This window comes from Winogradskyella pacifica (genome assembly GCF_013403915.1).
Lineage (GTDB): Bacteria > Bacteroidota > Bacteroidia > Flavobacteriales > Flavobacteriaceae > Winogradskyella > Winogradskyella pacifica.
In genome coordinates, this window is record NZ_JABFDI010000001.1 from 173,015 (window position 1) to 403,700 (window position 230,686).

Below are 230,686 nucleotides of genomic sequence, written 5' to 3' on the forward strand. Positions count from 1 at the left end.
CTATAAGTTCTACAACAATTAAAGAAACAATAACCAAACGTTGATCTTTTCTAGAACCTGCCCAAATAGGAATAAAAAGCGCTCCTATAATCCCCGTACCTTGCGATAACGAAAGCATCCAACCCGCATATGAAGCCTCAAATCCGCGATCAATTAATATCGCTGGTAACCAAGCTAAAATAACATAAAAAGCTGCAGATTGAAGTCCCATATAAAAGGCCATTTTCCAAACCAATACCGAACCACTAAGTTTTTTCATAGCCACTTTAAAACTTCGATTTGGTGGTAATCGCTTAATACGTTTAATATTAGGAATCCAAATGATAATTGCAAATACAGCTAACAATGCCCAAACTCCTAACGACCCTCTCCAACCGAGGTCCAACTCTATCGCTAATGGCACACTTAATCCTGCCGCAAAAGCAGCTCCTAAAGACATAATTCCGGAGTACAAACTGGTAACAAACCCGGCTTTATGTGGAAAATTTCGTTTAATCAATGCTGGTATTAACACATTCCCAAACGCAATAGCTACCCCTAGTAAAATGGTTCCTAAATACAATGCAAAAATGCTTCCCGCAGAACGAATTATAATTCCTGTTGCAAGTAAAATTAATGCACCTAAAAGGGTATTTCCTATTCCAAAACGTTTGGTAAATAAGGGAGTCATTGTAGAAACTACGCCAAATGCGAGTAATGGCAAAGTGGTGAGTAATCCTAATAAGGTATCAGAAAGCCCAACATCTAAGCGAATCATGTCTATTAACGGTCCAATACTAGATAGTGCTGGTCTTAAATTTATAGATACAAATAAAACCCCCACAAGCAATAGCGTTCGAGAGCCTTTATGTAATCCATTTTCATCTAATTTTGCCATAATATTAAACGCTAGACATTAAAAACGTCCAACTAATGCGAGGTTAATATGTTTTTTTGAATGACGTAAATACGCCTAAAGAAACAGCAAAAATAATGGTTTGTTTTTAGAAGAGACGCTTTATATACTTTATTTAAAAATGGGCTGCTATATATTTAATGGCGTGTTAGAAATCAAATGACATAAAAAAATGAAGACATTTTTCAGTTAATCCACTTGAGATTTAAATAGTTGACTATTAAAGAAAACGAAATAAAATTCACCAAATAATTGTGAGCTCACCTTACACAACCAACAATAAATAGTTAGTCTAAGAAATATGATCATTCTTCACATATTTATCGGCATAAACCTTTGTAAAATGCGCCCCAAATAATAATATTAAACTCGAATACGACACCCACAACATAATTAAAATAATAGACCCCGCAGCACCATAGGTTGAACCTGGTTCCATGGCATTAAAATACCACGCCAAGAGGTATTTACCTATTAAAAATAATATGGTGGTCAATGCGGCTCCTGAACGCACCGATTTCCACGTAATCTTTGCAGATGGTAAATATTTAAACATCGTAGCAAACAAGACATAGATAAAGGTTAAGGATACCAGAAAATCGATAACAAACAAATAATCGAATAAATTATCTGGCAAAAACCTATTTAATTGTCGACTAAACGTACTTAACAATGAGGTTAATACAAAACTGGTTAACAATAAGAATCCAAGAATTAAAATAAAACCAAAACTCTTCACACGACTCATTAAGGTCGCCACAACATCATTTTTATAAGATGGTTCTTGTTCCCAAATCTTGTCTAATGCCGATTGCAACTGAAAAAATACTCCCGTAGAACCATACAATAAGGTTCCAATACCAATCACGGTAGCAAACACTGAGGTTTCTTGCCCGCTCTGGTTTTCAATCATGGTTCTAATGGCATCTGCGGCATCGCTTCCAATAGCTTGAGAGATTTCACCTAACAATTCACCACGAACAATATCTTCACCCCAAACACTACCAACCACTTTCAGAATAATAATCACCAAAGCAGGTAGCGATAAAACGGCATAATAAGCCACAATAGCACTTCGTTGAAACGGCTCACCAGCAAACCAAGATTTCCCAGAAGACACCAACAAGCGTGGTAAATGTTTAATTTTAAATGTGTTTGAATCACTCATATTATAACTGGATAAAAAAAACGTAAAGCCACTAACGACCTTACGTTTTATATAAAAATTTAGAACTATTAAGCCTCTCCTCTAGCCGGATAATCTTTATCTAGTACAAACTTAATTGCACCAATCACATCATCTAATCCTGGTCTAGCAAATGGCATCGTCTGTATAGACGCACAATACAATTCCTGATCTGGACGGATAATAAATAATCCTGGTTCTATAAAAGTTTCAGGCTCATCCTTAATCCCCTTAGAAATAAATAAGCCCCATTCGCGAGCGTCTTCTATTGGAAACTCGTACCCCAAAGGCACATCAGCAATATCCCATTCCTCATAGGTTTGTTTTGCTTTGGCTTCAGTATCACTACTCACAGCAATAACGTTCACTCCCAAATCGTGAAACTTGGATAATTTAGGCTGTAATTCTTCTAAGTACTTTTTACACACCGGACAGTGAAGTCCTCTATACACAATTAATAAGGTAAAGGCTTCAGGCTTCTGTTTGCTTAAAGTCCATTCCGTACCATTAACTAAATTAATTGCTAAGTCTGGTGTTTTCTGTCTTGGTTTTAACATGTCTTTTATATTTTAAATTATATAAACTTAATTCTTAAGCTTCTCAATGGTTTAAAATTAGAAAGAACACATGGCATCCATTACCGCATTCAATAAGAATTTTAATGGTAATGAAAAGAAAGGCTTAATTATAGAGTAGCCCACTGCCCTATTTCTATTTACGGCAATATTTATCACATTACCGTTAAGTGAATCCTATAAATGGTTGCAATTTAGTTGTCCACAAATAATCATTAAAAAACAGAAGTCATGGATTTAAAAGATAAAGCTATTATAATAACAGGAGCGTCAAGCGGAATTGGAGAAGCTACAGCAAAAAAACTAGCAAAAGACGGTGCTCTAGTCGTTTTAATGGCAAGACGAGAAGAAAAATTAAATGACATAAAACAAGCCATTGAAAAAGAAGGCGGAACTGCTTTAGTCGTTACTGGCGATGTCACCAAAAAGAAAGATTTTGACCATGTCGTTTCACAAACCATTGAAAACTATGGAAAAGTTGATGCCTTAATTAATAATGCAGGGCTCATGCCTTTATCCTTCGTCGAGAAATTAAAAACTGAAGAATGGGATACAATGGTAGATGTAAATCTAAAAGGTGTGCTCAACGGTGTTGCCGCAGTACTCCCCAAAATGAAAGAAAATAAAGGAGGACATATTATTAATATTTCTTCAATGGCTGCACATCGCTATTTCCCTGGTGGCGCCGTATACTGTGCCACTAAAGCTGCAGTAAAAATGTTTTCTGAAGGCTTAAGACAAGAGCTAGCTCCTAAGTATGGTATTAATGTAACCTCTATTGAGCCAGGTGCCGTAGCCACGGAGTTAACCGATACCATTACAGATGAAGACATAAAGGAAAATATAAAAAAAATGCAAGAGATGACCACGTTAGAAGCTGAGGATATTGCCAATGCTATTCATTATACACTTTTACAACCTAATCGCGTCAACATTAATGATATCTATTTGGTGCCAAGCGAACAGCAATAAGAACACAATTTAAAGTATAAAAAAAAAGAAATTATGGAAACGAAAATAAAACAAGAGACATTTACGACAACCAATCCTGCCAACGGAAAAGAATTATCCTCATATACTTATATGACCGATGACCAGGTAGAATCGACAGTAACAAAATCGCACGAAGCTTTTCTAAAATGGAAAATGAAATCCTTTGAAGAACGTGGAAAAATCATAAAAGCCATAGGAAAAGAACTTCAAAACCATAAAACCGAATTAGCAGAATTAATGACGGATGAAATGGGAAAACTTCTCAAACAAAGTCATCAGGAAATTGATTTATGTTCTGGTATTTGTGACTACTCAGCAGACAATGCTGCAGAATTCCTAAAGAATGAAGAGCGCCAATTACAAGATGGAGGAAAAGGTATTATTACCTATGCTCCTATTGGTGTGATATACGGTATTCAACCATGGAATTACCCAGCTTATCAAGTCATTCGTTATAGTATCGTCAACTTAATGGCAGGAAATAGCGTGTTATTAAAACATGCTTCTAACGTCACAGGAACAGCGAAACTATTAGAGTCGATATACAAAGCCGCAGGTTTACCTGAAGATCTATTTAGTGTAATGGTGATTAATCATGACCAGTCTGATGAACTTATTAAGCATAAATTAATAAGAGGTGTTACCTTAACAGGAAGTCCTGTTGCTGGCGAAGCTATAGGAGCAAAAGCAGGGAAAGCATTAAAAAAATCAGTCTTAGAATTGGGTAGTAATGATGCCTACATGGTACTTGAAGATGCCGATTTAGAACTAGCTATAAAAACCTGCGTTATGGGACGCATTTACAATAATGGTGAAACCTGTATCGCGGCAAAACGCTTTATTGTGGTCGAGTCTGTCTATGATGAATTTAGAGACGGCTTTGTAAAAGCAATGAAAGACTTAAAATTGGGAGATCCTACTGATAAATCTTCCAAATTAGGACCTATAGCTCGAAAAGATTTAAGAGAAACCCTACATGAGCAAGTAGAAAAAAGCATTAAAAACGGAGCTAAACTACTTTGTGGTGGTAAAATACCTGAAGGTGACGGTTATTATTATCCTGCAACCGTTTTAGAAGCGGTAAGCAAAGGACAGCCGGCTTATGACGATGAGCTTTTCGGACCTGTTGCGGCACTGATTAAAGCAAAAGATGAAGAGGATGCGATGCGTATTGCTAACGACAGTCGTTTTGGACTTGGCGGTGGAATTTTCTCAAAAGATATTGATCGCGCTATAGAATTAGCCGAAAAACACTTTGACACCGGAATGGTATTTATTAATAAATTTGGATTAGCAGAACCTAACATGCCTTTTGGTGGTGTTAAAGATTCAGGATTCGGTAGAGAACACGGAGGATTTGGTATGAAAGAGTTTGTAAACACCAAAGCCATTATGGTCGCTAAATCTTAGTAAGCTACCTTCTGAAATATATAAACAACTAAAAGCCCATCACATTGTGATGGGCTTTCATAACTGAGGTTAAGCGATATATTAGATAACTTTTACGTTTACTGCGTTTAAACCTTTTTTGCCTTCTGTAAGATCAAATTCTACTTGGTCTCCCTCACGAATTTCATCGATTAATCCAGAAATGTGGACAAAATGTTCTTTGTTAGAACCTTCTTCTGTAATAAATCCGAAGCCTTTAGCATCGTTGAAGAATTTTACTGTTCCTGTACTCATAATAATATTATATTTAATTTTAATAATTACTTAGTAGTATTCAAATATGATGCCACAAATTAAATAGCGTTAATTATCGGATTTATAAGCGATTAAAATCATCTTACCGATAAAACTACGCTCTATAACAAACATCTTTGAGTACACATAGCTTTGCTTATACCTTTGTTTTAGATCTCCCTCTATCTATTAAATCTAAATATTATGGAAACAAAATTCTCATTGTTTAACCAGATTAATAGTTTATGTTACTGGTTATTAGTATCAAGCGATTACAGAACTTCAGTTAAATTAGATGCAGAAAATGACACCTATAGTGTGTGTATTAAACATTGCGGCGTAGAACTTTATGCCAATAGCATTAAAGGATTTAGTAAAAGAAATGCCACCTTTTTAGAACATGAATTGGATGGTATGGTTGCTGGCTTATTGCACCTGAAACAAAATGTAGAGCAGAAAACAGCTTAAGTTTATTCATAAAAAAACGTCAGTTCGAGTGAAATCGCTAAAAAGAAATGGCACTCGAAGTGACGGAAATAGATGTATTTTTAATAATGTAAGTACGTTTAGTTTTGTGCTGTCATATCATTCACATCTACTAACAGCTAAAAGCTAATTACCTCGCTAATTTTCTAAGCGCCACCCATTGTTTCAACATTTCTCTAGAATCCACCGCAGGATAACCTAATACGGTTTTTCCAGCAGCAACATCATTCATAACTCCAGAACCTGCACCAACAGTTGCACCTGAATGAATTGTTGTATGATCTTTAATAGAAGCAGAACCTCCAATAATAACTCCATCACCGAGAGTTACAGAACCTGCAAGTCCAGAACTTCCTGCCATGATGCAAGAACGGCCCAGGACACAGTTATGTGCAATTTGAACCAAATTATCAATCTTACAACCGTCTCCTAATATTGTAGAACTGAATTTACCACGATCCACGCAAGAGTTAGCTCCTATTTCAACAGCATTACCAATGACAACATTCCCAATATGCGGAATCTTCACTAAGCCTCTACCATCATCACTAGGACGGTATCCAAAACCATCAGCTCCGATACTCACGTTATTATGAAAAATACAATGGCTACCGATAACTGAACGCTCTCTTATTATGGTTCCAGACCAAATTGTAGTGTAATCACCAATAGTAGTTTCATCTAAAATCGTCACATTCGGATAAACAGTTACATTTTCTCCTAATACAACATCCTTACCGATATAAGAACCCGCACCCACTCTACTTCCACTACCAATTTTGGCCGATTTATCAATGGTTGCTGTTGGATGAATATCAGTTTCAAAATGTGGAGGTTTAGGAATAAAGGTTTCCAGTAATTTTGCCATAGCTAAATCGGCATTTTTTACTTTAATAAACACACGATTCTCTCCTGGTTCGATATCAATATTATCATTAACAATAGCTAAACTCGCTTTAGAGTTTTTCCATAAACCTGCAAATTTTCGGTTACCAATAAAGGTCGCCTGATTTTCATTTGCTTTCTGAATTTGCTCTAATCCAGTAATTTGATTCGTAGTTTCGCCAAAAACTTCACCATTAATAATGGCATTTATGTCTTCTATTGAGAATGATTTCATGGGTGTAAAATTGTGTGTTAATTAATAAAGACACAAGATAATACTATTATATGAAAGCGCTGTATTATGAATTTGAAGAGTTTCATGAATTTTTCAATTTAAGCACTGTGTCACCTCATGCCTTTTGGGGTATGATTATTCTAGAGAAACTATTAATTAAAATTCTTTCCGCAACCACACACTTGCAATCATTTAAAAGCATAAAAAAATCGAGAACCTTTTTATTTCAAAAGATTCTCGATAAAATATTGTAAAAATAAAGTGCGATAAATTCTAACTCATTATTAAATCGAAATCTCTTTAAACGTAATACCTAAAGCTTTCTGTATGTCTAATATTTTTTGCATTTCACCAGGGATGATTAACGCAATAGACTGTCCTGTTTTACCTGCTCTTGCTGTTCTTCCACTTCTATGCGTATAATACTCTAAGTGCTCTGGTAATTGGTGATGTAATATAAATGCTAGATTATTAACATCGATACCTCTGGCTGAAACATCTGTAGAAATTAAAACTTGTAAGCTTTCATTCTTAAAAGCACGCATTACTTTATCGCGTTCTTTTTGTTGCATATCGCCTTCTAAAGCCCCAACGGCAAAACCTTCCTTTTGTAATTGATGTGCCAAAGCTTGTGTCCCTGCTTTTGTTTTACAGAAAATGATACCTCTTTCATCTTGACGTTTGTCTAAGATTCGGATAATCATATTTACTTTGTCTTTAATAGACGTATGAATGAAGTGATGTGAAATATTTTCGTTAACCAATGCATTTTTATTCACCTCTATGCGAACCGCATCTTTAGACATATAATTTTTAACGATATTTTTAATTTCGTCTGGCATTGTTGCCGAAAACAACCATGTATTTCTTTTCTTGGTATTGTATTGCAAGATTTTGGTTAAATCTTCTTTGAAACCCATACTCAACATTTCATCAGCTTCATCTAAAACTAAGATTTTTACGTTTGAAATATCGACAGCTCCACGTTCTACCAAATCGAGTAAACGTCCTGGTGTAGCGACTACAATATGCGTCGTTCTTGTTAGGTTTTTTATCTGACGGTCAATCTTTTCACCACCATAAACACCTTCAGAGAAAATCTTCTGATCAATATATTTTGTAAATCGGAAGAGCTGCTTTTGTATTTGCTGTACCAATTCACGCGTTGGTGCAATGATTAAAGCTTGCACATCAGAATTATTAGTATCAATGGCATGTAACACAGGTAAGCCAAAAGCTGCTGTTTTTCCTGTTCCTGTTTGTGCTAATCCTATTAAATCGGTGTTAGATTTCAATAAAATAGGAATAACTATTTCTTGTATCTCTGTTGGATTTACAATATTCAGTTCTTTTAATCCTTTTATGTAATTCTTATGTATTCCTAATTCTGAAAATGATGTCATAGTGATTTTGTTATATTGCAAAGGTAATTTAAAAAGTGTCACACTGAGCGCAATCGAAAGTGCTTACTAAATAAAATAGTTGTAAAAAGGGCTTCGACTGCGCTCAGCCAGACAGCGTAGTTTTTTAAATTCTGTTTCGATGTCACCTACCAACTAATAGGTCGGTAATCCTTCAAGAATTTACCAGACCAATGTTTTCCGGTATTAATACCATCAAAAAGCGGATCCATAACACGAGCAGCTCCATCTACAATATCTAAAGGTGGTTGAAAATCGTGTAATTCTTGTTTTCGTTTTGCCAGTTCAGCAGGATCTTCGTCAGTTACCCAACCAGTGTCGACAGCATTCATATAAATACCTTCTTTGGCTAAACTACCAGCAGCCGTATGTGTTAACATATTTAAAGCGGCTTTGGCCATGTTGGTATGTGGATGACGATCTTCTTTAAAGAAAGAATGAAACTTTCCTTCCATTGCTGACACATTGATAATGTGCTTCTTACCTGTAGTGTCTTTCTTCATTACTTCAGATAGACGATTACACAAAACAAATGGTGCAACAGAGTTGACGAGTTGTACCTCAATCATTTCTGTGGTTTCAATTTCACCCAATTTAAGTCTCCAACTGTTGGTTTTTCTTAAATCTACTTGTTGTAAATCGGCATCTAATTTCCCTTCAGGAAACACTTCTTGCGATACCAATGTATTATCAAAACTATAAGGAATCTGAGATAATTTAGCTGATGAACGCAAACCAATTCCGGGTTCTGGTCCATGCCATGTTACAGGCATATTTTTATTTGGTGAAGCTCCAGAAGTTAATTCTTGTAACTCCACTAAACATTCGGTATGATCGTTTAATAAATCGCGTGCAAACTTAGGCAACTCTTCTATTGGTCGTTCTTCGTTTGGCATTAAGTGACTGTAAAAACCTGCCGGTCGTCTCACCGTTTGTGCCGCATTATTAATAAGAATATCAAGCTTTTCGTAGCGTTGCTCTATAAAATTACAGAAAATCTCTACACTAGGGATATGTCTTAAATCGAGACCGTGAATTTTTAAACGATGGCCCCATTCTGTAAAGTCTTCTTCTTTAGAAAAACGCAATGCAGAATCTACAGGAAAACGCGTGGTTGCAATCACAGTTGCTCCGCCACGTAATAGCATTAAAGTAATATGGTAACCAATTTTTAAACGCGATCCGGTAATCACAGCAACTTGTCCTTTAACATCTGCCGTTTGAAAACGTTTTGCATAATTAAAGTCCCCACAGTCTTCACACATGGTATCATAAAAATGATGCAGTTTGGTGAATAATGTTTTACAAACGTAGCAGTTTCGAGGAGATTCTAGCTCTAATTGTTCTTTAGCTTTTAAATCGGCTTCAGGCAATAATTTAGGAGCCACAAAAATATGTGCTTCTCTTGCACTACGTATTCCTGTTACTTTTCTAGCATTTTTATCTCTAGCCGCTTTCTTTCGCTTTTCTGCCTTTTTCGCATCCTTTTTACGACGCGAAAACTCTTCTCTACTCGGGCGTGATAATTGTCCGGAAGCTTTAATTAAAGCAGTTCGTTGCGGTTTTGGGATTTCGAAAATCTGATCTGTATCAGTAACTAACCGTTCTAAAATAGAAATGCAGTTTTCAATCTCTTGGATTGAAATCTCTTCTGTCTTTTCTGATGTACCGTTACTCATAACTATATAAGGACTACGTGTTGCGTTATATTAAGCGTCTTGAAGTTCTTTCTTCGACTTTCTGTAAGTATAAGAATTGAAGATACTTCGTCTTGCAAAACGCATTTGTTTATCTGAATTTAAAAACTTGATAAACATACCTTTAGGAACACCGAAATATTCGTATGTTGCTCCGTCTAAAAATGTAATTTCTAATAACAAGCCTTTATGTTGAAAGTCTACAATGCTAGATTCTGTGATCGTTGCGGTGTATTCTTCAAGATTTGCTGCTTTTGTTTCTGGCGCTATACTTACTAAAAAATGATAACCATCAATGATTTCAACACTCTTTAATTCTGCTTCTTCTTGTCCAGCATCTCCATCTTGAAATTTATCAGGATGCCATTCTTTCACTAAGTTTCTATAGGTCTTTTTTAAATCTTTAAGATTAATTGAATCTTCTACAGAAAAAAGCTTTTTGTATTGACTAATGCGTTTCATTTTTAGTATTTTAAAATAAGGCGCAAAATTACGCTATTTTATAATACAAAATCTATTTAATTCCTATTATTATAAACCTTTAATCTTCAGGTGGAAATCCGTGAATTTCCTCGAATTTTTCATCAAAATTAGTTCTTAAGTACGCACTCAATTTCTTCTGATAATCGTCTTTCAACCATTTTAGGAAGTTATAAGTACTTCTACTAATACATTTCGCATAGGTTTCAATACGTTGGTTGATGTCGTCTTTCAATAATTTAGCCAAGGCCAAAGCATCATAAACATCTTCACTGTTTTCAATACAAATTTTAGCATGTTGTTCTATAGAACGCTCTAACACTACTTTTGAAGATTCACCACTATCTACAGCATCCTTATAAGTTTGCTTAATATCGAAATAGGTCTCTTCAGACTTAGAGAATTCTTCTTTAACTTCATCCGATAAATCGTGTTTAAAGTTAGATTCAATAGCATCATCATCTTTAATACGATCCGCATACCAATTTGGCGACTTAAATATTAATTGCCAATCTAAATCTGCTCCCCAAGGTCCAAATCGGTAAAGGTTGTTTCCTAAATCTATAGTTGTAAATTTCGATTTATTATTCAATATACGAGATCCACGACCAATCATTTGGTAATATAATGTTAAGGATTTTGTTGCTCTGTTTAAGATAATAGTGTCAATGGTCGGCTCATCAAAACCTGTAGTTAAGATACTTACCGACGTTAAAATAGCATCTGGAGTGTCATGAAACCACTGTAAAATTTGTTTACGTTGTTTTTTTGTCGCCGTATTATCTAAGTGCATAACTGGCAAATCTGCTTCCTTAAAAGCATAGTATACATTTATAGAAGTATTAATACCGTTATTAAATATTAAGGCCTTCTTTCCTAGTGAATGCTTTTTATAAGCATCTACTAATTTTTGAAGCATTGCAGGACTCGAATATAAATCTTCAGAAGATTTTACGGTATAATCACCGTTAGATCCTACTTCTAAAGAGGTTAATCCCATATCATAAGCATAAGTTTCAGCTCTTGCCAAAAACTCATTTTCTATAAGATTCTCAATCGTTTCACCTGTAATAAGCTCATCGTAGTTATCCTTCATTGGTAACTCCTTATTAGAACTTAAAGGTGTTGCTGTAACTCCAAGAATGAATGACTTTTCAAAAAACTTAAATAATTTTGTAAATGAATTATAATGCGCCTCATCAATAATAACTAAACCAACATCAGAAATATCTAACATGTTGTCATTTAATCGATTGTTCAGAGTCTCAACCATCGCCACAAAACACGAATATTCTGCTTGATCATCTAAATTCGCCTTACTATTTACCACCTTATTTGTAACACCAAAGCCATCCAACATTTTAGACGTTTGGTTACAAAGTTCCACTCGGTGTGTCATTATCAAAACCTTCTTATTATGATTTTTAAGATATTGACGTACCATTTCAGAGAAAATCACCGTTTTACCACCACCAGTAGGTAATTGATATAATAAGTGATAATCGTCGCGTTCTGAATCAAACTTTTCGAAAATTTGGCTTATTGCACCTTGTTGGTAGTCATATAATTCTTTATCGGTTTTTTTTTCTTGAACAGCTGGATTCGTTACAGACATAAATTTCTTTTCGGATTATTTTAGAAGTTGCAAATTTACAACACTTTGGCACACAAAAAAAGTCTCAAGTCAACTGATACGCATCAAACGTCATGAAATCTATCTTTTTTCACTAAAAAAAATCATCGGAAATTTAAAAATTTGACTTTAAAATAATATTTATTATATATTTACGTTTCATCAGCTTATCAGGTTATTTTTTCCCTTTATGAAATACATTTTTTTTAGTATTGCTTTTTTGTGTGGTTCATTATGTATAGTCGCTCAAAATGATTCGTTACCTAATTCATTAAAAATAGAATTACAAACCTATAAACTCAATATAGGGCCAGTTATTGAAACCATTGAAATTCCATTGGTCACAAAAAAAGCATCAGAAATTGATATTAAAGCAGATCATTGGGATACAACGTTACATAATCCCTATGTTGATACCGTTCTACAATTTCCTTTAGAATTAAACTTTACAGATAGTACTTATGCTTCACCAGTACCACATACTAAAGTGGTGACATCGCGCTATGGTTGGCGACGAGGACGTGCGCACAATGGTATTGATATTGATTTAGTTACAGGAGATACTGTGGTGTCTATACTAAGTGGTGTTGTACGTTTCGCTAAGTATGCGAATGGTTTTGGTAACACAATTGTAGTCCGTCATTATAACGGTTTAGAATCTACTTATGCTCACTTATCTCATATAGGTGTTAAAGCAAACGACACCATAGCTAGAGGTCAATATATAGGAAAAGGTGGTAACACAGGAAACTCTAGAGGAAGTCATCTTCATTTAGAATTGAGTTATAAAGGTGAGCAGATTCACCCTGAGTATCTTTTCGATTTTTCTTCTAAAAATGCTATTCGATCAGAGCAAGTTTGGGTAACTCAAAAGTGGACACATGCCAGATACCATAACTCTAGAAAAGTGAGTAAGGTTAAGGTTATAAAATCAGCAGACGAAGCGGCATTAGCAAGTTTAGCAAGGCAGCCTAAAATGTATGTCGTGCGAAAAGGAGATACTCTTTATGCGATTTCGAGACGTAATAATATGTCGCTATCTAGACTTTGCGAAACCAACGCGATTAAACAATCGTCTCCTTTAAAAATTGGTCAAAAATTAGTCTTAGAACTTTAACAAAAGGAAAAAGGCCGATGTACTCCTAGAATCAAGACCAAAGACTTGATTCTGACTAGCTGAAAAAAGAATTTATTTTTATCTTGAATGTGACTCGCTCTTTTTCGTAATTTTTATTCATAATATAAATGAAATTACGATAATCAATTCCTTTATTTCTGGTTTAGTATTTTGAAAATTCAGTACTTTGCACCATCAACAATAATCAAGCCAATTTGAAAGTCTGTATTGCCGAAAAACCAAGTGTTGCTAGAGAAATCGCCTCTGTTTTAGGAGCTACCACCAAGCGTGATGGCTACTACGAAGGTAATGGCTATGCTGTAACTTACACGTTTGGACATCTCTGTACACTATTCGAACCCGTTGATTATAAACCCTATTGGAAAAGTTGGGATTTAAACAACTTACCTATGCTTCCTGAAAAATTTGAAGTTAAGGTGGCTAATAACGATGGGATTAAAAAGCAGTTTCGGATTGTAAAGAGTTTATTTGATAAAGCAGATGTTGTCATTAATTGTGGTGATGCTGGCCAAGAAGGAGAATTGATTCAGCGTTGGGTGATTAACAAAGCCAATTATAAAGGAAAAGTACAACGTTTATGGATTTCGTCATTAACAACAGAAGCCATAAAAGAAGGCTTTAATAATCTAAAACCTTCTGAAAATTACGACAACCTTTATTATGCTGGTTTTTCGCGCTCCATTGGTGATTGGCTTTTAGGGATTAATGCCACACGATTATATACGGTTAAACATGGTGGTTATAAACAAGTTTTATCTGTAGGACGTGTTCAGACTCCTACCCTTGCGATGCTTGTAAATCGTTTTAAAGAAATTGAAAACTTTGTACCACAGCCATATTGGGAATTACAAACATTATACAGAGATACCCTTTTTAGTTATGAAGAAGGGCGTTTCTTGAAAATGGAGGATGGCGAAATTTTAGCCACCAAAGTCAAGGAACACGAATTTGAAATCGTATCGATAACCAAAAAGAAAGGAACTGAATACGCACCGAAGTTATTCGACTTAACAGGTCTACAAGTTTATTGTAATACGAAGTTTGGATTTTCAGCAGATGATACGCTTAAAATTGCTCAAAAATTATATGAGAAAAAAGCGGTAACATACCCAAGAGTTGATACTACATTCTTACCAAATGATGTGTATCCTAAAGTTAATGGGATTCTATCTAAATTAACTGATTATGCAACGCTTACCGCACCTATTCTAAATAAAAAGATTAAGAAGTCATCACGCGTCTTTAATGATAAGAAAGTAACCGATCACCATGCCATCATTCCAACCGGAATGCAAACACATCTGCAATATAATGAGCAGCAAGTTTATGATATTATCGTAAAACGTTTTATCGCTGTTTTTTATGATGATTGTAAAGTATCGAATACGACTGTTATAGGAAAAGCGGCAGATGTTAACTTTAAAACTACAGGAAAAGAAATTTTATCTAAAGGTTGGCGGGTTGTTTTTGAGAAGAAAGACACTTCGACTGTGCCCAGTGGAACAAAAGATAACCTATTGCCATCTTTTGTCAAGGGTGAAAAAGGCCCACACGAACCATCGTTTTTAGAGAAACAGACCAAAGCTCCAAATTATTATACGGAAGCGACATTATTACGTGCTATGGAAACAGCAGGTAAGCAAGTTGAAGATGAAGAACTAAGGGATTTAATGAAAGAGAATGGTATTGGTCGTCCATCTACACGTGCCAATATTATTGAAACGTTGTTTAGACGTAAATACATTAAACGAAATAAGAAACAAATCTTACCTACTATTACAGGTATTCAATTGATTGATACGATTCAAAATGAACTTTTAAAATCTGCTGAACTCACAGGAACTTGGGAAAAGCAATTAAAGGATATTGAAAAAGGGGAATATACTGCAAGTGCATTTATAAAAGGCATGAAGCGTATGGTAGATGCTTTAGTTTATGAGGTACGAAGTGAAAAGGTACAAACCCGAATTTCAGCAGTAAACAACAAACCTGCTGGAAAACCAAAAGCGAAAGCAAAACCGAAATCCAAGACTCAATCTTTAGTGGGTAGTTCTTGTCCAAAATGTAAGGCTGGTTCACTTTTAAAAGGAAAAACGGCTTATGGTTGTAGTCTTTATGGTAAATCTTGTGATTTTACCCTGCCGTTTAGTTTAGGGGAAAAGAAAATATCTGAAAAACAATATATTCGCTTAATAACAAAAGGCTCTACAGTAAACTTAAAAGGCTTTAAAGTTAAAGGGGATTCACAAGAAGGTTTACTGCGTTTTAATGACAACTTTAAACTAAAATTTGAACCTAAACAAACCATTAAAAAGCCAATTATGAAAGCAGGAGACGTTTGTCCTAAGTGCAAAACAGGCAAAGTATTACAAGGCAAAACTGCTTTTGGCTGTAGTAACTACAAGAGTGGTTGTGATTTTAGGGTTAATTTTTAATTAATCTTATAGGTACATAAAAATCTTCCTCAGAATCTGGACTTCCATTTTTATAGGTTTGTCCCATCACTTGAAAATGCGGTCTATCATCTATTACGTACCCAGAATTTGGTAACCATTCCGTCATAATGTTTTGATAAGTTAGACTTGCATTCATTCCCCTATGCAGAAACACAGCATATTTGCCACTAGGTATTATAAAGCTTTTCAGGTTTTGTGGCATTGTATTAAAATCTTCGACTTCAGCACATGCCCAAATGTCAAAATCTTCATCTGGTTCAACGTTTTTCTGCAAGTTAAAAATTTGCATTGCTATTAATTCTTCAGAAACCAATGTTTTTAATTCATGCTTTCTTGGCATAAACTGTTTCCATAGCGCAAAGACTTTATGTTGTTCATGCATTTTAATTGTTGTGGATAATCCTATTACTTTTATTTCAGAAACTTCTAATATTTTTGGATTCATACAATGTCTATAACGTGCGACTTAAATATATAAAAAAAGCACAAGTGTTTAAACTTGTGCTTCAAAGAATTAGTATTAACACCAACCAATCATTCTAAACTAATTCTTTATCCAACCCAAACTATTTTTTACATACCTGGCAATACTACGGTATCAATAACATGGATAACACCATTAGATTGATTAACATCTGCGATTGTAACCATTGTTGTATTTCCTGCGGTATCTTTTAACATTAAGGCTTTACCATCCATCATAGCAGTTATCATAGCTCCATTTACCGTTTTAAATGTTGCTTTTCCACCTCCTTTTTTAATGGCTTTCATTATATCTTTCCCACTAAAATTACCTGCAAGTACATGATAGGTTAATATCGATTGAAGTTTTCCTTTATTCTCAGGCTTTAGTAATGTTGCAACTGTCCCTTCTGGCAACTTATCAAATGCGGCGTTGGTTGGGGCAAACACTGTAAAAGGACCATCGCCTTGTAAGGTCTCTACTAAGTCTGCGGCTTTTACAGCAGCGACTAATGTTGTATGGTCTTTAGAATTTACAGCATTACTAATGATGTCTTTAGAAGGATACATCTCGGCACCTCCAACCATCTTTGTGTCTTTTTTCATTTTGGCCTGAGCCATTGCTGTAGTTCCAAATAATAATGCGACAGCTAATGATACTGTTGAAATAATTGTTTTCGTTTTCATAGTTTAAGTTTTAAATGAATTGTTTCTCTACCTACGAAGTTTTCAGTAGGTCGGTTTTTAAAACTTAAATGTTAGTATAGAAAGAAGAGATTTTTCAAACAAAAAAAAGCCACTATAGTAAACTATAATGGCTTTTTATATTTTTAATTAAAAATTATTCTGCTTGCTTTACTCTAACAGCATTCATTCCACGTTGTCCTTTCTCTAATTCGAAAGTAACCTTGTCGTTTTCTGCTATTTCGTCAATAATACCACTGACGTGTGTAAAATGCTTCTCGTTAGTTTCTGTATCGATAATAAAACCAAAACCTTTGGAGTTATCATAAAAAGAAACTTTTCCGTTTCTAATTGGATCAAACGGTTCTTCGTCTGATTCTTCTTTTGTAGGAATACCAAGAACTATATTCTCAGCTTTTACCTTCACCTTCATCGTTGGATCTGGAGGAGTATCCGTAAGATTACCATTATGATCTACATAAGCAATCGGGATTCCTTCTGAACCATTCTCATCTCTGTTGAGTTTACGCGCTTCCATTTTCTTGCGCTTGTCTTCTCGTTTTTTTAATCGTTTTTTTTCTTTTTCACTTTTACTAAAAGTCTGTTGTGATTTAGCCATTCGTAGTTTTAAAAATTAATATAGGTGTGTGCTTTTGAAAATATTTATAATGCAAACAAGTTAATCAACTTAACAATGAATAGTATTAAAATCTAGTAAAATAACTTAAAGAATAATGTTATTTGTGTAGTATATCTCCAATGAACCGATGACAAAGATACAATATCTATACCAAATATTTAAATTGTTATTCATTATTCTATTCTAGAACACACAATTTACTTGCTAAATAAGCATATAAAAGCCAACTAATTTTAAATTTCAAGCAATTTGCCAACGTATTTTACGTTGGTAATATCGTTTCCTGTTAATGTTAAAAAAGCTTTTCCATTTGGTTTTACTTCAATACTTATAGTATAAGCCTGCATTTTTACAGTAATTGAAATTTGTTGCTTTTCATCATGGAACACTGTACTGATGTCACTACTACTATCTTTTAAAGTATAAATTGCTTTACTCTTTGAAAAACCATGTAACTGACCAGTCACATCTAATTTGTTAATACGTATTTGATTGGTATCACCATCGAGCATTTCCCTTTGTTCACTATCATGGATAGCATTTGCTACAAATTGATAGTGCTGAGATTTAACGACACTTTTTGAATTATGATATGTTGTTGCAAACATTTCTTTTTGACTTTTTTTAGCTTGCGCTGTCACAAAAGTTGAAGCGGAAAGACTAAAAAGCAGGACTAATAAAACTAATTTTTTCATGTGTATATATTCTTATTTTGGGTCTAATATGTTATTAATGCGTTCAATACCATCTTGATAATGATATTTAGTTTCTGTATTTATATTGGTTTTAGATGCTGAAGTAAGCATACGCTTTAGCATATTTAACTCTCCTCTAACCAAAGCTCTAACATCAGATTGATTAACGTTAAAATACTGTCGGCTACGATTTGGATCTAAATCTTCTGTCATCAACTCAAACATAGCATCTAAATAAACACGTTGCAAATTACGTCTAAAAACTGAAACATTGGCTCCAGATTTTGCTTCAGACCAGATACCTGCTCTTATATCACTCAATAATTCTAATGCCGAATAATTCTTAGAATCCAAAGCATTGTGATCTATCAATCGACCTAAACGCTCAAAATTTAATAAATTATTTAAATGTCTCGCTTGTAAACTTCGAATACGATCTGTGTAACCAGCGTAATTTATATTCTGAAGAATCGATGTATCTATTAACCAATTTGGTGTTTCAAAAGCATTTTCTTGTAACCAGCTCAAGGCTGATTTCTGATCTGATTTAGAAACCGGATTAAAAACATCTCCTTCTTGAGATGGGTTTTTAGTCTCTTCCACTACTCCACCAACATGAGTCACAACATGACCGACATAACGACTCCAAACACTTAGCAATTCACCATAAAGCTCTTCTAAATCTTCGTAGTTATCTGTTTGGTCACTCGTCCAGCTTCGTAAGTTCTTAGCGACAATTTTTAAATTCTTAAGTCCGTATGTGCTCGCTTTAATACTATTATTCCCAATGTCTTCAGTTTGTGCTGTAGGATCGTAACTACCACGACCTCCAAATTTATAAATAGGATTACCAGCCTTTTCTAAAACCCAACTATTCAAAGTCGATTTTTCATCATCCGCAGATTTGGCGTCGTCAATATATCTGTAACCATAATTAATAGCATAGTCATCGTAAGGTCCTAATTGTCTAACAAATCGAATATTTTCATCACCAGGTTGTGCAATATAATTGTAACGCGCATAATCCATAATGGTTGCTGCAATACCATTTTTTTGTGTAAAGTCGCCATCTCTGTAACTTTCAACATCATAAGCATAACTCGCACTCATATTATGAGGTAAACCAAGTGTGTGACCAACTTCGTGTGCAATGACCATTTTCATCATTTCCCCTATTTCGGCATCAGGAGTATTTAAAGTTCTTGCTAACGGATTTGCTGCACCAGTTTCTAACAAGTAGCGATTACGGTACGAACGTAAATGGTTATGGTACCAAATAATATCACTTTCAATAATTTCACCACTTCTTGGGTCAGAAACACTTGGCCCTGTTGCATTTCTTGTGGTACTTGCTACATATCTTACTACTGAATATCTTATATCTTCAGGACTAAAATCTGGATCTTCTTCTTTCGTCGGTGGATCTTTTGCTATGATGGCATTTTTAAATCCGGCTGCTTCGAAAGCCTTTTGCCATAGCTCTATACCTTCTTTCATGTACGATCGAAACTTCATTGGTGTCGCAGGGTCCAAATAATAAACGATTGGCTTAATCGGTTCTACCAACTCTCCTCTATTATAAGCTTCAATATCTTTTGGAATTAATTTCCAACGCCTTAAATAGGTTTTTCTATCTGACTTTAATTCTTCACTACTATAATCATACTTGCTCAATGTAAACCAGCCTACACGCTCGTCAAAAAGACGCGGTTGCATTAGTGTTTTTGGTAACAGAATCATCGATTGATTCATTTGTATACTAATAGTTTCATCTCCTGTATTTACTGGAGGGTTAGATGCATTATAGGTAAAATCTTGAATCACTTCAATATTCTCAGGGAAACTTTTTACCGAATTGATAAAACTTCTAGATTTGTCTAAATTTTTCACTTTATAAGTAGACCGCAATCGCGATCCTAATCCGCTTATAGCTTTGACATCCGTATTATAAAAACTGGTTACATCAATCACAACTGAAGAAGAATCTTTAGAAAATGCTGCGATATCAAAAGCGTATAAAGTAGGTTCGTAATTATTAGATTTTACAGAGACATTAATCGGTAAACTATCGGATGCTACCGCACTTGACGATTTTTCCTTTATGAGAATTTTGTTTTTAAAGCGTTCCCAATTAATCATTCTTGTATTGGTTTTTGTACCTGCATTGACATAACCTCCACCCAAATTTGAAGGGAGTTTTGCAAAACGACTTACCAATAACATATCTGTATTTAGATGCGCCATTGGAATTTCAAAATAATACTTCTCATCTACCAAGTGCACATCGAACAATCCCTTATCTGAAATAGCATCTTTGGTAATGACTTTATCATAATCCTTAATTTTACTGCTATTCTTTTTAGGAGCTTGCGTTTTTGATTGTACTGTTTGATTATTTGATTTTTTATTACCTGCGGATTGTGCTGTCGCACAAGACAGTAGAACACAGGAACAAAGTGTAAGTGTTAGAATTTTTCTCATAAATTGAAAGCTAATAGATTAAAAATACCGCTAAATATAATTAATAGAAATTTAGTTTTTCAGAAATCTCTTAAAAGCTGTTAAAATCTGCTCTTATTACTTAATTCTAAAGTATTTTTGCACAAAATTTAATGTTATGCCAAAATTATTACCTGTTTTTAGGATTATAGCTTTGTTAGAAGGTGTTTCATATATCCTATTGTTATTTATAGCTACGCCTATAAAATATTTATATGAAGATCCTCAGTATGTGAAATTATTAGGAATGCCGCATGGTATATTATTTATGGCCTATGTTGTCATTGCTGTCCTAATTAGCTCTGACATGAAATGGCCAACACGAACCCTTTGGATTGTCTTATTCGCTTCTGTTATTCCTTTTGGAACTTTTTATATTGACAAAAAATACTTAAATAAAAAACGTGCTTAACATAAGACATACTTTATACGATTTTTTAATAGAAAAGGGCTTATCTGAAGATGCAGCTATGTATCTTAATATGCTTGGACTACTTTTAGCCTTAATACTGATTGCGTTTGTAGTTGACTATATTACGAAACGAGCCCTGTGGAGATTTTCTTCAAGCGTAGCCAAACGGACTAAAACGGATTTCGACAACATCCTTATTACCAACAAATTACCAAGAAATATAGCTCATATTATTCCGTTGCTAATTCTAATAGAGTTTGTACCTCAGGTCTTTACTGATTTTGAAGTTGCACAGAATATTATTGAAAAAACGCTTAAGGTCATCACGATTGTTTTGACGCTACAAATTATTAGAAGTTTCCTAAGCTCTATAAAAGATTACCTAAAAACTTTAGATGCCTACAAAGACAAACCAATTGACAGTTACGTGCAGGTCTTTATGATCTTTGCTTGGCTTCTCGGTTTCTTTTCAATTTTAGCTATTATAACTGGTGTTTCATTTATAAAATTTGCAACAACACTAGGTGCTGCTTCTGCAGTAATAATCTTGATTTTTAAAGATACCATCCTAGGTTTTGTTGCCAGTATCCAAGTCTCCATAAACGATATGGTTAGAATTGGAGATTGGATTACCTTTGAAAAATACGGTGCAGATGGTGATGTTATTGAAATTAACTTAGCGACGGTGAAAGTCCAGAATTGGGATAAAACGATAACTACAATTCCTACTTATGCTTTAATTTCAGATTCATTTAAGAACTGGAGAGGCATGATGGATTCTGGCGGACGACGTATAAAACGTTCCGTTATTATTAAGACATCTACTATTAATTTCCTTAGTGATGACGATATTCTACGTTTTGGGAAAATTCAATTAATTTCTGAATACTTAAAAACACGTGCTACCGAAATTGAAACATTTAATGCACAGCACAATATAGATAAGTCTGTTTTAATCAACGGTAGAAACCTTACCAATTTTGGTGTGTTTAGAAAATACCTTCAAACGTATATTGAAAACCATTCTGCCATCAATAAGGACATGACCTTAATGGTGCGTCAGCTAGAGCCTACCTCGCAAGGAATTCCTATGGAGATTTATGCATTTAGCAGTGATCAACGTTGGAAAAATTACGAATATATATTAGGTGATATTTTTGACCACGTGCTAGCTTCTGTAAAATATTTTGATTTAGAAGTTTACGAGCTATCTTTAGGTAACAAGATTAACGATTAAACTATTAATCTGTCTTTAACAAACTCTATTTTAGTTTTTCCATGTGGTGCAGGTTTACCGTCCGCCCCTAAATTAACCATAACGATATTATCTACAGTTAATATGGTTTCTCTGGTCATTTTATTTCTGGCTTCACATTTTAAGGTTAGTGATGATTTACCAAACTTAATAACCTCTATTCCTAATTCAACAATATCTCCTTGTACAGCAGAGCTCATAAAGTTAATTTCGGATATAAACTTGGTTACAATTTTAGAATTTTCGAACTGAATTATGGTATATAATGCAGCTTCTTCATCTATCCAAGCCAAAAGCTGACCTCCAAATAAAGAACCGTTAGGATTTAAATCTTCGGGTTTTACCCATTTTCTTGTGTGAAATCTCATATTTTTATTGTTGTTATTAACCATATTGATCTGTTTTTATAAAAGTTTTTGTTGTATATCTGAATCGTCGTTTGGGATTTTTAAATTCGTACCCAATTCGGTATTTAATTGTTTTATAAAATAAGTAGACAGTAAAGGTGATTCTTTTTCAATATTCTGATGCACAAAAAAGTCTATTTCTTCAATACCGTTAGCTTTCCACAATTTTAAGCGTTCTACCCAATCATCTAATCTTGCGTAGTCACTTTGATGATTAGCACCTACATAACGCACAAAAGCTCTAGAATTAGTTAAGCGCATATGCATAACATCGCGTCTACCAGCGCTATCTACTATAATATTAGAAATATTATTTTCTTCTAAAAGCTGATACAAATCTTCGGCTACAGCTTTATCGTTATACCAACTTGTGTGTCTAAACTCAATAGCCAAAGGTATTTCTTTTGGCCAACTTTCTGCAAAATTCACAACACGATCAAAGTCTTTTGGCGCAAAATTATTGTGCATTTGAAGAAATACACAGCCTAATTTTTCTTTTAAGTTTACAGCGCTGTACAGATAATTATCAACGATAGGTGTAATGTCTTCATTTAAACGCTTCCAATGACTTATCTCTTGATTAAGTTTTGGAAAGAATTTAAAATCAGGAGGTGTTTTATCGTACCATTTTGAAAATTGTTCTGGTGGAAATATTCTATAAAACGTGGCGTTTAACTCAATTGAATTAAACTGACGTGAGTAATATTCTAATTCGTCTTTAGTGCCCCTAGGATAAAAACCTTTTAAATCTGCTCTATTCCATTTAGCACAACCTACAAAAACATTGAAACGTTCTGGTGTTTTTTTTTGCAACACTTTTAAAGTCTCTGGATGGTCTGCTGGTAAGGTAAAATCAATATCGCTTGGGTTATCTACACTCCCGAATTTCATAACTCAATATTTTACTCAAAGATAAAGTTTAGAACGTAGTATTCAATTCTAGCTCCATTAGATTTAGCAATATTAGAATATGAAATGTTAATAAGAACGTTAACAAGATAATATCCATACAAAACGACATGCGCGCTATTTGATTAATTTTAATTCAGAATTAATCCTTAAATCATTTAATCATGACGACACGTTTTAATAGCCTACTATCCATTAGACCCGAAATTTCATCTGCTAAAATACATGATGAAACAAGCGCGGAAGAAGCATTTCAGAATAAAACCTTACGACCTATAATTAAGTTACAACACAATTTATTAATTGCAGTTTTTAAAAATTATATCGTCAAACATAAAAATGTTTTCTCTAATTTATCGTTGGAAAAACAAATCAACTACATTTCAAATGCAATACAGAAAGACATTAAATTTCGAAACGCTTTAAAGGGAATGATCATTGGCCAATTTACAGTTGAAGAATATGAACTTTATATTCAAAATTCATCAGCTTTAAATAAACGTATGATGACTATTGTAAAAGAGCGCTTGATTCAAAGTATTCAATTATTTACACCAACTGAAATTTTTCAGAAAGTTTAGCCACAGTCTTAATGAACATAAAATCGCAATTATTAGAGCTTTGTACAAAATATGCAGACAAACGCGTGTTAGGTTACAAAAATGAGATAGAATTAATTAAGGAATCTATTGAAAACAATGATAAAGTAAGCAATGAAGAAGATGATTCAGGAAATTCTAAATTATTAGATGATTTAGAGAAAAACATGAATTATCTTAATGACGCCAACAAAATGCGTGAGCAATTAAAACTGGTTCGTCCTAATTTGGTTTCCGACAACGTTGTTTTAGGCAGCTTGGTTAAAACGGATAGCATCACTTTTTATATTGCTTTAAGTTTAGGTAAAGTTGAAGTAGAAGGTTCTGAATATTACATTATTTCTTTAGCATCGCCATTGGGTCAACTCCTTAAAAATCGTAAGAAAGAAGACCAGTTTAACTTTAACGACAAAAGCTATATTATAAGAGACGTACTATAATATAGACTCACCGTTTAAATTAGTAGTGAGCACATCACTCATATAATTAAAAAAGGGTCTTACATTTTTAAAAGCATGATTGACATCAACAAGAAAATCATCTGCTAAGACTTCTTTATCTGTATATTTTTTAACGAAGATAAATTGCTTTCTTCTAATTAAATCTATGGCAGCATGTTCTTTATCAAAACCTTTGGGTGCGGTTTTTAACTCATCACCTGTAAAATCGCCCCAAATATTTTTGAATGTTTTATCTTTTAAAATGGCACGCATTTCACTATCGTCCATTTCGAATTCTTTTCTAATTCGCAATAAATCTTCTTTGCTTGGATCCCAAAAACCGGTGGCGATAAAAGATTCATTGTTTGGTTGAATATGTAAGTAATAGCCACCTCTTAACTCAGGTTTCTTTCTTGCAAACGAACCACCAAAGTGTGTTTTGTACGGTAATTTATTTTTAGAAAACCGCACATCTCTATAAATTCTGAAAATTTTTAACTTTTCAATTTGGTCGTGAACATTCATTAATTCTCCCAAATAGTTAAATGCGGCTTTAACCCCCGTTTCTATAGCTTTAAATTCTGGTTTATGTTCATTAAACCAATCACGATCGTTATTCTTTTCGAGTTTATTAAAAAAGGTAAAGGTTTCTTTAGGGATAGAATGGCTCATGGTAATTTAAATTTTTATAAAAATATAAAAAGCCATCTAAACGATGGCTTTTTACTTTAATATTTAGAATGCTAATTATTAATTATCATCTACTGCATCTTCAACATCATCTGCAGCATCCTCAATTGCATCTCCTGTATCATCAATTGCATCTTCTATTTTGTCTCCTGTATCTTTTTGTTCTCTACAGCTCGTTGTCATTAAACTTAAGCTAAATAGGGCTATAAATAAATAACTGAATTTTTTCATTGTTTTTGGTTTTAATGGTTAAAAGTATACTACAAATATCTACAATCAAATACGATGTGATTGGCTCTTATCCTAAGAGTTTTGACTCAATTGAAAAGGGCAATTAGCTTGAAATACTAATTAGTTATTAGGCTCTGAAGGGTTTTGTTTTTCAGATGTAACATCTAGTTTATTACCAAATTGCAACGTTCTAATTGGAAAAGGAATATTAATACCTTCTGCATCATAGGCTTTTTTAACTTCTATGATGGCTTTTGTTTTTGCTCTTAATTTTTCGAGCATACTATCGGCATCAATCCAAAATCGGCATAAGTAATTAATGGAACTATCCCCAAATTCTGTATAATAGAACTCAACTTCATCTGGTGATTTAACGTGATCAAACGAATTTGCAATAACTTCTTTAGTGAGTTGTTGTACTTTTTCTAAATCAGATTCATAACCCACACCACACTCTAGAAAAATTCTCATTTTAGTAGTAAGCGAATAATTTTTCATAGGATTCTCTAAAATTGTTTTATTAGGAATAATGACAATATTATTATCCGCCTCTTTTAATGTAAAATCTTTAAGGTTAATATCAATAACTTCTCCTGAAAACCCTGTAGTCTCAACCCAATTACCAATTTGGATTTTCTTTCTAAATGACAAAACAAGTCCAGCAAAGGTATTAGCAATAGTGCCTTGTAATGCTAAACCGATGGCCAAACCTACGACACCTGCACCTGCTAGTAACGATGTAAGAGCTTTTCCTAAATTTAAAACTCCTAAAGCTATAAATAGACCTAGCATAACAACTAATACAGCTACTACTCTAGCCAAAGCATTTTTTATAGAATCTTGTTCAATACGATTAGAAACGACCTTTTTAACGAGTCGACTTACATATTTGGCTGCAAAATAGGAAGCGACCATTACTAAAATTGCTAAAATAAAATTTGGAATATTCTCTATTATGGCATTAAACCAACCAATTAATTTATCTATTAAATTCCCTAGTGCTGTATTGAATTGTTCTCTCATAATATGAATTAGACTTTTAGATTTTCTAACTTGTATGCAAATATCTACATGATTACAGGATAAAACTTGCTCTTACCCTATGAGTTTTAACGCTAATCAATATGAATAAACTTAATAATACAGTCTTTGGGTTAATGAAAATGGACTATTTACGTTACCATACGAACCCCATAATTATATTAATTAAAATTGTGGGGATATTGGATTTTAAAGCCATTCGGACCGCAAGTATAGATGCCATAAATTATAAAACTTAGCGTGGTTGATAATTGTTTGCGAATAAACTTGCGAGTTATTATAATATTTACTATTATGCACAACTTTTAAAACAGACAATATATTTATGGGTAGACCAGCAACAAGACCAACAGCACTAAAGGACGGTTTCTATATTGAGATTAGAAACAAAGGCTCAAAATCAGGTGTAAAACTTTATAGTGGTACTAAATTACAGATGCATCGTGCTATAAAAATGTACGAACGCTCTAAAGAAGTTATCATTTTAGGTGAATCTGTCAATGGAAAATTTGTAGACAAAGAACCTAAAGTGCACGTAGCAGATTAAATATTAGAGTTTGTTTTTCGTTGATTTTTTATACAAATTAACACTCTTCGTTATTAATTATTATATTGAACAGTAGTAAATCATTATTGTGCTTTATTCTATGTAATAAAATAGAAGGTAAAACTCTTTATTTAAAAATGCTTAGACTTTTGAATTTAAATAACATTGTGTTATTTATTCATCATAAGAAAGTATAACCAACCAATTATAAAAAGGTATTAGTTCTTTGAATTAATACCTTTTTTATTCAAAATTTACAGAATGTAAAATTAAACCCGAAGCTGGTGCAATATAATCCATCACTTCTGTGCTTTCTAGCCTCAAAGTATCTTCGATATAATCTAAAGTGACATCTCCCCTACCTAATTTTATTAAGCAGCCCATCATTAATCGAATTTGGTTTCGCATAAAGCCTTTGCCTACAACTTTAAACACATAAGACTTCTCAGGAAAAAAATTGGCTGTATAAATAGCGTTGTCCAAAATTTCTGATGATTCAATGGTCCTTATATATTGTCCTTTATCGGTAGCACGATAGCAATAGGTTTTAAAATTATGATGCCCTTCAAATAACTTAGCTCCTTGCTTCATTAAATCAACATTAAGCGGCTCAAGAATTGTAGTTAGAATCGGCGCGCAAAACGGATGATTTTTTTGACCTTCAGAAAACACATAATGATATTCTTTTAATTTAGAATCTTGAATAATATTAAATTCCTTATCCACTTCCTCAATAGATAAAGCCCTAATATCTTGAGGTAAATTAAGGTTGAATACATCTAAAAACGCATCAAAATCTTGAAGCGGTTCATTATATATAAATAATTCTAGAGCGGCTTCATTAGCAGACACCATGGCATCTGTTCTCCCAGCGCCTAAAGTTTTAAATCGCGTATCTTGAAAAATAAATTTTAATGTACGATCTATCATTAGGTGTACCGTTTTAACATCGGGTTGTTTTTGCCAACCATGAAAACGATAGCCTAAATATTGAATTTTTATAAGATAATAGTAGCGTTTATCAAACATAGTGGCAAGAACGTAATTTTATTGACGATTCCAAAAGCAATGCTTATATTTATGAATATTATAATCATATGAGGTATAATTTAATCGTATTATTCATTTTCTTTAGCCTAGTGAATTGCGAAAAGGAAAAGGTTAAAATTAAAAAAGGTCAAATTGAAATTGAAGAGTTGTATATTAAATATAAACCTGAAGAGTTCAACTTTAATCGAAGTTATATCATAGAATCCATTGACGACTCCGAAATTTATAATTATAAACGACTGTTAGATTCTAATTTTAAACTCCCTTTTGGACCATACAAATTGGTTTATTCTACCTTCTATAAGCAAAAAAACAAAGTTGACTTTACAGTAGACAGTAAAAATAATAAAGTTGTTTTTTATTCTGATTCATTAGATTATTCTCAAATAAAAGACACCAAATGCTGTTTGCTTGTAGATGCATTAAAAGAAAATGAAATACTTAATCTTTATCTCAATAATTCAGGTTGCTACCTTTCTTTCAATACAAAACTTGAATTATATAAAAAAGATTCCGCTTATTACATCAATACAAATTTTTACCAAAATAAAAAACTGAATACTAATCAAGTCAGGCGCTTACGCGAGTTTGAATTTGAAGTTGCCAACCTAGACTTAAGCGACTATTATTGTACTACTACTGAAAATTATTTATTTTTAAATTCAACTAATAATGAGTTTGTAAGTGCCACAAATAGCTCTTGTTGGTATTATGGCTATAGTTATTTTATAAAAAGTTTAGAAGAATAAAACCTATGAAATACCCATTTGACCCTAAACTTAAACATCACATAATCATTGGTTTACTGTTAGCCGTTTGGATATTCATCTTTCTTTATTTTACTGAACCTTTAGATGTTAATCAGTTTAATAATAATGAAAAACTTCTTTATTTACCTGGTTATGGTCTGTTGGGAGGTTTATGCTACGTAACATTTCTGCCTTTACAATATTATTTATATAAGTCTTTTAAAACATCATGGACAATATTGAATGAAGTGATTTTTTTATTGATTTTTTCAGTGATTTCTATAACTGTAACTTGGTTCTACTATTTAGAAATTATAATGATGTACGAACAAAACCCTAATACTTTCGGTTATATGTTAACGTCAATATACATGCCAGCTATAGCAACGATACTGCCAATATTGATTATAGGTCGTTTTGCATTTGGAAAATATTATGAAAAGCAAATAGACGATCAAAAAATTGAAATTAAAGGTGAAGGTAATTACGAGGGTTTACGTTTGCAATTAAATGATGTGATTAGCATTCAATCTTCAGATAATTATATTGAAGTTTTTTATCTCTCTGGAAACAACTTAAAAAAAACATTAATTAGAAATAAACTTTCGGTCATTGCAGATGAATTTCCAGAATTACTTCGCGCTCATCGTTCTTATCTTATTAATCCGTTTCATTTTCAACGCTGGAAAACAGAAAACGGGAAGCTTTTAGTAATTCTTAATCACCAAGTAGAAGTACCCATTTCTAAAACGTATAAAAATGAGATAAAAGCGATGATTAATTCTACCACAAACTAAGGTCATTTCACCCCAAACACCTATTATTAATGTATTAATAGCATTTTCAAATGTAAGTTTGCTTCAAGAAAGTTTAACACTAAAACACATTAATTATGAGAATGCTATTCACTTTTATTATCATTTTATTCAGTTCAACATCAATTGGAAACGCTCAAGAAGCTAAAAAAGAAATCCTAATTGTAGGAACCATGCATACCGTTCCTAATATTGTAAAGAACAGCTACAAACCCATGTTAAGACGTGCTAAAAAATACAATCCTACGGCAATCTATGTTGAAAGTCCACGAGGTAACGATACGTTGAGTTGGGAATATTTAAAAGAGGGTTGGTCTAAAAATTACAAAGCCTTTTATTATTTATCCGATTCTATTCAAACCGTTTTTACACCAAATCCTGAAAAATATAATTCTATTCTTGACAAGTCATTTTCAAGCATGACGACTGATGATTTAGATTTTATGATTACAACGTTTGCTTATAATAGAGATAATGCTAATCACGAATTTTACACTTACATAAAAAAACATGGCATTGAGGGCTCAAAAAAACCAACACAACATGAAGATGGAGATCTTACTTTTAAATTGGCATTGCATCAAAACACAAAGTTATTAATGTCTATGGACGACCAACGTACTAATAAAGAATATCATAATGCTTGGAGTAAATGTAGTAAAGAAGGCCAATCTAATGGAAATAATGCTATTAATAATAAACTGAATAAAAAGGCTTACAATTCGGCGATCTTACCTGCTCTTTTTAGAGGACTAGGCAAACACACCAATAAATTAAAATCATTAGAGCAACTACACAAATCGAGTTCTTTTACATATGTTGCTGTAAAAACAGAAGGCTGTACGGAAGGTGAACGTTATTGGAATGAACGCAATATGAGAATGGCAAAAAACATAGGAGAACAAGTTATGACTTCAGACTCAGATCGAAATATTGTTATTGTAGGAGCGTCTCATGTTATTGGTTTAAAAAAAGAATTACAGGCTAATTATCCTGAATTAAAAATTGTGCTTGCTGGTGACTAAACTTTCTTAAAATTACCGCAAAAACAAAACAGCCATAATTATAAAATTATGGCTGTTTCTAATTAAAGTATTGTTTTTGAAGATATAAAAATTATCTGATTATTAATTTTTCAGTACGTCTTTCATTTGTAGTATTGTCTAATTCTAAAATATACACACCAGAACTTATTTGACTCACATCAATAGATTGAGTTGTGTTATTTGTATTTAAAACATTAGTTAAAACTAGGCGACCATTAGTATCAAATAATTTTGCTACTGTATTATTTTGCAATTGACCATTAATAGTAATTGTCTTAGCAGCATTATTAGCATAAATTTTTACAGACTCAACATCTACATCTACTGTACTTAATGTTGACGTTTCAAATCTAAGAAAAAATCGTCCTGTTCCGCTTAAGTCAGTAGCTGGAGTAAAGATATAATCGGATGTATTTAATAATGTCACGGTATTGTTAACGGCATCTTCTAAATACATGTTTGTAGTGTCTGACATATCACTTTCGATTATACTAAACACCAATTCTTGTCCTTGACTAGCATTTACTCCTAATGGAACAACAACGTTAGTCATATCGGTATTACTTAAAGCCTGAATAGCTAATGGAATTTCAACATTATCTACAACTAAGCTTGAGTAAATTGAAAATGCAGGTGGACTTACACCAAATATACTAGCATCGTAACCTGGATCTAATCCTTCAGAAGCATTACTATTAAAATAGAAATCTGTATTATAGTTAGAGCTACCTGAACTTAAATTCAATTTGATATGCCCATAGTGTGGTGATGTTGAAGATCTCCCCACGACAAAATCATCTGAAGTCCCCGTACGACGCATTGTTGCTTTAAAATCAACTGATCCTCCCCCTGATATTGATTTAACAAAGAAACCTTGACCAGGTGCAATTAATTCTGTTCCAGCTAAAGCTGCCATTGATGCTGAATTCCAAATCGTCCAACCATCAGAAGCATCACCGTCATAACCATATATTCCGATATAGCCAGGGTCTAATTCTGAAGCGTTTTCCGAAAGAAATGATGCAGCATCAATATAACTAGGATATGGATTACCAATAAGGTTCCATGCGCAACCTGCTGCAGCATCAGAAAGCGCAATACCGTTAACATCTCCTGTTTCTACTGTGCCAGTAAATCTTAAGAAACCTCCTCCTGATATTTTGGTCGCTGCTCTATATCCTTTACCCAATGTAATCGGTGTTGAAAGATTAAGGTTTACATTGTAATTCTCATAAGCACCATTCATCGTATTGTAAGGAGCAAAAGCTCTCACAAAACCATTATCAGCTAATGTAAGTGTATTAACAACAGCAAAATCTACAAATATTTCAGTAGAAGTCACCGGTGATGAGATTAAATCGTTTGTGCCTAATTCTTCAGTAAAACGATCATAAGACACAACAGGACTACCTAGAATTGTTCCGTTTGAGATAAAACTAGAGAATGAAATAGACGTGGAACTCATTAAGATAACAGATACTTCCAAACTCACCCCTGTATTTACAGTTAGTGATGCGCCGGCATCTATTCTAACTTCTGCACATATTGTATTTGCTGTTATTACTAAGTCTCCACTTTGAACGATAATAATATCAAGACTCGTGATCGTACCTATTGGGTCAATTCCTCCGAGCCAACCATCATCATAAATATATGTAGTAAAGGGTGCTGCATATTCTGCAGTAGACAGACCATCAGTGCTTGTCTGCGTGTGCGGTTCTAGTGTTGTATGTAGTTTTTCATGTGCTATTAATGTATTAAAGACACACAAAACTAATAAAACAACTAAAGTAGGTTTAGTTTTTTTCATAAGATTTGGGTTATAGTTTGTTAATGATGATTCAAAACTACGTCTTAATCGAAAAAAAAGACGTTGAACTAACTATATTTTCGTTGAAATACCACAATCCTAATCTTTATCCTACTTTCAGGTTCTTTTTGTCGGATTTATCACTCGTTTCGTCTATTAAGGATTGAGGCTACATCGTTCATTTTGAAGCCTTTTGCTTGCAAAAGCATCAAATAATGGAACAATAAATCGGCACTTTCATCTAAAAACAACTTATCGTTGTCATCTTTTGCTTCAATAACAACCTCAATAGCTTCTTCTCCAACTTTTTGCGCGATCTTATTAATGCCTTTAGCAAATAATGAAGCAACATACGATTTTTCTGAATCTGCTTCTTTTATACGCGATTCAATTGTGTCTTCCAATGTAGAAATAAAACCATAAGTCGTTACGTTGTTTTCATTCCAACAGGTATCTGTTCCTTTATGACATGTTGGTCCCTTAGGATCTACTTTTATTAATAAGGAATCACTATCGCAATCTAATTTTATATCCACTAAATTTAAAACATTCCCACTTTCTTCACCTTTAGTCCAAAGTCGTTGTTTGGTTCTGCTAAAAAAAGTAACTAATTGTGAATCAATAGTTTTTTTAAGTGCTTCGGCATTCATGTAGCCTAACATCAATACCTTATTGGTTGTATTATCTTGTATTATTGCTGGAACAAGTCCATCTGGGTTTTTATTAAAATCTACGTTCATAGTTGTTATTATGTCATCCACCTGAGTGTTTTATACTTAAATTCACTCGAGTGGACGTTATTATTTATAATCTTACGGGTATACCTTTATTTTGTAAGGCTTCTTTTAATTCTAAAATGGGGATTTCACCAAAATGAAATACACTTGCCGCTAATGCCGCATCTGCTATCCCTTCTTTAAAAGTATCGACGAAGTGCTGAATCGTTCCTGCTCCTCCAGAAGCGATTATTGGAATATTCACTAAATCTGACAATTTCGCTAAGGCTTTATTTGCGAATCCAGCCTTGGTTCCATCATGGTTCATCGACGTAAATAATATTTCACCAGCCCCACGTTGCTCGACTTCTTTTGCCCAATCAAATAGATTTAGTTCTGTTGGGATTGTGCCTCCTGCCAAATGAACTAACCATTCGCCATCAACTTCTTTAGCATCAATAGCAACCACTACACATTGACTTCCAAATTTATCTGAAAGCTCATTGATTAATTCTGGTCGTTTTACAGCCGAAGAATTAATAGAGACTTTATCTGCACCACAATGCAACAAATCATCCACATCTGCAACAGATGAAATTCCTCCACCTACTGTAAATGGTATATTAACTTGTTCTGCAACTTTTAAAACCATATCGTGCATGGTTTTACGGTTTTCTAACGTGGCTGCAATATCTAAAAACACCAACTCATCGGCACCTAAATCAGCATATTGCTTCGCTAATACCACAGGATCACCAGCATCTCTTAAATCTACAAAGTTGACACCTTTTACGGTTCTTCCGTTTTTAATGTCCAAACAAGGGACTATTCGTTTTGTCAGCATATTTTAGCTTTTAGGAATTAGCCTTTAGATATTAGCTAAAAGCTAACACGACTAATCGCTATTTTATAAAAATCGTTCTAATTCTTTTAAACTTATTCTGTTCTCGTAAATGGCTTTACCAATAATAACACCTTCACAACCGATGTCTTTTAACAATTCTAAATCATTAACACCAGATACTCCTCCAGATGCTATAAGACTTATCGATTGAGCACCACTATTATTACTACAAGAGTCAATAATGTTTTTATAAAGTTCAATGGACGGGCCTTCAAGCATCCCATCTTTTGAAATATCTGTACAAATCACGTATTTAATTCGCTTTCTCTGGTAATCCTTAATAAAAGAAATGACTTCCTCTTTACTATTATCTTGCCAACCGTTAATTGCAATTTTTCCGTCATTACTATCAGCACCTAAAATAATTTTCTGTGGTCCGTATTTGGCCAACCAACCTTCATAGGTTTCTCTATCACTAACCGCAATACTTCCTCCTGTAATTTGTCTTGCACCACAATTAAAGGCCACATTTAAATCTTCATTAGATTTTAATCCACCACCGAAATCAATTTTTAAATTCGTCTTAGAAGCAATTAATTCTAAAACTTTATAGTTAACAATGTGCTTCGCTTTCGCTCCATCTAAATCAACCAAATGCAAGTATTCAATACCTGAATCTTCAAAAGCCTTGGCAACTTCTAATGGATTTTCGTTATATATTTTTTTGGTGTCGTAATCGCCCTTGGTTAAACGCACACATTTTCCTTCTATAATATCTATGGCTGGTATAATTCTCATGTATTTGGCTTTTGGCCTTTGGCTTTTAGCTATTAGCCGAACACTAATAGTTAAAAACAAAAAGTCATTCTTATAATTTTAAAAAATTCTTTAGTAACTGTTCTCCTGCTTTGCTACTCTTTTCTGGGTGAAATTGTACACCGAAGAAATTGTCGTTTTCTAGTGCTGAAGCATATTCTAATTCGTAATCAGATGTGGCAATAGATTTTTTACACTGTTCCGCGTAATAACTATGCACAAGATACATGTATTCTTTTTCTTTTATCCCTTTAAATAAATCGGATTTTAGATTAGAAATCGTGTTCCATCCCATTTGCGGGACTTTAACGTTATTTGAAAATCGTTTCACATTTACATCAAAAATACCTAGTCCGGTGGTGTCACCTTCTTCACTATGACTACACATTAATTGCATGCCTAAACAAATACCTAGAACCGGTTGTTTTAAGGTTGGAATTAATTGATCTAGTCCACTTTGTTTTAATTTCACCATGGCAGAACTCGCTTCACCAACACCTGGAAAAATCACTTTATCGGATTTTATAATTTCTTCAGGATTATCCGTTAAAATAGCGTCGTATCCTAAACGTTGAAATGCGAATTGTATACTTTTTATATTTCCGGCTCCGTAATTTACTATAGATAGTTTCATTTTTCTGCTTTTGGCTTTTGGCTTTTGGCTATTAGCAAATGGCTAACAGCTAAAGGCTTTACAGCATTCCTTTAGTAGATGGTAAAATCATTTTTTCAACATCTTGTTTAACGGCCATTTTAATCGCTTTTGCAAACGCTTTAAATATGGCTTCAATTTTATGATGTTCGTTGGTGCCTTCTACTTTAATATTCAGATTACATTTTGCTCCGTCTGTAAACGATTTAAAGAAGTGATAAAACATTTCGGTTGGCATTTTCCCAATCATTTCACGCTTAAATTCTGCTTCCCAAACCAACCAGTTTCTACCTCCGAAATCAATACCGACTTGCGCTAAACAATCGTCCATTGGTAATGAAAATCCATAACGCTCAATGCCTAATTTATTTCCTAAAGTCGTCGCAAATACTTCACCTAAAGCGATGGCTGTATCTTCTATGGTGTGGTGTTCATCAACTTCTAAATCGCCATCTACCTTAATATTTAAATCGAGTTGCCCATGACGCGCAATCTGATCTAACATATGATCGAAAAATGCAATTCCGGTAGCGATGTTGCTTTTTCCCGTTCCATCTAAATTAATATCAATTTTAATTTTAGTTTCATTGGTATTTCTTTCGATACTCCCAACACGTTCCGTGGTTTTAAGAAACTTATAAATCGCTTCCCAATCATTCGTTTCTAAAGCAATAAATGCTTTCAATTCCGTATTACTTACGGTAACTTCATCCGTTCCTAAGTTGGTGTTATCATTGATAAAAATTCCTTTTGCACCTAAATTCTTAGCCAATTCAATATCTGTAAGTCGATCGCCAATAACAAATGAATTCTTTAAGTCATAAGGCTCCGAAAAATATTTAGTCAACAAACCTGTATTTGGCTTACGTGTTGGAGCATTATCTTTAGCAAATGTTCTATCGATAAACTGCTCTTTAAAAGAAACTCCCTCGGCTTCAAACGCTTTAAGTACAAAATTATGAACAGGCCAAAACGTGTCTTCCGGATACACATCTGTTCCTAAACCATCTTGATTGGTAATCATTACAATTTCGAAATTCAATTCTTTTGCTATTTTGCTTAAATATTGAAAAATCTTCGGATAGAACTCTAATTTTTCAAATGAATCAATTTGTTCGTCTGCTGGTTCTTTAATTAAAGTTCCGTCTCTGTCTATGAATAATACTGGTTTTTTCATAATATTTTCCCACGAAAGTGGGAATCTGTTTTTATTAAACTTCTTTTAATACCTACAAGGTTTTGAAAACCTTGCAGGATTTTAACCTAAAGGTTATTTAATGTTTGAATTAATTTTTCATTCTCTGCTTCCGTGCCTACTGAAAATCGCAAGCAGTTGTCACATAAAGGTTGATTCGTTCTATTTCTCACCACAATGCCCTGCTCCACCAATTGCTGATAGCGTTGATTAGCATCATCTACTTTAACTAAGATAAAATTGGCATCAGAAGGATACACTTTTTCCACAAAACGAATAGACTTTAATGCTTTTCTCAGTTTTTTCCTTTCTGTGATAATCGTTTTCACTTCATTATCAACTGCATCCATAGCGTTTAAACGTTCTAAAGCTTTATCTTGAGAGAGTTGATTAATATTATACGGTGGTTTTATTTTATTTAATACTGAAATAATTTCTTGCGACGCGTAACAGATACCTAAACGAATTCCTGCTAAACCATACGCTTTTGATAAAGTTTGTGTGATTATTAAATTCGGAAATTCATCCAAGCGACTCAACCAACTTTCTTTTTTTGAAAAATCAATATAAGCTTCATCAATCACCACAATACCTTGAAATTCATTAATTAATTCCTCAATTCTTTTAGCTTTAAAACTATTGGCTGTTGGATTGTTTGGTGAACATAAAAATAAGAGCTTGGTATGTGTATGCGCTGCTGCAAGGATTTCTTCAATATTCGGTTGGAAATCCGATTCTAATTCAATTTCAATATTATCCACAGCATTAAGATTTGCCAGCACATCATACATTCCATAAGTTGGTGGTAATGTTATGATATTCTCACGATACGGCTCACAAAAGACTCTAAAAATTAAATCTAGTACTTCGTCGCTTCCATTACCTAGAAGTATTTGGTTCGTTGGAATTCCTTTTAATTCAGACAAACGCTTTTTAACCTGTGTTTGCTGAGGATCTGGATACCGATTGACATCCGTATTAAATGGGTTTTCATTCGCATCGATAAAAACCATACCATCTGTGATGTCCTTATATTCATCTCGTGCTGAGGAATACGGTTTAATGGTTTTAATATTATCTCTTATGAGATTATTTAAGTTGAAATTTATCATGTTATAGACACTTCGACTGCGCTCAGTGTGACATTTGAAATTACATTTAATTACTTTTTTAAATCATTAAGCCTTAAGGTTACTGCATTTTTATGTGCCTGTAATCCTTCTGCTTCTGCCATTAATTCTATAGCGTTTCCTATATTTTGAATGCCTTCTTTTGATAGTTTCTGAAACGTCATACTTTTTTGAAAGCTATCTAAATTGACTCCAGAATACGCTTTTGAAAACCCGTTAGTTGGTAAGGTATGATTGGTTCCGGAAGCATAATCACCTGCACTTTCTGGTGTGTAATTCCCAATAAAAACAGAACCTGCATTGCTAATATTTTCTACAAAAAACTCATTGTCTGATGTTACTACAATAAAATGTTCAGGACCATATTCATTAATAAGCTCCAATGCTGTTTCATTAGAATCTACTACAATAGATTTAGAATTAGCAATCGCTTTTTCTGCCATAACTTTTCTTGGTAAAACAGCCAATTGCTTTTTCACTTCCGATGAAACACAATCCGCAAAATCTTGAGACGTCGTTACCAAAATCACTTGACTATCACTACCGTGTTCCGCCTGACTTAATAAATCTGAAGCCACATAAGCTGCATTTGCAGATTCATCAGCCATAACTAATAATTCACTCGGGCCAGCTGGCATATCGATGGCAACACCATACTTTGTTGCTAATTGTTTTGCTACGGTTACAAACTGGTTACCAGGACCAAAAATCTTGTAGACTTGCGGAATGGTTACTGTACCGAAAGTCATTCCTGCAACAGCCTGTATACCACCAACTTTTATGATTTTAGTAACGCCACAAAGATTTGCTGCGTATAAAATTTCATTCGCTATTTTTCCTTCTTTATTAGGAGGTGAGCATAATACGATCTCTTTACAGCCTGCAATTTGCGCAGGAACGACCAGCATTAAAACAGTAGAAAACAAAGGAGCTGTTCCGCCTGGAATGTATAAACCCACTTTCTGTATTGGTCGTTTTTCTTGCCAGCACTCTACTCCTGCCATGGTTTCTACAAAAACTTTATCCGTTTTTTGAGCACTGTGAAACTTCTTGATATTCGTTTTTGCTAGTTCAATAGCCGCTTTTAAATCGTCATTTACGAGTTTTGAAGCTTCTTCTATTTCTGATTTTGAGACTATATTATTCTCAAGCGCTACTCCATCGAACTTCGTCGTGTATTTTTTTATAGCAGTATCACCATTGTCTTTTACTTCTTTGAATATCTCATTTACAGTTTCCTCAATAGCTTCAACCGATTTTGTTGGCCGTTGTAATAGTGAAAGCCATTCGGCTTTAGATGGATTTATAAATAGTTTCATTACGTCTAAATTCAGATTAATTATAATACCATGTTTTCTATAGGGCAAACTAAAATACCTTCTGCTCCATTCGCTTTTAATTCGTCAATAATATTCCAAAAATCATTTTTGTCAATTACAGAGTGCATTGAACTCCAACCTTCCCTAGCTAGAGGTAAGATCGATGGACTGTTCATTCCTGGAAGAATTCTTATAATCTCATCAAGTTTATTATTTGGTGCATTTAATAGAATGTATTTGCTCTCTCTCCCTTTTAAAACTGATTTTAATCGGAATTGAAGTTTATCTATCAACGCTTGATTTTCTTCAGAAATCATAGGTGAAGTCGCTAATACTGCTTCAGATTTTAGTAAGACTTCAATCTCTTTTAAACCGTTTTTAAATAAGGTGCTTCCACTAGAAACAATATCACAAATTCCATCTGCTAATCCTATGTTTGGCGCAATTTCAACAGAACCATTAATGATGTGTAAATTCGCTTTTAGTCCTGCTTTTTCTAAAAATTGATTCACCGTATTTGGGTACGATGTTGCTATTCGTTTTCCGTCTAAGTCTTTTAAGCTTTTTGCTTTCGATGATTTTGGAACTGCAATAGAAACTTTACATTTTGAAAATCCTAAACGTTCTACAATCTTAAGATCATTTCCTTTTTCTATCAATACATTCTCGCCAATAATAGCAGCATCAACCACACCATCTCTAAGGTATTGCGGGATATCACCATTTCTTAGGTAAAAAACTTCTAAAGGGAAATTTCGTGCTGATGCTTTTAATTGATCTTTTCCGTTATCGACAGAAATACCAATCTCCTTTAAGATTTTCATTGAATCTTCGTTAAGACGACCCGATTTTTGTACTGCAATTTTTAATTTACTCATAACCAAGTTTTGTAATGTCTAAGACTTCAATTGCGTTTAAAAAACAAAAAACCCGCTTGAAGTTCTCAAACGGGTTTTTAAAATATATTTTGAATTTATTCAATACACTTTCACCTCGCTTGAGCGATTATATGAAAATGATGATGTAATTGAATAAGTGTCATGTTCTTTATGTTGCTACAAATATTGTTAATTTAATTTTATTAATCCTAATTTTAATTCAAAGAATCTCAATTTTTAACAAATTAATAATATTTGTTTCTTTAATTATTGATTTCCTAAGATAATTGGTAAGCCAGTATCTCCTGAACCAATAATAATCGTTTTACTATTTGGTGATTCAGAAAGTTTCACTGTAGCTTCAATACCTTTATCCTGAAGAATCTTATCTGTTAAAGATGCACTTAAAATACGGTTAGCATCTGCTTTACCTTGTGCATCAATAATAACTTTTTCAGCTTCTTTTCTTGCGCTTTCAAGTCTGAATTCATATTCTAATGATTCTTGCTCTTGTCTTAATTTACGTTCAATTGCTTCTTTAATTGTAGAAGGCAATGTAACATCTCTAATTAAAATATCATTTAATTGAATAAATTGTGGCTCTACAAGCTTTTTAGTCTCCTCAAAAATCTCTTCTTGTATTGCATCTCTTTTACTAGAGTATAATTGTTCTGGCGTATAACGACCAACAACACTTCTTGCAGCACTTCTAATCGCTGGCTGAAGCACACGACTTAAATAATCTTCACCTTTTTGGTTGTGTAATTTTCCTAAACTTTTAACATCGGGTTGATATAGAATAGAGGCATCTAATTTAATGTCCAAACCATTAGAAGATAGTACTGCCATTTTTTCTGCAACTTCTTGTTGACGCGTTTCATAATCGATTACGCGATTCCATGGAGCAATAACATGAAACCCTGGACCTAATGGTGCTTTTTCTGGATCTACACCATCACTAAGTGTTTCGTATAAAACACCAGCATGACCTGAATCTAGCGTAACAGCAGATTTTGCTAAAACTATTATTAAAAGTACAACTCCGATTAAAATCGGCAATCCAATCTTTGGTAATTTTTCCATTCTATTCTTTTTAAATTAATCCGTTATATTTTCTAATAAACCACTCAATAAAAAGGCTTAAAGCGATTAAACCAAGTAGATATTTCCAATCTATCAAAGGTACGATATTTTTAGTGCTTTTCTGAATGGTTTTGAACCGATTATCACTAATTAAAGTACTAATCATTTCATCGATTTGAGTCGGAAAAAATGCAGTGCCTTTACTAGTTTCAGCAATAGATTTTAATTTGATAATATCTGCATTTAAAAATTGCTGTTCTACATTGTATTCTAAAATTTGAAAGCTTCCTGAAGCCGTCACAGATTCCGAATTATGTTTAATCGTAAAATCATATAATCCGGCATTAACTCCACTTAAATCTACGGTATAATTCCCATTATTTAATAAAAGTGGTATTTCTCTAACACTGTCGTCATCCTTATTTTTTAAGACAATGCTTAATGACGCAGACGTGTCAAACTCAAAGTTTTTATTGAAATATTGTGCTGAGATTATTACATCGTCATTACCATTATAAAATGACCTGTAATCTATATTAATACGTTTTCTTTTTTTGTTTGAACTTAGGTATTGTACAAGCTTATTAATGAATTCATCAAAACCATTAAAACTGTTCGTATTTAGAAATGATTGCGCTCTCCAACGCCAAATATCTTCTCCATTTAGAATAGCATGTTTTGTAGCATCTGCTTCAAAAGTTGCTAGCAATATATCTTCTGTTGTAATTCCGTTAACGTTTTTATACAATAGCGTTTCATGCGGAACTAACATTTGAAGCGCACCAAATTCAGATTTTAAAGGAGGAAAACTATTGAAGTCGAGATGTTCTACGATGAACGTTCCATAATTTCTATTGAGAGTTGGTTGATAGCTTTCAGTTTGATTGGTGATGGTTTGTTTGAAATACTCTTGAGTCTGGTTCAGCAAATTCCAATTGGTCGTAGCACCCGAAATGATGAACGTATTAATTTTTTGCTCTTTAATTTCTTTTAAAAGGGAATTAAAGTCATTATTCGGCTGATACAATATAACTAATTGAAAATCATTAATTTTAGTTATTAAGTCTTTTGGCTTTATAATTGAAACACTGCGTTGCTCGTTACTTTCAATGGCTTTTTTTAACGTACCTAAATCTGGATGCAAACGATCATAAACCAAAGCAATATTTGTTTTTTGATCGATGACTTCTACTCCAAAATTCTTAACGTTATTGACTTTATTTTTCTCATTGTCTAAAGCCACCAACTCTACACGATACGTTTTAACACCAACGCTATTTGCCATTAAAGCAGTTGAAATAATTTCGGATGATTTTAACGCATTAAACTGAAGTGTTTTTCTAAAAACTACAGAATTACCAGACCATATTTTAAGTTCTGTATTGATAGTCTCATTGCCACTATAATTGGCGAAAATCTCTACAGGAAACTTATTCTTGAGATAGACATAACGATTAACATTCAGTTGCTTAATGCTTAAATCGGAATACACCGTAGAATCCCCAAGAATAATAGGATAAATAGGTTGCTTAATTCCTTTGGCTATATAACTATAATCTGAACCATAGGTTTGATTCCCATCGCTTAATATAACAATTGGCGCTGTTTGATTGGCATACACCTCTCCAAATTGTTTTAAGGCCAAGGCCAAATTAGATTGACGTTCCTTAAAATTTAAAGTATCTAAGGTATTAACCGACTTACCAAAACTATAAGCCTGTATATTAAAACGATCTTTTAATTCTGAATTATTTTGTAAAGCATTTACGACTTTCTTAGCCTTTTCATCGTGTTTTAAATAAGAAACGGATTCGGAATTATCAACAGCAACAACCAAAGTTGGTTTCTCATCAAAATACGTATAGGATTCAAACTTTGGATTGATTAGTAATAGTAAAATTCCGAAGATTGAAATCGTTCTTAATGCTGTAAGCACGTATTTAAGATTCGACTTTAATTTAGATTTATACAAATACTGAAACAGCGCTAATAAAAGCGCTGTTATTGCAGCAATTGTTATGTATATAATTGTTAGTTTACCCATTCAAATTTCGACAAATATCATAAGATTCCTGCCTTCGCAGGAATAAGAGTTTAAGTCAACATTCCACCATCAACATTAAGCGTCTGTCCTGTAATATAAGCACTTAAATCACTTGCTAAAAACACACATGCATTAGCGATATCTTCTGGTGTCCCCCCTCTTTTAAGTGGAATACCAGCTCTCCAACCTTTTACAGTGGCTTCATCTAGTTTTGCTGTCATTTCAGTTTCAATAAAACCTGGCGCGATGACGTTGCTTCTAATATTACGCGATCCTAGCTCTAATGCCACTGACTTAGAAAAACCAATAATTCCGGCTTTAGAAGCTGCGTAGTTTGTTTGTCCGGCATTACCTTTTATACCAACAACAGAACTCATATTTATGATAGAACCTTTACGTTGTTTCAACATGGTACGTTGAACGGCTTTAGTCATATTAAAAACCGATTTTAAGTTTACTTCAATTACTTTATCAAAATCATCCTCTCCCATTCGCATTAAGAGATTATCTTTTGTGATACCTGCATTATTAACCAAAATATCAATAGCACCAAATTCGGCTAAAACATCTTCTGCTAATTTTTGAGATTCATCAAAATTTGCAGCATTACTTTGGTAGCCTTTAGCCTTTATGCCTTTAGAATTTAATTCTTTTTCTAATTCGTTAGCCGCTTCAACCGATGAGCTATAAGTAAATGCTACGTTTGCTCCATGATCTGCAAAAACCTCTGCAATTCCTTTTCCTATACCTCTACTTGCACCAGTAATTATGGCTGTTTTTCCCTCTAAAAGTTTCATGATAAATTTATAATTAGTTTGTGTTACAATACTTTATTAAAAAAAGGCTTCAAATAATTTAGAGTTTGAAACCGCAATCCAAAGATAGCAATTACAATTTGCACGAAATAAAAAAACCTCACAAGATTTTGTAAGGTTTTTAACAGTTTTATGTGGGAAAGTTTAGCCTAAAACTTCAGCTACTTTCTTTCCTATTTCAGCAGGAGAATCTACAACGTGAATTCCACATTCTCTCATGATTTTCTTTTTAGCTTGAGCAGTATCATCACTACCACCTACAATAGCACCAGCATGTCCCATTGTACGACCAGCAGGAGCAGTTTCACCAGCAATAAAACCAATAACTGGTTTTTTACTTCCGCTTTCCTTATACCAGTGTGCAGCATCTGCTTCCAATTGACCTCCAATTTCACCAATCATAACCACAGCTTCAGTTTCTGGATCATTGATTAATAACTCAACAGCTTCTTTAGTTGTCGTTCCAATAATTGGATCTCCACCAATACCGATAGCTGTTGTAATACCTAATCCTTGTTTTACAACCTGATCAGCAGCTTCGTAAGTTAAAGTACCTGATTTAGACACAATACCTACAGTCCCTTTTTTGAAAACAAAACCTGGCATAATACCAACTTTAGCTTCCCCTGGGGTAATTACACCAGGACAGTTAGGACCTATTAAACGACACGCTTTATCTTTGATATAGTTAGACGCTTTAATCATATCTGCAACAGGAATACCTTCAGTAATTGTGATAATTACCTTAATACCAGCATCAGCAGCTTCCATAATAGCATCAGCAGCAAAAGCTGGTGGTACGAAAATAATTGTAGTATCTGCACCAGCTTTCTCTACAGCTTCAGAAACTGTATTAAAAACAGGTCTGTCTAAATGTGTTTGACCACCTTTACCAGGAGTTACACCTCCAACGACATTTGTACCATATTCAATCATTTGTTCAGCGTGAAATGTACCTTCACTACCTGTAAAACCTTGAACTATAATCTTAGAATTCTTATTAACTAAAACGCTCATTTGTTATTGTTGATTTTAAGTTTTATGTATTTTGTTATGCAAAAATAAGAGATTTTAAACGCAAAAGCGACCTCTTTTATAATTTTATTTCTCGATATGATTTGATGCTTTTTTTATCAGTTTCATCAGCTTGTTGACTGATTTCAAAACCACGATATAATTTGTCATCTTTCACTTCCCAAATTGTAGAAAAATGTGCAATTGTTGTTTCTATATATGGATTTTCAATAGTAAAACCAAATAATGTATGTCTTGTTGTTACAAAAACACCTGACGCTATAAAATGAGTAAACTCAAATCGCAAACTATTGTAAGATTGTCTCGTTCCTTCAAAAAATGTTTCAATATCATCATAATTCAGTAATGTAAAACCTTGGCTACTCGTCCAATGTAATTCACAATCTTTATGAAAATGCTTAGAAACCATTGTAACGTCATTCGCTAGGTCTGATTCATAAAACGACTTGACAACTTTCTTTGATGACATTATAAGTTTTTTAGTTTTAGAAGTATTTCAGGAATTTTTTTGATGTATGCCAAATCTTTAAAAGAAACTCTAGCTTCTTGCGCAGGACTACCAAAATAAGTTTTGCCTTCTTCTGTAGAATGTCCTAATCCAGATTGTGCATATAACACTGTGCCTTTTGCAATCGTTATTCCACTTTTAACACCCACTTGGCCCCAAATAGTAACATTATCTTCAACAACAACACAACCCGCAATTCCGGTTTGTGAAGCGATTAAACATTTTTTTCCAATAATGGTATCATGACCAATTTGAATTTGATTATCTAATTTTGAGCCTTCACCAATGGTCGTATCACCTGTAACACCTCTATCTATAGTACAAAGTGCACCTATATCTACGTTATTTTCAATAATAACACGGCCACCAGATTTTAACTGATCGTAGCCCTCAGGTCTATTTTTATAGTAAAATGCACTTGCACCTAAAACTGTACCTGAATGAATAGTGACATTATCGCCAATAATGGCATCATCATAAATATTCACATTAGCATGAATGACACAGTTCTTACCAATTTTTACATTATTACCAATAAAACAATTGGGTTGTATTACTGTACCTTCTCCGATTACGGCATCAGTAGCGATAGCATTATTTGAAGCTTTAAATGGCTTAAAATGAGAAGTTATTTTATTGAAATCCCGAAATGGATCATCTGAAATTAAGAGTGCTTTTCCTTCAGGACAAGCAACATCTTTATTAATTAAAACGATTGTTGCTGCTGACTCTAAAGCTTTATCGTAATATTTAGGGTGATCTACAAAAACAATATCACCAGGTTCTACAACATGAATCTCATTAATACCTAAGATTTCAAAATCTTCATAACCTCTGTATTCACAATCAATTAAGGTTGCAATTTGCTTTAAAGTATGTGGTTTTGGGAATTTCATTTGTCAGTATTCAGTCGTCAGTATGCAGTCGTCAGTATGCAGTTTTTAGTAATTTACTGCAAACTGAGGACTGTATATACTGTCAACTTATTTATTCTTTAATACGCTCCTTATAAGTTCCCTTCTCGGTTTCAACTTTAATCTTATCACCTTCATTTATAAATAAAGGAACGTTTACCTCCGCTCCAGATTCAACCGTTGCTGGTTTAGTAGCATTGGTAGCTGTGTTTCCTTTTATTCCTGGTTCAGTAGCTGTAACTTCTAATATAACAGAAGCTGGTAAATCTACAGAAAGTGGCATATTATCTTCGGTATTAATTTGAATGGTAACCACTTCTCCTTCTTTCATTAAATCAGTTCTATCAATAGCAGACTCTAATAATCGGATTTGTGTGTAGTCTGCTTCATTCATAAAATGATAAAATTCACCGTCATTATATAAATACTGAAATTTATGAGTTTCAACACGAACATCTTCGATCTTATGTCCCGCAGAAAATGTATTATCCAAAACCTTACCGTTAGTAACGCTTTTCATTTTTGTTCTTACAAAAGCCGGTCCTTTTCCTGGTTTTACATGAAGAAATTCTACTATTTTATAGATATCGTTGTTGTATCTTATGCATAATCCGTTTCTAATATCTGAAGTACTTGCCATAATATTGCCCACGAAAGTGGGTATCTTTTAATTGTTTATAAATTGAATGTTGATTATTTAATCATAACACCCCTAAAGTCCCCTCAAGGGGACAACACTCAGTTCTGATTATTCAAAACCTTAAATTATTTAATGCTTTAGTAATTTTCATGAAAATCTAGTTAGATTTAAAGTAACCTTTCATAATTCCACGATGCGAATTCTTAATAAATTGAAGAATCTCATCACGTTCTGGAGTGGCTTCCATTTCTGCTTCAATTAAATCTGCAGCTTGTGTGTTATTGTAATTTTTTTGATATAATATTCTGTAAATATTCTGAATCTCTCTAATTTTTTCAGAAGTGTACCCTCTACGTCTTAAACCTACAGAATTAATTCCTACATAAGATAGTGGCTCTCTACCTGCTTTAACAAAAGGAGGCACATCTTTACGCACTAAAGAACCACCAGTTACAAAAGCATGGTTTCCTATAGAGCAAAACTGGTGAACAGCTGTCATACCCGCTAAAATCACATAATCACCCACTGTAATATGTCCGGCAAGTGTGCTATTATTTGAAAAAATACAGTTATTACCAACAATACAATCGTGAGCTATATGACAATACGCCATAATAAGACAATTGTTACCAATTACGGTTTTCATTTTATCGGTTGTACCACGATTAATCGTGACGCACTCTCTAATGGTAACATTATCACCGATTTCGACGGTGGTATCTTCATCGTTGTATTTTAAATCTTGTGGAACCGCTGAAATAACAGCTCCGGGGAAAATACTACAATTTTTACCTATTCGAGCACCTTCCATAATGGTTACATTACTTCCAATCCAAGTCCCTTCTCCAATTTTTACATTATTATGTATGGTTGTAAAAGGCTCTATAACGACATTTTTGGCGATTTTTGCACCAGGATGTACGTATGCTAACGGTTGGTTCATTTTTCTAATTTTTAATTTAATAAAGCGGTAAAAATGTGTTCGCTATTAAACTTTGCAAATTCCTATTAACTTTTGAAATCTGCTCGGTTCATTTTTCTAATTTTTAATTTAATAAAGCGGTAAAAATGTGTTCGCTATTAAACTTTACAAATTCCTATTAACTTTTGAAATCTGCTCGGTTCATTTTTCTAGTTTTTAATTTAATAAAGCGGTAAAAATGTGTTCGCTATTGAACTTTACAGACTCCAATTTTACTCTTGAAGTCGTCTCGGTTCATTTTTCTAATTTTATTTAACTTTTGATATTTGCGCCATCAATTCTGCTTCTGCACATAATTTACCGTTAGCATAAGCATAACCTTGCATGTGGCAAATTCCTCTTCGTATTGGCGTAATTAAAGAACATTTGAAAATTAAAGTATCGCCAGGTACTACTTTTTGCTTGAATTTTACTTTATCCATTTTCATAAAAAACGTTAAGTAGTTCTCTGGATCTGGAACCGTACTTAATACCAAAATTCCTCCTGTTTGTGCCATCGCCTCAACAATTAAGACTCCTGGCATTACTGGTGCGCCTGGAAAATGACCTCTAAAGAACTCTTCGTTCATTGTTACGTTCTTCATTCCAATAACATGATTGTCAGACAACTCATAAACCTTATCTATTAATAAGAAAGGTTGTCTGTGTGGCAACATATCCATAATTTGATTCACATCCATTAAAGGTTCTGAATTCAAATCGACTTGAGGAACATTATTTCTTCTTTCGTTCTTTATAAGTTTAGACATCTTTTTTGCAAACTGTGTATTCACAAAATGACCTGGCTTATTAGCAATAACTTTACCTCTAATACGTGTACCTATTAATGCTAAGTCTCCTAATACATCTAATAATTTATGACGAGCTGCTTCATTTGGATGATGCAAAGTAAGATTATCTAAAATACCGTTAGGCTTTACTGCAATATTATCTTTATTAAAAGCGACTCTTAATTTATCCATAGTTTTATCAGACAACTCTTTATCTACATAAACTATAGCATTATTTAAATCTCCACCTTTAATTAAGCCGTGTTCTAAAAGCATTTCAATTTCATGCAAAAAGCTAAAAGTTCTGGCATCAGCTATTTCGGTTTTAAAATCTGAAACCTTATTCAGTGTTGCATTTTGAGTGCCTAAAACTTTAGTGCCAAAATCTACCATTGTAGTAATTTGGTACGTACTTGCTGGCATTAAAATTATTTCGCTTCCAGACTCTTCATCTGTATAAGATACAACTTGAGTTACTTCATATTCTTCTCTAAAAGCTTCTTGCTCAATAATACCAGCTTTTTCTAGTGCTTCTACAAAGAATTTAGAAGAACCATCCATTATTGGTGGCTCTGATGAATTTAATTCAATTATAGCATTATCTATATCTAAACCAACTAGAGCTGCTAAGACATGCTCACACGTTTGAATAGTTACCCCATTTTTCTCCATACAAGTTCCACGCTGGGTACTTGTTACGTAATTAGCATCAGCTTCTATTTTTGGAGACCCTTCTAAGTCTATGCGTTGAAACACAAATCCAGAATTTTCTGCACCTGGCTTAAATACCAATTTTACATCTGCACCAGTATGAAGTCCAACACCAGTAAGCGTTACTTCTTTTTCAATGGTTTTTTGCTTCGTTTCCGTTTTAATTATTGCCATCTACTTTTTTTTCTAATTCATTAATAGTTTTTGCCAACTTCGGTAAATTTTTAAAATAAACATAGGATTTATTAAAATCCCCATAGCCAAAAGCAGGAGATCCTTGTAAAACTTCATTATCTTTTACATTACGCCCAATACCAGATTGCGCTTGTATCTTTACATTGTTTCCAATAGTTAGATGTCCAACAATACCAACCTGTCCGCCAATTTGGCAATGTTCACCAATCTTGGTAGAACCAGCAACACCAGATTGCGCTGCAATCACTGTGTTTTTTCCGACCTCTACATTGTGGGCAATCTGTATTTGATTGTCTAATTTTACACCAGACCTTATAATCGTAGACCCCATCGTTGCTCTATCTATTGTTGTACCTGCACCAACATCTACATAATCTTCTAATATAACATTTCCAATCTGTGGAATTTTAGAATAACCTCCATCTTTATTAGGTGCAAAACCAAAACCATCAGCACCAATTATAGCACCAGAATTAACAACGCAGTTTTCACCGATAATACAATCAGAATAAACCTTTCCACCTGGAAAAATAGTTGTATTAGCACCTATTTTTACATTATCTCCTACATATGCGTTTGGGTAAATTTTTACATTATCTCCCAATTCTACATTACTACCAATATAAGCAAAAGCACCGACGTATATACTATCTGATATCTTAGTACTTTCTGAAATAAAACTTGGCTGCTCTATTCCTGATTTATTCGCCTTTATCCTATCATAATACTCCAGTAACTTAGAAAACCCCTCATAAGCATCTTCAACTTTAATTAAGGTTGTTGATATCGGTTTCTCTGGTACAAATTTATCATTAACAATAGTTATTGATGCTTCTGTAGTGTAAATATAGGGTGTGTATTTTAAATTGGAAAGAAAGGTTAATGACCCTAGAGTTCCTTCTTCTATTTTAGAAAGTTTAAAAACTTCAATTTTAGGGTCGCCAACAACGGTTCCTTCTAAAATACCTGCTATTTGTTCTGCTGTAAATTTCAATGATTAGATTTTAAAGTCATATTGCTTTCCGCAAAAATAGAAAAAAAGGATCACATTTTCTTTTTAGGATAGCACATATAATATTTTGTGATGGGTTTACTAAGTGCTTTTAAGTTTAATTGATGTGAGGCTTTTACGATGTCTCTTATTTTTCCCGACTTAAATAAGATGTTGATCTTTTGAGCTTTATTCTCATATGCCTGGTTGCTTAACTCACCCTGAAACACAAAATATTCTGCTTCAGATTTAGAAATATTATACCGCTCTACCAAAGCTTCAAAATGACTTTTTAGTTCTGATTCCTTAAACACTTTGCTTTTAATCTTAATTTTCAGCAAACGTCTTTCAAGTATCATTTGGCAAAGGTTGCTCAATACGAAGTCATCATGATTTTGCCAATCTTTCATTGCAGCTACAATATCGTAATCATCTAATTGTGAAAAAATAACAAGCGTATCATCATTAAAACTTTCAGCGTTTATTTCTGAATTCAAGAAATAAAATAAAGCATCACTACACTTTAATTTTACATTCTGATGTACTAATTCTTTTGCACGTTTTAAAACCCGCATTAATAATTCTTCTGCAACTACACCTGTTTTGTGCAAATACACTTGCCAGTACATAAAACGTCTTGCTACTAAGAATTTTTCGACACTTAAAACACCTTTCTCTTCAACCACCAATTGGTCATTAACCACATTTAGCATCGTAATTAATCGTTCACTATTTACATTACCTTCCGCAACTCCTGTGTAAAAACTATCGCGTTTTAAATAATCGGCTCTGTCCATATCTAATTGACTTGAAATAAGCTCGCACATAAACTGTCGTGGATATTCCTTCTTAAAGATAGAAATCGCTAACGTTAAACTTCCGTTAAACTCTATATTGAGTTCTTCCATAAAACGCAATGAAATTTCCTCGTGAGAGACGTTATTTACAATACTGTGCTCCATGGCATGCGAAAAAGGACCATGACCAATATCGTGTAAAAGAATCGCTATTAGCAATCCATTTTCTTCATCATCAGAAACTATAACTCCCTTAAAACGAAGCACATTAATGGCTTTCTGCATTAAATGCATACAACCCAAAGCATGATGAAAACGTGTATGATGTGCGCCTGGATATACCAAATATGATAACCCCATTTGACTTATACGTCGTAATCTTTGAAAATATTTATGTTGAATTATATCAAATATTAACGAATTCGGAATAGTAATAAATCCGTAAATTGGGTCGTTAAAGATTTTAAGCTTATTTTTTGTAGGCAAAATTTTAGAATTCAATAATTAATAAACAAATATACCACAACATGATAAATATTCTCTGGGTTGACGACGAAATCGATTTACTAAAGCCACATATTATTTTTTTAGAACAAAAAGGATATCAAGTTACAAAATGCCAAAGTGGTACGGAAGCTTTAGAAATTATAGACGACACTAATTTTGATATTGTCTTTTTAGATGAAAATATGCCAGGACTTACAGGGCTAGAAACCTTGAATGAAATTAAGGAACGACGTGCCAATTTACCTGTTGTAATGATTACCAAAAGTGAAGAAGAATACATTATGGAGGAAGCAATTGGTAATAAAATTGCTGATTATTTAATAAAACCCGTAAATCCGCATCAGATTTTACTAAGCTTGAAAAAGAATTTGGATCATTCGCGTTTAGTATCAGAAAAAACGACTTCTAACTATCAGCAAGAATTCAGAAAAATTGCTATGGATCTATCTATGGTAAACTCTTATGAAGAATGGGTAGATTTATATCAGAAATTAATTTATTGGGAACTTCAGCTTGAAGGCATTGAGGATGTTGGAATGACCGATATTTTAGAATCTCAAAAAACCGAAGCTAATATGCAATTCGGTAAGTTTATTGAGAAAAATTACGAAGATTGGTTTCAACCAAAGACAGATGCTCCCGTAATGTCACATACGCTGTTTAAAGATAAGATTGTGCCAGAATTGAGCGATAAACAACCAACCTTATTGGTAGTTATAGATAATTTACGATACGATCAGTGGAAAGCCTTTGAACCTTTTGTAAACAATTATTACAAAAAAACATCTGAACTTGCTTTTTATAGCATCTTACCAACAGCAACTCAATATGCACGTAATGCCATTTTCTCTGGTTTAATGCCTGCGGATATGGAAAGTTTATTTCCTCAATATTGGAAAAATGACACTGATGAAGGAGGCAAAAACATGCATGAAGGTGATTTTTTGAGAGAACAATTAAAACGTTTAGGTTTAGGACACTTAAAACATGAATACCATAAAATCACAAATCTTAAAGCCGGAAAAAAATTAGTTGAAAACTTTAGATCCTTAAAAGACAACGACCTAAGCGTCATTGTTTATAATTTTGTTGATATGCTTTCGCATTCTAAAACGGAAATGGAGGTTGTTAAAGAATTAGCCTCTAATGATAAAGCTTATCGCTCTCTTACTGTTAGTTGGTTTAAGAATTCTCCATTATTAGAAATGATTCAGTTATCACAACAACTCGGCTTTAAATTAATATTAACAACCGACCATGGAACGATAAATGTAAAAGCACCAACTAAGGTAATTGGAGACAGAGAAACAAGTTTAAATTTACGTTATAAAACGGGAAGAAGTTTAACATATCAAGATAAAGATGTATTAGCAATTAAAAATCCTAAATCTATTCATTTACCAGCTTTAACCATGAGTAGCTCGTTTATCTTTGCTAAGGGTGATTTATTTTTAGCTTACCCTAATAACTTTAATCACTATGTCAGTTATTATAGAAATACTTATCAGCATGGCGGTGTGTCATTAGAAGAAATGATTATACCGTTTGTTGTAATGAATCCCAAATAACAGGTTTTTATTCTAAACAAAAATGAAGTTGAATTTAATTTGGCTTCATTTTTTTTATCTACATGAGCCACAATTCTAGAGTATTAGCATAAAAAACACCTTAAAAGGTAAAAAAACCCGACGAAATGCATTTTATTTTAGGTTATCTAAAATATTATTCTTACTATTGTATCCCTAACTTGTATAAAATAATATAGTGAAAACTCTCGAATTCACATACCACTTAAATGATATAGATGCTATTGTCTCCAAGGTTTTAGAGCATTTAAACTCTAAAATTATAATATTTAATGGTGAAATGGGAGCTGGCAAAACAACGTTTATAAATGCACTTTTACAGGCCATGGGAAGTAATGATGCTGCTACTAGTCCAACATTCTCAATTGTAAACGAATACGATTTATCTAATGACAAAGTTTATCATTTTGACTTCTATAGAATTGAATCTATTGAAGAAGCTTATAATTTTGGAATAGAAGATTATTTAAGTAGTAATCATTGGTTATTTATGGAATGGGCAGAACGTATAGAAGAGCTTCTACCCGAAAACACACAAACCATTACTATTACTGACATACAAGACAATAAGAGATTTCTAGAGTTAACTTTAAACACCAAAATTCAACCGACAAAACAGCTATAAAAATACAGAAATTTTAGATGAAAATATAATATTTTTCCTACAGAATTAAACTAGTATTACGGAAAAACCGTAATTATAAACTCATATTTTTTGGATTTTAACATTTTCGAATTTGTAAGGATTTAACAATGCTCTTACATTTGAAGTAATTAATTAATTAAATCCCTTAAATTATGAAAACTAAAAAAAATCTGTTACTAGCAATCGCTATATTCGGAGGAGTATTGTTCACTGTAGAAGCAACTAACATTATTAACTTAGATGGACAAACGACAACAGAACTTAAAAAAGGTAAAAGAAAGCTCCTTCCAAACGGGTAATAAAAGGTTAAATAAAAGTGTAATAGTTGGCTCTATAATTGCCACTATAATTGCTTTTACCCCTCTTTTTTATTCTTTACATGAAAGTGTTCCAACGACTAAAGTTTGGAGCACTTTTCTGTTTACTTATGATAGTGGCTATTGGGAAGATGCACAATATGCCATGTGGATTTACACTGGAAAATTTTTACCTCTAATGTTCTTAATTATTTGGTTTTTTACTTGCCGCCATTGGTGGTATCATGTTTTACTTATACCAATAATAATGTATTCTTTTCAAATAGTACATAGTTTTCGTGCAGAAACTTTATACATAGACCAAAATCAAATTTTAATATTACTTCCTGTTTTAGTGTTGGTTGTGCCATCAATATATTTAATTAGAGCTAAAATGTTTAATAAAATAAATACTGCAGATAAAACCCTTGAGGAGCTCGAAGAAGAATTTATGATTAAGCCCAAAAGTTTTTGGGGAAAGCTCAAACAGTATTTTTAGAACTACAATTCAATTTCAAAATTTAAGTTATTCTAATACTCCATTTATTTTAGTGTTATTCGCTATATTGCAATAGCAATACTAAAGTAATTGACTTAATGAGTATATCACCATTTACCAAAGCCCAGTTATTACCTCAAGAAGAAACCTTAGAAATTCTTAAACAAAAAGGCGAACTCTTTATTGGGATTCCTAAAGAAGCACATTTTCAAGAACGTCGTGTTTGTTTAACACCAGATGCTGTTTCTGCGTTAACGGCCAATGGTCACCGTGTATTATTTGAATCTGGCGCTGGAGAAGGTGCTAATTTTAAAGATAAAAATTACAGTGAAGCTGGTGCTGAAGTCACAAAAGACACAGCAAAGGTTTACTCCTGCCCTATTATTCTTAAAGTAGAACCACCTTCCTTAGATGAGATCAAGCTTATTAATCCGCAGACTATCTTAATATCTGCGCTTCAAATTAAAACTCAAAGCAAATCCTATTTTGAAGCTTTAGCAAAAAAACGAATTACCGCATTGGCTTTTGAATATATAAAAGATGATGATGGTCAATACCCTGCGGTTAGTTCTTTAAGTGAAATAGCAGGAACAGCTTCTATTTTAATTGCATCAGAACTTCTCTCGAATATAAATGGAGGGAATGGTTTAATGATGGGTAATATTAACGGTGTACCACCAACGGAAGTCGTTATTTTAGGAGCAGGTACTGTGGGCGAATTTGCGGCACGTTCTGCTATGGGCCTAGGAGCAAATGTTAAAGTCTTTGATAGCTCTATTACTAGATTACGCCGTCTTCAGAATAATTTAGGTCGTACGCTTTATACATCAACAATGCAACCCAAAAACCTTTTAAAAGCCTTAAAACGTTGCGATGTTGCCATTGGAGCAGTCAGAGGCACCAATCGTGCTCCAGTCATAGTTACTGAAAGTATGGTTGCTAATATGAAATCTGGCTCAGTGGTTATAGATGTGAGTATTGACATGGGAGGTTGTTTTGAAACAAGTGAAGTTACTACTCACGATCGTCCTACTTTTGAGCATAATGGAGTGGTTCATTACTGTGTCCCTAATATTCCGGCGCGATACTCCAGAACTGCTTCAGTTTCTATAAGTAATATCTTTACTCCTTACCTTTTAGAAATTGGTGAATATGGTGGTATAGAAAATGCCCTTCGATTTGATCGCGGTTTAAAAAATGGGTTGTATTTTTACCACGGCATTTTAACTAACAAATCCGTTGCAGAATGGTTTGGTTTAGAATATAGTGATGCCAATTTATTAATTTTTTAATCTGTACTTAACGATTATTCGTTTGACAGAATTATCTCACAACTATGAAATTTATACATCGTTTGGCCTATTATTTAGGTGGTTTTGCTATTGGTTTAATGCTTCTTATGTTTTTTTTAAACGGAAAAGATGCCTCCTGTGATTATGGTCCAAATGCTAGAACAATTAAAAACATTAGCTCTAAACCTTTTATATATACTAATGAAACCTCCAATTTCATAGCAGAACAATCATTAGATTCTACTATAGTAAACAACTTGGTGAAATTTGGAAGTGTTGATTTTTCTAAAAGTAAAACCGAAATTGATTCATGTAAAATCTATCTTATAGAAAATAGTTATAAAGAACGTGATTTAGAATTAATGATAAAGAATTGTGATTCAATAGCTACAATCCTCGATATTAAGTATACAAACAACTAATAAATTGAAATTGTTTCCTTTAAAATTTAGAGGATTCCATCTAAATTTATAATATTTGAAATTCGATTAAAAAACGATTATAATATGAAAGTATTAGTAACAGGAGCTGCAGGTTTTATAGGTTTTTATACGGCTAAAATCCTTCTATCTAAAGGTCATCATGTTGTTGGACTAGACAATATAAATGATTATTACGATGTTAACTTAAAATATTCTAGGCTTAATGAATTAGGCATCGATAACAACGAAGCTGCAGAATTTAATAAACTTTGTAAGGGTGCGTCTGAGGAATTCTCTTTTATAAGAATGAACCTTGAAGACAGAGAGGAATTACCAAAATTATTCAAAACAGAAAAATTTGATATTGTTTGTAATCTTGCGGCTCAAGCAGGAGTAAGATACAGTATTGAGAATCCTGAAACTTATGTAGATTCTAATCTTGTTGGTTTTTTAAATATTCTTGAATGTTGCAGAAACAACGCAATTAAACACTTAGTATATGCCAGTAGTTCTAGTGTATATGGGATGAATAAAAAAATACCGTTTTCTACGGATGATAATGTAGATCATCCGATTAGTTTATACGCTGCTACAAAAAAGAGTAATGAACTTATGGCACATACGTATAGTCATTTGTTTAAAATTCCTACTACAGGTTTACGTTTCTTTACTGTATATGGACCTTGGGGAAGGCCAGATATGGCGATGTTCTTGTTTACAGATGCCATTGTAAACGACAGACCTATTAAAGTGTTTAATCATGGTAATATGGAGCGCGATTTTACTTATATCGATGACATTGTAGAAGGTGTTGTTCGGGTTATTGAGAAATCACCAACCAAACGAATAGAATCCAATGAATTCTACAAAATTTATAATATTGGAAACAACAACTCAGTTAAATTATTAGATTTTATAAAGGAAATAGAATTAAACTTAGATAAAATTGCAAAGAAAGACATGATGGAAATGCAGCCAGGTGATGTAGAACGCACTTGGGCAGATGTCGATGAATTAATTAAAGACTACGATTATAGACCTAACACCTCAATAAAACACGGTGTAAAATCTTTCATAGATTGGTTTAAAGACTATTACAATTAATCTCTTAAATTTGAACAAAATTTCTCTTTACTATAATTCGATAAGAATCTTATCGTAAAAAGAAGTTGTTTATATATTAAATTATTTGAATTAAATAAAAAAAAGTCAAATTTACACACAATTTAAAATTTAGACTCAAATCAAAATAAACTTAAAAGTATGAAAATCACAAAGATTTGCTGTATTGGAGCTGGTTATGTTGGTGGACCAACTATGGCAGTAATAGCAAAAAAGAATCCTAACATTAAAGTTACTATTGTTGATATTAATGAAGAGCGTATTGCTGCTTGGAATGATGAAGACTTATCAAAACTACCTATTTACGAACCAGGATTAGCTGAAATTGTTGCAGAAACAAGAGGAAAGAATTTATTTTTCTCTACTGCAATAGATGAAACAATTAAGGAATCAGAAATGATTTTTATCTCAGTAAATACTCCAACTAAAACTTATGGTAAAGGAAAAGGTATGGCCGCTGATTTAAAGTACGTAGAACTTTGTGCTAGAAATATTGCAGAAGTTTCAACAACAGATAAAATTGTTGTAGAAAAATCGACTTTACCAGTAAGAACAGCTCAAGCTATAAAAAGTATTTTACACAATACAGGTAAAGATGTGAAATTTGAAATTTTATCTAATCCTGAATTTTTAGCTGAAGGAACAGCAATCCAAGATTTATTAAATCCTGATCGTGTTTTAATTGGTGGAGAGTCTGGAGATGCTATTGAAAGCTTAGCCAATGTATATGGAAGTTGGGTGCCACAAGAAAGAATACTAAGAACCAATGTTTGGTCTTCTGAGTTATCTAAATTAACTGCTAATGCATTTTTAGCACAGCGAATTTCTTCAATTAATGCTATTTCAGAATTATGTGAGCATACTGAAGCTAATGTGGATGAAGTTGCAAAAGCTATTGGAATGGATTCTAGAATTGGACCTAAATTTTTAAATGCTTCAATTGGTTTTGGAGGTTCTTGTTTTCAAAAGGATATTTTAAACCTTGTGTATATTGCTAGAAGTTATAATCTTAATGCTGTTGCCGATTATTGGGAACAAGTTATTATTTTAAATGACCACCAAAAGCGACGTTTTTCAGATAACTTAATTAGTACATTATACAATACGGTTTCTGGTAAAAAAATAGCGATGCTAGGTTGGGCTTTTAAGAAAGACACTAACGACACAAGAGAATCAGCTGCCATATACGTTGCTGACCACTTACTAAATGAACAAGCAAACATAGCTGTTTATGATCCTAAAGTAAATAATAAAAAAGTACAAGCAGACCTTAATTATTTAAATACCAGATCTGAGGAAGAAAACAACGATTTAGTTAAATCGTATAGTGATCCATACGAAACATCAAAAGATGCACATGCGATTGCTATTATGACAGAATGGGATGAGTTTAAGACCTACGATTGGGAAAAGATATATAACCAAATGAAAAAACCAGCTTTCATTTTTGATGGTAGAAATATTCTGAACAAAGAAGAAATGACTAAAATTGGTTTTGAATATTCTTCTATAGGTAAGTAATATTTTAAAAATAATACTATATAAAAAGCACAAAATTCAGAAGAATTTTGTGCTTTTTATTTTACTGAATATGAATACCCATTTACTTTACAATTAATTTTTTGGTAATATTTCTATCTTTATTATTAAGTTTTATAAAATAAACTCCTGCTTGGAGTGAACTGATATCAACTTGTGTGGTCGTGCTAGGATTTAAGTTTTCATTAGTTATTTTAATGTATTGAACTAATTTACCAGTAACATCAAAAATATTTATATCTGATACAATCAACGATCCTGATATTTTTACGTTAACAATTCCTGAGGCAGGATTAGGATACACATCAAAAGCAAATTCGGTCTCTTCTTCAACTGGATTAGTTGAATCTATCCCACAATTTACATCCACCTCCACTCTAACTGTGGCCTCATCAAAATCTAAGGCATTAAATACCGTAACAGTATAATCGGTTGTTTCTGTCGGTGATACCTCAATCGTTTGTGTTGTCTCACCTGTACTCCAGATATAGTCATCTCCTCCACTTGCCGTTAAGGTTGATACATCTTCTAAACAAGCAAATACATCTTCACCAGCATCTGCAGTAACGCGATTTAGGACATTTACGGTGACTTGCTTTTCATCATAACATTCACCAATAAATCCTTTTATTTCATATGTTGTGGTTATAGAAGGGCTTACTGCTATATTTGGTTGCGATGCACCATTATTCCAACGGTATGTATTAGCACCAGAAGCAGATAACGTTACAAAGTCTCCACTTAATATTTCAACACTTTCTCCATTTGCTATAGTTACTACTGGGCTCGGATCTACATAAACCTTAACATCATCTGTATCCGATTGATCCCCTTGTGTTACCGTAACAGAATAAGTTGAAGTCGATAGTGGATTTACGACTATACTTTGACTTGTCTCACCTGTACTCCACAAATAACTATCTCCTTCATTTGCTGTAAGAACAACTTCATAATTCTGATTATCACAAACCCTTTCATCAGTACCTGCCGATGCTCTAAATAATGGAGTGACTTTAACAGTTACTTCTTTTAGCTCACTGCTACATGAATTAGTCGTTCCTACTACGCTATAAGTTGTAGTTTGACTTGGACTCACTAAAATAGAATTAGATGTATCTCCTGTATTCCATAAGTACGATTCCGCACCGCTCACTAATAAGTTTGTGCTATCTCCTTCTATTATTGTAATACTTTCACTTATTGTTATAGTTGGTAATTCATTTACGATAACTGTTACACTATCTGTATCTGAATTCCCAAAACTATCCGTTACTGTAACAGTGTAAGTTGTAGTCTCTGTAGGGCTTAAAGTCAAGGAAGCACCTGCTTCACCTGTACTCCATGTGTAATTTATTCCACCTGAAGCATTTAATGTAACGCTTTCCCCAAAACAAATAGCAACATCATTACCTGCATCTGCATTAACTTCTGCTATGACTGTTACAGTAACTTCCGCTACACTCTGACATCCATTGGCAGAGAAACCTGTAACACTATAAGTTGTTGTTTCTATAGGACTAACCTCAATAGAATTGGAAGTGTCACCTGTATTCCATAAGTAAGAATCTCCTCCACTCACTAGAAGTGTCGTAGAACTACCGGTTACAATCGTTACATCTTCACTTACAACAACCTCTGGCATGGTAGAAACAAATACAGTAACATCAGCACTATCTGAACAATTGTTAGAGAATGTCTCTACTGTATATATCGTGTCTTCATTAGGATTTACTGTAATATTAGCTGTAGTCTCACCAGTACTCCATAAATAAGTATCCCCACCTTCAGCTGTTAAATTTACAAACTCACCTACACAAATTGTTTGGTTTTCTCCTGCATTTGCTATTGGTAATGGATTGACGGTTACAATAATATCATCTGTATCTGAGTTTCCAAAACCATCAGTAATTGTAACTGTGTAAGTTGTGGTTTCTGTAGGTGTAACTGTTGGTGTTGCACCTGATCCTCCCGTATTCCAAATGTAAGTTATGCCTCCTGAAGCATTTAACGTTACGCTTTCTCCTAAACAGATTGAAACGTCTTCTCCAGCATTGGCATTTAATTCTTCTACTACAGTTACAGTAACCTCAGCAGTATTTTGACAACCATTTTCTGAAAATCCTGTAACTATATATGTTGTTGTTACATCTGGACTTACTGAAATTTCATTTGTAGTTTCTCCTGTACTCCAAACAAAATTATTTCCTCCATTAGCCGTAAGTGTTGTAGAATCACCTATCATAATGAACACGTCATCACCAACTGTAATATTTGGTGATTCATTTACAAATACAGTAACACTATCATCTTTAGTATAGCCATACTCATCTTCCACAGTTACTGTATAGGTTGTTGTAATCGTAGGGTTAATAATAAGTTCAGAACCTGAATCTCCTGTATTCCATAGATATGTTGATCCACCTGAGGCAGATAAAGTGACGAATTCTCCATTGCAAATAGTAATATCTTCACCAGCATCAGCAATGATTTCCGCTATTACAGTTACAGTAACATTAGCACTACTTACACATCCATTCTCACTAACTGAGCTAACTGTATATATTGTTGTTTCTGTTGGGTTTACCTCTATAGATTCTGTAGTTTCACCTGTGCTCCATTCGTAGTTTTCTCCACCAGTTGCTGTAAGCGTAGTTGTCTCACTTTCAATAATTACAATATCTTCAGAAATAGTAATATTTGGAATTTCGGCTACAAAAACAGTAACTTCATCTATGCTCGAACAGTTCTCATTACTTACTTCAACACTATAACTTGTTTCGACTGATGGATTTACCTCAATTGAAGCTGTAGTTTCGCCTGTATTCCATAAATAAGAGACTCCTCCGGTAGCGACCAGTGTTGCAGATTGACCTAAGCAAATAGTTTGATCTTCCCCTGCGTTTGCTAAAGGTATGCTGTTTACTGTTACAGTAACACTATCTTCATCTGTATTACCGTCGTCATCAGAAACAATAACGAAATACGTTGTTGTTTCGGACGGGCTAACTTCTATTACAGCAGTGTTTTCACCACTATTCCATGAAAAATTAGGACCACCAGAAGCTGTTAAGATTATTGTGTCGCCTTCACACATATCTTGGTCTACACCAGCATTGGCATTAGGTAATGAATCAAAAAAAAAGGTTAATGAAAATTTATCTACAGCAACTACATCTCCAGTAGCGTCATCCTCGGAATAATAAGTTACAGTAAAGTTATATGTCCCTTCTTCCACCACATAAGATTCAAAATTTAAGTCCAAGTGACCGTTAGGAAGTCCTGCATAAATAGCACCACTTTCTACCCAAGTACCAGCTGTTGGCCCTGTCCAATCTACTTTTACACTTTCTACATCTGTATTTTCATCTCCACCTTCTGGTATACTTCTAAAATTTATTTCATTCCCTTCATCTGCTAAATTAATATCTGTATCTCCTACAATATTTTGAATTAATTCATCAGTAGCAGCATTGTATAAATCGTATGTACCAAAAAATGTATCTATTACTGTTATATTAGAACTACCGCTTAAACCTGTATTGTTAGAAGTATAAGTTATCTGAGCTAAACCCTCATTTACTGAAGTTAACATTCCATTGCTATCTACGGATACAATAGATTCATCGCTACTTATCCAAGTACCTAATTCATCCGTGGTATTTACAGGCATAAATACTGTAGTAACCTCAGAAGTCTCCCCAATTTCGATTGTAATATCCGTTGGATTTAAAATTACAGACTCTAATGGTATAGTTATATCTGTCACAGTAATTTCGGCTGAACCAGTAAAACCACCACTATCAGATGTAAAAGTGATTACTGCAACACCTACTGAAATAGATGTAACTATACCATTAGAGTCTACGGTTGCTATGCTAGAGTCAGTAGAGCTCCATACTCCATTTTTATTTAAAGTATTTTCGGGCGTAAATGTTGTTGATAAAACCACCGTATCAGGAATGTTTAATGTTGCTGAATTTGGAGCTACCAATACATTCTCTGCTGGTATATCCGGTATTGACCCATTCGAGGTCTGATTTAAGTATTCTTCTAAATCTGTATAACCATCTCCATCTGTATCTACAATACCATCGCTATCTAAATTCCCATATTCTGACATCTCCCATAAATCGTCCATTCCATCATTATCTATATCGTTGTAAGGTGTGCCATTATTGACTATTGGAAATGTATTTAAGGTGTTATCCTCTGTACTGTTACCTGTATCAACATCATTAACTGCTCTCGCGTCTTCTGAATCTCTTGCAGGCAATGATGCACCAACATGCGTTCTAAGATTATCCCACACGTCATTAGGCTCCCATAGGACTACATTGTCCATAACTATTGGAGTATTAATAACAGAATAACTTCTTAAATTTTCAGGTATTAAAATATCCCTATCGGCTTGACCTCCGCTATTTTGACCAATTTCCCATTCATCATATGTATCATTTGGTCTATATGGAGTAATGTTATTTTCAACAAAAATCCCCATATCATTACCCATAGTGGCAGCTCTTAACCACCGTCTATCGGAATAACCATTCTCAACAGTTGGCGGTACTCCACTTCCATTATTATTTTCTTTAGCCCTATTACCTATAACGTTAACATAAAAAATACCTGCATCAGAACTCATATCATTATTATTAAAAGAAGGTCCATTGGTATAATCGTAATGAAAGTTATTTATATGTTCAAAATAAGAATCCCATCTAGGCGCTTCATTTACAGGAGTAGATACTGCTGGATTCCTTGTTGCTGTACTCAACCATGCATTTCTAAAAAATGATATTTCACTTGGTCCACGAGATACCAGCATCGTTTTATTACTCCCCCCATAAGAATTTGTAAATAAACAATATTGAACGGTAATATTATAAATTATTTTTGCCGGAGGTGGCACTGGGTTTTCGGCATCATAATTACTATCTGTATAATCAGCAAAATCTAAATTACCATCAGACGACCATGCAAAAGAACAATGGTCAAAAATTATATTGTGACCACTAGCAACCCAAACATTATCTGAGTTGTTACCGCCAGCGTATGACGTAGAACGCCTAAACCTAATGTGCCTTATAATAACTTCACTTGCATCCACCTCTAAGGCAGGCTTATCGGATCCTTCCTTGCTTATCATAATACCATCACCAGGTGCAGTTTGGCCAGCAATAGTTATATTTGGATTAGTAATTCTTATAGTATTTATTAGATTAATTCTACCACCTACTTTAAATATTACCGTTCTGGCACCACTTGCTTCACAAGCTTCTCTAAAGCTTCCTGATCCGCTATCATTTAGGTTCGTTACTTCATATATAGTACCTCCTCTACCACCAACGGTATACTTACCATAACCTTCAGCGCCAGGGAAAGCGGGTATTTGTGCGTAAGAATTAAAAGTTGCTAATACAGTAAGCAGCAATATAAATCTAAAAGTAAATTTAATCATTTTAATAGGGGCTTTTATAAAATTAGTTGCAGTACTAGGTTATGTCAATTACAATTTTATAAAAAAAACTTCATTAAACAAGATTAAACACTAAATTATTCGACGTTACGTCTATTCTTGTAAGAATTTATCACAGGATTAAACATTATCGACAAAACACGCCTTATCTACGTTGAAATACACACTTTAGATGTTTAATTGGAAACTTTAACAAGTTGAAAGATTATATTACAAGACTGTAAAAACTTTTGTAACAATCTTCAACCTTTAAATAACACCGTATCTAAAATGAAAAAATATTACTTAACACAATGGTAATTACGTATTTTAAACAGTTAAAACACAAATAGTAATAATAATAGAATAAAAATGCTTTTTTTTACAAAAAAACTTAATGTATGTGCGGTATATACTTAACGAATATCACTTTTGATGATAAGGTTATAAAAGAAAAATTAGATTCAATTTCATTTAGAGGACCAGATTACACAGGGATTGATAAAGTTGAAAATATCATTTTTGGTCATCTGCGTTTGTCTATTTTGGATTTAGACCCAAGATCCAACCAACCCATGAAATACGAGAATCTAACTATAGTATTTAATGGCGAAATATATAATTACAAACCTATTAAAAAAGAGCTTTTAAACCTAGGTTATAGTTTTAAGACGAAAAGTGATACCGAAGTACTTTTAATAGGTTATAAACATTGGGGAAAATCTATTTTAGATAAAATTAACGGCATGTTTGCGTTTAGTATTTATGATTCTGTAACAAATAAATTATTCTCAGCAAGAGATAGATTAGGTGTAAAACCATTTTATTACTATTGGAATAATGAAGATTTAGAGATTTGCAGTCAAATAAGACCATTATTAAAAGACAAAAAAATAAATGAAGAATCTGTTTCTATTTTTTTAGACTGTATGTTCATTCCTAGTCCATATACTATTGCTGAAGATATATATAAGCTTCCTCCAGGAAACTATATGGAAGTAGATTTTAACTCTAATAAATTAGTAGTTGATAACTATTGGAATTTAACAAAATCAACAATCAAAGATATCTCTTACGAAGATGCAAAAAAAGAGCTCCATGAATTATTAATTGATGCTGTAAAAATTAGATTACAGTCGGATGTTCCAATTGGATCTTTTTTATCAGGTGGAATTGATTCAGCCTTAGTTTCCAGTATTGCTGCCAAAGTTTCACCTACTCAAATCAACACCTTTTCAATTGGATTTGATGACCCTAAATATGATGAAAGTAAAATAGCTGAACAATATGCTAAAATCATTAATTCCAAACATGTTACTACAATCTGTAGTCCAAATGATATATTAAAACTAATACCCAAACTTACCGAAGTGTATGACGAGCCATTTGCAGATAGTTCAGCACTACCTTCTTTATTATTAAACAAAGTAACAAAACAGTATGTAACCGTTGCACTCTCTGGTGACGGAGGTGATGAAAGTTTTATTGGTTATCCGTATTTTGATTCTTTAATAAGAAATAAAAGAGTTATTGATATTCCTTATTTCATTAGAAAGTTTTTAGCTAATCCTTTATTTTTAAAACTATTTAGGATCAACTCCCATCGAGTTAGAAACGCTTTAACTACAAAAACTAGAAATGACTTTATAGAAAATATTTTTTCAAGAAAAGGATTACTTCTCAAAAAGAAAAATCAAAGTTGGATGAAGCACTATCAAGGTTACAAAAAATGGTCTGATATCTTTCTTCAGAAAGCTGCAGATCTTAATATAAAACTTTGGTTAGAAAATGATAGTAATGTAAAAGTTGACAGAGCTAGTATGGCTTATTCTGTCGAGGTAAGAAGTCCTTTTTTAGATTATAGAGTTATAGAATACGCAAGAACACTACCAATGCATTTCAAATATGAAAAAGGTAGGCAAAAAAAAATATTAAGAGATATATTAAAAGAATACATTCCAGAAAATGTATTTGATCAACCCAAAAAAGGATTTGCCGTTCCTATTGGAAATTGGATGCGAAATGAATTGAGAGAAGAGTTTATGACAGCGCTTAACGATGATTTTTTAAATAAGGTTCCGAATTTAAACGTGGATAAATTTAAAAAAATGTTAGAAGAACACATGAGTAATAAGCAAAATCACACATCAAATATTTGGAAGCTATTTGTTCTAAGCAAATGGTATGATGAATTTAGAAGTAATTAGAATTTGTTTTAAAAACTTCAATCGGCCCTTTCTAATTTGAAATTAAAATTTTTATTTTTACTAGGATTATATTTTATGTAATCAATAAATTTTAAAAGATTTGGATTAATAGTTCTTATGTCACCTGTAACATTCTTAACAACGTTAAGGATCCCTAAAGAGAAATATCTTATTGTAAAAGAAAATGATTTAAAATCATGATATACCTACGTGTTTTTAAATGAAAATCCACCTAACGGACCAGAACTTTTGAAATAATCAGGAACTTCAAAATGAATAACACTTATATCGTCCGGTTGTTTAAACTAACGCTCTCAAAGGACGTATTATATCCTTAACTCGGCTTTCTAAAATAGAATAACCCCCAATTACGTCCATTCACAACTATATCACTAAATGATACATATTCTTTTACTGGATGATTTGTATGAGATAAAATTATAATTTCTGCAGTAGGATAACTATTTGATATATCTTGATTCATACTTAAATTATAATCTTTAAAATTGATACTTCGATACCTAATCCCATTCTCCTTTCCAAAATTCTTCCCTCCTCATTAAAAGCAAAGCTCCATGACATAAATTTTAATGTTCTTACAGTTCAAAAACTTTAAAAAGGTATCACTCGGGTCTAAAAAGGCTCCTAGTTTAGCCTGAAGCACTACATCTTCTTCAAAAATAACTGTTTTATTTTCTATATGTTTAGGAAGATACAAATCAATTATTTATCTGCTTATCAATTTTATAATGGCATCATGATTTCATATCGCTTGGTAAAAGCTTTCTTATTATCATCTACATTAAAACCATAAGACAAAACCCTTATTTTCTGAGCATGAAATCTTAAAGATGATAAATAAAGAATAGTAACGAGTATTTTTTTATCATAAAGACTATCATATTTATCAACAAAAGATGTTTACATGATATTAAATATATACTTTTAATCTGGTTTAATGAATTTAATCGTAAAATAACGTTTTTTACCAATAAAAATAGTTGCTGTATAATCGTTTTTTCATCTTTGGCGTTAACCAAATTCACTGTATTAATCGAAATTTATGTTCTATGAATAATTCAAATAATTTGATTTTTAATTTAAACTAAAATTCGCTTTATTTAAAAAGTATTTTCAAATATTGTGATGTCACCAAACATGGCTTTTAAATAAGCTACTAGTGAAACAAGATATAAGAATACGTACAATTCCTTCAACACTATTTCTTGAACTAAAGTAATCGATATTGAACTTAACTAAGCAATAATAAATTTGATCTTGTTTTTTTTATATCTGTTTATTAACTGTTTGCTTTTATCACAATTAAAAGTAATAGTAGTTTTACATTTGAAGTAAAATTGATATTCTTACAAAAAAAAATACAAAGTTATACCTAATGTCTAGAGTAAAAAAATCTTTAAAAAATGCGAAAGTTGGAGTATTCTTCTTCGTTGCTTCAATTTTTGTACAATTTTTCTCTAGAAAACTGTTCTTAGATAATCTTGGTGATGAATTCATTGGTTTAGAAACAACATTGAGGAGTGTATTAGGTTTTCTTAATTTAGCTGAATTGGGAATTGGAACAGCGATTGGATTTACTTTATACAAGCCAATTTTTGATAAAAACCACAAAGAAATCAATAAAATAATTGCACTTCTTGGTGTACTCTATAAAAGGATTGGTTATGTTATTATTGGTATTGGAATTGTGGTCTCCTTATTCTTTCCAATAATCTTTCAAACAACCTCGTTCTCCTTACTCTTAGTCTACTTTGTTTTTTATACTCTTCTGTTTTCTTCATTGCTTAGCTATTTTGCTAACTACCATCAAAGTCTATTAGGTGCTGATCAAAAAGGGTATATCATTCAAGGCTATTTTCAAACTCTAAATATTATTAGAGTTATACTTCAAGCCATAATTGCAGTATATTTTAAAGATTTTTATTTATACATCATCTTAGAGTTAATCTTTAGCATAATTTATAGTATAATAGTTCGCTACAAAGTAAAACAAGAATATCCTTGGTTAATCATTAATTCAACTCAAAAAGCTGAAATAATTAAAGAATATCCAGATATCATAAAAAAGATAAAACAAGTTTTTGTTCATAAAATGGCATCCTTTGTTAAAAGCGGAACTGACAACATTTTAGTAGCGACTTTGGTAAGCCTAGAGAGCGTTGCTTTCTTTGGTAATTACCAACTTATATTTACTAAACTAAGCGGATTAGTAAAAATGGCTTTCGCAGGCACAGGGTCTGCTATTGGAAATTTAATTGCTGAAGAGGATCAACAAAATATTAATAATATATTTTGGGAGTTGATGGCTGTTCAATTTTTTATAGCAGGTTTTTTTAGTTTAATTATGTACTATACAATGGAACCCCTCATAGCACTATGGGTAGGTAGTCAATACATATTAGCTAAAACGACGTTAATTCTATTAATAGCGAATTTCTTTATTTATCAGATAAGCTCTCCTGTAGAGCGCTTCAAGAATGCTTATGGTCTTTACTCCGATACTTGGGCTGCTGCTGCAGAAGCCATAATAAACCTTGTTATCTCTTTTGTTTGTGGAAGTATTTGGGGAATTGATGGTATTATCCTTGGTACATTAGTGAGCCTAATTCTAATCGTTGTAATTTGGAAACCTTACTTTTTGTATAAACATGGATTTAATAGAAGTGTTTGGATCTATTGGAAAGGTATGTTACCTGAATTTGTTGTTTTCATTGCAGCTACTCTAATAGTGAACTATACTGCCAGCTATATTCCTTATGACAGAGATACTTCTAGTATAGTAAACTGGATTTTATATACTTTAAAAATCACAATTCTTGTAACCACAATTTATGGTTTACTGTTGTACGTGTTTATTAAAGGATTTAGGGTATTTACTTTTAGAATGAAAGATTTAGTATTAAAAAAACTGTTTAAGTAATATTAGAATCATAATAAAATTGGAAAATAAGAAAAAGAAAATAGGATTTGTAATTGGATCACTCTCCTCAGGTGGTGCGGAGCGTGTTATTTCTACGCTCAGTAATGAGCTTATTCAAAGGTTTGATATTACTATAATTACGTTTACGAAATCTTCACCTTTTTATTCCCTAGACGATGGAATAAAAGTTATTCATTGTAGGGAACAACTTAATCAACCTAACTCTATAATTGATTCTCTAAAACTAAACTATACTTTAGTTTCAAGAATTTCTCAAATTATTAGAGAAGAAAAAATTAATATAATTATTGGTTTTATAACCTCTGCAAATATTCTTGCTACAATTGCCGCTAAGTTAAATCACATCCCTTGCATAATAAGTGAACGAAATAATCCATTGATAGAGAAAGTTCCAATATTATGGGTAATCTTAAGACGCTTAGTTTATCCATTAGCAAATAACTTAATACTGCAAACCAACGGAATAAAAAAGATCTATGAAAAAAAAATAAGACCTCACAAAATTACTATATTGCCAAATCCTATATCAACTGATTTAACTGAATTAAGAACTAATACAATTAAAAAAGAAAAAATTATTTTATCCGTAGGTAGATTAGACAAAAACAAATGTCATGATAAATTAATAACAGCTTTTAACACTATTGCCCCTGTTGGTTGGCAAGCAATAATAATTGGAGAAGGTGCAACAAAACAAAAATTAAAAACACTAATTAAAAGTTATGATTTAATAGATAAAATTAAGATTATATCTAAGGTAAAAAATATACATGAGTATTATAATGAAGCTTCTATTTTTGTTTTTACCTCAAAAACCGAAGGGTTTCCAAATGCTCTTTTAGAAGCAATGCATTATGGCCTGCCTTGTATCTCTACTGATTGTAATTTTGGGCCTTCCGATTTGATTAATGATGGTGTAAATGGATATTTAATTCCTGTAGATAATCAGCTTGAATTAACCACTAAATTATCGCGCCTGATTGAAGATGAAAATTTGCAAAAACAATTTTCTAAAACAGCTAAAGAGTCTACAAAAAAATATATCAGTAAAAATGTATTAGACCAATGGGAATCCTTAATTAACAAATATATAAAGTAATAATATATAAATTTTAAATTCAATAATTAGTACTTGACACCAACCAATTATGAAAATTATTAAGTATATAAGCTTAGCCTTGATTTTATTTAATTTACCATCATTTGGCCTTATGGCTTTTGGTGATAGTATTGGATCACTGCTTAGCTATGGTACTATTTTTATGGTGTTTATATATTATGCATTAGAAAAAAAATCGGAACCAAACTGGTGGATAATTATCATTTCAATTCTCTATTTTGTTATTTCTAGTCTGCAATATTATGGTACTTTAAGGTTTTTTTTACTAGAGATTGTAAAGTTTTTTGTTTTTATAATTGCGGGTTATGAATTAATTAAGCGCGTTAGCAATAATGAGTTATTCGTTTTTTTCATAATTGGAGCTTTAAGTGTTGGCATTGAAGCTCTATTTTTTACGAGTGATTTTGGCAGATATGCTGGGTTTTATTTAAACGCAAACGTTGCTGGTTTTATATGTATTTATGGTTATTCGGTAACTTATGGTTTAAAAAATAACACGTTAAAATTATTTGGACAGTTTGTATTTACTTTAATGGGCTTACTTACGTTCTCAAGAACATTTATAGTTATTTGGTTGTTGTTAAATATTATCTCTTTAAAAATCAGCATAAAAAATATTAGAATTTTTGGTGTTGGATTTTTGATATTTGCTACATTGCTATTTATAGATCAAGTTGTTGGATTAAACAACCCGCGTTTTGAACAATTAAAAAACATAGTAAATAATGAAAATGTTTCTAGTGAAGAGATTAGTGAAGACTCTAGAACGGAAACTTGGGCATTATTTTATGATCAAATATTTGAGTCACCCATAATAGGGAGTGGGTATGGTACGTTTTCTGGTAAAAATGATACTATGGGTGTCCATAACACGTATTTAATGATAATTGGTGAGGCTGGAATATTACCATTTTTATTGTTTTTAATTTATATCTCTTATCTTTTTTTTAAAAGTTATGTTTTTTTTAAAGAAGCTCCATTCCTTATTATGCAGACTATTTCTTTGTCTGTATTTTTATTAGCAAATCACAATTTTTTTACATTTTACTATATGACATTTGCTTCAATGTGGATTCAATATCAAATCTATAAATTGAATAATCAAAAAGACGAAGATAAATTTTTAGAAGTATGATAAATTCTAAAGCCGACTATATAAGCTATTTAAATCAAGATCAAAAAGCACATGGCATAAAACCTATGAGCTTAACAGAGAAAATAGTTCGCTACGTTTCTCCTAATCCAATTTGGATTTTTCAGAAAACAATGCGTAAGTTAGAATATTATAATAATTGTAAAAATAATGGAGTAAATAAAATTTATATACTTTTTTTAAAATATAAATTTAAAAAAATCTCTCTGAAACTCGGATTTTCAATACCAATAAATGTATTTGGCCCAGGCCTAAACATTGTGCATTACGGAACTATTGTAATAAATAATAATGCTAAAATTGGTAGTAATTGCAGAATGCATGCATGTGTAAATATTGGTGCCTCTGGTGGAGAAAAAGGCGCACCACAAATAGGAGACAATGTTTATATAGCACCAGGCGCCAAAATTTATGGTGACATAAAAATAGCTAGTAATATTGCAATTGGAGCAAACGCTGTTGTAAATAAAACCTTTAGTGAAGAGCATATTGTTTTAGGGGGAATTCCCGCTAAGCCAATTGGGCAAGTTGATATCAAAAGAATAATAAAGCATATCTAAATTGTCCTTACTCTAAACATACATAATCTAATTTTGGCGATTATCTATAATGAAAAATCTAAGAAAAACAATATCAAATATTTACAGAAATTCCGATTTAGGATATAATATTTTAAGACCATTCTATAAAATATACGAATTAGGTTTAAGCTTAATCAGTGATGAATATATAGTAAAACGAAGTTTCAAAAAGCATTTAGGATATTCTATAGACTTGAATAATCCACAAACTTTAAACGAAAAAATAAATTGGTTAAAACTTTATAATAGAAAAGATCTACACACAGTTATTGCGGATAAATTTAAAGTAAGAGCGTATATTAAAGAGAAAATAGGAGAAGAATACTTAATTCCATTGCTTTATCATACAGTGACACCAAAGGATATTAGGCCTGAAAATCTACCTGATACTAGTTTTATAATAAAAGCGAATCACGACAGCTCTGGTGGTGTTATAGTTAGAGATAAATCAAAAGTAGAATGGAACATCGTTCGTTCTCATCTACGAAAAGCGTTAAGCGAAAATCATTATTTAAGTACTAGAGAGTGGCAATACAAAAATATTCGACCAAGAATTATTGTTGAGAAGCTATTAACCTATGATGACGGAAGTATTCCCTATGACTATAAGTTTCATTGCTTTAATGGTAAAGTAGCCTTTCTTGGAGTAGATATAGGTAGGTTTAGCGAACAACGCACCAGAAACCTATATGATACTAAATGGAATTTACTACCATGTAATTGGGGCAGGCCAAATGGAGTTGATGTGGCTAAACCCACAAACTTTGAAGAAATGAAGACACTAGCTGAAAAGATCGCTGAGGATTTCACCTATATACGAGTAGATTTTTATGCTGTAAATGGGAAAACCTATTTTGGTGAATTAACACTTCACCATTCGTCTGGCTTTAGAAAATTTGATCAAGAGGAATGCGACCAAAAACTAGGAAAGTTACTTAATATTGACTACCAGAAAACAAAAAGAGAATCCAATTAGTTTCAAAAAATCATGAAATTGTATAAGTATAATCACTCATTAAAATCGAAAATCAAATAAAAAAGTAATGGGACATTTAAGGAAACAAATCTCGCGCTTTTATAGAGATGATACTTTGGGATATTTAATTTTGAGACCTTTGTACAAATTGTATCAGTTAGGATTAAAATTTACTCCTGATAAATTGATTATAAAAAAAAGTTTTAAAAAGCACATGGGCTATAAGTTAGATTTAACTAACCCTCAAACATTAAATGAAAAAATAAATTGGCTTAAACTTTACAACAAAAAAAAACTACATACTATTATAGCAGATAAATATAAAGTTAGAAATTATATTAAAGAAGTTATCGGTGAACAATTTTTAATTCCTTTGTATTTGCAAACCAAAATTGTTAATGATATTAGACCAGAAAACCTTCCTGATTCAAACTTTATAATAAAAACCAACCATGGTAGTTCTGGCGGAATAATAGTAAGAGAAAAATCAAGGATAAATTGGCAGCAAACAAGAATCGAATTAAAACATTTATTAAAAGAAAATCATTTTTATAGTACTAGAGAATGGCAATATAAAAATATAGAGCCAAGAATTATTGTTGAAAAGCTATTAACAAATGAAGACGGTAGTATTCCAGACGATTATAAATTTCATTGCTTTAACGGAAAAGTAGCCTTTATTATGGTCGACATTGGAAGACATACTAATAAAAGAACTAGAAACCTATACGATAGAGATTGGAATTTAATTCCATGCATATGGGAAAGACCTAATGGTAAGGATATTAAAACCCCTGTGAATTTAAAAGAAATGATTAAACTTGCAGAAATATTAGCTAAAGATTTTATTAATATAAGAGTCGATTTTTATGATGTTAAAGGCTTTATTTATTTTGGAGAATTAACACTACACCATGCTTCTGGTTTTCAAAAATTTTCAGAACAAAAGTGGGATTATAAATTCGGTCAGTTATTAAATATAAAAAATGTTAATGTCTAAAAAAATAAAAGTATTTTTTATTCTGCCAACTCTATTTGCAGGCGGAGCAGAACGAGTTATGTCTTTTGTATCGCAAAACTTAAATAAAGAAAAGTTTGATGTTACACTCATTGTCATAGGTTTTGAAAAAGAAAGCAAATATGAAGTTAAAGACATTACTGTTACTTATTTAAGTAAAAAGAGAGTACTTAATTCTGCGTTGATATTAACTAAGATTATATATAAACAACATCCACAAATAGTTCTAAGTTCAATATCTCATCTCAATATAATGATGGGGTTGATTTCTAAGTTTTTTCCTAAAGTAAAATTTATTGGAAGACATGCTACAATTTCTAATGTAGCTATAAAATATAAAACGGCCAAGCGTAAATTTAATATTTCGTCATTATTAAAACTAGATTCTATTGGTATTAAAAATTTAAATTATATAATTTGTCAATCTTCAGATATGAAAAATGACTTTTTAGATATTTACGATATTGATGCTAATAATGTTAAAATCATTCATAATCCAGTAACACAAATTGACATAGTTAAGGAAAGAAATCAAAACAAAGAAATAAAAAAATTTATAACTATTGGAAGGTTGAGTAAAATAAAAGGTCAGTTAAGATTATTAGATGTACTTAGCCGCTTAACAGTTCCATTTCATTTCACAATCATTGGTACTGGTAGCTACAGTGAAGTCATACATAATAAAATAAAAGAACTAGGACTATCTGAGAATATCACGCATATAGAATATACTGACAATGTTTTTCTACATCTAATAAACCACGATATGTTTTTACAAGGTTCATACTCTGAGGGATTTCCAAACGCACTATTAGAAAGCTGTTCGGTAGGCGTGCCTGTTATTGCTTTTAACTCACCTGGAGGAACAAAAGAAATTGTTAGTAATGGAATAAATGGTTATTTAGTAAACAATGAAGATGAATTTTTAGAAAAACTCTATGAGGATAAAGACTGGGATCCAAAATCAATTCGAGAGTTTGTTTATGAAAAATTTAATAAAGAAAAAATAATTAAGCAATATGAAACATTATTTTTCGATATTTTAACACAAAATTAGTCGTGAATAATTCAAAACAAAATATAAGCATCCTCAGTATTACATTAGGAAGTGGCGGTGCAGAAAAAGTAATTAGCTTACTACTTAAAAAACTAGTTATAGATTACAATGTAACTCTCGTCTTATTTTATAATACGATTCATTTTCCTATACCCGAAGGGGTGAATCTCGTTATACTTTCAAAAAAGAGTGCAGATCGATCATTTTTATCAAAAACAATAGATAGTCTAAGATTTATTATAAAATATTACCGTTTTGTAAAAAAGGGGCGTATCAATATTTCCATATCATTTTTAGCTTTTCCAAACCTAATAAATGGAATTATATCAAGTCTAAACAAATCAGTAAAAACGATTATTAGCGAACGTGGCTTCCCTTCCGATAATGTAACAAGTAAGTTATCATTATATATTTCTAAAATATTCTATCCTATTTTTTATAATAGATGTGATAAATTATTTTCTAATTCGCTACACATCAATAAAGATTTAAAAGATAACTTTGGTGTTAAAATTCCAATGGAAGTTATTTATAATCCAATCGAAATACCACATTTAGTTATAGATTCTAAAAAACTAAATACTTCTATAGACACGCTAAAAGTAATTACAGCAGGAAGTTTAATAAAAAGGAAGAACCAAATAATGACCATCCATGCAATAATGGTGTCTCAATTAAAATATGAATTTTCTATTTTAGGAGCTGGTGATTTACAAGGCCATTTACAAAGTGAGATTGACAAACATCAGTTAGGTGATAGTATATTACTTAAAGGAAAAGTAAAAAATGTAAATGAGCATTTACTAAACAGCGAATGTTTTGTACTTTCCTCATTCACAGAAGGCTTTCCTAATGCGTTGATAGAAGCTATGGCCATTGGTTTACCAAGCATATCAACAAACTGTTTATCTGGGCCATTAGAATTATTAAATAAAAATAAAGACGTGACCATTAATGATGGTGAATTTTATATTGCCAAATATGGCCTTCTTGTCAATAATGATGATCATATTGGATTAAGCAAAGCACTAGATTTTTTTCACAATAATCCAGAAGAAAGAGAAAAGTTTAGTAAATTAAGTTTAGAACGCTCCAAAGATTATCAATTAGAAAGTATTTATAAAAAGTTTGACCACTTTATACAGAATTAATAAGAAACAAAATGTGTGGAATTAACGGTATTGTAGCCAAAACTAATAGAAAGAAAGACGACATAACAGCTGTTCTTAATACAATGAATAATTTAATTATTCATAGAGGACCAGATGAAGACGGCTTATTTTCTGAAGAAAATGAGGAATTTACTGTTGGTATGGCAATGCGTAGGTTATCCATTATAGATTTATCTTCGGGTAAACAACCTATTTTTTCAGATGATAAACAAATCGTCATTGTATTTAATGGTGAAATCTATAATTATAAAGTCTTAAAATCTAAATTAGAATCTGAAGGAGTAACGTTTAAAACGTCTAGTGACACAGAGGTTATCTTAAAAGCCTATGGAAAACATGGAGTTGAATCTTTTCAATGGTTAGATGGTATGTTTGGGTTTAGTATTTATGATAAAAACATCAATAAGCTATTTATCGCACGTGATTTCTTTGGCGAAAAACCACTCTATTATACCCATAATGATAACGAATTCATTTGGGCATCAGAATTAAAGTCTATTATAAATACGATTGATTTCACTCCTAATATTTCGAAAAAAGGATTGAACCTCTATTTCAGATTAACCTACATTCCTGCGCCACACACCATATACGAAAACATTTTTAAGCTTGAAGCTAATCATTATATTGAATACGATTTATCATCACATAATACTACAATTCATAAAATAAACACTGAACCAAAACCAAAACCAACAAATATTTCTTTCGATGATGCTAAAGCAAAAACCAAAGATCTAGTTTATAAAAGTGTAGATAGTAGATCTATTGCAGATGTTGGTTTAGGTACATTTTTATCTGGTGGTGTAGATTCTTCTATCATTTCATTGTGTTTAGCACAAACCACGGACAAAAAAATAGATACATTCTCTATTGGATTCAAAAAAGCATCCTACGACGAAACAGATAAGTCTAGAGTGGTTGCTAAACAATTAAATAGTAATCACCATGAGTTTATAATTGATGAAAACGATCTTAAAAATAACATCCACGAAATTTTAATTAATTTCGATGAGCCCTTCTCAGATACCGCTGCACTTCCCACTCACCTATTGTCCGAAAAAACAAGAGAACACGTCACAGTTGCTTTAACAGGAGATGGTGGAGATGAAGTATTTGGTGGATACAATAAGTACTACATTGGTAAAATGAACAAAAAATACACTAGTGTTGTACCAAAAGGGCTTCATAAATCTATTGCCGGTTTAAGCAATAAGTACCTTATTAATAAAGATGACACGCGTGGTAGAAAATTTCAGATAAACAAATTATTAAATGCTATAGACTACGAAGGAGATTTCTATTGGGATATCATTTCCTTAGCCAATACAAGCAATCAATTAGCCGAAATAATGTCACCAGATTATTTTGATGCCAATATTTTTCAAGAGTATAAAACCATTTTAGGGAAACAAAAAATTGAAAGTTTAACCGATTTTAGACTTGTAGATAAAATTTTGAGTCTAGAAGGAGGCATGTTAGCAAAAGTAGACAGAACCAGTATGATGACGTCATTAGAATGCAGGGCCCCTTTCCTAAACAGAGAGTTATGGGAATTTGCAAATACCCTACCCGAAAACTATTTAATGAAAGGATGGAACAAAAAGTATATCTTAAAAGAAGCATTTAGAGATCAGTTTCCTGCTGAATTTTTAGAAAAAGGTAAAAGTGGATTTGGATCACCTACTGGCGACTGGTTAAGACAAAGCCTTAGAAAAGAATTAGAATCCTATATAGAACCAGACATGCTTAAATCGCAAGGTATTTTTAATGTAGACGTTATAACGAAATTAGTTAAAGATCATTTAGAAAGTAAAAAAGATAGTACTTTTAGGGTATGGTCTTATTACTGTTTTCAGAAATGGTATACGTTTAATTTTCTAAAACAAAACTAATTAGAGATGGATAAAAAAAGAATATTGCTGATTGCATCTCTATCTGGCTCTTTAATAAATTTTAGAGGCGACTTTATTAAGAGTTTAATAAAAAATGGATTTCAAGTTTTTGCTGCTGCACCAGAGCATCCTGAAGATATACGTACTAAACTAGAAGCGTTAGGTGCGACTCCATTAGAATTTAGTTTAAATAGAACTGGCCTCAACCCTATTAAAGATCTGCAATCCATAAGTGAATTAAAAGGACTAATTAGAAATAATGATATAGATCTCGTATTCCCTTACACTGTTAAACCCGTTATTTATGGCTCAATAGCGGCTAATCAATGTAAAGTACCTGTAATCTCATTAATTACCGGCTTGGGTTATGCTTTTACAGGCTTATCAGCTAAAGCGAGGTTGTTACAACGATTTAATGAAATCTTATATAAACTATCTATTCGAAAAAATAAAGTCATCGTTTTTCAAAATAAAGATGATTACCAATTATTCTTAGATAGAAAAATCATTTCTAAAAAGCAAAAAGTAGATTTTGTTAGTGGTTCTGGAGTTAACCTAAACCAATTTAGCTTTAAAGAAAAAAAACCATCAGAACATGTTAGTTTCCTTTTAGTTGCCAGATTGATTAAAGAAAAAGGGATTGCTTTGTACATGGAAGCTGCCAAGATATTGAAAGTAAAATACCCTATGGCAGAATTTCATTTAATTGGCTCTCCCGAAACCTCTCCTTCTGCAATTAGTATACACGAATTAAATAATCTACACAAAGAAGGAATTATAGTGTTTCATGGTGAACAAAGTAATATTGACCAACATCTACATAAAAGAGATGTATTTGTTTTACCCAGTTACTATAGAGAGGGCTTACCAAGAACAACTCTTGAAGCCTGTGCATGCGGTAATCCAATTATTACGACAGATTCCGTAGGTTGCAGAGAATCTGTAAAGGAAGGCGTTAATGGCTTTTTAATAGAACCTCAAAATTTACAAGCATTAGTTGAAGCCATGGAGTATTTTATAATCCATCCGGATAAAATCAAAGAAATGGGAATTAATAGTAGAAAATACGCTGAGGAGCGTTTTGACGTTGATATTATAAATAATGATTTAATTCAATTAATAAAGGGCATTCTTAAAGCTTAAGTAAAACATGAAACTATACAGAACATTCATAAAACGTATTTTTGACTTTTTAGCTGCATTTACAGGACTTCTTATCATAGCTCCTTTGTTTTTATTTATTGTTTTCAGTCTATTAATACTTAATAACGGCAAACCTTTTTTCTACCAAGAACGGACTGGCAAAAAAGGCAAGATATTTACTATTATTAAGTTTAAAACCATGACAGATAAAACAGATAGCAATGGCAATTTATTACCTGCAATGGAACGTGTTACAAAGATTGGTGCTATATGCAGAAAATTATCTTTAGACGAGCTACCGCAATTAATCAACATACTTAAAGGAGACATGAGCTTAATTGGTCCACGCCCATTATTACCGATATACTTAGATCGCTACAATAAAAGACAAAATAGACGACACGACGTTTTACCAGGGATTACAGGCTGGGCTCAAGTAAATGGAAGAAACACAATTAGCTGGGAGCAAAAATTTGAATATGATGTTTATTACGTAGAGCAACAATCATTTAAATTAGATTTTAGAATTATTCTAAAAACTATAGACAAAGTAATAAATAGAAAAGACATCAACAATTCTGAGAATCTTGATATGCCCGAATTTATGGGTACGCAATCAGAAATTTAGATAAAAAAATTAGCTTATATTAAAATCGCTGAAATCAATCACAAAGGCTTTTGGTCGATGTTTAGCTTCCATATACATGTGTGATTCAGAATGTATATTCTTGCCATTATCTATTAATGCAACACTTTTCCATCCTAAAGCATTCGGTGCTAAAAAATCTTTTTTAAAATTGTCTGCTATATAATAATATTCTGCGCCTGTTAAAGCATTTTCGATAGCTTCAAAATTGGCTGAATTTGGCTTTTCAGAACCTATTTCTTCAGATATAATAATCTTATCTAAATAATTTAAAATACCTAAACTCTCTAACTTTGCTCTTTGCGTTTTAGATCTACCATCAGTGATCATTCCTATTTTACCGTTTTTTGATTTTATAGCATCAAATACTTCTAAAACACCTTCAAATAATTGAATATCTGGTTGGTGATTTCTGTACACCTCTACAAGATGTCCTATTTCTATTTTATATGTATTAGCAACAAATTCAAAAACATTAGACTTACATCTATATAATGAGAACATCTTTGAATACAAAGCTTTCCAATCCTTTGGCTCTACAAATATTGCAATAGACTTATAAGCAGACCTCAAGTAATCTAATTCATTATACAAGGTGTCGTCTAAGTCAAAGACTACAACAGTAGTTTCATTAATCTTTATATTCATGTACTAAAACTTCATCATCATAACGAATCATTAATAAATCACTTTCCCAAACATCAAATTTTTCTTCTATTGATTTATCATATAAATATTCCTCAATAAGCCATTTAGTAAAATTAGCACCAGATAAATATGATAAAGGATAACCTCCACCAAAACGAGGATTAATTTCTATGGCATAAATTTTTTCATTATCATATTTATGCAAGAAAAACTGAGCCGTAAGACACCCAACGGCCCCCTCTATTTTATTTAAGTTGTTCTTTATATAAGGAACCAAAGCATTATTGACTGTCAATGCCTTATAAACTTCTCCGTCTCTAACCTCTATCCGCTTTCTTGGCACCACACATTTTAAGGTATGATCTTTACTAAAATATAAATCACATGTAAATTCATCAAAATCATCATGATCTATATACTCTAAAAACATCAGCTTTTCATTATTAAAATGATAGTCTGTTAGCTCTTCTTTTGTTCTAATTAAATACGTATCAACGCTCCTACTTCCATCTATAGGTTTAATAAAAAGTGGTAAACTGTAATTGTATTTTTCGTATTCTTTAGCCACACTCACATTATGTGATTCAAAAAATTGATGTATTACACGTTTGTTTCTACACTTAGAAACAAAATCAACCGACGAAATAACAACTTCTATACCTTCTTGCTTAAATTTTTCTTTAGTCTTTGCCAACTCAAGTAATTCAGTATCTATCGTAGGAATAATTAAAGAAATATTATGTGTTTTACACAAATTGATTAAAACCGAAATATAATCAGGCGCATCTAATCTTGGGACTTTAAAAAAGTCATCAGCAATTTGGCAAGCCGCAGATAAAACAGGGTCAGCATCGGTTGCAAAAACCTTACTGTCTATATTTATTTTCTTTAATTCTTTTTGAAAGGATCTTATAAGCGAAACTCTTCGTCCTGCTGAAGTAATTAAGATATTCATTTTATCAATTTAGATTACATTTTTCAACGATATTATAATGCTGATAAAGATAACATAGTTAATACTATACTTGTTTAAAAAATATTAAGATATAAAAAATCTAAATTTATATCAATTTATAAATCTAGTTATTTTTTAAACAAGCAACTCAAATATAAGGTTTTTGTCATAATTATCTGATTAAGATTATTCAAAAGATTATCATACATCAAATGGATTATAATATTCACTACTTTTACCAAAATAAAAAACGTAATTATCTGCTTTTAATCGTTTTAATTAGGGTTAACCCGATATAAAAACGCATATTTACCTATTAAATTAGATCGTGTCCCAGATCCCTCTAATGACATGAAATTGAATAGTAATAGCATAATTACTTAACAATTTTTACATATGAAACCTAAAATATGGCTTTCATCACCACATATGAGTGGTAATGAACTATCTTATATCAATGAAGCTTTCGAAACCAATTGGGTCGCACCATTAGGTCCAAACGTCAATGGTTTTGAAAGCGATTTAGAATCTTACCTTAAAGATAATCGACATGTTGCGGCATTAGCATCTGGGACATCCGCTTTACATTTAAGTCTAATTATGTTAGGCGTTGGCAATGAGGATGAAGTCATTTGCCAAAGCAAAACATTTTCGGCTTCTGCTAATCCCATCGTTTACCAGGGAGCTTCTCCGGTTTTTGTAGATAGCGAAAGAGACACGTGGAATATGTGTCCTGAGCAACTAGAAATCGCGATTAAAGACAGAATATCTAAAGGAGTAAAACCTAAAGCTATTATTGCTGTACATTTATATGGTATGCCTTATAAGGTTGATCAGATTAATGAAGTTGCTTTAAAATATAGCATACCCGTTGTAGAGGACAGTGCAGAATCCTTAGGAAGTTTATATAAAGGTAAAAATTGTGGTACGCTGGGAGATTTTTCAATATTATCGTTTAATGGAAACAAAATTATAACGACTTCAGGCGGAGGTGCTTTAGTCACTAAAAGCAAGACACTAAAGCAACAAGCTGTATTTTTAGCAACCCAAGCTAGAGATGATGCGCCACATTATTTACACTCGCAAATTGGATATAATTATAGAATGTCTAATATCGTTGCTGGTATTGGTCGTGGGCAGATGACAATATTAGATAGTCATGTTGCCAAACGCCGTTCTAACCATCAATTTTATTTTGATGCTTTTAAAAAGAATAACAAGATTACTTTTTTACAAGAACCAGAAGGCTATTTTTCTAACCGTTGGTTATCTTGCATTCTCTTAGATTCTAAAGAGACTCGAGAAGGTTTAAGGCTGGCATTAGAGAAAGAAAATATTGAGTCTAGACCGCTGTGGAAGCCAATGCACCAACAACCAGTTTTTGAAAAGTACCCTAGTTACCTTAATGGTGTTTCTGATGAGTTATTTGAGAAAGGTTTATGTCTGCCTAGCGGATCAAATCTTACTGATAATGAATTAGGAAGAATAGTTTCAGCGATAAATTCGTATTTTGTAACATGTTAATTAAACTTCTGAATAAAATATCGGAAAAATATGCCTCAAAATGGCTCGTACTATTATTCGATATAATAATAGTAATAGCTTCATTTTTCTTGGCCTATTTAATACGATATAATTTTCAGATAGATTTTGATTTCATAAACCTATTAAATCAAGTTCCTTATGTAGCAGTTATTGCCGCTATTAGCTTTGTTGCCGTTGGATCATATAAGGGGGTTGTTAGATTCACAGGATTTAAAGACATAGTAAATATTATTATTGGAGCAAATATCTTAGCTACTATTCTAATATTTTTTACGTTTTTAAGTAGAAAAATGCTAGGTGACAACAGTATTTTTAATTTACCTGGATCTATTATTTATATTAACTTATTATTAAATATCTTATTGCTCATTGGAGCTAAGCTATTTATCAAATCTATTTATAACCATATAACTCAAGATTTTCAATCAGTCTCTAATGTTTTAATTTTTGGAGCAGGAAATTCAGGCATGTTAACCTACGATGCGATTCAAAATGACACCAAAAGTGGATTAGAAGTTGTCGGTTTCATTGATGATGATGAACGTAAAATTGGAAAAAAAATAAACTTATTAAAAGTTTATAGTATTGAATCTATTACAGAAGATTTCATTAAAAACAATGATGTCGAAGACGTTATAATTTCAATTCAAAACATAGACCCTACCCGACTGCTTCAAATTACGGGGAGTTTATTTTCTTTAGGTCTTAAAGTTAAAATTGTACCGCCTGTTCAAAGTTGGATAGATGGAGACTTAAGTGTTGGTCAAATAAAAGAAGTTAAAATTGAAGATTTATTAGGTAGAGACCCAATTAATATAAAAAATCCTGACTTAGAAGACCAATACGACAATAAAGTTATTTTAATAACTGGTGCTGCAGGCTCTATTGGAAGTGAGATTTGTAGAAAGGTAAGTTTATATAACTACAAAAAATTAATATTAGTCGATAATGCAGAGTCTGCACTCTATGATATACAACAAGAATTTAGACAACAAGGCTTAGAAAATATTGAAGCTATTGTTGCTGATGTTCGTAACAGAACGAGAATAGATCAAATATTCAATCTTTATAAACCAAAAATAATTTTCCATGCAGCAGCTTACAAACATGTGCCGTTAATGGAAAACAACCCATTTGAAGCTGTTAGTGTTAATATTGGAGGTACTAAAAATGTTGCAGATATAGCAGTAAAACATAGCGTAGATAAATTTGTACTGATATCGACGGACAAGGCTGTTAATCCAACAAATGTAATGGGTGCAACAAAGCGTATTGCTGAGCTCTATGTCAGTTGCCTAAAAGGAAAAGGGCATACAAAATTTATAACAACAAGGTTTGGTAACGTTTTAGGTTCTAATGGATCTGTTATCCCTTTATTTAAAAAGCAAATAGACAAGGGAGGACCTTTAACAGTAACTCACAAAGATATTACGCGATATTTTATGACCATTCCTGAAGCCTGTCAATTAGTTTTAGAAGCTGCAGCTATGGGTAATGGTGGTGAAATTTTTGTATTTGATATGGGGGAGCCAATAAAGATTTTTAGTCTAGCGACAAACATGATTATTTTATCTGGACTAAGATATCCTGAAGATATCGATATTAAAATAACAGGCTTAAGACCTGGTGAAAAGATTTATGAAGAGCTTCTTGCAGATGGGGAGAATACTAAAAAAACGTATCATGATAAAATTATGATTGCAAAATCTAGATATGTGGATATTAGTAATATCGAAAAACAAATTAATAATCTCACAGCAATAAATTCTTTAACACAGCCCTTAGAAATTGTATCTTTGATAAAGCATTTAATACCAGAATACATCTCTAACAACTCAACATATGAAGTGTTAGATATAAAAAAATAAATTAAATTTTTCAATTAACCGATAACACGACTCAAATGAAAATACGCACTCTATTAATTTTAATGTTAGTAATTGTAACGATCACTTCATGCGCATCACGTAAAAATATAGCTTATTTTCAAGACGAAATCCTTCAAGAAGGAGAATTAATATCTGAACCAACTCAATTAAGGTATAAGACAGACGATATTTTAACAATAAACGTTTCTGCATTTGTTCAAGAAACAGTTGCTCCTTTTAATCTAACTGTAGCACCAAACAACAGTAAAAACCTTACAGGAATACAAGGAAGTCTTCAGCTTCAAACTTATTTAGTAGATTATAATGGCAATATAGATTTTCCTGTTTTGGGAACTATTAAAATTAGTGGTTTAACGAGAACAGAGTTGACAAAAATGCTAACCGAACGAATCAGTGAATATGCTAATGACCCAATTGTTAATGTTAGATTGTCTAATTTTACAGTTACAATTCTAGGTGAAGTTTCTACTCCTGGAATGTATACGATACAAGATGAAAAAATCACATTAATTGAAGCACTTGGACTTGCAAATGATTTAACCATTTTCGGAAAACGGAAAAACATACTATTAATAAGAGAGGTGGATGGAAAAAAGAAGTTTGCTAACATTGATTTAACATCAATTAAAACAATAAATTCACCTTTATATTACTTACAACAAAACGATGTAATATACGTAGAACCGAATAAAGCCAGAATTCGTTCGTCTACATATAATCAGAATAACTCAGTACTTATCTCAGCTATAGGTACCCTAACAACTATTTTAGCAGTGTTTTTAGTAAAATAACCTTACTCTTTTTTTAATATTTTTTTATGGAATCGAAAACTAATTCAATAACTTCAGATATAAAACAAAAAGTCGAACTGTTTCTTTCATATTGGAAAGGAATTTCGCTTACGGTTATTGTTAGTGTTTTTCTTGGATATACTTATTTACGTTATGCCACAAATGAATATAAGGCTAATGCGACTATAAAGATTCAGGACGAAAAGCAATCAACTAAATTACCAAGCATAGAAGATCTTGGTAGCGAGGGTTTATTCTCACAAGGAACTGATAAGATAAAAGATGAGATAAGCATATTAAAATCGCGTTCCATTGCTAAGAATATCATTAAAACCTTAAAATTAAATATTCGTTGTTTTACACAGGGTAAAATAAAAGAAAAAGAAATTTATGTAAATCCCCCTATTAGAGTTAGTTTTTTTGAAAATGATTCTATAATTGACAACGTTAAGACAACAATCTATATAAAAGTAAAGTCTCCTACAGAATTTATTATGTTTAATAACGATGGAAAATCACTCATAGACAGAAATGACTCCGACGGTGTAGTTTATGCTTTTGGAAGTAAAGTAGAAACTAATTATGGAGGTATCGTAATTACTCCAAATATTGGCAGCTACGAACCAATAGTTGGAAGTAGTCTTAAAATTACCATCAGTCCAATTTCAAGTGTTGTAAATAGCTACACAAAAAGTGTAAAATTAAGTACAGGAAAAGGATCTAGTGTTATTAATTTGGAACTCAATTCAACCGTTAGTCAGAAAGCCGTCGATTATTTAGATCAGCTTATTCTCGAGTATAATAAAGATGTTCTAAATGACAAAGATGCTGTTGTAAAAATAACTTCAGATTTTATTAATAATAGACTTCAACAAGTATCAGAAGAATTAGAAAAAGTAGATTACACAGCAGAGCAACTTCAAAAAAAGAATAATCTTACAGCTTTAAACTCTCAAGACAACATTAACCTTCAAACAGGGCAGCAACTTCAATCTCAAATATCACAAACGGCCAACAACATTGAGTTGGTATCATATTTACAAGAAGAGTTAGAAAGCCCTAATAGCGGTAACGACATGTTACCTTCTGATTTAGGGATTGGTGACTCTAACACTTCACAAGTCATTAGAACTCATAACGAGCTTGTAGCGAGACGAGATGGCATACTTAATAGCTCTAGCTCAAAAAACCCTGTTGTTATACAATTAAATAACCAAATAGAAACCTTAAAATCAAACTTAAAAAATTCCTTAAACAATATTAAAGAAACCTCCGAACTTACATTAAATAGCTTAAATAGAGATAATGCTAGAGTTCAAGGGCAACTATATTCCGCTCCCACAAAAGCAAGACAATTTAGAGATATAAAAAGACAACAAGATATTAAAGAATCTCTATACCTGTACCTACTTCAAAAACGTGAAGAATCAGCCATAAGGCTAGGAATGTATTCGCCTAATGCTAAAATTATAGATAGTGCCTACTCATCAAATAAACCCGTTTCCCCTAACACTACAATTATATATCTTGCCTCCCTAATTTTAGGACTCTCATTACCAATAGGCTTTATTTATTTAATAGATATATTAGACAGTAAAATCTATCAAAAAAAGGATTTAGTTCAATTATTAGACATCCCATATTTGGGCGATATCCCTAGAACTTCTAAAAAACAAAAATTAGTAAAAAAAGTAGATTACTCTCCAAAAGCTGAAGCTTTTAGAATAGTAAAATCTAACATAGACTTTATTCTTAAAAATATTAAAGGTCGTTCTAAAAAACTATTCATTACCTCTACTGTACCACAAGAAGGTAAATCTCATACAAGTACTAATTTAGCTCTTTCGATAGCTAATTCTGGAAAATCTGTTCTATTAATAGAAACAGATATTCGCGTTCCAAAAATACTAGAATATCTTAATTACAAAGAACATTCAAAACAAGGGCTTACCGATTATATTGCTGATAAGTCAATTAAACCCGATGCCATAATAGTTAAACACTTCGATAATGAATTACTTGATATAATTCCCTGTGGCACAATTCCACCAAATCCATCGGAGTTATTAATGAGCGATAGAGTTGAAGAACTATTTAATTATTTTGAGTCTAAATACGATTACATTATAGCTGACACTTCTGCTGTAGGTATAGTTAGTGACACTTTGCTTATTTCGTCTTTGGCAGATATGTTTATATATGTCGTTGGAGCAGATAATATTGATAGTCGTTTATTACAACATGTAGCCTTACCATTATACACAGAAAAAAGACTACCCAACATGACCATGCTATTAAATGGTGTTAGTGCTGGAAAAAAAGGTTACGGAGGCTATGGCTATGGTTACGGCTATGGCAACAACCCAAACAAAAAAAAGAAATGGTATCAATTTGGAAAATCTTAGTTCAAATACTCATTACTGTTAAGTTATCAAAACAAAAAAAAGCCACTAATGTAATATTAGTGGTTTTTTAATTTAATATTTTTAATAATTGTATTTCTACAACTTCCGCCTCCGCTTCTCCGTCTTTAACAAAGTTAACTCACGACTAGTCTGCCCAGAAACAGATGTATTCTCCTCTGCCCTTCTAATTAAATAAGGCATCACATCCTTAACAGGGCCAAAAGGAATATATTTAGCGACATTATAACCTTGAGCCGCCAAATTAAAGCTAATATGATCACTCATACCATATAATTGTCCAAACCAAACGTTATTATCCTGCTTGGCGATCTTATGTGTTTCCATAAGATCCATAGCTAAAAAACAACTGGCTTCATTATGTGTACCAATAAAGACAGAAATATCTTTTAAATTATTGAGAATATAATTCAATGCATCGTTGAAATTATCATCTGTTGCTTTTTTGTTTTCACAAATCGGAGAGTCATATCCTTTTTCTAATGCACGATCGCGTTCCTTTTCCATATAAGCACCACGAACAATCTTCATGCCTATTTTAAACCCATTCTCTTTAGCACGTTGGTGTAAATCTTTTAAATAATCTAATCGATCCCAACGATACAATTGTAACGTATTATATACTATAGTGACATCTTTATTGTAGCGACGCATCATTTCTTCTACCAAATCATCAGCTGCATCTTGCATCCAACTTTCTTCACCATCAATTAAAACTTCAACGTCTTTTTCTTTAGCGAGTTTACAAACAGTATCAAAACGGTTTACTATTCTACCCCATTCAGCGTCTTCCTCAGTTGTTAACGCGACTCCTTCGGTCTTCTTTTGATATAACATAAAGCGTCCAAAACCAGAAGGCTTAAAGACAACAATTGGCATCGCTTCTCTGTCATCACAAAAACGAATGATTTTTAATATTTTCTCTAAAGCATTATCAAATTGATTTTCCTCGGCTTTACCTTCCACAGAATAATCCAAAACAGAGCTAACTCCTTCTGTATATAATTTATCTATTACAGGCAAACAATCCTCTTCATTAACACCTCCACAAAAATGATCAAACACTGTTGCCCGTATTAATTTTTCTACTGGCAGATGTGCTTTCAATGCAAAATTTGTCACTATAGTACCAATCCGAACCAAAGGTTCAGATGATATCATCTTAAATAAAAAATAGGCACGATCTAATTCTGAATCAGATTTTAAAGTAAATGCTGTGCCTGTGTCCTCAAAGAGTGAACGATTTATCATTAGCTAAAAGAATATAAATGCAAATATATTTATTATAGTCTTACTTTTTTTTCTAAAAAGGAAGTATTTTCACATCCTATTTTGCAGACAATATTAATTATGGAATCTATTTCAACAAAAAACGCCGTAGTACACTTTAATTCTGAAGTTTACACAGAACTTAATAACTACATTAAAACAGCAAAACCGTCTAAGATATTTATTTTGGTAGATACAAACACACACGATTATTGTTTGCCAAAGTTCCAAGAGCGCATAGAATCTGGCGACATAGCTATTGAAGTTATGGAAATGCCAAATGGAGAAGAACACAAATCTATTGATATTTGTACTGGTGTTTGGGAAGCTTTATCAGAGTATAATGCCGATCGCAAAAGTTTATTAATCAATTTAGGTGGCGGTGTCGTAACAGATTTAGGTGGCTTTGTCGCAAGTACCTATATGCGCGGCATAACCTACATAAACATACCAACCTCTTTATTAGCAATGGTAGACGCTTCTGTTGGCGGAAAAACAGGAGTTGATTTAGGGTCTTTAAAAAATCAAGTAGGAGTTATAAATGAAGGCGTAATGGTCGGAGTGGATACGTCTTTTTTAGATACACTTCCTCAAAACGAAATGGTTTCTGGTTTTGCCGAAATGCTAAAACATGGATTAATTTATGATGAAGCTTATTGGAATACATTAACACATCTCGAAAATTTAGATCTTTCTGATTTAGACCGCTTAATTTACGATTCAATTGTTATTAAAAATACAGTAGTAACTTCTGATCCTACCGAACAAGGCTTAAGAAAAATCTTAAATTTCGGACATACTTTAGGGCATGCTATAGAAAGTTATTTCATGGAAAATGCAGATAAAACTCCATTACTTCATGGCGAAGCTATTGCTGTAGGTATGATTTTAGAAACTTATTTATCCACTAAAATTACCGGTTTAAACAACGATTCTTTAGATACAATTACTAAAGGCATTTTAAAAACGTTTTCTAAAGTTGAAATCACTAAAGCAGATCAACAACATATCATCGAATTATTAAAATACGACAAGAAAAACAGTCATGGTGTGGTAAAATTTGTACTTCTTGAAGCTATTGGAAAACCAAAACTAGATTGCGTAGTTAGTAATGATTTGATTTTAGAAGCGTTTGATTATTACGCGAATTAAAGATAGCGTTCCTTTATAATTTTGAGGTGATGATTTTCATGGCCCATTATAATATAACCAATTGCTCTAACGGAAACAGGAAAGCCAGAGGCTTCACCAATAAAAAGTAATGTATCTGTATCATATGAACTAAACAATGTAATTGTTGCTTGCCGTACAGTTCTATATTCCTCTAACAAACTTTCCATAGTACGCTTTTCTGCATTTGCATGCACAACGTAATCGTCTTGTTCAAACCCCGCAAGAGGTGTGCCGTCTTGCCTAGCGATTCGTAAAGCTCTATACGCAAAAATACGTTCAGTATCTATAATGTGAAGTAATACGTCTTTTATAGTCCATTTCCCTTCAGCATAGGCATAACTATGCTTTTCCTTTGGAATATTAGAATAAAAAGAAACTACATCTTCTAAATTTTGCTTCAATCCTTCAACAATACCTAAATCCTTATTTACTGCATCAATATAGGGTTTATAATAAGGGTTGTATTCTGATACTTTTATAGAGTTCATAATAATTCAAATAAAAAAAGCCCTTAATCATAGTAACTAAGGGCCGTTATTAAAATATGTTATTTTGATTACAATTCATTAAAAATGGTATGCATCAAACGTTTTTTATCATTAAGACTCTCTTCTAACGAAATCATAGTCTCAGTTCTATAGACACCATCAATATCATCTAACATAAAGATAATATCCTTAGCATGCATTGTATCTTTTGCTCTAATTTTACAGAAAATATTGAATTTCCCTGTGGTGATATGTGCCACCGTTACATAAGGAATATCCGAAATACGCTCTAAAACAAATTTAGTTTGTGATGTATTTTGAAGAAAAACGCCTACATAAGCTATAAATGAATAATCGAGTTTTTGGTAATCTAATGTTAAAGACGACCCCATAATAATACCAGCTTCCTCCATTTTCTTTACACGTACATGAACAGTACCTGCAGAGATTAGTAATTTTTTTGCTATATCTGTGAAAGGAATACGCGTATTATCGATAAGCATATCGAGAATTTGGTGATCAACTTCATCTAATTTAAACTTTGCCATAATTATAATATCTTTAAACTAAACGCAAAAATAGAATATTTACATTAACAATTATGCATTAAAACTGAATATTTTTACGGTTTTAATGAGATTCTTTCATTATTCACTATTACGAAATCGTTTTCGGAGTTTATAATTAGTTCAGAATTTTCTTCTGTCTCTACCAAAAAGCCATTGGCTTCTATTTCTTTATGTCCGTACTTGTTATTTAGCTTAGCGACTTCCACTACCACTGGCACAAATTGCAATTTACAATCTATCAAAACCTCTTTATATTGAATGGCTATATCCACCAAGTCATTTAAGTCTTTACGTTTTGCATTTCTTATAATAACATCATAAAAACATTTTGCATTTTCTGGTATATCAAAATAGGCGTCATACTTATCAGCATTAACCCCATTAGCGATAACATCGAGCCCTTTTAAAATAGCAATAAACATTAAACGCCTAACCTCTTCCCTTTCATAATCATTTTTATAGTGCCCAGCTTCATATAATAATGTAGGTACGCCAAAATTCTGAAATGTATCTCCAACACAATTAATATTAAAACCATCATCATAGCGCCCTATTCCATCAGGAATTTCAATTTGAAGTAATTGATTTATCTCAGCTATAATAGACATAGCGGCTTTCCTATTAGTTGTGAGCGTCCGCTCTTGGTCTTGCGCCGGAGACAAAAACGAAAGCGTTGCCACATTATTTGTTTCACCGGCACTAAAAATGGTCCGCTGTCCATGAAGGTTAAAACAATACTGTGGCTTAAAATCAGTATAGGATTGCCGAAGTATGTGACTTTCTGGCTGTGATAAATGTTGTGCATCCCTGTTTAAATCAACTTTATTAGCATTTACACGTGTAAATCGCTCAGCTCCATCCGGATTTAAAATAGGAATTACCATTAAAGTACAGCGTTCTAAAATCTGTTTTGAAACACTATGTTCAGCCTCAAACAAATTAAAACAATCAAAAAGCGCTTTAGTCGATGTAGATTCGTTACCGTGCATTTGTGACCATAGCAAAATTTTGATGGGTCCGTTACCAAATTTCAAACTATATACTGGTCGGTTTTCAACAGAATACCCAAGTGTAGAAATAATAGGTTTTGATAATTTATCTAAACAATTTTCTATGTGAGAATTGGTGACATAACGACCAAAAAGTTCGGGCGTTTTTACTTCTAAAAATATCTGCTTTAAAGACTTTAAATTCATAGGACTAAATTAATGGTTACAAATGTAATCATTTGGTTTTTTACAATTGTAAACAATTAAAATCAATAAATTTGTTACATTCGTAAACAATGTTTCATCCAAATCTCAATACCAAAAACCAAATACTAATACTAAATTCTGTTAAATATATTTTAAACCATCAATAGACTTGTTTTCAGGTAAATAATACGAAAAATCAAACCTATTATTTAATATTAATAAAATAATTATACCACATTTAGCACAAACACAGATACTATTGTTTACATTTGTATCGTTATAATCACAAACCTTAAGTTTACAATGATAAACTCTAAAGAATTTACTGGACGCCTACAAAAAGTCATTGATTTTTACAGCGAATCTGCTTCTAGTTTCGCAGAGAAAATCGGAGTACAACGCTCTAGTATCTCTCATATCTTAAGCGGCAGAAACAAGCCTAGTTTAGATTTTGTAATGAAAGTCCTACACTCCTATCCCGAAGTAGAATTGTATTGGCTAATGAATGGAAAAGGAAAGTTCCCCAACCAACCTAACACTTCAGAATCACCACCCCCGCAAACCACTGAAGCAAAAACAAAACCACAAACCCCAGAGCCGAATCCTACTCCTCAAATTGAATTTCAATCTAAAGCTGGATCTAAATCTGATTCTGAAATTGACAAAATTGTAATATTTTACAAAGACGGAACTTTTAAAAGTTACAAGCCATAATATTGCACTATTCATTATCTTTGCTCAAAAGATTTATATGAGATTTTTTCTTTCATTATTAGCATTAATATTATTAACTAGCTGCTACTCAATAGAACGCGATTGCACAGATTTCAAAACAGGTACTTTTGAGTTCACCTACAACCTCGACGGCATTGAGCACACCTCACGCTTTATGCGCACTGAAGATTTCAATATTGATTACCACGAAGAAAAAGCAGACTCATCTTCTATTAGATGGATTAATGATTGCGAATTCATATTAAAAAAATTACACCCCACCACTAATTCCGAAAAAGAAGCTATTCATATGAAGATTCTATCCACAACGGATGATTCCTATACTTTTGAATATAAACTCGCGGTAAAAAGACCTAATAGACCTTCACGGATTGAAAAAGGTGTCGCAATAAAAATAAAATAACATTATGCTCGATTTCCTATTGACTTCCGATGCTATAATAGCATTGCTGACTTTAACATTTCTGGAGATCATACTCGGTATAGACAACATTGTATTTATATCTATTGCAGCAAACAAACTCCCCGAGCACCAACGAAGCAAAGCCACTAAAATAGGACTATTGCTCGCCCTGGTTCAGCGAATCATATTATTGTTTTTTGTTTCTTTTTTAGTCGGACTCAGTAAACCTTTTTATAGTATAGAAACCAATTGGCTGTCCGTAGAAATTAGTTGGCAAGCTATCATTCTATTTGCTGGAGGCTTATTTTTAATCTATAAAAGCACTTCTGAAATCAGAGAAAAAGTAGAAGATCCATCACACGATGTGGACCAGATAAAATCTAAACCCATAAAATCACTTAGCAGCGCTATAGTTCAGATTGTTATAATTGATTTTATATTCTCTATAGATTCAATACTAACCGCTGTCGGAATGACCAACGGCCTACACCCTAACCACAATTACACATTAGTATTAATGATTATTGCAGTGATGATCTCAATTGGAATAATGATAGGCTTCGCTAATCCGATTCGGAAGTTTATTGACAAACACCCGAGTGTACAGATTTTAGGACTCGCCTTCCTAATCCTTATAGGTTTTATGCTAATAACAGAAGCTGCACATTTATCGCATACTGAATTTTTCGGACAAACAGTCGGCGCAATACCTAAAGGCTATTTGTATTTTGCTATAGCATTTTCTTTATTTGTAGAATTCTTAAACTTTAAAGCTGCAAAAAAGAAAAAACCTTAAAATTTCGACACAAAGCACCAGTATTTAACGCTAAAATAATGTCACCTGCCCTTTATCATCCGTATCTAAATCGTCCTCATCATCTGTAGAAGAACTATCAGAGTGAGGTTTATTTACAGCTTCAGTAGCATTATCATCCCCCTTCTCAACAGTCTCCTCATCAACAACCTCTATTTCATCGGCATGTACTTCTTCCGGAGCCTCATAAGGCAATGAGTCCAATAAACTAATTTGATTTATTTTATCTTTAGTCAACTGATTTCCTAAAGCAGTAATCCCCTTTACCGAAATGAATTCTTCAAGATTCACTTCCATGTTTGGTTTACGTTCTTTACCGCGCTCTTTAGTGAATTCTACATCCGCTATCGGTCTCCAATCCGTTGAAACAATCTCTAATTGAGAATCTGGATGATCTGAAATAAAATCTTCTTCTTTGCCTTCTTGCTCAATAATAAAACGCTTTACATAATAGCGTTCTTTTTCTCCATCGTAATAAATAACAGAAATCGGCTTTTTAGGAACCCACTTTTCCATAATAATCATGTCACTATCAAAATGTGTAGTTAACTCAGGGATGATCGTTTTCACTATTCCCGATTGATTGATAATAAGAAGTCTATCTTCACCTCTAAACTCACCTATCAACTCACCTCTATCATCAACATTTAAACGCTGTACCGTATCGTCAAACCAAATTTTTCGAGGCTTTAATGTCGACACACCTCTTTCTTTTAACTCTACGCGTTTAATTGCATATTTAGTAACACGATTACCTTTAGACGCTCTACCTTTTATTAAAACTTCAGCAAAATCTAAATCCCACTTTAACTTCTTAATACTACCTACTTGGCGCAACATAATAGTCACAACTTCAGCTTCACCATTAGGATTCGCAGAAAAATACCACAACGCAGACCCTTTATTTCCATTGGTTAAATCGTATTCACGATCTCGTGTCATACTCGTCACAGCAAATCGTTTCACATAAGAAGGACCACCTTTACCATCTCTATAAATCATATTATAGATGGTGCGTTTGTCTTTTTTCTTAAACACAGCAACATGAATAATATTCTTACCAATAAAAGTCTTAGCATCTACTTTTGTCACCATCATCACTCCATCGTTTGTAAACACAATGATGTCATCAATATCACTACAATCGCAAACGTACTCATCTCGCTTTAATGACGTCCCAATAAAACCTTCTTCCCTGTTGACGTAGAGTTTTGTGTTTCGAATAATTACTTTAGTAGCATCTACATCATCAAAGATTCTAATTTCGGTTTTACGCTCTTTCCCTTCACCATAATCTTTTTTCAATCGCTCAAAAAACGCTATAGCATAATCAATTAGATTCGCTAAGTGATGTTTTACTTCAGCTATTTGATCTTCTAATGCATCAATTTTTTGTTGCGCTTTATCGATGTCAAACTTAGAAATACGCTTAATTCTAATCTCAGTTAGACGCGTAATATCTTCAACAGTAATAGCACGTTTTAAATGTTTAATGTGCGGTTGCAACCCTTTATCAATTGCATCAATTACTCCATCCCAAGTTTCTTCCTCTTCAATATCGCGGTAGATTCTTTTTTCAATAAAAATACGCTCAAGTGATGCAAAATGCCATTGCTCCTGAAACTCACCAAGTCGTATTTCTAATTCACTTTTTAAAAGCTGCACGGTATTATCTGTAGAACGTCGCAACATTTCAGTAACACCAACAAAGTAAGGCTTGTTATCTTCAATAACACATCCTAATGGCGAAATTGAAGTTTCACAACTCGTAAACGCATAAAGCGCATCAATCGTTTTATCTGGAGATAAACCTGCAGGCAAATGAATTAAAATCTCTACTTCTGCAGCCGTATTATCTTCAATCTTTTTAATCTTAATTTTCCCTTTATCATTCGCCTTAAGAATAGAATCAATAAGCGATGATGTGGTTGTACCGAATGGAATTTCGGTAATCATCAATGTATTCTTGTCCCGTTGAGAAATTAGCGCACGCACGCGCACCTTTCCCCCTCGTAAACCATCATTATAATTAGTGAAATCTGCAATACCAGCCGTTGGAAAGTCGGGTAAAATCGTAAAACGCTTACCTTTTAAATGTTTTACAGAAGCGTCGATAAGCTCAATAAAATTGTGCGGTAAAATTTTTGTAGATAAACCAACAGCAATCCCTTCACCGCCTTGCGCCAATAACAAAGGAAACATTACCGGCAAATTAACTGGCTCTTTACGCCTACCATCATATGACGCTTGCCATTGCGTAATTTTCGGATTATAAACAACATCCATCGCAAACTTAGAAAGTCTCGCCTCAATATAACGCGAAGCTGCTGCGCGATCTCCTGTTAATATATTTCCCCAGTTTCCCTGAGTATCAATCAATAAATCCTTCTGACCAATCTGCACCATCGCATCTGCAATACTTGCATCACCATGCGGATGGTATTGCATTGTATGACCAACAATATTCGCTACTTTATTATAACGACCATCGTCTAAGTCTTTCATAGAGTGCATTATACGACGCTGTACTGGCTTAAAACCATCTTCGATCGCAGGTACAGCACGCTCTAAAATTACATAAGAGGCATAGTCCAAAAACCATTCCTTATACATACCAGTAACCTTAGTAATAGTCTCTTGGCTACCATTGTCTTCATTTAACAACTCCTCATGTTCGTCTATCATCTATCCAACTTTATGCTTTTATTTTCTTTTATAATCTTACGCAGAGATTGCCTAACATACTTTACCTTTTTGTATTTCAAAAGCGTAATATTAAAGTGCTCCTTCTCTATTTTCCCATTACTATGTGATACATAAATAACCAAACTTTTATAAAAGTAATAGTTGCGAATTTTATAACCTGATAATTTCTCTCTAGAAATTTCAATCTTATTCTCTCTATAATTTAAATAATCCGTAAGTATCAATCCACTGTTTGTGATTATAACTTGAGCACCATCACTGTCATACTCAAAGAATCGCGCAACAAAATGCACCACAACTACAGCAACTAACAAACCTATTAGCACGTAGAGCGAGCTTCCCTCAACTAAATGATAAGACTTAAATACCGTAGCCAGTAAAATCGCTGCGATTATTAATATAAAATAAATAGAAATTATGGTGTTTTTTATTTCCCTGTTATCTGTTCTCATAGTGTATCTTCAACAACATCAAGTTCAACCTTAAGATTATCAATAATAAATTCTTGACGCGTAGGTGTGTTTTTTCCCATGTAGAAAGACAGCAACTCCTCAATAGACATGTCCTTATCTAACATTACAGGGTCTAAACGAATATCTTCACCTATAAAATGCACAAATTCATCTGGCGAAATCTCCCCTAAACCTTTAAATCGCGTAATTTCTGGTTTTGGTTTTAATTTCTCCATGGCGTCGCGTCGTTCCTCTTCAGAATAACAATAAATCGTTTCCTTTTTATTTCGAACCCTAAACAATGGGGTTTGCAAAATATACAAATGACCATCCTTAATGACTTCTGGAAAGAACTGCAAGAAAAACGTAATTAACAATAAGCGAATATGCATACCATCGACATCGGCATCAGTTGCTATCACCACATTGTTATAACGCAAATCCTCAAGAGACTCTTCAATGTTTAACGCAGCTTGTAAAAGGTTAAACTCTTCATTCTCATAAACGATCTTTTTACTTAAGCCATAGCAGTTTAGTGGTTTCCCTTTTAAACTAAACACAGCTTGCGTATTTACATCGCGTGACTTGGTAATACTACCTGATGCCGAATCTCCCTCTGTTATAAATAAAGTGGATTCTAAATTCCGATCGTGTTTAATATCTCCAAAATGCACACGGCAATCGCGTAATTTCTTATTGTGAAGACTTGCTTTTTTAGCTCTGTCTTTCGCTAATTTTCTAATACCAGATAATTCCTTACGCTCACGTTCTGCCTGAAGAATTTTACGTTGCAATTTTTCGGCAGAATCAGGATTCTTATGCAAAAAGTTATCTAAATATGTTTTTACAAAATCATTGATATAGGTTCTCACTGTTGGCAATTCGCCTCCCATGTCCGTAGAACCTAATTTTGTTTTGGTCTGACTCTCAAAAACAGGCTCCATTACTTTAATCGCAATAGCAGTTACTACTGACTTCCTAATATCTGAAGCCTCATAACTTTTACCATAAAATTCTCGAATGGTTTTTACGATAGCTTCTCGGTAAGCTGCTAAATGCGTTCCACCTTGCGTTGTGTTTTGTCCGTTAACAAAAGAATGATATTCTTCGCTATATTGTGTTTTACTATGTGTTATAGCGACTTCGATATCATCACCTTTAATGTGAATGATTGGATATAACATATCTGATTCGTTAATATTCTCAGATAATAAATCTTTCAATCCGTTTTCACTGTAAAACTTTTCACCATTAAAAACAATGGTTAACCCAGGATTTAGATACACGTAGTTTTTAAGCATCTTAACCACATACTCACTACGATACTTATAATTTTTAAATATAATTTCATCCGGAATAAAAGATACTTTCGTTCCTTTTCTTCGAGAGGTATCATCTAACAACTCCTGATTAGTAAGATTTCCCTGTTCAAATTCTGCTGATGCCGATTTACTATCCCTTGTAGATTCGACTCTAAAATAAGAAGACAGTGCATTTACAGCCTTTGTACCTACACCATTTAAACCTACAGATTTCTTAAAAGCTTTTGAATCATACTTTCCACCAGTATTCATCTTAGATACAACATCTACGACTTTCCCTAAAGGAATACCACGACCATAATCGCGGACAATAACACGTTCGCCTTGAATCGAAATCTCAATCGTCTTACCTGCTCCCATCACATACTCATCAATGGAATTATCTAATACCTCTTTTAAAAGTATATAAATACCATCATCTGGAGAGGAACCATCACCCAATTTACCGATATACATACCAGGTCGCATTCGGATGTGCTCTTTCCAATCGAGTGAGCGTATGTTATCTTCAGTATAAGTGGACTCTTCTGACATAAAGTTAAGCGGATATTTAGATGAAAGGCTAATATAAGATTATACCTTAAAACATGAAATAAAGAGCGCTTAAAGTAATTAACAAAAAGGCATTAATGTGTTGAGAACATTGGAGTTTTCAAAAATCAACACTCAAAATTGCAGTATTTTGAATTTTAAGCGTTTTTACAACCTACTTTTTCACACAAAAACAACTCAACTACTCTCTTTTATACAAAGACATAAAAACCCCCAATTGAGAATAATGTTTAACCAATTTCCAATTAGTCATGATTTCATTTAGCTCGTCGTCTTTGGTCTGATTATCTATATTTGAAAGCAATATAAATTGATTTGTATTGATATTAAAATCAGCATAGCGATCGGCTTCTGAGATATCTTTAAATTCTGAAAATTCACGCGCATTCAACAGAATTCTAGTCCCTATTTCAGTAGGCTCGATGCCTGAAGAATTAATAAAGCGCTCCATTTTAGCCTCAACGGTATAACTATTTAAATACGCTAAGGAACTATCCCAAGATTGCGATAATGTCGCAGGATAAATCCAAAAATGCCCCGTTATAAACATAACAACCATTACAGCATACACTACTGTTTTTTTAGCAATGTCATAATGCGCCATTAAATTAACAAGCAATACGATTGCTAACAGATAACAAACCATAAAATAACGATCACCAAATGGATTAGAAAACGGAACCATTCCTATAAAAAAGACAAAAGCAAGCACAAAAAAAGCAATAGCTACCCGATCGATTTTAACATCTCTATTTGTTTTGTCTTTTATATATTTTATTAAAAGAGGCAAAAGAATTATTGCAATTATAAAGCGTCCATATTCCAGAAAACTTTTCACATAGACAATACTATTTATCAGTACTTGCTTTACCCCTACAGATTGCCTGTGGGCGTTGTAGTTTTCATTCTGACTGATTAAGAACCAACCTAATTTTTCATATTGAAAATAACAAAATACCGCAAAGCTAAAAACTGCTATTAAGTAGCTTATATAAATTGATTTTCTACTTTCAATTAATTTCAGCCTAACATAAATAACATGAATTAAAGCTATAGATACAACTATATAAATCCCTCTGAGATTGACAAGTAACAAACCTACTAACGCTAAGGTAAAAAATATTGTTCTCGATTTAATCAGCGAATTCAAACCCAAAAACGTAAAAAACAACAAGAGCATGTCGTTATTTAAATTTGTCGTTTGTGCTATAAATGTAGGCTCTAAACACACTATCAAAACAACAAACGCGGATACCGTTTTTAAGAAATTAGTTTTACAAAACAGTACTATTTGCCAAGCGACACCAACATTAACAATCAGCAATAATAATCTTGAAGACCAGAGGGCTTTTTCAAAAATTGTCCAAAAGATCGCTAGTAAAGAAATCCACAAAGGCGGATGACCAGAATTATATTCCGTTGGCACAATAAATTCGGTTAGACCATTAGCATAAATCCAACTAGCACGAGACGATTTAGTAATAGCATCCCAAAAAAAAGGTGTGTGTTTTAATAATAGAAACTCTACTACTAATACACACACCAAAAAAAATAAAATCTGTTTAAAGCTTATCTTTTTTAAAAAATTTATCATTTACGCAAGTTACACATTAAACAAGAAATGCATTACATCGCCATCCTTAACCACATAGTTCTTTCCTTCTACACGCATTTTACCAGCTTCTTTCACTTTAGCTTCACTTCCAAATTCTACAAAATCGTTGTAAGCAATAACTTCTGCTCTAATAAATCCTTTTTCAAAATCGGTATGAATAACTCCTGCTGCCTGTGGTCCTGTTGCACCAATATTTACAGTCCAAGCTCTTACTTCTTTTACACCTGCAGTAAAATACGTTTGCTGTTTTAATAATTTATAAGCAGAACGAATTAATTTAGCAGAACCTGGCTCCTCTAACCCAATATCAGCTAGGAACATTTGGCGCTCTTCGTAATCATCTAATTCGTTAATATCTGCTTCTGTACCTACAGCCAACACTAAAACTTCAGCGTTTTCGTCTTTAACAGCTTCTTTTACTTTATCTACATAAGCGTTTCCTGTATTTGCTGCCGCTTCATCAACGTTACAAACATACATTACAGGCTTATCTGTAATAAATTGAGAAGGCACAACGTAGTCTTCGTAATCTTCTTCAGAAAATTCTAAAGCTCTAATTGAAATACCAGCTTCTAAGTTTTCCTTTATTTTTAAAAGTACCGCTTCTTCTTTCTGTGCCTCTTTGTTACCCGTTTTGGCAGCACGCTTTACTTTTTCTAACTTCTTATCAGCTGTTTCTAAATCCTTAAGCTGCAATTCCATATCAATAGTCTCCTTATCTCTAATAGGATCTACAGAACCATCAACATGAATAATATTTGGATCATCAAAACAACGTAATACATGTAAAATAGCATCCGTTTCTCTAATATTAGCTAAGAATTGATTTCCCAAACCTTCACCTTTAGAAGCCCCTTTTACTAAACCTGCGATATCAACAATCTCTACAGTTGCTGGCAACACACGCTCAGGATTAACTAATTCTTCTAATTTCTGTAATCTTGGATCTGGTACATTTACCACACCAATATTAGGCTCTATTGTACAAAACGGAAAGTTAGCACTTTGCGCCTTTGCATTAGATAAACAGTTAAATAAGGTTGACTTTCCTACGTTTGGTAATCCTACGATTCCTGCTTTCATCGAATAAATTTATTTAGTAGTCTCCGTAAAACCGGAAATCTCTTTTTTGCGAGTGCAAATGTAAGTAATTAGTAGAATAGTTAGATTATAAATTTTTGAAATGATTGCTGTTAGAATTTATAGCTTAATTATTCCGCTATACAACCTACCCCTTTTAATGATCCGCGTCTAATGAAATGAAAAATTAACAATATTAAAAATGGAATCAACACCCACAGAATGGCGCATGGTTAGAGTAAAAAAAATCCCAAGCCAAAGACTCAGGACATTTATACTTATAAGAACAAAGATGTTAACCAAAAACTACATTTTTAAAAGTGGGTGAACTTTCAGTAATACTACCAATACCTTTCTTATTCACTTTAAAAACAACATCTTTCTCTGTAGTAAACAATAGAACAGACAAAAAGAAACTTTTTAAATGAGACTGTAAGATTACAAAGGCCTCCTCTAAAGTGAGCTCTTCTTCTATATCTTCCGTCTCCCTTGGCCTAAAACTGTATTTAAGCATTACTTTAAAATCATCATCCGAAAGAATAGGCCTAATGAATATATTTTTTAATTCGGGCTTACCTATGGTTTTGGCCATTGTTAATTTTGCGAAAGTGCCAGCTTCGATACTTTCCTTTACTTGTTCCCAAAAAACATTAAATTCATCTTGGTAGGTCATAAACTTAAAATATAATAATATTCAATTAGACATTTATTTAACAGATCGTTACTCGCGCTCTAACAACTTCTTAGACACTTTATAAGTCGCAGAATACACTAATCCTTCTTGACGCTTTTTTAAATCTGAAAACGCTTTTTCGTACCACTTTGGATCTGTAGCCTTCTTTTTAAAAGCATCATGATCAGCAACATCAAACGCCTCTCCATCTAGAAAAGATTCTATCTTATAAATACTAAGACCAAAGTGTTCTGCTCTTTTAAGAACGGTTGCAAAATCTGATTCAGAAAAATAATGAATTGAAGCATCTTCAAAGCCATCATTTACATTTTCTAAATCGATAAATATATTTTTCTCTAAAAATTCAGTTTGTTTCATAGGATTTAATCATTTTATAACTCGGCTTAAATAGTAACACCAAGTAAAGTGCGAAGTTAATTTTTCCTTTTTAAAATTTAGTCTTCCGGAAGATAAATATCAAAAATAGCTCCATTATTAAATTCACTTCTAGCAGCAATATGGCCGTCATGGTTTTCTATAATCCGTTTTACAATAGCCAACCCAATACCTGTACCAGAATAATCTTCTTTACTATGCAGACGTTGAAATACTTCAAATATTTTTTCGTGGTATTGTTGATCAAAACCAATACCGTTATCAGAAAAACGAATATGGCAGTATGTACGATCATTATTTAAAGCCGGAATACCGGTTTTCTTTCCTTTCAATATTTCGCAACTAATTTTAATGAGAATTCCCGTTCCTTCTTTTGAAAATTTAATAGAATTACTGACTAAATTTAAGATCACTTGCTGAAATTGCACAGGAATAATACGAACATCACATATGTTTACTAACTCAAAAACCACGTTTTTTTCTTCCAATTCCTCACTTAAGGTCTCTTTAGTGTCTTCAATAATATCTTGAAGATTATAAATTTCGAATGTACTTTCTTGAGCATTGGTTCTAGAATACGCAATTAAATCTTGAATTAAATTTTGCATTCGATACGCAGACGTCTGCATTCTTGAAAAATAGTTCTTAGCACTATCCGATAACCTTTCTAATTCCTTTTCCTTAATTCGCGAAGCAAAAGTTTGTATTTTTCGTAATGGTTCTTGCAAATCGTGACTAGATATATACACAAACGATTGCAACTCTTTGTTCATTTTTTCTAGATCCAAATTTTTCTTTTCCAACTCATTGGTTCTATTTCTAACCATGTTTTCAAGCTTAGCTGTAAATACTTTTTGCTCTTGAATATCAGTACTACTACCAACCCACATTTTAATAACACCATCTGCATCTTTTTGTGGAATGGCACGGCTTAACTGCCAACGGTAATCACCATTATGTTTACGAAATCGATGTTCTAACAAGAAATCTTTACCAGACGCAATAGCTTCTGTCCAAACTTTAATATTTTCTTCTTTATCATCTGGATGCACTATTTGCAGCCAACCATCTCTTAAAATATCGTCTAATGTTAACCCAGAAAAATCATAAACCGATTGGTTAAAATAATTAAGATTACCCTCAGGATCTGAGGTCCAAATAAATTGCGGCATAGAATCAGCTAGTAGTCTAAATTTTTCTTCTCGATCCAATAATTGCTGATGAAAATTCCGCTCTTCTGTAATATCTCTTACGGTGCCCAGCATACGTTCTGGTTGATGATGCTTATCATAAAAAACTTTGCCTTTTACATCTTTCCAATGTAAGGTTTGATCTTCCCAAACAACTCTGACTTGATAATGCAGCACTCCTGTTTTATAGGCTTTTTCAAAAGCCTCTGCCCTAAGATGAGCATCATCTGGATGCACCTGCGACATCAAATTTTCTTGTGATAAATCAGTCGTTTTAGAACACCCCAAAACATCGAAACAATGATCTGAAGCCTCCATGTCTTTTGTTTTGAGATTTAAATCCCAAATACCAAGCTCACTAGCCTCTATGATAAGTTTTAACTTCTCTTCGTTTTCTTCTATAATGTGTTTTGCTCTTACTGTTGCTGTTACTTCTGTAGCAACCACCATAACACCTGTAATAACATTATTCTCCTTTAGTGGATGATAAACAAAATTAAAATAGCTCTCCTCTGTTTTACCTTGACGATTTAAATTAATTGGAAACTCATAGCCATAAAAATCAGTTCCGGTTTCATAAATATCTTTAATTATCGGAGCAATGATTTCTTTCACTTCTGGTAAAGCTTCAAAAAGTGGTTTTCCTACAAATTCTTTCTCTGTTTTATCTACAATGTGCAAATAATTTTCATTTGCCATTTCAATAATGTTTTCATGGCCTCTAAAAATAACAATACCAAGAGGCGCTTGCATTACAGAGTCTCGAAAAAGCTTTTCACTTTCTTCTACTTTTTGTTTGGCTTCATGCAGTTCGGTAACTTCCGCCGCCGTATTCATTACTGCGTACACACCACCATCAGCATCTAACAAAGGTGTAAAGCTATAATTATAATAAAATGTTTTTAAATGTTCATTTTGTATAATTTCCACTCTTTGATTTTTAGCATGAAATGGCACACCTGTATCTAAAACATTACGTATTTGTTCAAATATTTGCTGATTATCAAACTCTGGTAATATTTCCGTGTATAATTTACCAATAACATCATTTCCTTTTCCCCAACCATCTATAATAGACTGATTGGCAAGTGAAATCCGCATCTCTTCACCGACAAAAACACCTATTGGAAAAGGTGCACTTTCCACTAAAGCACGTATGCTCTGTTCACTGTTTTCTACTTTTTTTCGCGCTTCTACTTGCGTTGTGATATCGTTCCCTATGGTCATTATGCCATTAATACTCCCCTGAGCATCATATAGCGCTTCATAAGAAAAATCAACATACATCGTTTCTAAAGTTCCATTTCTTAAAAGCTGAATAGCACGTTCTGGCGTAGAAAAACTAATACCTGTATTTAAAACACCGTCCATTAATTCTTTAATCCCTTGCGTTTTGAGTTCTGGCATGGCTTCAAAAATGGGATAATTAAGCATCTCATCTTCTGTTCTTCCCCATAATTCCAATGCATACTTATTGGCAATTTCCACTTTGTAATCGGCTCCCTTTAAAATTGCAATAGCTATAGGCGCCTGAAGAATCATTAATCTTAGACTGCGTTCACTTTCTTCTATTTTCTTCCTTGCCAACACACGGTTGGTGACATCCTCTACAGTACCTGTTAACCGATAAGCAATTTTTTCTTCATTAAACCAAGCTTTACCTTTGGCATGTACTATGGTTTCTTTTTTGGTGAGTTCGTTTATAATGGTGTATTCGGCATCGTAGTGTCCACCTGATGCGTAATTCAAAACATCCAAAATCGCATCAGAAACACGATCTTTATCCTTTTTTGAAATAACACCTAGAGCTTCTGAAAGTTCAATTTGTTCTTTTTGAGCCAAACCAAACCATTCTTTTAACCTCGTATTACAAGAAAATTTATTTGTGAGAGGATTATAATCGTACGTGGCTAGTTGTGCTGCTTCAATTACAAATTCGAGTTCATCTTTACTTTGTTCTAGTTTATATTCAGTATTATTTTTATGCGTAGCTTCAACAATAGTCACCAAAACCCCTCCTACTTCACCCGACTCTAACCTAATTGGACTGAACGTAAAATCGAAATGATAATTTTCATTATAATCCTTTCGTATTAATGGTAATTTAAAATTAGGAAAACTAACTGCTTCACCCGCCATAGCAGCATCATACTTAGAACCCATAACATCCCAAACTTCAGAAAACGCTTCTTTGAAACTAATTCCTAAAGCATTACCACCATTAGATAGACTCAAAACAGAACGAAACCCATCGTTATAGATTTGTGTATTATTATTTCCCCAAGTAATACACATACCTAAAGGATTATCTAACATTACACTTACCATTGTTTTTAATGATTGCGGCCAAACTTTTGCGTCACCAAGCGGCGTATTGCTCCAATCTTTAGCTCTAATGAGTTGCCCCGTTTCGCCACCGCCTCTCAAAAAAATATGTTTTTCTCCTTTTATACTCATGTAACAGTTATGGTTGAATAATAAATTTATCCTTAGAACGCAATTGCAAATTAGCGTCTGTAAATAGTGAGATAGCCTTTTCAACCACCTTTTTTATATTTGCGAATTCGCCAGGTTTTTGAATATAATGATGCGCTCCCATATCGTAAAGTTGGTTAACGACAGTTCTATCTAAAGATGTAGAATAAATTATAATAGGAATATTTTTCAATTCATTAATCGCCTTTATTTCAACCATACATTCCATTCCTGATTTTTTAGGCATATTAAGATCTAAAAAAATCAAATTAGGATGATTGATAGGTTCTGCTAATAAAAAATTCATTAATTCAACACCATCATTTAATACCGAAAGTGTTAATTCACCAATCTCATCAATAGCTTCTCTAAAAAAGTCGCAATCATCAATATCATCATCCGCAAGTAAAAGGTGAAGGTTCATATTTTTATATTTATATAATTAGAGACGTATACAGTAAGCTAAATTATGTAATTTAAACTTTATTGTAATCCCAAAAAGACTTCTTTTTTTTCAAACAGTTTATATACTCATGTTTTTTTTAAGAAATAAATCTACCTAATGTATTAAAATAATATGTAATAGAGCAACTCCATTTAAGATGTGTTGGTTATTTTGGATTAACTTTAGAAACCAACTGCTGGCTATAAATAAAACGTACAAAAATGGAATTCTTCAAAAAAATAAAGCAAATCACCCATTTAATGAAACAAGTAGATTTCAAAGAATTAGGTGAGATTTCAGAAAAAATAGATTTACCTAAAATTATGAAATCGGTTGGTGAGTTAGATGATAATCAACTTAAAGGATTAATGAAAATGTTGACTGAAAAAGCAAAAAAAGGTCAGCACAAATTACCTCCTATTGATGGCGATTTTTATGACTATGATTTAAAATTGAATCAAGAACAACGTACGATACAAATGAAAGTCCGCAGTTTTATGGAAACCGAGGTAGAACCTATAGCAAATCATTATTGGAATAAAGCCGAATTCCCAATGGACATCATTCCCAAAATGGCAAAATTAAATATTTGTGGTGTGGCTTACGAAGGTTATGGCTGTCCTAACCTACCTTTTATTATGGAGGGCATTATAGCCGAAGAATTAGCACGCGTCGATGTATCAATATCCACGTTCTTTGGTGTACATAGCGGATTAGCCATGGGCGCTATCTATCTCTGTGGAAGCGAGGAACAGAAACAAGAATGGCTGCCAAAAATGCAGAAAATGGAAGCCATTGGAGCGTTTGGATTAACAGAACCCAATGTAGGAAGCGGTGTTGCCGGAGGAATGGAAACAACCTGTAAAAAAGTTGGGGACGAATGGGTTTTAAACGGTCAGAAAAAATGGATTGGAAATGCCACGTTTGCAGATGTTATTATTATATGGGCAAGAGATATCGATGATAATCAGGCCAAAGGGTTTTTATTACGTAAAGGAAATCCAGGTTATAAGACTGAAAAGATTGAAAACAAAATGGCTTTACGAACCGTTCAAAACGCATTGATTACGATTACCGATTGTAAAATACCAGAAAGTGATCGCTTACAAAAAGCAAATTCATTTAAAGACACTGCCAAAGTGTTAAGAATGACTAGAGCTGGCGTGGCGTGGCAAGCTTTAGGTTGCGCCCGAGGTGCTTATGAGAGTTCATTAAAATACACTAAGAAACGCGAACAATTTGGAAAGCCCATTGCAAAATTTCAGCTCATTCAAAATCATTTAGTAGAAATGCTTGCCAACCTTACCGCTATGAAAGCCATGGTTTATCGGCTTTCAGAATTACAAGATCAAGGCTTGCTTACAGACGAACACGCATCACTCGCTAAAGTTTTCTGTTCTATGCGAACAAGAGATGTTGTAAGCAGAGCACGCGAAGTTATGGGAGGTAATGGTATACTTTTAGAGTACGATGTGGCACGTTTTGTTGCCGATGCTGAAGCTATTTATTCTTATGAAGGTACCAAGGAAATCAATACATTAATAGTAGGACGCGCAATTACGGGGTATAGCGCTTTCGTTTAGCATAGTAGGTTACACTAAAAATTGAACATAAAAAAATCCCAAGTCAAGGACTTGGGATTCAATTAAATCTCTATTTCAATTATTTATATTGAATTAATTTCAGCCTCGACTTAACCATCAGGATGCATAAATTTCTGTTTCCCTAATAAAACCTCTTCAGTTTCCACATGATCCTCATCTGGCACACAACAATCCACTGGGCAAACCGCTGCACATTGTGGCTCTTCATGAAAACCAACACATTCCGTACATTTATCTGGTGAGATATAATATACTTCATCACTTATTGGTTCTTGTGTTTCCTCTGCATCGACTTCCTTTCCATTTGGAAGTACTACTTTTCCTTCTAAACTTGTACCATCAGCATAACGCCAATCATCAGCACCTTCGTAAATAGCTGTATTTGGACATTCTGGCTCACAAGCTCCACAATTAATACATTCGTCTGTGATTATTATTGCCATAGTAATTTCTATTTTTTTATTTAACTTTTAAATGAGTCACTCTAAATCTGATAAATTTAATTTATTATCAAAATCAAACCTTTTCTTGCTCATTTGCTTTGCTTAAATTTGCAATTGCAAAAATAAAGCCAAAACATCGCATAACCAAACCCATTATGGATTTAGAACAAAGAATTAACGCATTTGTAAAATTGGGCGCCTTTTTAAATCAATTTCAACAAAATGAAAGCATAAGAAATGAAAATATAGAAGCTAATGCATTATTTTATGACGGCTTTAAACACCAATTAAAATTAGCAGAAGAACATAATGGTTGGTTTACAAAAGAAAATATCGTTTTTACTTTAAAAAACTGGTCTAACGCACTGACTATAAACAACATTAACCAATGGACAAGAAAGTACAACTTTAACACTTCAAAGCCACAAACTGTCGCCATTATTATGGCAGGAAATATTCCGTTAGTTGGGTTTCATGATTTCTTAAGCGTGTTAATATCGGGCCATAATGTATTAGTAAAACAATCCTCTAATGATAAGCATCTACTTCCTTTTTTAGCCAAATATTTAGAGGTTGTGGAACCTAATTTTAAAGGCAAAATCAAATTCACGGAAAAAAAACTAGAAAATTTTGATGCTGTTATTGCAACAGGAAGCGATAATACAGCACGTTATTTTGAATATTATTTCAAAAATAAACCTTCTATAATTAGAAAAAACAGAAATTCGGTTGCGATTTTAACAGGAAACGAAACCAAAGAAGAGTTAGAAGCTTTAGCAGATGATATTTTTAGATATTATGGTTTAGGTTGTAGGAATGTATCCAAATTCTTTATACCAAAAGAGTATAATTTTGATGCGTTTTTCAATGCGGTTTACAAATGGCATTCTATTATCGACGGGTCGAAGTACGCTAACAACTACGATTATAACAAAGCCGTTTATTTAATGAGTGAGTTTGAGATGCTAGAAAACGGTTTCCTAATGATAAAGGAAGATGAAAGTTACTCCTCACCGATAGCAACGTTATTTTACGAAAAATATAATAGCATCGCAGAATTACAACAACAATTAGACACAGATTCAGATAAAATACAGTGCATCGTTGCTAATGGGTTTACAGATAATGAAATTGCATTTGGCGAAACTCAAAACCCGCAACTTTGGGATTATGCAGATAATGTAGATACTGTTGATTTCTTGCTAAAAATATAGCCTAAAAATTATCATTTTCATAACATCTTTTAGGCAATAAATTAGCACCTTTGTATCTGTTTAAAAATAATAGATTCAAGATAAATTTGTTAAAATCTTGAATTAAATTCAGAATAAAATGAAAAAACACAATTTTAGTGCAGGTCCATGTGTACTACCAAAATCGGTAATGGAGCAAGCAGCAGCAGCAGTTTTAAACTTTGACGATGGGCTTTCGCTTTTAGAGATTTCGCACCGTAGTAAACCTTTTGTTGATGTTATGGAAAATGCACGATCCTTAGCTTTAGAGTTGTTAGGACTTGAGGGCAAGGGTTATAAAGCGTTATTTCTTCAAGGTGGTGCTAGCACACAATTCTTAATGGTTGCTTTAAACTTATTAGAAAAAAGAGCCGGCTATTTAAATACAGGTACATGGGCAGATAAAGCGATTAAAGAAGCTAAAATCTATGATGACATTTACGAAATAGGATCCTCTAAAAGCGCTAACTACAACTACATACCAAAAGGTTACGATATTCCAGAAGATTACGATTATTTTCACTGTACATCAAACAATACCATTTTTGGAACACAGATGAAGAGTTTTCCAAACTCTCCTATTCCGATGGTATGTGATATGAGTAGTGATATTTTTTCACGTCAGTTAGATTTTTCAAAATTTGATTTAATCTATGCTGGTGCTCAAAAAAATATGGGACCTGCAGGAACAACTTTAGTCGTTATAAAAGAAGATATTTTAGGTAAGGTATCGCGTAAGATTCCTTCAATGATGAATTACAAAGAACATATTAGCAAAGGAAGCATGTTTAATACACCTCCTGTATTTGCCGTTTATGTATCTATGTTAACCTTAGAGTGGCTGAAGAATTTAGGTGGTATTAAAGCTATTGAAGAGGAAAATGAAAAGAAAGCGAGATTAATCTATTCTGAAATTGATTTAAACCCTCTTTTTAAAGGTTATTCTGTAAAAGAAGATCGCTCTTTAATGAATGCAACGTTCACTTTAGAAAATGAAAACCTAAAGGAAACTTTTGAATCTATGGTAAAAGAAGCTGGTATAAACGGCATCAACGGACATAGAAGTGTTGGAGGTTACAGAGCATCTATGTATAACGCGTTGTCTTTAGATAGTGTAAAAGCACTAGTTGAAGTGATGAGTGAATTAGAAAGTAAGGCTTAAATTTCAGTATTCAGTAAGCAGTATTCAGTGCTCACTCAAATGCAATAAAAAGAGAGTTTTTTAGCAAGAAAAAATAAAATTTAATATTAACTATAAAATTACCCGAATCAATTCTCTTTCCTTAGGAAAGAGTTAGGGATAGGAAAATGAAAGTATTAGCAAACGACGGAGTTTCTCAAAGTGGAATTAATGCATTAGAAGCAGCTGGTTACGAAGTCATCACAACAACAGTTGCACAAGAACAATTAGAAAACTACATAAACAAAAACGATATTTCTGTTTTATTAGTTAGAAGCGCAACAACAGTACGTAAAGATTTAATAGACAACTGCCCTAGCCTAAAAATTATAGGTCGTGGTGGAGTTGGTATGGATAATATCGATGTAGACTATGCACGCAGCAAAGGCTTAAGTGTTATTAATACACCTGCAGCATCTTCTCATTCGGTAGCAGAATTAGTATTTGGACATTTTTACGGCTTAGCACGTTATTTACATAACTCTAACCGTGATATGCCATTAGAAGGTGATTCTAAATTTAAAAATTTAAAAAAGGCTTATGCTAAAGGAACTGAGCTTAAAGGTAAAACTTTAGGTGTTTTAGGATTTGGACGTATTGGCCAAGCGACAGCTAAAGTGGCTATTGGAGCAGGAATGAAAGTTGTTGCCTTTGATCCATTTTTAGAAAAAGCGAATTTAGAATTAGAGTTCTTCGATGGTCAAAAATTGAATTTTGAAATTGAAACCATTTCAAAAGAAGATGTTTTAAAACAAGCAGACTTTTTAACACTTCACGTACCCGCACAAAAAGACTATGTAATTGATGAAGCTGAATTCAAACAAATGAAGGATGGTGTTATTATCGCTAACGCTGCACGTGGTGGAGTTGTTAACGAGATTGCTCTTGTTAAAGCGATAGAAAGTGGTAAAGTATCTAGGGCTGCGTTAGATGTGTTTGAAAAAGAACCACAACCAGAAATTCAGTTATTAATGAATCCGGCATTATCATTAACTCCTCATACAGGAGCTGCAACTAATGAAGCACAAGATAGAATTGGTACAGAATTAGCAGAACAGATTATTACAATTCTTGGTTAATAAAAAAAATGTGACCAAATCAAATAAAATGAGTCCTACTATTGTGGGACTTTTTTTTGTACCTTGAAGTGATATTTTTTTAACCCTTAATTATATATAACAAATGGCAGGAATTTTAGATTTATTAAACAGTGATATTGGAAAAACTATTATTAGTGGTGTTTCTGGTTCAACAGGAACGGATCAAGATAAAACAAGTAGCGTATTAACAATGGCATTACCTGTACTTATGAAAGCTATGGAGCGTAACGCTTCTACTCCAGAAGGTGCAGCAGGACTTATGGGCGCATTAAGTAGCAAACATGACGGAAGCATTTTAGATAACCTTGGTGGTTTATTTGATGGTGGTGTTGATGATACTGTGAAAAATGACGGAGCTAATATTCTTAGTCATGTATTAGGTAGCAAACAACAAGGTGTAGAACAAGTCATTGGTCAGAAAGCAGGCTTAGATGCTGGTTCTGTGGCTAATATTCTAAAAGTAGCAGCTCCGATTTTAATGGGTGTTTTAGGAAAACAAGCGAGTCAAAATAATGCTAGTTCTCAATCGGATATCAGTGGGCTTTTAGGAGGTTTACTTGGCGGAAATAGCTCACAAAACGAACAAAGTTTCTTAGAAAAAATATTAGATGCAGATGGTGACGGAAGCGTTATTGATGATGTCGCAGGTATGGTTTTAGGAGGCAATAAAAATTCAGGTGGAATTGGCGGTCTTTTGGGCGGCATGTTCGGTAAATAAAATTCTTTACATATAATTTTAAAGCAGTTCGTTATTACGAGCTGCTTTTTTGTTTCTATAATCTAAACTTTTAAAATAGAAGGTTTGACGCATTCAAAAGGTCAGTTTACTTAGTTTGGGTTGTCACAATTATAAATCTACTGTTACTTTGTGGTGTTAAATCGAAGTAAAACTTTATAAACACTCACATTATTTTAATATCTTTAATACTTATGAAAAAAATTATCCCATTCATTATAGTCCTAATTTTAATTGCGAGCTGTAAATCTTACAATTACAGCCCTACAATTGATAACGACAACGAAAATAGCTTAGTTAAGAGTGACACTGTTTCTATTAGCAGCGATGAAAATGATTATGAAATCATAATTATTGAACCTGGTTTTAACTCTTGGTTACTAAGCACAGCCAGACCAGAGGGGCATTATTCTCAACAATTTTTAGAATCTAGAAATGCACTTTTAGTACAAGGTTGGAATCAACGAAACCTTCAACCTCATATCTATGACCCTAACCTTTACGAAGTTCGTATAGATTACGATACACGTACAGATTATGGTTACGAAGTAAATTATAAACTCTATAATTACTTTATATACTTTCAATTAAAATACAAACAACAACTTTCATCGTTTACACCTAGAATTTAGGATAGAAAATCCTCATAATTTACTAGTTTTGCATCACGACATTGGTGCTATGGAAAAATTTAAAAAACATTGGGAAATTCAACATAATTGGCAGTTGTTATTTCCCTTTTTTGGTTTAGTTATATTAGGATATTCTGCGTTTAAAATTTCGAATGGATTTTTAGATAATTACGGATTAACGTTAACGATCGTTGGGGCTCTTTTTGTTTTCTTTTTTTTATTAAAACTGACCTTATTCATATTTAAGAAACTTGAGAAGAAATGGGTTCTCGATTATAGATGGGAAATGATCCGCGTATTTATGGTATTCGCCTTTACAGGAACATCATCTTTATTTATTGGAAGGCCTATTATTAAATTAATGGGAATTACTAAAGAAAACTTAAATCCTATACTCTACTGGTTTTTATTCATTATCATTGGGCTCATTTTCTATCAGATACTTTTAGTAACCTTTGGATGGCTTTTTGGGCAATTCAAGTTTTTCTGGGAATTTGAAAAGAAAATGTTAAGGAGATTTGGATTAAAACGCTTTTTAGATTGAAAATAAATACAGTACTAACATCACTATTTAAAACATTAGCAATTATGCTAGTGCTTTCGGTGTTGTTACCTTCTGCTGTAAAATTAACACACGCTTTTAATCACCATACACATGAAGTTTGTGATTCTGACAATGAGCTTAAAACTCACTTTCATGAGTCTGATTTAGATTGTGATTTTTATAAATTTAAGCTCACCAACAATTTATTTCTTGTATTTAATAACTATGAGATAATACCTCAAATAATTGCAACTAAGCAGTTATCTTCACATTATATTTCTTTAAATAATTATCAGCAATTAACAAGGTTTGTTAGAGGTCCGCCTCAGTTGGGTTAGAATTTTAAATTTTCTAATACTCTCATAAATCTATTTGAATGAAATCCATAATTATGGGTGTGCTCATCGCTATTTCTAGCTTTAGCTACAGCCAAAACTGCAATTATATTTTTTTAGGCGAAGTCAAAGATTTTCATGATGGAACAGCTATAGAATCTGCTACTATTCACATTAAAGAAAGTGATACGTATTTAATTTCAGATTTAGATGGTAAGTTCAAAATTGAAAACCTTTGTTCTGGCACCTTAACTTTAACTATTTCTCATATTGGATGCGAAACAAAAACCGTTTCATATTCTATTGAAAATGATGTTTTTAAAATTATTTCTTTAGAACATCATTTAGAGGAACTTAATGAAGTTGTGGTGAATTCTCACTTAAAAACAGAAGGTACCAGTATAGAACAAACCCTAAACAAAGCCGATTTAGAAAAATACACCGATAAATCTTTAGGTGATGCTCTAAATTCGGTAAGTGGTGTGTCGTCGTTAAATACAGGGAATACAATTGTTAAACCTATGATACATGGTTTGCATAGTAGTCGGTTATTAATTATTAATAATAACGTGCGTATGTTTGACCAAGAGTGGGGAGACGAGCATGCACCAAATATTGATATTAATGCTAGTAACAAAGTTGAAGTGATTAAAGGCGCCAATACTTTAAAATATGGTAGTGATGCCATTGGTGGCTTAATCCTTATACAACCTAAACGCTATGTTGCACGAGATAGTTTATTTGGTAGCACTATGTTATCGCTAAATTCAAATGGACGTGGTGGAAATGTAAATTCAGAACTGATTAAAACCTATAAATCTGGATTTTATGGTAGAATTCAAACAAGCTACAAACAATTCGGAGATTTTGAAGGTCCCGATTATAAGTTAACCAATAGCGGCTTAAAAAACATCAATGCTTCTGCCAGAATTGGCTACAGAAGTTTTGAAAAAGGTTTCGATGCCTATTATAGCGTTGTAAGTAATGAGTTGGGTATTTTACAAGCATCACACATTGGTAATGTTAATGATTTAGTGACAGCAATTAATAGTAGAACACCACGTGTTATTGAAGATTTCTCATACGATATAGATTATCCTAAACAAAATATCTTACATAATTTAGCGAAGATAGAAGCCTATAAAAGGTTTAAGAATTTTGGAAAATTATCAGTACAGTATGATATGCAAATTAACAGACGGAAAGAATATGATTTAAGACGTGGTGATTTAGCAAACACACCTGTTATTGACCTTAGGTTGTTTACAAATTCTTTACAGACCAATTTGAATACTGATGCTATTGATAATCTTAAACTAGATACAGGCGTATTAGTACGCTACCAACAAAATGATGCTATTTCGGGCACTGGAGTCAGTCCTTTAATTCCTGATTTTGAAAAGTATGACGCTAGTATTTATGCTATTGGGAATTTTGATTTAAATGATTCTTCTGAATTAAGTGCTGGCGCACGTTATGATTTTACAAGAATCAATGCTGAGAAACTATACAACCTCACGGATTGGGAAGAGACCTATAATTACGATGAATTATTTCCACAGTTTGAAACCAATACTGTTGAGAATTCAAAAATATTAACACGTCCAGAATTTACATTCCATAACATTTCTGCTAATGTGGGCTATTCAAAGCAATTCAATAATAACATATCTTTATTTGTTAATTATGGTTTGGCAACGCGAGTACCTAACCCATCAGAATTGTTTAGCGACGGTTTACATCATAGTGCTGCGAGAATAGAAACTGGTTTGTTAACCCTCAATAAAGAATTCGCAAATAAGTTTGTAGCATCTTTAGAGAGAAATAATCAGAATTTTGGATTTTCAATCAGTCCGTATTTCAAGCATATTAACGATTATATACAACTCATTCCTGTTGGTATCACCACAACCATCAGAGGAGCGTTTCCTGTTTGGGAATATAATCAGATCAATGCACAAATTTTCGGTGTTGATATTGATGTCAATAAAAAAATAACCGATAAATTTAATTATAAAGGCAGTATAAGTCTTTTAAAAGGTGAAAACCTTACCGAAGACATACCACTTATACATATGCCTTCAACAAATTTTACTAATAGTATATCCTATTATAATGACGAGTTAAATCAATTATCAATTAATTTAACTCACAAAACTGTATTACAACAAAACGAATTTCCAGATTATAACTTTTATACATTTAACCCAATACTACAAGAAGATGTTTATGTAGACATTAGCTCTACTCCACCTGCGTATTCATTATTTAGTTTTAATAGTTCCGTTAGTTTTAAAGCGTTTAAAACCGGATCGTTAAAATTAGAACTTAATGTCGAAAATCTATTAAACACCAAGTATAATGAGTATTTGAATAGACAACGGTATTTTTCTGATGAATTGGGCAGAAACATTAACTTAAAAATAAAAATTAATTATTAATAAAATCAAATTATGAAAAATATCAAATCAATAAAAACAATAAAATTCTTAGCCTTACTTTTTGTTTCTAGTATAGCATTTGTAGGCTGTTCTAGTGATGACGATCATGGAGACGATCACGATCATGAAGAGGAACTTATAACGACAGTACGATATACACTTACCAACGGAACAGATGTTGTGACTTTAGAGTTTCAAGATTTAGACGGTGAAGGTGGTGCAGAAGGAACTTTTGATGTATCTGGTCCTTTAACAGCAAACACAACGTATTCTGGTGTTATTCAATTATTAAATGAAACCGAAAGTCCTGCTGATAATATTACTTTAGAAGTTGAAGACGAAGGTGATGACCATGAGTTCTTCTACACTCCAACAATTTCAGATATCACTGTTAGCAAAGATGATTTAGACGAAGATGGCAATCCAGTAGGAATTCTAACAACACTAGTTACTGGTGGTGCAGGAACTGGGTCTCTTACAATAGAGTTAATTCACGAACCTACAAAACCAAACGATGGAACCTCTATAAATGCTGGTGGTAGCACAGATATAGAAGTTACATTTTCTATAGAAGTTCAATAATCTAAAATTGTAATACAGTTAAAAAAAAGCACTCTTTTGAGTGCTTTTTTTATATTTTAGTTTCAACCTTATCCTTATTGAAAATATAAGTATAGAACCACATCAATGTAAATGTTGGTATCACATCAAAGCCAGGTAATGCTTCTTCTACAAAAGTGATAACTCCTGCGACTTTACCAGCTTTTCCTGCATATAATTTGGTCATTAACCAACCCGAAATTGGCGCCCAAACGATATCCGAAAATTCACCGATTCCGGGAATTATAAACGAAACCAAACCTAAAGCGTCTAAAAGCAGACCAATACCTAATTTTTTGTATTTATTCATATAATGTATTAATTACTAATGTGTATAGAGCAATAATTATTCCAAATAAAAGAGACTGCCATCTTCATATTAAAAACTTAGTAATGGTTAGTGATGTCTCTTATTTTAACGTTTAATTAAGAACGTTGCTCAGCGTGAGAACTTAATTTTGCAAAAGATCGATGCAACAACCGCTAAATAATTGCGTCTATACCCTATTCTAAACGACCAAAACCATTTTATGAACGCTCGTTCTTTAATTCTTTTGCTTACCATATTATGCATTGCAACTTCTAGTATTGCTCAAAATAAAAAAACATTAAATATTCAGCGTTCTGCATTAGAACCTAAAATAGATGGCATTTTAGACGATGTAATTTGGCAAAATGCAGAAATGGCCACAGGTTTTCTTTCAAATAGACCCGAAATTGGAAAAGAAGCTCCGCATAACGAACGTACAGAAGTAAAAATGACATACGATGATAAAGCTATTTATGTTGCAGCTTATCTTTACGACGACCCTTCTAAAATAATGAAACAACTGACCAATAGAGATAATTTTGGTCAGACAGACTACTTTATATTAGTACTAAACCCCAATAACGACGCCCAAAACGACACCGCTTTTTATGTTTTTAGTTCTGGACAGCAAGCTGATGCTATTCAAAGTCCAACTATTGGCGAGGATTTTGGTTGGAATGCCGTTTGGGACAGTGCAGTGAAAATTGTGGACGACGGTTGGATTGTAGAAATGAAAATCCCATACCGAACGTTACGTTTCGCAGACCAAGACGAACCGACTTGGGGAGTTCAATTTCATAGAGAATTTAGACGCTCTAGATCGCGATTTACTTGGAATCCAATTGATCCAACTCAAGGCTATTCTGGATTATACCATGCCGAAGTAAAAGGTCTTAAAGACGTAAAACCTCCCGTTAGGTTAAACCTCTACCCTTTTACAACAGGAATTGCAAATAACTATGACGGAGACACAGACACGGATTTAAAATTCGGAATGGATGTTAAATACGGACTCACAGATAATTTTACCTTAGATGCGACATTGGTTCCTGATTTTAGTCAAGCCGGATTTGATAATGTTGTTTTAAACCTTGGCCCTTTTGAACAAACCTTCTCTGAACAACGTCAATTTTTCACGGAAGGTGTCGATTTATTTTCTAAAGGAGATTTGTTTTTTTCTAGACGAATTGGAAATAGACCAAGTGGACAGCTTAGTCTTGATGAAAATGAAAACGTCACTTCACCTAATGAAGTTAAGGTATTAAACGCCGTAAAAGTTTCTGGTAGAACTAAAAATGGCTTAGGTATTGGTTTCTTTAATGCGATTACAGAAAAAACAACGGCTACCATTAAAAACTCAGTAACAGATGAAAAACGTAATGCCGTTGTAGAACCATTTGCTAATTACAATATCTTAGTCGTAGACCAACAATTTAATGGTAATTCGTCCGTAAGTTTAATTAACACCAATGTACTGAGAGAAGGCCATTTTAGAGATGCTAATGCTACAGCGTTAGTTGCAAATATCATTAATAAACGGAATACCTATAGTGTAGCAACAGATTTACGAATGAGCAATGTAAATTATCAAAACACCAATAGTGAAACCGGTTTTAGTAGTTATTTAAAGTTAGCTAAAATTCATGGTAATTTACGCTATAGCTTAGAACACAGTTTTGCCGACACTAAATTCGATATTAATGATTTAGGCTTATTATTGCGAAATAATTACAACAATTTTAGCTCTGATATCTCGTATCAAACTTTTGAGCCAAGCGGGAATTTAAATAACTATAGTGTTAGCACCTACTTTAATTACAATAGACTAGCAAAGCCTAATGTGTACGCTCAATTTAATTTGGGAGCTTCATATCAAGCCACCACAACCAACTTAGATGGTTTTGGGTTTAACTTAAGTGCTGAGCCAGGCAAACAAAACGATTACTTTGAATCTCGAGATGGCAGACCTTTTATTTATGAAAATTATACAAGTGCGGGAGGTTGGATTTCTTCAAATTACAACCGAATTTTTGCTTTCGATTTTAGAGTGAATGCCGGATCAATGTTTGAAGATGGTAGAGATTTATTTAATTATGATATTGAAGTTGAACCACGTGTAAGACTCAATGACAAACTTCTATTTATATATCAATTTTACTATGATTTCACTAACGGTGGACGCGGTTTTGCAACTGAGGAAGATAATCAGCCTATTTTCGGTGAACGCAATAGACAAATTATAACTAATAGTGTGTCTGTTAACTACGCATTTAACCCTTATAAATCTATAGCATTAAGTTTTAGACATTATTGGGATACCGTAAAGTATGACAACGACTTATTTACGTTATTAGATTCTGGTCGATTAACAACAGCTTCTGGTTATGCCTTAGACAACATTAGTAGTGATCCTGATATTAATTTTAGCACTTGGAATATCGATTTAAGCTACTCTTGGCAATTTGCACCCGGAAGTTTTTTAACGGCTTTATACCGTAATCAACTATTTAATTTAGACACGCTCGCTGAGTATAACTATTCTGAAAGTGTTGATACCTTATTTGAGCAACCTATGCAGCACACGCTTTCTGTTAGATTGCAATATTTTATTGACTTTAATGGTATGAAATCTATTTTCAATTCTAATAAATCTGATTCTTAGTATTGTAAAATTAGGCATTAAGTAGTACTTTCACATCGTATGAGTAAAACTGTTATTTCCGCAAAGCAAATTAAGAAAGCCTATAAAGATCTCGAGGTCTTAAAAGGTGTAGACTTAACTATTTTAGAAGGTGAAATCATTTCTATTGTTGGAGCTTCTGGTGCCGGCAAAACGACGCTGCTTCAAATTTTAGGTACTTTAGATAAACCCGATTATAAGTCAGATACTGAACTGATTATAAACGAGCAATCTATTAAATCTTTAAATGATAAAGATTTAGCAAAATTCAGAAATAAGAACATTGGTTTTATATTTCAATTTCATCAGTTATTACCAGAATTTTCTGCTTTAGAGAATGTATGTATTCCTGCGTTTATTAATAACACACCAAAAGCTGATGCTGAAAAGCGCGCTATCGAATTGTTAGATTATTTAGGTTTAAAGGATCGCATTCATCATAAACCTAATAGCATGTCTGGTGGCGAGCAACAACGTGTGGCTGTTGCTAGAGCTTTAATTAACAGTCCGAATATCATTTTTGCAGATGAACCTTCAGGGAATTTAGATAGCGAATCTGCAGATCAGCTTCATAATTTATTCTTCAAACTTAGAGATGAGTTTAATCAAACCTTCGTCATCGTAACACACAACCATGAATTAGCTGAAATGGCAGACCGTAAGTTGACGATGGTTGATGGTAAGATTGTTAGTGAATAGCAAAAGACTAGCTCTTCTTTAGCATCTTCAATGTAAAGCCTCCAAGGATTAAAATGACAACAATAATAATTGCCCAAAGCCAATAACTGTTTTCAAATAGTGGTTTTACTTTTGCTTGTTTTTGCTTTATTATAATTTGCTCTGCTCCTATTTTTAAAGCTTTTAATGCTTTAGGTATTTTAGTTTCAAACTTAGCAATGTCGTAATTTGGTGTACTCGCTGCGGGATTACCATAAACCAACATATAATCTGCTGGCTCTGTAAATCGTCCTACTAATTGATGCTCGTAGCCTTTTACAGAAATATCTTTTATGGTTAGCGGCTGATTGTCGCCATTGTAAATTGTTATTTTTAGATGCTTCGCAATCGTATTTGAAATTTTAAAACGATTAGCTTCTAGTGAATTTAATGTCGCATTTTTAATCGTTGTATAACTGTATTTCCACCCTTTTTCAGTTTTTATACTATCGCTTTTATATTCAATCTTTAAAGGTCTGTAATAATCAAAGGTATTACCAACGTCAATATGTAATTGACTTATGGATACCGATTGTTCTAAGCCTAAATTAATTACGGTCGCTTTCTGTTTCTTATCATCTGTGATTGCCATAGTCTTAATAGCATGATTCACAAAACTTCCTTCAGTGATTTCGTATTTAAAAAGTTGCGCTGATTGTAGTTCTGGCTGGTCTTTTTGTTTTACTAAAAGTCTAAAAAAACGGTATTTAGCATCCGGAAAATCTAACTTGGTAAATTTAAAATCAGTCGTTTCATTTTTTATGGACATAATTCTATAATCTTCAAGAATTGTAAACCATTCTTGTTGATTCTGGCTGCCTTGCAATTCGATTCTCCAATCAAAATTTTGCTCCTTAAAATTTAGATGAATCTGATTAATAATGTCTTCAGAATTTAACTGAAATGTAAAATAATGGCCATTTAGTCCTTTCGTTTTATTAATGATATCAAATGAAATGGTTTTACTCACGATTTTCTCAGAAAGCACTTGTAACAAATACGGAGCTTCAATGGTATCCGTTTTTGTTACTCCATAAATCCGAAGGTCTGACAAATCCGAATTCACTTTTCCGAATACAGCGTCTGGCAAAGCAACTTTATGCCACTCGTCATTGACTTCATTTAGTGGTCTTTTATAATTATAAGATTCAATTTGCGCACCACAAAATGAAGTACAACCTATAAGAAAACCTATAAATAATCTAGTTGTTAACGTCATCTGAAATTTGATTTTTGTATTTGTTGTATAAAAACGAAATGATTAAAAGTAACACCCCAAGCGACACAAACACTATGGTTTTTGAAATGGTATTAAGGTGTACAATATCGTAAAAGAATAGTTTTACCAAGGTAATTGCAAAGAAAGCCATGCCTCCAATTCGCAAATAGACTTTGTTTTTCCAAATTCCAAAAGCAATTAATAAGAACGAATACACTCCCCAAAGTATGCTCAACCCAAGTTTATACGATTGCGTAGATTCCGATAGATCCATCCAATGAATAAGCTCGCTACTCAATACCCAGATTATGGAAACATGAAGTATAATATCGTAGCCGATTTTATAGCCTTTGGCAATGCCTTCACGCTTAATAAATTTATAACAGGTATATAATGCTAGTGCTAAAAAGGCAAAACACACATAACGAATCCATAAATGAAAGCTGCTTTGAGCAAAATAGTCTGAAGGATTTAAATAACTTTCTCTTAATTCACTTAGAATAAGTAAGCCTTGTGTTAAGAACACAAAAATGCTAACAACGGTTAACCCTAAAGCGATTTTTTCGAATAATTTATGTTTTATAATCTTGAAATTAATCAGAGATAATAATGCCGTAAACAGTAAAGAATAGTTGAGAATCCAAATAATTTTAAAGTCGAATAAATCATAATTACTAAAAGTTTCATCGTAATTATCTTCTGTCGGAATTTTCAATTGAGAATTATAAAATATCTGATCCCAATACATTTCAATTTCTAATCTAAAGGCATAATAAGCACTAAATAATAAAATTGCAGGAATAGAGTAAGTGAATAAACGGTTCCAAATAGAATTAGGCTTTAAAGCAGAGGCATAATCTTCTTTCCTAGAGAGCCAAACGATAACGCCAAATGCAGCAACAAACAACATTGAAGTTAAAAAGTAGATATTAAAAATAGTAGTTACTTTATTTTCTGCATCAATAGTGTAATATAAACTATAGCCATTAGACCAATCTTCTAGAAGGCTAATAAAGGCTAACACCATCAATGGGTACGATAGTTTCTCATACACGGTAATCCCTTTTGTTCGTCCTAACCAAAATAACAAAGCAGCCTCACTTACCCATAAAAGCGTCACCCAATTACCATTTAATTGCACAGGGATTGTAATGGTTATAAAGACTAAAACCATTGCCGAAGCTAAGTAAAACAGGTTTTTATCCCCTAATTTCATCTTATAAAAAAGCACACTAACTATAAAATGAATAACCGCATTACCAAGAGTAAATAGTCCTAAAAGTTGCGAACCTGTTTCATGGTTTTCTAAAATAGCATAGCCAAATCCAAAAAACAAAAACGAATTAAGTAGTAATAAGAAAACATCACTTCCTTTAAAGACTTCACGCTTAAGCATTTTATAGGCTAAAAATGTGATGTAAAAAATAATAAAGAATAAACTTAGAAAAGTTAAAGCTAGACCAAACAGCTCATCTTCATAATATTCAACAAAGAACCACGATCCAAAAATGAGCCAAGTAAATATAAAGGCTGAATAGTATAATGATTTCCAATGTTTCTTAAAGGAAAGTACTAATATCCCAATATTAATTATCACCATATAGCTGAACAGTACTTCTACTTGCCCAGAGCCAGTACTCAGTAAAAACGGAACCGCATAAGCACCAACTAAACCAATATGAGCAATGACTTGTTTATTATAACTTATGGCAGCTACGACCGTAAATGTTGTAAAAATCACCATGAGCGCAAACGCAAAAACCTGAGGTATCAGATCATAAAAGCTGTAGGCGAAAAAGGTGATAAAATATAGGATTACAATCGACCCACTGACCAAAACGGCACTGTAGGATTCATATTTTTCTTTTAGTTTAATACCAAAGCCTAATAAACCAATAGCTGTTAAATAACCAAGGATAATTCGTGTTAATGGACTTATTAATTCGTTTTCGATGGAGTATTTAGCACCAATTGCCACACCAATGACAGTAATGATAATTCCAATTTTATTTAAAAGATTTTCACCAATAAACTTTTCAATACTCGATTTCGATTTTGGCTTTTTATCAGTTATATTTTTTTCTTCGGCTTCAACGCGTTCAGCTTCATATTCAGTTTCTAAAATAGGTTGCGTTTCATGCTCAACAGATTCGCTAGCTTCAGCGATAAATTCTACGACCTCTTTTAAATCTTTTACTGGTGATTCATCTGGCTGAATTTCCTCAATAGTTGAAACGGTTTTATCTTCAAAAGAACCCGATTTTAAGTGATACAGTTCCTCTTTTAAACTATTAATTTCAGAAGAAAATTCGGCTTGCTTTTTAAAAAGCAGCTCTAACTTCTCAATGAGTTTATCAATAAGCTCTTGATTTGTTGCCATATACAATTGATTTGGTTGTCTTTTCATAAAGAAAGACACGGCTAAAATAGTTTTAAATAACTGAACGGTCAACTTTGCGAATTGAAGTTCTATTTATTATCACATTTTATTGCGATTATGTACCATTTGTTTTTCATCTATAAGCTATTCCTATTAAAGAAGTTTAAACGCATCTAGACCAAAACCAACAGTCATTTATCCTTCTTAGATAACACTAATTAATTTGAATATAATTCACCTATATAACGTGTAATTTATGTCTTTAATAATGGTTTAGGATATCATAAATCCTTTACAATAGAATTAATAAAACAATTATCAATTATATATAAAACTTATTAACTATTTGACTTAAAAGCTGTTTAAATAAAACCAAACATTATATCTAATTAAACTTACAAAAACTTTAATTTTGTAAAGCAATAAATACAATACACATGAATTACCGAATTGAAAAAGACACAATGGGTGAGGTTAAAGTACCTGCCGACAAACTTTGGGGAGCACAAACAGAACGCTCTCGTAATAACTTTAAAATTGGTGCTTCTGCATCTATGCCATTAGAAATTGTATACGGTTTTGCTTATTTGAAAAAAGCTGCTGCTTACACCAACTGTGAGCTAGACGTTTTATCTAAGGAAAAACGCGATTTAATTGCACAAGTTTGCGATGAAATATTAGAAGGCAAGCACAATGATCAATTTCCATTAGTTATTTGGCAAACAGGTTCTGGTACGCAAAGTAATATGAACGTTAATGAGGTTGTGGCTAATAGAGCTCATCAAATCGCTGGTGGTGTTATAGGTGAAGGAGAAAAAACAATTCAACCTAACGATGATGTTAATAAATCGCAATCCTCTAACGATACGTTTCCAACAGGAATGCATATTGCAGCTTATAAAAAAGTGGTTGAAACGACAATTCCTGGAGTTATTCAATTAAGAAATACACTTCATAAAAAATCATTAGAGTTTAAAACCGTAGTAAAAATTGGTCGTACACACCTAATGGATGCGACTCCATTGACTTTAGGTCAGGAATTTTCTGGATATGTATCGCAATTAGATCATGGATTAAAGGCCTTAGAACATACCTTACCTCATTTAAGCGAATTGGCTTTGGGAGGAACAGCTGTAGGAACAGGACTGAATACTCCTGAAGGTTACGATGTTTTAGTTGCAAAATATATTGCAGAATTTACAGACTTACCTTTTATAACTGCAGAGAATAAATTTGAAGCTTTAGCAGCACATGACGCTATTGTAGAAACGCATGGTGCTTTAAAATTATTAGCCGTTTCATTAAATAAAATAGCTAATGACATTAGAATGATGGCCTCTGGTCCGCGTTCAGGGATTGGTGAAATCATAATTCCTGCAAATGAGCCTGGAAGTTCAATAATGCCAGGAAAAGTAAATCCTACACAATGTGAAGCATTAACTATGGTTTGTGCACAAGTTATGGGGAACGATGTTGCGATTTCTGTAGGTGGAACTCAAGGCCATTACGAGCTTAATGTTTTTAAACCGATGATGGCTGCAAACATTTTACAGTCTGCGCAATTAATTGGAGATGCTTGTGTTAGTTTTGAAGAACATTGTGCAAGTGGTATTGAACCAAATCACCAAGTGATTAAGCAGTTATTAAACAACTCATTAATGCTAGTAACAGCACTAAACACAAAAATTGGGTATTATAAAGCTGCTGAGATTGCAAATACAGCACATAAAAATGGAACCACGTTAAAAGAAGAAGCTGTGAATTTAGGTTATGTTTCTGCTGAAGATTATGACGAATGGGTAAAACCAGAAAACATGGTCGGCACCTTAAAGTAACGACAAAAGACTAAAAAAATCGACGAAATACATGTTTCGTCGATTTTTTAGTATATTAGCATTTCTAAACTATAACTATTATGAAACAAAAATTACTTTTTGGCTTTGCTATGCTCAGCTATTTCGCTATGGCGCAAACCACTTTTCTACCTAAGGAAACGATTAATGCAAGTACCGGAGACGCCCCTTATACCATGACATCTGGTTTAATTGACGGAGATGCATTCCCTGATATTATTATTGGTACATATTTAGGAAATACTATCGAATGGTATAAAAATAATGGTGATAATACATTTGCAATTCAACCTTTAATAACCACCACATTAGAAGGTATTGGTTTTATTAAACTTGCGGATTTAAATGGAGATACTTTTTTAGACGTTATCGCATCTGGATATTCAAATGATAGTGTTGCATGGTACCCTAATGATGGTAGTGGAAATTTTTTAACTGAAAATATAATTTCGAGCGCAGTTGCAGGAGCTTCAGGATTCTCTGTTGGTGATATAGATAATGATACCTTTTTAGATATCGCTGTAACGGCTTACGATAATAATGAAGTTCTTTGGTTTTCAAATGATGGTACAGGTACATTTACTTTAGACGCCAACAAAATTGATGACACTTTAGTAACCCCAGGTGCTATAGATATGAAAGATATTGATGGTGATGGTGATTTAGATGTTTTAGTAGGTACTGCTTTCTACGGAAGTGATGTTATTGAAATTTTCAGAAATAATTTAGCAATCGATGGCACAGTTTCATTTACTAAAGATGCCACAACTGTTGCAACAGGAAAAACGGGTATATTTCATGTGAGCTTTGAAGATATCGATGGTGATGCTGATTTAGATATTTTAGCTACTGAAGTGTCTTATGGCGGTGGACCAACAGGAAACTTATATTGGTATGAAGATAATGGTTCTGGTTATACTGAAACCATTTTTACGACAACACTAACGAATCCTGCAATGGCTTTATTTAGAGACCTAGATAATGATGGCTTAAATGATATCGTATTAGGTAATGGCGCTTCTGGCGTTGGGAATGACCTCGTATGGTTTAAAAATAATGGCTCAGGAAACTTTGATGCTGAAGATATCATCGATGATACTCAAAGTCAGGCTTTCGTACTCGCCATTGAAGATTACGATAACGATGGTGATTTAGATATCGCAACCTCTGCATATAATCAAGATGCCTTAAATTATTTTGAAAATCAGAAAATTGTGCTAAGTGTGTCAGATGTTCAATTTCAAAATTTAACGATCTACCCTAACCCTACCAAAGATTACTTAACTTTTGAAGGTTTTAATACTAACATCAATGTTACAGTTTATGATGTATTAGGAAAACAAGTACGCGTTAAAAATATAACTAATGGAGAAACACTTAATGTTTCGGAATTAGCAGCTGGTATTTATACTATAAAAATTAATAATGAAGTGACTTCAAAATTCATAAAAGAATAAAGAAATACTTTTTTAAATATTAAAAACGCTAGTAAATTGTTACTAGCGTTTTTTTTTGTTCAAAAAAATAGCAATCTTTACAAAAATACCAACTCATATGTCTCTACTCATTACCAACATTAAACAACTCATTCAAGTTCATGATTATAACACTACTATTATTAGAGGTAGTGACATGAAAAAATTACCAATTATAGAAAATGCTTACCTCTATATTGAGAATGACACTATAATTGAATTTGGTGACATGAGTGATTGCGAAGGGTTTGATGCAGAAACAATTATTGATGCCACTGGTAAATTAGTTTTACCATCGTGGTGTGACTCTCATACACATATAGTTTATGCAGGAGATAGAACTTCAGAATTTGTAGACCGAATAAATGGATTGTCTTATGCTGAAATAGCCAAAAAAGGTGGTGGTATTCTAAATTCCGCAAAAACGCTACAAAATACTTCAGAAGATGAATTATTTGAACAATCCCTAAAACGATTGAACGAACTGATTGCTATGGGAACAGGAGCTGTTGAAATAAAGACAGGTTATGGACTCACAGTTGAAGCTGAGTTAAAAATGCTTCGTGTTATAAAACGTTTAAAGCAAGAAAGTCTAGCAATTATCATCCCTACATTATTGGCAGCTCATGCTATCCCTGAAGAATTCAAAACAAAAAAGGAAGACTATATAACCTATATTACAGAAGAATTAATTCCTAAAGCGGCAGAATTAAACATCACTAATTACGTTGATGTATTCTGTGAAGAAGGCTATTTTAGTATAAAAGATACAGAAGCGATATTAGAAGCTGGTAAAAAATTCAACTTACGACCTAAAATTCATGTGAACCAATTTACTATTTTAGGAGGTATTGCACTTGGCGTAAAATACAATGCTTTATCTGTAGACCATATTGAAGAATTAAGTGATAAAGATATTAAAGCTCTAAGAGGAAGTGACACTATGCCTGTTGCGCTACCTGGCTGTTCTTATTTTATTAGCATTCCTTATACACCTGCCAGACGACTAATAGATGCCGGTTTACCACTAGCCATTGCTACCGATTACAATCCTGGTACTGCACCAAGTGGTAATATGAATTTTGTGGTGAGTGCAGCTTGTGTAAAATTAAAATTAACACCAGAAGAAGCTATAAATGCAGCCACGGTAAATGGTGCTTATGCTATGGGAATAAGTAATATGTATGGCAGCATAACACGCGGTAAAAAAGCCAATCTTATTATCACCAAACCGATGAATCATTATAGTGAAATTCCATATGCATTTGCCCACAATCCTGTTGAGCAAGTCATAATTAACGGTCAAGTATTATAACAAAAAAAAATCCAGAAGCGAACTTCTGGATTTTTTTTATGAATCAACCAACTATCTTTTTACTTCAATTCAAATTCTGAAGTAGAAATTAAGGCTTTATCGTTAAATACATTTATAGTATAGCGTCCTTCTTCAAATTTAGAATCTTCTAATTCATTAATATATTCACAGATATTCAAGTTTCTATTTTCGTAGTTAAATCTACTAATTAAACTGTAATTTAATGTCTGCCCTTCAAATTCTATCTGATCGTTAGAACCTAACACATTATTTTTAGGATCAATAACTTGAACGTATAGTTCTTTATCTCCTCCTTCGGTAAGCATATTTTTAGCGACAGTAAAACAAACTTTAATTTTATCACTTCGTCTGGCACGTTCTGTTGGTATTTGTTTACCATTATTTCTCTCAATAACCCCCATACCAACTAACCCAACTGTTTGCAATGCAGCGGCATCTTTAACCACCGTTGTAAGTTCTGTGTTCTGAACTAACAATGAGTCGGTAAACATGGTACGCTCCGCCAACTGAACCTGAGTACTATCTAAAGATGATGCTAAGTATTGATTTTCACCTTTTAAACGATCGTTTTCAGTTAATAAAACGTCCATTTCTTCTTGTAAAGCCATGTACTTCTTTTTGTAGTTCCATAAACTACCAACGCTATTTTGAGATACCTTTAAAGAATCCATTAAACCTTGAATACGTTCTCTTGCAGCAATTAAATCTTGATTCTTAACTTCACTTTCAGCAATGGCTTCATCATAATCTTTGGCCATGTTATTGAGATCATTCATCACTTGTTTCTTCTCATTAACTAGCATCTTTTCATTCTCTTGCTTTTCGCTGTAAAGTTTAGAGGTGTAGAAAGCAGTTACTAAGAATAATACTAATAATATCCCTAAGCCTACTTTTAATCCTGTACTCGATTTTTGTGAACCTTCCATAAATTGTTTAGTTTTAAGTATTGTTAATTCTAGTTTTTTTTAAAATGTTAATTTGAAGTCAAAGTAATTAAATAAAAATGTACTTTTAATCTATTATTTAAATTATTTATCCAAATGGAGCATCTTATTTTATTTACAGAAAAAGACAAACAACAGCTTTTAAAGAAACGAAAAGGTGAAACAAAATTTGGAGAACATATTCAGTTAATTCCTAACCTCACTAAGATATACGATAACATTGTTAATTTAGATGTTGACTATGTTATTTTTGGAATAACAGAAGCTATTGGAATTATAGCAAATTACGGTAAACCAAGCCCTTATCATGCTTGGCACACGACTCTAAAAGTTTTGTTAAATATACAGAGTAATGATTTCACTAATGCCAAACGCGTTTTAATACTTGGTCATTTAGATTATACTGAAGAACAAAAATTGGTATATGACTTAGATGTATCGAAAAAAAAGCAGCTTTCTAAAGTTAGAAATCTTGTGGAAACCATAGATAAAGATGTTGCATATGTTGTATCCTCTATTATTAAAGCTGGTAAAACTCCCATTATTATAGGAGGAGGCCACAATAATGCCTATGGTAATATTAAAGGTTGTGCTTTAGCGAACAACGGAAAAATAAATGTTGTGAATTTTGATGCCCATTCTGATTTTAGAGCTGAAGAAGGCAGACATAGTGGTAACGGATTTAGTTATGCCTTTGCGGAAGGGTTTTTAAAAAACTATTTTATTTTTGGCTTACACGAAAACTACACTTCTGATACCTTATTAAAAACGATGAGAAAAGTAAAATTTATAGAATACAATACGTATGAGGCTCTAGAGGTAAGAAATGAACTCGATTTTATTTCTGAAATGGACACTGCTTTAGACCATGTATCGAACACGACCTTTGGAATTGAAATTGATTGCGATGCTATTGAAAATATACCGAGTAGCGCTATGACGCCAAGTGGTTTTAGTATACAACAAGCAAGACAATTTGTGAATCATTTAGGTAAACATAAAAACGCAGCGTATCTACATATTTGTGAAGCTGCACCAACGAACAATGAAGATACCAAAATTGGTAAGTTGATTACGTATTTAATTTCTGATTTTATTCGTGCTAATCGACACTAATACAAACACTCTTTCGTTTTATAATTTTGAAAAAACAGCTGTGTTACATCTAACTTCTATTATCTGAAAATAGTTTTCTCTACATATTTCATATATGATACAGATCTTGATTATTAATTAACTCCCCCTTAATTTTACATTAAGAAATTTGTAAATTAGTTATTCATTAAATAGAAAACCCTATTTAAATTAATAAATAGGGCTTTAAAATCTCAAGCACATGCAGGATCCTATTTTATGTAAACATAAAATCTATAACCCTAACCTTATAGTTAATCCTGCATTTGTACTTGATTTTCTACTATATCTTTAATAGGAACAATCAGTTTTCCTTCTGAATTTTTTAATATAACAGCGATACTTTTTACAGCCTCTATTTCATAAACCTTATCATTGAATATTATTTTCTGACCAACTTCAAAAGTCTTACGTGCATAAAATGTATTCAATAATTTAGCGACAACTTCTCTCGCCCCCAAACCAAAAGCAATGGAAAAGGCCAATAAGAAGCCTGCGATTATCATATTAATATTATTGGTGATTATTTCTGTATTAATACCAGCTTGATTTAATGCTGTAATAGATATAAATGTCAGTAATAAGAAAAACACCACTTGGCTAATCATTTTACCACCGGATAAATCCATTGATTCGAATAATTTTTTCAAACTATTCTTAACGAAATTGGCAAAAATTAAACCAATAATAAATATAATTAACGCCGCAAACAATTGTGGTATATAAGATAACAACGCACTAATTTGATTAGAAATAATATCTAATCCCATAATGTCTGATGCCGTTATTAATAAGATAATATACATCATCCATTTTACAGAACCAGAAACAATTTTAACAGTATCAAAATTGAGTTTTTTACCTTCTATAATCTCAATCTCGTTTAATTTATCATCTAATTTATTTGCCTTTGCTAATTTTAAAACTTTCTTAATAAGCTTAATAATAAGCTTGGTTACAATCCAACCGATAATTAATACAATTATTGCCCCAACTATATTAGGAAATATTTTAGTAATCTCTAACCACATTGTAGTTAACGATTGCATAGCAATATCCTTAAATTCTGTTACTTTTTCCATACTAATACTGTTACTACTATTTTTTACTTATTATCTTTTTTCCGTCTACTTGTTACACTGTCTATAATATGACCAATATTATACGAAAACAATTCTGCCAATTCCAAAAAGAGTTTTGCTATGGCAATATCATGCATAACTTTCTCTTTCAGTTCCAGCGGAACTTCCTGTAAAGGCTTATCTAATTGCTTAAATGGATTCTCCATCTTTCGTATAATTTGTGTACTTATGTACAAGTTTATCTTTCGCTCTTTTTAATCGCATTTTAACCGCGCTTTCTCCTATATCTAAAACATCGGCCAATTCTTTAATTGATAAATTATCTTGATACTTTAATAATAACATCATCTTATCATCTGGTGAGATGAGTTCCATAACGTGCTTCAACTGCTCTACTCTCATGCTTTCAAACTCAAGCGTAGAATCTATATCTTCACCTATATTCTCAATGTCAAGATACTCTGTGCTAATAGACTTTTTCTCAAACTTTTTAGCTGTATTTCGAGTAACATAATTAACACAATGATTATACGTGAAAGCATACAACCATGTTGAAAATTTAGACTTCCCTTTAAAACTTCCTAATTTTACATAAACCCTTAGAAAAACATCTTGAGTTAAATCCTTGGCTTCATCAACTCCATTTGCAAATCCATAACATTTATTATAAACCATGTTCGCAAATCTATCGTACAGCACCTCGAACAACAAAGTGTCGTTGGTTTTCACGATAGCTTCTACGAGCGCTTCATCGGTTAGACTATGAATAGCGTCTTTGGTCAAGGGATTTTTTAGTCGGTATTAAATTGGTTATTAATATTAAGACACACAATATTTAAAGAGGTCACAAAAAATTTTAAAAAATTACTTTTTAAAATGATTTTCAATATCACCTAAATGATGCTGTAAAGATTTTGCTGATATTTGAATTTCCCATATTAAAAACAATAAGGATAAAATAAGAAGTACTAATCCTAAACCAAATGCCCAAACTGCTACAATAGGATAATGTATATAAATTAAAAACATCGTTAAAACACAAAACAATAAACTAGTAATACCTGCAATCTGCATGTACCTAGTCAATTGTATTCTCAATTTTAAATTCTTAATTTGCCTGAGAACGGAAGCGTCTTGATGCTTTAAATACTTATCACTAAGATTTCGAATGATAGCAGCATAAGCTAAAAATCGGTTGGTATACGCTAACATAATTAACGATATTGCCGAGAACAAAAGTGCTGGTGTTGTGAGCGTTAGTTCTTCCATAATCTGTTTTTACAAAATTACAGAAATAAAACACTAGAAAATAAAAAAGCGAACTTTATAAAGTTCGCTTGTAATATTATAATTTATGTTTATTATGCGTTCTTTTCTGCATTTAGACACCACCGTAATATTAATATTCCTACACGTGCTAAAACAAATGTAAACAAGCCAAAAGTTGCTGTTAATAAGGATATTTTTAATCCGCCAGCAAAAATTGACGGCTCAGGACTTCCCATGGCCTCAACAGAATCGAAAGCGGTAATTAATCCAATAACAGATCCTAAAAAACCTAACACTAAACCTAATAAGCTAGAATCTATAGTTAGTTTCAGCATTTTCTCAGCTATCACTTTATTCTTTTTAAGGTTGATAAAACCTTTTATTAAAAGAAAAACAGAAAGCAATAAACAGATTAAAATAAGTGACATAAATAATGGCCCTCCTTCATTAAACCGGTCTGCCAATGGATTAGGTAGTACTAATAATTTCAAAACTAAGTGTTCGTTCATAATTGATGATTTTAATTAAACATGGTTCAAACTTAAATCTTAAATGCTGTAATAATTTTAAAATGCGACGAATCACCAGTTTAATGCCCTTTTAAACTAAATGCTAAATCCGTTGCTAATTCCGTCATTCGTCTACAAAGGTATTATTCAGCTGAAAAATATGGTATTATTGTAATGCTAATTATAGTACATGCTAAAAAAAGAATTCATATTTAAAAAAATTGGTCAAGGATTGCTCCATGTTATATTTTGGTGTGCTGTACTCCTCTTCTTCACGTACTTTTTTGGTATTGGCAGCAATAACTTTGATGATACCTTAGTGTATTCACTCTTTTTGATGCCCATAACGATTTCACTAACCTATGTTTGTATTTATGCGTTAATACCAAATTACCTCATTACAAAGCGCTATTTCCATTTTATACTTTATAGTATATACACGCTTATTATTTCGGCCTATTTAGTAATGGTGTCTATCTTTTTTAGTTTGATTTATCTTTCAAAATTTGAATATTCCCATATGAATCCCATTACAGGAAACATCCTTTTTGTAATGACAAGCATCTATCTCGTTACCTTTATTGTAAGCGCATTTAAGCTAATGAAACTAAATAATATCGCTTCTAAAAAAACCAAGACTTTAGAAACCAAAATCCTAGAAACACAACTAAAACTAAAAGAGCAAGAACTGAAATATTTAAAAATGCAGATACATCCGCACTTTTTATTCAACACGCTAAACACCATGTATGGGTTTGCTTTGAAGAAAGCTGATGAAACGCCTGAAATGATTCTAAAACTATCTAATCTTTTAGACTATTTGCTATACCAAGTTGATAAACCTTTTGTGCCTTTAACGGATGAGATTAACCATATTAAAGATTATATAAGTTTAGAACAACTGCGTTTTAATGATACTCTAGAAATTAATTTAAGTGATGATAGTTGCTCTGAAAATATGGAAATTGCCCCAATGTTATTTTTACCATTTGTAGAGAATAGCTTTAAGCATGGCAAGATTAAAGATGGTAAATTGACTATTGATATTGCATTTAAATGTAAAAACAATAGCATCCATTTTAGTATTAAAAATTCGCATTCTAAAACAGGTACAATTCAATCTGGTATAGGGTTAGACAACATAAAGAAACGACTAGAACTACTCTATAAAAATCAGTATGATTTAAATATTATAGAGAATAACCATTTTTTCGAAGTACAATTAATACTTAAATTAACCAATGTCTAAAACCATCTCGTGTATTATCGTTGACGATGAATCTATAGCTAGAGACATCATAGCTTCTCATTTATCTAAGATTGATACTATTGAGGTTACTGCACAATGCAAAAATGCCATCGAAGCTTTTAACTTTATGAGCAATAATACAGTGGACTTAGTCTTTTTAGATATTAACATGCCAGAGATATCAGGAATTGCTTTTGCAAAGTCCATAAACAAAGACATTAAGATTATTTTTACCACAGCCTATAGAGATTATGCTGTGGAAGGTTTTGATCTACAAGCTGTCGATTACCTACTAAAACCTATTGCCTTTTCACGTTTACTACAATCTGTAAACCGGTATTTTGAAGTCTTTTCGAGTTTTAAAGAAACGACTACGAACACCTTAGATAACAACGATTTTATATTTGTACGCTCTGACCGAAGAATGCAAAAAATAAACTTTGACGACCTTTACTATATTGAAAGTTATAGCGATTATATTAAAATTTATCTTTCGGACAGTGTCATAGTCACCAGAGAAACGATTACCGCCATTGAAGCGAAATTACCAAAAACACGTTTTTTAAGGATTCACAGGTCTTATATTGTGGCGTTAGAACACATACAGTCATTTACAAATGACCATGTTACTGTTAATCGGAAAGCGCTTTCCATTAGTCGAAGTTATAAGAAAGAAGTTTTAAAACATCTAGAAAATTTTTAACTTTAAGAAATAAACGCCCAAATCGCAACGTTACAAAGCAACTACCTTTGTATTGAAACCTCATTGAATGAATGATTACCTACATAATACTATTCCTAATTTAAAACCATTTAATTATGAGGTTCATCACGATTCTCATTTTATAAATAAACAATGGGTCTTAATAAATGGCATTTCTAAAAAGAAATCGATTTACACATTTAAAGCCGATAATATTCTGGAAATTTCCAGGAAAGATCATGTGATAAAAACCTCATGGAACATTAGTATTCACAATATCTTTTTTATTGAAACCGAAGATGGAATGATTACTGTCAAAGCGTTTTTTAAAGATGATGACATCTTGGTGCTAAACAACCAAAGCAAAGAAGAATTTGCTATGTACATTAACGCGACGAACTATGATGATGATATAAATTCAGTCGAAGATATCCAAGCCTTCCTAAAAGACAAATATAAAAAGAAGGTCAGTACTATAATTTATGATCACGAATTCTACTACATCGAAAAATCAGAAGAATTTGGTCCTTTTAAAGTTGAAGTCTTAGCCGAAAAAGTAAAAACTGGCGATATCAGCGCCTATTGTTTTGTACGAGATATTAATGAACACGATTATAGTAACCGCATGCGCATTTCTGACTTGATACAGGAACTTTGATTGTTAGTTTCCCGCTTTCAGTGTGATTAGTGATTAGTGATTAGTGATTAGTGATTAGTGATTAGTGATTAGTGATTAGTGATTAGTGATTAGTGATTAGTGAAGAAAAATAATCAGAACTACGTTCAACTATCTTTAAAAGATAAAAAGACATATAATTTAATAATATTTCTCCGTGAATCTTCGTGCCTCCTTTGTGGAACTCTGTGATATTATCTTTCGCGCAAAGCCGCTAAGACGCAAAGAAATAAACCCTCAAAAATAGGTGTCAATCTTCAGTACGTTATAGATTAGTGTTAAATCGTTATAGAAAACGTTGAAGCTTAGTATAATTTCTCCGTGAATCTTCGTGCCTTCTTTGTGGAACTCTGTGTCATATTATTTCGCGCAAAGCCACTAAGCCATTAAGCCTATATTGCCAATAGCTTAGTGATAATTAGCATCAAAAAAAGCGAAAATCCTTATCAGAAATTCGCTTTTAAAATTATTTAAAGTGAAAGTGTACTACTCTTGTAACCCAGGAATAGCAACCATTTCATTAACATCCTTATCATAATCAACACCTTCAACATTGAAACCAAAAAGATTAAAGAAATCTGTTCTATAACCTTCTAAATCTCCAATTTCAGGTAAAGTCTCTGTGGTGGCTTCTTTCCAAAGTTCTAAAACTTTAGCCTGAATATCATCTCGCATTTCCCAATCGTCAACACGAATTCTTCCTTGCGCATCTAATTGTAAATCTTCAGCATATAAACGCTCATTAAATAAACGTTCAATTTGCTCTATACAACCTTCATGAATCCCCTCTTCTTTCATCACTTTATACAATAATGAAATGTATAACGGAATTACCGGAATTGCAGAACTCGCCTGCGTTACTAAAGCTTTATTTACAGAAACATAGCCTTTTCCGTTGATATCTTTTAAAGAATCTGTAATTTCAAAAGCAGTCGCTTCTAAATGATCTTTTGCGCGACCAATGGTTCCTTTTCTATAAACCGCTTCTGTTAATGAAGGGCCAATATAAGAGTACGCAACCGTTTTAAAATCTTCAGATAAAACATCTGCAGATTTTAAGAGGTCAATCCACATTTTCCAATCTTCACCTCCCATTACGGCAATCGTATTATCAATATCATCACCTGAACAAGGCTCTATTGAAATTTCTTTTACGACTCCTGTATGAAAATCTACGGTGTTATTTGTAAATGTTTCACCAATCGGTTTCAAAACAGATTTAAAACGCTCTCCTGTATCTGGATGTGTTCTTACTGGTGAAGCCAAACTGTAAATAATCATATCAATCTTCCCTAAGTCGTCTTGAATTAATTTTAAAGTTTGTGCTTTAATTTCGTTTGAAAATGCATCTCCATTGATACTCTTAGCATATAAGCCATCTTTATGCGCTTGCGTTTCAAAAGCGGCACTGTTGTACCAACCTGGTGACGCCGGACGCCCTTCTGTAGGCGGCTTTTCAAAAAACACACCAATAGTTGAGGCGTTAGAGCCATAAGCACTAGTAATTCTAGATGCTAAGCCAAAGCCTGTTGATGCTCCAATAACTAACACCTTTTTTGGGCCGTTAGTTGTTGGGTTTGATTTAATATAGTCTATCTGACTTAATACATTTTGCTCACAGCCAACCGGATGTGATGTTAAACATATAAACCCTCTAGTTCTTGGTTCTATTATCATATTTTATAGTCTAAACGTGTAATGCTCTATCTTCTGTTGCTGCTAAAGCGGCTTCTTTTACGGCTTCTGCAAATGTTGGGTGTGCATGAGACATGCGTGAAATATCTTCAGCAGACGCTCTAAATTCCATAGCAACTACGGCTTCTGCAATTAAATCGGCACAACGTGCACCAATCATATGAACTCCTAAAACCTCATCTGTGGTTTTATCTGCTAAGATTTTTACAAAGCCATCAAGATCTCCACTTGCTCTAGCACGACCTAATGCTCTAAATGGAAACTGACCAACTTTATACTCAACATTAGCTTCTTTTAATTCTTCTTCTGTTTTACCAACAGCAGCCACTTCTGGCCATGTGTAAACAACTCCTGGAATTAAATTATAATCAATATGTGGTTTTTGTCCTGCAATAGTTTCAGCAACAAAAGTTCCTTCTTCTTCCGCCTTGTGCGCTAACATCGCTCCTTTTATAACATCTCCAATCGCGTAGATATTAGATGCAGACGTTTGTAAATGTTCGTTTACTTCAACCTGTCCTCTATCATTTAATTTTACACCTGCAGCTTCAGCATTTAAACCAGCCGTATATGGCTTACGACCTACAGAAACTAAACAATAATCTCCTTTAAATTCTACAACTTCGCCTTTCTTATTTTCCGCTTTAACGATCACTTCATCTCCATTGCGCTCAACAGACTGCACTTTATGAGACAACATCATTTTACATTTGGCTTTCTTAAAGACTTTATTCAATTCTTTAGACAAACCGGCATCCATCGTTGGTAAGATTCTGTCCATATATTCGATGACAGTAACCTCAGCACCTAAACGACGATACACTTGTCCTAACTCTAAACCAATAACTCCACCACCAATGATAATCATGTGTTTTGGAATCTCTTTCAATTTTAAAGCTTCGGTAGATGTGATAACACGTTCTTTATCTAAAGTAATAAACGGTAATGTTGATGGCTTAGACCCTGTAGCAATAATAATTTTCTTTGCTTCAATCTCTTGAGCATCTTTACCTTCTATAGTAATATGAGTGGCATCTTTAAAAGACCCAAGGCCTTCAAAAACATCGATATTATTTTTCTTCATTAAGAAATCAATACCACCTGTAGTTTGGTCTACAACAGCTTGTTTACGACCAATCATTTTTTCTAGATTCACTTTGATATCTCCAGGGATTTCAATACCGTGTTCTTCAAAATGTTTGGTGGCTTCTTCGTAATGATGCGAAGAACTTAATAAGGCTTTACTTGGAATACAACCTACGTTTAAGCACGTACCACCAAGCGTTGAATATTTTTCAATAATAGCTGTTTTCATGCCTAATTGTGCGCAACGGATTGCCGCTACATAACCTCCAGGTCCAGAACCAATTATTGCTACATCGTATGATTTCATAAAGAATAGTGTTTATCTGATTAAATATAATGCCTGCAAAAGTACAATTTTGATTACTTATTTACGAATTTTAAAACCCATTATTGACATCAACAATTTATGGCTTTTGCGCTATATCTTCTAAAATCCATTCTAACTCCGGATCAACAGATTGTAAGCGATCCTTATAACTTGGTAATAACTCTACATCTGGTTTTACACCATAACCATCTGGTGCCGTTTTATTAGGGGCATCAATATGCGCAAGTCCTATTCGTGCACGTACTTTGGTATTAGGCATTTCGTACACTTTATAGAATCCGGCTACGGTTCCATTAAACGCACCACCGGTTTCTTCGCCTACAAAAGTAGCACGATTACTGCCTTGCAATTTTGTAGATAATATGGATGATGCCGAGAACGAGTTACCATTAATTAAGACATAAATTTTGCCTTTAAAATTTAAAGGTTTTGGCTCTTTCTCTTTAGTGGATTTGAATTTATAATATAAGGTATCCCCTTTTTTCTGTGTTTTAAAAAGGTCTATGGTAAAAAGAACGGGAGACATAAGACCTGCAAAAGCTTTAACGGCGTTTGGAGTGGTGTTACTCATTACACTCTTTAAAAGCGGAAAGCGTGTATTAACTTCACTTCGGTTAATCATGGTATAATTTTCATCCGTGAGATACGAATACAAATCGGTAATTTCATTTAAGCGTCCACCAAAATTGTTTCGTAAATCAATAATTAGCACTTCCGTTTGAAGCGAATCTAAGGTTTTAAAACTCTCTTCGTAAAAGTCTTTATAGTTGCCATTAGAGAATCCTCTTATTTTTAATAAAGCGACGGAACTGTCTTTACCTACAAAGTTCAAGTTTCGGGTATATTCATTTCGCGAAGCGATATAACCATGGCTACGATTGTATTTTCTTTGGGCTTTATACTTTAGTTTATTCGCCTTTCGCTCTGCTTTGGTAAGTTTTACTTTTTTAACCTCTGCAACTTTAAGGGAATCTCGTTTTATAGAATCATTTTTTATACTGGTGGTGTCTACTTTTAAAACGCGCTTATACTGCTTTATAAAAGTAGAATCTGAATGCTTCAAGATCAAACTAATACTATCAAAACGACCTTTATCTTTAGCGTAATAACTCATAAAACGTGTGCCAGCGACTCTATTATGAAACGTAGTATTATAACCATCTGATGCTATTGTTTTAGTATAGTTTTTGATTAAATCCTGAGGATTTTCATCTTCAACTTTTAAAACTTCGGCATTAATTAAAACAGTATCAGCTCCTCTCGCATTTACAATCAAAAGTTTATCATCTAAATATTCAAAATCTAAATTATTAAGTTCAAACTTGGTTTTATTTAAGGCTTTTCTTTCTTTTCTATTCAACCGTTCACTTGGAGGTGACAAGGACATGTGTCCTTGACCAATATATTTGGTAACCGCAGCGAGTTGTTTATAAAACGTACGACTATCCATAGGCTCATCTATGGCATTCTTTAAGCTATCGAACTTAAAATCGAGCACGGTTTTAGATGTAAACTGGTACAAATGCGGATGATGACGTTGCAATTGGTCATATACCTTGTCTATATCTTCATGAAGATCTTCAACAGGATGTAATTTGGTGACTTGCAGGTTGTGTTTTTCAACGCTGGCACAGGACGCCAATAGTAATGTAATACACAGTGTGAATAGTAGTGTTTTCTTCATGTTTTGTTGATGCGATTTAAAATTTGATTGCTGATTAAATTATAGCCTATATCTATAAAGACGTAAAAATATTAAGAAAGGTTGCTTCTAATATAATTTAAAACTAGAAATACGCCAATCGCTTTACAATAGCGAATCAAAGGTTGAAGAAAAAAAATAGTCCAAACTCTCGATTAATGACAATAATCTTAAGAATGGACCTATTTTACCCTAATTTTTAATAGTACTTCAAAGTTGCACTTTAGTATCTCATTTCGCAATACTCAATTTGAGTATTTATGCCTTTTATAACCAATGTTGATTCATTTTCAACATACCAATCAATTCTCCTGTCGATGAAATATTAAGCTTCTTCAAAATATTTCTACGGTGTGTATCTACTGTATGAGAACTAATATTTAACTTCTTTGAAATTTGTTTACTAGATTGATTTAACACAAGTAATCGAATCACATCGCGCTCTCGGTTACTTATACTGTCATTTAATAATTTTTGAGAGAAGTTATTAAAAAACAAGGTTTCATATTCGTTATGTGAATTTAATAATTTTGCAGACGCCGTAATTTCCATTTTAACATTAGCATCTAAAACCGTGTAATGTGCTAAACCAATAATCGGTTTTCCGTCAGAATCAAATACTAAAGGAGTGGTGTTCTGAATAATATTAACATAAACATCATCACTATTTTTAAGTCTAAAATTCCAAGTGTAATTGGCGTCTTTTCGTTTGTCTTCTGGAATTTCAGCAAGTGTAAACTCCATTAAACTATTGAGAGCGCTTAACCAAGCATCAATATCCTCGGGATGAATTCGGCTCCAAAAATAGCGCATACCCAACGCTTTTAGCTCACCCGCATCGAGACCTAAGCAGGCTGTAAAGTTTTTACTTATGTATTCAAAGGTTAAATCTTGAGTATTGGTAACACAAAAAAAAGTAGAACTATACGGTAAATAATCGTCGAGCTCTATAATCTTTGCGATATGCTCTTTTAGAAATGGCTTATCGTAGGATTTAAATATAAACTTATACAAATCCTTAATTTCAGTATATCTCATAGTGTAAAATTAGAAAATTTATCGAATCACAATAGCCTAGCCTTTAATAAAATAGACCTCAAACACTATAACTAACAGATTACGAGTACGTTTAGAATTGAAACTCAATTAACAAAACCGAACACAAAAACACTAATAATCAATACGTTATAATTATAATAAAGCACTATAATCTTAAAGTGTAATCGCTGTGGTATGCTTTACTTCGTTAATCATAAACATACTGTGCGTACTACCAATATGATCGATTTTAGTAAGTTTCTCGACCATAAATTCTCTAAAGGCTTTCATATCTTTCACCAAAACTTTAAGCAAATAATCATAATCTCCGCTCAAATGGTAACACTCTAAAACTTCATTGAGTTTCTTTACTTCACGTTCAAACTTAACGACATAGTCTTGTGAGTGTTGCACTAATTTCACATGACAAAAGGCTACAAAATCCTTTTCAACTTTACTTTTATCCACCAAAGCCACGTACTGTTTTATAATGCCGCTCTTTTCGAGTTTTCTTATACGCTCATAAACCGCAGTCACCGATAAATTTAATTGGTGCGATAAGGCTTTATTGGTTTGCTTACTATCGGTTTGAAGTAATTGAAGTAATTTTCTGTCAGTGGCATCAAAAATCATACGTGTTGTTTTTTCGGAAATAATTACACAAAATTCAAATTTAATTATAATAAAACTACTAAAATTAATAATTACAGATTATTCATCTATATATCGTCCCTACTATTGATTAATCATCTAATAATAACGAAGTTTGAATTAACTAATTCATAAATCAAACAACTATGACACGAGCATATTCGAAATCTTATCGCCTTAAAGGAGATGGTAAATAGCGAACTGCATGTGACCATTAAAAAACAATAAAACTAAACACATGACTTTTAAACCGGCAAACAATATACAAGACTTACAATACTTCGGGGAATTCGGTGGTGTTAACCCATCTATTTCAGATTCATCAACCTATACCTTTTTATCGGCAAAAACCATGTTCGATACCTTTGAAGGGAATGCAGATGGTTGTTATTTATACTCACGCCATTCTACTCCATCTAACTTATACTTAGGTGAAGCTTTAGCAGCCATGGAAGGCACAGAAACAGCAACCGTTACAGCTTCAGGTATGGGAGCCATTACTCCGGTTTTACTGCAACTTTGCGATGCTGGCGACCATGTGGTGAGCAGCAGAACCATTTATGGTGGCACCTATGCCTTTTTAAAGAACTTTACTCCACGTTTAGGCATTACCACAACCTTTGTGGACATTACGAAGTTAGACCTCGTTGAAGCGGCAATTACACCAAAAACTAAAGTGTTGTATTGCGAGTCGGTTAGTAATCCACTATTAGAAGTAGCAGATATTAAAGGTTTGGCTGCCATCGCTAAAAAACACAATCTAAAACTGATTGTAGATAATACCTTTTCACCTTTATCAATCTCTCCAATTAACTTGGGTGCCGATATTGTAGTGCATAGTTTAACCAAATTCATCAATGGATCTTCAGACACAGTTGGAGGAGTTGTTTGTGGCACACAAGAATTAATTAACGATTTGCGAAACGTTAACAGCGGAGCGGCTATGTTATTAGGCTCTACAATGGATAGTCTGCGTTCGGCTTCGGTATTAAAAAACCTAAGAACCTTACATATTAGAATGATGCAACACAGCCATAACGCTACGTATTTAGCAGAACGCTTTGAAAAAGATGGTTTAAAAACAGTATATCCAGGTTTAGCCTCTCACCCATCGCATGAGTTATTCAAATCTATGATGAATGAAAAATACGGTTTTGGAGGCATGATGACTATTGATGTGGGGTCTTTAGATAACGCCAATGCGTTGATGGAATTAATGCAAGAACGCAACTTAGGCTATTTAGCAGTGAGCTTAGGATTCTACAAAACTTTATTCAGTGCTCCAGGTAGCTCTACCTCTTCTGAAATCCCTGAAGATGAACAAGAAGCTATGGGACTAAGCGATGGTTTAATTCGCTTCTCTATCGGATTAGATGCCGATATTGAACGCACCTACGACATGATGAAAGCCTGCATGAAAGAATTACATATTCTTTAGCTTAAAAATGACACCTATTTATTTAAAGGTTAGATTCTTATATAACAGTAAGCGTCTAACCTTTTTTTTGCATCCTATTCTATCATTAGTATTCCATTTGCAAATGGCTTAACAAAATCGTAACATTACGACACTAAACTGAACGAAAATGCAAGAAAACGACAACCTAAGTGAGATTAAAACAGAAGAACAAGTAATTATTGACAATAAAGAACTTAGTTTTTTTGAAGCACTTATACCTGTTGTAATTCTAATGGCCATGTTAGCCTATAACATCTTTTTCGTTGAAGACCAAGAATGGCTTGGCGCGTATACCAATCAAATTATTTTAGTATTAGGTGGCGCGGTGGCTGCCGTTGTTGGCTTTTTTAATAAAGTGAGTCTCAGTGTTATGCTAAAAGAGGTCTGGGAAAATCTGAGAAGTGTGTTTGTGCCGATCATGATTTTATTCTTAGTCGGAGCCTTAGCTGGTACATGGCTCGTTAGTGGTGTCATCCCCGCTATGGTCTATTATGGTTTACAAGTTTTAAGTCCCGAAATATTCTTACCTGCTTCCGTTATTATCGCCGCTGTCATCTCAATTGCTACAGGGAGTTCTTGGACCACCTCTGCAACGGTTGGTATTGCTTTAGTTGGTATCGGAACCGCATTAGGTATTAATCCGGGGATGATTGCCGGAGCCGTGATATCCGGAGCGTATTTTGGAGATAAAATGTCGCCCTTAAGTGATACCACCAACTTAGCGCCTGCTATGGCTGGCACGGATTTGTTTACGCACATTAAATACATGGCCATTACAACCGTACCTACAATTGTTATCACCTTAATTGTTTTCGGAATTATAAGTTTCAATATAGATACAACCGGAAGTGCGGATATCAGCAACCTCCTCGCGTCTATAGATCAAACCTTTAATATCTCACCATGGTTATTTTTAGTGCCTGTTGGTGTAGTGACCTTAATCTTACTAAAGACAAAACCTTTAATAGCATTAGCGTCCGGAATTGTCTTAGCAATCATCTTTGCATTTGTGTTTCAAGGTACTATTTTAGAGGGGCTGTCTGAATCTAAATTTACGGCCATTACAAATTCAATTCTTACCGATACAGCTATCATTACAGATAATCCTAAATTAAACGATTTGTTCTCATCTGGAGGAATGAATGGTATGCTTTGGACCATCTACTTAATTATATGTGCCATGATTTTTGGTGGTATCATGGATGGCATCGGAGCACTTGCCCGAATCACAAAAGCCTTACTAACCATCGCTACGTCTATATTCGGATTATTTGCCAGTACCGTTTTAAGTTGTTTAGGCTTAAACCTTATTGCATCAGACCAGTATTTAGCCATTGTTATTCCAGGAAAAATGTTTAAGCAAGCCTATGAGGATAAAGGCTTAGCACCAGAAAACTTAAGTCGTACACTCGAAGATTCTGGTACTGTAACCTCTGTTCTAATTCCTTGGAATACCTGTGGTGCTTACCAAAGTGGTGTTTTAGGTGTCGGTGTAGGCGAATATATTGGCTATGCTATTTTTAACTGGTTAAGTCCTTTTACAACCTTATTATTTGCAGCCTTAAATCTCAAAATTAAGATGCTAAAAGCTAAATAGTTTTTATTTATTCAAAATAAAATTAAGTATAGCCAAAATCTATTGCTTTATAAAAAATTAAAATTTGCTTAACGTATTAATTCACTAATGAAAAGTATCTTTGTCGAGAATTGATTTAAGCTTTTTTCAATTGGCTACAACATGTTCTTTTTCACTCACTCTTTGTCTTTTTATTACTCCGTAGCGATACTATGCAGTTCAAAAAAGACTTCAATTGAGTAAAAAATAATCCTGTTTCGCTTCAACAAAAAAAAACTTAAATGAATTCATAAAATTAGTAATCAATTTAAAACTATAAAAACATGGCATTAGTAGGAAGAAAATTTCCAGATTTAGACGTAAACGCAATGAATGATATGGGCGACACTTTTAAAGTGAACGTTCTAGAAGAAGCACGTAATAACAATAAAAAAGTAGTATTATTCTGGTACCCAAAAGATTTCACTTTTGTTTGTCCAACAGAATTACACGCATTTCAAGCCGCTTTAGGTGAATTCGAAAAAAGAAACACCCTTGTAATTGGTGCGTCTTGTGACACAGCTGAAGTACACTTTGCTTGGTTAAGCACATCTAAAGATAATGGTGGAATTGAAGGCGTAACATACCCAATTTTAGCAGATTCTAACCGTAACCTAGCGTCAGCATTAGGGATTTTAGATATTTTCAACGAACAATTTGATGAAGAAACTGGTTTAGTAACTGTTGAAGGTGATAACGTAACATACAGAGCTACGTACATCATTGACGAAGAAGGAACCATTCAACACGAAAGCGTTAACAACATGCCATTAGGTAGAAACGTTAACGAATACTTGAGAATTATCGATGCCTTAACGCACGTACAAGAAAAAGGTGAAGTTTGTCCTGCAAACTGGGAAGAAGGTAAAGAAGCAATGCAAGCCAACGCAAAAGGAACTGCTGCTTATTTAGCATCTCATTAATCTAAAAGTTTAAAATTTATGTCATTGCGAGCAAAGCGTGGCAATCTGTTTATTAAGATAGAGATTGCTTCACGTTGTTCGCAATGACGTATAAAACAAAAACTATGATACAAGAATTAGAACAAGATAATCTACAAGAGATTATCAATAGTAACGATACAGTGATCGTACAATATTCAGCGACGTGGTGTGGAAATTGTAGAATAATGAAACCTAAGTTTAAGAAATTAGCAACAGAACACGAAGGCGCAACCTTTGTTATCGCTGATGCTGAAAAATTTCCTGAAAGTAGAAAATTAGCAACGGTAGATAATTTACCAACCTTTGCAACATTCAAAAACGGTGAATTTAAAAGTCAAGTACAAACAAACAAGTTCGATGTTTTAAAAGAACTGGTTGACGACGCTGTGTAACACACAATTTTTAGGTTGAGCACAGTCGAAACCTGTCAGGTTGAGCATTAGCGAGATCAAAATACATGTTGATCGAAGATAGCTTACATCGTAAGTCGAAACCTCTATAACAGGTTAAATACAATCGAAACATGTATGTCGGGTTGAGCGCAGTCGAAACCTCTATAGCAGGTTCAACACAGTAGAAACCTATCTGTCAGGTTGAGCATTAACGAGATCAAAATGTATTTTGAGCGAAGATAGCTTACAGCGTAAGTCGAAACCTGTCAGGTTGAGCGCAGTCGAAACCTCTTAATAACACAAAACACCATCAGCAATGAAACTACCCGTAATAAAACATTTAACGCAATTCATAGAAGACAATGACGAAGATTACATCATTGAAACTATTGAAACGCTTGAGGCCTTAACCGAAGTACCGTCTTTAAAAGATGAAGAGCTCGACGTTATTGGAGAATTAATCTCTAATATGTATGGTGCCATTGAAGTCAATAAAATGATTAAAGATGGAGCCACTAAAAAAGATGCCGTTAATAATTTTATGAAACGTGTCTTAGGGTCTATTGATAAATAAACATATTGAAACCACTATTGAAATCTCAAGTACAAGCTTGAGATTTTTTAGTTTACAGAAACGTCGTTTTTAATAAAAGTGCTATTTGATGCCCTCTATAAATAGCTCCTTCCATATAACCACCATAACTAGGTGAGGTTTCAGAACCTGCAACTATAAATTTACCATTCAAATACATGTTTTGAAAAATAGGATGGCCATTGTTGGCATGCGGATTTAAATACGTATCAGTTGCTGTAGTCGTTAGCGGCGCTTGACTCCAAACCATTTCTTCGTAAGACAAATAGTTTTCGCCATCGTCGCCAAAAAACTTTAAAAGCTGATGTTTAACTAACACTTCTCGCTGAGCTTTTGTTTCTGCAGCTAAGTTGCCATTCAAAAATCCCATTAAGGCAAACCTTTTATGAGCGACATCCGAATGATCGTAAATTTCTGTAAACGGACCAACATGACTAAAACCGGTGCCAGATAAGCCTTTCTTTTTCCAGAAGGGAGTTTTATAAACGACTGCAAATTTTATAGAATCTTTCATCCAAGTATGGCAATGGTTGGCCACGTCCACGAGTTCATCATCTAATGCTACAGGAAAATGAATAGAATTCACTAAAAGCTGAGGCGGCATTGTAGACACCACACTATCGGCTATAAATGTAGAATGTTCCGTAATAACTTCAATGGCGTTACCCTGCTCCTTAATGGTTTTTACGGTAGCATTCAGTAGGAGTTCGTCTTCAGAAAAATGAGCCGCTAATTGCTCTAATAGCGCTAGTGTACCTCCTGCAATTCTATAACTAATATCCTGATTCGCAGGAAGCTTAAAACGTTGTACTGTACTAGCAGTTGTGGCTTCAAACAAAGCCTCTCCAGCCATAGCTTGTTCAAATAAAGTCAGCTTTAACTCCTGGCACAACGCCATTAACTCTTTATTATACTTCCAAAGCCAAGTAGCACCTAATTCTACAGGGGTGTCATGGGTCTTTTTTGTAAAAATGCGGCCACCAATGCGATCATTAGCTTCTACTATTTTAATAGTAAAACCTGCTTTTTTAAGGAGATACCCTAAATATAATCCCGAAAGCCCTGCTCCTATTATAACGATGCTTTTATTCATTATATCAAAGATATATAAGTTAACCGTAATCCACCTATAATTTTTATGGATGAACGTCTAGTCGTAAGCAACCTAAACTTTATAAATCAAAAATGTCAGGTTGAGCATTAGCGAGATCAAAATACATTTTGAGCGAAGATAGCTTACAACGTAAGTCGAAACCTCTATAAAAGGTTGAACACAGTCTAAACCTATTTGTCAGGTTGAGCATTAACGAGATCAAAATATATGTTGAGCGAAGATAGCTTACAACGTAAGTCGAAACCTCTTTATAACCCAAAAACACCATCAGCAATGAAACGACCTCTAATAAAACAATTCATAGAAAACACTAACAAAGACTATAGCATTAAATCTATTAAAACCACGTTGCATAAACAAGATGAGTTTTGGTTTTTATAGAGTCTCGATTTTTATTAATTGGTGATTACGGTTTACCGTAAGTTAATTAGAATAGAAGGTTTTAACTTAGCTTTTGACGAAGAGAAGCTGTACGTAACTTTACGTATAGTTTTTATAAGAAATAGAATTAACTTCGTGGCTCATGACTTTAAATATTTAAAACACTTGCTGTTACCTGCCTAATTAGTGAGATATGAGTGATAGAAGTTATCATATAATTATTTGCCAATAATACCGAAAAATGAACACAGAAGAAAAATTAAAAATACGAATTAACCAATTAATTGAATTGGCAGATAATGTTTTACGAACCGAAAGAAGAGGAACTGGAACATTCTCGACATCATACGTTGACAATGAGCAATTTAACGAATTTAGAAATGCTTCTTTGTCTTTCATTTTAAATTTATACACGAAAGACCATCCTTATTATGAGAGTTTTTTTAACGACTGCCATCGAGCAACACCATTTGAAGCAAAAACAGGCAGAGGAATACTAACTTCGATAAAAACCGAAATTGAACAAGGTTGGTTAAATACTATTCGCGGACTTTTGTCAGCCGAAATTTTTACTGATTTCATCGAAATGGCTGAACATTTGCTGAATGAAAATTATAAAGATGCGTCTGCTGTTATGATTGGAAGTGTTTTAGAAGAACATTTAAGACAACTTTGTGTGAAAAATGGAATTGATATTACATCTGAAAAAGCTGGAAAACAAATACCAAAAAGAGCTGACTTGTTAAACGCTGAATTAACCAAAGCGACTATTTATAATAAACTTGACCAAAAGAATGTAACAGCTTGGTTAGACTTAAGGAATAAAGCTGCACACGGAAAATATGGAGAATACACGAAAGAGCAAGTTGAATTAATGCTTCAAAGTGTAATTGATTTTATGACAAGGAACGGTATCTAAATAAAAAGTACTATTGGCAACGGCGTGTATAATTAATAGTTAGTTCGAGCTTACTTACGAAAATCCTCGCAACAAACCATATACAACAACGTTGTATATCATTTGAACAAAACCAATGAAAAACACAAAAGACAAGATAAAAAGGATAAAAGTCGATTCTCTTTACGGGAAGAAAAAACACTTTAATGCTGCCGACAGAAAAGAAAAACAACATTACTGGATAGGAATTCCATTAATAGTCCTTAATGTACTGACAGGTTCTCTCTTATTTTACGTTCTGACAGATGAGGTAACAAATTGGGTGAAATATGTACCATTAGTTTTAGCACTAATAGCAGCACTTTTAAGTGGATTTCAAACATTCTTGAATCTTCAAAAAAAAGTTGAAGGTCATAGAAGAGTTGGAAACAAATATTTAGCTATTATGAAAAAATGTGATAGACTTCAAGCATATATTGATGATGATGCTATCAAAGACAAACATTTGATAGAAAGTATCGAAGAAATTGCATCAGAAATAGAAGACATAAATATAGAGTCTGAATCTTTTCCAACGAGTAATTCTGATTATCAACTTGCTAAAAAAGGAATAGAATCAGGCGAAGAGTCTTATACCGAAAACGAATTAGAATTATAATATGGCAAGCTCTATTGACTCTTACTTAAGAGGTTTGTCTTACTCATTTTATTTAAAAAAAGACTCTGCAGAAATTACAAGAATAAATGCATCGAAAAATAATCTTCTCGCCAACTTGGATAAAGAATTGGGAATTTTAATTAAACGAAGATTTGTATTCGGTTCTTACGATAGAGATACAATTCTTCCTAGGTCTATTGATAGCAAATCTGATATAGATATTATGGTAGTGTTTAATCATACTCAATACGAAAGAACACCAGAGACTTATCGTGGTTGGTTAAAAGATTTCGGAGACAAATATTATAAAGATAGATATGGCTCAGAAGTAGTTAGGTCTTTTCCAACTGTTACAATAAGACTTGGAAATATCCATTATGACCTTGTTCCTGCAAAAGAGGAAACTCAAATATGGAGTTCAACACTTTACATACCTGGAGATTATGGTTGGAAAATTACTGACCCAAGTGATGTGAAAACAAAATTAACAGAGGCAAACACAAAATATAATCAAGTAGTTCGTCCTATAGTTAGATTAATGAAAGCTTGGAATTGTAATAATGGGTATCCTTTCGATTCTTACAAATTAGAACTTTACATTACAGGACTTAATTACTTTAACGATAACGTTCAAAGCGGTTTTTTCTATGCAGTAGGTCAATTATCGACTGAATGGAACGCCCCCCAAACTAAAAAGGATAAAGTAACTAGTTTAAAATACAATATTGGAAAGGTGAAAGAATGTTTAGATGAATATGAAACGGACGAAGCTAAAAGATGGCTTCATAGAGTTTTACCATATGGATAACAAAATAAAAAACGGCATACAATACCATATAAAAATAATTGCGGTTTAGTGCGTAATCAAAGGGCGTTGCGTGTTTGTAACGTATTATTCCTTCGGAAATTCCTCGCACACAAACCCGCAACTTTCTATACACAAAACCATTGGCATTAATTAAAGAAACCGATGAACACAATACAAAAAGTTTAGAAATGAAAAGAATATTATGGATTTTGCCAATTCTGATTTTAATGAGTTGCAACGAAACGAAAAACGACAAAAAGACGGAACCGGAATTAGAAACTTCAAAATTTGAATCAAAATATAAAACAGATTTTGACTCTACAAAAATTTCGACTTTTACAATTGAGGAATCTGAATTTTCAAGCGCGAAAGCAATGACTCAAAAATTATCTGATTACTCAAGACAAGAACTAAAAGATATTCCAAAGTTTATAAGATTAACTGTTTCAATTGTTGTTCCATTTGACATTTCAAAAGAGAGCCTTGACAACACTTTAAAATCCATTGTTTATGAAAAAACTGAAGAAGATAAAGATATTGATGAAATCCTAATATTTGCTTATGATGATAAAAACGATATTGGAACTGGTTATACTTATGGAAAATTACTTTGGTCGCCTAATGCAAAAACGGGAAACGTAACACCTGAAATCGCAAAAAATAACATACGAACGAATTACAAATTTGATATTATCATCAAAGATAAAGTTGGGAACATATCTAAATCTGATTTACCGACAAAAAGAGAATTAGAAATTTACAATGAAATAATGAGCGAAAAATATTGGGATATGCAAGATGAAGAATCTGACCCGATTATTATGAAAAAGTTTAATATTAGCAGAAAAGAGCTTAAAGATATTTGGCTCAAAGTTGCAGCTAATAAATTATAATAACTACTACAAACACCGTATATAATTTTTTGCTAGTTCTAGCCTAATTGCGAAAATCCTTGCATCAAATCATATACAACAACGTTCAATTAAAAGCCAAATAATAAACAACTAAACACTATGAAATTAGAGAAAATTTTAGATAAACTCGGTTCCATTGAAAAGAACTCATTCATTAAGATAATCGATAATATCATATCTAAAAATCCAAAAAACTCAAAAGAAATCCAGAAAATTTTAAGTTCTTCAGATAAAGGATTAAAATCAGTTGATAATCAAAATATATCTAGAATATTTGAACTAACCTCAGGAGAATTTCAAGAACACATTAAATGTGAATTTCAGGAAATAACGTCTCAATTAGATATTTTAATTGATATCATAATTCGTGATGGAAACTGTATAATGAAACAAGATTGGTTTTCTCGATTGTACGAAAAAGAAATAAAACATCTGAATAGCAGAATTAAAAATCTCACTACTGATTCTAGTAACGATAAGTCCGAATTAAGTGAGACTAAAAAAAGAGATTATAAAATTTATAAAGCTTGTTTACATACAGCCTATCATAATGATATTGAAAACAATAGGGATTCAAGAATATCTTCTGACGAATTATCAATTATCCTAACACTTTCAAAACAATTAGGACTGTCCCAAGAAGAAATCAAGCTGATTAATTATTCTATTTTACCTGCCAAAACAATAGACATTCAAGAGGTCATAAAAGGACTAAAAAATATTGGGATCATTTTCTTTTCAAATAAAGAGAATACAATCTATGTTGCTGACGAAATGGTCAGAATGTTACGTAGAGTAAGAGAGAAAGAAGTTGCAGAAAAATTCTACCGTAGAACTTTAAAGCTTTTAAGAGAGCCAATAATTAATCAAATTGCTAGAGAACATAATATAGATAGAAAATTATCCTATGCTCAAAAAATTGAAGAAATCATAAAAGAAGGCGTTTCATTTACAAATTTGCTTTTAGAAGACATATACAAACCAGGAAGTACATTAACGGATAAGAAAAAAACCTTAAACGAGCTTTGTGAGAAAGGTTTAAATATTTCAAATCTTAAAGGAAGTGTTTTAGAGGAAAAGATTAATAGCCTAATAGAGCATTTTGAAAATGTTGAACGCGATGAAAAAGTTGGAATATCTTTAGATGGTTTTGACAAATTATTAACTGAATTAAACCAATCACTTCCCAAATTAAATAAGCAAATAAAAGAGCAATTTGAGCTACAAGAAGAGTTCGTTTTAAAAGCAGATTTTCTACTCGATTATAACATTAAACCCAGGGATATATTGGATTTAATTGTAAAAACAGATCTAACCATATTCATAAAAGACAATGGTATAAAGCAACGAGGCGATGATATTTTAAATATTCTTGAACATTATAAAGACGTTGAGAATTTATATTTAGAGAATTTTGAAAATGTTGCTTACAGAAATCTTAATCTATTAAAAGAAAACGGAATTACGGTAAAAGAAAGTGAACTAGGTTTAAAATTTGAAGAATTGACCAAAATTATTTTTGAAGGATTAGGTTTTAATGTTGATGACACATTAAAAAATCAGCTGAATACCAAGAAAGATATGATAGATATTCTTTTAAACTTAAATAATAACGAAATTATTATCGTAGAATGCAAAACAAGTAAAGAAAGAGGGTATAACAAATTCAGTACAGTTTCAAGACAATTAAAATCGTATCAAAATGTAGCTCTTAAAAATGATTTACGTATTGTAAAAATATTACTTATTGCACCAGAGTTTAGTGATGATTTTGTAACAGATTGCGAAATGGACACAGAAATGAATTTATCATTAATTACTGCGTCTACGCTATTGAATATTTTGGAAGCTTTCAAAACATCGAAATACACAGAATTTCCACACGTTTTATTCCGAGATATAATAATAAACGAGGAACGCATAATTAAAGCGTTAAGTAAGTAAAAGGAAAAACCAGTGGCTAACACTGTATTTAATTCATTGCTAGTCCTAGCCTACTTGCAAAAAACCTAGCAAATTTTCTATTCAGTTTGTATTTGCTACAATAAACTATATACACACTTTAAAACACAAATAAAAAAATATGAAAAAATTAATAAATTTATTACTTATTCTAGGAATCATGCTTTCTTGTTCTAACGATGATTCTACTGAATCACAACAACAAAATGAATTTCCGACCAATATTACTATTACCCCTCATAATGCTGAAATCGGAGATATTTTGACAATCAATGGAAATGGATTCTTAACAAATGAAAACTATACAATTAAATTTACTGAAAATTTAACGGCAACAATAATTGAAATTAACAGTAATTTTATAAAAGTTGAAATCCCCGAAAATACTATTTCAGGTGATATATCTTTAACTTTTAATAATCAAACAGAAATTATCGGAAGTATTGAAATAATTAACAATACAATTATTAATGATTTATACATTTATCACGATTCTGAAAACAAAATTGCCAAAATAAATATTGATGATGGTAATCTTTCATACATAGGTACTAATATAAATATACAAGGAGAAACTAGAGGAGCTGTTTATCATTCTAACAATAACGAATACATTGTCTTTGTAAATAGTAACTCTCCTAAAATAGTCCGAATCAATTTAGATAATGGAAATACAACCAATATAACTATCCCCAACTCCTTTTTAACTAATGGAACTTCGTTTGATGACTTAATAATTGATGATAACGATAATTTATACATTTATCACTATTCTGAAAATAAAATTGCCAAAATAAATATTGATAATGGTAATCTTACATACATAGGCACTAATATAAATATACAAGGAGAAACTAGAGGAGCTGCTTATCATTCTACCAATAACGAATACATTGTTTTTGTAAATAGTAACTCTCCTAAAATAGTTCGAATCAATTTAGATAATGGAAATACAACCAATATAACTATACCCAACTCTTTTTTAACTAATGGAACCTCGTTTGATGACTTAATAATTGATGATAATGATAATTTATACATATATCACTATTCTGAAAATAAAATTGCCAAAATAGATATTGATAATGGTAATCTCACATACATAGGTACTAATATAAATTTACAAGGAGAAACTAGAGGCGCTGTCTATCATTCTAATAATAACGAATATATTGTCTTTGAAAATAGCAGCTCTCCTAAAATAATTCGAATCAATTTAGATAATGGAAATACAACCAATATAACTATACCCAACTCCTTTTTAATTAACGGAACTTCCTTTGATGATTTAATCATTAAAAACCAATAAATACGTGTTACAATGTTGTATTTTATTTCGTTCTAGCCTACTTACAACACGAGCGTAGCGACCTGACATTAGCAAAACCCTAACAAATTTTCTATTCAGTTTGTATTTGCCAAATTAGTTGCTAGACTTAAAACAAAATTATTACAATCCATTATTAGAACACTAAGAAACACATATGATTACATTTTTAGAGTTAAAAAATAAAATTTTATCAGATAATGATAACCTCAAATATCTTGAAGATTTTATTTTGCCAACAACAGATATTGATATGCTTGTTTTATTAATAATTGTCAAAAAGGATGGATTAGATTTAAAACATGTAGATATCTCAAAATTCTTAGAGTCAAATTCAAGTGAATTAATGATAGAGCCGTTAGGTGAATTTGCTCCTTCTGGAAATCAATTTTTAAACATTTCTCTCGACCATATTCTCAAAGAAGGTTATAGTTATACATTTAAAGACGTTTTTGACGTCTTTGGACCGAATGCTTTAGTAAACGGTCAACTATTTATCATTGAGTTACAAATGGAATTTGAAAAATCCTTAAATGTATATATCGAATATGCAAGTGATGATATAAAAACACTTGGTCAATTTCTGGACCATTTAAACAATAATCAAGAAGAAATTAAAACAGTTAAAAAGCGCCCTTTTTGGAAATTTTGGGCATAATTAGACCTTTTATTCTTATAAACACTATAAAAATATATGAATTCTTATTATTTGATAGCATTAAATTTAATGAGTTTTAAACTTAAACGGTATATAATGCTTTGGTTGTTTAAGCCTACTTCCAAAAATCCACACAAATCCCCTATTCCATTTTTATTTACTAAATTAGTTCCTTAATCATCTAGGGACCAAAAGGCAAGACCTCTTGTCTTTGGATAAAGACATACGTAATCAATCTGAAAAACATAACATAAAAATATGACTTGGATCTTGATTACCCTGTTTATAATACTAGCCAGTTTTATAATTATATATCTAAAATTAATAGACAACAAAAAATACCAAAAACCAACGTATCTCTCCAACTTACAAGAAATCACGTTGTTTTTTGATACTATAGAAGGGTTTGACGATTATGTGACCTGGGTACGCTTTTAAATTTTTAAAGGCGAGTTCTACATAGCGTTTAGGATTCATGATGTTAACTTCATCAAGCGATACAATATCTTCTTCTAATATTATTGTTTTTTCTTTAATGCTATAAATGCTTTCACGACTATTTTGGATTAATGCAAACATTAATTACTAGAACAAAGCGACTTATGTAAATCCAAGTAGAGTTTGCATCACCTGTTCGTTGTGTTCGTGTCTATTCGTTATATATTTACTAAATTCGGTGTATCGAACACCTATCATAGAAAAAGATTCAATTAAGATAAAAACCAATGGCATGAAAAAACTATTTAAAATAGCTTTATTAGCACTAGTAGTAAGCGTTGTTAGCTGCGTAACTAGTGAAGACGAAACTACAGACGTACAACAAACTATTTTTAAAGCAACCATAGATGGACAGGTATTCGATTATGGAAATACGTCAAATGAAATAACAGCTTTTGTTGAGGTGACGTTATGGGATAATAAGCGATTAGTTATAAGTGGTACTGATTTTAATCTCAATACGTCATTAAAGTTAACTATTGGAGAAACCTTTCTCGAAGATCCAATTGCGACAGGACTATATAAAATAGGAACGTTACAAGATCATTTAGAAACGAATCTCTATTATTTTAATTCTAATGATACCAACGAGAATACAACCGCTTCTTCAGAATATTACTCGGGCGTATATGGCTGTGATGTTTTAGCGAGCAACCAAGTTGGTGAAATTAATATTACAAATTTAGATACCCAAAATAAAACAGTCTCAGGAACGTTTAGTGGCACTTTATTTCGATGGATAGATGTTACGACTGGCGAATTAAAGAGTGTTGAATTAGAAAACGGAATGTTTAGCCTCCCCTATATTGATAGAACTGAAGACGAGAATCCTGATATAAATATAATTTCAGCTAGAGTTGATGGTTTTCGTATGGTCACTGACGATCCAGGATCTCCTGATTCTCGCAGATCACAATCTTCAGGTATCGATAAAATTAGAATTCAGGGGTATGATGGCAACTTTGGAAGATTAACTATTTCAATCCCTTCAGATGTAAAAACTGGAACTGATTATGTATATCAACCAGACGGCAGCTCTCAATCTGTGGGAATCAGTTTTGAGAATAGAATTAACATTCCTGAAAATTTATTGAGTAATAACCCGGATCAATCTAATGATTCTTATATTTCTATTAGTAATCACAACGAAGACACAAACGTTATTGAAGGCACATTTTACATTGAAAATTCTGAAATTGAAGATAGAACTATTACTGATGGTTATTTTAAGGTCACTTATATTGATAATATAGATTAAGTTGTAAATTAAGGAACTCTGAATTTTAAGACACCATTATTACCCAAAACAAAAAACATGCACAAAATATTACACATAGCGCTACTACTTATCTTAACCACCAGCATTGGCTTCGCGCAATCTGACAATATCAAAATAAAGTCCGAACACCTTAAAGAAGCCAACTACCTAAAAATGGATGACTTCTATCTCACCCATTATTTATATATCGATTTATTCTTGAGAGAGAATTTATGTCCAACGGCAAGCCCAGAAGAGGTCTCAACAATACTAAAAGCCATAAAAACATATGTTTCTGTAGAGACGCCTTTAGAAATTGAGATTAAAAAACCTGGCGACAGAAACTATTTAATCAAAATGGCCATCTTAAAAAAAGAGGATGGTACCGAACTATTAATTGCCTTTACCAATTGGAATACAAAAGAGCGGAAATTTGAAAAGGAGATCAAAATGGAAAATGACTCCTACACCAGATGGTATTTTCTCAATGATAACAAAATGACCTATCGAAAAGATATGTCTGGGGAAAGTGATTATTCCGTTTTGAGCAAGTCCGATCTAGCAAATGCCTATCTCTTTGACGAACGCACCGAAAATGATACTAAAATTAAAAGCACAATTGACGAAGCGCTAAAAGAAACCGATCTCATAGATAATATTACCTCCCAATTAATATTATTAAAATATCATATCTTTAAAAGAAATACCAAAAGTATTAAGAAGCAAGTAGACTATTTAGACACCTTAATTGAAACCAATAAAGCAGATAGTAATCTCAAAGGCCTAGAAATGGCTTTTAGGGCTACTAAATTTCAAATAGAAGTAATGAACAGAAATTAGGCATAGTTGACTTATACCCTTTTTAATTTACGGGGTATGAGCTGTATAATACTTTGTGTAACACGTTACCACACATATGACAAAAAACAACTTTATTCTATTTTTTATAGCAATCAATTTCTTAAGCTGTTCTTCTCTAAAGAGGTTAAAAACAGTAACCCAAGGAAAAGTTGAACAAGAAAATTATACTGAAGAAATTCCATTTAAATTTGTTAAAAATCAAATCATAATCGAAGTAGAAATTAATAATAAAAATTATAGTTTCATATTCGATACAGGAAATGAATTAACAACTATTGACCCTAATATTATAAATGAAATTAGCTATAAATCAAACAACGTTAAGGGCAGAATATCTGATGCTAATAAAACTATAACTTCAAATGAATACCTATCAATTTCCAATATTAAAATAGGAAAAATTGATTTTAAAAATATCGGTGCATATTCTTCCGATTTTACGCATTATTATCAGTTTTTAGGACCAGATACATATTATGGAATAATTGGAAATAATTTAATGAGGAAAGCAAAATGGCAAATTGATTATAAAAATAAAGTTATTCGTATATCAGATAAGATTGATAATTTTAACATTGGTGGTAATTCAAAAATTTTTAAAACAAATTCTGGCAAATATGGAAATGCGAAAATCAAAATAAAACTAAATGGAATTGAAGATTCATACACATTCGACACGGGTTTCAGTGGAAATATAAGTGCTAACTTATCTCTTTTTAATAAACTAAATTCAAAAAAAAACATACCATATGTTACTACAACGGGACTAACTAGTGTAAATGCGAATGGAATAACTAAAAGCACTAAATACAACTCATTGCTTTCAATACAATTACTTAACGACATTAAACTTTCTAATCAAATTGTTACATTTAAAGAGAATGCATCAAATTTAATTGGTAATACTTTTTTTGAGAAATTTACAATTACTTTAGATTGGGCAAATGAGATTTTTTATTTAGACCAAAATTCTTATTTTAATGACGATATATTAACTGAACACCAAATATTCTTTCATCCAAATTATGAGCAAAATACAATTATTATATATTCCTATGAGGACAATTACTTGTTAGACAAACCTATTGAGCTTGGCACACAAATAATTGCAATTAATGGTATTAATGTTTCAAATTTCAACACCCAAGAATTATATGATTATTGGACAAACAATCGTTTTACGAAAAATGTGGAAATTGAAATTGAGGAAAAAGGTCTCAAAAGGAAAATAACATTAACAGAAAAACAGTTGCTTCCGAAATAAATACGTGTGGTAACCCGTATATAAAAAATTGCTGGTTTTAGGCTTAAACAAAGGTCGTTGCACGTTTGCTACGTCTGATTTTCCTTCGGAAAATCCTCGCACACAAACACGCAACATTTCATATACGTAACACGTTGGCCACAAGCAAAAAAACATCCAGAACCCATTAAACTTACGTAATAATTTATTAAATTTGTACGTAAACAAAAATGTTATGGATAAAAAACTCACATTAAGTTTAGACAAAACAATTATCGAAAGTGCAAAAAACTATGCTAAATCGAATAATATTAGCTTGTCGAAGCTTATCGAATCATATTTAAAGACTCTGACAAATCGCAAAAAAAATTCTGCCGAAATAACACCTCTTGTTGAAAGTTTAAGTGGTGTGATTTCACTTGACAAAGATTTTGATGTCAAAGATGCCTACGCTGATTATTTAATTGAAAAATACAAATGAGTAGATTATTAATTGACACAAATATTGTTATTGACCTTCTTTCAAAAAGAGAAAAATTCTATGACGAGGCTGCTGATTTGTTTTCTCGTGCGGATAAAAAAGAATTAACTTTAGCTATTTCATCATTAACATTTGCGAACACAAACTATATCTTAACAAAATTAAAATCAGCAAAAGAAGCGAGAGAAATATTAAGGAAATTTAAAGTGCTTGTAGAAGTATTAAGCTTAGATGATAAAATAACTGAATTAGCTTTAAGTGACGATAAGTTCCCTGACTTTGAGGACGGACTTCAGTATTACTCAGCTATAGAAAATCAAATTGAAATAATAATTACGAGTAATAAAAAAGACTTTAAAAACTCAAAAATTCCTATTTTAACCGCGAAAGAATTTTTAGCTCGAAAATAATGCCAGTGGCTAACACCGTATATAATTTATTGCTGCTTCTCGCCTATTTACAATCATACTTACGGAGTTTGATTTCCGTTATTATTTAGTTGCTTAAACTACGTAACACCCGAGCGCAGCGAACAGACGAAGTAAACCATTAACAAAACCGTTGGCAAACATATCAGAAATGACGAAAATCAGATATACAAAAGAAAGATTAAGAAGTAATTCAAGAATGGGAATATTCTTTGTAGCAATCGGAATTATTCTCGTTTTGCTATCTTTTATTACTTCAGAATGGAAAGAAATTTCACTCGCATCTATTGGAATTGGACAAATAGGAGCTGGAATTTTTATGTTTTTAATTTATTACTTTGAAAACAGAAAACAATATCTGACTCTGAAAAACGGAGAATTAATAAAAAACAGTCTATTTCCAAAAAAACTAAAACTAGCTGAAATAAAATCTATAAAGGAATTTGCTGGAGATTTAAAACTAATTACACAAAACACAGAATTTATAATTGACACTCAAATTGTTGAACCGAATTCTCTTGAGGAATTGAAAAATGAATTGAAAAATTATAATCTGAAATAAAGATACGATTTGCCACACCGTGTATAATTAATTACTTTGGCAAGTGCTTATTTGGAAAATTCCTTCGAAATTTTATCGGGTTCGTATATGTTTGCTAAATTAGCTGCAAAACCATGTAACAAACCATACACAAAACCGTTGCACTGCATTTTCGAAACGAAACTAGACAATTACAAATTAATCAATAAATCATTTAAAAAAGCACTGTAATTATCCAACTCAAAAGGCACATCTGCATTTTTTTCCATATCGTGAAAATGATGTGTAGCTAATAATTCCATTCCTGTAAAAGCATTCATTTTGTGAAAACCAAACATCACACCATCATCTACACTTTTTTGATTAAAAAACTCATTTTCTAAAGTAAATGCGGTTTTAGGTGCATTCCAACTTGTAGTAAGTATATATTTTTTTCCGTGCATTAAACCACCTGTTCCGTAATTGATGTTTGGATTTTTTCTGCTTCTCCCATCACTTGAATAAATTCCATTTTGATGTCCTTCCGTAAAAACTTCATCAATATATTTTTTAAACCCAAAAGGAATTTGAAACCACCAAATTGGCGTATGATAAATCACTATATCTGCCCACTTAAATTTTTCAACTTCTTGCTTTACATCATAATTGTCGCCCACTTGAGTAAATTTTACTTCAAATTCCTCACGCGTATCAAAATATGAAATAGTATTGTTGAAAAGTGTTTCGTTAAATCTTCCACCAGAATGTGCAAAAGGATGACTTCCATTAATTATAAATATATTTTTCATTGGTCTCTTATTTTATTTGAGGCAAAATTAAAGCAATACTTATTATTGTAAAAATAATACAAATCATACCTTTGTATAAATATTTTAATAGCTATGGTGAATTTAGAATGGTATAGAACATTTAAAGAAATATATGAAAACGGAACTTTAACTAAAGCTTCTATTGCTTTATATGCTTCTCAACCCGGAGTTAGTGTGCACTTAAATGCTTTAGAAGCTTATGTTGGTAAAAAGCTATTTGAGCGAACTTCCAGAAAAATGATTCCAACAGAAGACGGAAAATTTTTATATGAATATATTATTGAGTCTTTAAAAAAACTTGAAATAGCAGAACAGCATTTTAAAAAAACCACGCAAGAAAAAAATCCATCTCTAAACATTGGAATGTGCTCAGAAATGTTTCAACTAATTATTGAACCCGAAATCCCAAAACTAGATTTTGACCTAGTAGCTAGATTTGGAGCACATACAGATCTAATAAAAGATCTAAACAATGGCATTTTAGATTTAGTAATAACACCTAAAAAACAGAATGAAAAAAAATCATTAGTTGAGTATATTCCGTTTTCAAAAGAAAGAATCGTTTTAATTGCAGGAAATAAAACGAATGTAACTAAAATACAAAAACACCTAAAATCGAACGACTTACACGAGTTAGAAGACGAACTACTTCAAAATGTTTGGTATAGTTCATCAAACGAAATGGAACATTTTAGACGTTTTTGGTTTGAGAATTTTAATAAGAAACCTGCTTTTAAACCCAACTATATTTTACCAAACATTACTTCTATTATAAGATGTTTAAACAATGGAAATGGACTTGCATTAGTTCCTGATTTTTTATGTCAAGAACAAATTTTAAGAAATGAAATAAATTTAGTTTGGGAAGGAGAAGTAAAAACGGAAAACACTTTATATTTTGCATCAAGAACAGATTTGAAATACAAAAAAGAATTAGATATTATTAAGAATATATTTAAATCAAAAATGAAATAAACGCAGTGCAACAAAGTACTGTGGCAAAAAAACACGTAAAAAAGTATTAATTTTTACTAAAGTTCGTTTATAATTTCTATCATATAGTAACCTCGATTTAGCTATTGCAAAAGCCTGTTTCAGTAGTTTATTACACACGGCGATTAATGCTATTTTTTTGCGCTTTCCTTTATAGCTACGATTCCCACGTAAAGATCTTGGCATGCTTTAAAAAGTCCACTAAGATCATTTAGTATTGGTAAATACTATAAACGAAAATTGACAACGAACTAATTAATTTACAAACCAGATTGGTAAATGAATACACAGTAAAAACCAAAGGAGTCGCCAAATGTAGGTCGTAATTTAAGCGGTCAAAATCAAAATCCAACACACCATACGTTAGTGCAATATGGGTAGCACCATCCGCAAAGCCTACCTGCGCAATATCAAAATCAGTTAGTGTTAACGCAAAATCACTGCTAGAAATTTCTAACTCAAACGGTAAAACCTGCCTTACATCACACGCTGGTGTATAGCTAAACTGCTCCAACAATTGCAAACCATGTACCTGCCCTACCCCATTTGCAACACAGCGTTCACCACGTTTATGTGTCGTATCCAAAGCCTTTATAGCCGTAAACAAGCCCATCAAACGACTATGAAAATGTGTGAATTTGTGCCCCTTATAAAACGGATACAATGCAGATCTAAACGCTTTATTTATTGCAGAACAATGGCCAAACTCATTGGCATTTTCGCGCACGCGCTGCATACTAGCCTTGCTCTTTATTGCTTTTTTAGTAAACCCACCACCCGCTTTTCGTGCAATCGGCTTACCATTCAAATAATAAAAATTAATACCATTTAACGTCCCTACTAAAGGGATAATTCCGGTCTGTTGTGCCATAACACCATATTTTAAGTTAAACACTTACAATACAGCAATATACAAAATATTATAATACAGGTTATAGCGTGGTTATAGCATGCTTATAAAATGCTTAAAACAAGCTTATAGCGTAAGTGATGACATGGAGTTAGCAATTAAGTTAATAACCAGAATAGTAATACGGGCGTATGACCTTAAGTCGTGTATAATTAAATGTTTCGTTGTGGCCAACTAACGAAAAGTCTAGCGGATGTTCTTTTACGTTTTTATTTGCTAAATTGGGTGTCAATACACATAACAAAATCACACAAAAAAACGTAAGAATCAATACCACACACCATACGTTCCAAATCAAGCCCACATGACACCATCACATCAGCATTACGCCATCGAAGACACAGCGCGTTCACCACAAGCACATTGGTTATCGCATTTACTGAATGGCGTCTATAAATTACCAGGATTAGAACGAAAAAAAGGTGTCTTGTTTTCAAATTCCGTATTAGAAAAATATATCCAAGAAGAAGAAAAACACGATAATTTTAAGCTTACATCAGGACGAAACAGAAGCCTGAGAACATTATCAACTGGTGAGCAAAAAAAAGCATTATTGTCTTATCTATTGCAACAAAACCCAGATTTCATCGTCTTAAATAATCCTTATGAAACCTTAGACAAAGCGTCTGTCTCTCTATTAAAACAACAATTAATTGCCTTGTCTAAAGACATGCCTATTGTGTTTATTTTCAACAGGCAAGAGGATCTCTTACCCGTAATCAGCCACGCCATTACCTTTGAAAAAGACAAGCTTAAAGCCGTGGTGCCCATTGAAGACTATAGGTTTAAAAAACGAGTGTTTGTTTTTGAGAAAGACATTCCACCGGCGATAACAACGTATAGCAATATTCCAGAAGTGCTCGTAGAACTTAAAAATGTAAATGTGAATTATGAGGATCGTTGTATTCTAAAAGATATCAACTGGACCATCAAAAAAAAGGAATTCTGGCATTTAATAGGCCCTAATGGCTCTGGTAAAACCACATTGCTATCCATGATTTATGGGAACAATAGCAAAGGCTATGGTCAAGACCTATACCTCTTTGGTAAGAAAAAAGGCTCTGGAGAAAGTGTTTGGGATATCAAACAAAAGATAGGTTATATCAGTCCTGCAATGTTAGAGTTATTTAATCGAAGCCATACTGTAGAACACATGATTCTTTCAGGTTTTTTTGATAGTGTGGGCTTATACCAAACACCATCGACCTTACAAATACAAACGGCTGCACAGTGGATGGATGCCTTAAACTTAAGTGACAAAAAAAATACGGCTTTTCTTAGATTAGCACCAGCAATCCAACGTCTAATTTTAATAGCAAGAGCGATGATTAAGCATCCGCCTTTGTTGATCTTAGATGAACCGTTAATTAATGTCAATGATGAAGGTAGAGCGCTAATTTCTGCATTAATAAATAAAATCGCCAACGAAAGTGAGACCAGTATTTTGTTTGTTTCACATCGTGATGAGGCTGATATCCACCCTGATTTTATTTACGAGCTCACCCCCTCTCCTGATGGTTCTGTTGGTCTGAAAAAATGATATCCTATGATGAGAATATAAAACCAAAACTTTATCTGAGCAATCAAGATAGGTGTAATGATTTTAATATAAGGAACCTTGTAAACGCAGGACTCACATTTCTAAAAGCTAAAATCTAATCCCCCATAACCACAGCGATTACTATTCTCAAATTTACTTATTCACCAACTCAAACTGCGTATCAATAGGAATTCCAAAATTGGACTCTAATTCTTTAACACTCTTTTTAAAGTAATCTGTCGCTGGTGGTAAATTAACAGTGTTCCAAAACTGTGCGCTATAGTTCACATCAATTTCTTCCATCTTTGTACGATACACGTAAGTGTTTCCCACATCTATTTTCTTTTTATCCGTTTCTATGCCCAAAACGATGACTTCATTTCGTTTAGATAATTTAATCTGTTCGTTTGTTGTTTTTAAAATTCTTTGGTGTTCTTCTGTTAAATCTATAAAACGTTTTGTGTAATGATTATGATAGCTTAAATAGAGCTTCCCTTCATCATTTTTCTTATAGATATATACCACATTAGAGGCTTTGTTTCGTGTTTTATACACCTTATAACTGTCGATTCCAATATAGAGCACTGGATCTAAATAGTTTTTTCGTTTTTGAACCTGATTCACACCTTGAATAATAACAATATCTTCTCCATCGTAAGACGTATCACCAATCTTTGTCCATTTGTAATCCTTAATAGAAATGCCGCGACGTAGAGGATCTATTTTAGCCATAAAATTCACAGGGTAAATTCTCCCAATATTAGCATCTTTATACGTTCTGTAATCTTCAGATCTGCGCCCTTCTAAAATATCAATTCTACGGATATCGATACCACCTCTGGGACCGACATCTTTTATTTTAAGATAGTGCTCTACAAAAAATTTAGCCTTATCATCTTCTACTGCAAAAAACCGATTTAAGATCTTTAATTCGTGTACAGAACTCACCGTATTCTTTTTTAAGTTTTTAAAAGCGAACTTTACATATTGTTGCGGGTTCATAATGTTAACTTCATCAAGCGATACGATATCTTCTTTTAAAATGATGACTTTTTCCTTTAACTCTAGAAATTCTTTAACGACTATTTTAGAGGTTAAATAGCCAATGCTAGACACCTCCAAAGTATCTAATTCATTCTTCTTTGATAATTCTAAATAAAAATGACCATCCTCATTAGTTGAAGTTCCAATATATTTTGAAGTGATGCTAACAGCAGCATAAGGAATGCTTAACTCTGCTTCGTCTAACACAATACCTTCAACTTTGAGCGTTTTGTTTTGTGATTGAACTGAAAAGCTTAATAAAATAAAAATAATAAATAATCGAAATGAATGCATATATAGAATTTTATGTTTTTGAAAATATCACAATTTAACATAAATATTTCACCTTATCGAATGATAGCTCAATGAATTACCTAATCAAAGCGGGTTGAATTGAATATATGCTCATGTTCCATACGTCAAACCTTATGCAGTGTTCAGGTCTACTTGGATTTTATGCAATAAATTCTGTCCGTCAACCAAACATCTAAAACTTATATAAAAATAATAGCCCTTTATATTATTTTTTGTGTTGTTGGAAGTTCATTAAAATGTAACCAAAACAAATTAAAAATCAATTAATTTTATCGCGGATATTTCTTTACACCTTGAAACAAGTAAATCCTTCCCAAATCAGCCATTTCAAATTAGTATCTTTGTGAAGTACCAAACCCATTACACCTTATGATTTTTATCGATAACGAAGGCCACACCAATCCCAAATTAAACTTAGCTTTAGAAGAGTACGCCTTAAGACATTTTGATGTATCTACCGATTATTTGTTGTTCTACATCAACGAACCTTCTATTATTATCGGACGAAATCAGAATACTTTAGAGGAAATTAACCAAGAGTATATAGATGCAAAAAATATTCATGTGGTGAGACGCGTTTCTGGTGGTGGCGCAGTCTATCACGACTTAGGAAATTTAAACTTTAGTTTTATCACTAACCACGATGGCAAAAGCATAAGCAACTTTAAAAAATTTACAGCACCAGTAATTAAAGTCTTAAATGACATGGGTGTTTCTGCAGAACTAAAAGGCCGAAATGACATTTTAGTAGCGGATAAGAAAATTTCTGGCACGGCGCAATTCTCCACAGGTAAACGTATGATAAGTCATGGTACTTTATTGTTTGATACAGATATGAGTGAGGTGGCTAAAGCGCTTCAGGTAAAAATGAGCAAAATACAATCTAAAGGTCATAAATCGGTTAGAAGTCGTGTAGCAAATATCAGTGAGTTTTTAAAGACACCGATTTCTATGGCTAACTTTAAAGAGCAATTACTCATTGGTCTATACGAAGCCAGTGAACCTTTTGAAACCTATAAACTAACGGAAGACGAATGGAAAACTGTACACCAATTAAAAGCTGAAAAATATGATTTATGGGATTGGAATTTTGGACGCTCACCTAAATTTAATATCCAACGTAATAAACGTTTTCCGATAGGCGAAATTGACCTTCGCATTTTTGTTGAGAAAGGGCATATTTCAGAGGTTAAAGTTTTCGGAGATTTCTTTGGAAGACAACCGGTTTCAGATCTAGAAAATATACTTATTGGTGTGCCATATGATAAACATGAGATTCGTAAAACACTTGAAAATATTTCAATTGAAGATTACTTTGGCACTTTAGAAACGTCAGATTTTATTGATCTTGTGTATGGGAGTGATTAGTATTATTTACCGTTTACAATTCCGGACTGTAGTAGACTCTTGAAAAAATTATTATTTTAAAAAAGTTACTTTTAAAGCCTTAAACCTCAAAAATGATTGAACATAATTACACGACTAAAGACTTAAAATTCTATTCGCAAAAATCAATAGGACTAGCTAGTTTTATTGGTGGCCCCTTGGCAGCCGGCTATTTAATTAAAGAAAATTACAAAGCTTTAAATCAGGCTGAAAAAGGAAAAACAGCTTTTATAATTTCCATAATAGCAACGCTAATCATATTTGGGTCTTTATATGTTATTCCTGAATCTATTATGGATAAAATTCCAAATATGGTAATTCCTGCTATATACACAGGAATTATTTATTTGATAGTCGAAAAAATTCATGGTAAACTTCTGAACAACCACGACGAAAATAATTATCCGTTTTATTCTGGCTGGAGAGCTGCAGGTATTGGTGTCATCTCATTAATAATTTTAATAGCTATCGTTTTTGCTTCTATATTTTTAATTCCAGATGAAATATATGATACCTATGATGCCGAAATGGAGCAGTTCTCAAAAAATGAAGGGGCGTCACTCATATTCTACGATCATTTAAACACAGAAGATAATGAAACGCTTTTGAATGAGATTGATAGCATAGCCATCCCTAAATGGAAAGAAAACATAGAGATTATTAATAGAACTAATAGTATTGAAGACTTACCATCCGAACTTGTAGAACAAAATAAAAAATTACTGAGATACTCTAAACTAAGATTAGAAGCGTTTAAGTTATTTAAAAACTTAATTATTCATGAAACAGATAATTACAACATAGAATTAAACAGAGTTCATAACGAAATAGATGTCGTCATTGAATCCTTAAATTAAGAATTCATTAGTATCTATATCACATAAAGATAAATCATAAAGAAGTGGCAAATGGCACCGCCTAGAACAAATAAATGCCAAATAACATGGTTATAAAGCATTCGCTGTAGGGCGTAAAAAACAATTCCAACCGTATAAAATGTACCACCAGCAAATAACCAAAGAATACCATTTGGGCCAAGTGCTTCTGAAACATTTGAGAAATCAAATACAATCAACCAGCCCATTACCAGGTATAAAAGCGTTGAAAAAACCTCAAAACGTCCAGTAAAAAACAGTTTTAAAATCACACCAAAAGCTGCAATACCCCAAACCGTCCAAAATAATGGCCAGCCCAAACTGTTGGTTAGAAGTATCAATAAAACCGGTGTATACGTCCCAGCAATAAGGAGATATATACTAACGTGATCTACAATTCTAAAATAATGTTTCCGCTTCTCCCCTTCTACCGCGTGGTAAAATGTTGATGCTAAAAAAAGAATGATAATAGAAAGTCCGTAAACAATAACACTAAATAAACTCCAAGGCTTTAGGTTGTCTGCATCAATAATTAATAAAACTAAAGCTACGATTCCTAAAAGGGCACCAAAGCCATGCGTCCAAGAATTGAGTTGTTCTTCTAATTTTGTTTGAATACGCATTATTTAACTTTTATAATTAGTAGCTCCTTGTGATGTAGACCATTTATTGACACTCTTATAAAAATCAATTTCGAAAGCTGCTTCTTGTCGTTTTAGCTGTTCATTTTGAAAAGCGCGCTGTAAAATGTCTTCAATTAAATAGTCTTCTTCTTCATCTATAGGACTAAATTCTTTCTTCAATGAAATATCAAACAAACTCGCTGTGCTATTAAACCAAAAGGCACGCCAGCCACTTCGTAATTCTTTAATGAGATCGAAGGTTGTTTTTCCGGTTTGTCGGTGAATGAGTTTTACTAAAATCTGACCTTCTGTTTTTGTAAGTTTCTTAAGTTCTGCAGAAAACTCTTCTTCTATATAATTCTGAATGATCTTAGCATAGCGCTTTTTATCGCGCTTACGCTCCAATCCATCTAATCGCTCTTGTAAGGCTTCTAAACGTTCTGCCGCTAATTTGGCATACGGATATACTTTTAGTGTTTTTCGTCTTAAAATGATATAGCGAATACGTGCGTTTCTGTCTTTAAACTTTAAATTTGGGAGTACTAAAACTTCTTTTAACTCAACGGACGTAACAGGAATAGAATCTCCTTCAATATACATATAGTGGACTTCAGTAGAATCTTGTTTTACAGGATCTTCTTGAGCGCTTATAATCATTGAAAAAAACAATGCTATGTAGGTGATATATTTCATGTAGTATTCTAATACTAAAATCGTTCCAATATGAAATTCTTAGCAATTTCAAAATTAATAATATTTAAAGTCTATAACCTTAAATTCATATTAATATTATGAAACTTATTGAAAAAACCACCAAATAAAAAAGACCTATCAAATAAATTTTATCTGAAAGGTCTTTAATATTAAATAATGACGCTATTTATAGTTTCTGACGGTTGTCTCCAGAAACTCTATCAATAAGTTTATTGTAAGGATCCACACCAACTTCGGTCGGTTTTTCATCTACAATAATCGAAATCATATTATCTATAGCTGTTATTTTATGTTTCTTTAAATAGAGTTCTTTTTCTTTCATCTTACCATCAACGTCATTCTCAGTAAAAATCCCAATATCTATATAATCTTGAAGTGGTAATGATACTATTGGTTTTTCTTTTCCTTCCGGTACATATGAAATGGAATCTCTTCCTATATCAGAAAACAATTGCTTTCCTTTTTCGTTATTTCTAAATTTAGTAACCTCGAAAGCGATGTCTACCTTAAATTTACCATTGTCTAATTCGGTAGATGTCGCAGATGTAACTCTATTATCATACACCGTAATCGTTTCAAACATATCTTTAATCACATATTGTAAACTATCTGGCGTCACCGCTTTGATATGATTTACCATATCAATAGACGTGGTATAAGGTGGCTCTTGAAATTTCACCTTTTCAACATAGGTTTTTAAAGCTCCATTTAATACATCTTCTCCAATATAATCGCTAAGCGCATAGAACACTAAAGAGCCTTTTTGATAGCGAATATAGCCTTGACCATCATTATACATTAATGGTTTTTCGCGTTTACGTTCAAAAGTTCGACTAATTAAATAATCGTCTAAAGATTTTCTCAAAAACTTACGCATTTGTGATTTCCCTAGTTCTTTTTCTAAGACTTTTAATGCCACATATTCTGATAAACTTTCAGACAACATGGTTGCTCCTAAAACATCAGCCCCAATCACTTGGTGTGCCCACCATTGGTGTGCTACTTCGTGTACGGTAATCGCATAGGTATAATTTAAACCGGCATCTTCAGCATCTTCACTCTCTTCGACGTCTGCAATAAAACCTGCATCTCCAGAGAACGGAATTGTATTAGGAAAAGACTGTGCAAATCCACCACTAGGAAACTCTATAATACGTAATTGTCTGTGTTGGTATGGACTAAAATTTTCGCTGTTGTATGCCAATGATGCCTTCATACCATCCATCATACTTTCTAAGTTATATTCATGCCCTTTATGATAGTAAATTTCGAGACTAACGTCTTTCCATTTGTCTTTTTTTACTTCATACTTTGCGGAATTAAACGCGTAAAAATTCAAGATTTTACTATCCATTTTATAATGAAAATAGCGTCTTCCATCTTTTACCCATTCCTTCTGTAGATACCCTGGTGCAATGGCAATTTGATCTTCGCTTGTGCTTACGGTAGCTTCAAAATCGATCCAATCACTATCCTTAGAAATATAAGTATTCCCCAAAGCAGTAGAGTCTGATGGCTGTGGTTTTAATTTGTTTGGTGGTAAATCGTATTTTTCACGGGTTTTATCATCTGTAAGCTCACCTCCATTATATCCTAAATTAGGAAACAATTCCATGTTATTAATAAACGTTCCATTCTTAATTACAGGAGAATTAGACACTAATAATGTGTTTGGTTTGTTTTTAACTGTAAACTTTAAACTCATGGTATCACCTGGCATCATTGGTTGTTTTAACCTATAAATATCAAAGTTGTAAAGTGTGTCTTCTGATACCAACGTATTTTCGCGACTAAACTTAAATGTACTTGGATAATCATTATGATTTAAGAAAATACTATCAATTGCAGTATCTGTTTTATTGATCATTGTATATTCTCCTGATGATTCAAAATTACGATCGTCAATAAATAAGTCCACATTTACGTTTACAGCGATAATACGTGGTTGCGCATAGTCTTCGTATTTTTTATACATTTTCTCCCAATTCACTCTCAGTTCTTCCGCTTCTTTAGAAGAATAGCGATCGTTATTAATGTTAGTTGCATGGAAAATAGTATAACCCATTGTAAAGAAACCTACCAAAAGTGTTACAAATGCAATTGCCATTGGAGTTCTAAAACGGTCTTTCGCAATACTTAGACGTTCTTTAAATGAATGTGGTAAACCACGTACCCAAAATAACGCCGCAATAAGCATTAGAATTGAGCCTCCAAGTACCCAATACATTTTATAAGTTAAATATCTAGATAGTGAATCTCCATAACCGTTCATATCATTATATCCAAATCCTGGGCCTTCATTATACTTAAATATCGCTTGTTCTACGCCTGCTAAAGTTAAAAGCGGAATACCAATTGAAATTACCAAAAGGACAAACAGACCTAAATATGGATTTCTAATTACTGTTTGAACCATCAATGCCAAGAAAGCCCAAATCACATAATTAATCAGTTTTAAACCGAACAATTCTTTAATATACAAACCTATTTCAATATCAAAATACCCTTTATACAATTGAAACAAAATACCTGCAACCATTACCACAGTAAGCAATAACACTTGCATTTTTACTATGGCAATAAACTTAGATAAGAATAACGACCAGTTTGGAATTGGTGTAACGTCTTCTAAACCATTTATGTTGGCTATCTTACTTCGGTTTACTAACATACCTGCATATAAAAATGTACAAATATTAATAGCAAACACAAAGGCACTACCTCCACGTAGCATTAACCATGTCCTAGGATATGATGCGGTTCCGGTTGGACTTCCAAAATCAGATAAAGCAATTAACACAACAATTAATCCGACTAAAACAATACTAATAAACGGCCAACTTTTAACGATGTACTTAAATTCTACATTCGATATTTTCCAAGTCGCTTTTAAATTCTGAACAAATGAATAATCATTTACAACCTTAGGAAGATTGATTTTTGTGATACCACCAAAATTACGTTTAGTAGAACGTTCCCCTTTTGCTTTTTTAAAGAGCGAAATAGTCATTGCATTTTGACTAAACGTAAAGAACTTAAACACCAACCCAAACACTAAACTAGCTACTCCCAACCATATTAAACGGTTATAAAGAATTACTTCCTTAATAGGAATATGCAACTCGTTTTGCTCATAACCCGTCCAGTAACGTGTGTAATAATCTGAAGCCGAAGATCCAAAAGGATCTAATAAGGCTGCTAAATAACGACTATCAGGATCCGATAATAAATTATCAGTTACTCCCTGAATAAACAGTAATAAAATAACAGTTATAAAACCCGCTGCAATATTCCTTGAAAAGGTGACTACCGCAAAAACAATAGCTCCAAACAATAAAATATTAGGCAGAATAAAAAGCCAATACGCATCGAAATACGATTTAAAATCAAACGCAATAATAAGATCAGAATTGGTGCCTGGCAACCTAAAGCCTATAAACATTCCAATTCCAATGGTAAAAACTATAAGCGTTACAATAGTAATGGCACTAAAAAATTTAGCAAATAAATAATTGGCTTTTGTAAACGGATAAGAGTATAAAATGGAATGCATTTCACTTTTAAAATCCCTATTGATCGAAGCTCCAATAATAGAAGGAAATAGAAAGAAAATTAAAATAGTAACTCCATTAAATAAGTTGTTTATTCCGATTGGAGAATTTACAATTCGAGCCGAGCTTGTCGTTGCTGTGATACTATCAAATATTCCTGCTGTTGTTGCGGCCATAAAGACCGATAACATGAAGAAAATAGCCATGTAAATATAAGTCGCTGGTCGTTTTAACCAGTACTTTAATTCATAAGTAAATATTGTTGAAAACATAGATGTACTTTTTTAAAAATTCAAGATTAATACCAAATTAAACTGCGCTTACTGGCTCGTCTTGTTTTAGTGCAATAAAGTATACATCGTCTAGCTGTGGCTCAACGGATTTAAAATCATCACTTGGTTGTAAGTCACTAAACACACGAATGTTTAATGAGTTATCTTCATTATAATTAGAAGACAATATGTTGTATTGTGCTTCGTGTGCTTCTAAATCATCTCTATCTATAATCTTAGTCCAAATACGGCCTTGTAATTCTTGTCTGGCTTGCGATGGTGTCGCTTGCTTTAAAATGCGACCACCATTTAAAATGGCCATATCGTTACAAAGTTCCTTTACATCTTCAACAATATGTGTTGAAAATATTACGGTACAATTGGTACCAACTTCTCGCAAAACATTTAGAAAACGATGACGTTCTGCCGGATCTAATCCTGCAGTTGGTTCATCTACAATAATTAATTTAGGGTTGTTTAATAATAACTGTGCAATACCAAAGCGTTGTTTCATACCACCAGAATAACCTGCAACATGTTTTTTACGCATGTCATACAAATTAGTAATATCTAAAACTTCTTTTACAATAGCCTGTCTGTCGGTCTTTGAACTGATGCCTTTTAAAGTTGCAAAATAATCTAACAAGGCTTCCGCCGACATTTTTGGATAGACTCCAAACGACTGTGGTAAATACCCCAACACTTTTCGTAAAGCCATTTTATCTTCTAAAACGTTGATATCACCAAACATTATAGATCCAGAATCCGGACTTTGTAATGTGGCAATAGTTCGCATTAAAGAGGATTTACCTGCTCCGTTTGGTCCTAAAAGACCGAACATTCCTGTTCCGATTTCGAGGTTAAGATTATCAATGGCTTTTACTCCATTTTTGTATGTTTTGGTAAGGTTGGTTATAACAAGTTTCATCAGTTTATATTTATTTATTTTTTATAGTCACATGGAACATCCTAACTATTCATTTGATTGAATATCAAATTTTTTGGATGGATATTTCATCGTATTAAATTTAAGTTTAAGATTATTGATCTATAAGTGTAAAAATAGATGAATTTGTTACAAAAATTTTTCAAAAGGTATTAAAAGCTTAGGAAATCCTTTTATTTTTACAGAAATTCAAAACATATAATATGGCTTCTAAAAGCATACTTAATAAAAAATCACTCGATTTCCTCGAAAAATATTTAAATAACGCCTCTCCTACTGGTTATGAGTGGGAAGGTCAGAAAATCTGGATGGATTATCTAAAGCCTTATGCAGATGAATTTATCACAGATACTTATGGTTCTGCAGTTGCCGTTATTAATCCGGACGCTAAGTTTAAAGTGGTTATTGAAGGCCATGCTGATGAAATTTCTTGGTATGTGAACTACATTTCTGATAACGGTTTAATTTACGTGATAAGAAATGGCGGAAGTGATCATCAAATCGCTCCAAGTAAAATTGTAAACATCCATACTAAAAATGGTATCGTTAAAGGTGTTTTTGGTTGGCCAGCAATTCATACGCGAAATAAAGCCAAAGAACAAGCTCCAAAACCAGATAATATTACCATCGATGTCGGAGCAAAGGACAAAGAAGAAGTTGAAAAAATGGGCGTTCATGTCGGTTGTGTGATTACGTACCCTGATGAATTTCATATTCTAAATAAAGACAAATTTGTTTGCAGAGCTTTAGATAATAGAATGGGTGGTTTTATGATTGCTGAAGTAGCACGTTTATTGAAAGAAAACAAGAAAACGTTACCATTCGGACTTTATATTACGAACTCTGTACAAGAAGAAATAGGCTTACGTGGTGCTGAAATGATTGCGCAAACCATTAAGCCAAATGTGGCTATTGTTACCGATGTAACGCACGATACCACCACTCCAATGATTGAGCAAAAAACGCAAGGTTATGCTGAAATCGGAAAAGGACCAGTTATCGCATACGCACCTGCTGTTCAACAAAAATTACGTGATTTAATTACAGATACTGCTGAAGCCAACAAAATACCGTTTCAACGTGCTGCACTTTCTAGAGCAACAGGAACAGATACTGATGCTTTTGCTTATAGCAACGGAGGTGTCGCTTCCGCTTTGATTTCATTGCCTTTGCGTTATATGCACACCACAGTAGAAATGGTACATAGAGATGATGTTGAAAATGTGATTAAATTAATTTATGAAACGTTACTTAAAATAGAAGACGGAGAAACGTTTAGTTATTTTAAATAGACCTTTTAGGCTTTTTAGAAATAGTTATAGAGCTATTCAGCAGCTCAAAACAAACAACATTTCAGGAAGTTTACACCCCTCAAGTCCCCTCAAGGGGACAGCCTCACTGTTGCGCTTAAAAAGATCTGAAAGATTTTTTTAAGAATTGTCCCCTTGAGGGGACTTTAGGGGTGTTTTTAAAAACTAAAACGCCACTTCCAAACTATGGATGAATTTCTAGATATTGTTGACAAAAACGGTCAACCAACAGGAAATACAGCTTTAAAATCTGAAGCGCATGCTAAAGGATTGTACCATAACACCATTCATTTATGGTTGTACACGTCTAAAGGTGAAATTCTTTTACAACAACGCTCTCACAAAAAAATCATTTTCCCCTTACTTTGGGATGTTTCTGTTGCAGGACATATTGATGCTGGTGAAACTTTTATTGAAGCGGCCTTACGTGAAACTGAAGAAGAAATCGGTTTAAAATTGGATCCAAAACATCTTGATAAAATCGGAACATTTCTTCATGAAACCCGTTATGCTGATGGTAAGATTCAAGATAATGAATTTCATCAGGTTTATATTGCTGAATTAACAGTGCCGATAAATGCCTTAGTAAAACAAGAATCGGAAGTTGAAGCTCTAAAATTAGTGACGCTAAAAGACTTTAAGGACTTATTAAAACATAGTGAAACCAACATGCATTTTGTGGCTAGCAATTATGACTATTATCTTAAAGTACATGAGGCCATACAAACCAAGTTACTGAAGTTGTAGTCACTTATACTTCCAAATAAAAAACCCCAACCTATTCGGTTGAGGCTTTTTTCAGCTAGTTACGACTGAAACCAATTAATCAATATTTAAATAACGATCCCTACATCGTATTTAGTGGCTTCAAATCGTAAATATGTAATAAACTTAGAATTTAATTTTCATATAGAAAACCTCCCTTACTATTTGCTTTGTCAAAAGTAAATCTGAAATGGTCAAAATGTGTCTGTTTTGTTATTTATAATAATTAACCATTAACTCCAAATGATGCTTTACATAAGCTTTAACATGTAATGGACTAACCACCTTAACCCAAAGATTATACTTTAAGATTTCCATTAAAAACTCGTAATTAGGTTCCACATACACTTTAATTTCACCCCAAATATTAGGGTTTTTATAGTCTAAGTTGTGCGTATCTAGTTCTTTAGGACGTGTAACAATTTGTTGAGAATGATGTAATGGATTATTTTCTAAATACTTAAAATGGTGATTGGCCACTTCTATATGGATCCATTCTGCAGTTATATCTGATTTTAAAATGCCGATAACATTTTTAAAATAAGCTTTGGGGTTAAAAGCTACAGGTTCTTTAACTTGCTGTTTACTAATGGAAAGACTCTTTATTCTATTATCTAAACTAAACGCATAAAACCCATACTGTTCATTATACGCCATTAAATACCAAGCTTTATTAATTTCCTTAATGTGCAGCGCCTGAAAAAAGCCACTTATAGTCTTAAAGCTATCGTCATACCAACCATGATAGGTTATCTCAATTAAGAAATGTTGCTCTATAGCATGAATTAAAGGTACCAAATCCACTTGAGAACTCAACGAACTACGTGCTGTAGTTACGTATGTTTTCCATGCATGCGCATGGTGATGCAAGAGATAGAGTTCTGTTTTTTCGTAAATTTCTTTTAAGGCATCATTAATATAATAACCTTCTAAATAATAACCGTAATTACGCTTGTGTAAAATAATAGCTTTGTAATAGGATTTTATTTTTTCTAAATCTCGCTTAATCGTTTTTTGACTGTGAAGGTTCAGTTTATCGTAAAGCGGATCATCCATATTATTGCTACGCAACTGATCTAAAGACCGTTGTAAATCTTCTAATGGCACAAACTCATTTTTTTCAATCCCATAAACTATTGGGTTAGAAATAATGCGTAATATATAATAGCGACGAAGAAACTCTGGAGTCATCTAATGGATTGAAAAACGAATGTAATAATAAACTTTGAAATGACTAAAAGGAATTGGTTTTTATATCTTTGAACGCCTAATTATACTACATGACATCGGTTTTTAGTAAGAAAGATTTTATTGCGACCAAATGGTTTACTTTAGAAAAACTGATACAATTAATCACAGGTGTTTTAATTGTTCCTCAAATTTTTAGCCTGTTAGGGACTGTAGATATCGGAAAACTCAAATTTGTGGAATCTGTTTTGGGGATGTTGACTCCATTGTTTTTTTTAGGCTTATCGGGTATTTGCATCAGAGAAATTGTATTTCATCCCAAACGAAGTCAACACATATTAGCTACTGCGTTTTACCTTCGCCTTATAAGCTGGGTTGTTGTTCTAATAGGGATTACAATCTATTTTAATAGCTTTGAAAGTAGTCCTTTAAAGATGTTGTATTATATTATAACTATTAGTTATCTGTTTAAACTAACCGATGTTTTTGAGTATTATTTACTAGCAAAAAAACAGACAAAAATTATATTCCTGAGTAAAATAACGAGTTTAATTATTATTGTGTCTTTACAATATTATGGAGTTAAACAACAACTAGATGTCTATTATTTTGCCAAGCTTATTGTCCTCGATTTCTTCATTCAAGGCTTAATTTACACACTCATTTTAAAGTATAAAAAACAGTTTTCTTTTCAACAGTGGACCTTTTCATGGCCTCTAGGAAAATCATTATTAAAAATGTCGTTTCCATTAATAGTTTCGAACAGTTTAATTATGTTTTATATCACAATAGATGAGCTGTTTTTAAAATATTTTCTAGGAGATCATGCCAATGGTATCTTTGCTACGGTTCAATTTTTAGTGATCGCTTTAAGTTGGAATATTGGATTTTCTATCATTAATGCACTATACCCTTCTTTAGCCGAATCCTTTCAAAACAACAGGCCACTTTATATAAAAAAAATGAGACGACTGCTAAAAATCATGTGTGCTTTAGCCATACTTATTGGCGTGCTATACACACTCTTCGGGAATGCTATTTTAAGCACTTATTTTTCAGAAAGCTATGCTGAAGCCAAAACCCCTTTATTAATTTTCTGCTGGGCTCCCCTTTTTGTGTTTATAGGAATGATTTATGAAAAACACCTTATCAATACAAACGACTTACAAAAAAATGTATACCGATTCATTTTAGGTTGTATTGCAAACGTCATTCTATGCTATCTACTGATCCCTATTTGGCACGTTACTGGTGCGGCTATAGCTGTTTTAACCAGTCACTTTATAACTAACATCGTCTATATATTTTTAGATACAAAAAGCCGAAAGCAGCTCTTATTGCTTTTTTAATTATTTTTGATTTATGAATCTACTCCTACTAGCCATCGCACCTATATGTGCCATCCTTCTATATATCTACGTTCAAGATAAACACGAAAAAGAACCTAGAGGTCTATTAATTAAGAGCTTTCTTTTTGGCGCTATTGTAAGTATCCTTATCGTTTTTATCTTATATTTTTTCACAGGGCGATTAATTCCCATCACAGATGAATTCAGCATATGGCAACAATTTATTCAAGCTTTTATAGTTGTGGCGTTAGTCGAAGAGTTCAGTAAATATGTCATTGTAAAATATTATGCACAACCCAAAGAAGCATTCAACGAACCTTATGATGGTATCATCTATGCCGTGATGGTTTCCATGGGTTTTGCCTGTACTGAAAACATTATGTATGTGATTGATGGTGGGTATCAAACCGCAATTTTAAGAGCTTTTACAGCTGTCCCAGCTCATGCTACGTTTGGTGTGCTTATGGGCTTCTACATGGGAAAAGCTAAGTTTTCAAACCATAGAGTTTTGCTTAATCTTACTGGATTATTATTAGCCACTCTATTTCATGGTGCCTATGATTTCTTCTTATTCATCAATTTTATTCCAGGAATTTCCATTGGTGCATTTATTTCGTTAGCTATTGGTATCGTACTTGCTAAGAAAGCGATTAAGGCACATCAAGATAATTCAAACTTCAAATCTTTATAGAATTCATAAAATAAAAGTTAATAATTTCATATTTTGCAATGGATTTAATGATTACATACTAATCATGTAATAAACGCAAAATTATGTATAAAATAAAAGTTAATACGAGCCATACTTTTGAAGTTACAAAAGAAAGCATGGACACTTTGGATGTCGTAGAAACATCTAATAATCACTATCATATTCTTCAAAATAATACTCCAATTAAGGCTGAAATTCTAAGTACTGATTTCAACCAAAAATTATATTCAATTAAAGTCAATAACAATACTTACGATGTTGATATTTATGATGCTTTAGACCAACAAATTGAAGCCTTAGGTTTTGAAATTGGCGCCTCAAAACAAGTCAATGACATCAAAGCTCCAATGCCTGGGTTGATCTTAGAAATCAATGTAAAAGAAGGTCAAGAGGTTAAAGAAAATGATCCGTTGTTAATTTTAGAAGCCATGAAAATGGAAAATGTGATTAATTCACCCCGTGAAGGAGTTATAAAATCCATTCAGGTAAAACAAGGTCAGACTGTCGATAAAAACATGCTCTTAATTGAGTTTGAAAACTAAAATATAATCATTTCCTAACCTGCAAGGTTTTGGTGGCTGAGCGCAGTCGAAGTCAAAAACCATGTAAGTATTAAATATAATGAGATTCCCATTTTCATGGGAACGAAAAATTAAAATTTTTCATGAAAAAATTACTAGTCGCAAACAGAGGAGAAATCGCCATAAGAGTGATGCAAACCGCAAAGAAAATGGGCATTAAAACGGTTGCCGTATTTTCTGAAGCTGATAGGAATTCTCCACATGTCAAATACGCAGATCAAGCCGTCTGTATCGGACCTGCACCTTCAAACGAATCCTATTTACGAGGTGATAAAATTATAGAAGTTTCAAAAGAATTAAATGTTGATGCTATTCATCCAGGTTATGGATTCCTTAGTGAAAATGCCGATTTTGCTGAGTTATGCGAAGCCAATGACATTATTTTTATCGGACCACGTTCTAAAGCCATCCGCGTTATGGGTAGTAAATTAGCAGCAAAGGAAACTGTTAAAGCTTATGATATTCCGATGGTTCCTGGTACTGATGAAGCTATTACTGATATTCCTGAAGCCAAGACAATAGCCAAAGACATCGGTTTCCCAATCCTTATTAAAGCATCCGCTGGAGGTGGTGGAAAAGGAATGCGTATTGTTGAAAACGAAGCGGAATTTGAATCGCAAATGGATAGAGCCATCAGCGAAGCTAAAAATGCGTTTGGTGACGGTTCTGTATTTATTGAAAAATATGTAGCATCACCAAGACATATCGAAATTCAGGTGATGGCGGATATGCATAGCAATGTTATTCATCTTTTTGAACGCGAATGCTCTATACAACGTCGCCATCAAAAAGTTGTTGAAGAAGCACCTTCTGCGGTTTTAACGCCAGAATTAAGAGCAAAAATGGGGCAAGCCGCTATTAATGTGGCACGTTCTTGCGATTATATCGGAGCCGGGACGGTTGAATTCTTATTAGACGAAAACCTAAATTTCTATTTCTTAGAAATGAATACCAGACTTCAAGTAGAGCATCCGGTTACCGAGTGGATTTCTGGAGTCGATTTAGTAGAACTTCAAATTAAAGTGGCTAGAGGAGAACACCTTAATATAAAGCAAGAGGATTTAAAAATCAACGGTCATGCTTTAGAGCTACGAGTTTATGCCGAAGATCCGATGAATGATTTTTTACCTAGTGTTGGTAATTTAGAAGTTTACGTACTACCTGAGGGTGAAAATATAAGAGTCGATAATGGTTTTGAACAAGGTATGGACATCCCTATTTATTACGACCCTATGCTTTCAAAACTAATTACTTATGGCAAAACACGTGAAGAAGCTATTGAACTCATGATAGAAGCCATTGACAACTATCATATAGAAGGAGTGCAAACCACCTTGCCTTTCGGTCGTTTTGTTTGTGAACACGATGCTTTTAGAAGTGGAAATTTTGATACGCATTTTGTAAAAAAGTACTACTCACCTAGCCTTTTACAAGATCAGGAAACATTAGAAGCAGAAATTGCTGCAAAAATTGCCTTAAAGCATTTTTTAAAAGAACAAAAAGTTTTAAAAGTACCGCGTTAGTTTTCAGTCGTAATTTCAAATCCGAACGACAACTAAACAACTAAATATATAATACACACAGCTTTGAGCCATTGCGCCTTTGCGAGAAACCATAAAGCATGAATAACAACATAAAAACCCTAAACGAAAAACTAGCCCTTGCCAAACTTGGCGGTGGACAAGCACGAATAGACAAACAGCATCAAAAGAAAAAATTAACAGCAAGAGAGCGCGTACTTTACTTACTAGACGAAGGTTCTTTTGAAGAAATTGGCGCTTTAGTCACCCATAGAACTAAAGATTTCGGGATGGCGGATCAGCAATTCTATGGAGATGGCGTTGTTACAGGTTACGGAACAGTTAACGGAAAATTGATTTACATCTTTGCGCAAGATTTTACTGTTTTTGGTGGATCGCTTTCAGAAACTCATGCCGAAAAAATCTGTAAAATTATGGACATGGCAGTTAATGTTGGAGCTCCAATTATCGGATTAAATGATTCTGGAGGAGCACGTATTCAAGAAGGTGTGCGTTCTTTAGGAGGTTATGCTGATATCTTTTACAGAAATGTTCAGGCATCTGGAGTCATTCCTCAGATTTCTGCTATAATGGGTCCTTGCGCTGGTGGAGCTGTGTATTCGCCTGCAATGACCGATTTTACAATGATGGTTGAAGACACTAGTTATATGTTTGTAACAGGTCCTAATGTGGTAAAAACAGTGACTAACGAAGAAGTTACAAGTGAAGAATTAGGTGGCGCAAGTGTACATTCTTCAAAATCTGGAGTGGCTCACATTACATCGACAAATGATGTGGAATGCTTAGAGGATATTAAAAAACTCTTGAGCTATTTACCACAAAGCAATAAAGAAAAAGCTGACGATATTCCTTTTGAACTTAAGGATGAAGTTAGAGATTCTTTAAATACAATAGTGCCTGATAACCCGAATAAACCTTATGATATGCATCAGGTTATAAAAGGTATTATAGATGAAGATTCTTTTTACGAAGTTCATAAAGATTATGCCGAAAATATTATTGTAGGTTTCGCCCGTTTAGGCGGAAAAAGTATTGGTATCGTTGCCAATCAACCGATGTTTTTAGCTGGAGTTTTAGATGTGAATAGTTCTAAAAAAGCAGCGCGTTTTGTACGTTTCTGTGATTGTTTTAATATTCCGTTATTAGTATTAGAAGATGTTCCAGGGTTTTTACCAGGAACGGATCAAGAATGGAATGGTATCATTGTTAATGGTGCAAAATTACTCTATGCGTTTAGCGAAGCTACAGTTCCAAGAATAACAGTAATCACAAGAAAAGCTTATGGTGGTGCATACGATGTAATGAATTCTAAACATATTGGAGCTGACATGAATTTTGCGTGGCCTAATGCAGAAATCGCCGTTATGGGAGCCAAAGGTGCCGCGGAGATTATTTTTAAGCGTGAAATTTCTAAAGCAGACGATAAAGAAGCGAAATGGAAAGAGAAAGAAGCAGAATATGCCAAATTATTCGCGAATCCTTATAGTGCTGCCGAACGTGGTTTTGTAGATGATGTTATTCTACCTGAAAACACTCGACGCAAACTGATAAAAGCTTTTAGTATGCTAGAAAATAAAGACGTTGTAAGACCTAACCGTAAGCATGGGAATATTCCTTTGTAGAACTAGATGTTGAAGTTGAAGTTGAATTCGAAATTGAAATTGAAATTCAAGTTATAGTTTCTAATAAAACTAAAGACCTTTCAAATTGTAAAAATCTGAAAGGTCTTTTTTATTCAAACACGAAACCATACTAATCCAACTCTAAAATTTCATCTATTCTGGGAACTTACTTTTATCAATTCCTGGTACAATTCTCAAAGCATTTTTATAATACACTTTTTTTAGAACGTCATCCGATAAATCTAAACCATACATTGGCCAAAACGCATGGTATTTCTTATGATAAGGAAAATATTCATCATCAGATTCTAACACTCTAAAATAGGTTGGGAATTCTTCAGGCTTCCAACTATCTTTTCCAAATAAAATTCGGTCTTGGTATTTTTCAAAAAATGCTTTAGCAAATCTTGGTTGGCGACCTAGCTCAGCGATTATAGCGCCAATACCAACATTCATGTTTGGCATTTCGTCTAACAATTCCCCTAAATGTCCTAAATCATTAGCAAACCAACCCATATGCGCATTAATAAAGGTGGTGTTCTTATGTTTCTTAAACATATTATGTTGTTCTTGTATAATCTGTTCCCAAGGCACAGGGTCAGTCGCACTTCTTTTACGTCTTGGATTTATTTTTAACTCTAACCAACGTTCATTATTTCCATCAAAATCGGCCCAAAACAATTTAGGATCGGCTGAATGTATTAAAACAGGAATACCCAATTCTCCACATTTTTCCCAAATGGCATCTAATCGAGAATCATCGACAGCCAATCGTTTACCGTCTGAATCGTTATTACGTAAGCCTAAACTTTTATAAACTTTAAGTCCAACAGCTCCTGCTTTTACATCGGCTTCTAATTGTTTTACCGTTTTTTCTATCCAACCTTTTGCTCCTGCACCTTCAAAATCGATATTACAAAATAACACAAAGCGACCTGGATAATTACGTTTTGCATTTTCTAAGGCCTTTACTAAATCGTCTCCCGTTCTTCCACTTAAATTAACCATCACTTGTAAATTCAGTGAGTCCATTGCGGTAATTACAGGTTTTAAATCTTGAGTCGCCATTTTATATTGGTGACCATGCCCATCTATAAATGGAAATTTTGCACGATTTATAATTTTACCAGGAACTACGAGTGATGATTCTGGATTGTAATCTTCAAAGGTTAAATCTTGAGCATTACTAGAATTAAAAATAAGTAAAGACAATAAAAAGAATGATAGAATTTTAAATTTCATAAAGTTGAATAATTAAATGTGCTTAAATTTATAAAAAACGATAGTTGATTGAAGCCCTTTAATGGTGTTTAACATTATATTTTCGCCTGAAATGTGTATAAATCATAATAACGGCCTTCTGCTTTTAATAACTCGTCGTGTGTGCCGCGTTCTGCAATTCGTCCGTTTTCTATCACTAAAATCTGATCTGCTTTTTTAATGGTACTTAAACGGTGTGCGATCACAATCGTCGTTCTGTTATTGGTTAATTCTGATAAACTTTTTTGAATTAAACCTTCACTTTCTGTATCTAAGTTAGACGTTGCTTCATCTAAAATTATGATTTTAGGATCTGCTAAAATAGCTCTTGCAATGGCGATTCTTTGACGTTGCCCACCAGACAGTTTTACACCACGCTCGCCAATCAACGTTTCTAAACCATCGTCAAAACGATCCGTAAATTCATTGACATAAGCAGCTTTAACGGCATTCTGTAACTGTGCTTCCGTTGCATTAGGTCTTGGAAACATAATGTTTTCTCTTATAGTGCCTTCAAACAAAAATTCATCTTGTAACACAACTCCTAAATTCTGTCTAAAACTACTTAATTTCACTTTAGATAAATCTTGACCATCAATGGTAATGATTCCTGAATCAGGATTTAAAAATGTAGCTGATAACCCAGCGATAGTAGATTTTCCAGATCCTGAACTTCCTACCAATGCAATAACAGATCCGGATTGTGCTTCGAAATTAATATTGTGTAACACCGGTTTTCCTTCTTCGTAAGCAAACGTCACATTATCGAATTTTATGTCACCTTTCAATGTTTCTAATGCGATGGTTCTTTCTTCTTGTTCATCTTCCGTGGCTAAATTCATTAATTCTTCAGTACGATCTAAACCTGCTAAAGCTTCGGTTAATTGACTACCAATGTTACTCATTTGCACAATTGGAGCGACCATAAATGCCAATAAAAACGTGAATTGTAAAAAGTCACCAGGTGTAATTTCTCCTTGAATCATGTAATGGCCACCGATTCCCATAATTCCTGTCGTTGCTAAACCAATTAAAAAAGTTGAAGAACTTGTCATTATAGCCGTTGCGGTCAAACTTTTTTTAACATTTTGAAAAATGTTCTCTACTCCTTTTTCGAAAACTATATTCTCTTGTTCTTCAGCATTAAATGCTTTTATCACTCTAACACCAGCTAATGTTTCGTTTAAACGACCTGTAACTTCTGCATTAATTTTCCCTCTAGCTCTAAAAATTGGACGAATATACTTGAAGGCTTTTAAGGCAATAATTCCGAAAATAGATAATGGAATAAAAGTAAAAAGTGTCATCCAAACATTCATCCTTAATAAAATAACCAAAGTTAAAATAGCTGTAAACGAACCTCCTACTAACTGTACTAAACCTGTACCTATAAGATTCCTCACACCTTCAACATCCGTCATTATTCGAGATACTAATGCTCCTGATTTTGTATTATCAAAAAAACTAATAGGTAGAGATAACACTTTTCTTTGTACTTGAGCTCTGAGTTCACTAATTAAATATTGAGCTTGAACACTTAATACTTTAGTTAATAAGAAAGATGTTATGGCTTGCACTAGAATAGCAGTAATAACAATTGATATTAAGATATAGAGCTGATTGTAATCTTTATTTGGAACCACCTCATCTAATAGCACTTTGCTTTCTAATGGCAAAACAAAACCTGCCAAACTACGAATTATAATGAGAACTAAACCTAAGAGCACTAATTTTCGTCTTGGCCAAATAATGGTCTTAAAAGCCGATTTCATTGTTACTTTTGGCTTATCTGTTTTAGATCGTTTAGGTGAATCTTTATAGTGTTGCATCCTTATTTTAAAATTTGCACAAAGATACGTTTACAAATCTCCTAAAGTAACAATCCACAAACCGAAATTTAATCTAATAGACGTCTGTGAAAATTAATCTGACCTAAGTGGTAGGCTAAATGTGTGCTTAAATGCACTAAAAAATATTCGGTAGTCATCGGTTCTTTAAAAACTTGCAGTTGATATTCCTTTTGTAAATCTTCAGGCGTTACAATTTTTAAAGTGCGCTCTACGGCAACTAAAGTATCTTCAATTTGTTTAATTAGTTCGGATTTGGGAACATCTTTTAATGAAAATTCTAAATCGCGTTGTCTTACATATCCTGTATTACCCAAAACGGATCCAATAAAATGATTTATATTTCCGATAAGATGAAGACATAAACTTCCGGCAGAATTAGTAACTGAACCTTCTATTTTCCAAATATGAGAATCGGTCTTATACAGTTCAATTTCTTCTATTAATTTATTAAGATCTCTTTTGAATAACGCTATTAATGTATTAGTGAGCATACTATGTAATTATTGAATATGGATATCTGATTTTAGAATAATATCTATCCAAAAGTAGCTAATATATATCTTACTTTTGCGCCATGGAAAACAAAAAAAGGTCGCAATTAGAATTTGTGGTATTAATGGCAGCATTGATGTCTATTGTTGCTTTATCTATTGATGCACTTTTACCTGCATTACCTGAAATTGGTGAGTATTTAAGTAGTGTGAATGAAACTAAAAACCAAAAGCTTATTACAGCCATATTTTTGGGACTTGGATTCGGACAACTTGTTTTTGGTCCATTGTCAGATAGTTTTGGACGAAAACCAATGGTTTATTTTGGTTTTGGTGTGTTTATAATTGCCTCTATTATTTGTATTACCACAAGGAATTTTGAAGTTATGCTTTTGGGAAGGGTTCTACAAGGTGTAGGGTTATCATCACCCAGAACCATGAGTATTGCTATTGTAAGAGATTCTTATGAAGGCGATCACATGGCGAAAATTCTATCTGTGGTAACTATGACTTTTATTTTAGTTCCAGTTATCGCTCCACTATTAGGGCAGTTTTTATTGGGTCATTTTGGATGGCAGTCTATATTCATTGTCAACCTCGTCTTTGGATCATTGGTTATTCTATGGTTTTGGAGACGCCAGCCCGAAACACTTCATAAAGAATATCAGAAAACATTTCGATTAGCCATATTTAAATCTGGTGCCATTACGTTCTTTAGAATAAAATCTGCGGTTATCTACACTTTACTTTCAGGATTGGCAACAGGGTCTTTTATGGTCTATTTAAGCACATCGCAACAAATTTTTCAGGTGCAGTATGATTTGGGTGACATGTTCCCTTATATTTTTGCCAGTTTAGCGGTGACCATTGGTCTGGCAACATTTTTAAATAGTGCCATTGTTATGCGTTTTGGTATGTGGAATTTGGTAAATATTGCCTTATTGGTATTTGTGATTAACTCTTTAACTTATGTCATCATATTCTGGTCTGGTGTAAATCCACCAATAGAAATTCTAATCCTCTTTTTAATGCTTCAATTTGCGAGTGTAGCGTTTTTATTTGGAAATTATAGAGCTTTAGCTATGCAACCTATGGGACACATTGCTGGTGTAGGATCTGCGCTTAATGGTTTTATATCTACCATAATGGCTGTACCAATTGCTAATTATATTGGTAGTTTTGTAAAAACGTCTGTCTTACCGCTTTTTATCGGTTTTTTAGTAACAGGAATTATTGGTTTGGTTTTATTCTATAGTGTAAAGAAACCAATAAGAGTGAAAGCTTAATATTTAAATTATCGCGTTCACTCTTTAGTTACATTTAATACATGGGGTATACCCTGCTTATTTCAATATTACTTTTTGTGTTTTATTCTGTGTTATATTGTTCAATTCTACAATATAAACACCTGTACTTAATCCACTCACATCAATGGCTTGAGATGTACTAGATGTCATTAAATTTTCCGAAAGAATTACACGTCCTTGTAAATCGTAAATCGTAGCCTTAGTTGCGTCTGTTAACTGACCAGCAATAACAATTGTTTTATCAGCTTCATTGGTGTAAATAGTTAAGGCATCTAAAGTGTTTTCATTTGTAGATAATGTACTATCACTCATACGTAGATAAAAACGACCTGTACCATTTAGGTTTGCATTTGGAGTTAATATATAATCAACAGAATTTAACAATGTTGTGGTGTTAGTAACTGTATCCTCTAAATATACATTTACATTATTTGGTAATGTAGATTGTGAAATAGTAAACGAAATTTGCTCACCTTGATTAGCATTCACACCAAGTGGAATCGTAACATCACTTAAATTTGAAGTATTTAATGATTGAAGCGCAAAATTAACATCTTCATTATCTTCTACTAAATGAGAGTAAAGCGCAAATATTGGTACAGCACCAAATACTTTAGCATCATAACCGGGATCTAATCCTAAGCTAGAACCTTCATTAAAGTAAAAACTTGTTCTGTAGGTAGTAGAACCTATAAGATCTAATTTAAGATTATAACTTATAGATGGCGATCTGCCTGGGATATAATCATCAGATCCAATAACTGTTCTCATATCTGTAGTACTAGACGTTCCATTATTAAAAACAACATTATCCCCTGTTACATTTTTAGCAGCTATTATAAATCCTTGTCCAGGTGCAATATTTAGCGTCCCATCTGTAGTGGCAGCATTTATAATTGTAAAATTACCAGTGGTAGCTTCACTTCCTGAATAAAATCCACTATTATAACCATAAATGGCTACAGCATCATCATCTAAAACAGCTGAGTTAGCAGTTAAAAATTCTGAAGCACTAAGATAACTCGGATAAGGATTACCAACTAAATTCCACTGATTTCCACCAGCAGGTTTACTAATAGGCGCACTAACATTACCTGTAACAATATCGCCTGTAAAAGTTAATACTTGGTCGCTAGTTATAGTTGCCGCTCTATATCCTTTTCCTGTTTCTAAAGCTGTAGTTGCGTTTACTGCAAAATTCTCATAAGAAGTAACATCTACAGTGTTATTATAAGGACCAAAAGCATAAACCGATCCATTGGATGCAAGTTTAGTAGCGTTTGTTGGTGAACCAAGATTAATAAAAGCATCAAATGTAAGTCCACCAGCTGGTGTTAATGGTAAAGCGATTAAGTCGTTTCCACCACCTGCGCTTGTGCCTACTATATTTACATGACGATCATAGTTTATTGTACCAGAAATAGTACCGTTTAAAATTAAACTTGAAAAACTATCAGAAACAGATGTTAAATTCACAGCATCGGTAACCGTTAAAGTAATTCCAGAATCAATAGTTAAGCTAGCCCCTGCTTCTACCAATACTGATTTAACCTCTGCATCCGCAGTAAGAACTGCATCAGTACCTGATTTTATAATTAACCCATAACAAGTATCTGTAGCACTTGGAGCAGCTGAAACTACTGAACCTTTAAAGTAATCCGTACCATCCCAAACAATATCAGAAATGAAACTTAATGTAAAATAATCTCCGTCAGCAAAAGAAACACCTGTTGCGGTTGCTGTATTATCTAAAACGGTTAAATTATAAGCTGTTGATGTAGCAAAAGTATTATCGTTACCTATAACTAACTGTAAACCTTGACAGCCTTCTGTAGCTGCACTAATAGCTGAAATGTCAAATTCTACTGTTACCGTCCCTAAATCACCAACTTTACTAACACGCCACTTTGACGTTAACTCTTGTGAATTATTTGCTGTGTTTGTTTCAAAATCATATACTGGGTCTTTAGTTTCTTCTCCCCAAAATAAATACTCGCTATCATTTAAATCTGAAGCAGCACTGATACTAACAATTCCTGTTCCTCTAGAAGCTGAATGATTAGAACCATCTGATGCTTGACCAATACCTGCGACACTATGGTCGAAATCTCCATTACCAGTATTATCTTGTACATAAAAATCTTTAGAACCGTCTAAAGCTGTACCGTATTTTGCTGATAAATAATTTTCAACAATTGTTGTTTCTGCTAAATTAAGTGATCTTTTGTATAAAATAACTTCGGCTATGTTTCCGTTGAAACTTGTCGTTGACTGTCTACCAATACCGAAATCACTAAAACTACGAATAGTTCCATCATATCCTATCGTCCCAGAAATTGTTGCATTTACATATTGACTTATAATTGTACCATTAAAATCTTGCGTAATGACATAAGGGCTACCTGCTGTTAACTGTGTACCTTCATCAAAAGTCCGTATTCCTTCTTCAAGGGTTTGTGTCCCATTTGGTGCTTCTGTTCCTCTTCCCCACAATCTTCCATTAGCACTAGTCCACATGCCAATGGATTTATCTTCTCTCTCTCTTGAAAATACAGTTCCAGATGGTCCTGCTTGAATAATACCTCTAGTTCCACCACTAAAAGATGGTGATTGTAGAACAACAAATAAACTTACTTCATCGCTATGTCCTATACCAGATGCAAAAATTCCATCACTGTCTCCATCAAAATTTAACGCTGAATAGCCATTTATAGCGTTTATATTTAATCTAGGCCTTATACCTGAAGTAAGCTGCACGGCATTGTTGCCTTGACCTGAAGCATCATTCCATTGCTGTATCGGTGAGTTATTAGAAGCTGGAGTTATACCTAAATCTGTATAAGTACTATTTTCGGCCTTTAGCCAGATTTCGTTATCCGTTGTGACTCCTCCTGGCCCTGCTTGAGAGAAACTGTAAGTTGATACTAATAAAGAAAGGGCTGTGTATATTTTTGCTTTCGTATTCAAAATTATAAGTTAATTAATTAATATAAAACGGCAATAATACGACAACCACCATTAAGCACAAAATAAATCCGATAAAATGTTTTTAAATGTAAGAAAAATAACATATACAGAAATTACAACGCACACAAACAACTCATTATCAAAACAATGAAAGACTAAAGCTGCATCTGTTTAATGGGTTTAAAATGTAGTTATTGACGAAATAAAAAGAATATTAGCATAAAAAACAAAAATAATTGGACTGTCTCCACGTGTACTTCATTCTATAAAGAATCCATAAAACAGCGGCCATACGGCTTAAAAAATCTCCAAGCTCCCCTTACCTTCTCTAACCACTATTGGCTCATCATCGGATAAATCGATAATAGTAGATGCCTCGTTATCTCCGTAACCACCATCAATAACCAAATCGACTAAATTATTCCATTTTTCAAGAATTAATTCTGGGTCTGTAGTGTATTCTAAAACATCATCATCGTCTCTTATAGATGTAGAAACGATTGGATTACCTAAAGCTGCAACTATTGCTAAGGCTATAGAATTATCTGGAACTCTGATTCCGACTGTTTTTCTTTTTTTGAAAGGGTTGGGTAAATTTTTAGATCCTGGTAAAATAAAAGTATAAGGTCCAGGCAAGGCACGTTTCAGAATTTTAAACGTTGTGGTATCAATCTGCTTTACATAGTCGCTTAAATTACTTAAATCTTCACAAACGAATGAAAAATTAGACTTTTCTAGTTTTACCCCTTTTATTTTAGCAATGCGCTCTAAAGCTTTTATATTAGTGATGTCGCAACCTAAACCATAGACGGTATCGGTAGGATAAATGATTAATCCACCATTTTTTAATACTTTAACTACTTTTTGAATCTCTTTCGGATTCGGATTTTCTGGGTATATTTTAATAAACTCCGCCATAATATGTATCTTTCAAATACGTTATACAAAGTAACTATATTTTTTTCAATATGAACCATTTAAAACTTGTATTCATCATTTTATGCTCAATTTCATTAGTGACGTCTTGCGCTTCTGAACGTTCTGATGATGATGGAATAGAACCTTTAAACACGTCAGAATCTTACGAAGAACTCAATATTTCTTATGGCAATGATGACGAGCAGGTTTTTGATCTGTATTTACCAGCAAACCGAACAGCTGACACTAAAACAATTATTTTGGTTCATGGAGGAGGTTGGACTTCGGGAGATAAAACAGACATGACTGATTTTAAGAACTTTATTAAAGATCAAATGCCAAGCTACGCTGTTGTAAACATTAATTACCGATTAGCAGATGAAAATAATTCTCCTTATCCAATGCAGATTAATGATATTACAAGCGTTATTAATTATCTAAAAAATAACGAAGCACATTATACCATTTCAAATAACTTAGGGTTTGTAGGAGTTAGCGCTGGTGCGCATTTATCCTTATTATGGAGTTATGGGTTTGACATTGAAAACCAAGTTAGAATGGTTTGTAGTATTGTTGGCCCAACAAACTTTACAGATCCTGCTTACTTAAACAACACCAATGTAGTGCTGCAAGAGCTATTAGATACTTTTGGAATTGATAATACCTCAACAGATTTTTTAGAAGAAGTTAGCCCGTATCATAGAGTCACAGCGACATCCCCTCCAACTATTTTATTTTATGGCGGAGAAGATCCTTTAATTCCAATAACTCAAGGTACGACCATGCGAGACAAGCTAGAATCACATAACGTTACACACCAATTCACACTGTATCCTAATGAAGGACACGGATGGATAGGACTAAACCTGTTAGACACAACTCTAAAACTGAAAATATTTATTGAAACGTACCTTTAATCTTGCTTTGTTCTCAATATTTCAAGCTTTGCAAAACGCAAGAGTAGTTTTTTAGTATCTCCATTCAAAAATTTAATTTCAGCTTTTGCATCAGCTCCGGTACCCTCAATTGTCATCACTTCACCTCTACCAAATCGATCGTGATTAACAGTGTTACCAACTTCTAATTTAGTATTAAATGAGCCTGATACCTCTTCCGTATCTGCTAGTGGCTTCATCTTTTTTGGTGTACTAATTTGAAATTTCTCAGGTTTCTTCTTAGACTCTTTTCTCAAAATTTTTGCTGTTTTTGGTTTCGCGAATCGAATGCGATTAGGTTCAATATCTCCAAATATAGATTGATCTAACATCGGATTACGTTGTTCTCTTAATGGTGTTACTATATCTACAAACTCCTCGTCAATTTCTTCAATAAATCGACTTGGTTCTGCGTCTATTAATTTCCCCCATCGGTAACGCGATAAGGTGTATGTTAAATACGCTTGCTTTTCTGCTCTGGTTAAGGCTACGTAAAATAAACGTCGTTCCTCTTCTAATTCACTACGCGTATTCATACTCATACCGCTTGGAAATAAATCTTCTTCCAAACCAACGATGAATACATGACCGAATTCTAATCCTTTTGCTAAGTGAATAGTCATTAAAGCGACATGATCTGGATCTCCTTTATCTCCATCTAAATCTGTTGCTAAGGCAATATCTTCTAAGAATTCGGCTAAAGAATCGCCTGCATCCGCCAATTCTAATTGACCTTCAACGAAATCTTTAATACCGTTTAATAATTCTTGAACGTTGTCCATTTTCACCACACCTTCAGGTGTCGCATCCTTGTTAAGTTCTCGTATTAATCCACTCGTTTTAGTAACGTGCTCTGCTAAATCAAAAGCATTTGCTGTCTGATTCATCACTTGGTAACTTTCAATAAGCGTCACAAAATCTCTCAACTTATTTTTAGTTCCGCCATTGATATTGATATCAATACTATCTAAATTTTTTAAGACTTCAAAAATAGTTTTACCATAACCATTGGCTGCTACAATTAAGCGATCTACTGTAGTTTGGCCAATTCCTCTTGCTGGATAATTAATAACACGCTTTAGAGCTTCTTCATCTGAAGGATTTAAAATTAAACGCAAATACGCCGTTAAATCTTTAATCTCCTTTCGTTGGTAAAATGATAGACCTCCATAAATACGATAAGGAATATCTCGTTTACGCAACGCATCTTCAATAGCTCTAGATTGTGCATTAGTACGATATAAAACGGCAAAATCACTGTTGTGAAGTTGCTCATTCATCTTAGTTTCCCAAATAGTACTAGCCACATATCGACCTTCATCACCATCCGTTAAAGCACGATGTACTTTTACCTTTTCACCCTCGTCGTTAGCGGTCCAAACTATCTTATCTAATTTAGTTTTGTTATGTTCTATTACAGAATTTGCAGCACCAACAATACATTTTGTAGAACGGTAATTTTGTTCTAATCGGTACATATTTACACCGTCGTAATCTTTTTGGAAATTTAAAATATTACTAATATTTGCACCACGGAAGGCATAGATACTCTGAGCATCATCACCTACCACACAGATGTTTTGAAAACGATCTGCTAACGCTCTCACAATTAAATATTGTGAATGGTTGGTATCTTGATACTCATCTACCAATATATATCTAAATCTGTTTTGATATTGTGCTAGTACTGCAGGAAAACGTGTTAAAAGTTCATTTGTTCTTAACAATAGATCATCAAAATCCATCGCTCCTGCCTTAAAACAACGCTCTACATATTCTTTATATATCTCACCCATTCTTGGACGTCTAGCCATAGCATCGGCTTCCATCAGTTCTGGGTTTTTATAATAGGCTTTTACAGTAACAAGACTGTTTTTATAAGATGAAATTCGGCTGTAAACCTGCTTCGTTTTATAAATATCTTTATCGAGTCCCATTTCTTTAATAATAGAACCCATTAATTTTTGCGAATCTTGTGTATCGTAAATGGTAAAATTACTTGGGAAACCTAAATGATGGCCCTCAAAACGTAAAATCTTTGCAAATACTGAGTGAAATGTACCCATCCAAAGATTCTTAGCTTCACCATCACCGACGATATCCGCAATTCTGCCTTTCATTTCTTTGGCCGCCTTATTTGTAAAGGTCAATGCCAAAATATTAAAGGCATCCACTCCCTTGCTCATTAAGTAAGCGATACGAAATGTGAGCACACGCGTTTTTCCAGAACCTGCACCAGCAATGATAATCATTGGTCCATCAATCTGTATAGTAGGCGCTAATTGAGCCTCATTAAGTTGACTAAGATACTTTTCCAAGTTAAAATTTTTTTAAGGAGTAAAATTACGGATAGTCCTATAGTTTTCCGCATGTAAATGCTATAAATTATAAACAAACTATTAAAAATTGTAGTTTGTTAAAATTCAATATCTTAGTAGAAACATTTTTTATATGAAAAATTTATCTGTACTTCTACTTATCTTTTTAGCGTTGTTTTCTAATGCTCAAAATTCCATGGAAAGCGATATCAGTGCTATTGAAGACAAAATGATAGCCTGGAGACATCATTTTCACCAGAATCCCGAATTATCAAATAGAGAATTTAAAACGGCTGAAAAAATAGCAGAACATTTAAAATCTTTAGGATTAGACGTTGAAACTGGTATTGCTAAAACTGGTGTTGTTGCGCTTTTAAAAGGTGATCACCCTGGAAAAGTTATTGCTTTACGAGCAGACATCGACGCGTTACCTGTTACAGAACGAAACAATCTACCTTTTAAATCTGAAGTAAAAACTACATTTTTAAATACCGAAACAGGGGTGATGCATGCTTGTGGACACGATACGCATATTTCTATTTTAATGGCTACAGCAGAAGTATTATCTAAACATAAAGACAAAATAAAAGGGACTATAAAATTTATCTTTCAACCCGCAGAAGAAGGGCCGCCTCCAGGTGAAGAAGGTGGAGCAAAATTGATGATAAAAGAAGGTGTTTTAGAAAATCCTAAAGTAGATGCCATATTCGGACTTCATATTGATTCTGGAACTCCTGTTGGCTCTATAACTTACAAAACGGGTGGCATTATGGCTGCTGTAGAGCGATTTGTCATTGATGTAAAGGGGAAACAAACACATGGCTCTCAACCTTGGTCTGGTGTTGATCCTATATTGATTTCGGCAAAAATAATTGATGGTTTGCAAACCATTATTAGTAGAGAGTCGGATCTTACTAACGAGGCTGCGGTAATTACTGTTGGTAAAATTACGTCTGGTACACGATTTAATATTATTCCGGAATCGGCAGAAATGATTGGAACTGTTAGAACTTTAGATCCGAAAATGCGTGTTCACATTGAAAAGCGAATGACGGAAATGGTAGAAACAATTGCTAAAGCTTATGGTGGTGAGGCTTCTATTACATTTCAAAATTTCACGTCTATTACATATAATGATCCTGATTTAACGGCACAGGTATTACCTTCTTTACAAAAAGCAGCAGGAGACTCTAATGTTTCAATTATAAAAGCAACAACTGGTGGTGAAGATTTTTCATATTTTCAAGAAGTTGTGCCTGGTGTTTACTTTTTCTTAGGAGGAATGACACCTGGCGCTACAGAATCCTTTCCGCATCATACTCCAGATTTTAAAATTGACGACAGTAGTATGTTACTCGGAGTTAAAGCATTTACACAACTGACATTAGATTATTTAAACCACAATGATTAATCCGTCTTTTGTTCACCACCTCCTGCCATTGCAGAAAGTAAGCCCGCTTTAATATTTAGCCAAATAAAGTTAAATACAGATTTGTTGGTCTGGCGTTCTACATTTTCTGATTGCCCGTAACGGTAGTTATTTTTATCATCTTCACTATCTTTTGAAACGAATAGATTGACGATGCTAGATAAGAATTTATTTTTTTCCTTTCCGTCTTTTTTCAAAATTGAAACTTCAAAATCATCATATTTCATTTTGATATCGATACGAGAGGTTCTTGGGTTACCACTAATGGTGAAGTAGGTTTGTTTTAATTCACCATTTAAATCTACATGAAGGTTCGGTTGTGTAAACTGATCCATTTGTGTGGCATTAAAGAATCCTAAATCGGCTTTAAATGTAAATTGATCCGTCGTGTCGGCAACTTTAAAATTCCAATTTACTTTTAAAGGTGAATCATTCATAAAAGTGCTTTGTATCTCAATCGCTGTATCATCGTTTCCAAAGGTGTTCCCTAATTTCGCAAATGTGGCATTTAGGTTTGTAAAATCTAAACGCCCTGCTTGTTCTTCGGCATTCACTTTTTCTAGATATGAAATACTTCCATCAGTAATTTCAACCATATCTAAGCCTAAATCAAAAGTCAAATCTCTGAGTGACGTTCCATAGAGTGCTTTGTACGTTAAATCATCTGCAACTAATTTATCTCTGTATATTTCTGCTACAGGTGCAATTAAATCTACCTTTTTTGAAGTAAAGTAAAAGGCATCATTCGTATTAAAGCCAAAATCCATATCCGAGATATTAATTTCTTTCACATTCAGGTTGAAATGATCGCGCTCCGTTTTTAAAACTTTAGAATACTCCGTTTTAGAATATTTTGTTTTTAGTTGGAAATTTTTTGATGTCGCTTTATCATTAGTAACATGCATGGCATCTACCATGAGATCATCATACGTATTGGTCGCCCATTTTACATTTTCGGCATTTAACTCAAAATCAGTATAGGTGATTTTCTTATTTGCTTTTGAAGCTTTTGGGTTAATTTGAAAGTCTAATACTTCGAAATTAAGATTAGGAATACTTAAAATTATAGAGTCACTTTCATAATTCGTTATTAAAACATCCGCCTTATTAATCGCTATTTTTTCAGCATGAATAACTTGATTAATTTTATCTAGAAAGCTACTTTGGTAATCCTCATTCTTCACGACTGAATTATGCTTATATTTTGCAATAAGCTCATCAATTACAAGAGATTCAATGGTTATTTTATCATTAAAAAGCAAATCCCAATATCCAACATCATTGATCTCTATAGATTTAAGTTTTGCGTCTAAAATGGTTTTGTTGGTTGTTTCTCCTAAGACAAGGATTGTTGGCGATTCCACCTCAACATTACCTGTCCATATATTAGCATTAATAGATGTGTATTCGATTTTAGTAGATTCGGATACATTTTGAAGCTCCTCACCTATTTTTTGTTCAATATAACTATTTGCTAAAAATGAAAGTAGTATGGTAATGATTGCAATAATAGCTATTACAATGATGGCATTTTTATATTTTGGTTTTGTCATTTTATTCAGTCCTGAAATATTATGTATGAATCTACCAAAACGCTTTTAAAACTATTGACCAATACCCTATTTATGTTAACTCAAAAAAAGCCATTTCAAAATATGAAATGGCTCTTTAGGTATTATTCTTCTTTTTCTATTAACTATCTCTTAGAACATGAATAGTGATTGCTAAGTTTTTTACGACACCACTCGTATCCGTATAGGTCCCAGTTATAGTCATATCGACATAACCTCCTATTGGTCCAAAATTTGATATAGTAAATTGCAGCGTATTTGGTGCATTATAATCCATATCTAACATAGACGATTGTACCCAAAAGTCTGGAGTTGTATAGGTACCTGATGTGGTTGTATCACCACCTACTCCAATTGAACCATCTTCAGATTGACTAGACACTACAAACATACCGTTTACTGGTCCTTCTTGATACGCATAGAGATCCAATAAAAGATATTCTGCAGGATCACTATCTACTTGCACAGAAATAAACTCAGTAACCGCACTACAAGCCATGATACTACCAACATTAGGTGTACTTAAATTAAAAGGCAAAACGGTTGTTGATTGAAATGCATCGTAATCTACTCCTTCTAATGAAAACGTATTTATGGAAGCACATTTAATAATATTCATTGCAAAAGCTCCATTAGTAACTTCAGCCAATGCTTCTTGATTTCCGTAATTTAAATTCACATAACCATCCGTAACATTAGCATTACTACAGTTTACTAAGTTACCTGATATTATTTCGGTTACAGTACCTGAAAGCACAATGTCGCCATAATTAGTATCCGTTGAAAATGGGCCTATAATTGTTGAAAACACGACTGCACCACACTGATCATAAGCTGTTAGGGTTATGGTTTCGTTTGCAGGAATTAATCCACATATTTCACCATTTACATTAGAGAAACCTTGTCTAGGATAAACCTCACCAGCTCTTCCTAATGTAACTTTTACATTAGAAATTGGTGTGTTTGTATCATCTACAACATTTAAACAGAATGATACCGTTGGAAATTGCGCATCACAATTCCACCAAGAAAAATGAGAAACGTCTCCAATATATACACCACCAATTAAATCGGCTTCACCATCTTCTACCCAATAACCATTAACCTCATCAAAATGCCATAATGGAATTGTTGAAGGTGCGATGCCACTTTGCGCAGGATCTAATGGCATGTGTATTTCTGCGACATGACCATCGGCAATATTTAATGTTTGTCCAGACTCTCCTTTTAACTCCACGTTTAGCATACCATACGTTTCTAATAATTGCTCATCATCATTACTATTTATGGCTTGTAAATTTCCTGGCATTACATCGTATACATTAGCATGTGCAGGATCTAGATGATACATATACACATCAACATTACCAGAGTAAGCATTTCCATCTTCATCTTTAAAAGCACCATCAAATTTTACTTTAGCGCCATTAGTTAAAGACACTTCACTATTTGTTCCTGAAGACACAGAACCTGTTAGATTTTTAGCAACAAGCATAATTTGCACGTTGCTCATACCTTCTGTAGGTACTACCGTTTTTAAGCCTTTAATAAAACCTGCTTTTTCTGCGATTACATAGGCCTGTCTTTCTTTGACTTGTGCATCGCTAATCATAAAAACACCATTAGCATCAGTTGATGCTACTTTGTTTCCAATTGTAATACTTACATTACTTAAAGGCATAGACGATTCATCTACTATTTTGCCCATAAAATCTCTTTGAATATTTATACCTTGGTCTATAGCACCTATTTCATTATTACCATTACCTGAAGGAATGTCTATACCTTCCTCTTTTTCACAGGATGTAAATAGAACGCTAAACACTAGAACTAATGCTAGTGAAATTTTTGAAATTGCTTGTCTTGTTTTCATATTGTTTTATTTAAAAAGTGTTTTTAACGTATTATCACCCTTATATAAAAACAAGCTTATGTTTGTTACCCAATTTTTTAAATTTTATTATTGAAACTTCCTAATCAATGCATTGAGATTGCTTTCTGTTTCAGTAATATTTTGAAGTACAGCTTTAATTGAATAGCTCTAGAAAGGCTTTTTTATTAGCTCTAGAAATCGGAACACGTTCTTTATTTTCTAAAACGAGATAGCCTTCGTTTTCAAAATGTCTCACTTTATTGAGGTTAACAATGTGCGACTTATGACATTTAAAAAAATCAGAAGATACCATTTTAGCAAACTTACCTAAGTTATAAGAACTTAATAATGTGGTACTATCTTCTAGGTGGATTTTGGTGTAACCTTCATAACCTTCAATATGTAGAACCTCATCTTGTGGAATAAAAGATAAACCTTTGGCAGTTGGTACAATGAGCTTATTATTATCAGTTACCATGGTTGAAATCAATTGTAAAAGCTTTGTATTTTGCTCTACAGAGTTTTGTGATTCAATAGCTTCTAAAGCTTTATGAACTGCGCTCTTTAAATCGGAATCATCTATTGGTTTTAAAATATAATCGATGGCATTCTGTTTAAATGCTTTTATGGCATATTCGCTAAAAGCCGTTACAAATATCACCTGAAAATTTATCAACTCTAAAGCTTCTAAAAGCTCAAAACCATTAATTCTAGGCATTTGTATATCTAGAAACACCAGTTGTGGTTGCAGTTCTTTTATCGCACTAATAGCTTGTTCTGGTTTTTGATAAGTGCCAATAACCTGAATACTAGGAAACAGTTTTTTAATTTTTTTCTGTAAGCCTTTTATATTGGTAATTTCATCATCAACTATTACTGCTGTTATCTGATCTATCATAGTTTTTGAATTATAAAAGTTGACTTATTTCCTTTTTCGAAATGATCTGGAAATACTTCTTCTTCGGCATAAGAGATATTCCATTTTTTAGAATTGTTTAAAAAGTGAAGTCTATCTTTTAGAACATTAGACGACTTAATCTTTCCATTTTGACTTTTATTGGTATTAACAAAACCCACTCCATCATCTATAATTTCTACTATTAAGGTCTGATTTTGTCCTTTTTTAAAATTAACAATAACTTCTCCATTATTTTCTTTATTAAATATGCCGTGGTTTATGGCATTCTCTATAATGGGTTGCAATATCATGGTTGGTACTTTTGTGCTTTCCGTATATAAATCGTCATCCACATTAATCTTAAAATTTAATTTTTCTCTAAAACGAAGTTTCTCAATTTCTAGATAACTCTGTAGTAAATCAATTTCGGCTGCTAATGAGATTTCATTTTCTTTTGAAAGCTCAAAAAATTGCCGAATCAACTTCGAGAATTTTACCAAATACATTTCGGATGCTTCAAAATCATTTTCATTGATATAATATTGAATCGCTGCTAAGGAATTAAACACAAAGTGCGGATTCATTTGAGAACGCAACGCTTTTAGCTGTAACTCAATAAGGCGCTTATCTTCAAAAATCTTTTGATTCTTTTTAAACTGTGATTGTTTTACAATGAACATTGATATTAGTGCCACGAGAAAAATTCCTAGCAATACAATACAGGTTTTAAACCAAAATGTTTGCCACCATAAGGCTTTTATTTTAAAATTTATTTTTTTTGAAATTGATTTATTATATACTTGAAAAACATAGTCTCCAGGCTGAAGGTTGTTATAATTCACCGAGTTAATTGGTGTGTTTATCCAATTGGTTTGTAGCGGTTCTAACTTATATAAATAGTCACCATTTTTTAATTGATCTTCAGAATAATCAATACTTTCAAACTTAAAGTTCACCGCATTGTTAGTTGCATAATTAAAGGAGACATTGTTTTCTGATATTGGTTGTTTGTTATAGGTTGCTTCGGTAATAAAGAGATCTATTAATAAGTCTTTTCTTGTTTGATTAATGGGTACAATTGCTAATCCATTATTTGTTCCAACAATTAAATTTTCATTAATAACATTGACTGTGTTAACGTTGTTATTTGGCAACCCATCATTACTATTGTACGTTCTAATTAACTTATATGTATCGTTGATTTTGGTATAATGCAATACGCCAGAATTGGTTGCTAACCAAATAGCATTTTCTTGTATAAAAGCATCTTGAACAATTAAGAACTCTGAATTCTCTAAAGGCTTAATCGTATTTAAATCTGAAATATAACTACCAAAACCATCCGTATTAATTAAAATTTCGGTTTCTGAGATGGCTTTAATACTTAGTACGGATGTATTAAAAACGGCTTCCTTGAAATCTATTTTTTTTATGGCATCGTTTTCTAATTCTTTTAAACCATTATTGGTTGCTATGATTAATCGAGAATTAAAAACTAAAAAATCATTAGAGCCTTTTAAGATGATATCCTTCTCTATATTGAATGTTTTAGCATCTAGTTTAAAAATTCCAAAAGAATAAATACCATATAAGTTAGACTTAAAAAAGGCGAGTTTCTTTACAAATGAGTTTATATGACGTGATGATTTTGCCTTTTTATTAAAGTTGATGTCCTCTCTTTTTCCTTCTCCTTCGGAAATAATACCAGAATTTTTTAAGAAATACGTACGCTTAAGGCTATCAATATAAACTCCACCAAAATTATAATCATCAGAAGCTATATAAGGGTCAAAAGTTTTATCTATAGGGTTGTATTTGAAGAACCCTTTATTATAAACACTTGCAAATAAGTCATTATTTATAAGATTTAAGTTTTGAACTTTTTCATTGTTAAACCGGTAAACTATATTTTTCTTTATGTAAGGTAATTTATAAACTCCGTTAGTAAAGGTCGCTAACCAAATGGTATTCTGTTGATCTATAAACCCAAAATGCGCATTTAACTCTGGCGGAAAGAAAAAAGGATTTACAATATGAAAATCGGTATTAAATGTACCAACAAAACGGTCTCCGGAAATTTGAATCGAATTCCCAACCAAATTAATTCTAGGATATTTTAAGGTTTCAATACCAACTTCATCTATAAATTTAAAACTTTCTAAAGCAAGTGTCTTTAAATTTAAAATACTATATGATTTTTCTGAAACCCAAAAATATAAGCTATCACTTATCTGGCCACGAGTGCTATTATTATTGATGATACCTTTAGTAGGCCTCTTAGCTAAAATATTGAAATTTTTATCATAAACGTTAAGGCTTTCGTCATTAAACATAATACCTAAATAAGCCACTTTATCATTAAAAACAGTGGTGTAATCCTCTCGTATTTTGTTTTCTGTTTGAACTTCAAAACTTCTCCAAACCTTATCTTTTAACGCATAAATCTTTTTAGGTCCTGCAGGATAGACCTCATTATTTAACTGTATCGAATAAATAGGGTTTATCGTTTCTTCTTCTTTTTCATTTGGGAAAGATAACACACTGTCGTTCTCAATATATCCTAAATGCGTTGATTTAGACAGGTACCAAATTTTACCATCTGGCGTGGGGAAAGCGTCCCATACATCGTTATTTGGCAAACCCTGTTTTGTAGTAAAGGTTTTAAACGTTTTACCGTTATAGCGCACCATGCCTTTATCGGTTAAAAACCACATAAAGCCTTTAGCATCTTGCATAATAGTATAGACGTGATTACTAGGTAAACCGTCTTTTGTTGCGTAATTGGTATATTGTTGTGCGAAAGAAAAACTCCATATCAGAAGTAAATAGATTGTGATATGGAGTTTATTATGTTTCAATAAAATTAGTTGTCTTATTTCTTAGTTGAATGAAGGCTAAATATAAGTGTAAATTTAATCTTTGATTATTTTTTTAGTTGAAATCCCTCTTTCTGTTTTTACTTGTAAAAAGTATAAACCATTAGAGAAGCTAGATACATTTAAAGTATTCTCTCCTGATTGAAGTTGTCCGCTTTTAATCACCTGTCCACTTACTGTTATTAAACTATAACTAGCTTCATTAGTTATTGAGACCGTTAATTCATGCTTTACAGGATTAGGAAAGACATTAAAATCAATCTGCGTAAACTCTGAAGTACTTAATACTGCACATTCTGTTTGGTTATTTACAAATGTTGATGCAGCGTCTTTGTTTGTCCAGTTTGTTGCAGAGTATAGTGCATCATCTACTTCTATACAAGTTAGGTAAGGGTTGTTAGAAGAATTAAAGAATTGTCCGTTCAAATTACTATTGTTCCCGTTTCTCATATTTAAACTAGTCAGAGAATTATTTTGACAATAAAGTCTAAATAAAACTATATTTTGAGTTAAATCTAAGCTCGTTAACTCAGTACTATTACAGTGAAAATATTCTAACGCTATACTCTGTGACACATCTATAGTTGCTATTGGGTTATTAGTTATATAAAAATGGTCTAGATCTATATTTTGAGTCACATCTATAGTGCTTATCTCATTAGAACTTATATCTAAATATTCTAAAAGGATGTTTTGAGACACATCTAAATTCGCCAATTGATTATTATTTAAATATAATTTTTTTAATAAAATATTTTGAGTTAAATCAACACTAGTTAACTGGTTATTAACACTACGTAAATTTTCCAAAGCATCAAAATCTTCAATTCCTGTTAAATCTAAAATAGCTTGCGACGTAACATCCAAGTTAATTACGGATTCTATAGAAGCTGTAGTCACATAATCATCTCCTGCTACTCCATTACCCATACTGTTAGAATCTCCAACAGATACAATAGTACCATTAGCATCATGCGTTTCTAAGTAATTCTCAAAATTATCATCTGGAACGTAGGTTAATCCGACATGAGCACAATCTTCACTATAAACAGCTGTAGCGTCCACATTTAGCCAATTAGCAGTACTCCAATCTTCATCATCTACTTCAATACACGTTAAGTATGGATTGTTTAGCACATTAAAATTTGAAATAGCTACATTGTTTACATTCTTCATGATTAAACTGTATAATTGATTATTATAAGCTAATAATGTATATAAATTTATATTTTGTGAAAAATCGAGACCTATTATTTGATTATTGTAGCAAGATACATATGACAAAGGGTGATTCTGAGAAAAATCCAAAGTAACTATCTCATTATCATTACATTCTAAAGTTCCCAAATAATAATTAAAACTCACATTTAAACTGGTTAATTGATTATGATAGCATTTTAATACTGATAAAGCGGAATTTTGTGTCACATTTAATTCTGTTAACTGATTGTACCCACAATAAAGTGATTGTAAGGCTGTAAAGCCCTCAATACCTGTTAAATCTGAAATCCCTTGATTGCTAACATCCAAATAACCTATTGTATTGATTTTTGCCGTAGTTACATAGTCGTCATTAGCAATTCCATTTCCCAAACTCGTTGGGTCACCTACTGCAACAACATTACCATTAGCATTGTGTGTTTCGAGATAATTTTCAAAATTATCGTCTGGTACATAAGTATTTTGCGAATATGCTGATATGGCTAGACTAAAAAAAGCCAATAATAGTATTTTTGTTTTCATAGGTGTATATTTTTTAATTTATTACAATCAGATGTTATTACTATTAATGATTAGTGAGTACTTAATAGTCATAACATGCTAGATTCATAACTCTATTCTTTTTTTAATGTTATTATATAATTGTATACTTCTGAAAACTGGAATCCCAGACAGAACAGCTCTACTCTTATAATATCTTTATCCTAAAGCTTCATGTTACTTTAAAAATGTATTACCTACATGAATATTGATATATTTCAATTTCTAATCAGCATTAAAACCTAAAGCTATATGCGGAATGGCTGTATCATACTCTGCAGATCCACCACCTTCAAAACTTGAGCTTAAAAACTTTACATTAACACCTGTTATAGGGAATGTAAAGGCGGAATTATCCATTTTATTAATGATAGTCCCATTAGCTTGATTGATATCCGTGTATCCTGGGGTTATTGTCCTCCAGACACTAATGAAATCGCCTGCCTCAACATTTAAAACTTGAGAAATCGTATGATATTCCAATTCTGTTTGAGAAAAAGACAAAACATCTTCATAAATAAAACCATTATTATTATTTGTTATTTTAATAGTATAAGTACCAGTGTAATTTGTTGGGTTTTGGTACCCAATACTACATATTACTCCGTCTTCGAGTATTCGCATAGCATAATGGTGAACCTCTAATGGTTTTGCCTCCGTTAGATTTGTATAACCATTTGCTGTAGAAAACGTATGTGTCATCTCTGTAGACACATAACTCTCATCACAACCATTAAGTGTTGTGTTTTGATCATCATCACTATTACAACTAAACATTGTAATTGTTAATAGGATTAAAAACGTTTTTATAATTATTTATTTAGGTTAAATTAGTTATTGTCCGAGTGCTATAAAATTTCCGAAACCAGTTCCTAAAGAAGATTCTAATACAAAATCATTTCCACTGATATCATAAATATGAAGTCCATTGGCATCAGTTACATAAGCGTAATTCCCATTTAATGCTACACCACTTGATCTCGATAATATTTTCATATCTTGTAAGGAAAGTGTTGCCAAATCATACATTCTAACACTATCAGAACTATTTTGCAACGGTGCATTTGCACTTGCTTTCATAGTTACATAAGCATTACCATTGTGAATTGCGAAAGCTGTAGGATATCCTTCTATATTAACTTCGTTAACTAACGTAAGTGTTGCAGCATCGAATTGTTTTATTTTCTTATCTATTGTATTAGCAACGAAAAGGTAAGTTCCATCGGTTTCAACCCAAGAATGATATTGACCAAAAGGAGCATCGCCATAAGAAGCCGTATCAATATCTGTGGTGTTTGTTGTTCCTGTTGCTGTCGGAGTTCCTGGTGTTGTAACATCGTAAGAATGTAAACCGTTAGCTTGATCGATGACAAATAATTCATTTTGAACCTTTGTAAGACTCATAGCATCTCCACCAGAATTTAATTGACTAGTAAAGTTAAAACTAGCGATATCTACAACATGTAAACCTCTATAAACATCTGTTAAGTAAGCCACATTATTAACCGTGTACATATCACTTAATAAACTAAAAGCAAGTGTATTACTTTTTTGAATCTCTGCCTGAATACTTGGTGCCGCTACATTACTAATATCTACGATACTTAAATAAGGTTCGGTCGCATCATACTGAGCAACATATGCCACATCTGGAGATACACTTACAAAGTAAGATGTATTTACCGCAATACTATTTACTAAAGTTGGTGCGGTTGGTACCGTAATATCAATAATTTTTAAATCTGTACCATCTGTGATATAGGCATACTCCGCATTTATTGTGCTTCCAGAACCACTTGAAGAGCTATTATCACTACAACTAAAAGCCAATAACACGACTAATGTTGACACTATTGTTTTTATATATGTTTTCATGTGTTTATTTTTTCCGAAGGTCACATGCTGTTCGTTATTAATCAGATCTTTGTTAGTAATGATTTTTAACATGCGCGTTTCATAATTTTTATTATTTATTTGAATCACTTATTCTCTTAATACTCTACCCTCTCCTACTATAGATCCTTGAGTAGAATTATCTGTCGCAAGTAAAAAATCACCTTGAAAAGTAAATTCAATATAGTCTCCTACATTCACTGGATGCACGGTAATTGTGCACACAATTGGATTACTTGGCATGACCGTCCAGCTAGACAAAAACGTATGACCAGGAGTTAATTCTGTGAAATAAAAATTAGCTGTTAGACCATCCGATACTCCCCAATTAAAATTAGTTGTATTAGTAAATGACGTGAAATCTTGAAACGTAAAATCGGCATCAACTATAACAGTCGGACCATCTGCCGTTGCCGCACCTGCTCTAAAATAAAATTTCTCAAACGTAGAATTGGGATTTGGCTCATACCGTCCTCTAGCGTAAGCATCAAAAATACGGTCAGGACCATTATTTATTGAATATTTAAAATACTCACTCGTATTTAAGGTTGGTGTAATTGTATCGTCGTCACTACTACAGCTAAAACTTAAGAGTGCTAATGCCATTAACAGCATTGATTTAATAATTGATTTCATTGTTTTGTTTTAATCTAATATTATTCCTAAAGTGCCTTCGTAATGCCCTGTAATAGAGGTGCCATCTGAAGCTAAAAACGTATAGTCTACATCGATTGTGCTATTTGCTGGCACATTTGCATCAATGTTTATTGCATTTATGATCACCGTCGGTCCTATAGTTCCTACAGTATACCAAACTCCACTTGTTTCTGGAAGGTGACCATAATTAATTCCATTTTCTGTTCCGAAAGAAGAGGCAACCACTCCATCATAAGCTATTAAAGAATCTGCTGAGTAATTAGGTACACCAGTACTTAAACTAGAGCCGATATACGTATTACCTGTCGAAATTAAACCCGAACCTAAACTTGGATTATCATCTACCGATACTTTTATTAAAGCCAATTTTGAAGTGGTACTAACCGAATAGGCATAGGCATAACCGAGACCTACATCTCCAAAAGTATCTGTGATTCTCCCATCAGTAAACATAAAGTTGTAATGATCAGGATTACCATCTGCATTGCTGTCTAATTGATCTATAGTGACGTATACATTTACAGTTTCGTAAAACGTTGAATTTATTGTAAATCCATCTGTTGAAGCTGCTGATGTCGCATCATCGTTATTATCACAATTAAAAAAAGTAAGAGCAACAACTAGTATTAATAAGGTCTTTATCCCTAATTTCATAATCTACTTTTTTAAGGAGTTACATAATCAATTACAACACATAATTCTACTTCCTCTCCTGAAGCTAGTACAATATCTAATCGAATCTCATCACCTACAGCACTTCCTGCTCTTTGGCAAGTCACAACACCAGAATAGTTTATATCATTAATTTTAATTTCAGGATCTGAATCTACAGCACCATTAGTAACCGCTTTTGTGACAACGAACGTGCCTCCCATATTGCTAATTTGATTCACTTCATACGCTCCAACACCTGGTCCATCATTATTTGGAAAATAATCCGTAACCAAATCTGATGCTGGTATTAAAGTTAGCATTCCTTGTAATTCTGCTGTAAGTCCTTCATAACTACAAACACTTATGTTTGGTGCATTGCCATCATCATTATCACAGTTAAATAATGTAAGTGTAATTGCTAGTAATAAAATTGTTTTTAAAATTGATTTCATAATTATTATATTTTAGTTTTTTATAATTCAGTTAACTCGTTGAAAACTGACGTTCGAGGTTATATCAAGTAGCTATTAAAATTGTTACCCTCTAATTCTTTCTTTTTTGGAATTATTTTAAAAAAAGATTATGTCGTGTAAGCAATCGAAAACCTTTAGATATTTTACACGAAATAAAAGTCAATAGCTTATGCAAAATAAGCCGTACACTATAAACTGCACGTTACCATATACCCTAAAAGCGACTTCATTCAATGAAAGACAGCCTTCATTCAATTAGCGGTTTTGTTTGTGCAATAGACTTAAAGGTTTTAAGTTTGTATTCTAAATTTATACTATGGATATTGATAAAATTATCGAGTTACTTTTCAGCATTGCTCCTGCTGCTATCGTTGGTGCAGTGGCTTACTATTTTTTTAAGCAACATGTAGAAAATGAAAATAGTAGAAGACGCTTTTTATTGCAGAAAGATTTGCAAAAAGAAAGCTTTCCATTACGCTTACAAGCTTACGAACGTATATCGCTTTTCTTAGAGCGCGTGGCACCTTCAAAACTTTTAACGAGAGTTCACCCTACGTCTTCTAATAAAACAGATTATGAAAGCTTACTTATTGCAACTATAGAACAAGAATTAGAACATAACTTATCGCAACAGATTTATGTAAGCGACCAATGTTGGTCTATTACATTAGCTGCAAAAAATGCAACTATTCAATTGATTAGAAAAGCTGCCATGCAAGAATCAACAGATACAGCTGACAAACTTAGAGAGGTTGTCTTAACCGAACTTATGGATAAACCAGCACCAAGTAATGCAGCTCTTGCATATATAAAACAAGAAGTTAGTGAAATGTGGTAAAACAATAGATGCTAAGCACAAACTAAAAAAGTCTTCCTAATTGGAAGACTTTTTTAATTTTATAAGTAAATCAATGCCGTTTAGTTCACCACTAAAAATTCTTTCAAGGTGTCTTCATATATTTTTTCGTACATCGGTACAATATTTCTTAAATCGAATTTTTGAGATTGTATTTTTGCATTGGCTTTAAATTTCTCTAAAGTATTAATATCAGATAAGATTTTTACTGCATTCTCAGACATATCCTTTATAGCACTAACATCACTCAAATAACCTGAAAAACCATCTTCGTTAACCTCTGGCAATCCACCTGTATTTGTAGAAATTACCGGTACGCTACTTGCCATAGCCTCGAGTGCAACTAAACCAAAACTTTCGGTTTGAGATGGTAGCAAAAATAAATCGCTAAAACACAAAATACGATCGATTTCATTACTGTTTCCTACGAAAATAACACGATCACTTATCCCTAATTCTTCAACTAAATTCTCTGCAGCTTCTTTTTCCGGACCTTCCCCAACCATCATTAACTTTGCTGGTAATTCCTTTTGAATATTATAGAAAATCTTAATCACATCTGGGATTCGTTTGACTTCCCTAAAGTTACTAATGTGGGTTATAATGCGTTCATCATCATCTGCCATCATGGCACGCTGACAATCCGTAAAACTATGCGTATGCTTTTCTAAATCTATAAAATTAGGCACCACATGAATCTCTCGTTTTATATCAAACAAGCGCATGGTATCTTTCTTCAAACTTTCTGAAACAGATGTTACTGCGTTAGATTTATTGATACTAAACGTTACAGCGGGTTTATAAAATGGATGACTACCAACTAATGTAATATCAGTACCATGTAACGTAGTTACGATAGGAACAAAAATACCTTCATCTTTTAACATTTGTTGCGCCATATAGGCCGCATACGCATGAGGAATGGCATAATGTACGTGTAATAATTCAATACCATGCAACTTTACCATATCTACTAATTTACTCGACAAAGCAAGCTCGTAAGGCTGATAAAGAAAAAGAGGATATTCTGGAACGTGAACTTCGTGAAAATGAACATTATTACTCAACAATTCTAAACGTACAGGTTGACTATAAGTTATAAAGTGAATCTCGTGACCACGTTTTGAAAGCTCTAAGCCTAATTCTGTAGCTACAACGCCACTTCCTCCAAATGTTGGGTAACAAACTATTCCAATTTTCATGTAAACCTTTTAATTTTTAAAGTTAATAGTTTTTCTATTATTGGCTATTAACTTTAAGTACATATTAACTTGTATCTCGGTGATGCTAATTCAAAACAACAACCTAAATACGATTTTTAAAATAGTCTAGCATTTGCAGAAGTCCTTACAACGCCAATCGTATTTAACTTCGAAAAAATACTAATCGATTATAGCTTCGTAGATTAAACGCTGAATATCTGTTCTAATATTTTCTCTTAATAATAGATTTTTACCAGCTTCTGGATACGTTCTATTGGCTAAAAATACATAAACTATTTCTTCTTCAGGATCAGCCCAAGCATACGTCCCTGTAAAACCTGAATGCCCAAAACTAGTCATAGATAAACACCCACAAGTTGGGCCTTCTTCGCCTAACTGAGGTTTATCAAATCCTATTCCTCGCCTGTTATTGTTAGCGCAGTAATAACAGTAATTAAACTTATCTATGGTTTCACTTTTAAGATAACGTTTACCTCCATAGAAGCCTTTTTGTAAATACATCTGCATTATTTTGGCAACGTCATTGGCATTACTAAAAATACCTGCATGTCCACCGATACCATCTTGCATCGCAGCTCCCATATCATGGACATAACCGTGTACCTTTTTAAATCGATAATAATCGTCGATTTCTGTTGGTACTATATTTTTTAAGCTGAATTTGGTTCGTGGGTTATACGTTGTATAATTGGCACCTAAAGATTTATAAAAACGATCTTCCGTAATTTCACTTAATGGTTTATCGTAAAAATCTTCGAGATAACCTTTAAGAATATAATACGGTAAATCGCTATAACGGTATCTTAAGCTAGATAATAAATCACTATCACGTATCACTTTTTGAATAGAATCTTTGTAATCATCTCGCATAAAAAGTGTATTGGTAACTTCTACGGTGAAGCCTTTTGTACGTGTTTTTCTATAATATTTTGGATCTGGCTTTTTAGTTACCGAATCTAAAGTTGCATAGTAAAATGGAATCCATGGCTTAAGTTGCGCATAGTGAGATAACATTTTTTTAAGTGTTACATTTTTCTTATTCGTGTTTTTGTACTCAGGAATTAAATCTCCCAATCTATCATCTAAGGATACTGAACCTTGCTCCTCTAACTCCATTAAAACCGGTAATGTCGCTAATATTTTTGTCAATGATGCCACGTCATAAAGATCATCAAACTTTACCTCCTCTTTCTTCTCATAGGTATGATATCCAAAATTCTTATTGTAAATCACTTTTCCTTTTCGGGCGACTATAAGTTGAATTCCTGGTGTCATTTTACCATCAATAGCACGATGAGCAACTGAATCTATTCGGCTTAGTAATTTAGAATCCATGCCTACACGCTCTGGTAAACCGTAACTTAAGCTCAATAAGGAATTATAAACCTCACCTGTTCCAACAGGGAAAAATGGTCCTGTACTTACAGGTAATTTACCTTTTGCTTCTACTGCACCAAAAAGAAGTTGGGCTGATTTCTCTTGAGCTATTTTACTATTCTGATAACTCATTACAATCCCATCAATATTTTCTACAGTTAGCAAATCATTCAACGCATATGGCCTAGCAAACACGTCTAGAACAACAGTATTGGTTCTTGCAATTTCATATAACCATGCCAATTCCTTTTGTGAAAATTCAAAACTCTTCCAAGGGTTGGCATTCGATCTATGAAAACCTACAACTACGGTATTATAATTTTGAAGTTTGGAAATGACTTCATCTAATTTGTCTGCTTTAATCTCGTGGACTTTGGTATATTTTTTTAACTCGTCTAAAAATACAGAACCATCGTCATCTCCTAATGCTACATAGGCAATTTTCTTTGTTTCTAAATCACGCAGTGGCAATAATTCATTTGTATTCTTAACCACTGTAATGGCATTTTCCATGAGTTCTTCATAGAGCAGATCATCTTTTAACCTATTCAGATCTTCGACTAAATCGTAAATTCCAATTGGAGAGTAATTATGTAAACCTACTTTATATTTGGCCATCAATATTTTCTTAACCGAATGCGCTAATCGTTCTTCAGTTATAGTACCATTAGTAAATGCTTCAACAAATTTAGCAATACCTTTTTCCGGATCTTCAGACATTAGCATCACGTCATTTCCGGCTAAAAAGGCCATCAAATCAATCTCACCACCTTGTATTAAACTTTTTACGTTTGAACCATCCACATCATTTTCAACATAATCAGCTGCCCCTTTCATTGTTAAGGCATCTGTAAAGATCAACCCATTAAATCCTAAACTATCTTTTAGAATATCAGTAACGATATGCTTTGACAATGACGATGGAAAATCTCTTCGCGATTCTAAACTTGGCACATTTAAATGCGCTACCATAACACTAGACAAACCTTCTTTTATAAGCTTTCTATAAGGGTATATTTCAATAGAATCAATACGTTTTGCACTAAAATTAATAGTTGGCAATTTTAAATGTGAATCGTCTTCTGTATCTCCATGTCCCGGAAAATGTTTAGCATTTGCTAATGTCCCAGCACTTTGCATACCTTTCATAAATGCCAGGCCTTTTTCGGTAACATTATCTCTATCCTCACCAAAAGATCGGTTACCTATAATAGGGTTTTTAGGATTGGTATTAATATCTACAGCAGGCGCAAAATTAAAATGTACACCTAATCGTTTACAGTGTTCACCAATTTGTCGTCCGGCTTGTTCTACCAACTTATTATCTGTAATTGCGCCAAGGGTCATATTCCATGGAAACGCGTATGTAGAATCTAAACGCATGCTCAAACCCCATTCTGCATCCATTCCTATCAACAATGGAATTTTAGAACCAGCTTGTAATTCATTATTTAATTTGGCTTGACGAACGGGTCCTCCGTTAGAATAAATTAGACCACCAATATGCTGACCGGTAATTAGCTTAGCAATCTTATTTTCATGTGCTTTTCCTTTATCAGAAAACACCTGAACCATAAATAGTTGTCCTATTTTTTCCTCAACAGACATTGAATTGTATAAACTATCTACCCATTTCTGTTGTTGAATAGGATCCTTAGATAGTAAAGGATTTTTAGAAAGGTCTTGCCCAAAATTAAATTGAAAACAAGTACATATAAAAATAAGGGCAAAGTAACGCATTAGCAATCTTTTATCGTTTATAGGTTGAACACATAAATCATAACGAATATTGTGCCAAATTAGCATATTTAAGAGGAAGTAAAAAGACTTTAAGATACTTTTATAACCTGCATAAGAGACATGGCATCATTAAGTTTATGACAACAAATCAATATGTCTATCATGATAACCTAACAAATACAGCACACCATCTAATCCTATACTAGAAATAGAACTCTGTGCATTGTCTTTTACTGTCGGTTTTGCATGAAACGCAATTCCTAAACCAGCGAGATTTAACATTTGCAAATCATTAGCGCCATCACCGACAGCAATGGTTTGACTGATATCAATTCCCATTTCATCAGCTAACTGTTGAAGATATTCCGCTTTTTTATTACCATCAACGATATCACCAAGATAACCGCCTGTTAAAACACCATCTTTTATTTCTAATTGATTAGCAAATACATAATCGATATCTAATTTTTTCTGAAGATAATGCCCGAAATATGTAAAACCACCAGAAAGAATAGCCGTTTTAAATCCGTAATAATGTAAGGTATCTATTAAACGTTTTGCGCCTTTAGTAATTGGTAAGCGTTCTGCAACTTCTTGTAAAACAGATTCGCTTAAGCCTTCTAAAAGCTTCATACGTTGCTTAAAACTTTCATTAAAATCTATTTCGCCTTGCATGGCAGATTCTGTAATAGCTTTCACCTGGGCTCCTACTCCTGCTAACTCTGCAAGTTCATCAATAACTTCAGTTTGGATTAACGTTGAATCCATATCAAAACAAACCAAACGTCTGTTACGTCTAAAAATATTATCTTCCTGAAACGCAATATCAGCATCTAACTCTCTTGAAATCTCCATGAATTTCCGAGTAAAATCAGACTTATCTCCTATTTTTCCTCTAATAGATAATTGAATAGAGGCTCTTGGATATTCTTCTTTCTTAACCAGTGATAATCGTCCTGTTAATCGCTTAATAGAATCGATGTTTAAGTTCTTTTCTGAAATTATCTTCGTGACTTCAGATATTTGCTCAGCAGCCAATTTTTCTCCCAAAATAGTAATGATGTAGCGATCTTTACCCTGTTGATTAACCCAACTTTCATAGTCTTCAAGTGATATAGGTGTGAATTTAGCTTTAATTCCAAGTTCATACGCCTTAAACAATAAATCCTTAAGAACTGCTGACGATTTTTTACCTTTTTTAATTTCAAACATAATCCCCAACGATAGCGTATCATGAATATTAGCTTGTCCTATGTCTAAAATTTTAGCATCATATTCTGCTAAAACACTAGTTAAGCTTGACGTTAAACCCGGTCTATCTTGTCCTGAAATATTTAATAAGAAAATGTCTGTAGCCACTTTAAAGTTGGTTGTTGGTTGTGAAATTCTATATTTTACTCGAAATAAAAAAGTGTTATTTAATAAAACGATTATGCCAGCTTTCACTTGCAGGAACTTCCCAATTTTCATTGAATTCCGCTATATTGGTTACCAGATTATTAAAAACGATAGTATTTTTAGACACTGCTTTTTGTTGCGCCATTTTTTTGAAATCAATTAATGATTTGTACGCAATAAATTCACCTTGCTTATAGGACACATTCATTTTATCCATTAAATCAACATCATATTGTTGCTCTAATTGTTGAATAAAAGTAACAGATGAATCTATAGAGCAACCTGTTGCACTATTTAAACTTTGATCCATTGCAATCACTATAAAGCGTTTGTAAACCAGTTTATAACCAGCTTTTAAATCTTTTCCGTGAGCCGTCCAAGCCTCTATAAACGTATCTAATTGTGTTTTAAGTTGTTCTAACTCTTCATCTGAAAATGAACGATTGGATTGGTAAATCCAAACTCTAGATTCTTCTGGTAAGGTTTTAAAATCGACTAGCATAAAATAATCATTTTTCTGATTGTAAAAATACGGTTTTACATCCAATCTCTATCTTGAGATTCTACCTTATATAACAAGAAATTATAAATAGTTAGGGCTTCTTGTTTTGATATATATGGAATCGTTACGGATTTTGAAGCGGTTGAAATAACAAGTGAAGCAATATCTCGAGGTTTTTGAAAAATAGTCTGTTTTAACTTTACTCCTTGAATTTTATGAATCTCTAAAATATTAGTTGTCGTATCAATCACTCCACTACCAATAGTTACAAAGTTTTCTGAAATTTTATAATAGGCTTTTTTATAAGCAAAATAAATGTATAACGCTGCAAGAGGAATAAAGACAGTATTAATCCACAACATTTCTATTCCGAATATAGCCAATGACAAACCATTAATAACACTACCAAAAACTAGCATTTCTAAAGCAGATATCCGCATATAATACGGTTTTGGTTTGGCAAGTTCTCCTTGATTTTCATTATAATTGGAGATGAGTTTATTTACTAAATAATTAAGCTGCTCCTTTTCTAAGGCAACAATATTGAAGTTTTTCTGCTGCTTTACATTAACCATCGCCTGCTTTACAGATAAGGTATGTAACCCGAAATATTGTTTAATACGATTAGTTGTGATTACCAGATTTTGAATGCGGCTCGGTGTTAAACTCAAAGACACTTTATTAAAAAGTCCCTTGTTGATTTCTACTGTTTTTTGATGTTCTACAACTTCGAGATTAAAATTAATAATAAATGTTTTAACAATTGAAAACAAGAATGAAATCAACACCACCCCTACGACAATAATTACATTAGTGATTATTAACCTGAGAATAGTGGCTTCATCTAATTCTACCATACCTTCAACATGTTTCTCTAATTCTAATTCTTTTAGAAAATCTTTAAATTCACTGTACAGACCGAAAGAAAAAGTAAATATCAACAAAAAACTCTTAAAATGATTTTGAGATAGGCCTTCTAAAAACAATCGTTTTGGTGTTACCTTAAAAAACACCTCTGGTTCTTTAAGAGCGTCTTTTGGTTCTGGCTCCCCACTTGTACTAGTGGCCCTATTGAATAGTTTTTTCTTTAATAATAAAGCTGTTGGCTTATCTAAAGCGCTAATTTCAATTTCAGATTTTTTATCCCCTGCCGTTTCAATTTTTACGGAAACCACATTTATAATTTGTTGCAGGAAATTTTGTTTAATATAGACGTTCTGAATCTTTGATTTTGGAATGATCGTATTATCCTTATTAATGATTCCTGTTGCTAAATGAAAATCATCATTATGGATATGAAATTTAAAATTGAGATATTTTAAAATTGCAATGATGAGAATAGTAATTAATACGGCAATTAATGCCAATACAACCATTGTAGGAGTAATATTTCCTATGGATTTATTCCTAAATATTGAAACTCCAAAGGCAATGAATAGCACGAAAAACTTTTTAATAAATGTCACTAAGTTGAAGGCAAAAATCACGATAATGCCTTTAGTCGATTGCCTTATAGGTTGCGAAAAATCAGTTATTTCCATTAACCTTGGCGCTAATAAAATCGTTGATACCTTTTGCTTCTAAGTGCTGAAGTCCTTTAATACTTAGATCACTTCCGGCTTCACCTGCAGTAAATATTTTCAGTGTAGACAATCCTAAGTGTCTTGCCAGCCAACTTCTAGATTCTTCAACATGCTGTATTCTAGAAATAGGCACGGTGATTATAGAATGAATAATTAAACCTTTGGCATAAATAACATCGTAACCTCGAACAGCATATTTACGTTTTTTAAATGCTAAAATAGAAATGATAAAATTTGCAATGCAAATCACTATAACTCCAATAAACACCAACCAAAAATTATCTTGAAAACCGTCTTCTTTAATGAGGTATTTTAAACCAAACACAGCACCTAAAATAAGACTATAAAAAGCGAGTCTATTAAGTGTGATAATTTTTAAATATGATTTTGAAATGGGCTTTAAGACAACGTCTTCAATATTAGGTAAGTCTTCTGTTTGTATTTGAGGATTTGTGAAGTTCATTGTATAAACATATTATTAACCTTTATTTTTAGTGATTTTATACCTAAATGCATAACTCATAACCAATCCAAAAAAGAAAGCATTAAATAGAAACTTTGGCAAAGAAAATGGTTCGTCGGTAAAATAGTCATAACCCGCCATTAATGAAGCATAAAATAAACCAATGGCAGCACCTAAAATAATCCGCTTTTTTATCGGTAATTTTTCAATATTATTTCCCACAACCTTATCCTATTATGCATTAGCAATGAGCTCTGCAATATCCATGACTTTGATGTCACCTTCTTTTTCTTTAAACTTTACACCATCAGTCATCATAGTGTTACAATATGGACAACCAGTAGCAATTATTTCGGGTTGGGTTTCTATAGCATCTTCTGTTCTTAAGACATTAATTTCCTTATTTCCGGGCTCTGCATCTTTAAACATTTGTGCTCCACCAGCGCCACAACATAAAGCTGTTCCTTTATGGCGTTTCATTTCTATCAAAGTAGCATTGGTTTTTTTAAGAACATCTCTTGGTGCATCGTAAACACCATTTCCTCTTCCTAAATAACAAGGATCGTGAAACGTAATTCGTTTGCCTTTATACGTATTTCCTTCTACAGTTAAACGCCCGGCACTCATCAGTTCTTGTATGTATTGTGTATGATGGATAACGTCATAGTTTCCACCTAAACCAGGATACTCATTTTTAATGCAATTAAAAGAATGTGGATCGCATGTCACTATTCGTTTTATCTCATAAGCGTTAAGCACTTCAATATTCATAACGGCTTGCATCTGAAATAAAAATTCATTGCCTGCGCGTTTTGCAACATCCCCTGTATTACTTTCTTCGGTTCCTAAAACGGCAAAATTGACATTTGCTTTATTTAAAATCTTTACAAAGGCTTTGGTTATTTTCTTTGCTCTATCATCATAACTACCAGCAGAGCCTACCCAAAATAAAATTTCTGGTTGCTTACCTTCTGCCATCATTTCTGCCATAGTTGGCACTTTTAGTTGCTCGCTCATACTTTAACGTTTAATCGTTTAATTGTGTAATTGTTAACGCGTTTATCTATTAGATTAATCTGAAATATTAATCACATTTAAACATTTCAACTTTTTAACCTTTAAACATTTTTACTATTCGTCTTTCCAATTTAAACGATCCATTTGGTTGTAAGGCCAAGGTGCTCCGTTATTTTCAATATTGGTCATCATATTATTCAGCTCCATTGGTGCAGCACTTTGCTCCATTACTAAATAACGACGCATATCCATGATGATGGATAGAGGATTTATACTCACCGGACAAGCTTCTACACAAGCATTACATGTGGTACATGCCCAAAGTTCTTCGTTTGTAATATAGTCGCCTAATAATTGCTTACCATCGTCTACAAATTTTCCTTTATTAGCTTCAATATTTTTTCCAACTTCTTCTAATCGATCTCGCGTATCCATCATAATTTTACGCGGAGATAATTTTTTACCAGTAAGATTTGCAGGACACTCACTTGTACAACGTCCACATTCTGTACACGTGTACGCATTGAGTAACTGAATCTGATTTAAATCCATAACGTCACTCGCTCCAAATTTTGCTGGTACGTCGTCTTCAGAAGTTTCTGCAGGTGCTGCATAAGGATCTGCATCCGGATCCATCATTAATTTTACTTCGGCCGTAACTGCATCAAGATTATTGAATTTCCCTTTTGGCTCTACCCTTCCTAAATATACATTAGGAAATGCTAAAAGAATATGTAAATGTTTTGAGAAGTATAAGTAATTCAAGAAAATTAAAATACCCACAATGTGTAACCACCAAGCGGTTTTTTCAACAATATAAAGTGTTCCAACTGATAAACCGTCAAACCAAGGTGCTATAAATTGTGAGATAACATTACCAGAACCGGCAGTCTGAAAAACGGTATCAGTCGCATTCATTACCAAGAATAAACACATTAAAACAACTTCAAAATAAAGGATAATATTTCCATCACTCTTTGGCCAACCTTTCATTTCTGAACTTAAGAAACGCTTAATTTTAATTACATTTCTTCGTAGCCAAAACACGATTACTGAAACCAGAACTAAAACAGATAATATCTCGAATGAACCAATTAGAAATCCATATAACCATTCTGGTAAAACTTGTTGACCAATACGATGCGTTCCAAAAAGACCATCGATTATAATTTCTAAAACTTCAATATTTATAATGATAAACCCAACATAAACAATAGCATGAAGAAACCCAGAGACAGGTCGTTTCACCATTTTACTCTGACCTAAAGCAATATAGGCTACATTTTTCCAACGTTGAGACTTATTATCACTAGCATCAACTTCTTGACCTAATTTTATATTTCGAATTATTTTTTTGATATTTCTAACAAAATAACCAATACCTAATATTAGGATAACTGCAAAAATGATATTCGGTAAATATTCCATGATTGATGGGTCTAATTATTATTTAACTCCTCTTGCGTCGGTTCCTCGTACGGAATCTCTCTTTTAGATAAAATACGTCTGTATCTTGCTGGATGAAGCTTAATATCTAAGAGTAATAATTGCAATTCTTTTGATGCATTTTCTAAGTTATCATATAGTGCATCGTCCTTTAAAAGTTTTCCTATTGAACCTTCACCTGCTTCTAGACCTGTAGCTAATTTATTAAGTTTTAAAACCATTTCATCAAGATTCTTAACGGTATTAGAAAGGTTAGCATCGTTTAGATCTTTAATTAAAATGGCGAGTTCTGCACTCGTTTTGTCAAAGTTATCTAAAACGGAAGCAATTTTCTCATCGTTATCACTGATAAGTGAATTTGCTTTAAAAGCGACATTCTTAAAAGATTTTAGTGTAGCGTTTAGTTCGGCAATTGTTTGTTTTAAACCATCATCGGACTCATCAACCACTAAGGCATTTAAATTGGTAAGTAAGGTATCTGAAGAACGAAGGGTTGTCCCTAAATCTTCACTAATACCTGAGAAATTCTTTTCTAAGGACGAAATCATTCCTGGTTTCACTTCCGATTTAATAAAGTCACCCGATTCAGCTGCGACCCCATCATTTGCTTCAATAATAGATAAGGCGTTTCCCCCCATTAAACCATCTTGGTATAAGCGAACAATACTGTTTTTAGAAAATTTTAATTCTGGTGTTACAGAGAATGAAATTCGTGTTTTCCCGGAATCGAAATCGTATTTAATCTCTTCTATTTTCCCTACTTTATTACCTTTTATAGTTACGGGAGAGGACATGCTTAAGGCATTATAATCGAATTCCGTATAATAAGTGTTTGAGCTATCAAAAAGGTCTTCTCCTTTAAGATATGTAAATAGGTATATGCAAAAAGCGATACCAGCTAACACTAATATTGCTGTTTTTACTTCTCTTGAAACTTTCAATGGGCGTTTTCTTTAGTTTGCTAACAAAATTAGGAATAAATATATTAATAATGTTTCTAATTAGAATCAGATTTTAACGCATCTGCGACATCAATTTTTTTATCATCTTTATAAGCTACAATAAAAGCACCTGAATAACCCGCTAATTTAGCTTCGTTTTGAAGTTGTTTCACTTTATTGTAATCGGAAGTTTTTCCACTGAAGTATTTATAAATCTGACCTGTTTTTTCACGTGAAATATCAGCGAGTCCCTTAAAATTATAAGATTTGGCTTCCAATTCTCTAGAACTCGCAGCAATCTGAACTTTGAATATCACGTCTTTAATAATTTTAGGCGTTTCTTCTATTTCTTTCATCGTTTCTGCTTCAACATGTAAAATATGGCTTCCAACGTTTTGATCGAGTTCTTTTTTATAATCAATTATCGCTGCTTTTATAGCACTCGCCATTTTTGATTGTCCGGCTTTAGTATTAAGGTAATTACCTTCACTATTATTGGTTAAAAATCCAACCTCCACCAAAACACTTGGCATATAGGTATTTCTAATAACTAGTAAACTCGCTTGTTTTAACCCTCTACTTTTTCGCTTGGCTTTATTTACAAAACTATCTTCAATTTTACGTGCTAAAACGATACTTTGCTCTACATAGACTTCTTGCTCTATACCAATAGCTATGGTAGATTCTGGAGAACTAGGATCAAATCCCGCATAATTTTCTTCATGGTTTTCCTCTAAAAAGATCACTTCATTTTCACGTTTGGCTACATCAAAATTACGTCCTGTATTTTTCTCACCTAAAACAAATGTTTCCGTTCCACTAGCTTGTGAGCTGTGTGCATTACAATGAATGGACACAAATAAGTCTGCATCTGCCCTGTTTGCAATATTGGCACGTTCGTGTAAAGCAATAAAAACATCAGTTTTACGTGTGTATATAACTTTGATATCAGGATTTTTCTCAAGCTCCTTACCGACTTCGAGTGTGATTTTAAGCGCAATATTTTTTTCGCTATGTCCATTACCAACATTACCAGAATCTCCGCCTCCATGCCCTGCATCTAATACTACCACAAACTTTTCTTCTTGGGCATGTAAAGTTGTATAAGATGTTAAAGTACTTATAAATAAAAGGATCGAAAATACTATTGTAGGTTTTAGTGTCGTTTGCATATTTGATTTAACGGTTTATAATCTCAGTTTATTACGTCGTGTCAATTAGTGAAACAGTATTTTTTTATTTCTAATTTTAATAAATTAATCACAAAAAAATAGCTGTACTTTTGGCGTTTCAAAAACCGAGCCATACTTTTACAAAAATACATTTAAAAGCATTGCATACAAAAAGCTTATACATACTTTTTTTCTTGAGTTTTACAGTGTTTATCAACACTTTTAGCTTCGCTCAAGAATTACCAAAAAAGACCGGAACTATTCCGATAGAGCAACGCAAGGATTCTGCCACTGTTGTAATTGACTCCATTATTAAACCTCCTGTAAACATAAAGGAGGTTGATTCTACAAAAAAAGATTCTGTAAAACAAAAAGGATTACTAGAAGGTACTGTAAAATACAAAGCTTCGGATTATGTATCCTTAAGTCAGAAAAAGAAAAAAATCTATTTATATAACGAAGCTGAAGTACTCTACCAAGACATGGAAATTAAAGCTGGAGTTATTGTCATTGACTATAGCAAAAACCTAGTCTATGCAGGTCGTTTAAAGGATTCTACAGGCTACTCTCAGCGTCCTGTTTTTAAACAAGGAGACAATGTTATTGAGCCCGATTCTATTGTCTTTAATACCGAAACTAAAAAAGCGTTAGTTTTTAATTCTAGAACTGAGCAACAAGGTTTTAAGGTGTATTCCCCATTAACTAAAAAAGAAAACGATTCGGTTTATTTTATGCAAAACGGTCGCTTTACTACGGCTGAAAATGAAGAAGATCCAGAATACCAATTTGTAACGACCAAAATGAAAATGGTTCCTAATAAGAAGGTTATTGTAGGACCAACTTATATGGAAATATATGGTATTCCAACACCAATTGCGTTGCCTTTTGCGTTTTTCCCAATGACAAAGAAACAAACCTCTGGTCTTATTTTCCCAACTTTCGGAGAAGATAGTAACAAGGGGTATAATTTACAAAATGGTGGCTACTATTTTGCCATTAGTGACTACTTAGATTTAGCACTTCTTGGTGATTATTACACAAATGGTAGTTATGGTTTTCGCGTAGAAAACAACTATGCCTTACGCTATAAATATAGAGGTAATGTGAGTTTTAGATATGAAAACTTATTAAATGAAGAGCGTGGGTTTCCAGACTTTACTCAAAGTACAGTATACAACCTTAGATGGTCGCATAGCCAAGATAGTAAGGCGAATCCCAATTCTCGTTTTTCAGCCTCTGTTAACTTAGGAAGTAGTTCTTATTACCAAGAATCTATTAACCAATTAAATCAGGCTAATTTTTTAAATAACACTTTAGCATCATCGGTGTCGTATTCCAAAACATTTGCGGGCGAACCGCAAGTCAATTTAAGTTTAACGGCAACTCATAATCAGAACACAAATACTGGCGATATTAATTTAACCTTACCAACGATGCAAGCTTCTATGGGTAGAATTTATCCGTTTGCACCAAAAACAGGAACGAAAAAAGGAGCTATTCATAATATTAACTTCCAGATGACGTCTAGAGGGGAATATAACATTCAAACAAATGACTCTTTATTTGGTAAAAGTGAAATGTTTGATGATGCTATAACCGGAATGAAACATAGCATACCAATAACCACTAACTTTAAGGTCTTTGATTATTTTAGTGTGAGTGCCAATGCTAATTTTGAAGAAACTTGGACATTAAAAACAATTAAACGTTTTTACGATTCGGCAAATGAAGATATTGTAACCATAAATCAAAATGGTTTTGATCGTTTCTTAACTTATAATGTTGGAGCAAGTGTTGGTACAACTATATATGGTATGTATGATTTAGAAAACGAAGATAAAACTGCAAAAGTAAAAGCGATAAGACACGTTATAAGACCGTCGTTAAGTTACTCAATTAATCCTGCATTTGATCAGTATTATGAAACCTACGACGTTGTTGATGCCGATGGTACTACTTCTGACCAGGTAGAATATACACGTTTTGAAAACTCGTTGTTCGGTAGTCCTGGTAATCGCTATTCTAGTAGTGTTGGTATGTCTATAGGTAACAACATAGAGGCAAAGATTCGTTCTAAGGATTCTACAAAAACCGAACCTGAAAAAATATTTTTATTAAACAACCTGAATTTTTCTACTGCTTATGATATCGCTGCAGATTCTTTAAATTGGAGTCCTGTGCGCGTGAGTGGTGGTACTCAAATTTTGAATAAAAAAATGAGTATAAACTTTGGTATGACATTAAACCCTTATGCGTTAGACAGCAATAATAACGTTGTAAATACTTTTAATGTAGACAACGGAGGAAGTCTTTTTAGGTTAACATCTGCCAACGTTAATATGAGTTACACCTTGTCTAACGATAGTTTCTCTGGTGGTGAATCTGAAGAAAAACGAGCATCAGCCCAAGAATCTGCACGATCTGGAGGACGGACAGACGACTTATTTGGCAGGTCTGAGGATTTTGCTGATAAACGACTCTCCGATCAAGATACAGATAAAGAAGAGCAGGAAAACAACGAATTCTACAACTACAAAATGCCTTGGAGTTTAAGACTAGCATATTCGGCAAACTATACAAACACAAGACGCGAAGATGCGATATCCTCGCATTCGTTAATGTTCTCTGGAGACGTAGATATATCTCCTAAATGGAGTCTTGGCGCATCTTCTGGGTACGATTTCCTTAATCAAGGATTTACCTATACACAATTACGTTTTGAACGCGACTTATTAAGTTGGCGTATGAATTTTTCGTGGATACCATTTAGCGACCGAAGTTCTTGGAATTTCTTTATTGGTATAAAATCTAACTTACTTAAAGATTTAAAATACGATAAACGAAAACAACCAGACCAACAAGTTGGTAATTAAAACGGGCTGTATACTTTAAGTTTTATCTTATAAATAGAACTAATAACACTTATAATTTTTTCTCATCTTAGTAAGTTCGGCATGTCTCCAAGACTGGTTTATTCAACTTGTTGAAATGAAATTGTA

Annotated in this window: 201 protein-coding genes and 1 pseudogene (1 of these 202 only partly in view); 94 read left to right on the forward strand and 108 right to left on the reverse strand. The window is 32.9% G+C overall.

The window, feature by feature from the left end; translation table 11 throughout:
• The 3 genes from HM984_RS00700 to HM984_RS00710 form a co-directional block, all read right to left on the reverse strand.
• Positions 1-877, reverse strand: the 5' portion of a protein-coding gene (locus tag HM984_RS00700; protein ID WP_179347717.1) for a CynX/NimT family MFS transporter. 314 nt of this gene lie to the left of the window's left edge; 877 of the gene's 1,191 nt are visible here — the first part of the coding sequence; the start codon lies at positions 875-877; the stop codon falls past the left edge of the window.
• A gap of 310 nt (positions 878-1,187) precedes the next feature.
• A complete protein-coding gene (locus tag HM984_RS00705; protein WP_115808826.1) occupies positions 1,188-2,063 on the reverse strand; it encodes a YihY/virulence factor BrkB family protein in 876 nt (291 codons plus the stop codon).
• Between the two features lie 68 nt (positions 2,064-2,131).
• Positions 2,132-2,638 (reverse strand): redoxin domain-containing protein, encoded by a 507-nt coding sequence (locus HM984_RS00710; RefSeq protein ID WP_179347718.1) that lies wholly within the window; start codon positions 2,636-2,638, stop codon positions 2,132-2,134.
• A gap of 249 nt (positions 2,639-2,887) precedes the next feature.
• Here HM984_RS00710 and HM984_RS00715 point away from each other — a divergent pair, with 249 nt between their 5' ends.
• A complete protein-coding gene (locus HM984_RS00715) occupies positions 2,888-3,628 on the forward strand; it encodes an SDR family oxidoreductase (protein WP_179347719.1) in 741 nt (246 codons plus the stop codon).
• A gap of 33 nt (positions 3,629-3,661) precedes the next feature.
• Positions 3,662-5,059, forward strand: a complete 1,398-nt coding sequence (locus tag HM984_RS00720; protein WP_179347720.1) for an NAD-dependent succinate-semialdehyde dehydrogenase — start codon at positions 3,662-3,664, stop codon at positions 5,057-5,059.
• Positions 5,060-5,140: 81 nt separating this feature from the next.
• Here the strand turns inward: HM984_RS00720 and HM984_RS00725 are convergent, their stop codons facing one another.
• Positions 5,141-5,332, reverse strand: a complete 192-nt coding sequence (locus tag HM984_RS00725) for a cold-shock protein (RefSeq protein WP_020897145.1) — start codon at positions 5,330-5,332, stop codon at positions 5,141-5,143.
• 204 nt (positions 5,333-5,536) lie between these two features.
• Between HM984_RS00725 and HM984_RS00730 the strand changes: the two genes are divergently transcribed.
• A complete protein-coding gene (locus HM984_RS00730) occupies positions 5,537-5,800 on the forward strand; it encodes a hypothetical protein (RefSeq protein ID WP_115808821.1) in 264 nt (87 codons plus the stop codon).
• Between the two features lie 148 nt (positions 5,801-5,948).
• On the opposite strand, the gene lpxD (HM984_RS00735) is transcribed toward HM984_RS00730, so the two are convergent.
• The 5 genes from lpxD (HM984_RS00735) to HM984_RS00755 form a co-directional block, all read right to left on the reverse strand.
• On the reverse strand, positions 5,949-6,938 hold the full coding sequence (gene lpxD / locus HM984_RS00735; protein ID WP_179347721.1) for a UDP-3-O-(3-hydroxymyristoyl)glucosamine N-acyltransferase: 990 nt from the start codon (positions 6,936-6,938) through the stop codon (positions 5,949-5,951).
• 284 nt (positions 6,939-7,222) lie between these two features.
• Complete coding sequence (locus HM984_RS00740) at positions 7,223-8,341, reverse strand: DEAD/DEAH box helicase (RefSeq protein WP_115808819.1); 1,119 nt, start codon at positions 8,339-8,341, stop codon at positions 7,223-7,225.
• Positions 8,342-8,487: 146 nt separating this feature from the next.
• Positions 8,488-10,038: an SDR family NAD(P)-dependent oxidoreductase gene (locus tag HM984_RS00745; protein ID WP_179347722.1), complete on the reverse strand. Its 1,551-nt coding sequence runs from the start codon at positions 10,036-10,038 to the stop codon at positions 8,488-8,490.
• Between the two features lie 30 nt (positions 10,039-10,068).
• Positions 10,069-10,518: a KTSC domain-containing protein gene (locus HM984_RS00750; RefSeq protein WP_179347723.1), complete on the reverse strand. Its 450-nt coding sequence runs from the start codon at positions 10,516-10,518 to the stop codon at positions 10,069-10,071.
• Between the two features lie 79 nt (positions 10,519-10,597).
• The gene (locus tag HM984_RS00755; protein WP_115808816.1) at positions 10,598-12,151 is read right to left on the reverse strand and encodes a DEAD/DEAH box helicase; all 1,554 of its coding nucleotides are present in this window, start codon (positions 12,149-12,151) and stop codon (positions 10,598-10,600) included.
• Between the two features lie 208 nt (positions 12,152-12,359).
• On the opposite strand from HM984_RS00755, the gene HM984_RS00760 reads away from it, so the two are divergent.
• Positions 12,360-13,286, forward strand: coding sequence for a peptidoglycan DD-metalloendopeptidase family protein (locus tag HM984_RS00760; protein WP_115808815.1), 927 nt, complete (start codon positions 12,360-12,362; stop codon positions 13,284-13,286).
• A gap of 215 nt (positions 13,287-13,501) precedes the next feature.
• A complete protein-coding gene (locus tag HM984_RS00765; protein WP_179347724.1) occupies positions 13,502-15,742 on the forward strand; it encodes a type IA DNA topoisomerase in 2,241 nt (746 codons plus the stop codon).
• On the opposite strand, the gene HM984_RS00770 is transcribed toward HM984_RS00765, so the two are convergent.
• From HM984_RS00770 to HM984_RS00790, 5 genes are all read right to left on the reverse strand, one after another.
• Entirely contained in the window at positions 15,732-16,208 is a 477-nt protein-coding gene (locus HM984_RS00770; protein WP_179347725.1) for a GyrI-like domain-containing protein, read from the reverse strand. The genes HM984_RS00765 and HM984_RS00770 overlap by 11 nt on opposite strands.
• 128 nt (positions 16,209-16,336) lie before the next feature.
• The gene (locus tag HM984_RS00775; RefSeq protein ID WP_179347726.1) at positions 16,337-16,912 is read right to left on the reverse strand and encodes a fasciclin domain-containing protein; all 576 of its coding nucleotides are present in this window, start codon (positions 16,910-16,912) and stop codon (positions 16,337-16,339) included.
• Positions 16,913-17,066: 154 nt separating this feature from the next.
• Positions 17,067-17,528: a cold-shock protein gene (locus HM984_RS17585; protein ID WP_115808811.1), complete on the reverse strand. Its 462-nt coding sequence runs from the start codon at positions 17,526-17,528 to the stop codon at positions 17,067-17,069.
• Positions 17,529-17,782: 254 nt separating this feature from the next.
• A complete protein-coding gene (locus HM984_RS00785) occupies positions 17,783-18,244 on the reverse strand; it encodes a DUF4251 domain-containing protein (RefSeq protein WP_179347727.1) in 462 nt (153 codons plus the stop codon).
• A 12-nt stretch (positions 18,245-18,256) separates the two neighbouring features.
• Positions 18,257-20,725, reverse strand: coding sequence for a zinc-dependent metalloprotease (locus HM984_RS00790; RefSeq protein WP_179347728.1), 2,469 nt, complete (start codon positions 20,723-20,725; stop codon positions 18,257-18,259).
• 136 nt (positions 20,726-20,861) lie between these two features.
• On the opposite strand from HM984_RS00790, the gene HM984_RS00795 reads away from it, so the two are divergent.
• Positions 20,862-21,155 (forward strand): DUF3817 domain-containing protein, encoded by a 294-nt coding sequence (locus tag HM984_RS00795; RefSeq protein ID WP_115808808.1) that lies wholly within the window; start codon positions 20,862-20,864, stop codon positions 21,153-21,155.
• Positions 21,148-22,392: a mechanosensitive ion channel family protein gene (locus HM984_RS00800; RefSeq protein WP_115808807.1), complete on the forward strand. Its 1,245-nt coding sequence runs from the start codon at positions 21,148-21,150 to the stop codon at positions 22,390-22,392. Before HM984_RS00795 ends, HM984_RS00800 begins: the two co-directional genes overlap by 8 nt.
• Here HM984_RS00800 and HM984_RS00805 read toward each other — a convergent pair.
• Entirely contained in the window at positions 22,389-22,778 is a 390-nt protein-coding gene (locus HM984_RS00805; protein ID WP_115808985.1) for an acyl-CoA thioesterase, read from the reverse strand. The genes HM984_RS00800 and HM984_RS00805 overlap by 4 nt on opposite strands.
• Positions 22,779-22,814: 36 nt before the next feature.
• Entirely contained in the window at positions 22,815-23,708 is an 894-nt protein-coding gene (locus HM984_RS00810) for a DUF72 domain-containing protein (protein ID WP_179347729.1), read from the reverse strand.
• Positions 23,709-23,890: 182 nt separating this feature from the next.
• Here HM984_RS00810 and HM984_RS00815 point away from each other — a divergent pair, with 182 nt between their 5' ends.
• Positions 23,891-24,307, forward strand: a complete 417-nt coding sequence (locus HM984_RS00815) for a glyoxalase (RefSeq protein ID WP_179347730.1) — start codon at positions 23,891-23,893, stop codon at positions 24,305-24,307.
• 11 nt (positions 24,308-24,318) lie between these two features.
• Positions 24,319-24,765, forward strand: a complete 447-nt coding sequence (locus tag HM984_RS00820; RefSeq protein ID WP_179347731.1) for a hypothetical protein — start codon at positions 24,319-24,321, stop codon at positions 24,763-24,765.
• On the opposite strand, the gene HM984_RS00825 is transcribed toward HM984_RS00820, so the two are convergent.
• From HM984_RS00825 to HM984_RS00835, 3 genes are all read right to left on the reverse strand, one after another.
• Complete coding sequence (locus tag HM984_RS00825) at positions 24,760-25,437, reverse strand: DUF2461 domain-containing protein (RefSeq protein WP_179347732.1); 678 nt, start codon at positions 25,435-25,437, stop codon at positions 24,760-24,762. The genes HM984_RS00820 and HM984_RS00825 overlap by 6 nt on opposite strands.
• Before the next feature lie 78 nt (positions 25,438-25,515).
• On the reverse strand, positions 25,516-25,686 hold the full coding sequence (locus HM984_RS00830) for a hypothetical protein (protein ID WP_020897124.1): 171 nt from the start codon (positions 25,684-25,686) through the stop codon (positions 25,516-25,518).
• 120 nt (positions 25,687-25,806) lie between these two features.
• Positions 25,807-26,709, reverse strand: coding sequence for a mechanosensitive ion channel family protein (locus HM984_RS00835; RefSeq protein ID WP_179347733.1), 903 nt, complete (start codon positions 26,707-26,709; stop codon positions 25,807-25,809).
• A 101-nt stretch (positions 26,710-26,810) separates the two neighbouring features.
• Here HM984_RS00835 and HM984_RS00840 point away from each other — a divergent pair, with 101 nt between their 5' ends.
• Both HM984_RS00840 and HM984_RS00845 read left to right on the forward strand, forming a co-directional pair.
• Positions 26,811-26,966: a hypothetical protein gene (locus tag HM984_RS00840; RefSeq protein WP_179347734.1), complete on the forward strand. Its 156-nt coding sequence runs from the start codon at positions 26,811-26,813 to the stop codon at positions 26,964-26,966.
• An 86-nt stretch (positions 26,967-27,052) separates the two neighbouring features.
• On the forward strand, positions 27,053-27,274 hold the full coding sequence (locus tag HM984_RS00845) for a hypothetical protein (RefSeq protein ID WP_115808801.1): 222 nt from the start codon (positions 27,053-27,055) through the stop codon (positions 27,272-27,274).
• Between the two features lie 243 nt (positions 27,275-27,517).
• Here HM984_RS00845 and truA read toward each other — a convergent pair whose 3' ends face one another.
• Complete coding sequence (gene truA / locus HM984_RS00850; protein WP_115808800.1) at positions 27,518-28,303, reverse strand: tRNA pseudouridine(38-40) synthase TruA; 786 nt, start codon at positions 28,301-28,303, stop codon at positions 27,518-27,520.
• A gap of 68 nt (positions 28,304-28,371) precedes the next feature.
• Between truA and HM984_RS00855 the strand changes: the two genes are divergently transcribed.
• The 3 genes from HM984_RS00855 (at position 28,372) to HM984_RS00865 (ending at position 30,913) form a co-directional block, all read left to right on the forward strand.
• The gene (locus HM984_RS00855) at positions 28,372-29,073 is read left to right on the forward strand and encodes a hypothetical protein (protein ID WP_179347735.1); all 702 of its coding nucleotides are present in this window, start codon (positions 28,372-28,374) and stop codon (positions 29,071-29,073) included.
• Positions 29,074-29,078: 5 nt separating this feature from the next.
• Positions 29,079-29,870: a LytTR family DNA-binding domain-containing protein gene (locus tag HM984_RS00860; protein WP_179347736.1), complete on the forward strand. Its 792-nt coding sequence runs from the start codon at positions 29,079-29,081 to the stop codon at positions 29,868-29,870.
• 95 nt (positions 29,871-29,965) lie between these two features.
• Positions 29,966-30,913, forward strand: coding sequence for a DUF5694 domain-containing protein (locus tag HM984_RS00865; protein WP_179347737.1), 948 nt, complete (start codon positions 29,966-29,968; stop codon positions 30,911-30,913).
• Positions 30,914-31,004: 91 nt separating this feature from the next.
• Here the strand turns inward: HM984_RS00865 and HM984_RS00870 are convergent, their stop codons facing one another.
• From HM984_RS00870 to HM984_RS00965, 20 genes are all read right to left on the reverse strand, one after another.
• The gene (locus tag HM984_RS00870) at positions 31,005-32,744 is read right to left on the reverse strand and encodes a DUF8693 domain-containing protein (RefSeq protein ID WP_179347738.1); all 1,740 of its coding nucleotides are present in this window, start codon (positions 32,742-32,744) and stop codon (positions 31,005-31,007) included.
• Positions 32,745-32,884: 140 nt separating this feature from the next.
• Positions 32,885-33,484 (reverse strand): bifunctional phosphoribosyl-AMP cyclohydrolase/phosphoribosyl-ATP diphosphatase HisIE, encoded by a 600-nt coding sequence (gene hisIE / locus HM984_RS00875; RefSeq protein WP_179347889.1) that lies wholly within the window; start codon positions 33,482-33,484, stop codon positions 32,885-32,887.
• 64 nt (positions 33,485-33,548) lie between these two features.
• Positions 33,549-34,304, reverse strand: a complete 756-nt coding sequence (hisF, locus tag HM984_RS00880; RefSeq protein WP_179347739.1) for an imidazole glycerol phosphate synthase subunit HisF — start codon at positions 34,302-34,304, stop codon at positions 33,549-33,551.
• Between the two features lie 63 nt (positions 34,305-34,367).
• Complete coding sequence (gene hisA / locus HM984_RS00885; RefSeq protein ID WP_179347740.1) at positions 34,368-35,102, reverse strand: 1-(5-phosphoribosyl)-5-[(5-phosphoribosylamino)methylideneamino]imidazole-4-carboxamide isomerase; 735 nt, start codon at positions 35,100-35,102, stop codon at positions 34,368-34,370.
• 70 nt (positions 35,103-35,172) lie between these two features.
• The gene (gene hisH, locus HM984_RS00890; protein WP_179347741.1) at positions 35,173-35,754 is read right to left on the reverse strand and encodes an imidazole glycerol phosphate synthase subunit HisH; all 582 of its coding nucleotides are present in this window, start codon (positions 35,752-35,754) and stop codon (positions 35,173-35,175) included.
• 58 nt (positions 35,755-35,812) lie between these two features.
• Positions 35,813-36,949, reverse strand: a complete 1,137-nt coding sequence (gene hisB / locus HM984_RS00895; protein WP_179347742.1) for a bifunctional histidinol-phosphatase/imidazoleglycerol-phosphate dehydratase HisB — start codon at positions 36,947-36,949, stop codon at positions 35,813-35,815.
• Between the two features lie 86 nt (positions 36,950-37,035).
• A complete protein-coding gene (gene hisC / locus HM984_RS00900) occupies positions 37,036-38,079 on the reverse strand; it encodes a histidinol-phosphate transaminase (RefSeq protein WP_179347743.1) in 1,044 nt (347 codons plus the stop codon).
• A 50-nt stretch (positions 38,080-38,129) separates the two neighbouring features.
• Positions 38,130-39,416, reverse strand: a complete 1,287-nt coding sequence (hisD, locus tag HM984_RS00905) for a histidinol dehydrogenase (protein ID WP_179347744.1) — start codon at positions 39,414-39,416, stop codon at positions 38,130-38,132.
• Positions 39,417-39,436: 20 nt separating this feature from the next.
• Positions 39,437-40,294: an ATP phosphoribosyltransferase gene (gene hisG / locus HM984_RS00910; RefSeq protein WP_115808789.1), complete on the reverse strand. Its 858-nt coding sequence runs from the start codon at positions 40,292-40,294 to the stop codon at positions 39,437-39,439.
• A 267-nt stretch (positions 40,295-40,561) separates the two neighbouring features.
• Positions 40,562-41,377 carry a prohibitin family protein gene (locus HM984_RS00915; RefSeq protein ID WP_179347745.1) on the reverse strand — a complete coding sequence of 272 codons (816 nt, stop codon included), beginning with the start codon at positions 41,375-41,377 and terminating at the stop codon, positions 40,562-40,564.
• A 10-nt stretch (positions 41,378-41,387) separates the two neighbouring features.
• A complete protein-coding gene (locus HM984_RS00920) occupies positions 41,388-43,421 on the reverse strand; it encodes a VWA domain-containing protein (protein ID WP_179347746.1) in 2,034 nt (677 codons plus the stop codon).
• A 50-nt stretch (positions 43,422-43,471) separates the two neighbouring features.
• Positions 43,472-44,218, reverse strand: a complete 747-nt coding sequence (gene fabG, locus HM984_RS00925) for a 3-oxoacyl-[acyl-carrier-protein] reductase (protein ID WP_179347747.1) — start codon at positions 44,216-44,218, stop codon at positions 43,472-43,474.
• A gap of 162 nt (positions 44,219-44,380) precedes the next feature.
• Positions 44,381-45,253 carry a succinate--CoA ligase subunit alpha gene (gene sucD, locus HM984_RS00930; RefSeq protein WP_115808785.1) on the reverse strand — a complete coding sequence of 291 codons (873 nt, stop codon included), beginning with the start codon at positions 45,251-45,253 and terminating at the stop codon, positions 44,381-44,383.
• A gap of 76 nt (positions 45,254-45,329) precedes the next feature.
• Entirely contained in the window at positions 45,330-45,740 is a 411-nt protein-coding gene (locus tag HM984_RS00935; RefSeq protein WP_179347748.1) for a nuclear transport factor 2 family protein, read from the reverse strand.
• Positions 45,740-46,675: a UDP-3-O-(3-hydroxymyristoyl)glucosamine N-acyltransferase gene (locus tag HM984_RS00940; protein ID WP_179347749.1), complete on the reverse strand. Its 936-nt coding sequence runs from the start codon at positions 46,673-46,675 to the stop codon at positions 45,740-45,742. The genes HM984_RS00935 and HM984_RS00940 overlap by 1 nt, the downstream gene beginning before the upstream one ends.
• A gap of 91 nt (positions 46,676-46,766) precedes the next feature.
• The gene (efp, locus tag HM984_RS00945; RefSeq protein WP_115808782.1) at positions 46,767-47,333 is read right to left on the reverse strand and encodes an elongation factor P; all 567 of its coding nucleotides are present in this window, start codon (positions 47,331-47,333) and stop codon (positions 46,767-46,769) included.
• A gap of 157 nt (positions 47,334-47,490) precedes the next feature.
• Entirely contained in the window at positions 47,491-48,276 is a 786-nt protein-coding gene (lpxA, locus tag HM984_RS00950) for an acyl-ACP--UDP-N-acetylglucosamine O-acyltransferase (protein ID WP_115808781.1), read from the reverse strand.
• A 287-nt stretch (positions 48,277-48,563) separates the two neighbouring features.
• Complete coding sequence (locus tag HM984_RS00955) at positions 48,564-49,970, reverse strand: bifunctional UDP-3-O-[3-hydroxymyristoyl] N-acetylglucosamine deacetylase/3-hydroxyacyl-ACP dehydratase (RefSeq protein WP_115808780.1); 1,407 nt, start codon at positions 49,968-49,970, stop codon at positions 48,564-48,566.
• The gene (gene lpxD / locus HM984_RS00960; protein ID WP_179347750.1) at positions 49,957-50,985 is read right to left on the reverse strand and encodes a UDP-3-O-(3-hydroxymyristoyl)glucosamine N-acyltransferase; all 1,029 of its coding nucleotides are present in this window, start codon (positions 50,983-50,985) and stop codon (positions 49,957-49,959) included. The genes HM984_RS00955 and lpxD (HM984_RS00960) overlap by 14 nt, the downstream gene beginning before the upstream one ends.
• A gap of 50 nt (positions 50,986-51,035) precedes the next feature.
• Positions 51,036-52,265, reverse strand: coding sequence for an HD domain-containing protein (locus HM984_RS00965; RefSeq protein WP_179347751.1), 1,230 nt, complete (start codon positions 52,263-52,265; stop codon positions 51,036-51,038).
• 41 nt (positions 52,266-52,306) lie between these two features.
• Between HM984_RS00965 and porX the strand changes: the two genes are divergently transcribed.
• From porX to HM984_RS01000, 7 genes are all read left to right on the forward strand, one after another.
• Positions 52,307-53,854 carry a T9SS response regulator signal transducer PorX gene (gene porX, locus HM984_RS00970; protein ID WP_115808778.1) on the forward strand — a complete coding sequence of 516 codons (1,548 nt, stop codon included), beginning with the start codon at positions 52,307-52,309 and terminating at the stop codon, positions 53,852-53,854.
• A 196-nt stretch (positions 53,855-54,050) separates the two neighbouring features.
• Entirely contained in the window at positions 54,051-54,497 is a 447-nt protein-coding gene (tsaE, locus tag HM984_RS00975) for a tRNA (adenosine(37)-N6)-threonylcarbamoyltransferase complex ATPase subunit type 1 TsaE (protein ID WP_179347752.1), read from the forward strand.
• Between the two features lie 261 nt (positions 54,498-54,758).
• On the forward strand, positions 54,759-55,313 hold the full coding sequence (locus tag HM984_RS00980) for a hypothetical protein (RefSeq protein ID WP_218844995.1): 555 nt from the start codon (positions 54,759-54,761) through the stop codon (positions 55,311-55,313).
• Positions 55,314-55,411: 98 nt separating this feature from the next.
• The gene (locus HM984_RS00985; RefSeq protein ID WP_115808776.1) at positions 55,412-56,605 is read left to right on the forward strand and encodes an alanine dehydrogenase; all 1,194 of its coding nucleotides are present in this window, start codon (positions 55,412-55,414) and stop codon (positions 56,603-56,605) included.
• A 44-nt stretch (positions 56,606-56,649) separates the two neighbouring features.
• Positions 56,650-57,027, forward strand: coding sequence for a hypothetical protein (locus HM984_RS00990; RefSeq protein ID WP_115808775.1), 378 nt, complete (start codon positions 56,650-56,652; stop codon positions 57,025-57,027).
• 84 nt (positions 57,028-57,111) lie between these two features.
• On the forward strand, positions 57,112-58,131 hold the full coding sequence (locus HM984_RS00995; RefSeq protein WP_179347753.1) for an NAD-dependent epimerase: 1,020 nt from the start codon (positions 57,112-57,114) through the stop codon (positions 58,129-58,131).
• A gap of 159 nt (positions 58,132-58,290) precedes the next feature.
• Complete coding sequence (locus tag HM984_RS01000; RefSeq protein ID WP_115808773.1) at positions 58,291-59,670, forward strand: nucleotide sugar dehydrogenase; 1,380 nt, start codon at positions 58,291-58,293, stop codon at positions 59,668-59,670.
• Positions 59,671-59,752: 82 nt separating this feature from the next.
• Here HM984_RS01000 and HM984_RS01005 read toward each other — a convergent pair whose 3' ends face one another.
• Positions 59,753-65,146: a T9SS type A sorting domain-containing protein gene (locus tag HM984_RS01005; protein WP_179347754.1), complete on the reverse strand. Its 5,394-nt coding sequence runs from the start codon at positions 65,144-65,146 to the stop codon at positions 59,753-59,755.
• Between the two features lie 398 nt (positions 65,147-65,544).
• Here HM984_RS01005 and asnB (HM984_RS01010) point away from each other — a divergent pair, with 398 nt between their 5' ends.
• From asnB (HM984_RS01010) to HM984_RS01065, 12 genes are all read left to right on the forward strand, one after another.
• Positions 65,545-67,350, forward strand: coding sequence for an asparagine synthase (glutamine-hydrolyzing) (gene asnB, locus HM984_RS01010; protein WP_179347755.1), 1,806 nt, complete (start codon positions 65,545-65,547; stop codon positions 67,348-67,350).
• 1,396 nt (positions 67,351-68,746) lie between these two features.
• The gene (locus tag HM984_RS01015; protein WP_179347756.1) at positions 68,747-70,291 is read left to right on the forward strand and encodes a lipopolysaccharide biosynthesis protein; all 1,545 of its coding nucleotides are present in this window, start codon (positions 68,747-68,749) and stop codon (positions 70,289-70,291) included.
• A 19-nt stretch (positions 70,292-70,310) separates the two neighbouring features.
• Positions 70,311-71,411 (forward strand): glycosyltransferase family 4 protein, encoded by a 1,101-nt coding sequence (locus HM984_RS01020; protein WP_179347757.1) that lies wholly within the window; start codon positions 70,311-70,313, stop codon positions 71,409-71,411.
• Between the two features lie 49 nt (positions 71,412-71,460).
• Complete coding sequence (locus HM984_RS01025; protein ID WP_179347758.1) at positions 71,461-72,567, forward strand: O-antigen ligase family protein; 1,107 nt, start codon at positions 71,461-71,463, stop codon at positions 72,565-72,567.
• Positions 72,564-73,145, forward strand: coding sequence for a serine O-acetyltransferase (locus HM984_RS01030; protein ID WP_179347759.1), 582 nt, complete (start codon positions 72,564-72,566; stop codon positions 73,143-73,145). The genes HM984_RS01025 and HM984_RS01030 overlap by 4 nt, the downstream gene beginning before the upstream one ends.
• 49 nt (positions 73,146-73,194) lie before the next feature.
• Positions 73,195-74,142, forward strand: a complete 948-nt coding sequence (locus HM984_RS01035; RefSeq protein ID WP_179347760.1) for an ATP-grasp fold amidoligase family protein — start codon at positions 73,195-73,197, stop codon at positions 74,140-74,142.
• 67 nt (positions 74,143-74,209) lie between these two features.
• Complete coding sequence (locus tag HM984_RS01040) at positions 74,210-75,142, forward strand: ATP-grasp fold amidoligase family protein (protein ID WP_179347761.1); 933 nt, start codon at positions 74,210-74,212, stop codon at positions 75,140-75,142.
• The gene (locus HM984_RS01045) at positions 75,135-76,217 is read left to right on the forward strand and encodes a glycosyltransferase (RefSeq protein WP_179347762.1); all 1,083 of its coding nucleotides are present in this window, start codon (positions 75,135-75,137) and stop codon (positions 76,215-76,217) included. Before HM984_RS01040 ends, HM984_RS01045 begins: the two co-directional genes overlap by 8 nt.
• 2 nt (positions 76,218-76,219) lie before the next feature.
• On the forward strand, positions 76,220-77,368 hold the full coding sequence (locus HM984_RS17740) for a glycosyltransferase (protein ID WP_371312039.1): 1,149 nt from the start codon (positions 76,220-76,222) through the stop codon (positions 77,366-77,368).
• Between the two features lie 11 nt (positions 77,369-77,379).
• Complete coding sequence (gene asnB / locus HM984_RS01055) at positions 77,380-79,284, forward strand: asparagine synthase (glutamine-hydrolyzing) (RefSeq protein ID WP_179347763.1); 1,905 nt, start codon at positions 77,380-77,382, stop codon at positions 79,282-79,284.
• A gap of 6 nt (positions 79,285-79,290) precedes the next feature.
• On the forward strand, positions 79,291-80,427 hold the full coding sequence (locus HM984_RS01060; RefSeq protein WP_179347764.1) for a glycosyltransferase family 4 protein: 1,137 nt from the start codon (positions 79,291-79,293) through the stop codon (positions 80,425-80,427).
• 7 nt (positions 80,428-80,434) lie between these two features.
• Complete coding sequence (locus HM984_RS01065) at positions 80,435-81,055, forward strand: sugar transferase (protein WP_115808763.1); 621 nt, start codon at positions 80,435-80,437, stop codon at positions 81,053-81,055.
• A gap of 9 nt (positions 81,056-81,064) precedes the next feature.
• On the opposite strand, the gene HM984_RS01070 is transcribed toward HM984_RS01065, so the two are convergent.
• Together HM984_RS01070 and HM984_RS01075 are read right to left on the reverse strand one after the other, a co-directional pair.
• Positions 81,065-81,721, reverse strand: coding sequence for an HAD family hydrolase (locus tag HM984_RS01070; RefSeq protein WP_179347765.1), 657 nt, complete (start codon positions 81,719-81,721; stop codon positions 81,065-81,067).
• Entirely contained in the window at positions 81,705-82,676 is a 972-nt protein-coding gene (locus HM984_RS01075; protein WP_179347766.1) for an ATP-grasp domain-containing protein, read from the reverse strand. The genes HM984_RS01070 and HM984_RS01075 overlap by 17 nt, the downstream gene beginning before the upstream one ends.
• A gap of 396 nt (positions 82,677-83,072) precedes the next feature.
• On the opposite strand from HM984_RS01075, the gene HM984_RS01080 reads away from it, so the two are divergent.
• The 4 genes from HM984_RS01080 to HM984_RS01095 are packed head-to-tail and all read left to right on the forward strand — an operon-like array spanning position 83,073 to position 89,306.
• Entirely contained in the window at positions 83,073-84,200 is a 1,128-nt protein-coding gene (locus HM984_RS01080) for a DegT/DnrJ/EryC1/StrS family aminotransferase (RefSeq protein ID WP_179347767.1), read from the forward strand.
• Positions 84,194-86,089, forward strand: a complete 1,896-nt coding sequence (locus HM984_RS01085; RefSeq protein WP_179347768.1) for a polysaccharide biosynthesis protein — start codon at positions 84,194-84,196, stop codon at positions 86,087-86,089. The genes HM984_RS01080 and HM984_RS01085 overlap by 7 nt, the downstream gene beginning before the upstream one ends.
• A 35-nt stretch (positions 86,090-86,124) precedes the next feature.
• Positions 86,125-86,901, forward strand: coding sequence for a polysaccharide biosynthesis/export family protein (locus HM984_RS01090; RefSeq protein ID WP_179347769.1), 777 nt, complete (start codon positions 86,125-86,127; stop codon positions 86,899-86,901).
• Between the two features lie 26 nt (positions 86,902-86,927).
• Complete coding sequence (locus HM984_RS01095; RefSeq protein ID WP_179347770.1) at positions 86,928-89,306, forward strand: GumC family protein; 2,379 nt, start codon at positions 86,928-86,930, stop codon at positions 89,304-89,306.
• A gap of 96 nt (positions 89,307-89,402) precedes the next feature.
• On the opposite strand, the gene HM984_RS01100 is transcribed toward HM984_RS01095, so the two are convergent.
• Entirely contained in the window at positions 89,403-90,575 is a 1,173-nt protein-coding gene (locus HM984_RS01100) for a proline dehydrogenase family protein (RefSeq protein ID WP_179347771.1), read from the reverse strand.
• Between the two features lie 99 nt (positions 90,576-90,674).
• On the opposite strand from HM984_RS01100, the gene aroB reads away from it, so the two are divergent.
• Positions 90,675-91,745 (forward strand): 3-dehydroquinate synthase, encoded by a 1,071-nt coding sequence (gene aroB, locus HM984_RS01105; RefSeq protein ID WP_179347772.1) that lies wholly within the window; start codon positions 90,675-90,677, stop codon positions 91,743-91,745.
• Here aroB and HM984_RS01110 read toward each other — a convergent pair.
• The 3 genes from HM984_RS01110 to HM984_RS01120 all read right to left on the reverse strand — a co-directional run bounded on the left by HM984_RS01110 (position 91,742) and on the right by HM984_RS01120 (position 94,019).
• Complete coding sequence (locus HM984_RS01110) at positions 91,742-92,254, reverse strand: DinB family protein (protein WP_179347773.1); 513 nt, start codon at positions 92,252-92,254, stop codon at positions 91,742-91,744. The genes aroB and HM984_RS01110 overlap by 4 nt on opposite strands.
• A 68-nt stretch (positions 92,255-92,322) precedes the next feature.
• The gene (locus HM984_RS01115; RefSeq protein ID WP_092443151.1) at positions 92,323-92,802 is read right to left on the reverse strand and encodes an Lrp/AsnC family transcriptional regulator; all 480 of its coding nucleotides are present in this window, start codon (positions 92,800-92,802) and stop codon (positions 92,323-92,325) included.
• Positions 92,803-92,876: 74 nt separating this feature from the next.
• Complete coding sequence (locus tag HM984_RS01120) at positions 92,877-94,019, reverse strand: M14 family zinc carboxypeptidase (protein ID WP_179347774.1); 1,143 nt, start codon at positions 94,017-94,019, stop codon at positions 92,877-92,879.
• A 303-nt stretch (positions 94,020-94,322) separates the two neighbouring features.
• Between HM984_RS01120 and HM984_RS01125 the strand changes: the two genes are divergently transcribed.
• From HM984_RS01125 to HM984_RS01135, 3 genes are read left to right on the forward strand one after another with little or no spacing between them, the layout of a single operon-like run.
• On the forward strand, positions 94,323-94,733 hold the full coding sequence (locus tag HM984_RS01125; RefSeq protein ID WP_179347775.1) for a helix-turn-helix domain-containing protein: 411 nt from the start codon (positions 94,323-94,325) through the stop codon (positions 94,731-94,733).
• Positions 94,734-94,770: 37 nt separating this feature from the next.
• The gene (locus HM984_RS01130) at positions 94,771-95,157 is read left to right on the forward strand and encodes a hypothetical protein (protein WP_179347776.1); all 387 of its coding nucleotides are present in this window, start codon (positions 94,771-94,773) and stop codon (positions 95,155-95,157) included.
• Positions 95,158-95,161: 4 nt separating this feature from the next.
• Positions 95,162-95,953, forward strand: a complete 792-nt coding sequence (locus HM984_RS01135; RefSeq protein ID WP_179347777.1) for a TerC family protein — start codon at positions 95,162-95,164, stop codon at positions 95,951-95,953.
• 30 nt (positions 95,954-95,983) lie between these two features.
• Here the strand turns inward: HM984_RS01135 and HM984_RS01140 are convergent, their stop codons facing one another.
• The 9 genes from HM984_RS01140 to HM984_RS01180 form a co-directional block, all read right to left on the reverse strand.
• Entirely contained in the window at positions 95,984-98,656 is a 2,673-nt protein-coding gene (locus tag HM984_RS01140; protein WP_179347778.1) for a DNA gyrase/topoisomerase IV subunit A, read from the reverse strand.
• On the reverse strand, positions 98,653-99,129 hold the full coding sequence (locus tag HM984_RS01145) for a hypothetical protein (protein WP_115808747.1): 477 nt from the start codon (positions 99,127-99,129) through the stop codon (positions 98,653-98,655). Before HM984_RS01145 ends, HM984_RS01140 begins: the two co-directional genes overlap by 4 nt.
• The gene (locus HM984_RS01150; protein ID WP_115808746.1) at positions 99,126-100,985 is read right to left on the reverse strand and encodes a DNA topoisomerase IV subunit B; all 1,860 of its coding nucleotides are present in this window, start codon (positions 100,983-100,985) and stop codon (positions 99,126-99,128) included. Before HM984_RS01150 ends, HM984_RS01145 begins: the two co-directional genes overlap by 4 nt.
• A gap of 199 nt (positions 100,986-101,184) precedes the next feature.
• A complete protein-coding gene (locus HM984_RS01155; protein ID WP_179347779.1) occupies positions 101,185-102,549 on the reverse strand; it encodes a hypothetical protein in 1,365 nt (454 codons plus the stop codon).
• Between the two features lie 57 nt (positions 102,550-102,606).
• Entirely contained in the window at positions 102,607-103,701 is a 1,095-nt protein-coding gene (ychF, locus tag HM984_RS01160) for a redox-regulated ATPase YchF (protein ID WP_179347780.1), read from the reverse strand.
• A gap of 292 nt (positions 103,702-103,993) precedes the next feature.
• Positions 103,994-104,371, reverse strand: a complete 378-nt coding sequence (locus HM984_RS01165; RefSeq protein ID WP_115808743.1) for a hypothetical protein — start codon at positions 104,369-104,371, stop codon at positions 103,994-103,996.
• A 48-nt stretch (positions 104,372-104,419) separates the two neighbouring features.
• Positions 104,420-104,749 carry a hypothetical protein gene (locus HM984_RS01170; RefSeq protein WP_179347781.1) on the reverse strand — a complete coding sequence of 110 codons (330 nt, stop codon included), beginning with the start codon at positions 104,747-104,749 and terminating at the stop codon, positions 104,420-104,422.
• A gap of 77 nt (positions 104,750-104,826) precedes the next feature.
• Positions 104,827-108,414 (reverse strand): PAS domain S-box protein, encoded by a 3,588-nt coding sequence (locus HM984_RS01175; protein ID WP_179347782.1) that lies wholly within the window; start codon positions 108,412-108,414, stop codon positions 104,827-104,829.
• A gap of 7 nt (positions 108,415-108,421) precedes the next feature.
• On the reverse strand, positions 108,422-108,856 hold the full coding sequence (locus HM984_RS01180) for a response regulator (RefSeq protein ID WP_115808740.1): 435 nt from the start codon (positions 108,854-108,856) through the stop codon (positions 108,422-108,424).
• Between the two features lie 242 nt (positions 108,857-109,098).
• Between HM984_RS01180 and HM984_RS01185 the strand changes: the two genes are divergently transcribed.
• Positions 109,099-110,460 carry an acyl-CoA dehydrogenase family protein gene (locus HM984_RS01185; protein WP_115808739.1) on the forward strand — a complete coding sequence of 454 codons (1,362 nt, stop codon included), beginning with the start codon at positions 109,099-109,101 and terminating at the stop codon, positions 110,458-110,460.
• A 110-nt stretch (positions 110,461-110,570) separates the two neighbouring features.
• Here the strand turns inward: HM984_RS01185 and HM984_RS01190 are convergent, their stop codons facing one another.
• Positions 110,571-110,924 (reverse strand): 4Fe-4S dicluster domain-containing protein, encoded by a 354-nt coding sequence (locus HM984_RS01190; protein WP_020896288.1) that lies wholly within the window; start codon positions 110,922-110,924, stop codon positions 110,571-110,573.
• Positions 110,925-111,079: 155 nt separating this feature from the next.
• Between HM984_RS01190 and HM984_RS01195 the strand changes: the two genes are divergently transcribed.
• From HM984_RS01195 to HM984_RS01235, 9 genes are all read left to right on the forward strand, one after another.
• On the forward strand, positions 111,080-112,138 hold the full coding sequence (locus HM984_RS01195; RefSeq protein ID WP_179347783.1) for an acyl-CoA reductase: 1,059 nt from the start codon (positions 111,080-111,082) through the stop codon (positions 112,136-112,138).
• Between the two features lie 118 nt (positions 112,139-112,256).
• Entirely contained in the window at positions 112,257-113,318 is a 1,062-nt protein-coding gene (serC, locus tag HM984_RS01200) for a 3-phosphoserine/phosphohydroxythreonine transaminase (protein WP_115808737.1), read from the forward strand.
• 146 nt (positions 113,319-113,464) lie between these two features.
• On the forward strand, positions 113,465-114,415 hold the full coding sequence (locus HM984_RS01205) for a D-2-hydroxyacid dehydrogenase (protein ID WP_115808736.1): 951 nt from the start codon (positions 113,465-113,467) through the stop codon (positions 114,413-114,415).
• Positions 114,416-114,518: 103 nt separating this feature from the next.
• Entirely contained in the window at positions 114,519-115,154 is a 636-nt protein-coding gene (locus HM984_RS01210; protein WP_115808735.1) for a DUF937 domain-containing protein, read from the forward strand.
• 212 nt (positions 115,155-115,366) lie between these two features.
• Positions 115,367-115,804: a DUF6146 family protein gene (locus HM984_RS01215; protein WP_179347784.1), complete on the forward strand. Its 438-nt coding sequence runs from the start codon at positions 115,367-115,369 to the stop codon at positions 115,802-115,804.
• 49 nt (positions 115,805-115,853) lie between these two features.
• Positions 115,854-116,348, forward strand: coding sequence for a DUF6787 family protein (locus HM984_RS01220; protein WP_179347785.1), 495 nt, complete (start codon positions 115,854-115,856; stop codon positions 116,346-116,348).
• The gene (locus HM984_RS01225) at positions 116,345-116,686 is read left to right on the forward strand and encodes a hypothetical protein (protein ID WP_179347786.1); all 342 of its coding nucleotides are present in this window, start codon (positions 116,345-116,347) and stop codon (positions 116,684-116,686) included. Before HM984_RS01220 ends, HM984_RS01225 begins: the two co-directional genes overlap by 4 nt.
• A 38-nt stretch (positions 116,687-116,724) precedes the next feature.
• A complete protein-coding gene (locus tag HM984_RS01230; RefSeq protein ID WP_179347787.1) occupies positions 116,725-119,124 on the forward strand; it encodes a TonB-dependent receptor in 2,400 nt (799 codons plus the stop codon).
• A 12-nt stretch (positions 119,125-119,136) separates the two neighbouring features.
• The gene (locus HM984_RS01235) at positions 119,137-119,706 is read left to right on the forward strand and encodes a type 1 periplasmic binding fold superfamily protein (RefSeq protein ID WP_179347788.1); all 570 of its coding nucleotides are present in this window, start codon (positions 119,137-119,139) and stop codon (positions 119,704-119,706) included.
• Positions 119,707-119,755: 49 nt separating this feature from the next.
• On the opposite strand, the gene HM984_RS01240 is transcribed toward HM984_RS01235, so the two are convergent.
• Positions 119,756-120,034 carry a hypothetical protein gene (locus tag HM984_RS01240; protein ID WP_179347789.1) on the reverse strand — a complete coding sequence of 93 codons (279 nt, stop codon included), beginning with the start codon at positions 120,032-120,034 and terminating at the stop codon, positions 119,756-119,758.
• A gap of 220 nt (positions 120,035-120,254) precedes the next feature.
• Here HM984_RS01240 and HM984_RS01245 point away from each other — a divergent pair, with 220 nt between their 5' ends.
• Positions 120,255-122,696 (forward strand): DUF5916 domain-containing protein, encoded by a 2,442-nt coding sequence (locus HM984_RS01245; RefSeq protein WP_179347790.1) that lies wholly within the window; start codon positions 120,255-120,257, stop codon positions 122,694-122,696.
• A gap of 39 nt (positions 122,697-122,735) precedes the next feature.
• Positions 122,736-123,413: an ABC transporter ATP-binding protein gene (locus HM984_RS01250; RefSeq protein ID WP_179347791.1), complete on the forward strand. Its 678-nt coding sequence runs from the start codon at positions 122,736-122,738 to the stop codon at positions 123,411-123,413.
• 7 nt (positions 123,414-123,420) lie between these two features.
• On the opposite strand, the gene HM984_RS01255 is transcribed toward HM984_RS01250, so the two are convergent.
• Together HM984_RS01255 and HM984_RS01260 are read right to left on the reverse strand one after the other, a co-directional pair.
• Positions 123,421-124,650: a DUF3999 family protein gene (locus HM984_RS01255; RefSeq protein ID WP_179347792.1), complete on the reverse strand. Its 1,230-nt coding sequence runs from the start codon at positions 124,648-124,650 to the stop codon at positions 123,421-123,423.
• A complete protein-coding gene (locus HM984_RS01260) occupies positions 124,634-127,030 on the reverse strand; it encodes a DUF2339 domain-containing protein (protein WP_179347793.1) in 2,397 nt (798 codons plus the stop codon). The genes HM984_RS01255 and HM984_RS01260 overlap by 17 nt, the downstream gene beginning before the upstream one ends.
• 437 nt (positions 127,031-127,467) lie before the next feature.
• On the opposite strand from HM984_RS01260, the gene fumC reads away from it, so the two are divergent.
• The 3 genes from fumC (at position 127,468) to hutI (ending at position 131,673) form a co-directional block, all read left to right on the forward strand.
• Positions 127,468-128,865, forward strand: a complete 1,398-nt coding sequence (gene fumC, locus HM984_RS01265; protein WP_115808724.1) for a class II fumarate hydratase — start codon at positions 127,468-127,470, stop codon at positions 128,863-128,865.
• An 80-nt stretch (positions 128,866-128,945) separates the two neighbouring features.
• The gene (locus HM984_RS01270; RefSeq protein ID WP_179347794.1) at positions 128,946-130,340 is read left to right on the forward strand and encodes a T9SS type A sorting domain-containing protein; all 1,395 of its coding nucleotides are present in this window, start codon (positions 128,946-128,948) and stop codon (positions 130,338-130,340) included.
• Positions 130,341-130,437: 97 nt separating this feature from the next.
• Complete coding sequence (hutI, locus tag HM984_RS01275; RefSeq protein ID WP_179347795.1) at positions 130,438-131,673, forward strand: imidazolonepropionase; 1,236 nt, start codon at positions 130,438-130,440, stop codon at positions 131,671-131,673.
• 59 nt (positions 131,674-131,732) lie between these two features.
• Here hutI and HM984_RS01280 read toward each other — a convergent pair whose 3' ends face one another.
• The gene (locus HM984_RS01280; RefSeq protein WP_115808721.1) at positions 131,733-132,620 is read right to left on the reverse strand and encodes a DUF8428 domain-containing protein; all 888 of its coding nucleotides are present in this window, start codon (positions 132,618-132,620) and stop codon (positions 131,733-131,735) included.
• Positions 132,621-132,734: 114 nt separating this feature from the next.
• On the opposite strand from HM984_RS01280, the gene HM984_RS01285 reads away from it, so the two are divergent.
• Entirely contained in the window at positions 132,735-133,754 is a 1,020-nt protein-coding gene (locus HM984_RS01285; RefSeq protein ID WP_179347796.1) for a formimidoylglutamase, read from the forward strand.
• Between the two features lie 272 nt (positions 133,755-134,026).
• On the opposite strand, the gene HM984_RS01290 is transcribed toward HM984_RS01285, so the two are convergent.
• The 5 genes from HM984_RS01290 to HM984_RS01310 form a co-directional block, all read right to left on the reverse strand.
• Positions 134,027-134,854: a mechanosensitive ion channel family protein gene (locus HM984_RS01290; RefSeq protein WP_179347797.1), complete on the reverse strand. Its 828-nt coding sequence runs from the start codon at positions 134,852-134,854 to the stop codon at positions 134,027-134,029.
• A 23-nt stretch (positions 134,855-134,877) separates the two neighbouring features.
• The gene (locus tag HM984_RS01295; protein ID WP_115808718.1) at positions 134,878-135,060 is read right to left on the reverse strand and encodes a hypothetical protein; all 183 of its coding nucleotides are present in this window, start codon (positions 135,058-135,060) and stop codon (positions 134,878-134,880) included.
• Positions 135,044-135,637, reverse strand: a complete 594-nt coding sequence (locus tag HM984_RS01300; protein WP_115808717.1) for an RNA polymerase sigma factor — start codon at positions 135,635-135,637, stop codon at positions 135,044-135,046. The genes HM984_RS01295 and HM984_RS01300 overlap by 17 nt, the downstream gene beginning before the upstream one ends.
• Positions 135,638-135,718: 81 nt before the next feature.
• A complete protein-coding gene (locus HM984_RS01305) occupies positions 135,719-136,123 on the reverse strand; it encodes a DUF2721 domain-containing protein (RefSeq protein WP_179347798.1) in 405 nt (134 codons plus the stop codon).
• A gap of 92 nt (positions 136,124-136,215) precedes the next feature.
• The gene (locus HM984_RS01310) at positions 136,216-136,632 is read right to left on the reverse strand and encodes a MotA/TolQ/ExbB proton channel family protein (RefSeq protein ID WP_115808715.1); all 417 of its coding nucleotides are present in this window, start codon (positions 136,630-136,632) and stop codon (positions 136,216-136,218) included.
• A 190-nt stretch (positions 136,633-136,822) separates the two neighbouring features.
• Between HM984_RS01310 and HM984_RS01315 the strand changes: the two genes are divergently transcribed.
• From HM984_RS01315 to HM984_RS01325, 3 genes are all read left to right on the forward strand, one after another.
• Positions 136,823-137,881: a sensor histidine kinase gene (locus HM984_RS01315; protein WP_179347799.1), complete on the forward strand. Its 1,059-nt coding sequence runs from the start codon at positions 136,823-136,825 to the stop codon at positions 137,879-137,881.
• Positions 137,874-138,584 (forward strand): LytR/AlgR family response regulator transcription factor, encoded by a 711-nt coding sequence (locus tag HM984_RS01320; protein ID WP_179347800.1) that lies wholly within the window; start codon positions 137,874-137,876, stop codon positions 138,582-138,584. Before HM984_RS01315 ends, HM984_RS01320 begins: the two co-directional genes overlap by 8 nt.
• A 67-nt stretch (positions 138,585-138,651) precedes the next feature.
• A complete protein-coding gene (locus HM984_RS01325; RefSeq protein WP_179347801.1) occupies positions 138,652-139,242 on the forward strand; it encodes a hypothetical protein in 591 nt (196 codons plus the stop codon).
• Positions 139,243-139,746: 504 nt separating this feature from the next.
• On the opposite strand, the gene fabV is transcribed toward HM984_RS01325, so the two are convergent.
• From fabV to HM984_RS01350, 5 genes are all read right to left on the reverse strand, one after another.
• Entirely contained in the window at positions 139,747-140,937 is a 1,191-nt protein-coding gene (gene fabV, locus HM984_RS01330; RefSeq protein WP_179347802.1) for an enoyl-ACP reductase FabV, read from the reverse strand.
• A 10-nt stretch (positions 140,938-140,947) separates the two neighbouring features.
• Complete coding sequence (lpdA, locus tag HM984_RS01335) at positions 140,948-142,348, reverse strand: dihydrolipoyl dehydrogenase (protein ID WP_179347803.1); 1,401 nt, start codon at positions 142,346-142,348, stop codon at positions 140,948-140,950.
• Positions 142,349-142,445: 97 nt separating this feature from the next.
• Positions 142,446-144,053, reverse strand: a complete 1,608-nt coding sequence (locus HM984_RS01340) for a S41 family peptidase (protein ID WP_179347804.1) — start codon at positions 144,051-144,053, stop codon at positions 142,446-142,448.
• A 285-nt stretch (positions 144,054-144,338) separates the two neighbouring features.
• Positions 144,339-145,109, reverse strand: a complete 771-nt coding sequence (locus HM984_RS01345; protein WP_179347805.1) for a LuxR C-terminal-related transcriptional regulator — start codon at positions 145,107-145,109, stop codon at positions 144,339-144,341.
• Positions 145,110-145,283: 174 nt separating this feature from the next.
• Positions 145,284-145,742 carry an Lrp/AsnC family transcriptional regulator gene (locus HM984_RS01350; RefSeq protein ID WP_115808706.1) on the reverse strand — a complete coding sequence of 153 codons (459 nt, stop codon included), beginning with the start codon at positions 145,740-145,742 and terminating at the stop codon, positions 145,284-145,286.
• Between the two features lie 256 nt (positions 145,743-145,998).
• On the opposite strand from HM984_RS01350, the gene HM984_RS01355 reads away from it, so the two are divergent.
• The 5 genes from HM984_RS01355 (at position 145,999) to HM984_RS01375 (ending at position 150,744) form a co-directional block, all read left to right on the forward strand.
• On the forward strand, positions 145,999-147,198 hold the full coding sequence (locus HM984_RS01355) for an aminotransferase class I/II-fold pyridoxal phosphate-dependent enzyme (protein ID WP_179347806.1): 1,200 nt from the start codon (positions 145,999-146,001) through the stop codon (positions 147,196-147,198).
• Positions 147,199-147,346: 148 nt separating this feature from the next.
• Entirely contained in the window at positions 147,347-148,816 is a 1,470-nt protein-coding gene (gene nhaC / locus HM984_RS01360) for a Na+/H+ antiporter NhaC (RefSeq protein WP_179347807.1), read from the forward strand.
• 302 nt (positions 148,817-149,118) lie between these two features.
• On the forward strand, positions 149,119-149,757 hold the full coding sequence (locus HM984_RS01365) for a peroxiredoxin (RefSeq protein WP_020897039.1): 639 nt from the start codon (positions 149,119-149,121) through the stop codon (positions 149,755-149,757).
• A gap of 104 nt (positions 149,758-149,861) precedes the next feature.
• Complete coding sequence (locus HM984_RS01370; protein WP_020897038.1) at positions 149,862-150,170, forward strand: thioredoxin family protein; 309 nt, start codon at positions 149,862-149,864, stop codon at positions 150,168-150,170.
• A 316-nt stretch (positions 150,171-150,486) separates the two neighbouring features.
• Positions 150,487-150,744 carry a DUF6952 family protein gene (locus HM984_RS01375; RefSeq protein WP_020897037.1) on the forward strand — a complete coding sequence of 86 codons (258 nt, stop codon included), beginning with the start codon at positions 150,487-150,489 and terminating at the stop codon, positions 150,742-150,744.
• A gap of 52 nt (positions 150,745-150,796) precedes the next feature.
• Here the strand turns inward: HM984_RS01375 and HM984_RS01380 are convergent, their stop codons facing one another.
• Positions 150,797-151,855: a flavin monoamine oxidase family protein gene (locus HM984_RS01380; protein ID WP_179347808.1), complete on the reverse strand. Its 1,059-nt coding sequence runs from the start codon at positions 151,853-151,855 to the stop codon at positions 150,797-150,799.
• Positions 151,856-152,498: 643 nt separating this feature from the next.
• On the opposite strand from HM984_RS01380, the gene HM984_RS01385 reads away from it, so the two are divergent.
• The 13 genes from HM984_RS01385 to HM984_RS01445 all read left to right on the forward strand — a co-directional run bounded on the left by HM984_RS01385 (position 152,499) and on the right by HM984_RS01445 (position 164,813).
• Entirely contained in the window at positions 152,499-153,176 is a 678-nt protein-coding gene (locus HM984_RS01385; protein ID WP_179347809.1) for a DUF4145 domain-containing protein, read from the forward strand.
• 115 nt (positions 153,177-153,291) lie between these two features.
• A complete protein-coding gene (locus HM984_RS01390; protein ID WP_179347810.1) occupies positions 153,292-153,813 on the forward strand; it encodes an SLATT domain-containing protein in 522 nt (173 codons plus the stop codon).
• A 1-nt stretch (position 153,814) separates the two neighbouring features.
• Positions 153,815-154,621 (forward strand): SMODS domain-containing nucleotidyltransferase, encoded by an 807-nt coding sequence (locus HM984_RS01395; protein ID WP_218844996.1) that lies wholly within the window; start codon positions 153,815-153,817, stop codon positions 154,619-154,621.
• A 140-nt stretch (positions 154,622-154,761) separates the two neighbouring features.
• Positions 154,762-155,514: a hypothetical protein gene (locus HM984_RS01400; RefSeq protein ID WP_179347812.1), complete on the forward strand. Its 753-nt coding sequence runs from the start codon at positions 154,762-154,764 to the stop codon at positions 155,512-155,514.
• Positions 155,515-155,634: 120 nt separating this feature from the next.
• Entirely contained in the window at positions 155,635-157,479 is a 1,845-nt protein-coding gene (locus tag HM984_RS01405; RefSeq protein ID WP_179347813.1) for a hypothetical protein, read from the forward strand.
• Positions 157,480-157,618: 139 nt separating this feature from the next.
• Positions 157,619-158,806, forward strand: a complete 1,188-nt coding sequence (locus HM984_RS01410; RefSeq protein WP_179347814.1) for an IPT/TIG domain-containing protein — start codon at positions 157,619-157,621, stop codon at positions 158,804-158,806.
• 175 nt (positions 158,807-158,981) lie between these two features.
• Positions 158,982-159,482 (forward strand): hypothetical protein, encoded by a 501-nt coding sequence (locus HM984_RS01415; protein ID WP_179347815.1) that lies wholly within the window; start codon positions 158,982-158,984, stop codon positions 159,480-159,482.
• A gap of 730 nt (positions 159,483-160,212) precedes the next feature.
• Positions 160,213-161,238, forward strand: a complete 1,026-nt coding sequence (locus HM984_RS01420; RefSeq protein WP_179347816.1) for a hypothetical protein — start codon at positions 160,213-160,215, stop codon at positions 161,236-161,238.
• 57 nt (positions 161,239-161,295) lie between these two features.
• Positions 161,296-162,078 (forward strand): hypothetical protein, encoded by a 783-nt coding sequence (locus tag HM984_RS01425; RefSeq protein WP_179347817.1) that lies wholly within the window; start codon positions 161,296-161,298, stop codon positions 162,076-162,078.
• Between the two features lie 76 nt (positions 162,079-162,154).
• A complete protein-coding gene (locus tag HM984_RS01430; protein WP_179347818.1) occupies positions 162,155-163,363 on the forward strand; it encodes an aspartyl protease family protein in 1,209 nt (402 codons plus the stop codon).
• Positions 163,364-163,577: 214 nt separating this feature from the next.
• Positions 163,578-163,823 carry a DUF6364 family protein gene (locus tag HM984_RS01435; RefSeq protein WP_115808692.1) on the forward strand — a complete coding sequence of 82 codons (246 nt, stop codon included), beginning with the start codon at positions 163,578-163,580 and terminating at the stop codon, positions 163,821-163,823.
• Positions 163,820-164,233: a type II toxin-antitoxin system VapC family toxin gene (locus HM984_RS01440; RefSeq protein WP_179347819.1), complete on the forward strand. Its 414-nt coding sequence runs from the start codon at positions 163,820-163,822 to the stop codon at positions 164,231-164,233. The genes HM984_RS01435 and HM984_RS01440 overlap by 4 nt, the downstream gene beginning before the upstream one ends.
• Positions 164,234-164,384: 151 nt before the next feature.
• Complete coding sequence (locus HM984_RS01445) at positions 164,385-164,813, forward strand: hypothetical protein (protein WP_179347820.1); 429 nt, start codon at positions 164,385-164,387, stop codon at positions 164,811-164,813.
• Positions 164,814-164,983: 170 nt separating this feature from the next.
• Here the strand turns inward: HM984_RS01445 and HM984_RS01450 are convergent, their stop codons facing one another.
• Entirely contained in the window at positions 164,984-165,580 is a 597-nt protein-coding gene (locus HM984_RS01450; protein WP_179347821.1) for an NAD(P)H-dependent oxidoreductase, read from the reverse strand.
• A 93-nt stretch (positions 165,581-165,673) separates the two neighbouring features.
• Here HM984_RS01450 and HM984_RS01455 point away from each other — a divergent pair, with 93 nt between their 5' ends.
• Positions 165,674-166,576 (forward strand): LysR family transcriptional regulator, encoded by a 903-nt coding sequence (locus HM984_RS01455; RefSeq protein ID WP_179347822.1) that lies wholly within the window; start codon positions 165,674-165,676, stop codon positions 166,574-166,576.
• A gap of 69 nt (positions 166,577-166,645) precedes the next feature.
• Here the strand turns inward: HM984_RS01455 and HM984_RS01460 are convergent.
• Positions 166,646-166,785, reverse strand: a pseudogene (locus HM984_RS01460) (IS110 family transposase); the annotation flags it as partial.
• Between the two features lie 20 nt (positions 166,786-166,805).
• Positions 166,806-167,465 (reverse strand): hypothetical protein, encoded by a 660-nt coding sequence (locus HM984_RS01465; protein WP_179347823.1) that lies wholly within the window; start codon positions 167,463-167,465, stop codon positions 166,806-166,808.
• A gap of 343 nt (positions 167,466-167,808) precedes the next feature.
• On the opposite strand from HM984_RS01465, the gene HM984_RS01470 reads away from it, so the two are divergent.
• Complete coding sequence (locus HM984_RS01470) at positions 167,809-169,044, forward strand: ATP-binding cassette domain-containing protein (protein ID WP_179347824.1); 1,236 nt, start codon at positions 167,809-167,811, stop codon at positions 169,042-169,044.
• A gap of 153 nt (positions 169,045-169,197) precedes the next feature.
• Here the strand turns inward: HM984_RS01470 and HM984_RS01475 are convergent, their stop codons facing one another.
• Positions 169,198-170,382 (reverse strand): carboxypeptidase-like regulatory domain-containing protein, encoded by a 1,185-nt coding sequence (locus HM984_RS01475; RefSeq protein WP_179347825.1) that lies wholly within the window; start codon positions 170,380-170,382, stop codon positions 169,198-169,200.
• A gap of 390 nt (positions 170,383-170,772) precedes the next feature.
• Here HM984_RS01475 and lplA point away from each other — a divergent pair, with 390 nt between their 5' ends.
• Together lplA and HM984_RS01485 are read left to right on the forward strand one after the other, a co-directional pair.
• Positions 170,773-171,771, forward strand: coding sequence for a lipoate--protein ligase (gene lplA, locus HM984_RS01480; RefSeq protein WP_179347826.1), 999 nt, complete (start codon positions 170,773-170,775; stop codon positions 171,769-171,771).
• A gap of 92 nt (positions 171,772-171,863) precedes the next feature.
• Positions 171,864-172,646, forward strand: a complete 783-nt coding sequence (locus HM984_RS01485; protein WP_179347827.1) for a hypothetical protein — start codon at positions 171,864-171,866, stop codon at positions 172,644-172,646.
• A 14-nt stretch (positions 172,647-172,660) separates the two neighbouring features.
• Here the strand turns inward: HM984_RS01485 and trhA are convergent, their stop codons facing one another.
• The 4 genes from trhA to HM984_RS01505 form a co-directional block, all read right to left on the reverse strand.
• Entirely contained in the window at positions 172,661-173,287 is a 627-nt protein-coding gene (gene trhA / locus HM984_RS01490; RefSeq protein WP_179347828.1) for a PAQR family membrane homeostasis protein TrhA, read from the reverse strand.
• A gap of 3 nt (positions 173,288-173,290) precedes the next feature.
• On the reverse strand, positions 173,291-173,980 hold the full coding sequence (locus HM984_RS01495; RefSeq protein ID WP_115808681.1) for a DUF4294 domain-containing protein: 690 nt from the start codon (positions 173,978-173,980) through the stop codon (positions 173,291-173,293).
• Between the two features lie 187 nt (positions 173,981-174,167).
• Positions 174,168-177,824, reverse strand: a complete 3,657-nt coding sequence (locus tag HM984_RS01500; RefSeq protein WP_179347829.1) for an ABC transporter permease/M1 family aminopeptidase — start codon at positions 177,822-177,824, stop codon at positions 174,168-174,170.
• 37 nt (positions 177,825-177,861) lie between these two features.
• Complete coding sequence (locus HM984_RS01505) at positions 177,862-178,752, reverse strand: ABC transporter ATP-binding protein (protein WP_115808679.1); 891 nt, start codon at positions 178,750-178,752, stop codon at positions 177,862-177,864.
• A gap of 221 nt (positions 178,753-178,973) precedes the next feature.
• On the opposite strand from HM984_RS01505, the gene HM984_RS01510 reads away from it, so the two are divergent.
• Both HM984_RS01510 and HM984_RS01515 read left to right on the forward strand, forming a co-directional pair.
• Positions 178,974-180,062, forward strand: a complete 1,089-nt coding sequence (locus HM984_RS01510) for a M42 family metallopeptidase (protein WP_179347830.1) — start codon at positions 178,974-178,976, stop codon at positions 180,060-180,062.
• A gap of 204 nt (positions 180,063-180,266) precedes the next feature.
• The gene (locus HM984_RS01515) at positions 180,267-180,827 is read left to right on the forward strand and encodes an NUDIX hydrolase (RefSeq protein ID WP_179347831.1); all 561 of its coding nucleotides are present in this window, start codon (positions 180,267-180,269) and stop codon (positions 180,825-180,827) included.
• Positions 180,828-181,058: 231 nt separating this feature from the next.
• Here HM984_RS01515 and HM984_RS01520 read toward each other — a convergent pair whose 3' ends face one another.
• Positions 181,059-182,036, reverse strand: a complete 978-nt coding sequence (locus tag HM984_RS01520) for a helix-turn-helix transcriptional regulator (RefSeq protein ID WP_179347832.1) — start codon at positions 182,034-182,036, stop codon at positions 181,059-181,061.
• Between the two features lie 89 nt (positions 182,037-182,125).
• On the opposite strand from HM984_RS01520, the gene HM984_RS01525 reads away from it, so the two are divergent.
• The 5 genes from HM984_RS01525 to HM984_RS01545 all read left to right on the forward strand — a co-directional run bounded on the left by HM984_RS01525 (position 182,126) and on the right by HM984_RS01545 (position 187,838).
• Entirely contained in the window at positions 182,126-183,382 is a 1,257-nt protein-coding gene (locus HM984_RS01525) for a flippase (RefSeq protein ID WP_179347833.1), read from the forward strand.
• A gap of 13 nt (positions 183,383-183,395) precedes the next feature.
• The gene (locus tag HM984_RS01530) at positions 183,396-184,073 is read left to right on the forward strand and encodes a PrsW family intramembrane metalloprotease (protein ID WP_179347834.1); all 678 of its coding nucleotides are present in this window, start codon (positions 183,396-183,398) and stop codon (positions 184,071-184,073) included.
• Between the two features lie 83 nt (positions 184,074-184,156).
• Positions 184,157-184,636, forward strand: a complete 480-nt coding sequence (locus tag HM984_RS01535) for an acyl-CoA carboxylase biotin carboxyl carrier protein subunit (RefSeq protein WP_179347835.1) — start codon at positions 184,157-184,159, stop codon at positions 184,634-184,636.
• A 122-nt stretch (positions 184,637-184,758) separates the two neighbouring features.
• On the forward strand, positions 184,759-186,198 hold the full coding sequence (accC, locus tag HM984_RS01540; protein ID WP_179347836.1) for an acetyl-CoA carboxylase biotin carboxylase subunit: 1,440 nt from the start codon (positions 184,759-184,761) through the stop codon (positions 186,196-186,198).
• A 98-nt stretch (positions 186,199-186,296) separates the two neighbouring features.
• Positions 186,297-187,838, forward strand: a complete 1,542-nt coding sequence (locus tag HM984_RS01545) for an acyl-CoA carboxylase subunit beta (RefSeq protein WP_115808672.1) — start codon at positions 186,297-186,299, stop codon at positions 187,836-187,838.
• 153 nt (positions 187,839-187,991) lie between these two features.
• Here the strand turns inward: HM984_RS01545 and HM984_RS01550 are convergent, their stop codons facing one another.
• The 3 genes from HM984_RS01550 to HM984_RS01560 all read right to left on the reverse strand — a co-directional run bounded on the left by HM984_RS01550 (position 187,992) and on the right by HM984_RS01560 (position 191,439).
• A complete protein-coding gene (locus HM984_RS01550; protein WP_179347837.1) occupies positions 187,992-189,080 on the reverse strand; it encodes an amidohydrolase family protein in 1,089 nt (362 codons plus the stop codon).
• Between the two features lie 74 nt (positions 189,081-189,154).
• Complete coding sequence (locus HM984_RS01555; RefSeq protein WP_179347838.1) at positions 189,155-190,927, reverse strand: ABC transporter ATP-binding protein; 1,773 nt, start codon at positions 190,925-190,927, stop codon at positions 189,155-189,157.
• A 68-nt stretch (positions 190,928-190,995) separates the two neighbouring features.
• Positions 190,996-191,439, reverse strand: coding sequence for a DinB family protein (locus tag HM984_RS01560; protein ID WP_115808669.1), 444 nt, complete (start codon positions 191,437-191,439; stop codon positions 190,996-190,998).
• An 83-nt stretch (positions 191,440-191,522) separates the two neighbouring features.
• On the opposite strand from HM984_RS01560, the gene HM984_RS01565 reads away from it, so the two are divergent.
• Positions 191,523-192,725: a multidrug effflux MFS transporter gene (locus HM984_RS01565; RefSeq protein ID WP_179347839.1), complete on the forward strand. Its 1,203-nt coding sequence runs from the start codon at positions 191,523-191,525 to the stop codon at positions 192,723-192,725.
• A 57-nt stretch (positions 192,726-192,782) separates the two neighbouring features.
• Here the strand turns inward: HM984_RS01565 and HM984_RS01570 are convergent, their stop codons facing one another.
• Positions 192,783-195,713, reverse strand: a complete 2,931-nt coding sequence (locus HM984_RS01570) for a T9SS type A sorting domain-containing protein (RefSeq protein ID WP_179347840.1) — start codon at positions 195,711-195,713, stop codon at positions 192,783-192,785.
• Positions 195,714-196,010: 297 nt separating this feature from the next.
• Positions 196,011-196,631, reverse strand: a complete 621-nt coding sequence (locus HM984_RS01575) for an L-threonylcarbamoyladenylate synthase (RefSeq protein WP_179347841.1) — start codon at positions 196,629-196,631, stop codon at positions 196,011-196,013.
• Positions 196,632-196,681: 50 nt separating this feature from the next.
• Here HM984_RS01575 and HM984_RS01580 point away from each other — a divergent pair, with 50 nt between their 5' ends.
• Positions 196,682-197,548 (forward strand): alpha/beta hydrolase, encoded by an 867-nt coding sequence (locus HM984_RS01580; protein ID WP_179347842.1) that lies wholly within the window; start codon positions 196,682-196,684, stop codon positions 197,546-197,548.
• On the opposite strand, the gene HM984_RS01585 is transcribed toward HM984_RS01580, so the two are convergent.
• Positions 197,545-199,884, reverse strand: a complete 2,340-nt coding sequence (locus HM984_RS01585; protein WP_115808664.1) for an ATP-dependent helicase — start codon at positions 199,882-199,884, stop codon at positions 197,545-197,547. The genes HM984_RS01580 and HM984_RS01585 overlap by 4 nt on opposite strands.
• A gap of 133 nt (positions 199,885-200,017) precedes the next feature.
• Here HM984_RS01585 and HM984_RS01590 point away from each other — a divergent pair, with 133 nt between their 5' ends.
• Entirely contained in the window at positions 200,018-201,295 is a 1,278-nt protein-coding gene (locus HM984_RS01590; protein WP_179347843.1) for an amidohydrolase, read from the forward strand.
• Here the strand turns inward: HM984_RS01590 and HM984_RS01595 are convergent.
• The 10 genes from HM984_RS01595 to HM984_RS01640 form a co-directional block, all read right to left on the reverse strand.
• Complete coding sequence (locus HM984_RS01595; protein ID WP_179347844.1) at positions 201,292-202,866, reverse strand: hypothetical protein; 1,575 nt, start codon at positions 202,864-202,866, stop codon at positions 201,292-201,294. The two genes, HM984_RS01590 and HM984_RS01595, sit on opposite strands and share 4 nt — an antisense overlap.
• A gap of 139 nt (positions 202,867-203,005) precedes the next feature.
• Positions 203,006-204,757 (reverse strand): hypothetical protein, encoded by a 1,752-nt coding sequence (locus HM984_RS01600; protein WP_179347845.1) that lies wholly within the window; start codon positions 204,755-204,757, stop codon positions 203,006-203,008.
• Between the two features lie 154 nt (positions 204,758-204,911).
• Complete coding sequence (locus HM984_RS01605; protein ID WP_218844997.1) at positions 204,912-205,655, reverse strand: LytR/AlgR family response regulator transcription factor; 744 nt, start codon at positions 205,653-205,655, stop codon at positions 204,912-204,914.
• On the reverse strand, positions 205,652-208,513 hold the full coding sequence (locus HM984_RS01610) for a sensor histidine kinase (RefSeq protein WP_179347846.1): 2,862 nt from the start codon (positions 208,511-208,513) through the stop codon (positions 205,652-205,654). Before HM984_RS01610 ends, HM984_RS01605 begins: the two co-directional genes overlap by 4 nt.
• 54 nt (positions 208,514-208,567) lie before the next feature.
• Positions 208,568-210,274 carry a T9SS type A sorting domain-containing protein gene (locus tag HM984_RS01615; protein ID WP_179347847.1) on the reverse strand — a complete coding sequence of 569 codons (1,707 nt, stop codon included), beginning with the start codon at positions 210,272-210,274 and terminating at the stop codon, positions 208,568-208,570.
• A 243-nt stretch (positions 210,275-210,517) separates the two neighbouring features.
• Positions 210,518-211,069 (reverse strand): hypothetical protein, encoded by a 552-nt coding sequence (locus HM984_RS01620; RefSeq protein WP_179347848.1) that lies wholly within the window; start codon positions 211,067-211,069, stop codon positions 210,518-210,520.
• 57 nt (positions 211,070-211,126) lie between these two features.
• Positions 211,127-212,167: an LVIVD repeat-containing protein gene (locus HM984_RS01625; protein ID WP_179347849.1), complete on the reverse strand. Its 1,041-nt coding sequence runs from the start codon at positions 212,165-212,167 to the stop codon at positions 211,127-211,129.
• Between the two features lie 108 nt (positions 212,168-212,275).
• Positions 212,276-212,821 (reverse strand): hypothetical protein, encoded by a 546-nt coding sequence (locus tag HM984_RS01630; RefSeq protein ID WP_179347850.1) that lies wholly within the window; start codon positions 212,819-212,821, stop codon positions 212,276-212,278.
• A 9-nt stretch (positions 212,822-212,830) separates the two neighbouring features.
• Positions 212,831-213,496, reverse strand: coding sequence for a hypothetical protein (locus tag HM984_RS01635; protein ID WP_179347851.1), 666 nt, complete (start codon positions 213,494-213,496; stop codon positions 212,831-212,833).
• Between the two features lie 11 nt (positions 213,497-213,507).
• The gene (locus HM984_RS01640) at positions 213,508-213,948 is read right to left on the reverse strand and encodes a hypothetical protein (RefSeq protein WP_179347852.1); all 441 of its coding nucleotides are present in this window, start codon (positions 213,946-213,948) and stop codon (positions 213,508-213,510) included.
• 337 nt (positions 213,949-214,285) lie between these two features.
• Between HM984_RS01640 and HM984_RS01645 the strand changes: the two genes are divergently transcribed.
• A complete protein-coding gene (locus HM984_RS01645) occupies positions 214,286-214,807 on the forward strand; it encodes a DUF7935 family protein (RefSeq protein WP_115808653.1) in 522 nt (173 codons plus the stop codon).
• Between the two features lie 80 nt (positions 214,808-214,887).
• On the opposite strand, the gene bshA is transcribed toward HM984_RS01645, so the two are convergent.
• The 11 genes from bshA to HM984_RS01700 all read right to left on the reverse strand — a co-directional run bounded on the left by bshA (position 214,888) and on the right by HM984_RS01700 (position 227,687).
• Positions 214,888-216,027, reverse strand: coding sequence for an N-acetyl-alpha-D-glucosaminyl L-malate synthase BshA (gene bshA, locus HM984_RS01650; RefSeq protein ID WP_179347853.1), 1,140 nt, complete (start codon positions 216,025-216,027; stop codon positions 214,888-214,890).
• Between the two features lie 180 nt (positions 216,028-216,207).
• Positions 216,208-219,165 carry a serine hydrolase domain-containing protein gene (locus tag HM984_RS01655; protein WP_179347854.1) on the reverse strand — a complete coding sequence of 986 codons (2,958 nt, stop codon included), beginning with the start codon at positions 219,163-219,165 and terminating at the stop codon, positions 216,208-216,210.
• 135 nt (positions 219,166-219,300) lie between these two features.
• Positions 219,301-220,524 (reverse strand): phosphoserine phosphatase SerB, encoded by a 1,224-nt coding sequence (gene serB / locus HM984_RS01660; protein WP_371312040.1) that lies wholly within the window; start codon positions 220,522-220,524, stop codon positions 219,301-219,303.
• Between the two features lie 55 nt (positions 220,525-220,579).
• Positions 220,580-221,065: an ABC transporter ATPase gene (locus tag HM984_RS01665; protein WP_179347856.1), complete on the reverse strand. Its 486-nt coding sequence runs from the start codon at positions 221,063-221,065 to the stop codon at positions 220,580-220,582.
• A 35-nt stretch (positions 221,066-221,100) separates the two neighbouring features.
• Positions 221,101-222,606: a PH domain-containing protein gene (locus HM984_RS01670; RefSeq protein WP_179347857.1), complete on the reverse strand. Its 1,506-nt coding sequence runs from the start codon at positions 222,604-222,606 to the stop codon at positions 221,101-221,103.
• Positions 222,593-223,111, reverse strand: coding sequence for a PH domain-containing protein (locus HM984_RS01675; RefSeq protein ID WP_115808650.1), 519 nt, complete (start codon positions 223,109-223,111; stop codon positions 222,593-222,595). Before HM984_RS01675 ends, HM984_RS01670 begins: the two co-directional genes overlap by 14 nt.
• Before the next feature lie 15 nt (positions 223,112-223,126).
• Positions 223,127-223,333, reverse strand: coding sequence for a hypothetical protein (locus HM984_RS01680; protein WP_218844998.1), 207 nt, complete (start codon positions 223,331-223,333; stop codon positions 223,127-223,129).
• Between the two features lie 12 nt (positions 223,334-223,345).
• The gene (locus HM984_RS01685; RefSeq protein ID WP_179347858.1) at positions 223,346-224,128 is read right to left on the reverse strand and encodes a (Fe-S)-binding protein; all 783 of its coding nucleotides are present in this window, start codon (positions 224,126-224,128) and stop codon (positions 223,346-223,348) included.
• A gap of 114 nt (positions 224,129-224,242) precedes the next feature.
• Complete coding sequence (locus tag HM984_RS01690) at positions 224,243-225,556, reverse strand: 4Fe-4S dicluster domain-containing protein (RefSeq protein WP_179347859.1); 1,314 nt, start codon at positions 225,554-225,556, stop codon at positions 224,243-224,245.
• 11 nt (positions 225,557-225,567) lie between these two features.
• The gene (locus HM984_RS01695) at positions 225,568-226,515 is read right to left on the reverse strand and encodes an MlaD family protein (protein WP_179347860.1); all 948 of its coding nucleotides are present in this window, start codon (positions 226,513-226,515) and stop codon (positions 225,568-225,570) included.
• Between the two features lie 56 nt (positions 226,516-226,571).
• Positions 226,572-227,687 (reverse strand): N-acetylmuramoyl-L-alanine amidase, encoded by a 1,116-nt coding sequence (locus tag HM984_RS01700; protein ID WP_179347861.1) that lies wholly within the window; start codon positions 227,685-227,687, stop codon positions 226,572-226,574.
• A 110-nt stretch (positions 227,688-227,797) separates the two neighbouring features.
• On the opposite strand from HM984_RS01700, the gene HM984_RS01705 reads away from it, so the two are divergent.
• Complete coding sequence (locus tag HM984_RS01705) at positions 227,798-230,560, forward strand: putative LPS assembly protein LptD (RefSeq protein WP_179347862.1); 2,763 nt, start codon at positions 227,798-227,800, stop codon at positions 230,558-230,560.
• The last annotated feature ends 126 nt before the right edge of the window (positions 230,561-230,686 follow it).

Excerpts from the sequence above, each read along its gene's own strand:
- HM984_RS01100 (WP_179347771.1), bottom strand. The coding sequence starts at position 90,575 with ATGATAAATCGTTCACTCTTTGAGGACACAGGCACAGCATTTACTTTA.
- HM984_RS01000 (WP_115808773.1), top strand. The coding sequence starts at position 58,291 with ATGAAAATCACAAAGATTTGCTGTATTGGAGCTGGTTATGTTGGTGGA.
- HM984_RS01320 (WP_179347800.1), top strand. The coding sequence starts at position 137,874 with ATGTCTAAAACCATCTCGTGTATTATCGTTGACGATGAATCTATAGCT.
- HM984_RS01340 (WP_179347804.1), bottom strand. The coding sequence starts at position 144,053 with ATGAAGAAAACACTACTATTCACACTGTGTATTACATTACTATTGGCG.
- HM984_RS01630 (WP_179347850.1), bottom strand. The coding sequence starts at position 212,821 with ATGAAATCAATTATTAAATCAATGCTGTTAATGGCATTAGCACTCTTA.
- hutI (WP_179347795.1), top strand. The coding sequence starts at position 130,438 with ATGTCTCTACTCATTACCAACATTAAACAACTCATTCAAGTTCATGAT.
- HM984_RS01575 (WP_179347841.1), bottom strand. The coding sequence starts at position 196,631 with ATGGCGGAGTTTATTAAAATATACCCAGAAAATCCGAATCCGAAAGAG.
- HM984_RS01510 (WP_179347830.1), top strand. The coding sequence starts at position 178,974 with ATGGCTTCTAAAAGCATACTTAATAAAAAATCACTCGATTTCCTCGAA.
- HM984_RS01120 (WP_179347774.1), bottom strand. The coding sequence starts at position 94,019 with ATGAATTTAAAGTCTTTAAAGCAGATATTTTTAGAAGTAAAAACGCCC.
- HM984_RS01700 (WP_179347861.1), bottom strand. The coding sequence starts at position 227,687 with ATGCAAACGACACTAAAACCTACAATAGTATTTTCGATCCTTTTATTT.
- HM984_RS01565 (WP_179347839.1), top strand. The coding sequence starts at position 191,523 with ATGGAAAACAAAAAAAGGTCGCAATTAGAATTTGTGGTATTAATGGCA.
- fabV (WP_179347802.1), bottom strand. The coding sequence starts at position 140,937 with ATGATAATAGAACCAAGAACTAGAGGGTTTATATGTTTAACATCACAT.
- efp (WP_115808782.1), bottom strand. The coding sequence starts at position 47,333 with ATGGCAAGTACTTCAGATATTAGAAACGGATTATGCATAAGATACAAC.
- HM984_RS01080 (WP_179347767.1), top strand. The coding sequence starts at position 83,073 with ATGAAACCTAAAATATGGCTTTCATCACCACATATGAGTGGTAATGAA.
- fabG (WP_179347747.1), bottom strand. The coding sequence starts at position 44,218 with ATGAAACTTTTAGAGGGAAAAACAGCCATAATTACTGGTGCAAGTAGA.
- HM984_RS01085 (WP_179347768.1), top strand. The coding sequence starts at position 84,194 with ATGTTAATTAAACTTCTGAATAAAATATCGGAAAAATATGCCTCAAAA.
- hisG (WP_115808789.1), bottom strand. The coding sequence starts at position 40,294 with ATGAGTAAATTAAAAATTGCAGTACAAAAATCGGGTCGTCTTAACGAA.
- HM984_RS01345 (WP_179347805.1), bottom strand. The coding sequence starts at position 145,109 with ATGAGATATACTGAAATTAAGGATTTGTATAAGTTTATATTTAAATCC.
- HM984_RS01580 (WP_179347842.1), top strand. The coding sequence starts at position 196,682 with ATGAACCATTTAAAACTTGTATTCATCATTTTATGCTCAATTTCATTA.
- HM984_RS00710 (WP_179347718.1), bottom strand. The coding sequence starts at position 2,638 with ATGTTAAAACCAAGACAGAAAACACCAGACTTAGCAATTAATTTAGTT.
- HM984_RS00775 (WP_179347726.1), bottom strand. The coding sequence starts at position 16,912 with ATGAAAACGAAAACAATTATTTCAACAGTATCATTAGCTGTCGCATTA.
- HM984_RS01190 (WP_020896288.1), bottom strand. The coding sequence starts at position 110,924 with ATGGCAATAATAATCACAGACGAATGTATTAATTGTGGAGCTTGTGAG.
- HM984_RS01005 (WP_179347754.1), bottom strand. The coding sequence starts at position 65,146 with ATGATTAAATTTACTTTTAGATTTATATTGCTGCTTACTGTATTAGCA.
- HM984_RS01185 (WP_115808739.1), top strand. The coding sequence starts at position 109,099 with ATGGAATTCTTCAAAAAAATAAAGCAAATCACCCATTTAATGAAACAA.
- HM984_RS01115 (WP_092443151.1), bottom strand. The coding sequence starts at position 92,802 with ATGGCAAAGTTTAAATTAGATGAAGTTGATCACCAAATTCTCGATATG.
- HM984_RS01125 (WP_179347775.1), top strand. The coding sequence starts at position 94,323 with ATGATAAACTCTAAAGAATTTACTGGACGCCTACAAAAAGTCATTGAT.
- HM984_RS01230 (WP_179347787.1), top strand. The coding sequence starts at position 116,725 with ATGAAATCCATAATTATGGGTGTGCTCATCGCTATTTCTAGCTTTAGC.
- HM984_RS00770 (WP_179347725.1), bottom strand. The coding sequence starts at position 16,208 with ATGAATCCAAAAATATTAGAAGTTTCTGAAATAAAAGTAATAGGATTA.
- HM984_RS00790 (WP_179347728.1), bottom strand. The coding sequence starts at position 20,725 with ATGAGAAAAATTCTAACACTTACACTTTGTTCCTGTGTTCTACTGTCT.
- HM984_RS01675 (WP_115808650.1), bottom strand. The coding sequence starts at position 223,111 with ATGAACTTCACAAATCCTCAAATACAAACAGAAGACTTACCTAATATT.
- HM984_RS01440 (WP_179347819.1), top strand. The coding sequence starts at position 163,820 with ATGAGTAGATTATTAATTGACACAAATATTGTTATTGACCTTCTTTCA.
- HM984_RS00745 (WP_179347722.1), bottom strand. The coding sequence starts at position 10,038 with ATGAGTAACGGTACATCAGAAAAGACAGAAGAGATTTCAATCCAAGAG.
- HM984_RS01195 (WP_179347783.1), top strand. The coding sequence starts at position 111,080 with ATGGATTTAGAACAAAGAATTAACGCATTTGTAAAATTGGGCGCCTTT.
- sucD (WP_115808785.1), bottom strand. The coding sequence starts at position 45,253 with ATGAGCGTTTTAGTTAATAAGAATTCTAAGATTATAGTTCAAGGTTTT.
- HM984_RS01355 (WP_179347806.1), top strand. The coding sequence starts at position 145,999 with ATGACTTTTAAACCGGCAAACAATATACAAGACTTACAATACTTCGGG.
- HM984_RS00980 (WP_218844995.1), top strand. The coding sequence starts at position 54,759 with ATGGACAAACGACAACAGAACTTAAAAAAGGTAAAAGAAAGCTCCTTC.
- HM984_RS01530 (WP_179347834.1), top strand. The coding sequence starts at position 183,396 with ATGAATCTACTCCTACTAGCCATCGCACCTATATGTGCCATCCTTCTA.
- HM984_RS01255 (WP_179347792.1), bottom strand. The coding sequence starts at position 124,650 with ATGACGTTAACAACTAGATTATTTATAGGTTTTCTTATAGGTTGTACT.
- HM984_RS01035 (WP_179347760.1), top strand. The coding sequence starts at position 73,195 with ATGAAAAATCTAAGAAAAACAATATCAAATATTTACAGAAATTCCGAT.
- trhA (WP_179347828.1), bottom strand. The coding sequence starts at position 173,287 with ATGCGTATTCAAACAAAATTAGAAGAACAACTCAATTCTTGGACGCAT.
- HM984_RS01350 (WP_115808706.1), bottom strand. The coding sequence starts at position 145,742 with ATGATTTTTGATGCCACTGACAGAAAATTACTTCAATTACTTCAAACC.
- HM984_RS01470 (WP_179347824.1), top strand. The coding sequence starts at position 167,809 with ATGACACCATCACATCAGCATTACGCCATCGAAGACACAGCGCGTTCA.
- HM984_RS01520 (WP_179347832.1), bottom strand. The coding sequence starts at position 182,036 with ATGACTCCAGAGTTTCTTCGTCGCTATTATATATTACGCATTATTTCT.
- HM984_RS01295 (WP_115808718.1), bottom strand. The coding sequence starts at position 135,060 with ATGGAGAATCCATTTAAGCAATTAGATAAGCCTTTACAGGAAGTTCCG.
- HM984_RS00715 (WP_179347719.1), top strand. The coding sequence starts at position 2,888 with ATGGATTTAAAAGATAAAGCTATTATAATAACAGGAGCGTCAAGCGGA.
- lpxA (WP_115808781.1), bottom strand. The coding sequence starts at position 48,276 with ATGAACCAACCGTTAGCATACGTACATCCTGGTGCAAAAATCGCCAAA.
- HM984_RS00830 (WP_020897124.1), bottom strand. The coding sequence starts at position 25,686 with ATGAAAAAATTCAGTTATTTATTTATAGCCCTATTTAGCTTAAGTTTA.
- HM984_RS01220 (WP_179347785.1), top strand. The coding sequence starts at position 115,854 with ATGGAAAAATTTAAAAAACATTGGGAAATTCAACATAATTGGCAGTTG.
- HM984_RS01375 (WP_020897037.1), top strand. The coding sequence starts at position 150,487 with ATGAAACTACCCGTAATAAAACATTTAACGCAATTCATAGAAGACAAT.
- HM984_RS00730 (WP_115808821.1), top strand. The coding sequence starts at position 5,537 with ATGGAAACAAAATTCTCATTGTTTAACCAGATTAATAGTTTATGTTAC.
- HM984_RS00935 (WP_179347748.1), bottom strand. The coding sequence starts at position 45,740 with ATGTCATCAAAGAAAGTTGTCAAGTCGTTTTATGAATCAGACCTAGCG.
- HM984_RS00820 (WP_179347731.1), top strand. The coding sequence starts at position 24,319 with ATGAACATAAAATCGCAATTATTAGAGCTTTGTACAAAATATGCAGAC.
- lpxD (WP_179347721.1), bottom strand. The coding sequence starts at position 6,938 with ATGAAATCATTCTCAATAGAAGACATAAATGCCATTATTAATGGTGAA.
- HM984_RS00855 (WP_179347735.1), top strand. The coding sequence starts at position 28,372 with ATGAGGTATAATTTAATCGTATTATTCATTTTCTTTAGCCTAGTGAAT.
- HM984_RS00720 (WP_179347720.1), top strand. The coding sequence starts at position 3,662 with ATGGAAACGAAAATAAAACAAGAGACATTTACGACAACCAATCCTGCC.
- ychF (WP_179347780.1), bottom strand. The coding sequence starts at position 103,701 with ATGAAAGCAGGAATCGTAGGATTACCAAACGTAGGAAAGTCAACCTTA.
- HM984_RS01325 (WP_179347801.1), top strand. The coding sequence starts at position 138,652 with ATGAATGATTACCTACATAATACTATTCCTAATTTAAAACCATTTAAT.
- HM984_RS01600 (WP_179347845.1), bottom strand. The coding sequence starts at position 204,757 with ATGAAAACAAGACAAGCAATTTCAAAAATTTCACTAGCATTAGTTCTA.
- HM984_RS00915 (WP_179347745.1), bottom strand. The coding sequence starts at position 41,377 with ATGGAAAAATTACCAAAGATTGGATTGCCGATTTTAATCGGAGTTGTA.
- HM984_RS00705 (WP_115808826.1), bottom strand. The coding sequence starts at position 2,063 with ATGAGTGATTCAAACACATTTAAAATTAAACATTTACCACGCTTGTTG.
- HM984_RS01180 (WP_115808740.1), bottom strand. The coding sequence starts at position 108,856 with ATGAACCTTCACCTTTTACTTGCGGATGATGATATTGATGATTGCGAC.
- HM984_RS01150 (WP_115808746.1), bottom strand. The coding sequence starts at position 100,985 with ATGTCAGAAGAGTCCACTTATACTGAAGATAACATACGCTCACTCGAT.
- HM984_RS01290 (WP_179347797.1), bottom strand. The coding sequence starts at position 134,854 with ATGGAAAAAGTAACAGAATTTAAGGATATTGCTATGCAATCGTTAACT.
- HM984_RS00795 (WP_115808808.1), top strand. The coding sequence starts at position 20,862 with ATGCCAAAATTATTACCTGTTTTTAGGATTATAGCTTTGTTAGAAGGT.
- hisIE (WP_179347889.1), bottom strand. The coding sequence starts at position 33,484 with ATGAACGTAGATTTTAATAAAAACCCAGATGGACTTGTTCCAGCAATA.
- HM984_RS01550 (WP_179347837.1), bottom strand. The coding sequence starts at position 189,080 with ATGAAATTTAAAATTCTATCATTCTTTTTATTGTCTTTACTTATTTTT.
- HM984_RS00990 (WP_115808775.1), top strand. The coding sequence starts at position 56,650 with ATGAAATTTATACATCGTTTGGCCTATTATTTAGGTGGTTTTGCTATT.
- HM984_RS01505 (WP_115808679.1), bottom strand. The coding sequence starts at position 178,752 with ATGAAACTTGTTATAACCAACCTTACCAAAACATACAAAAATGGAGTA.
- aroB (WP_179347772.1), top strand. The coding sequence starts at position 90,675 with ATGGAATCTATTTCAACAAAAAACGCCGTAGTACACTTTAATTCTGAA.
- HM984_RS00760 (WP_115808815.1), top strand. The coding sequence starts at position 12,360 with ATGAAATACATTTTTTTTAGTATTGCTTTTTTGTGTGGTTCATTATGT.
- HM984_RS01245 (WP_179347790.1), top strand. The coding sequence starts at position 120,255 with ATGAACGCTCGTTCTTTAATTCTTTTGCTTACCATATTATGCATTGCA.
- HM984_RS01390 (WP_179347810.1), top strand. The coding sequence starts at position 153,292 with ATGAAAAACACAAAAGACAAGATAAAAAGGATAAAAGTCGATTCTCTT.
- HM984_RS01285 (WP_179347796.1), top strand. The coding sequence starts at position 132,735 with ATGGAGCATCTTATTTTATTTACAGAAAAAGACAAACAACAGCTTTTA.
- nhaC (WP_179347807.1), top strand. The coding sequence starts at position 147,347 with ATGCAAGAAAACGACAACCTAAGTGAGATTAAAACAGAAGAACAAGTA.
- HM984_RS01250 (WP_179347791.1), top strand. The coding sequence starts at position 122,736 with ATGAGTAAAACTGTTATTTCCGCAAAGCAAATTAAGAAAGCCTATAAA.
- porX (WP_115808778.1), top strand. The coding sequence starts at position 52,307 with ATGATAAATATTCTCTGGGTTGACGACGAAATCGATTTACTAAAGCCA.
- HM984_RS01215 (WP_179347784.1), top strand. The coding sequence starts at position 115,367 with ATGAAAAAAATTATCCCATTCATTATAGTCCTAATTTTAATTGCGAGC.
- HM984_RS01385 (WP_179347809.1), top strand. The coding sequence starts at position 152,499 with ATGAACACAGAAGAAAAATTAAAAATACGAATTAACCAATTAATTGAA.
- hisB (WP_179347742.1), bottom strand. The coding sequence starts at position 36,949 with ATGAAAAAACCAGTATTATTCATAGACAGAGACGGAACTTTAATTAAA.
- HM984_RS01590 (WP_179347843.1), top strand. The coding sequence starts at position 200,018 with ATGAAAAATTTATCTGTACTTCTACTTATCTTTTTAGCGTTGTTTTCT.
- HM984_RS01525 (WP_179347833.1), top strand. The coding sequence starts at position 182,126 with ATGACATCGGTTTTTAGTAAGAAAGATTTTATTGCGACCAAATGGTTT.
- HM984_RS01410 (WP_179347814.1), top strand. The coding sequence starts at position 157,619 with ATGAAAAAATTAATAAATTTATTACTTATTCTAGGAATCATGCTTTCT.
- hisD (WP_179347744.1), bottom strand. The coding sequence starts at position 39,416 with ATGAAACTATTTATAAATCCATCTAAAGCCGAATGGCTTTCACTATTA.
- HM984_RS01670 (WP_179347857.1), bottom strand. The coding sequence starts at position 222,606 with ATGGAAATAACTGATTTTTCGCAACCTATAAGGCAATCGACTAAAGGC.
- HM984_RS01025 (WP_179347758.1), top strand. The coding sequence starts at position 71,461 with ATGAAAATTATTAAGTATATAAGCTTAGCCTTGATTTTATTTAATTTA.
- HM984_RS01655 (WP_179347854.1), bottom strand. The coding sequence starts at position 219,165 with ATGCGTTACTTTGCCCTTATTTTTATATGTACTTGTTTTCAATTTAAT.
- HM984_RS00985 (WP_115808776.1), top strand. The coding sequence starts at position 55,412 with ATGAGTATATCACCATTTACCAAAGCCCAGTTATTACCTCAAGAAGAA.
- HM984_RS01235 (WP_179347788.1), top strand. The coding sequence starts at position 119,137 with ATGAAAAATATCAAATCAATAAAAACAATAAAATTCTTAGCCTTACTT.
- HM984_RS01365 (WP_020897039.1), top strand. The coding sequence starts at position 149,119 with ATGGCATTAGTAGGAAGAAAATTTCCAGATTTAGACGTAAACGCAATG.
- HM984_RS00750 (WP_179347723.1), bottom strand. The coding sequence starts at position 10,518 with ATGAAACGCATTAGTCAATACAAAAAGCTTTTTTCTGTAGAAGATTCA.
- HM984_RS01075 (WP_179347766.1), bottom strand. The coding sequence starts at position 82,676 with ATGAATATCTTAATTACTTCAGCAGGACGAAGAGTTTCGCTTATAAGA.
- hisF (WP_179347739.1), bottom strand. The coding sequence starts at position 34,304 with ATGCTGACAAAACGAATAGTCCCTTGTTTGGACATTAAAAACGGAAGA.
- HM984_RS01395 (WP_218844996.1), top strand. The coding sequence starts at position 153,815 with ATGGCAAGCTCTATTGACTCTTACTTAAGAGGTTTGTCTTACTCATTT.
- HM984_RS00845 (WP_115808801.1), top strand. The coding sequence starts at position 27,053 with ATGGGTAGACCAGCAACAAGACCAACAGCACTAAAGGACGGTTTCTAT.
- HM984_RS01135 (WP_179347777.1), top strand. The coding sequence starts at position 95,162 with ATGCTCGATTTCCTATTGACTTCCGATGCTATAATAGCATTGCTGACT.
- HM984_RS01260 (WP_179347793.1), bottom strand. The coding sequence starts at position 127,030 with ATGGCAACAAATCAAGAGCTTATTGATAAACTCATTGAGAAGTTAGAG.
- HM984_RS01090 (WP_179347769.1), top strand. The coding sequence starts at position 86,125 with ATGAAAATACGCACTCTATTAATTTTAATGTTAGTAATTGTAACGATC.
- HM984_RS00995 (WP_179347753.1), top strand. The coding sequence starts at position 57,112 with ATGAAAGTATTAGTAACAGGAGCTGCAGGTTTTATAGGTTTTTATACG.
- lplA (WP_179347826.1), top strand. The coding sequence starts at position 170,773 with ATGATTTTTATCGATAACGAAGGCCACACCAATCCCAAATTAAACTTA.
- HM984_RS01170 (WP_179347781.1), bottom strand. The coding sequence starts at position 104,749 with ATGAAACAAACTGAATTTTTAGAGAAAAATATATTTATCGATTTAGAA.
- HM984_RS00815 (WP_179347730.1), top strand. The coding sequence starts at position 23,891 with ATGACGACACGTTTTAATAGCCTACTATCCATTAGACCCGAAATTTCA.
- HM984_RS01045 (WP_179347762.1), top strand. The coding sequence starts at position 75,135 with ATGTCTAAAAAAATAAAAGTATTTTTTATTCTGCCAACTCTATTTGCA.
- HM984_RS01435 (WP_115808692.1), top strand. The coding sequence starts at position 163,578 with ATGGATAAAAAACTCACATTAAGTTTAGACAAAACAATTATCGAAAGT.
- HM984_RS00785 (WP_179347727.1), bottom strand. The coding sequence starts at position 18,244 with ATGAAAAAATTAGTTTTATTAGTCCTGCTTTTTAGTCTTTCCGCTTCA.
- HM984_RS01015 (WP_179347756.1), top strand. The coding sequence starts at position 68,747 with ATGTCTAGAGTAAAAAAATCTTTAAAAAATGCGAAAGTTGGAGTATTC.
- HM984_RS01690 (WP_179347859.1), bottom strand. The coding sequence starts at position 225,556 with ATGGAATATTTACCGAATATCATTTTTGCAGTTATCCTAATATTAGGT.
- HM984_RS01640 (WP_179347852.1), bottom strand. The coding sequence starts at position 213,948 with ATGAAATCAATTTTAAAAACAATTTTATTACTAGCAATTACACTTACA.
- HM984_RS01535 (WP_179347835.1), top strand. The coding sequence starts at position 184,157 with ATGTATAAAATAAAAGTTAATACGAGCCATACTTTTGAAGTTACAAAA.
- HM984_RS01130 (WP_179347776.1), top strand. The coding sequence starts at position 94,771 with ATGAGATTTTTTCTTTCATTATTAGCATTAATATTATTAACTAGCTGC.
- HM984_RS00810 (WP_179347729.1), bottom strand. The coding sequence starts at position 23,708 with ATGAAATTCGGGAGTGTAGATAACCCAAGCGATATTGATTTTACCTTA.
- HM984_RS01645 (WP_115808653.1), top strand. The coding sequence starts at position 214,286 with ATGGATATTGATAAAATTATCGAGTTACTTTTCAGCATTGCTCCTGCT.
- HM984_RS01280 (WP_115808721.1), bottom strand. The coding sequence starts at position 132,620 with ATGGAAGGTTCACAAAAATCGAGTACAGGATTAAAAGTAGGCTTAGGG.
- HM984_RS00835 (WP_179347733.1), bottom strand. The coding sequence starts at position 26,709 with ATGAGAGAACAATTCAATACAGCACTAGGGAATTTAATAGATAAATTA.
- accC (WP_179347836.1), top strand. The coding sequence starts at position 184,759 with ATGAAAAAATTACTAGTCGCAAACAGAGGAGAAATCGCCATAAGAGTG.
- lpdA (WP_179347803.1), bottom strand. The coding sequence starts at position 142,348 with ATGAAATCATACGATGTAGCAATAATTGGTTCTGGACCTGGAGGTTAT.
- HM984_RS01485 (WP_179347827.1), top strand. The coding sequence starts at position 171,864 with ATGATTGAACATAATTACACGACTAAAGACTTAAAATTCTATTCGCAA.
- HM984_RS01560 (WP_115808669.1), bottom strand. The coding sequence starts at position 191,439 with ATGCTCACTAATACATTAATAGCGTTATTCAAAAGAGATCTTAATAAA.
- HM984_RS01625 (WP_179347849.1), bottom strand. The coding sequence starts at position 212,167 with ATGAAAACATATATAAAAACAATAGTGTCAACATTAGTCGTGTTATTG.
- HM984_RS01425 (WP_179347817.1), top strand. The coding sequence starts at position 161,296 with ATGCACAAAATATTACACATAGCGCTACTACTTATCTTAACCACCAGC.
- HM984_RS01420 (WP_179347816.1), top strand. The coding sequence starts at position 160,213 with ATGAAAAAACTATTTAAAATAGCTTTATTAGCACTAGTAGTAAGCGTT.
- HM984_RS01405 (WP_179347813.1), top strand. The coding sequence starts at position 155,635 with ATGAAATTAGAGAAAATTTTAGATAAACTCGGTTCCATTGAAAAGAAC.
- HM984_RS01070 (WP_179347765.1), bottom strand. The coding sequence starts at position 81,721 with ATGAATATAAAGATTAATGAAACTACTGTTGTAGTCTTTGACTTAGAC.
- HM984_RS00805 (WP_115808985.1), bottom strand. The coding sequence starts at position 22,778 with ATGAGATTTCACACAAGAAAATGGGTAAAACCCGAAGATTTAAATCCT.
- HM984_RS00870 (WP_179347738.1), bottom strand. The coding sequence starts at position 32,744 with ATGAAAAAAACTAAACCTACTTTAGTTGTTTTATTAGTTTTGTGTGTC.
- HM984_RS00940 (WP_179347749.1), bottom strand. The coding sequence starts at position 46,675 with ATGAAATTCCCAAAACCACATACTTTAAAGCAAATTGCAACCTTAATT.
- HM984_RS01495 (WP_115808681.1), bottom strand. The coding sequence starts at position 173,980 with ATGAAATATATCACCTACATAGCATTGTTTTTTTCAATGATTATAAGC.
- HM984_RS01065 (WP_115808763.1), top strand. The coding sequence starts at position 80,435 with ATGAAACTATACAGAACATTCATAAAACGTATTTTTGACTTTTTAGCT.
- HM984_RS01175 (WP_179347782.1), bottom strand. The coding sequence starts at position 108,414 with ATGAGTATAAAAGGAGAAAAACATATTTTTTTGAGAGGCGGTGGCGAA.
- HM984_RS01665 (WP_179347856.1), bottom strand. The coding sequence starts at position 221,065 with ATGCTAGTCGATTTTAAAACCTTACCAGAAGAATCTAGAGTTTGGATT.
- HM984_RS01370 (WP_020897038.1), top strand. The coding sequence starts at position 149,862 with ATGATACAAGAATTAGAACAAGATAATCTACAAGAGATTATCAATAGT.
- HM984_RS01165 (WP_115808743.1), bottom strand. The coding sequence starts at position 104,371 with ATGACCTACCAAGATGAATTTAATGTTTTTTGGGAACAAGTAAAGGAA.
- HM984_RS01030 (WP_179347759.1), top strand. The coding sequence starts at position 72,564 with ATGATAAATTCTAAAGCCGACTATATAAGCTATTTAAATCAAGATCAA.
- HM984_RS00860 (WP_179347736.1), top strand. The coding sequence starts at position 29,079 with ATGAAATACCCATTTGACCCTAAACTTAAACATCACATAATCATTGGT.
- HM984_RS01605 (WP_218844997.1), bottom strand. The coding sequence starts at position 205,655 with ATGATAGATCAGATAACAGCAGTAATAGTTGATGATGAAATTACCAAT.
- HM984_RS01475 (WP_179347825.1), bottom strand. The coding sequence starts at position 170,382 with ATGCATTCATTTCGATTATTTATTATTTTTATTTTATTAAGCTTTTCA.
- HM984_RS01310 (WP_115808715.1), bottom strand. The coding sequence starts at position 136,632 with ATGAACGAACACTTAGTTTTGAAATTATTAGTACTACCTAATCCATTG.
- HM984_RS01140 (WP_179347778.1), bottom strand. The coding sequence starts at position 98,656 with ATGATAGACGAACATGAGGAGTTGTTAAATGAAGACAATGGTAGCCAA.
- HM984_RS00865 (WP_179347737.1), top strand. The coding sequence starts at position 29,966 with ATGAGAATGCTATTCACTTTTATTATCATTTTATTCAGTTCAACATCA.
- hisA (WP_179347740.1), bottom strand. The coding sequence starts at position 35,102 with ATGAGAATTATACCAGCCATAGATATTATAGAAGGAAAATGTGTGCGT.
- HM984_RS00725 (WP_020897145.1), bottom strand. The coding sequence starts at position 5,332 with ATGAGTACAGGAACAGTAAAATTCTTCAACGATGCTAAAGGCTTCGGA.
- HM984_RS01595 (WP_179347844.1), bottom strand. The coding sequence starts at position 202,866 with ATGACAAAACCAAAATATAAAAATGCCATCATTGTAATAGCTATTATT.
- HM984_RS01415 (WP_179347815.1), top strand. The coding sequence starts at position 158,982 with ATGATTACATTTTTAGAGTTAAAAAATAAAATTTTATCAGATAATGAT.
- HM984_RS00955 (WP_115808780.1), bottom strand. The coding sequence starts at position 49,970 with ATGGCAATAATTAAAACGGAAACGAAGCAAAAAACCATTGAAAAAGAA.
- asnB (WP_179347755.1), top strand. The coding sequence starts at position 65,545 with ATGTGCGGTATATACTTAACGAATATCACTTTTGATGATAAGGTTATA.
- bshA (WP_179347853.1), bottom strand. The coding sequence starts at position 216,027 with ATGAAAATTGGAATAGTTTGTTACCCAACATTTGGAGGAAGTGGCGTT.
- HM984_RS01210 (WP_115808735.1), top strand. The coding sequence starts at position 114,519 with ATGGCAGGAATTTTAGATTTATTAAACAGTGATATTGGAAAAACTATT.
- HM984_RS01500 (WP_179347829.1), bottom strand. The coding sequence starts at position 177,824 with ATGTTTTCAACAATATTTACTTATGAATTAAAGTACTGGTTAAAACGA.
- HM984_RS01555 (WP_179347838.1), bottom strand. The coding sequence starts at position 190,927 with ATGCAACACTATAAAGATTCACCTAAACGATCTAAAACAGATAAGCCA.
- HM984_RS01380 (WP_179347808.1), bottom strand. The coding sequence starts at position 151,855 with ATGAATAAAAGCATCGTTATAATAGGAGCAGGGCTTTCGGGATTATAT.
- HM984_RS01145 (WP_115808747.1), bottom strand. The coding sequence starts at position 99,129 with ATGAGAACAGATAACAGGGAAATAAAAAACACCATAATTTCTATTTAT.
- HM984_RS01450 (WP_179347821.1), bottom strand. The coding sequence starts at position 165,580 with ATGAAAAATATATTTATAATTAATGGAAGTCATCCTTTTGCACATTCT.
- HM984_RS01515 (WP_179347831.1), top strand. The coding sequence starts at position 180,267 with ATGGATGAATTTCTAGATATTGTTGACAAAAACGGTCAACCAACAGGA.
- hisC (WP_179347743.1), bottom strand. The coding sequence starts at position 38,079 with ATGATAAATTTCAACTTAAATAATCTCATAAGAGATAATATTAAAACC.
- HM984_RS01635 (WP_179347851.1), bottom strand. The coding sequence starts at position 213,496 with ATGAAATTAGGGATAAAGACCTTATTAATACTAGTTGTTGCTCTTACT.
- HM984_RS01455 (WP_179347822.1), top strand. The coding sequence starts at position 165,674 with ATGGTGAATTTAGAATGGTATAGAACATTTAAAGAAATATATGAAAAC.
- HM984_RS01040 (WP_179347761.1), top strand. The coding sequence starts at position 74,210 with ATGGGACATTTAAGGAAACAAATCTCGCGCTTTTATAGAGATGATACT.
- asnB (WP_179347763.1), top strand. The coding sequence starts at position 77,380 with ATGTGTGGAATTAACGGTATTGTAGCCAAAACTAATAGAAAGAAAGAC.
- HM984_RS01240 (WP_179347789.1), bottom strand. The coding sequence starts at position 120,034 with ATGAATAAATACAAAAAATTAGGTATTGGTCTGCTTTTAGACGCTTTA.
- HM984_RS01270 (WP_179347794.1), top strand. The coding sequence starts at position 128,946 with ATGAAACAAAAATTACTTTTTGGCTTTGCTATGCTCAGCTATTTCGCT.
- HM984_RS01685 (WP_179347858.1), bottom strand. The coding sequence starts at position 224,128 with ATGAGCGAGCAACTAAAAGTGCCAACTATGGCAGAAATGATGGCAGAA.
- serC (WP_115808737.1), top strand. The coding sequence starts at position 112,257 with ATGAAAAAACACAATTTTAGTGCAGGTCCATGTGTACTACCAAAATCG.
- HM984_RS00840 (WP_179347734.1), top strand. The coding sequence starts at position 26,811 with ATGAATAAACTTAATAATACAGTCTTTGGGTTAATGAAAATGGACTAT.
- HM984_RS01620 (WP_179347848.1), bottom strand. The coding sequence starts at position 211,069 with ATGTTTAGTTGTAATAGTGATGATGATCAAAACACAACACTTAATGGT.
- HM984_RS01205 (WP_115808736.1), top strand. The coding sequence starts at position 113,465 with ATGAAAGTATTAGCAAACGACGGAGTTTCTCAAAGTGGAATTAATGCA.
- HM984_RS01545 (WP_115808672.1), top strand. The coding sequence starts at position 186,297 with ATGAATAACAACATAAAAACCCTAAACGAAAAACTAGCCCTTGCCAAA.
- fumC (WP_115808724.1), top strand. The coding sequence starts at position 127,468 with ATGAATTACCGAATTGAAAAAGACACAATGGGTGAGGTTAAAGTACCT.
- HM984_RS00740 (WP_115808819.1), bottom strand. The coding sequence starts at position 8,341 with ATGACATCATTTTCAGAATTAGGAATACATAAGAATTACATAAAAGGA.
- truA (WP_115808800.1), bottom strand. The coding sequence starts at position 28,303 with ATGTTTGATAAACGCTACTATTATCTTATAAAAATTCAATATTTAGGC.
- HM984_RS01465 (WP_179347823.1), bottom strand. The coding sequence starts at position 167,465 with ATGGCACAACAGACCGGAATTATCCCTTTAGTAGGGACGTTAAATGGT.
- HM984_RS01095 (WP_179347770.1), top strand. The coding sequence starts at position 86,928 with ATGGAATCGAAAACTAATTCAATAACTTCAGATATAAAACAAAAAGTC.
- hisH (WP_179347741.1), bottom strand. The coding sequence starts at position 35,754 with ATGAAACTATCTATAGTAAATTACGGAGCCGGAAATATAAAAAGTATA.
- HM984_RS01305 (WP_179347798.1), bottom strand. The coding sequence starts at position 136,123 with ATGGAAGAACTAACGCTCACAACACCAGCACTTTTGTTCTCGGCAATA.
- HM984_RS00755 (WP_115808816.1), bottom strand. The coding sequence starts at position 12,151 with ATGTCTGTAACGAATCCAGCTGTTCAAGAAAAAAAAACCGATAAAGAA.
- HM984_RS00825 (WP_179347732.1), bottom strand. The coding sequence starts at position 25,437 with ATGAGCCATTCTATCCCTAAAGAAACCTTTACCTTTTTTAATAAACTC.
- HM984_RS17585 (WP_115808811.1), bottom strand. The coding sequence starts at position 17,528 with ATGGCTAAATCACAACAGACTTTTAGTAAAAGTGAAAAAGAAAAAAAA.
- HM984_RS01110 (WP_179347773.1), bottom strand. The coding sequence starts at position 92,254 with ATGAACTCTATAAAAGTATCAGAATACAACCCTTATTATAAACCCTAT.
- HM984_RS01315 (WP_179347799.1), top strand. The coding sequence starts at position 136,823 with ATGCTAAAAAAAGAATTCATATTTAAAAAAATTGGTCAAGGATTGCTC.
- HM984_RS01430 (WP_179347818.1), top strand. The coding sequence starts at position 162,155 with ATGACAAAAAACAACTTTATTCTATTTTTTATAGCAATCAATTTCTTA.
- HM984_RS01615 (WP_179347847.1), bottom strand. The coding sequence starts at position 210,274 with ATGAAAACAAAAATACTATTATTGGCTTTTTTTAGTCTAGCCATATCA.
- HM984_RS01060 (WP_179347764.1), top strand. The coding sequence starts at position 79,291 with ATGGATAAAAAAAGAATATTGCTGATTGCATCTCTATCTGGCTCTTTA.
- HM984_RS00920 (WP_179347746.1), bottom strand. The coding sequence starts at position 43,421 with ATGGGTAAACTAACAATTATATACATAACAATTGCTGCAATAACAGCG.